Consider the following 230,686-nt stretch of genomic DNA (forward strand, 5'->3'; position numbering starts at 1 on the left):
CGCTCATGGAGCGGGTCGACGTCCGGGACCGTCGCTTCGAACAGCAGGTTCTTCCAGTCGCCCCCGTACGGGAAAAGGCCACTGGTGGTACGGATCCCGAGCCTGTGCGGTACACGGGCGGCAAGGATGTGGCTCTGCGCCTCACCCATCGCGTACATGCTCTCCAGCGTCCGCCAGAGGGTGACGCTCAGGATCGTGCGGTGTCTCCACAGCACGACCGGTGCGGCCCCGACGAACCCCGGGGCGATGCGCCGGACCTCTCTTTTGATACGCGCGTGGAGGAACAGCACGACAGCCATGTTCAGCGCCGTGCGGCATTCGAACCGCGTGAGGGCGACATGTCCCCGGGGGTCTCGCGCCTTGGTGTACGGGTTCATCGCCAGGCCGTCCAGACGGTGTAGGCACCCAGCAGCACGAGGCCGAGACCGGCCGCGCGTCGCATCCACGGGAACCAGGGCTGTACCCGGTCCCCGAAGCGGGTGATCGGGAGGAGGTACCAGGTGACGCTGCGCACCGTCACGGTCGCCACCGCCACCAGGGCCATGCCGACCAGCAACAGGGACGCGGACGCGGGGTGCAACAGCAGGGCCGCTGTGAGCACACCCCAGGTCAGAGAGGTGGATTTCTGCGTGGTGAACAGCAGCGCCAGATCGAAGCCCCAGGCCAGACCGAGCATGCCGGGCGGCATGGTCCGTATGTGCTCCTGCGGCACCTGACGCCAGATGTGCGGCGTACGGTTCGCCAGGTCGGCGACACCGAACACCACGAGGGCGACCCCGGTCAGGGATTCGCGCCAGGACGCACCGAGAATCAGGGCGATGCCCTCCCCCAGTACGTACACGGCCAGCGACATCAGTCCGGCGGCTGCCACCTCTCCGGCCAGCAGGCCCACGAGGAACCGCGTACCACGAGGTCTGCTGCGCTTCAGCATCGGGCCGGCGACCCCGGCCATCGACTGGCCTCAAGGGCTGAAGACTTGCAGGACCGCCGCGATGCCGGCGATCACGAGCCACGTCACCATCTGATGTCGACTCCTTGAATCCGGGCCGGGGACGTGGCCGTCCCTCAGGCCGCCTCGGTCAGTTGTACTGGCACTCGAAGGACGACTTGGCGTTGCCCGCCGTCTCACAGCAGCTGCAGTGCAGGGACGCGCTCATCGCACAGCCCCACAGGTAGGACATGTGTGCACGGCAGTACGTCATGGTGGTGTAGCCCGCACTTCCGGGCTTGTTGGCGAGGTTGCAGCAGTTGTCGCTGTCGGCCGCGGCGGGCGCGGCGGCGGCGAAGACACCGGCGGCGGCCACCAGTCCGCTGGCTCCGATGCCTCCGAGCACCTTCCGGCGGCCGAGACGGACCTGGGGTCCGTCGGAGTCCTTCTTGGCGAGAAGCGGGAAGCGCATGGTTGTACTCCTTCTTCTTCGGTTCGCGTGCGCACGGGTCCGTGACGGATGTCGCGGACCACGGAGGGGGCGCCGTCGCGGGTCACACGATGGCGGGGGAGTCCTTGGCAAGGCCGACCTCGCGGAGCAGGTCCGCGACGGAGGTGAAGAGGTAGCCCTGACTCAGGACGCTGTCGTCGAAGACGAGCGCGGTGGGGCTCTGGGAGACGGAGAAGCTGCCGGCGACCCAGGCGCCGCGTTCGTCCACAAGGTACGGAAGGTCCGCGAGACCGTGCCGCTGCACGAAGTCATCGCCGTCGGCCTTCTCCGCGCAGGAGATCACGATGCCGACGGGACCGCTGACACCGCTCAGCCCCCGCTCGCTCAGCTGGGCCGCGACCTTGGCGCAGCTCGCGCAGACGGTGCTGAGGACCAGCAGCACGCCGCGGGAGCCGTCCCCCAGCGCCGCGAAGGGCTGCGGCCATTCCTCGACCACCGCGCCGAGCCGGTACTCCTCCAGCGGCGAGACCGTGGAAGAGGAGTCGGGTCCGGCGGCCGTGCGGGAGGCGAGTTCGCCCATCATCGCGAACAGGACGACGACGGCCGCCGTCAGGAGGAGCAGTGCGCATGCCAGAACGATCGTCATCAGGCCGATCCCCATCGACGTAGGAAGTTGTGGTACGCCGTCAGGGCGGCGTCGCGGTGCGTGACCAGGAGCCAGCCGCTGGAGACGGCGGACGTGAGCACAGCTGTCTCCGCGGCTGTACCGGTACCGCCCGTGGCGACCCCTGACAGGCCCGCGACCGCCACGGCGACGAAGCCCAGGCCGCTCACGATGTTGGTCATGCCGAGCGGTTTGCTGTCCGCGATGCCGAAGCAGCCGCACGGGCGGTCGCTGCCACGCAGCCTTCCCGCCGTGCCCATGACAACGAAGAGCGCACCGAGCACGCCGGTGATCGCGTGAGCGACGGTGCGGGTGGCGGGGGTGACCAGCAGAGCGACCGTAACCACTTCGAGGAGCGCGAAGAGCTGAATGATGCCCCGGGCAGGGCGCAGGCGCCCACCCAGGAGCTCGTGCACCGCGGAGGCGGCCACCTCCGGACCGACAGCCTTGGCTGCGGCGGACCGCAGGAAGACGGCCGCCACCCCTGAATTGACCAGGAGCAGGCCCCAGTAGGAAGTCGACAAAAGAAGCCCCCATTCCTGCCCCCGGAACCCGAACTGCACGGGATGTGGGGAAAGCGATTACCGCACCGACGAGCATGATCTGTACAACGTTTACCGCGCATCATCTTGCCCCGGGGTACCTGTACCGTCAAGCGTTATCAACTACCCCACGGAACACGACAGTTGCAAGATCTCGCGGACCTCGAAACGGAAGGGGAATTACCGATTCCATTGCGCGGTCCGCGCACATTCCGCAGCAGTCTCGAAACGCGCCCCACCAGGACCGATGCCCAGGTCATCGGCGCATGGAGTCGCACAGAAATCCATGAGCCACACGGACCGAAAAGGAAGAACATGCCGGCGAAACGGAAAGCCGCTGACGATACGGACGAAGCCCCTCGGCCGGCTCCGCCCGACCACTTGCCGGTTCGGCCCGTCTACCTGGATCACCAGGCGACGACCCCAGTGGACCCCCGCGTGGTCGAGGCGATGCTGCCCTATCTCCTCACCGAGTTCGGCAATCCCTCCAGCTCCCATGCCTATGGACGGGCGGCGGCCGAGGCGGTGGCCGGGGCGCGGGCACAGGTCGCGGCCCTGATCGGGGCCACGCCCGAGGAGATCGTGTTCACCTCGTCCGGCACCGAGAGCAACCACCTGGCCCTGGTCGGCACCGCGCTCGGGCGCCGTGCGGCCGACGGCGGCGATCACATCGTCACGTCGGTCCTCGACCACCCCGCCACCCTGGAGGCCTGCGCGCGGCTCGAACGGGACGGCTTCCGCGTCACCCGGGTCCCGGTCGGCCCGGACGGACGGGTGGACCCGCAGGAGGTGGCGCGCGCGGCGGGGCCCGGCACGACCCTGGTGTCGGTCATGCACGCGAACAACGAGATCGGTACCGTGCAGCCGCTGGCGGGCATCGCGCGGGCACTGGAGGGCCGCGGCATCTCTCTGCACACCGACGCGGCGCAGAGCCTGGCCACGGTCGTCACCGATGTGACGGAGCTCGGAGTGGATCTGCTGAGCGTCGTGGGACACAAGATGTACGCGCCGAAGGGGGTAGGCGCGCTCTATGTGCGGGCGGGAACCCCCAGGCCTGTCCCCCTGCTCTCGGGGGGCGGCCAGGAACACGGGCTGCGCGCCGGAACCGAGAACGTCGCCGGCGTCGTCGCCCTGGGTGCCGCCGCGGAGCTGGCACGGAAGGAGCGGGAGAGCGACGCCGCCCGGATCAGGGGCTTGAGCGATCTGCTGCTCTCCCTCCTGACCGAAGCGCTCCCCGGCCTGCGCCTGAACGGATCGCGGGAGCACCGCCTCGCCGGGAACCTGAGTCTCACCCTGCCGGCCACCGATGCCGCCACGCTCGCGGCCGCGGTCCCCGAGGTGGCGTTCTCGGCGGGGGCGGCCTGCCACACCGACGCGGATCTGCCCTCCCCCGTTCTCACCGCGATCGGGCTGTCAGCCGCGCAGGCCGCCCGCACGGTGAGGCTGGGCCTGGGCAGGTACACCGGTGAGAACGACGTGCGGAAGGCCGCCCAGGCCCTGGTACGGGGCGCGCAAGCCGTCTGATCGCATCGGGCGTCACGCAGCCGTGCCCGGCATCCGTGACGGATGCCGGGCACGGCTGCGCTCAGATGCGGTCAGGCACGACCCGCGGTCTTCTGCGTCCTGCGGGTGACGGAGTCGATGACGACCGTGGCGAGAAGCACACCACCGGTGATCATGTACTGGACGGGCGTCTTGATGCCCTCCAGCGACAGGCCGTACTGGATCGAGACGATCACCATCACGCCGAGCAGGGCGTTCCACGTGCGGCCCCGGCCTCCGAAGAGGCTCGTACCACCGATGACGGCGGCCGCGATCACGTTCATCAGGAGGTCGCCGGTGCCGGAGCCCTGGTTGACGGCCGCGATCTTGGATGCCCAGAACAGGCCTCCGATCGCCGCGAAGGTGCCGGCGATCGCGAAGACCGAGACACGGATCGCCGTGACGTTGATACCGGCGCGGCGGGACGCCTCGACGCTGCCGCCGAGCGCGAAGATCTTCCGCCCGTAGGAGGTGCGGCGCAGGAGGAAGTCCGTACCGACGAGCACGACCAGGAACAGGACCAGGGCCAGCGGGAGACCGCGGTACTGGTTGAACATGTAGGCCGCGGCGAAGCCGAAGACCGCGAGCACGGCGGTGCGCACCACGATGTCGGTGAGCGGGCGGGACGGGACGCCCGCGGCCTCACGGCGGCGGCTGTCGAGGAACGCCGAGAGGAAGAAGGCGATCACCGCGACAGCTGCCAGCCCGTAGGCGGCGGCCACGTCCGTGAAGTAGTACGTGGTCAGCTTGCCGACCACGCCGTCGCTGTCCAGGTTGATCGTGCCGGTGTCACCGAGGAGCTGGAGCATGAGCCCCAGCCAGAACAGCAGACCCGCGAGGGTGACGGCGAAGGCGGGAGCACCGATCCGGGCGAAGAAGAAGCCGTGGACCGCGCCTATGACCGCGCCGCTCACGACCGCGACGACGACGGCCAGCCACTCGTTCATGCCATGGGTCACGCTGAGCACGGCCACGACCGCGCCGGAGACACCGGAGACGGAACCGACCGACAGGTCGATCTCGCCGAGCAGCAGCACGAAGATGATGCCGACGGCCATCATGCCCGTGGCCACCATCGTCACGGCGATGTCGCTGATGTTCTTCGCGGAGAGGAACTCGGAGTTCAGGCTCTGGAAGACCACGCAGATGATGACCAGGCCGATGATCACCGGGATCGAGCCGAGGTCACCACCGCGCATCTTGCGCTTGAACTCGGTCAGGTATCCGCCGAAGCCCTGCTCGCGCACGAGCAGCCGGGGGTCGACGGCGGTGTCCGCGCCCTTGGCGGCCTCGGGGTTGATCACAGCCGTGGACGTCTTGTCGGTTGTCACTTCTCGACCTCCGCGTTACGAGCCGCACGACGGGTCACGGCGTTCTCCGTGGCGCCCGTGATGGCGGAGATGATCTCTTCCTGCGAGGTGGTCTTCACGTCGAAGACCCCGTTGTTCCGGCCCAGCCGGAGCACCGCGACCTTGTCGGCGACGGCCTTCACATCGGCCATGTTGTGGCTGATGAGGATGACCGCGTGACCGCGCTCGCGCAGCCGCTCGACGAGGTCGAGGACCTGCGCGGTCTGCTCGACGCCGAGGGCCGCGGTGGGCTCGTCGAGGATGACGAGCTTGGGCTCACCGAGCATGGAGCGGGCGATGGCGACGGTCTGGCGCTGTCCGCCGGAGAGCGAGGCGATCGGGATGCGGACGCTGGGGATGCGGATCGACAGCGTGGACAGGAGCTCGCGGGAGCGGCGCTCCATCTCGACCTCGTCGAGGATGCCGAACCTGCGGATCTCCCGGCCGAGGTAGAGGTTGCCGACGACGTCGATGTTGTCGCAGAGCGCGAGGTCCTGGTAGACGGTCGCGATGCCCAGGCTCTGGGCGTCGTTCGGCTTGTTGATCTGGACCGGCCGGCCGTCCCACTCGATGACTCCGTCATCGATGGGGTGCACGCCTGCGATCGTCTTGACCAGCGTTGATTTACCGGCGCCGTTGTCGCCCACCAGGGCGACCACTTCACCGGCGTGGACCTCAAGCTCTACATCGGTGAGCGCCTGGACGGCACCGAATCGCTTGGAGACCCCTCGCAACGCCAACACGGGCGTAGCGGACACGTGAACCATCTCCTTCGCCGCCTGACCCGGCGGGGATACCGCGCCTGGGGGGAGGCGCGGTGGTCGAGCAGAAGAGTAAGAAACTACGGAAGCGTTCCGTCCGGCACCCCGCCCGGTAGCGGGACAGTTGGTGGGCGGGGTGCCGGACAGGCTTCGGGCCCGCGCGTACCGGCCCGAGCCGGTCGCGCGGAAGTGGTATTAGTTCTTCAGACCGATCGAGTCGCAGGCGGCCTTGTACTTGGCCGTGCAGATCTCGTCGACCGTCCAGATGCCGTCCTTGAGGATGGTGTCCTGGATGTTGTCCTTGGTCAGCGAGATGACCGGAACGATGACCGTGGGAATGCCCTTCGTGCCGGAGTTGTCGATCTTGGACGTGGCGATCGTGCCGAGGTCCTCGCCCTTGGCGAGGGCCACGGCCATCTCCGCGGCGACGGAGTCCTCCTGCGGGTAGGACTTGTAGACGCTCATGAACTGCTCACCACTGACGATGTGCTGCACGCCGGCGAGTTCGGCGTCCTGGCCGGTGATGGGCGGGAGCTTGGAGACACCGGCGGACTTGAGCGCCTGGATGATGCCGCCCGCAAGACCGTCGTTGGCGGAGTAGACGCCGTCGATCTTGTCCTTGCCGAGCGCCGTGATCGCGCCCTCCATGTTGGAGTTGGCGTTCTCGGCCTTCCACTCCTTGGTGTCGTACTCCTTGCCGTACGTCACCTTGCCGTCGAGCACCGACTTGGCGCCCTTCTTGAACTGGGCGGCGTTGGGGTCGGTGATCGCGCCGTGCATCATCACGACGGTGGGCTTGGTCTTGCCCTCCAGCGCCCCCAGCAGGGCCTTGCCCTGCGCGCGGCCGACCTCTTCGTTGTCGAACGAGGTGTAGGCATCCACCGGGCCCTCGGCGAGGCGGTCGAAGGCGACGACGGGGATGCCCGCGTCCTTGGCCTTCTTGACGCTGTTCTGGATGCCCTTGGCGTCGACGGCACCGATGATGAGCGCGTCGACCTTGTTCGTGATCATGGTGTCGACCTGCTGCGCCTGCAGCGTGGCGTCCTGGCGGGCGTTGGAGTAGACGACCTCCGCCTTGCCACCGGTGAGCTCGCTGACCTTCTTCTCGATGATCGGCTTGTCGAACTTCTCGTAACGGGCCGTGGCGTTCTCGGGAAGGAGCAGACCGATCTTGAGATCGTCGCCCTTCTTCGCGGAATCCGAGCTGGTCTTGTCGCCGGACTCCTTGGCGCTCCCGCAAGCGGCGAGAGAGACGGCCATGGTGGTGGCGGCAACGGCAACGGCGGCACGACGCATACGCGTGTTCATTTCGAACCTCCCTGACGAGGCCGCGACGTTGCGGCCGAGGTGGCTGGAAGTCAACTCGGCCGCGACGTCAGCGTCAAGGAGTAAATACTTAACGAGATGACAACGGTGCCATTCGTTATCTAAGTGAAGACAGGAGTCGCCGCAGGGAGGGTGCTCTCCAAAAGGGTTGAATCCCCCATCTCGCTGAGCACGAGGGCCAGTGCGCCCAGCACCTCGGCCCGCCCGCCGAGCGCCCCGGGGAGCACGGAGAGCTGCCGCGCGGCACTGGGAATGGCATAGCGCGAGACCGAGTCGCGGATGGGTCCCAGCACCAACTCCCCCGCCTCCGCGAGGGATCCGCCGAGCACGACGCGGCTCGGGTTGAGCAGGTTGCACAGGTTGGCCACGCCACTGCCGATGTGCCGGCCGACGTCCCCGATGACCCTGCGGCAGCCCGGATCACCCTCACGGGCCAGCTGGACCATCCGCTCCATGGTGAGATCCGCCCCGTGGCTGGGCTTCAGCAGGGGCAGGACGTACCGGGCGGCGGTGAAGGTCTCCAGGCAGCCTCGGTTGCCGCAGCGGCAGACAGGGCCCGATTCGTCGAGGGTGATGTGGCCGATCTCGCCGGCCGTGCCCCCGGGGCCCCGGTAGATGTGCCCGTCGATCACCAGGCCCGCGCCGACACCGCTGGCCACCTTGATGTACGCCAGGTCCTTGACGCCCCTGCCGCCGCCCCAGACGAGCTCGCCCAGCGCCCCCAGATTGGCGTCGTTGTCCACGTACACCGGTACGCCGAGGCGCCCGGCCAGCTCCTGGCTGGGGTTGATGCCCGTCCAGCCCGGCAGGATCGAGGTGGAGCCCAGGGTCCCGGACTCGACGTCGATGGGGCCCGGCACGCCGAGGCCCACGCCGATCACCTTGCCGGGGCTGATCCCGGTGGTCTCGATCAGCCGGTTGACCAGCTGTTCCGCCCGGCCGAAGCCCTGCGCCGACGAGGCGTCCACGTCGAGCGGCTCGGACTCCTCCGCCAGCACCTGGTGGGCCAGGTTGCCGATGGCCACCCGCAGGTGCGTATGACCGAAGTCCACCCCTATGACGATGCCGGCGTCCCCGCTCAGGGAGACGCTCCTGGCGCGGCGGCCGCCCGCCGAGGTGGGGGTCACCTCGACCGTGCCGCCGTCCTTGAGTTCACGCACGATGTTGGAGACGGTGGCTGCGGAGAGGCCGGTGCTCCTGGCGATCTCGGCCTGGGTCAGGGACCCCGCCATCCGTACGGCACGTACGACCCGCTCAAGGTTGGCCCGATGCAGAGATGTCTGCGACCCCGGAGTCTCCATCGACTCACTCACTCCTGCCGTTTTCTCTAACATGTGAACCCTAAGCTGAGCGTTTTGGGGTGCCCCCCGTCAAGACCTTGAGCAGTCGGAGCCTCCGATGAGCATCGGGCCTCCACATTCCGACAGGGACAAAAGGCTCAGAAAGGGCATGAAGCCACCCTCCGGCCGGTGACCGGAGGGTGGCTTCGTGCCCGCGGGGCCTGTTCGGTTCTGGTGACTGTTGTTGCCCGGGTGGCGCGTGCCGACAAGAGCTGACGTCGGCGGCCGGTGGCGGAAAGAGAGGGCGCCCGGGCCCCACCCCTACTTGAGCGCCCCCGCCGTGAGTCCCGCGACGACCTGGCGCTGGAAGACGACGTAGGCGGCGAGGACCGGCAGCATCGCCATGACCAGACCGGCGAAGAGACCCGACCAGTCCCCCTTGTACCCCTGACTGGTGGCCAGTTCGACCAGGCCCTGGGAGAGCACCTTGCCGTCCGGGTCCGTGTTCAGCACCGTCGGCAGCATGTACTGGTTCCACTGCCCGAGGAAGTTGAAGATCCCCACGCTGATCAGACCGGGCTTCGCCATCGGCAGCATCACCTGGAAGAACGTCCGGGTGTGCGAGGCCCCGTCGAGCATCGCCGCCTCCGCGATGGAGGTCGGCAGGGTCCGGAAGAACGAGGTGAGGAAGAAGACGGTGAAGGGCAGCGAGTAGGCGATGTAGACCAGGATCAGCCCGTGCACCGAGTTCAGCAGGCCCATGTTGTTCATGACGAAGAACAGCGGGACCAGCGCCAGGATGATCGGGAAGCTCATCCCGCCGATGAAGAGGAAGTAGATGAAGCGGTTCCCCGGGAAGTCGAACCGCGCCAGCACGTACGCCGCCATCGAGCCCAGCAGCAGCGTGCCGATGAGTGAACCGCCCACCACCAGGATGGTGTTGAGGAAGTAGTCGCTCATGTGCGCCTGGTTCCAGGCCCGCGACCAGTTCTCGAAGTGCAGCTTGTCCGGCAGCGCCCAGGGCGTCGACAGGATGGAGTCGTCGGTCTTGAACGACGCCATCACCGCCCAGAGCAGCGGCATCACGACGAGCACCGCCCAGATGATCAGCACACCGTGCGAGAAGACGTTGAGGACCTTGCCCTCGCTGCTCTTGGCCTGCTCCACGGCCGGGGCGTCCGTCTTCGTCACCGGCGAGCGCGGCGCCGGGACGGCGGGAGGAGTCTCAGTGACCTTCATGTGTGCTCACCTCGTGCAACTGTCGGGCCGGCCCCCGGGACCGAACTGTTCTGCGCGCCGCCGGGCGTCCGGTCGCCGTGCCCCGTAACGAATGGCATCAGAACTCCAGCCGCTCACGACGGCCCAGTCGCATCACGATGCCCGCGAAGAGCATGGTGACGATGAGCAGCCCGACACCGATCGTGGTGGCGTAGCCGGCCTGGGCGTCCCGGAAGGCCGTCTGGTAGACGTACAGCGGCAGGACGGTCGTGGAGTAGTCGGGGCCGCCCGGGCCCACCGTCATGACCTGTACGGCGGTGAAGGCCTCCACCCCGAGCGCCAGGATGCCCATGTAGACCCAGCCGGACTGCACGGTGTCCCAGAGCAGCGGCAGCGTGATCTTGAAGAACGTCGTGATGCGGCTGGCGCCGTCGAGCAGCGCGGCCTCGTAGAAGTCCTTCGGGATGGACGCCATTCCGGCGGAGAAGAGGACGACGAAGAATCCGACCGTCGACCAGATCAGGACGACCATGACGCAGTACAGCGCCAGATCGGGATCGCCGAGCCAGTCCGGCTGAAGGCTCTTGAGCCCGACGGCCTTGAGTGTCGCGTTCAGCATTCCGGAGGTCGGGTTGAACGCGAACTGGAACAGCAGGGCCACGATCACGATGGACAGGACCTGCGGGAAGAAATAGGCGATTTTGTAGAACGAGGAGCCACGCACCCCGGCGACCGCGGCGTTCTTTCGCCGACGGCCGCCGACATTGAGCATGAAGGCGAAGAAGAGCGCGAGGCCCAGCGTCACCAGCGGCAGCAGCAGCGCCAGCAGCACACTGTGCTGCAGTGACTTCCAGAAGATGTTGTCGTCGAGCATCCGACTGTAATTGTCGAAGCCGACCATCTTGAAGTCCGAGCTCAGTCCGGTCCAGTCCGTGAACGAGTAGTAGATGGACTGGGCGAAGGGCCAGATGACGAAGATGGCGTACAACGCCAGTGGGGCTACCAGGAACCCCACGATGAACCGGTACTTGCCGTGCTGCATCGTTTACCGACCCCGATTTCCGAGCGGGTGCCGCCGCTGGTGACGGTTGCTCACTGGTGCTTGTAGTGCTTGATGGACTGGTCCTTGGCCGCCGCGTCCGCGAAGGCCTGGATCTTCTTGATGGTCTCCGCCGGGGTCGCGCGGCCGGCCATCATCTCGCCGATTCCGGCGATGCCGATCTGCTCCTTCTGCAGCTTCACATACCAGTCCTGCATACGCGGGTTCACGACGTTGTCGCCGGCCTTCGCCAGCACGTCCACGCCGGACTGGAGCGCGGTGGAGAGCGTCAGACCGTCGGTGCCGCCGTTGAAGGCGCTGAGGGACTTGACCGACTTGGTGAAGTTCTTGGAGGACTCCTCGCTGAGCATGATGCGCAGCTGCTCCATGCCGCCCTCGGTGTTCTTCGCCTTCGCCGGGACGATGAAGGGCTCACCGCCGGAGGCCCAGATGGTGCCGAAGGGCATCTTGTCGGAGGAGTCCAGGCTGGACGGCGCCCCGACCATCATCTTGAAGTCCTCGGGCGTGGTGGGCGCGGCCTCGTTCTCCACCCACGAGCCGTTCGGGATGAAGAGCGCCTTGCCCTTGGTCCACTCGGTCTGCGACTGGATGTGGGTGAGACCGGGCGTGCCCTTGAGGATGTAGCCCTTCTGGAAGAGCTCGTAGTACGCCTCGAAGGCGGCCTTGACGGCCGGGTCCTTCCAGGCGTTGGGCTCCAGGTTGTCGATCTTGTCGAGGACCTCGCGGCCGCCGATCTTGCCGATGAAGGGGTAGAGCGAGAACGGCAGGTAGTACGGGTACTTGCCCGGGTACGTCCAGCCGGCGATGCCCTTCTTCTTCGCCTTGGCGCAGAGCGCGAGCATGTCGTCCCAGTTCTCCGGGTACGTCGCGTCGAGCTTCTCCAGGTTGGTCTGCGAGTACCAGACGCCGTAGACCGTGTACGCGTAGTACATGATCCAGACCGGGTCGCCGTCGAACTGGCCCATCTCCAGGACACCGGGGCGCAGCGTGTCGCGGACCTTCTTCGACGGGTCGTCGTACGACGGGGCGTCCATCAGCGGCGTCAGGTCGGCGAGCTGCTTCTTGCCGACCAGGACACCCATGTCCATCTGCTCGGCACCCGAGTTGTCGATCAGGTCCGGCGGGGTGCCGCCGTTGAAGCGCGGCTGGAGGATCGACTGGATCTTCTCGGTCGCGGAGTGCTTGACCTTGGGTGCCTTGGGAAAGGCCTCGTTGTACTTCTTCTCGGCGTCGATGGCGTACTGCTCGCCGAAGCCACCGTTGAAGATGACGACCTCGAGGGCGGCGGTCTCGTTGACACCGAGCGGGTTCTTCGCGCTCTTGGTGCCCTTCTCGGCCTTCTCGTCGCTTCCGCCGTCGCTGCTCGCGCAGGCGGACAGGAAGCTCATCGTCGGAACAGCGATCAGGCCGAGTGCGGCAGAACGCTTGATCACATCGCGACGGCCAAGGCCCTCATTCGTGCGGCCGGAGGTGGATCCCATGCTCAAGTCCTCGCCTTCTCCAGGACTCAGGCGGTGTACCGGTCACCCGTCGTGAATTCGCCTCAGGCGAAGGGTCCCGCCACCGCGGTCAGTTGCGCTTGGGTCGTGCAGATTGCCGGATTTCCAGATGCAGTGGGGGAGTTTCGGGCGAACGCGCGGCAGACCGCTCTCGCGCCCACAGCTGTTCACCCTCCCCCGTGCCCGCGCGCCGTTGTGAAGCGGCTGTGCAGACGCCGACAGGTATAGTCCACTTGCCGCCAACTGAGCAAGATCGAATGCATGGTTGAGCGGCAGTCTTTCCCGAGTTGAGACCTCACGGACACCTCGGCACCGCGCGCCTTCGCGCGAGAAGGCCGTTTCCCGCAATACGGTCGAATCAACGGCGTCCACCGCATGCAACACCCTTGACACATCCAGCCACTTGGCTCCCTACTGGAACCCGCATCCCGCAATGACAACGTTGTCCAGAGCTCGCCCCCGGGAGGAACGGCTCCGTATGCAGCCCCTACGTGGTCCTCAGCACGGCTCGCGTCACAGACACAGCCACTCCGCCGCGGTCCTCGCGGCCTCTCTCGTCCTGGCCCTGGCGGCCCCCACCGCGGCCCTCGCCCAGCCGTCCGGCGCCACCAAGAAGCCCTCCGGCGGCACGTCGTTCAGCTCCTCCTTCGAGGCGGACGAAAAGCAGCCGGACTGGCGTAATACCGTCGAAGAAGACGTCGACGGGAAGAAGAGGGCATCGGGTGTGGACGGCGGATTCTCCGCCGGAATTCCGGGCAATGTCACCGACCAGGTCACGGATCTGCGCGCCAGCGACGAGAATGCCGCCGGTGGTGAGGTCAAGGAGAACCTCGTCGATGTCGAGCCCGGCACCAAGTGGCTGGCCTTCAAGCCCACGGGCTGGGTCGAGTTCGACCTCGCCGAGCCCACCAAGGTCGTCACCTACGCCCTCACCTCGGCCAACGACCACGACGAGCGGGACCCCAAGGACTGGACCCTGAAGGGCTCCACCGACGGCAAGACGTGGACGGATCTGGACACCCGCACCGGCCAGACGTTCTCGAAGCGCCTCCAGACCACGTCGTACGACTTCACGACGGACACCGCCTACCAGCACTTCCGGCTGGAGATCACGAAGAACAACGGCGCCTCCGACGCGCTCCAGCTCGCGGACGTCCAGTTCTCGAACGGGGACACCTCCACCCCCGCTCCCGACGACATGCGCACCCAGGCGGACCGGGGCCCCTCGGGCTCCCCCACGGCCAAGCAGGGCGCCGGCTTCACGGGGAAGAAGGCGTTGCGCTACGCGGGTACGCACAAGCCGGACGGCCGCGCGTACTCGTACAACAAGGTCTTCGACGTCAACACGGCGGTCACCAAGGACACCCAGCTGTCCTACCTGGTGTACCCGCAGATGGGCGAGACGGACCTCAGCTACCCCGCGACGCACGTGGCGGTGGACCTGGCCTTCACCGACGGCACCTACCTGAGCGAGCTGAAGGCCACCGACAGCCACGGCGGGCTGCTCACCCCGCAGGGCCAGGCCGACGCCAAGCGACTCTACGTGAACCAGTGGAACAAGGTCGCCTCGCGGATCGGCACGGTCGCGGCGGGCAAGACCGTCGACCGGATCCTGGTGGCGTACGACTCCCCCAAGGGCCCGTCGAAGTTCCAGGGCTGGATCGACGACGTCACGATCGCCCCGAAGGCGCCGGAGAAGCGCAAGGCGCACCTCTCGGACTACGCGTCGACCGTCCGGGGCACCAACTCCAGCGGTGGCTTCTCGCGCGGCAACAACTTCCCCGCGACCGCGGTCCCGCATGGCTTCAACTTCTGGACGCCGGTCACCAACGCCGGTTCCACCAGCTGGATATACGACTACGCGCGGGGCAACAACGAGGACAACCTGCCCACGCTCCAGGCCTTCGGCGCCAGCCATGAGCCGAGCCCGTGGATGGGTGACCGCCAGACCTTCCAGATGATGCCGTCGGCGGCCTCCGGCACCCCGGACGCCTCCCGCACGGCCCGCGCGCTGCCGTTCCGCCACGAGAACGAGACGGCGACCCCGCACTACTACGGGGTGACGTTCGAGAACGGCCTCAAGGCCGAGATGACGCCCACCGACCACGCGGCCCGGATGCGGTTCACCTACCCCGGTGACGACGCGAGCCTCGTCTTCGACAACGTCTCCAACGACGGCGGCCTCACCCTCGACCCGAAGACCGGTTCCTTCACCGGCTACTCCGACGTGAAGAGCGGCGGCTCCACCGGGGCCACCCGCCTCTTCGTATACGGGTCCTTCGACGCGCCGGTCACCGACAGCGGCAAGCTGAAGGGCGGCGGCGGTGACGACGTCACCGGATTCTTCCGCTTCGACGCGGGCAAGGACCGCACGGTCAACCTGCGCCTGGCCACCTCGCTGATCAGCGTCGACCAGGCGAAGAAGAACCTCGCCATGGAGCTGCCGGCGAAGACCTCCTTCGACAAGGTGCGCAAGAACGCGCAGAAGGCCTGGGACAAGATCCTCGGCAAGGTCGAGGTGGAGGGTGCGAACGCCGACCAGCTGACCACGCTCTACTCCAGCCTGTACCGGCTCTACCTCTACCCGAACTCGGGCTTCGAGCAGGTCGACGGGAAGAGCACCTACGCGAGCCCGTTCTCGGAGCCGACCGGCACGAACACCCCGACCCGGACGGGCGCGAAGATCGTCAAGGGCGAGGTGTACGTCAACAACGGCTTCTGGGACACCTACCGGACGACCTGGCCCGCGTACTCCTTCCTCACCCCGAAGCAGGCCGGGAAGATGGTCGACGGCTTCGTCCAGCAGTACAAGGACGGCGGCTGGGTCTCCCGCTGGTCCTCGCCGGGCTACTCCGACCTGATGACCGGGACCAGCTCCGACGTGGCCTTCGCCGACGCGTACGTCAAGGGCGTCGACTTCGACGCCGAGGCGGCGTACGACGCGGCGGTCAAGAACGCCACGGTCACCCCGCCGTCCTCGGGTGTCGGCCGCAAGGGCATGGACACCTCGGTGTTCACCGGTTACGCGAACACCGACACCCACGAGGGGCTGTCCTGGTCGCTGGAGGGCTACCTCAACGACTACGGCATCGCGCAGATGGGCCAGGCCCTCTACAAGAAGACGAAGAAGCAGCGCTACAAGGAGGAGTCCGCGTACTTCCTCAACCGTGCGCAGAACTACGTCAAGCTCTTCGACGACAAGGCCGGCTTCTTCCAGGGCAAGAAGGCGAACGGCGACTGGCGGCTCCCCTCCGACGAGTACGACCCCCGCGTCTGGGGCTACGACTACACGGAGACCAACGGCTGGGGCTACGCCTTCACGGCCCCGCAGGACAGCCGCGGCCTGGCCAACCTCTACGGCGGGCGTGACGGTCTGGCGAAGAAGCTGGACACGTACTTCTCGACGCCGGAGACGGCCGGACCGGAGTTCGTCGGCTCGTACGGCGGCGTGATCCACGAGATGACCGAGGCGCGCGACGTGCGGATGGGCCAGTACGGCCACAGCAACCAGGTCGCGCACCACGCCACGTACATGTACGACGCGGCCTCGCAGCCCTGGAAGACGCAGGAGAAGGTCCGCGAGGTCCTCGGCCGGCTGTACACGGGCAGCGAAATCGGCCAGGGGTACCACGGTGACGAGGACAACGGCGAGCAGTCGGCCTGGTTCCTCTTCTCCTCGCTGGGCTTCTACCCGCTGGTCATGGGCAGCGGTGAGTACGCGATCGGCTCGCCGCTCTTCACGAAGACGACGGTGCACCTGGAGAACGGGCGCGACCTCGTCGTCAAGGCTCCGAAGAACAGCTCCACGAACATCTACGTCCAGGGCCTGAAGGTCAACGGCAAGAAGTGGACGTCCACGTCGCTGCCGCACGACCTGCTCGCCAAGGGCGGGGTGCTGGAGTTCGACATGGGCGCCAAGCCCTCGGCGTGGGGCACGGGCAAGGACGCGGCCCCGGTCTCCATCACCCAGGACGACAAGGTGCCCGCCCCGAAGGGCGACGTGCTCAAGGGCGACGGCGCGCTGTACGACAACACCTCCGCCACCTCGGCCACGGTCGCGTCGGTGGAGCTGCCGGCGGCCGCGGGCACCAAGGCGGTCCAGTACACGCTGACCTCGGCCACGGCGGCGAAGGCCCCGACGGGCTGGGTGCTCCAGGGATCGGCCGACGGTACGTCCTGGAAGGACATCGACAAGAGGTCCGGCCAGACCTTCGCCTGGGACAAGCAGACGCGGGTGTTCTCGGTGCAGGCTCCGAAGGCGTACGCGAAGTACCGGCTGGTGAGCACGGCGGCGGCGACGCTGGCGGAGATCGAGCTGATCTCCTGACCGTCTGAACGGAGTTACGGCCCGGGGGCCGGTCACCCGCACGTGCGGGTGACCGGCCCCCGGTGGCATAGTGCTCCGCATGCCCCCACGCATACGCCTCACCGGACGCGCGGCGGTCCTCGCGGCGGGCCTGCTCACCGCCCTCGCGGCGGCTCTCCCACCGGCCACCGCCTCCGAGAAGGTCGCGCTGAGCCTGGAGGACGTCCCGCGCACGGTGGTGGCGTACAACGCGGACGAGGGGGCCGAGGCCAGGAACGGGGACTTCCAGGTGCCCGTCGCCGTCGTCCCCGGCAACAAGGAACCGGCCCGCAACATCAAGGTCGTGGTGGACGCGTCGGGCCTCAAGGACATCGCCCGCGTGACCGAGGGCGGTTACGGGAACTGCACCGGCAGCGGCTGGGTGTACACCTGCGAGTACGGCACCCTGCGCAACGACGGCGAGAGCAACGCCCCCTTCGACATCGTCGGCCTGGACGGTGTGGAGCCGGGCGACAGCGGCACGGTCACCTACACGGCGAGCGCGGACAACGCGGCGCCCGTCACCGGAACCACCCGCATGGTCGTCGGCGGGCCCACTCTGGGCGCGCCCGACGAGGAGACGAAGGTCGACGGCGTCGAGCCGGGACAACCCACCGCCGTGACCCCGGAGTTCGCCAACCACACCCGGTTCCCGGCGGACCGGGGCGTCGCGCTGCACATCAGCGCGAGCGGCGGCCTCACCCTGAAGGCCCGCCACAGCAACTGCGTGTACGCGGGCGCCTCGCCCACATCGGCCTGGTGCGAGTTCCCCGCCGGAGCGGCGCCGGGCACCGCCCACCGCACGAGTGCGCCGCTCATGTACGTCGCCGGGGCCGGTGAGCTCGACGGCACGCTGTCCTACGACTGGTCGGCCTCCCCGGAGAAGCACGCCGACCACACGGTCCGGGGTACGGGCGCACCGATCACCCTGGTCCCCACGGCCGACGGCACGTTCGGGAGCGCCGACGGCACCGTCCGGGTGGAGACCACGGTCCAGGCCGACTACCGGCCGGTCACCGGTACGGTCCGGGGGCGCGTCGGCGACACGGTGGAGGTCCGCCTCGGTGTGCGGGCCCTGGGGCCGGGCAAGCAGCGGGGCAACGAGGTGAGAGGCCGCTTCGAGGTGGTCCCGCCGGAGGGCACGACGGTCACCTCCGTTCCGTACGCCTTCGAGGAGACGGACCGGGACTGGGGCTGCGAGCGGCCCGAGGAGCCCGGTGGCCCGTTCGTCTGCGACCTGGAGGACGAGGCGTTCATGTGGGCGGGGGACGACGACGGGACGACGACCATCGCGTTCCACGTCCGCATCGACCGGCAGGTCCCGGGCGCGCGGGGCACCATCCGCGCGTACGCGCCCTTCGACCGCACCCCCGGAAACGACACCGCCGCGATCCCGCTCGACGCCTCGCCCGCCCCCGCCTACCGGGCCGCGCTCCGGCCCGTGGTCTGGGTCCCGGTCGCCGTGGCGGCGGTCGCTGCCGTGGGCCTGACAGTCGTCCGCCGGCGCCGTCGGCAACGCGCGGGCTGATCCGGCCTCAGATTTCCTGGGCGGTCGGGCTGCTTCGACCTGGGGATTCGCTGCCTGCTATCGGCTAGTCAGGGTATATTTGCGCGTTTTTACGGTGTCCCGACCCGCTCTTTTGAAGATCCATGTCATCTCTTAGGCGATCAGGTGATCAGTACGACAATCATCTCGGCTTGAAGGAGCCCAGCATGCGCTTTTCCGCTTCCGCCCGCTCCCGCAGCGTCCGCACGGGCACCAGGGTGGCCGCCGCAGTGGCCGTCGCCGGCGTCGCCCTGGCCGGAGCCCCGGCCGCCTACGCACTGCCCGGGGACAGCGGCGACATCGACATCAGCTCGGTCGGCTGGCACTCGCGCGGTGACCGCGACGGCGTCGAGGTCTGCAAGTTCGTGCTCAAGGCGAGCAACTTCGAGTCCTTCCCGTCCGTCCCCTGGACGATCACCGAGCAGCCTCCGACCGTCCCCCCGGGCGACACGCTGCTGGGCACCCTCCCCCTCGTGAACGGCCAGGCCCGCAGCCAGCAGTACCTGCTCCCCGAGGGCACGTACCAGCTGGTGTGGACCGTCCCGGCGGGCCCGAAGCAGAAGAGCTTCGAGGTCGACTGCTCCCCGCAGCGCGGCCAGGGCGGCAGCCGTGGTGACAACGAGAGCTCCTCCTCGGGCACCGAGAAGAGCTCCGAGAAGGGCTCCGAGAAGACCTGGGAGAAGCCGTCCGGCGCGGTGCCGGCGGGTGGCGGCGGCGTCCCGGACATGGAGAGCGTCAGCTCCGAGAGCGACTCGAACATCGGGACCTCGGCCGCGCTCGTCGCCGGTGCCGCCGGTGTCGCAGGGCTGATCATGGTCCGTCGATCCGCACGGCGCCGTGCCCGCAACGAGGCCTGACACGCGCGGCCGACGGCGACGACGGGGCCCGAGCCGCGCATGCCGGCTCACGATCACCCTGTGCGTGACCTTCTCGCTGGTGACCGGCGTCGTGTGGGCGAGTTCCGACTCGCCCGAGGACGCCTCGTCGGTCACCGCCGCCCGCGGCAGCGATGCCGCGGGCGGCGGGGCGCCGCCCTTCCGACGGGCGCCGCACACACCGCAGAAGACGGTGCCCGCCTCGCACGCCCCGCTGGTGCACTCCCGGCCGGTGAAGGTCTCCATCCCGGCGATCTTCATCGAGGCCCCGGTCACCGGCCTCGCCCTCGACAAGAAGGGCCGGCTCGGCGCCCCACCGCTGAGCAAGCCCAAGCTGGTGGGGTGGTACGGGAAGGGCCCCTCCCCCGGCGAGGCGGGAACCTCGCTGCTCGTCGGCCACCGGGACACCGCGACGGGACCGGCGATCTTCCTCAACCTGAACGCCCTGCGCAAGGGGGACACGGTGAAGGTCGCCCGCGCGGACAGACGGACCGCGGTCTTCACGGTCGACGAGGTGAAGACCTACACGAAGGACAAGTTCCCCGACGACAAGGTGTACGGGCCCACCGGCCGACCGGAGCTCAGGCTCCTGACCTGCGGCGGGCGCTTCGACAAGAAGAGCGGCTACTCGGCGAACGTCGTCGTCTTCGCGCACCTCACGTCACTGAAGAAGAAGGCGGCCTGACGATCTGACACCGGGCACGCCACACGGAACCGGCCGGTACCTCGGGGGCGAGGTACCGGCCGTCCGCGTGCCTGGCACGGCTGCGCGGACCCGTCCGGGTGACATCGGCGCAATCGCCGTCCACGGGGGTGGGGTGGCCGCTAGTTTCCGGCACATGCCGCTGCCGAAGGATCTGGACCCCTACGCCAACCCCCGTGCCTTCTACGGCGCGGAGCTGCGCCGGCTGCGGGAGGCGGCGGGTCTGTCGCAGAACGAGCTGGGTGAGCGGGCGTTCTGCTCGGGCACGTACATCGGGCTCTTCGAGGCGGCCGAGCGGCGGCCCCAGGTGGATCTGTCCCGGCGGTTCGACGAACTGCTGCGCAGCGGAGAACACTTGCAGCGGCTAAGCCTGCTCGCCCGGCAGTCGAAGGTCGCGGAGTACTTCGCGGACGCCGTGGAACTGGAGACCCGGGCGACAAGCATCTGTGAGTACGCACCGATGCTCGTGCCCGGCGTCCTTCAGACACGTGAGTACGCGAGGGCCGTGACCCGGGCAAGCCAGCGTCTCGCGTCCGAGGAGACGGTGGAAGGCCAGGTCGCCGCGCGCATGGAGCGGGCAGAGATCCTGCTGCGCGACGCGCCCCCGACATTCTGGGCGATCTTGCACGAGGCCGCCCTCCGTGTGCCCGTCGGCAGCTCCGACATCATGTCCGCTCAGCTCACGCGCCTGGTCGAGGCGGCCCGGAACCACCCTCATGTGATCATCCAGGTCCTGCCGTTCGCTGCCGGGATGCACCCGTTCATGAACACGATGGTCTCGCTCATGTCGTTCGCCGACGCTCCGCCTGCCGTGTACACCGAAGGCGCGTACTCCGGGCAACTCACGGAGGCGCCCGGGCTAGTAGCCGATGTTCAGGGCGCATACGATTTGGCGCGGGCCATGGCCCTGTCACCGGAGGCCTCGCAGGCCATGCTCGTATCGGCAGCGAAGGAGCACGCAACTCATGGGAACCGCCCCTGATCCCCGTACGACGGTCTGGCGCAAGTCCAGCTACAGCAACGGGGAGGGCGGAAGTTGCGTCGAGATCGCCGACGGCTTCCCCGGCCTCGTCCCCGTCCGCGACAGCAAGGTTCCCGACGGTCCCGCGCTCGCCTTCACCGCCGCGCGCTGGTCGCAGTTCGTCGGTGCCCTCAGGAGCGGCTCCCTCTGAGCGTCACTCCTGACTCGGCGGCCGCCGGTGGATGTGCACGGTCACCTGGATGCCGCCCGCGACGGCGCCGCCCGCGACGGCGCCGCCCGCGACTCCGGCGGCCACGGCCACCTCGGCGTGGCCGGTGAGCGCCAGGACGACCGTGGCGATGACCGAGCACAGAGCGGTGACGGCCGCGAGCCATCCAGGGGTTTGCGCGTCGGGTCCGGATGCCGCCGGTGGACGGGTGCCGGTGGTCATGAGGTCCTCCGGCCCAGTCGCGCGTGAACGGCCTGTTCCAGCGTGAGGCCGTCCGAGTCCTCGGCCGGTTCGAGGAATCCGTGGATGACCGCGAGGGCGACCGTGCCCATCAGGGAGCGCTCCTTCTCCTGGTCGACGACCCCCGCGTGCGGGTCGCCGATGGAGCGCAGGATCACGCCGTCCGTCGCGGCGGACAGGGCGTTCGCGAGGTCGTCCAGGCCGAGCCCCGCCCGCAGCCGCAGGCCCCGGGCCTGGAGGACCTCGGCGTACACCTGTTTCCAGGAGGAGAGGTAGCCCCGGTATGTCTCGGTGATCACTCGCTGGACCCTGTCGTCGCCGTCGGCGAGCACCATCAGGGCGAGGCTGAGCCGCACGGACGGCATGCGGACGCTCTCCGCCGTGTGCAGATAGGCCGTCTCATGGACCGCCCGTACGAAGTCCTCGCCCACCACGAGCCTCTTCGTGGTGACCGCCCGCTGCTCCAGGTATCCGGGGTGGTAATTCGTCGGCCACATCGCGAAGTTGATCAGGTCGGCGATGAAGTCCGACTGTGCTCGCCACGTGGTGCGTAACCTCGGCACCCCGCCCCGGCAGGGGAACGGGGGCGGGTTCTCGGCGACCGCCGCGGCGACCGCCCGCTGGGACAGGAACCCCAGCAGGGGGCGTTCGAGGGAGCGCCTGTTCCCGGTGGCGCAGGCGCTCCGTGCCGCGTCGGGCCCCAGGTTCAGCTCGATCAGCCGCATGCCCGCGGCGAGATAGCCGGCGGTGCTCAGGCTGTTCGCGAGCTTCTTCCGGCCGGTGGCCGTGATCCGGCTGAGGTGCCGCAGGACATGGGAGAGGTCCTGGTCGTAGGGGTGGGGCAGATGGCTCTTGTGCGCGAGGTGCGGCTCGTTGGAGGTGTCCACCACTCGATGCTGGAGTGACGGCCCGGTCCGGCGCCAGGTGCGCACCTGCGCGAAGTTCCACAACTCCTTCCGGGTGGACTCCTGCTCGAACCTGATGCGCGCGTTTGCCGTGCCGAGGCCCTGCGTTGCGCATGGGTGACGGCCTACGTACTCTCTGTCCCGATCACCATCGGTCGTCAAGTGATTTGCGCAATGGGGGCGTTGGGAGTGACGGACGGAGCGGACCGGGTTGTCGGCGGGCGGTACCGGCTCGTCGCGCACCTGGGTGAAGGCGGGTTCGGCCGGGTGTGGAAGGCGCACGACGAGGCACTCGGCGTCCATGTCGCGGTCAAGGAAGTGCGACTGCCGCAGCAGGCCGGCTCGGAGGAGGAGCGGCAGGGCCGTGTGGTCCGCGCGGCTCGGGAGGCCCGTAACGCGGCCCGTCTGCGCGATCATCCGCATATCGTCGCGGTCCATGACGTGGTGGTCGAGGACGGCACACCCTGGATCGTGATGCGCCTGGTCGAGGGACGTTCCCTGGAGGAGCGCCTGCGCGCGGACGGGGCGCTGCCCGCCCCGCTCGTGACCGAGACCGCCACGGCCCTGCTCAAAGCGCTCAAGGCGGCTCAGGCCGCCGGCATCGTGCACCGTGACCTCAAACCGGCCAACGTGATGCTCACCGACGACGGCCAGGTGCTCCTCACCGACTTCGGTATCGCGGTCCACGAGACCGATACCCGTCTCACCGCCACCGGGGGCGTCATCGGCTCCGCCGAGTACATGGCCCCCGAGCGCCTCAACGGCAGTCAGGACCAGGCGGTCGGCGATCTGTTCTCGTTGGGGGTCACCCTGTACGAGGCGGTCGAGGGCATCTCCCCCTTCCGCCGCGACACCCCCACCGCGACCATGGCCGCCGTCGCCCTGCACGACCCTCCGCCGATGCGGCGCGCCGACCCCGTACTGGCTGCCGTGATCACGGCCCTGCTGACCAAGGATCCCGAAGGCCGCCCCGGCGTCGACGGCACCCTGTCCATGCTGCGCGCGGCGGCGGCCGCTGCCGCCCCGGACGCGAACACGGTGTCGGCACCCACGGTGCCCACGGCCGTCGCCCCCGCCCCGGGCCCCGTGCGACCGTCCGGGCCTCCGGCCCTCCTCGCCGAGGAGCGTCGGCGCATCCGTGAACATGAGCGTCCGGCGGACAGGTACCGCGTCGCCGTCCACTGGTTCCTCGCACTGTTCGCCCTGGTCGCCGCGGCCACCGCCATCACGATGGCCGTCGCCTCGGACGACCTGTACGGGGAGTACGACTCGTCGTACGAAGGGTTTCCGGATGTGGAGGATCCCGAACTCGCCGAGTACCAGGAGATCTTCGTCTGGCTGTTCGCCGCCCAGGTGCTCTTCGGTGCGGGGCTGGTGACGTCCTGGGTGCTCTGGTTCGCCCGGGTGCGCGCCTTCGCCGACCGGTTCGCCCCGGGGCGCCTGCGTCACCGCCCGCGGACCGCGATCACCGGCTGGTTCATCCCCGTCGGCAACCTCTTCCTGCCCAAGCAGATCGCCGACGACGTCTGGCATGCCTCCAGCCCGTCCGGCAGCGACAGCACCCCGGCCCCGGGCCGTCTGCTGCACACCTGGTGGGTGGCCTGGCTGGTCGTCCTGCTGACCTGGCCCGCCGTCTGGACGCCTTGCTGGCTGCTGATCGGCAGCTCGACCGAGCACCGTACGTACGAGGAGAGCGAAGGCACGCTCACGTACGTGTCGGAGTCGGTCCACGACTTCGGCCCGCTCTACTGGACCGCTTTCGCCGGCCATGCGCTGGCCCTGCCCGCCGCCGTCATCGCCTTCCTCCTCGTCCGCCGCCTGACGGCGATGCAGGCGGCCAGACTGCACGGCTGAGCACCTGGACCACGGACCGGGGGCTCAGCACCCGCGCGACTTCTCCCGCTCCTGCTCAGTCGATGGCGTTGAACAGCCTCTCCGGCAGCGCCATGTTCAGTGCCGTCACCACCGGCTTGCCGTGTTCCGTGCCGAGGCGTGAGACCGCGCCCGTGGAGAGCTGGAAGAGTTCCCCGCTCGCGGGTGTCAGCCGCAGGTAGCGGGCGGTGAGCACGCGCAGGAAGTGCGAGTGGGCGACCAGTGCGATGTCCGCCTCGCCCAGGCGGGACGCCGCCGCGCGGACCTCCGCCAGGATGCGGTCCGCGCGGTCGCCGACCTCCTGCGGGGTCTCCCCCGGGTGCTCCTCGGGGCCGGGGGCGACGCCGTCGGTCCAGAGGTTCCAGTCGGGGCGGGTGCGGCGGATCTCGACCGTGGTGATGCCCTCGTACGCCCCGTAGTCCCACTCCCGCAGATCCGGCGTCTCGCGCGGGGCGGTCAGACCCGCGAGTTCGGCGGTGCGACGGGCGCGCAGATAGGGGCTGACCAGGGTGAGCCCGATCTCGCGTTCGGCGAGGAGCGGGACGAGGGCGCGGGCCTGGCGCTCCCCGAGCTCCGTCAGGGGCAGGTCGGTCCAGCTGGTGTGCTGCCCGGACCGTGACCACTCGGTCTCGCCGTGCCGGATCAGGATCAACTCGCCCATGGATGCTTCCGCTCTCTGTGCCGTACTCGTGCGTATGTACTGCTCGTGCCAACCTGCGGGCCCACGATCGCATTCCTCGGGGCGCGACGTGGGGCGGCTCGCCCCGGCGGAGTGACCGGGGGCATGGCGGCCCGCGACGGCGGGCGGCGAGTATGGGCCCATGCGCATCCCCGAAACCGCCCGCCCCGGCCCCACGCTGGCGCAGCTCCTCGCGCTGATCGCCCCCGGGACGCTCGACATCGTGGTGGCGCCGTGCGGCACCGGGGTGCAGGTGTCCGACGTGGTGCTGCACGATCCGGGTGAGGAGGGGGACGACGAGCTGGGGGCGGCGACCGGGCTGGTCCTGCTCGCGGTCGGCGTCGACGTCGCCTCGCCCGACGCGGTCGACGTGCTGCGTGGCGCGGAGCGCGCGGGGGCGGCGGCCGTGGTGATGCGGCGTGGCGCCCGGGGGCCGCGTACGGCGCTGCTGGAGGCGGCGGAGCGGGGGCGTACGGCCCTGCTGACCCGGCGGCCCGGGGTGGGCTGGACCGAGGTGCTCGGCCGCTTGCGGACGGCGCTGGTGCACAGCGTCCCGGACCGGGCCACGGGTCCGGCCGGGGTGGGCGGGCTGCGGCTGGGCGATCTGCCGGGTCTGGCCAACACCGTGGCGGACCTGGTCGGCGGCGCGATCACGATCGAGGACCCGCAGTCGCGGGTGCTGGCGTACTCGCGCATGGACCATGAGCCCGATCCGATGCGCAGGCTCACGATCCTCGGCCAGGAGGTGCCCCGCTGGCGGGTCGTCGAACTGCGGGAGAGCGGCTTCTTCCAGGCCCTGTGGAACACCGACGACGTGGTGCGGCTCCCCGCCGACGGGCGGTACGCCGAGCGGCTCGCGGTCGCGGTGCGGCACGGATCCGAGGTGCTCGGCTCGATCTGGGCGGGCGCCGACGGGCAGCCGCTGGCGGAGGACGCGGTGGCGGCGCTCGCGACGGCGGGCCGTGCCGCGGTCCCCCATCTGTCGCACCACCGGACGTGGGGCCGGGCCGCCGCCTGGGCGCGCGAGGGCGCGGTCCACGCACTCCTGACGGGCAGTACGCAGGCGGCGCACGACGTCGGGATCACGCGGGACGGGCCGCACGCCGTGCTGGTGGCGGAGGCGTACGACGGCCGGGAGGACGCTCCGGGGGACGCGGGTCAACGGGTGCTCGACGTACTCGCGTTGCAGGCCGCCGCCTACCGTCCGGGGTGTGTGACCGCGCGTTCGGGGCGTCGGCTGTACGCCGTGGTGCCGGCCCTGGGCGGTGAGACGGACCCCGCGCGCACACTGCTGGCCGCGGTCCGCTCGGCGCCGGGAAGCGTGGTCCTCGCCGGCGCCGGGCCGGTGGTGGCGGGCCTGGCGGAGCTGCCCGCCTCCCGCGACGCCGCCGAGCTGGTGGTGCGCGTACTGAGGGAGCGGGCCGCGCGCTCGCCGGCCGGGGCCGGGTCGGCGGTGGCGTCGTACGAGGAGGTGGCGGCCGAGGCGGCGGTGCTGCGCCTGCTCGACCGGGTGGAACCGCTGTGGGGGTCGGTGCCGGGCCCGGTGCACGCGATGGTGGAGCACGACCGGGCCCACGGTTCGCGGTACGGCGATTCGGTGGCCGCGCACCTGGACGCCTTCGGTGACACGGCCGCTGCCGCGCGACGCCTCGATGTGCACCCCAACACGCTGCGGTACCGGCTGCGCCGGGCACGGGAGCTGTTCGGCGTGGACCTGGCCGACCCCGCCGTGCGGCTCCTGGCGGACGTCGGACTGCGCCTGGGCCGGCGTACCGGGTGAGGTGACCGTGGTCCTCATGATCGTTCTGTTGTCGTGTGGCACAGAGCAACAGGTCAGGTCTGGTGCCGGCTGACGAAGACGGGCCGGGCCTCCCGCACCGAAGCTGGTCACCACGCCGCGACCGGACGGGCGCGGCGCACGAGCGACCTACGGAAGAGTGTGTTCTCAGATGACATCCGGTTCGGCCCTTCAGCGCGAGCGCGCCCGCGAGGCGGCGCTCGCCCGTGCCGTCGAGGAGGGCCTGCTCGGCCCCGGTTCGCCCCTGGTCGGCCTGCTCGACGTCGACGGGGTGCTGGCGTCGGTGGCCGCCCTGCACGAGGCGTTCGACGGACCGGCCACCGTCCACCACACGTTCGCGGCCAAGGCGTGCGGGCTGGTGCCGGTCCTGCGGCTGCTCGGCGAGGCCGGGATGGGCTGCGAGGTGGCCTCGCCCGGTGAGCTGGAGCAGGCGCTGGCGGCCGGCTTCAGCCCCGACCGGCTGGTCTTCGACAGCCCCGCGAAGACGGTCGAGGAGCTGGAGTTCGCGCTGGAGCACGGCATCGCGATCAACCTGGACAACTTCCAGGAGCTGGAGCGCGTCGACCGCCTGCTGGCCGGCCGCGAGCCCGCCGGCCCCGTCGGGCTGCGGGTGAACCCCCAGGTCGGCGCCGGTGCCATCGGGGCGATGAGCACGGCGACCGCCACGTCCAAGTTCGGTGTCGCCCTGCGCGATCCGGGGGCGGTGGACGCGGTGATCGACGCCTTCACCCGGCGCCCCTGGCTCAACCGGCTGCACGCGCATGTCGGCTCGCAGGGCTGCCCCCTCCCGCTCATCGCCCAGGGGGTCGGTGTCGCGTACGAGCTCGCGGAGCGGATCAACGGCCTGCTGGGCCACGCCCGGATCACCGGCCTGGACATCGGCGGCGGCCTTCCCGTCAACTTCGACGGCGAGGACGACCGCCCCACCTACGCCGACTACGTGGCCGAGCTCCGCGCAGCCGCCCCGGGCCTCTTCGACGGCCGCTACGCCCTCGTCACCGAGTTCGGCCGCTCGCTGCTGGCGAAGAGCGGAACCATCGGCTCGGTCGTCGAGTACACCAAGTCGGCCGGCGGCCGGCGGATCGCTGTCACCCACGCCGGGGCTCAGGTGGCCACCCGCACGGTGTTCATGCCGGACGCCTGGCCCCTGCGCGTCGGCGTGTTCGACGCCTCGGGCCGCCCCAAGGAGGGGCCGCTCCAGGTCGTGGACATCGCGGGGCCGTGCTGCTTCGCCGGTGACCTGACCGCGACGGCACGCGAACTCCCGGCCGTCGATCCCGGGGACGTGGTGGCGCTGTACGACACCGGGGCGTACTACTTCTCCTCCCACTTCTCCTACAACTCGCTGCCCAGGCCCGCCGTGTACGGATACCGCACGGACGCGACCGGTCAGATCCGCCTCGCCGTGATCCGCGAGGCCCAGACCGTGCCCGAGGTCGTCGAGGAGAGCGGCCTCGCGCACGCGGACGCCCTGGTGGCGCTGTGCGCGGACGGTACGGGGCGAGGAACAAGGATGGAGAAGGCAAGGTGACGCGCGTCCTCATATCCGCCGGCACGGAGGGGCGCCGAGGGCGGCTTCCACGCTCTCGCCGCAGAGGCGGGCGTGCCGGTCGTCCTCGTCACCGGTGACGACGTGACCTCCTCGACGGCGCGCCCGCGCCCGCCCCGGGGGTCTTCCCGTGCCGTTGTACGCCGTTGCCCATGACTGGAGCTGCCATGACGTCCCCCGTACCGCACAAAGAACCCCAACCCCGGAAAGAACCCCAGCAGGAAGAACCGCAACGGCGGAGTGAACCGCAGAGCCCTCAGCCGGAGCTCAGCCGGTCCCTGCGTAACCGCCACATGTCGATGATCGCGATCGGCGGCGCGATCGGTGCCGGGCTGTTCGTCGGCAGCGGATCCGTGATCAGGACGGCGGGCCCCGCCGCGATCGTCTCCTACTGCCTGGCCGGCGCGCTCGTCCTCTGCACCATGCGGATGCTCGGCGAGATGGTGGTGGCGAAGCCGTCCTCGGGCTCCTTCGCCGACTACGCGCGCACCGCCATCGGCCCGTGGGCGGGCTTCACCATCGGATGGCTGTACTGGTACTACTACGTCATCATCGTGGCCGTGGAGGCCGTCGCGGGTGCGGCGATCCTGCACGCGTGGATCGGGCTGCCGCTCTGGGTGCTGGCCATGGGCCTGATGGTCGTGATGACCGCGACCAACCTGCTCTCCGTGAAGTCGTTCGGCGAGTTCGAGTTCTGGTTCTCGTCCGTCAAGGTCGCCGCGATCGTGGCGTTCCTCATCGTCGGCGGTCTGTACGTCTTCGGCGGCTGGCCCGGATCGTCCTTCGACTTCTCCAACCTGACCGCGCACGGCGGCTTCGCGCCGAACGGGTTCACCGCGATCTTCTCCGCGATCGTCGTGGTCATCTTCGCCTTCGGCGGGGCCGAGATCGTCACCATCGCCGCCGCCGAGAGCAAGGAGCCCGAGCGCTCGGTGGCGCGTGCCACCACAGGGATCATCTGGCGGATCATCCTCTTCTACGTCGGCTCCATCGTCCTGGTGGTCACCATCGTGCCGTGGGACAACGCCAAGGTCCTGGCCAGCCCGTACGTCGCGGCCTGGAACATCATCGGACTGCCCGGCGCGGGTGTCGTGATGGACGTCGTGATCCTCACCGCCGTGCTGAGCGTGCTCAACTCCTCGGTCTACGTCTCCTCGCGGATGCTGCGGGCGCTCGCCACCCACGGCGACGCCCCCACCTGGCTCGTGGCGACGAACAGGCGCCGGGTCCCCGCCCGCGCGATCCTGGCCGGGACCGTGGTCGGCTGGATCTCGGTGCTGCTGGCCTACCTGTCCCCGGACACCGTCTTCACGTACCTGGTGAACTCCTCGGGTGCCGTCGCCATCTTCATGTACCTCATGATCGGCGTGTCCCAGCTGCGTATGCGGCGCCGCCTGGAGCGTGAGGCGCCCGAGCGGCTGACCCTGCGCATGTGGCTCTTCCCGTACCTCACCTGGGTGGTCATGGCCGGCTTCGCCGCGGTGCTGGTGGCCATGGCCGTCATCGCCGACCAGCGCACCCAGCTGCTGACCAGCGTGGGCAGTCTGGCCGTCGTCCTCGTCGCGTACGTGGTGCGCAGGGCGCGCGGCGGCGGGCCGGCCGGCTCCGGGAACGCTCCGGAGCGGCCCGCCGCACCCACCCGCTGACACCACGGAACACCGGACCGCCCGCCCCCTGCTTCCGGGGACGGGCGGTCCGGCGTTCGTCCGGCTCGGCGGGTGTCAGGCCTGCTCGCCCACCACCGTGACCGTGTACGGCCGGTCCGTGTCCGTCGTGACGCGGACCTCGCCGCCCTCGCGGACCACCTCGTAGGTCGCCGCCACCGCGCCCGTGCGGTCGGGGACGGTCACCGTGCGGGTGAAGTCGCCCGTACCGGCGGGGGCGTACACGCGGAGCTCCAGGTCGTCGAGCCACTCGCCGTCCGGGCGGGAGTCGTCCGCGCCGAGCGCCAGGACCGCGCCCTGGCGGACCAGCAGGGGCAGGCTGTCGAAGCCGTGGGTCTCGCGGCGCCACGCGGGGCCGGTGACCGTGCCACCGGTCAGCAGATGGGTCCAGGTGCCCTCGGGCACGTAGTACTCGACCTCGCCGTCCTCGGTGAAAACGGGCGCGACCAGGACATCCGGGCCCAGCAGGTACTCGCGGTCCGCCGTACGGGCCGTCGGGTCGTCCGGGAACTCCAGCAGCAGGGGGCGCATCGTCGGGACGCCCGTGCGGTGGGCCTCGACGGCCACGCCGTACAGGTACGGCATGAGGCGGTGCTTGAGGCGCGTGAACTGCCGGGCCACGTCCACCGCTTCGTCGCCGAACTCCCACGGCACGCGGTACGACGACGAGCCGTGCAGCCTGCTGTGCGAGGAGAGCAGGCCGAAGGCGAGCCAGCGCTTGAAGACCGCCGGGTCGGGCGTGCCCTCGAAGCCGCCGATGTCATGGCTCCAGAAGCCGAAGCCGGACAGCGACAGGGAGAGGCCGCCGCGCAGGGACTCCGCCATGGCCTCGAAGGAGGACCAGCAGTCGCCGCCCCAGTGCACCGGGTACTGCTGACCGCCGGCGGCGGCCGAGCGGGCGAAGAGCACGGCCTCGCCCTGGCCGCGCTCCTTCTCCAGGAGCTCGAAGACCGCCTTGTTGTAGAGGTGCGTGTAGTAGTTGTGCATCCGCTCCTGGTCGGAGCCGTCGTGCCAGACGACGTCCGTCGGGATGCGCTCGCCGAAGTCCGTCTTGAAGCCGTCGACGCCCTGGTCGAGGAGGCCCTTGAGCTTGCCCTGGAACCAGGCGGTGGCCGCCGGGTTCGTGAAGTCGACCAGCGCCATGCCGGCCTGCCACTTGTCCCACTGCCAGATGTCGCCGTCCGGGGTGAGGACGAAGTAGCCCTCGCGCGCCCCTTCTTCGTACAGGGCGCTCTTCTGCCCGATGTACGGGTTGATCCAGACGCAGATCTTCAGGCCCTTGTCCTTGAGCCGGGCGATCATGCCCTCCGGGTCGGGGAAGACGGCCGGGTCCCACTCGAAGTCGCACCACTGGTACTCGCGCATCCAGAAGCAGTCGAAGTGGAAGACGCTCAGCGGGATCCCGCGCTCGGCCATGCCGTCGACGAAGGAGGTGACGGTGGCCTCGTCGTACGACGTGGTGAAGGAGGTGGTCAGCCAGAGGCCGAACGACCACGCGGGAGGCAGGGCGGGCAGGCCGGTGAGGGCCGCGTAGCGGGACAGGACGTCCTTGGGGGTGGGGCCCGCGATGACGAAGTACTCCAGCGTCTGGTCCTCGACGCTGAACTGCACCTGGCCCACGGCTTCGGAGCCGACCTCGAAGGAGACCTTCCCGGGGTGGTTGACGAAGACGCCGTAGCCGCGCGAGGAGAGGTAGAACGGGATGTTCTTGTAGGCCTGTTCACTGCTGGTGCCGCCGTCGGCCTGCCACATGTCGACGCTCTGGCCGTTCTTCACGTACGGCGTGAAGCGCTCGCCGAGGCCGTGGACGGTCTCGCCCACGCCCAGGGCGAGCTGGGCGAACATGTGGTGGCTGCCGTCGTCGACGGTGGCGAACGCACTGCCCTTGCGGCCCGCGGAGGTCAGGACCCGGCCGTCCCCGTCCAGGAATTCCAGGCCGAAGGCGCCCTCGGTGGGCAGCCGCAGGGTGAGCGGGCCGCTGGTCAGCTCCGCGGTCGCGTCCTGGGTGCGGGTGGTGGCGGCGGACCGGCGTGCGGCGCCCGGCAGTTCGAAGTCGGGGCCCTTGCGGCGCTTGCCGGCGTGATGGGTGAGACGCACCGCGATGACGCCTTCGGCCGGGGCGTGGGCCTCGACGGTGATCAGCGGGGCGTTCAGCGTGTCGCCACGGCGCTCGACGCGCTTGACGGCGGCGTAGGCGGCGAGACGGTCGTCGTCGAGGCGGACATCGCGGACTTCCGTGGCGTACGAGGCGTGCACACCGCTGCGCATCTGCCAGAAGCCGTCGGTGAACTTCATGGGGGTCCGTTCCTGTGGGTTCCTGATTTTGATCGTACACAAAACAAATGTTTTTCGAAGCGCTTCGACGACGGCGCGGAGGACCCCGGAACCCGGCCCGCCAGGGCCCTTCCCGGCCTGGCGGGGAGCGCTGTGATGCCCCTGTGTGACATGGATGTCACGGGGACGGTCTAGAAACGAACGCCGGGATGCCGTATTAGTACTGCCAGCCAACAAATCAGTCGGGCGGCAGTGCGGCCACCCCGACCATGTCGACAAGAGGCAGCCCCATGTCGAACCGCTTCACCTCCACCTCCGCGGACAGGTGGCGTGATGTTCGGCCTCGGCGTCCGCCGACACCGCCCCAGGCCGCCCCGCCCCCACCCCGCCGTGACTCCGCCGGATCCGCGCGGGGGCTTGACGAACATCCCGTGGGAGCGTTCCCATGGGCCCGGCCACCCTCTCACCGCAAGGGCACCACCGTGACAGAACCTTCCCCGGACGGGCGGACCGGACGCCGCAGCCGTCGCACCAGGCGGATCGTCGTCCCTCTCACCGTCGTCTCCGCGATCGTCGCCGGCACCGTTCTGTCGGGGTGCGGCCAGCAGCGGGACGAGAACGTCTACACCGTCATGAACTCCTCGACGGACGAGTCGTACCACCGCTGGGACGGTGACACCCTCAAGCGCTGCAGCAAGCAGCTCGGCGTCACCATCGAGCAGCAGAGCGTGCCGGCCGCGCAGCTGATGACGAAGGCGCTGCGCATGGCCTCGTCGAAGTCGCTGCCGGACGTCCTCCAGCTGGACGCCTCCGAGATGCCGACCTTCGCCGAGGCCGGCGGGCTGATCCCGCTGGAGCACCTCGGGCTGACCACGACGGACATCCCCGAGGGGATCGTCGACTTCGGCTCGTTCGACGGGACGTACTACGGGGCCGCGCGCACGGTGAACACCCTGGCGCTGTTCTACAACAAGGACACCCTCGACAAGGCCGGCCTGGAGGTGCCCACCACCTGGGCCGAGATGCGGTCGACGGCGAAGAAGCTGACCCAGGGCAAGCGGTACGGCCTGGCGCTGAGCGCCGGCGGCGCGGAGGACGGCGTCTTCCAGTTCACCCCGTTCATGTGGTCCAACGGCGGCGACGAGACGAAGCTCGACACCCCCGAGGTCGCCGGGGCCCTGGACTACTGGAAGGCGCTCCTGAAGGACGGTTCGCTCTCCAAGTCCACCGTCAACTGGACCCAGGCCGACGTCAACGACCAGTTCATGGCCGGCAACGCGGCCATGATGATCAACGGCCCGTGGCAGGTCGAGACCCTGAACTCCAAGAAGGGCCTCGACTGGGGCATCGCCGAGATCCCGGTCCCGGAGGCGGGCGACGACTCGGTCGGTCCGCTGGGCGGCGGTGTGCTGACCGTGCCCAACACCGGTGACACCGAGCGCGAGAAGATGTCCGCCAGGATCATCGGCTGCATGTCGGGTGAGCAGGAGGAGATCTCCTACGCCATCAACAGCTGGATGGTCCCGGCCAACACCAGGGCGGCCGACACCTGGCGGAAGAAGACCCCCGAGCTGGCGGCGCTGGCCGACCAGGTCGCCACGGCCCGTTCCCGTACGGCGAAGGTCGGCGCGCGGTGGTCGTCCGTGTCGCTGGCTCTGCAGAGCGCCTTCCAGTCCGCGCTCACCGGCGAGTCCAGCGAGGCCGCTCTGAAGCGTGCCCAGCAGCAGGTCACGAGCGGGAACTGAGGTAAGAACCATGTCATCCACCACAGCCTCGGCCGCCGCACCGCCGGCCGGCACGACCGCGTCCGCGGCCGGTGCGGCCCGCAAGCCGGGGAACCCGCGAAGCGCCGGGCGGCGGAAGTCGCTGGCCCAGTGGGGGTTCATCGCCCCCGCCGTGATCTTCATGGCGCTCTTCTTCGGTTATCCGCTCGTCCGCAACATCGTGATGAGCTTCCAGGACTACTCGCCGTCCACGTTCTTCACCGGTGAGGCGCCGTTCAACGGCTTCGACAACTGGAACAACGTCTTCAGCGACGGGCTGTTCGGCAAGGCCCTCTGGCAGACGATCCTGTTCACCGTCGGCTCGCTCGTCGGCCAGTTCTGCATCGGCCTGGCCCTCGCGGTCTTCTTCACCCGCCGCTTCCCGCTGAACGGCATCCTGCGCTCGCTGATCCTGCTGCCGTGGCTGGTCCCGATGGTGGTCTCCGGCATCGTCTGGCGGCGCGTCTTCGACCAGGACACCGGAGTCCTCAACTCCTTCCTGGGCACCGTCGGTCTCCCCGGTGACACGCCGTGGCTGACGAGCACGAGCATGGCGCTGGTCTCGGTGATCCTGGTGAACATCTGGATCGGCATCCCGTTCAACATGGTGATCCTCTACGGCGGCCTCCAGGAGGTCCCCAAGGAGCTGAGCGAGGCCGCCGCGCTCGACGGCGCGTCCGCCTGGCGTACGTTCCGCTCGGTCACCCTGCCCATGCTCAAGCCCGTCATCACCGTGGTGCTGGTGCTCGGCTTCATGTCGACGGTCAAGATCCTCGACCTGGTCCTGGCCCTCACCGACGGCGGGCCCGCCGATTCCACGCAGACGCTCGGCACGCTCACCTACCAGAACTCCTTCGTCCAGATGGACTTCGGGGCCGGTGCCGTGGTCGGCAACATCCTGATCCTGATCTCCGCCGTCTTCGCGGTGTTCTACCTGCGGGTCAACCGCAACGAGGGGAAGTGACCGGCATGGCGACCACCACCCAGATCCCCGCCGCCCCGGCTCCCGCCGCCCACCGGCCCAAGCGCCGCTGGGGTGCGACCGTCTTCGGCGTCGTCGTCCTCGCGGTCATGCTGTTCCCGCTGTACTGGATGGTCAACACCGCCCTCCAGCCGGACGCGAGCCTGGTCGACGTGGGCCCGGTGCCGACGGGCATCGACTTCTCCGGCTTCACCTCGGCCATCACCGACCAGGGCACCAACCTGCTGACCTCGCTGGCGGTGGCGCTCGGCGCCGTCGCCATCTGCCTGGCGATCTCCGCGCCGGCGGCGTACGGCCTGGCCCAGTTCAACCTGCGCGGCGGCAGGACGATCGTCTTCGGCACGCTCATCACCCAGATGGTGCCGGGCATCGTCATCGCGAACGCCCTGTACAGCGCGTACGTGGACCTCGGGCTGGTCAACTCCTACTTCGGCCTGATGCTGGCGGACGCCTCGCTGGGCATCCCCTTCGCGATCGTGCTGATGCGCTCGTTCATGGTGTCGATCCCGCGCGAGGTCATCGAGGCCGCCGAGGTCGACGGCGCGGGCCGCGTCCGTACGTTCGTCCAGGTCGTCCTCCCGATGAGCCGCAACTCGCTGATCACCGCCGGGCTGTTCTCGTTCCTGTACGCGTGGAGCGACTTCATGTTCGCGCTCACGCTGAACACCACGGACGACGTCAAGCCGATCACCCTGGGGATCTACCAGTACATCGGCGCGCACGTCGGTGACTGGGGCTCGGTCATGGCCGCGTCCGTGCTCTCCGCCGTGCCCGCCGCGGTCCTCCTCGTCCTGTCCCAGAAGTACATCGCCGCCGGGATCACCGGCGGCTCGGTCAAGTAAGGGTTTCCATGAGTGACTTCCCGGTCTTCCCGCCCGGATTCGTCTTCGGCGCGGCCACGGCCTCGTACCAGATCGAGGGCGCCGCGGAGGAAGACGGCCGCGGCCCGTCCATCTGGGACACCTACAGCCACACGCCCGGCCGGACGGACGGCGGTGACACCGGTGACGTCGCCTGCGACCACTACCACCGCTACCCGGAGGACGTGGCACTCCTGCGCGACCTGGGCGTGGAGTCGTACCGCTTCTCGATCGCCTGGCCCCGGATCCAGCCGACGGGCAGCGGGGCGGTGAACCCGAAGGGGCTGGACTTCTACTCCCGCCTCGTCGACTCGCTCCTGGAGGCGGGCATCGAGCCGGCCGCCACCCTCTACCACTGGGACCTGCCGCAGGCCCTGGAGGACAAGGGCGGCTGGCGCGTACGGGAGACGGCGGAGCGCTTCGGCGAGTACACGGCGATCGTCGCCGAGCACCTCGGCGACCGCGTGCCGCGCTGGATCACCCTCAACGAGCCCTGGTGCAGCGCGTTCCTCGGCTACTCGGTGGGCCGGCACGCGCCGGGTGCTCAGGAGGGCCGCGGCGCGCTGGTCGCCGCCCACCACCTGCTCGTCGGCCACGGCCACGCGATGAGCGCGCTGCGCGCGGCGGGCGTCCGCGAGGCGGGCATCACGCTCAACCTGGACCGCAACGTCCCGGCCACCGAGTCGGACGCCGACCTCGCCGCGGTCGTCCGGGCGGACACCCAGCACAACCTGGTGTGGACCGAGCCGCTCCTCGCGGGCCGTTACCCGGCCACCGAGGAGGAGACCTGGGGCGAGCTGATCACCGGCCAGGACTTCCGGCGGGACGGCGACCTGGAGCTGATCTCCCAGCCGATGGACTTCCTGGGCATCAACTACTACCGGCCGATCGTCGTCGCGGCCGCCCCGCACCGCGAGGCGGACCCGGCGCTGCGCGTCGCGACCGACAACCGGTACGCGGAGGGCAGCTACCCGGACGTCCGCACGACGGCGATGGGCTGGCCCGTCGTCCCGGAGTCCTTCACGGACCTGCTGACGGCGCTCGGGCAGACGTACGGCGACGCCCTGCCGCCCGTGCACATCACGGAGAACGGCTCGGCGGAGTTCGACAGCGTCGAGGCGGACGGCTCCGTCCGCGACGCGGACCGCGTGGAGTACCTGCGCACGCATCTGACGGCGCTGCGGACGGCCATGGACGCCGGTGTCGACGTACGCGGGTACTACGTCTGGTCACTGCTGGACAACTTCGAGTGGGCGCTGGGCTACGCGAAGCGGTTCGGGATCATCCGGGTCGACTACGACACCCTGGAGCGCACCCCGAAGGACAGCTACCGCTGGTATCAGCAGCTGATCGCGGCGCACAGGGCCTGATCGCGGGGAGGGCGCGTGAGGGCCCGGGCGGCCGGACAGCCGCCCGGGCCCTCACGCGTCACCGGTGGCGGCCGGGCCGTGTCGGAGCGAATCCCGGCGCGACCGGTTTCCGTCCGGCCGGGGCGGTTACCCGGACTTGCATGGCACGAACACCGGAACCTCAGGCGCACCCCGTCCACGGCGGCCGTGACGACCGCGACGGAGACCTCGCGGACGACGCCGCCCGGACGTCGGACCACGTCGGTCCGGACCCGGAGGTGGAGCGCGACGCACCCGACGGTCCGGCCGCCATGCCCAGGAGGTCGTGGTGGGCGGTACTCAAGCGGACGGTCCGTGAGTTCACCGAGGACGAGCTCGCCGACCGGGCCGCCGCCCTCACCTACTACAGCGTCCTCTCGCTCTTCCCGGCCCTGCTCGTCCTGGTGTCCCTGCTCGGCATCGCGGGCGAGTCCGCCACCCAGCAGGTGATGGACAACCTCCAGAAGCTCGCCCCGGGGCCGGTCCGGGACATCCTCTCCGGAGCCGTGGAGCAGCTGCGGGGCAACGGCGGCACGGGTTCGCTGATGGCCGTGGTCGGTCTGCTGCTGGCGGTGTGGTCGGCCTCCGGCTACATCGCGGCGTTCATCCGCTCCTCCAACGTCGTCTACGACATGCCCGAGGGCCGGCCGGCGTGGAAGGTGCTGCCCCTGCGGCTGGCGCTGACCGTGACCCTGATGGTGCTGGCGGCGGTCAGCGCCCTGATCGTGGTGTTCACCGGTCCCCTCGCCCAGCGGGCCGGTTCCGCCCTGGGGGTCGGCGGCCCCGCCATGACGGCCTGGTCGATCGCGAAGTGGCCGGTCCTGGTCCTGCTCGTCATCGTCATGATCGCGCTCCTGTACTGGGCGGCGCCCAACGCCCGGGGACGCGGCTTCAAGTGGGTGACCCCCGGCAGCTTCCTCGCCCTGCTGCTCTGGATGGTCGCCTCGGCCGGCTTCGCGCTGTACGTGGCGTACTTCTCCTCGTACAACAAGACGTACGGCGCTCTCGCGGGCGTGATCATCTTCCTGGTGTGGCTCTGGCTCACCAATCTGGCGATCCTGCTCGGCCTCGAATTCGACGCGGAGATGGCACGGCAGCGGGCCATCGACGGCGGCCATCCCGCGGCCGAGGAGCCGTACGTGGAACCGCGCGACACCGCCACGTGGACCGAGGAGGACCGCCGCCAGCTGGGCTGAACCGGCTGCCCCGCACCGGCGTACGCCCTCACCGCAGGGCGTACGCCGCCGGGTTCTCCAGCACCTCGTGCACCACCCGGGCCGCCGCGCCCCGCGCCGCGTCGCCGGAGACGGAGGAGGCCCGCAGCCGGCTGCCGTTCTCGTGCCAGCGGCCTGACACCACGCGCGCGCCGAGCTGGGCGTCCGCGGACTCCTCCAGCCAGGGCATCAGGCTCCGGTAGATCCCGCCGAGGACGACGGCCTCGGGGTCGAAGAGGTTCACCGCGCCGGCCAGCACCACGCCCAGCCTGTCCCCCGCCTCGCGCAGCGCCGTGAGGGCCTTCCTCCGGCCGGCCGCCGCGCGCTGTTCCAGCTCCACGATCCCCCGTACGCCGGAGTCGGGGTCCGTCCCGGCCGCGCGCAGCAGGGCCGCCCGGCCGGCGTACTGCTCCAGGCAGCCGTGCGCGCCGCACCGGCAGAGGGGGCCCTCCGGGTCGACGACGACATGGCCGATCTCGCCGGCGAACCCGTGGGCGCCGCGGAGCAACTCGCCGTTCACCACGAGCGCGCCGCCGACGCCGATCTCACCGGTGAGATAGAGGAAGGTGCGTACGCCGCCGAGTCCGCCGAACCACAGCTCGGCGAGGGCGGCCAGGTTGGCCTCGTTGTCGGAGCCGACGGCGAGGGCCCGTCCGGCCGGGCGCAGTGTGCTGAGCGCCTGCCCGAAGATGCCCTCGGCGGCGACCCTGCTCCAGCCGAGGTTGGGGGCCTGCCGGACGACTCCGCCGGAGACGAGGCCGGGCAGCGCCAGCTCGACGCCGACGACGCGCAGCTCCTGCTCCCGTGTCGAGGCGATGACGCGGTCGGTGAGGCGGGCGGCGTGGGCCAGGACCTCGGCGGGCGGGACGCCCCGGTGGTCGGTGTGCTCGGTGACGCGGACGCGGTCGGTGCCGGTGAGGTCGACGGCGCACACGGAGACGTAATCGATGTTGATCTCCACGCCGAGCCCCGCCGGACCGGTCCTGGAGAGCTTCAGCACGGTGCCGGGGCGCCCGGCCGATCCGCTGGAGGTCTTGCCGGACTCGCTGAGGCAGCCCAGCGCGAGCAGCTCCTCGACGAGCGAGGAGACGGCGGCCCTGGTGAGCCCCACGAGACTCGCCACCCGCGCCCGGGTGACCTCCCCCTCCGCGCGGACGGTCCGCAGGACCAGGCTGAGGTTGTGACGGCGCACGGACTCGTGTCCGGCCTTGGCCGCCGGCGAGGTGAGGGTGTTCTTCATCAGACCTTCGAGCCTAACGGGCGAAGGGCCGCACCCAGGGGGTGCGGCCCTTCGCTCACTTCGCGGTGCCCCTACTTGCGGATGAGGCTGCGGAGCACGTACTGCAGGATGCCGCCGTTGCGGTAGTAGTCCGCCTCGCCGGGGGTGTCGATGCGGACGACGCCGTCGAACTCCACACCGGTGTCGGTGGTGACCTTGACGGTGCGCGGCGTGGTGCCGTTGTTCAGCTCGGTCACGCCGGCGAAGGAGAAGGTCTCCTCACCGGTCAGGCCGAGGGACTCGGCGGTGTGGCCCTCGGGGAACTGGAGCGGGAGGACGCCCATGCCGATGAGGTTCGAGCGGTGGATGCGCTCGTAGGACTCGGCGATGACGGCCTTGACGCCCAGGAGCGCGGTGCCCTTGGCCGCCCAGTCACGGGACGAGCCGGAGCCGTACTCCTTGCCCGCCAGGATGACGAGCGGGGTGCCGGCGGCCTGGTAGTTCTGCGAGGCGTCGTAGATGAACGACACCGGGCCGTCCTGCTGGGTGAAGTCGCGGGTGTAGCCGCCCTCGGTGCCCGGCGCGATCTGGTTGCGCAGGCGGATGTTGGCGAACGTGCCGCGGATCATGACCTCGTGGTTGCCACGGCGCGAGCCGTAGGAGTTGAAGTCACGGCGCTCGATGCCGTGCTCCGTGAGGTACTTGCCGGCCGGGGTGTCGGCCTTGATCGCACCGGCCGGGGAGATGTGGTCGGTGGTGACCGAGTCGCCCAGCTTGGCGAGGACACGGGCGCCGGTGATGTCCTCGACCGGGGACGTCTCCATGGTCATGCCCTCGAAGTACGGGGGCTTGCGCACGTAGGTGGACTCGGAGTCCCACTCGAAGGTGTTGCCGGTCGGGATCGGCAGCGCCTGCCACTGGGCGTCGCCCGCGAAGACGTCCTGGTAGGACTTGTTGAACATGTCCTCGCCGATGGCGTTCGCCACGACGTCGTTGACCTCGGCCTCGGTCGGCCAGATGTCCTCGAGGTGGACGGGCTTGCCGTCCTGGTCGACGCCGAGGGCGTCCTTGGTGATGTCGACCTTCATCGAGCCTGCGATGGCGTACGCGACGACCAGCGGCGGGGACGCCAGGTAGTTCATCTTGACGTCGGGGTTGATCCGGCCCTCGAAGTTGCGGTTGCCGGAGAGCACCGAGGTGACGGCCAGGTCGTGGTCGTTGACGGCCTTGGAGACCTCGTCCGGCAGCGGGCCGGAGTTGCCGATGCAGGTGGTGCAGCCGTAGCCGACGAGGTTGAAGCCGACCTTGTCGAGGTACGGGGTCAGGCCCGCCTTGTCGAAGTAGTCGGTGACGACCTTGGAACCCGGGGCGAGGGTGGTCTTGACCCACGGCTTGCGGGTCAGGCCCTTCTCGACGGCCTTCTTCGCCACGAGCGCCGCGGCGACCATGACGTACGGGTTCGAGGTGTTGGTGCAGGAGGTGATCGCGGCGACGGTGACGGCGCCGTGGTCCAGCTCGTACGTCGTGCCGTCGGGGGCGGTCACGGTGACCGGGTTCGTCGGGACGCCGTTGGAGGAGGCCGGGGCGTCGGAGGCCGGGAAGGACTCCTTGCCCGCCTCCTCGTCGTCCGCGACGTAGTTGCGGACGTCCTGGGCGAACTGCGCCTTGGCGTTGGCGAGGACGATGCGGTCCTGCGGGCGCTTCGGGCCGGCGATGGAGGGGACGACCGTGGAGAGGTCGAGCTCCAGCTTCTCGGAGAAGTCCGGCTCGGCGGCCGGGTCGAGCCAGAGGCCCTGCTCCTTGGCGTACGCCTCGACGAGCGCGACCTGCTGGGCGTCACGGCCGGTGAGACGGAGGTACTTCAGCGTCTCGTCGTCGATCGGGAAGATCGCGGCGGTGGAGCCGAACTCCGGCGACATGTTGCCGATGGTGGCGCGGTTGGCGAGGGAGGTGGCGGCGACGCCCTCACCGTAGAACTCGACGAACTTGCCGACGACGCCGTGCTTGCGGAGCATCTCGGTGATGGTCAGCACGAGGTCGGTGGCGGTGGTGCCGGCCGGGAGCTCGCCGGTCAGCTTGAAGCCGACGACGCGCGGGATGAGCATGGAGACCGGCTGGCCGAGCATCGCGGCCTCGGCCTCGATGCCGCCGACGCCCCAGCCCAGCACGCCGAGGCCGTTGACCATGGTGGTGTGCGAGTCGGTGCCGACGAGGGTGTCGGGGTACGCCTGGCCGTTGCGGACCATGACCGTGCGGGCCAGGTGCTCGATGTTGACCTGGTGGACGATGCCGGTGCCCGGGGGGACGACCTTGAACTCGTCGAAGGCGGTCTGGCCCCAGCGCAGGAACTGGTAGCGCTCCTTGTTGCGGCCGTACTCCAGCTCGACGTTCTGCGAGAACGCGTCGTTGGTGCCGAACTTGTCGGCGATGACGGAGTGGTCGATGACCAGCTCGGCCGGGGCCAGCGGGTTGATCTTCGCCGGGTCGCCGCCGAGCTCCTTGACGGCCTCACGCATGGTGGCGAGGTCCACGACACACGGGACGCCCGTGAAGTCCTGCATGATCACGCGAGCCGGCGTGAACTGGATCTCCTGGCTGGGCTGGGCCTGGGAGTCCCATCCGCCCAGCGCCCGGATGTGGTCGGCGGTGATGTTCGCGCCGTCCTCGGTGCGGAGCAGGTTCTCCAGCAGCACCTTCAGGCTGTAAGGGAGGCGCGCGGAGCCCTCGACCTTGTCCAGCCTGAAGATCTCGTACGACTCGTCGCCCACCTGCAGCGTGCTGCGGGCGTCGAAGCTGTTCGCCGACACGACAGTCTCCTTCTTCAATGTGCGCGTTCAACCGCGCCGCGCCTCATGTGCGGCCGGCGCCGCCTGCGGCCCCCACCATCCGCTAAGGTAAGGATTAGTTAGGTAACCCTTACCGAGCGGCGGCTGCGGTGCGCCTCGGCAGATATCTCGATGTCGAGATAACTCTAGTACATCGCCGCCGCGCGGTCATGCCCGGGCGCCCGTGTCCCGCGCCGCTCCGCGATGACGCGCGCGGCGGGACCGGTACATTTCGATGCCGACCCACCACCCGCCCGGGAAGGCGCCGTGCACTTCACCACCACTTCCGAGGCCGTACGGGCCTGGGTCCACGGCTGGGCCCTCTCACGGGGAGCGGCCGGACCGGACCCCTTCCCCTGGGGCTTCACCGTGACCGCGGGCCCTCCCCGGCACGCGACGAGCCACGTCCTGACCACCGCCGACGCGGCGACCGTACGGGAGGTCACCTCGGGCACGGTCAGGCCCGGCGTCCGGCTGAAGGCCTTCGTACGGGCGGAGGCGCTCGGGCCGTGGATCGCACCCGGCTGGTCCCTCACCGAACCGGGCCATCTGATGTCGGCCGCGCTGCGCCCCGCCCGGGCCCCGGCCCTCCTCCCCGACGGCTACCGGCTCCGCACCTGGACCCTCGACGGCGTGACCCACGCCCGGGTGCACGCCGCCGACGGCACACAGGCCGCACGGGGTCAGGCGGCCGTCACCGGCGGCACCGCCGTCATCGACAAGGTCGAGACCCAGCCCGCCCACCGGCGTCGCGGCCTCGGCCGCCTGATCATGCGCACGCTCACGACCGCGGCCGCCGAACAGGGCGCGGCGGTCGGGCTGCTGGCCTCGTCGCCGGAGGGGCGAGCCCTGTACGAGAGCCCGGGATGGTCCGTATCGGCGCCGCTGGCCAACGCCCTGCGGGGGCCGGACCCGGAACAGCGCTGACGCCCAGGATCCACAGGTCCGCGTGCATGACCCGGCGGCTACGGGATAGGCGTACTCATGACAGAGGAGGCACAGATGCCGCTCACCTTCCGTAAGAGCTTCCAGATCCTCCCGGGCGTCCGGCTGAACATCAACCGCCGCTCCTGGTCCGTCACCTCCGGCGGACGGCACGGGCCGAGGCGCACCACGAGCAGCACGGGCCGGCGCACCACGTCGATGGACCTGCCGGGCCCCTTCGGCTGGCGCAGGACCACCAAGCGCAGCCGTCGCGGCTGACTCACCCGTTCGGCCGAGTTCCGCACGCCGGACCGCCGGGCCCGACCGACCCTTCAAACAGGCGGCTGCCCGCGGTCCGGCACCCGACCGTCACCCGAACCCCACACCCCCGGCACGATCGTCATCTCATATCTGAGATAGCGTGCAGACATGGAAGACGACTACCTCGCCCGTATCGGCAAGCTCATCCGTGACGCCCGTCAGCATCGTGGCTGGACACAGAGTCAGCTCGCCGAGGCGCTGGCCACGAGCCAGAGCGCCGTCAACCGCATCGAACGTGGCAATCAGAACATCAGCCTTGAGATGATCGCCCGCATCGGCGAGGCGCTCGACAGCGAGATCGTGTCGCTCGGCTACGCCGGACCGATGCATCTGCGTGTGGTCGGCGGCCGCCGACTCTCGGGCTCCATCGACGTGAAGACGAGCAAGAACGCCTGCGTCGCGCTGCTCTGCGGATCGCTGCTCAACAAGGGCCGCACGGTGCTCCGCCGGGTGGCCCGCATCGAGGAGGTCTTCCGGCTGCTGGAGGTCCTCAACTCCATCGGCGTGCGCACCCGCTGGATCAACGACGGCGTCGACCTGGAGATCCTGCCGCCCGAGCGGCTGGAGCTGGAGGCCATCGACGCGGACGCCGCGCGCCGGACCCGCTCCATCATCATGTTCCTCGGCCCGCTGCTGCACCGGGAGGACCGCTTCACCCTGCCGTACGCCGGCGGCTGCGACCTCGGTACGCGCACGATCGAGCCGCACATGATCGCGCTGCGCCGCTTCGGCCTGGAGATCGCCGCGACCGACGGGCTGTACCACGCACAGGTCGACCACGAGGTCCGGCCGGACCGCCCGATCGTGCTGACCGAGCGCGGCGACACGGTGACCGAGAACGCGCTGCTGGCCGCCGCCCGGCACGACGGCACGACGGTCATCCGTAACGCCTCCTCCAACTACATGGTCCAGGACCTGTGCTTCTTCCTGGAGGCGCTCGGCGTACGGGTCGACGGGGTCGGGACGACCACGCTCACCGTGCACGGCGTGCCGGCGATCGACGTGGACGTCGACTACTCCCCCTCCGAGGACCCGGTCGAGGCGATGAGCCTGCTGGCCGCCGCCGTGGTCACGGAGTCCGAGCTGACGATCCGCCGGGTCCCGATCGAGTTCCTGGAGATCGAGCTCGCGGTCCTGGAGGAGATGGGCGTCGACTGCGACCGCACGGCGGAGTACGCGGCCGACAACGGCCGCACCCGGCTGGTGGACCTGACGGTCCGGCCCTCCAAGCTGGAGGCGCCCATCGACAAGATCCACCCGATGCCCTTCCCCGGGCTGAACATCGACAACGTGCCGTTCTTCGCGGCGATCGCGGCCTCCGCACACGGCCAGACCCTGATCCACGACTGGGTCTACGACAACCGCGCGATCTACCTCACCGACCTCAACCGCCTCGGCGGCAGGCTCCAGCTCCTGGACCCGCACCGCGTCCTGGTCGAGGGCCCCACCCGCTGGCGCGCCGCCGAGATGATGTGCCCGCCGGCGCTGCGCCCGGCGGTGGTGGTGCTGCTCGCGATGATGGCGGCCGAGGGAACGTCCGTGCTGCGCAACGTCTATGTCATCAACCGGGGTTACGAGGAGCTGGCGGAGCGGCTCAACTCGGTGGGGGCGCAGATCGAGATCTTCCGGGACATCTGAGCGGGCGTGGTGTCGTGCCCCTTGGAGGCGAGGGGCACGACGCGTCGACACGGCGGCGCACCGTGCGTGCGGTTCAGCCTCCCGACGCGAGGAAGAGCTGGTAACCGGTGAGCCAAGGTCCGCCGCAGGGCGGCGCGGAATGTGGCCAGGTCGGCGGCGCTCGCACGGTGGTCGCGTACACGGTGGCGGGGCGGCCGGTCCCGCTCACGAGGTCAGCGCGCCCAGGTCGCAACCTCCGCAGTCACCATGGCCAGGTGGTGGGACGTCGCCCATGCCCGCCATTGCGTCCCGCCGCCTGCTTTGAGCCGCTGCCGGTGGGCGCATTCATGCAGCCGGGCGTCTCCCCAGGAGGTTCGCGGGCCCGTGGACGGCCAGTGGGGCGATGAGACGAGGTCGTGGCTCAGGGTGAAGAAGTCGTCGTTCCCCGGGCGCTCGCGTGGATAGACGAAGACCTGCCAGGCGTCCGGTGTCGTGTAGCGCATGTTCGGGTCCGGTGTCCCGCGACTCCGGACCGGCATACGTGGATGCGTGACGCCGAAATCTCCGAAGTCCGGCGGCCGGCCGTGCCACTGCTGGTCAACCCGTTTCCAGAGCTCCAGATCCCGCCTGGCCACAGACGTCGCCCGGCCGCGCGGGAAGCCGGTCAGGTTGACGGGGAAGGCGCCGGCAGCCACGCACTCGTGGCGCCATCGCCACTGTGTCAGGGTATCCAGGAGCTTCATGACGCCCTCTGCCAAGCCACTCATCGCGGCCCCCGGATGAACGGGCCCTGCGTCGAGGAGGAGGTCAACCTCTTCAGGGCCGAGATGGAGCATGCGGAGCGTCGCCCGGATCTGCTCCTCGCTCGGCGCAGCTTCACCTGGCCCTGCGGCCACACGCAGGCAAGCACCCCGCTGGTGAGACCTACAGGCCTCCGCAGCCTCGTGCAGAACCTCGCCTGTGTCACTGGTGCGGACCACCGGACGCATCTCGACGGCTCTCAGCCCCAGCGATTCGCTGAGCCGTGCGATGGGCCCGCCCCTGGCTCCTTCGAGAACCCGGGTCGCGGGTAGGGCGCCGCAGTCGACGGTCAACACGACACCGGGTGGGAACGCGTCCATCGCGCGGTCGCTGAATGTCTCAAGCTGATTCCTGACCAGTTCGGGGTCAGGTACGAGTTCAAGGACCGGTCGCATCCGGGAGCGGACCTCCGGTGTTGCGTGCTCCAGTGCCTGGAACTCGCCTGCCTTGGCCTTGAGTATCGGGACGTAAGCCACCGGCCACCCCCTAGTGCCCGCGTACACCCAGCCAACTGACCTGCCTGATCCCTCTCCGACAGGGTGGCCGGACGTCCCCGACACGGATAGAGCGCCGATCGAGCCAACAGTCCGGAATCCGGCATCGGCCGCACATCGGTGTGGCCACACGGGCATCGGGACGAGGAACCGCCGCCCCCTCCTTAACCAGCGTTTCTCCTGGCCAGGTCGGGGCGGCGGCCTGCTGCCGGTCCCGTCACTCCGCGACCGAGTACGAGTGCGCCCCCGTCCCCGCCAGTGCCCCGCCGTCCACGATCAGGTATTCGTCGCGGATCGGCTCGCCCGTGAGCCAGCACTCCAGGATCTCGCGGGTGCCCGCCGCGTAGCGGGCCTGGGCGGAGAGCGAGGAGCCGGAGATGTGCGGGGTCATTCCGTGGTGGGGCATGGTCCGCCAGGGATGGTCGGGCGGGGCCGGCTGCGGGTACCAGACGTCGCCGCCGTAGCCCGCCAGCCGGCCGCTGCGCAGCGCCCGGTCGACGGCGTCCCGGTCGGCGATCTTCGCCCGGGCGGTGTTGATGAGGTACGCGCCGCGCTTCATCCGGCCCAGCAGTTCGTCGCCGAACAGCCCCTCGGTCTCGGGGTGCAGCGGCGCGTTGATCGTGACGACGTCGCAGTGCGGCACCATGTCGGCGGCCGTCGGGTGGAAGGTCAGGCCCAGTTCGCGCTCGACGCTCTCGGGGAGGCGATGACGGTCGGTGTAGTGCAGCTCGACGTCGAAGGGGGCCAGGCGCCGCAGGACCGCGAGGCCGATCCGTCCGGCGGCCACCGTTCCGACGTGCATGCCCTCCAGGTCGTACGAACGGGCCACGCAGTCGGCGATGTTCCAGCCGCCGTCGAGCACCACCTGGTGGGAGGGCAGGTAGTTGCGGACCAGCGACAGGGTCGTCATCACCACGTGTTCGGCGACGCTGATGCTGTTGCTGTACGTCACCTCCGCGACCGTCACCCCATGAGCCACGGCGGCGTCGAGGTCGACATGGTCGGAACCGATGCCGGCCGTGACCGCCAGCTTGAGGTTCGGCGCGGCTGCGATGCGTTCCGCGGTCAGGTACGCGGGCCAGAAGGGCTGTGAGATCACGACGTCCGCGTCGGCCAGTTCGCGGTCGAAGACCGAGTTCTCGCCGTCCTTGTCGGAGGTGACGACGAGGGTGTGGCCGGCCTTCTCCAGGAAGGCCCGCAGGCCGAGTTCGCCGGTGACGCTGCCGAGGAGGTGGCCCGGCGCGAAGTCGACGGCGGACGGGGTCGGGGCGGTCTGGCCGCCCGGGTAGTGGTCGATCACGGGGACGTCGTCCCGGGCGTACGCGGCCGGGTATCCGTCGGTGGGGTCGTCGTACAGGACGCAGAGAACCTTGCTCATGTCGCGGCTCCTCAGCTCCGAGGTCCGGGAGGCTGCTCAACTCCCGTGCGGGAAGGCACATATGACGATCCGGCGTCCCAGGGCCCCGGTCAAAGCGAACTTCGCTATGCCCGTATAGCCGTCGGCTATCAGTGGTCGTCACCGTCCAGGTACGTCCTCAGCAACGCGTCCAGCGCCTCGCGTACACCGGCTTCCCTGGCCACCGCCAGCAGCGCCCCGGCCAGAACCGACGGCGGTTCACCGGGACCGGTGACCAGCCCCACCCTCGGCCCGTGCGCCGGGCCCTCCAGCGGCACGACCCGCATCCCGTCCGGGACGCCGAACATGTGCAGCCACGCGTGCGAGATCACGCTGGACCAGCGGCCGCCCGGGAGGTGCGCGTACAGCCCGGCGACGGTGTCCGACTCGATCGCGGGGTGGGCCGTGGCGCCGTCGGCGGCGAAGCACTCGTCGATGATGCGGCGGTTGCGCATACGGGGGTTGAGCAGGCACAGCGGGAGAGCGGCCGCCTGGGACCAGCGTGCCGTCGGGGCGTTCCCGAGCGAGCCGTCGACCGGGGTGAGCAGCACGTACCGCTCCTCGTACAGGGGCAGTCGGCGCAGGGAGTCGTCCTCCAGGTAGGTCATCGCCGCGTCCAGTTCGAACTCGGCCAGTCCGTGCGTGATGTCGGCGGAGGACAGGGACTCGATGCTCACCCGGGCGCTCGGGTGGCGTTCGCAGAAGGGGCCGGTGAGCAGGGAGGCGACGGGTAGCGCGGTGGGGACGACGCCGAGGCGCAGGGTGCCCGTGAGGCCGTCGCGCAGGGCGGAGAGCTCCTGGCGCAGGGCGTCCCGCTCGGCGAGGATGCGGTGGGCCCAGGCCAGGACCACCTCACCCTCCGGGGTCAGCCCTTCGTACCGTCTCCCCCGCCGCACGATCGGTACGTTCAGCTCGTGTTCGAGGCGTCGGATCGCGGCGGACAGCGAGGGCTGGGAGACGTAACAGGCGGCCGCCGCGCGGACGAAGTGACGCTCGCGGGCGAGGGCGACCAGGTATTCGAGTTGGCGCAGTTGCATGCGTGACCTCCCAGGGCTCCGGTGGGCCGGCGTCCATCATGGGCCGCCACCCGTCGGGCTCGCGGTCAGCCGGCATGCACCACGGACGGCCCCGGGCCGGGGGCGGTCATGGGCGCGGTCCCGTGGCACAACAGGGCGGCCCACAGGTCGAGGCGGTCGGCGAGGCGGGACAGGTCGCGGCCGGTGAAGTGTTCGGTGCGCCGGATGCGGTAGTGGACGGTGTTCACGTGCAGATGCAGTGCCTCGGCGGTACGGGCCCATGAGCCGTCGCAGGCGAGGAAGGTCCGCAGCGTGTGCAGCAGCGGGGCCGCGCCCGCGTTGCGGGTGTCGAGGAGGGGACCGAGGACGGTCCGGCTGTACACGGAGCGCACCTCGGCGGGTATGCCGGTCAGCAGCCTTTCGAGGCTGGTGAGCGTGGCGGCGTCGGCCAGCGAGGAGACGTCGGGCGCTGTGCTGCGGGCCGAGGCCAGGGCGTAGCGGGCCTCGGCCAGCGCTCCGGCCAGGCCCTGCGGACCGGCGGCCGGCGCCCCGGTGCCTCCGTGCAGCGGGACCGACGGCTCGCACGCGGCGACCAGGGGCCATGCCTCGCCCAGGCCGGGGGCGGTGCCGGGCACGATCGCGAACGCGGTGCCGTCGGGGAGGCGTCCCACGGCCGTGGGCTCCGCCGCCGCCACGTGGGCCACGGCCTCCGCCAGCGCGCCTCCCGCCAGACCCTCGCCCCGGACGCCCGTGTCGGCGGCGATCACGCGGTACCGGTCCTCGGCGGCCGGCAGTCCGCAGTTCCGCAGCGCGGCCTCCACGGCGGAGCCCCGCACACCGTTCCCGGCGAGCAGCGCGCCCAGTTCGTCCGCCGCCGTGTGGGCGACGGCCCGGCGCCGGACCTGCCTCTCCTGGCAGCGGCTCAGGACCGCCGCCACTTCGTGGAGCACGCGGGGCGGCGCGGCGCTGGGGTCCGGCAGGTGCAGATACCAGCGTTCGTACGGGGTGGGCGCGGCGTCCGCGTCGACCGGGACCGTCGCGCCGGTGCCGCTCGCCAGGAGGGCGGCGGCTACGGCGGCGGGCAGTGCGGGTGCGCCGGGTGTCCCCGCGACGGTGCGGCCGGTGGCGCTGAGTACGTGGGCGACGACTGTCCGGCCGAGATGGCCGAACGCCGCCGTGACGACCTCTTCGGGGCCGGCGCCCTGGGCGGCGAGACGGCTCAGCTGGGTGCGGACGTTCTCGGGCAACGCGTGCAGGCGGCCCAGTTCGCCCCACTGCTGGAGGTAGATCTTGTCGGTGACGGCCCGGAACATGACGTGGGCCGGAACGGCTGCCAGCGGAAGGCGGTGCCGTGCGCATGCTTCGACCAGGTCGTCGGGGACCGAGCCGTGTGTCTCCTCCCCCGCGAGCAGGACGGCGGCGTCCGCGCTGCGCAGACCGGCGACGAATCGTTCCGCCCTGCCCTGGTGATCACCGTCCGGCGTCCACCACACCAGCCCGCTGAGGACGGCCTCCCCGGGACGCACGAACCGGGCGGGCTCCCCCAGGTCGGTGACGGTCACCCCGCTGATCTCCCGCTCCATCAGCGTGTCCTCGGCCCACAGGAGGCGCAGGCCGAGGGTCTCGTCCCTCAGCAGATGTTCGACGTGCATGTGCTCCGGCTCCTCGGACAGCTCCGGATCCGGCCCGCCGGCTCGGAAACGGGGTATTGCATCAGCTAGGTGACTTCGCGTTCTAGCATGGTAAGTGCCAGATGAAAGGAGGGATACACCTCTTGGTTGATCCTCCATGGTTCCCTCGCGAAAAGTCGGTGTTTCCGTGTGGTGAACCAGTCGTCCCGGCCCCGCCGGCTTGCTTCACTGACAGCCATGGACCTGAACACGGTGGTGGAGGTACGGGATGCCCGCGACGCCGCGCCCTGGGGGCCGGGTGACGCCTGGCTCGGTGGCGGCACGTATCTCTTCTCCGAGCCGCAACCGCACCTGCGGCGCCTGGTGGACCTGAGCCGGACCGGCTGGACGCCGGCCGGACTCCACCCGGACGGCTCGCTGGAGATCGCCGCCACCTGCACCATCGCCCAGCTGTCGCGGTTCGCGAAGGGGCTCGGCGCCCGAGCGGCACCGCTCTTCGAACAGTGCTGCCGGGCCTTCCTGGCCTCGTTCAAGATCTGGAACATGGCCACGGTGGGCGGGAACCTCTGCAACGCCCTCCCCGCCGGGCCGATGATCTCCCTCACGGCCGCACTCGACGGACGGTGCCTGCTGCTGGCCCAGGACGGCGCACGGCGCGAGGTGCGGGTCGCGGACTTCGTCACGGGTGCCGGCCGCAAGGACCTCGCCGAGGGTGAGCTGCTGCGCTCGGTCACCCTTCCGGCGCGGGCTCTCGCGTGCCGTACGGCGTTCCGGCAGGCCTCGCTGTACGGGCTCGGCCGGTCCGGGGCGCTGGTCATCGGCGCCCTGGACCCGCTGGACGGTTCGCTGGCCGTCACCGTCACCGCCGCGACGGCGCGACCGGTGCGGCTGTGGTTCCCGTTGCCGCCGGGCGCGGAGGAGTTGCGTACGGCGATCGGCTCGGCCGTCGCCGACGACGCGTGGTACGACGACATCCACGGCCTGCCCGAGTGGCGGCGGCACATGGCGTTCCGGTTCGCGGAGGAGATCAGGCGGGAACTCGGAGGGGCGGCGCGATGAGGGTCGACGTGAACGGCAGGCGGTTCGAGGACGAGCCGAGGCCGGGGCAGTGCCTGCGCACCTATCTGCGCGAGCGGGGCTGGTTCGGGGTGAAGAAGGGCTGCGACGCGGGCGACTGCGGCGCCTGCACGGTCCATGTGGACGGCGAGCCGGTGCACAGCTGCCTGTACCCCGCCTTCCGCGCCGACGGCCGTGCCGTCACCACGGTGGAGGGCCTGGCCTCACCCGAGGGCGAACTCCACCCCGTACAGCGGAAGTTCCTGGACGCCCAGGGCTTCCAGTGCGGCTTCTGCACGGCCGGGTTCCTGATGACGACGGCCGCACTCGACGAGGACCAGCTCGCGGACCTCCCCCGTTCGTTCAAGGGCAGTCTGTGCCGCTGCACCGGGTACCGGGCCATCGAGGACGCCGTACGCGGGGTGTGTCACGCCGAGGAGCCCCGCGCCGGCGAGTCGGTGGGCCGCAGTCTGCCCGCTCCGGCGGGTCCGCAGGTCGTCACCGGCACCGCCCGCTACACCTTCGACATCGACGTACCGGGGCTGCTCCACATGAAGCTGCTGCGCTCCCCGCACGCCCACGCGCGGATCGTCGCGATCGACACCTCCGCCGCCCTGCGGGTGCCCGGCGTCCACGCCGTGTTCACCCATCACGACGCCCCGGAACGGCACTTCTCCACCGCGCGCCACGAACATCCGGAGGAGGACCCGGACGACACCCGCGTCCTGGACGACACGGTCCGCCACGTCGGTCAGCGCGTCGCGGCCGTGGTCGCGGACAGCGAGGCAGCCGCCGAGGAGGGGTGCAGGCGGGTGGAGGTGACGTACGAAGTGCTGCCGGCCGTCCTCGACCCGGAGGAGGCGATGCGGCCCGGCGCCCCGGTGGTCCATGACAAGGACGCCGCGACGGCCCGTATCGCGCGCCCCGGGGACAACGTGGTCGGCGAGGTCCACGGGGAGATCGGTGACGTCGAGGCGGGCTTCGCCGAGGCGGACGCCGTGTACGAGGAGACCTTCCGCACCCAGCGCGTGCAGCACGCCAGCCTGGAGACCCACGGGGCCGTCGCCTGGATCGACGAGGACGGCCGCCTCACCGTGCGCACCAGCTCCCAGACTCCGTTCCTGACCCGCCGGGCGCTGTGCGCGCTCCATGACCTGCCGCTGGACAAGGTCCGTGTGGTGGCCGGCCGGGTCGGCGGGGGCTTCGGCGGCAAGCAGGAGATGCTCGTCGAGGACATCGTCGCCCTGGCGGTGCTGAGGCTGCGGCGCCCCGTGAAGCTGGAGTACACGCGGGCCGAGCAGTTCTTCGGGGCCACCACCCGTCACCCCTTCACGATCGACGTGAAGCTGGGGGCCCGCAGGGACGGGACGCTCACCGCGCTCCGCCTGCGGGTGGTGGCGAACACGGGCGCGTACGGCAACCACGGCCCGGCCGTGATGTTCCACAGCGTCGGCGAGTCGACGGCCGTCTACCGCGCCCCGCACAAGAAGGTCGACGCCTACTCCGTCTACACCCACACCGTCCCGGCCGGCGCGTTCCGTGGTTACGGGCTCGGCCAGGTGATGTTCGCCGTGGAGTCGGCGCTGGACGAACTCGCGCGGATGCTCGGTCTGGACCCGTTGGAGTTCAAGGCGAGAAACATCATCGGGCCGGGCGAGGCCATGGTCACCCCGGGCGGCCACGAGGAGGACCTGCACATCGCCAGCTACGGCCTCGACCAGTGCCTGGGGATCGTGCGTCAGGCCCGGGAACGAACGGACGCCGACCGGCCCGCCCCGGACGGATGGCTGGTGGGTGAGGGCGCCGCGCTGGCGATGATCGCCACCGGTCCGCCCGGCGGCCACATCGCCGACGCACGGGCCACACTCCTGCCCGACGGCACGTTCGACCTCGCCGTGGGCACCGCGGAATTCGGCAACGGCACCACCACCGTGCACCGCCAGATCGCGGCGGGCGAGCTCGCCACCACCGTCGGCCGCATCACCGTCCGCCAGTCCGACACCGATGTCGTCAAGCACGACACCGGCGCCTTCGCCTCCACGGGTGTGGTGGTCGCGGGAAAGGCCACCCTGCGCGCTTCCCGCGCCCTCGCCGACCTGCTCCTCGATTTCGCCGCCGCCCACCTGCGGGCTCCGCGCGCCGACTGCCGGCTCTCGGAGGAAGCCGTGCTCCACCCCGGCGGCCGCCTCCCCCTCAAGGAGCTGCACGCGGCGGCCGAGGCCGTCGGGGTCTCCTGCGCGGCCGACGGGCACTTCGGCGGCACGCCCCGCTCGGTCGCCTTCAACGCACAGTGGTTCCGGATCGCCGTCGACCCCGGCACCGGAGAGATCCGCATCCTGCGCAGCGTCCACGCGGCCGACGCGGGGAAGGTCATGAATCCGATGCAGTGCCGGGGCCAGGTCGAGGGCGGCGTCGCCCAGGCGCTCGGGGCCACGCTCTTCGAGAACGTCCGCATCGACGAGCACGGCGCCGTGGAGACGGCCGCGTTCCGTCGCTACCGGCTCCCCCAGTACGCCGATGTCCCGCGCACCGAGGTGCACTTCATGGAGACGGCCGACGCCATCGGGCCCCTGGGCGCCAAGTCGATGAGCGAGAGCCCCTTCAACCCGGTCGCCCCCGCCTTCGCCAACGCCCTGCGGGACGCGACGGGCGTCCGCTTCACCGAACTGCCGCTGACCCGGGACCGGGTGTGGCTCGGACTGCGGGACCGGAGCGGGAGGAACGACTCCTAGGGAGGCCGGGAGTCGCACACCCGGGCAGGCCCGCCCCGCCTACCGGTGCGCCCGAGCCCAGCGCCGCTCCGACGGCGTGAGGCCCTCGTGGGGCAGGTGCCGGACGCCCGGAGTCAGTGCCACGAGGAGTACCCGCCGTCCACGTGTACGGCGTTGATGCCGCTGATGTGCCGTGCGCCGCAGCGGTCCTGCGGGAGGACCAGCTGCGGGCCGACCCGGTCGAGCGAGGTGTCGTCGATCGTCACCGCGAGCAGCACCTGGGCGCGCCCGAAGTCGGGATCGATCTCGGCCCACGACAGCAGCGCGTGGTGGCCGTCCGCGCCGGACACCGCGATCAGGAAGCGCAGGCGGTCCTTGCGCCGGGCCGGGGCGAACCGGGGCCCGGCGCCCGTCAGCACGTCGTGCAGGAGCGGTCCGGTGAAACGGTGGTGCTGTATGCCGCTGGTGGCGCACTCGAAGCTGACGTCGGCCGCGTGCTGCGGCCAGGCGAGCAGGTCGGGCACGGTCAGCCGGACCGGGCGCTCCAAGTCACCGGCCAGGACGACATCCGCGTGGGGGCCGGCGGACGAACAGGCAGCTGTGAAGGGCTGGCTCACGGGCTACCACCTCCTCAGTGACCGTACCCGAACCCCCCTCCCGTACAAACGCACATGCGACCCGACATGAGGGAATTCCCGCATCATGCGAAGCGACCGAAGGGGTCACCCTCGCATCTGCGGCTGCTGCCGGGCCGGGGGCGCGGGCGCGCCGAGGCCCGGCCCCGGCTCCTACGGCGTGTAGAGAGCCTCGCTCCCGTACAACTCCCGGGTGAACGCGGAGACATCGGCGCTGCGGTCGGCCCCGTCGAGGTTGTACGTCAGATAGACGCCGTACCCCTCGTCGACGGTGCGGCGGGCGAAACCGGCGGCCGTGCTCTGCGAGGTCCGGCCGATCTCGACGGCCGCCGGTGACAGCTTGGACTTGGGCAGCGCGATGCCGGGGACCTGCCAGGTGCCGTAGTACGGGTTCCAGGCGTAGTCGAACGCGGACGAGACGTCCACGCCGCCGTAGGAGAGCCGGGACGCGGCCGGGCCGATGTTGTAGAGGCTGATGATCTTGTCCGGCATGTTCGCGCGCAGCGCGGTCACCAGGTGCACGAACGAGCTGTCGTTGGGCTGGCCCGTGCCGTTGTTGCCGTACTCGGCGTACTCGTCGTCGAAGTCGATGCCGTCGAGCCCGTACGTCGCCACCGTGTCCGACAGCTGTGTCGCGAACGCCGAAGCAGCCTGCTGGGAAGGGAAGTTGGCGAAGCCCGCGCCCTGGTGGTTGCCGAGCACCGAGAGGACGACCTTGATGCCCTTCTGCTGCAACGGCCGTATCTCCGTGGCCGCGTTGTCGAGGACGCGCCGCACGTTGTCGTTGAAGGAGAGGTACGCCGCCTTCGTGCCCGTGTCGTAGTTGATGTTCGCCGCGAAGATCACGGCGACGTCGAAGGCGTTGCCGCCGTCGGCGAGGGTGTACTTGCCGACGTTGAGCATGCTGTGGTTGTTCACCTCGACGTACGCCACCGAGGTCGGCCCCTGTTTCGCGGGAGCGGGGGCCGCTGCCGCATCGGCCGAGGCGGTCGTGGCGGTCGTGCCGAAGGCGAGCGCCGCGACGGCCGAGAGCGCGAGCGCGGCCGTCCGTACTCTGCGCCGTACCGGAGTGAACATCGTTGATCGGTCTCCCCTCGCATGGGTCGGCGCCCGACCTGTTCGAGAACGCCGAGTCAGCCTTGCGAGCCTTCCGCACCCGCGAGCGAACCCGGGATCCTTGCCCGAACTCTCACGACTTCCCCGCAAGTTCCCCGCCCGGCCCCGGCCGCGCCACCGGAGGCCTCATCTGTCGACCATGACCGGGTTGGACCGTTCCTCGCCACTTTGAGTCCACAGAACTTTTGACCATGTACCTGTCCGTAACTACGTCCTACCGCATAGGATCATGCCGCGTCACAGGGTCCACTTGTCCCCCACCCGCCCCGTCTGTCCCATCCACAGTGGTGCAGAGGCTGTGGCGACGCTGCCCCCACCCCCACGACCCGTTAACAGGTATCTGCGTGTTACCGATATTCAGCACCGGCTCCTCCGACCACGGAGCCGCGCAGTGAAAATCAACCGACGTCTCGTCCTCCTCGTCACCGCGCCTCTCACGGTGGCCGTCACCTTCGCGATCCTGGCGCTCGCCCCCGCGACCAACCAGGCGCTCCAGGCCGCCAGGCTGACCGCGATGGTCGAAGCGGCGGGCAGCGCGGGCGAGTTGACCCACCAGCTGCAACGTGAGCGAGCGGCGGCCACCGCCTTCGTCTCCCGGCAGACCGACGCGGACACCTTCCGCTCGCGTTCCGACGCGACCGACCGCAGCATCGCGGACTTCCGCGAACGGGTCGGGCACCTCTCCGAGGTGCCCGGCACCGCGCGGAGCGCTCTGGAGCGCATCCAGCGCTTCATCGACGAGATGCCCGCGCTGCGCGCGCAGGTACGGTCGGGGAGCAGCACCATCTCCGCGCTCGCCTTCGGCTACCGGATCGTGATCGCCGACCTCAACGGCTACCGCGACGGCATCGCGCAGGCGGACGGTGTCGACGCCGACATCGCCGACCGGATCCGCGCCGCCGCCGCCCTGTCGGAGGCGTCCGAGCACACCGCGCAGCAGCAGGTCACGGTGATGAGGGCGCAGGCCGCCGGCGGCTTCACGACCGCCTCGCAGCGGACCTTCGACGCCGCCCGGCTGGGCTACACCGAGTCGATCGGCGTCATGTTCGACCTGGGCCCCGGCGAATGGCGGACCTGGCTGGAGCGCACCCTCTCCGGGGCCAAGTCGCTGGAGGCCAGGAAGCTCGAGGACGAGATCGGCCGTACGGGCGCGGGCAAGGACCTCGCCGTGACCCCGGAGCAATGGCAGACCGCCTCCGACAACCGTCAGGCGCTGCTGCGTTCGGTGGGTGAGCGTGTCGACGCGGCCGTCCTGGCCATGGTCTCCGACGCGCGCACCACGCTCATGTGGACGGCGGGGGCCGAGGTCGCCCTGGTGGTGCTGACCCTGGTCGGCGCCGTCGTCGTGGCGATCCGCCTGGGGCGCGTCATGATCCGGCGGCTGCGCGATCTGCGCAACGCCGCGCACACCGTCGCCCACACGGGTCTGCCCGCCGTGATGAGCGAGCTGTCCCGGCCCGGCGCGCTGCGCGGTGCGACACCCGAGCAGGTGGCCCTGCGGACCGGGGACCCGGTCGGGACGACGGGCCAGGACGAGATCGGCGAGGTCGGTGAGGCGTTCAACGCCGTCCACCACGAAGCGGTCCGGCTCGCCGCCCAACAGGCGTACGCCCATGAGCAGTTCGCCGAGACCTTGGTCGGTGTCGCGCGCAGGGGCGCCCGGTTGACCGCGGTCATGGTCTCCGAGCTGGACGCCGTGCAGCGCGACGAGGCCGACCCGGCGCGGATGAAGACCCTGTTCGCCCTGGACCACCTCGCCGTCCGTATGGAGCGCAACACCAACAACCTGCTGGTGCTGGGCGGTTACGGGAACGCCCGGGTGCGCTCGGCCGATGTCGCCTGCTCCACCGTCATCGTGGCGGCGGCCCAGCAGATCGAGCGCTTCGACCGTGTGTCGCTCGGCGTCGTGGAGTCCGGGATCGGCATCACCGCCCGCGCGGTGCACGACGTGGCGCACATCCTGGCGGAGCTCCTCGACAACGCGACCAGGTACTCGCCGCCCGACAAGCAGGTCGGGGTCGCGGTGTGGCGGCTGTGGGACCGGGCCGTCGTGCAGATCGTCGACGAGGGCGTGGGCATCCCCGCGGAGCGCCGCGCCGTCCACAACGCCGCACTGCTCGAACCGCAGACCGGCATCGGCGACGTACGGTCCATGGGCCTGCACGTGGTGGCACGGCTCGCCGCGCGCCATGGCATCGTTGTCGAGCTCCGCGACTCGTCCGGCCCGGGCACCATCGCCGAGGTCACGCTGCCGGCGAAGGTACTGGCCCTGGCTCCGCGGGAGGACACACCGGAGCCGCAGGACGCACCCGGCGAGGACCACGAGGGCGCTGCCCGCTACGAGGTGCCCGGCCCGGTCGCACGGCCGGGCCGGCCCGTCCGGCGGCTGCCGTCCGAGGCGGGCGGGCGACCCGGCCGCGCCGTCGCCGCGACGGCCGGCACCCGGGCCGGCGACTACCGGCCCGGCCGGCCGGACGCGCCCGTGGGCGCGGACCGGAGCGGCGCGGACCGGAGCGAAGGAGGCACGGCGTCCGGAGAGCACGGGTCCGGTGCCGACACGCGTGGACCGGAGCACGGCTCCACCCCCGCGCCGCATCCCGTGCACGACGAGCCGGCTTCGCGTATCGCCGGGGTCAGCTCCGCCGGGCTGCCGCTGCGCCAGCGCGGCACACCCCAGCAGTGGCCCACGGCGGGCCGAAGGGACGGCGGAGAACGGCGCCCCGGCACCACCGCGCCGCGGCCTTCGCCACGCCGCCGGGACTCCCGGCAGGTCTCCGACGTCCTGGCCGCCTACGCCCAGGGGATCAACAGGAGCACGAACCACCGTGGCCGCTCCACCACAGACGACGACACCGAACGGACCAAGAAATGACCTCTCCCACCGACCTGAGCTGGATCCTGAGCGACTTCGCCGGACGCGTCCCGGAAGTCACCCAGGCGATAGCCGTGTCCGTGGACGGACTCGCGCTGGCCTACACCGGTGTGGAGCGTGACGACGCCGAGCGGCTGGCCGCCATCGCCTCCGGCGTCGTCAATCTGCTCTCCGCCGCCGCCCAGTTGACGAACACCGACCCCGTCGAGCACAGCCTCACCGCGATGGAGGGCGGCTACATGTTCTCGATGGCCGTCTCCAGCGGCGCCTCGCTCCTGGTGACGACCACCAGGGACGCGGACATCGGCGAGGTCAGCTACATGATGTCCGAGCTGATCAACCAGGTCGGTGACGCACTGTCCCCCCAGGTCCGCGAGGCCGGCCTGCACTCCGCCTGACCGGGGGGCCGGCCCCGTGACGGCCGTGCCCCACGCCGGTCGCACGGCCGGCACCCGGTCGGCCCGACCCTCTCCGCCCCTGTCCCGACACTCCCGATGAGAGCCCTCATGTTCCTCGACACACCCCGCCCCCGCCGCCGGTTCCGCCCGGTCGGTGCCGCCGCCCTCGCCCTCGGTCTGGCCGCCGTCACCGGATGCAGCAGCGACAGCGGCGCCGGCGACGACACCGTGAAGATCGGCCTGGTCGCCTCCCTCTCGGGCACCTACGAGCCGGTCGGCACCGAACTGCGCGCCGGCTTCGAGCTGTACCTGGCCACCCATGGCGACAAGCTCGGCGGACGCAAGGCCGAACTGGTCGTCGCGGACGAGGGCGACGGTCCGCCGACGGCCCTGCCCGCGGCCACCAAGCTGGTCAAGAAGGACAAGGTCGACGTGCTGACGGGCCTCGTCAGCGGCGGCTCGGTGAACGCGGTGCTCCCGCTGGTGGAGCAGGCCAAGATCCCCTTCCTGGGGTCGAACGCCCGGCCGCCGGTGAAGGACATCGAGTACGTGTGGACGACGAGCTTCCTGTCCGACGAACCGGGCAAGGCCATCGCCCCGTACGTCAAGGAGAAGGTGGACGGCCCGGTCTACGCGATCGGCCCCGACTACCAGGGCGGTTACGACGAACTGCGCGGCTTCACCGAGGAGTTCAAGCGGGTCAAGGGCAAGCTGGCCAACCCCGGCGGCAAGACGACCTGGACGCCGTTCCCGAAGACCACCAACTTCATGCCGTACTTCGCGGAGATCGCCAAGACGGACGCCAAGGCGGTGTACTGCTTCTACGCCGGCAAGGCCGCGATCGACTTCGCCAAGCAGTACGCCCAGTCCGACATCGCTGACTTGCCGCTGTACACGGCGTTCGTCACCGAGGGCAGCGTGCTCCAGGCGCAGGGCGACGCGGCGAAGGGCATCTACTCGGTCCTGAACTACGCGGCCGACCTCGACAACGAGGCCAATCGCACGTTCGCCGCCGACTGGACCGCCGAGCACGACACGCAGCCCACCACCTACGCGATGGCGTCGTACGACGCGGCCGCCGTGCTGGACAAGGCCATCGCCGACGCGGCGAAGAAGGGCGACGTGACCCCGCAGACCATCAACAAGGCCATCGAGGGGCTGGGGCAGATCGACAGCCCGCGCGGCGCCTGGGAGTTCAGCGACAAGGCGCACGCGCCGGTGCAGACCTGGTACCTGCGCCAGGTGCGGCCGGACGGGGCCCAGCTGGCCAACGTCATGGTCCAGGACCTGGCGACGCTCGGCAGCTGACATGGATCTCCTCGACGCCCACCTCGTACCGGCGGTGGACGGGGTGGCCTTCGGGCTGCTGCTGTTCGTGGTCGCCGCCGGTCTGAGCCTCGCCTTCGGCACCGCGGGCGTACTGAACCTGTCGCACGGCACGCTGTACGCGATCGGCGCCTACACGGGAGCCGCGCTGAGCGACGGGACCTGGGGCGGCCTCGCCCTCGGTCTGGCCGCGGGCACCGCCGCCGCGTGCCTCGCGGGGGCGGGACTGTCCGCGGCGACGGCCCCCCTCGCACGGCGCGGGCATCTCGCCCAGGCCCTGCTGACCTTCGGGCTCGCCCTGGTCGGCGGCGATCTGCTCATCCAGTTCTTCGGTGCGGACGAGCTTCCCGTACGCGTCCCGGAGGCGCTGGACTCCTCGGTGACGCTGCTGGGCCACCGGTATCCCGCGTACCGGCTGTGCTTCATCGTGATGGCCGTGCTGCTCGCCGCGTTCGGCACCTGGGTGCTGACCCGCACCCGCATGGGCGCGGCGGTACGGGCCGCCGCCGACGATCCGCAGATGCTCGCGACCACCGGCCACAGCCCCCGGGCCGTGCACACCGGTGTGCTCGCGGCGGCGGGCGCGCTGGCCGGGGCGGCGGGGGTGCTGGGGGCGCCGATCATCGGGCCGGGACCCGGCACGTCCGAGAACGTGCTGATGCTCTCCCTCGTCGTGGTCGTCCTGGGCGGGCTGCGCTCGCTGTGGGCGACTCTCGCGGCGGCGGTCGCCGTGGGCGAGGTGCAGACGCTGGGCGTCTCGGTGGTGCCGGACCTGGCGCCGTATCTGCTCTTCGCCGCGATGGCGGCGGTGCTGGTGCTGCGCTCCCGTTTCGCGGAACCCGCTGCGGCGCACGGCCCGGAGGGCCCGTCCCCCGACCCGGTGACCCGTCTGCGACGCCAGCTCACGGCACGGCTGCGCCGGAGGCGGGGCGCGGCGGTGGCTCCCACTCTCCCGTTCACGCTTCCGCGTCCTCGCGGAGCCGCCGGGCGGGCCGGCCCCCTGCTCGTGCTGCTCGCGGTGCTGGCCGCGCTGCCGTGGGTGCTCGACGCGTACACGCTCTCGCTGGCCGGTTCCGCCCTGGCACTGGGGCTGCTCGCCGTCAGCGTCACCGTCCTCACCGGCTACGCGGGCCTGCCGACCCTGGGGCAGACCGCGCCGTTCGCGGTCGGCGCGTACGCCACGGCGAACCTCGCGGAGGCCGGGTGGACCATGGGCCCGGTCCAGATCGTCCTCTCGGCACTGGCGGCCGCGCTCTTCTCCGCCCTCACCGGCCCGGCCGTGATCCGGGCCCGGGGCACCACCGTCCTGATGATCACGCTCGCCGTCGGGGAACTGACCGGCGCCGTCGTCAACCGGCTGAAGTCCGTCACCGGAGGCGCCGACGGTCTGGTGGGCTTCCCCGCCACGCGGGCGCTGTGGGGCGGTGAGGGGATGTTCGAGGAGAGCGAGCTCTACACCTACGCGCTCGTCGTCGCCGTCATCGCCGTCGCCGTCACCCTGCTCGTGCTGCGCTCACCGGCGGGCAAGCTGCTGACGGGCACCCGGGGGGCCGAGGCGCGGATGCGCGCGTCCGGACACCCGGTGGGGCGCTACCTGCTGGTGGCGCACATCTGCGCCGGTGCGCTGGCGGGCGTCGGCGGTTCGCTGATGGTCACCGTCCAGCAGTACCTCTCCCCCGCCGACGTCGGCTTCGAGATCGCCGCGTTCGCACTGCTGGCGGCCGTCATCGGCGGTACGACGTCCGTCATCGGCGCCCTGATGGGCGCGGGGCTCATCGTCGTCACCCGGGACTGGGTCGCCGGATCGTGGCCCGGCCACGGGCCGCTGCTGCTCGGGGTGCTGTTCGTGGCCGCCGTGTACCTGCTGCCCCGGGGCCTGGCCGGTCTGCGGGGCGGCTCCGGCCGGAGCGGGCCCGATCCCGGCCGGCCCCGGTCCGGCGAACCGTATCCGTCCACGCCCGACCCGACCCCCGCCGGGAAGGTTTCCCCTTGACGCCCCCACGAACTCCCGCACCGACTCCCGCACCGAACGCCCCCTCGGCGCCCCCTCTGCTTGACCTCACCCACCTCACCCGCCGGTACGGCAGCCTCACCGCCGTCGACGACGTCGGCCTGCGGCTCACGGCGGGCGCCCGGCACGCCGTCATCGGCCCGAACGGGGCCGGCAAGACCACCCTGCTCAACCTCATCGCGGGCACCGACCGGCCCGACCACGGGACGATCGCACTGGACGGCGAGGACATCACCCGTACGGCCACGGCCAGGCGCAGCCGGCTCGGGATCGCCCGGAGCTTCCAACAGCCCTCGGTGATCTCCGAGTTGTCGGTCCTGGACAACGTCGTGCTGGCCGGGTGGCCGCATCACCCCGAGCGACGTGGCGCCTGGCGCAGACCGTCCCGCCACCGGCTGCACGCCGAGTCCGCACGCGGCCACCTGGAGACGGTCGGCCTCGCCGGCCTGGCCCACCGGCCGGCCTCCACGCTCTCCCACGGGCAGCGCCGGATGCTCGACCTCGCCGCCGCGCTGGCGGGGAACCCGCGCCTGCTGCTCCTGGACGAGCCGGCGGCCGGCCTGACCGACGGCGACATCGGGCGGCTGCTGGGCATTCTCGGCGGCCTGCCGGACAGCGTCGCGATCATCCTGGTCGAGCACCATGTCGAGGTGGTCGCCGAACTCGCCACGGATGTGACCGTGCTGGCGGCCGGGCGGGTGCTCGTCACCGCTCCGACGCGGGAGGCTCTCGCCCACCCCGACGTCCGGGACGCGTACCACGACCCGGGCTCGACGACTCCGGGCGCCGCCTCGGAGCGATCCACCACCGAAGCGTCCGAAGCCTCCGAAGCGAGAGGATGACCGGCCCCCGATGCTCGAACTCACCGGCCTGACCGCGGGCTACGACGGCGGTACCGCGCTCCACCCCCTCGACCTGTCGGTGCCCGCCGGCACGGTCCACGCCGTCGTCGGCCACAACGGCGCGGGCAAGACCACCCTCGTCCACACCGTCGCCGGGCTGATGCGCCCGAGCGCCGGCACCGTACGCCTCGACGGCCGGGATGTGACGGGCCTGCCCGCGCACCGCACGGCCCGCGCCGGGATCGGCCTCGTGCCGCAGGGCCGCCGGGTCTTCGCCGGGCTCACCGTCGCCGAACACCTGCGGCTGTCCTACCGTCCGCCGCGGCGCGGTGACGCCGCGCGCCCCAGTGTGTGGACCCCCGCGCGGGTCCTGGAGCTGCTGCCCCGGCTGGGCGAGCGCCGCGACAACCGCGGTACGGACCTGTCCGGCGGCGAACAGCAGATGCTGGCCCTGGCGCGCGCGCTGCTCGGCTCACCGCGTGTCCTGCTGCTCGACGAGCCGTCCGAGGGTCTCGCACCCGTACTCGTCCGGCAGGTCCACGAGTTGGTGACGACACTGGCGGACGAGGGCATCGCCGTACTCCTGGTCTCCCCCAGCCCTGCCCGGGCCGTCGAGTGCGCCCGCACGCTGACGGTGCTGACCTCGGGGCGGATGACGCTCCGCATCCCCGGCGAGGAGGCCCGCGCCGACGCCTCCGCCCTGCACGCCGCCCTGGAGCTGACACCGGGCGCGGCCTGAGGCGGGGCGGGACGGCGGCGGGGCGGCGAGTGGGGACAGCGGCGGGACGGCGGACCGCCGGAGAGTTGGGCCGGCGGCGGGGCGGAACCGGTCACCGGCCCGCCCCGGCCGCCGCGCGTCTAGCCGGCCTTGATGCTGTGGCCGCCGAAGCCGCTGCGCTTGTCGGAGCCGCTGTTCTGGTCCTGCCACCACGCGTCGAACTCCGGCCGGCCCATGGCCGACCAGTCGGGTGTGTTCTCGACCTGGGCGCTGCCCATCCTGCGGGCGAGGGCGACCATGGCCGCTCCGACGGGACCCCGGCCCGCGTCGTAGGTCTCCAGGACCTCCTTCCAGCTGTCCCCGGCCCGCCACGCGGCCTCCAGGGCGTTGGCGTCCTGGAGCGCCTTCACGCTGCCGCCGCCGATGTGCGGCCGGGCGACGCTCGCCGCGTCGCCGACGAGTGCCATGCGGCCCGAGGTGTAGTGCGGCACCTCCAGGTCGTAGATCGGCTGGATGAAGGTGGTCTCGGCGGGGGTGCGGAGCACCCTGGCCGCCCAGTACGGCGGGAAGTTGTCGGCGACCAGGGCGCGCAGGTACGCCGTGAGCTCGGAGTTGAGCCGGCCCGGCGGCAGCGAGGTGGGGCGCGTCAGGTCGGGGTGCAGGCCGTCGGCCTGCGGGGGCGCGGTGTAGAGGACCCAGTTGAGCAGCTCCCCGCCGACGCCGTCCGGGATCCGGTAGAGCATGCAGTGACCGCCGGGGAAGACGATGTTGTGCGCGTCGTGCCCGTCGGAGGGGAGGCCCGCCACGTCCGACGACGTGCCGCGCCATCCGACGTAACCGGCGTACGTCGCGTCGGTGCCCGGGAACATGGCCTCGCGGACGACGGAGCGGTATCCGTCCGCCCCGATCACCACGTCGAAGTGCTCCTGGTATCCGTCCGCGAGCCGCAGCGTCACCCCGTCGTCGTCCGGCTCCACGGCGGTGACCACGGCGCCCGACCGGTAGGTGACCTCCTGGGGCACCCTGCGGCGCAGCTCGCTCCAGAGGGAGCCCCAGCTGTACGCGCGGAAGGGGAAGGGCTGCTCGCCGACGGCCCGGCCGTGGTCGGCCTCGCCGTCACGCACGCTCCACACCCGCCGGGTCAGCGGCGCCCACGGCATCTCGGGGGCGACGTAACCGGCGTCCCGCAGTTCGTCGTAGCGGTCGCTGTGCAGGGCGATGCCCACCCCCCTGTCGCGGAGCCGGGCATCGGCGCGCTCGAAGACCGTGATCCTCTCGGCTCCGCCCCGCGACGCGGCCAGCGCTGCGGCACACCCCGCTATGCTGCCGCCGACCACGGCGATGCTGCCTCCACGCATGACTGGCACTCCACTCACTCGGTGTTACGGTCGCGTTCCGGGTGCCGCGCCCCGTCCGGGTACCGGTCCCCCCGGCGGCCCCGCCCCGGCGTAACTCACCTGTGCGTGGCCGTCGTTGACCCGTCCGGTGCGGTCAGGACCCGCACCGGATCCTACCGAGGAGCGTCAGGCCGGCGAGCGGCGCGCGTACCGCGGCGGCTCAGGCGCTGGCGCCCGTCGGCGCGTCACAGCATGATGAGCAGCCGCGTGTTCGCCTTGAGCTTCCTGTTCACCGAACGGCTCTGCACGTACACCTCCAGCTTCGGGTTGTTGCCGGCCTTCACCGAGACGGTCCCGTGGATGCCGGTGCCGAACAGGAGATTGCGCGCCGCGTCGCCCGTGTAGGCGCGGTCGGTGTCCTTCTCGACCACGATGACGTCCTTGTCGGGCTGGACCTGCACCCGGGTGCCCAGCTGGTAGTAGCACGCGCCGCGCTGGTACGTCACACCCGGATGCGAGTCGACGAAGGCGCGGATCTCGGTCTCCTTGTCGACCTTCAGGAGCCGGTACCTGTCGGCCGCCACCGGTTCGAGATTCGCCCGCACATCGTCGACCGATATGTCCTGGCCGACGGCGAAGAGGTTCTTCGTGCCGCGCACGCCCTGCTCGCGCCCCCGCAGGAAGCTGGTGGCGGCGGCGCGCACCGTACCGATCGCGTCCTCGACGCCCTTCTGGGAGTCCGCGTCCCAGATGGCGATGTTTCCCGCGGGGAAGCCGTAGTTCTGAGCGGTGCGCTTCGCCAGGGAGTTGGGGACGAGGATGGCGGACGTCCAGTGGCCCGGCAGCGCGCCCATCTTCGCCGCGATCCTGTCGAGCCAGGGCCGGAGGATGGTCATGTCGCCGTCGTGCCGCCGGTCGCCGCCGGAGGCGTTCTCCTCGCCGTCCGTCACCACGATCTGGAGGAAGCTGTGCTCCCCGTACTCCTCCCAGATGTGGCCCAGGTCGTCCAGGGACTTGAGCGAGGCCTCGATGAGGGCGGTGGCGCCGTTGTTGACCTTGTACAGGCCCCGCATGGACGGCAGGTGCTTCACGTCCATGTCCCAGACCAGGTTCTCCACCCTGTGGTCGAAGGAGTAGAGGCTGATCCGGGTCTCATGGCCGAGGAGGTCCGACTCGGCCTTGAGACCGGCCACGAACTCGTCGACGACACGGATCAGTTGGCCCTGGTGCTGGTACATGGAACCCGAACAGTCCACGACCAGCGCGACGTGGTTCACCTTGTGCTGGATCTTGTGTGCGGACATGGCTGTGCTCCTTCGCCGAGGCTCCCCGAGTGATGACTTCACCCTAGGAGGGGGCACTGACAACGGATCCTGACGACGGATCACCCCCGCTCTCCCCGCTCCGACGGAGCGGCTCTCCCCGCTCCGTCGGAGCACTCGCCCGCCTGTCGTCAGACGCCCGCCAGCAGCGCCTCCAGGGCCGTCGCCGTCTCCGGGTGGCGGCCGGCGAGCGCCGCCCCCGAGGGGGCCGGGGTCTCCGTCTCCCAGGTGCCCTCGCAGCCCAGCAGCTCCGCCAGGCTGTCGCAGGTGTCCGGGTGCGCGGCCAGCAGCACGGCGCGGCCCGCCGCGCTGCCGCCGGTCACCGCCGGGACGGCCGGCGTCTCCGGTGCGATCCGCCACGGCGGGGTCCAGGAGTCCAGTGCCGGGAGCCGGCCGGGGAAGACGCGTCCGGCCTCGCGGATCAGCAGCGGTGCCAGGTCGGCCCCCTCGGCGCGCAGGGTGGTGATCAGCGTCGGCAGCCAGGGCAGCAGCACCGGGTCCGGCAGCCGTGCGAAGGCGTTCGAGACCGCTTCCACGACGAAGTCGGCCAGCTGGGGCACCGGCTCCAGGGCGTGCAGGAATCCGCTGAGGTAGCGCGGATAGGCCTGCACCACCAGGGGGTTGTCCAGCAGCGCGTCGCAGCGCTCCCTCAGCTCCGCGCGCGAGAGCTGTCCGAGGTGCACCTGGGCCGCCCACAGCAGGGCCACCCGTGCGGGCTCCTGCGGGTGCGACTGCGCGAAGGCCAGGTCCAGCTGGGTCCGGTCGCACCCGAGCGACAGGGCCAGGCTCTCCATGCTGAAGAGGAATCCCAGCATGGCGGCGACCTGGCGGACGGTCGCGTCCTCGTCGGTGAACGCCGTCGGCAGGAGCGTGCAGTAGTGCGCGTACCCCGTCCTGGCGAAGGACTCGATCCAGGACGGCAGCTCCGGCAGGCTGATCCGGTAGTGGGCCAGGAGGCGGCGCACCCGGCGCAGGACCTCCGGCGCCCCGTCGACGCTGCGCTCGGTGGCGAGCACCTCCAGGGCGCGGGTGCCCAGCTCGTCGGCGAGCCGGCCGCCGCGCAGATGCAGTACGGCGTCCTCGACGGCCGCGAGGACCTGAGCCGTGGTGGCGTTCGGGGCGTACGCGGCGCGGCGCAGACGCTGTTCCAGGACCTGTTCGATGCTGACGCCCTCGTAACCGAGCTCGATGAGCGCCCGCTGATGGGTGCCGAGCGCCAGGTCCCAGGACTCCTGGACCGACTGCTTGCCGAGCTCCCGCTCACCCATGATCGGCCGTGCCGCACCAGGGGGCAGGAGGTGGCGCAGCATCCACAGCACGTCGGAGCACCGGCGCAGCTCGGGCCGGGAGTTCATGTCCAGCAGGGCCCGCCGCACACCGCGCTGCTGCAGCTTGAGGTCGAGCGGGGCGAGCCGGTCGTGCACGTCCCGGGCCAGGGGCGGGAGCGCGTCGTAGCCGACCTGGCCGATCCGGTCGCCGCCCATCAGGATCTCCACGAGGCGGCGCACGTCGCGCCTGCCCGGCACGGTGTCCTTCTCGATGCAGGTGACCGCCGCGTCCTGGAAGTCGTACGGGGTGGGCCTGGCCCGGTCGCGCATGCCGGCCAGCAGGATCGACGTCTCGAACACGGCGATGGCGTCGGCGGTGGAGGCCAGGTAGCCGTTGCGCCGGGCGGAGCGCACGATCTCCACCGACCAGCCGAGGAGTTCGGCCTCGTCGAGCCGGTCGAGGGCGGGTGGGCTCTGCAGGAAGCCGGAGAGCTTGTCGGAGGGGGCTTCCGGCGTCACGGGGGCGGCCGGGACGACCGTCTTCCGTGATTCGGCGGCCTTCCCGGCGCCTGACGGGCCCGCGAGCCGGTACGGCTTCACCCGGGTGCGCTTGAGGTTCTTCGCCCACTGGGTGGCGGCGATCGACACGGACCCGGCGGCGAGGCCGAACTGCGCCTCTGTCGCCGCGTGGCTGGACGGGATCAGCCCGTGCTGCCAGGTGCTCTCGCTCGGAGGGGTGATCTCGAAGGTGTCGCTGCCGTGGACACCGAACTCCTCGACCCGGCTGGAGGCGTGGAACGCGCCGCAGACGTAGAGGCAGTCCTCGGGGTCGGTGCCGGTCGCGGCGAGGTGCTCGCGCATCCGCGTCCACATGTACCGCTCACGGTCCTCGTCCACCCTGAGCCGGCCGGGGTCCCCGGGGGCCAGACGGCGGAAGAGGCTGCCGATCAGGAGCATCACCTGGCGGTAGGTGTCGTGGTCGCTGTCGCCGAGCGGCAGCTCGACGTACTGGTGCCACCACTCCGACCAGTGCCGCACCCGGCCGTGGCGCAGGAGGTGTTCCTCCAGTTCGGCGAAGCGGGGGCGCAGGTCGCCGATCTCCACGCCGACGGCGTCGCCGTGCAGCGCCGCCTCCTCCTCGGCGGGCGGTGCGTCGGGGTCCGTGGGCTCCGGCGCGCCGGCCTGCCACTGGAACACGTGGTCCGAGGAGCGGTCGACGAGGACCAGCTCGACGTCCGGGGTGTCCAGTGCGTAGGCGATGGCCTGGTACTCGGCCGAGGCCTCGGTGATCGGGGCGACGACCGACAGCGGCGCCCACTCCGCCGGGAAGCCCTTGACCTCGCTCGCGAACGCCTGGACGGCCACCGGGAGCCGGCAGTTGCGCAGCTCCGTCAGCAGCGGGGCCATGTCCTCGCACAGCTCCAGGTACACCACCTTCGGCTGCTTCTCCCGCAGCCGCCGTGCCATCGCGACCGCCGAGGCGGGCGAGTGGTGGCAGACGGGGAAGATCTCCAGTGGCTCGCGGACGGCGCGGTCGACGTCGTCGACGATGCCCAGGAGGATGCCCTGGAGCGCGTCGGGTCCGTCGGCGAACTCCGCCGCCGCGTCCTGGAGCTGTCCGCGCAGCGCGTCGAAGGGCGGCCCCTCGGTGAGGGCGCTCATGACAGGGTGGCGATCGCGTCGCGGCCGCCCTCCAGGAACTCCGGCCAGGAGCCCCCTTCCTCCTTGCTGCGCGGCTCGACGACGCCGTGCAGGTACTTGTTGAGGATGGCGAGGTCCTCGGGTTCGCGCCTCGCCAGCGATCCGACGAGCGAGGAGGCGAGGGTACGGGCGGTCAGCGCGCGTTCGCCGAAGAAGTTGCTGTGGAGGATGGCGTCCTCCAGTACGCCGATCTGTTCGGCGCTCGACAGGGCGGACTCCAGCTTCTCGTCGTCGCTGCCGGCCGCGGCGGCCGAGGCGCGCAGGTCGGCGAAGCTCTGCAGCAGCACGTCGAGCAGGGTCGGCGGGACGTCCAGCTCGATCCGGTGGCGGCGCAGCAGTTCCTCGGTGCGGAAGCGGACGATCTGGGCCTCGCTCTTCTTGTTCGTCACCACCGGGATGCGGACGAAGTTGAAGCGGCGCTTCAGAGCGGAGGACAGGTCGTTGACGCCGCGGTCGCGGCTGTTGGCCGTGGCGATGACGGAGAAGCCCGGCTTGGCGAAGACGATGTTGTCGCTGTCCATCTCCGGGACCGAGATGTACTTCTCCGACAGGATCGAGATCAGCGCGTCCTGGACGTCGCTGGTGGAGCGGGTGAGCTCCTCGAAGCGGCCGATCGCTCCCGTCTCCATCGCGGTCATGATCGGTGAGGGGATCATCGACTCCCGTGACTGGCCCTTGGAGATCACCATGGACACGTTCCAGGAGTACTTGATGTGGTCCTCGGTGGTGCCGGCCGTGCCCTGCACCACGAGGGTGGAGTTACGGGAGATGGCGGCGGACAGCAGCTCGGCCAGCCAGCTCTTGCCCGTGCCCGGGTCGCCGATGAGCAGCAGGCCCCGGTCGGAGGCCAGGGTGACGATGGAGCGCTCGACGAAGCTCCGGTCGCCGTACCACTTCTGGGAGATCTCCCGGTCGAGGCCGTCGGCGCGCTCGGACCCCAGGATGAAGAGGCGGACCATCTTGGGCGACAGCCGCCAGGAGAACGGCTTGGGGCCGTCGTCGACCGACTCCAGCCAGTCCAGTTCCTCGGCGTACTTGATCTCGGCGGGGGCGCGCAACAGGTCGGACATGTGTATGCCTTTCTCGGAATGTCTGGTTCAACTGCACCGGGCCGAGGAGCCTCAGGTCAGGAAGGTCTTGAGCTCGTGGACGAGCTTGCGTATGTGGCCGGAGAGGACCGGTGTCCCCTGGTCCTTGAACCGCTCGCGGAACCACGGGTTGACGCTGGCGCGGCCGGAGCTGGTCACGGAGCCGACCGGTATGAACTTGGCTCCGGAGCGGTGGATGGCGGCCATGCTCTCGAAGAGCGGCTCGGACTGCCATTCGTAGAAGTCCGAGATCCACACCACGACGGTGTTGCGGGGCTCGGCGATCTTCGGCTGGGCCAGTGCCATGGCGACCGTGCCGTCGGTGCCGCCGCCGAGGTTGGTGCGCAGCAGGGTCTCGAACGGGTCGTGCACCCACGGGGTGAGGTCGAGCGCCTGGGTGTCGTACGCGATGAGGTGGACGTCCACCTTGGGCAGTCCCGCGAAGATCGAGGCCAGGATGGTGCAGTTGACCATGGAGTCCACCATCGACCCCGACTGGTCGACGACCACGATCAGCCGCTGAGGTGTGGTCCTGCGCGCGGTGTGGCGGTAGAAGAGGCGGTCGACGTAGAGCCGTTCCTCCTCGGGGCTCCAGTTGGTGAGGTTCTTCCAGATCGTGCGGTCCAGGTCCAGGTTGCGGAAGACCCGCTTGGGCGGCACCGAACGGTCCAGGGCGCCGACGGTCGACTTCTCGACCTGTGTACGCAGGACCTCCGCGACCTCGTCGACGAAGCGGCGGATCAGCGCCTTGGCGTTGGCGAGCGCCACACCGGAGAGGTTGTCCTTGTCGCGCAGCAGCTGCTCGATCAGGGACATGCTGGGTGTCAGCTGCCCGGCGAGCCGGGGGTCGGCGAGCACCTCACGCAGCCGCATGCGCTTGACGAGCCCGGCCTCGATGGAGCCGAGCTCCGGGCCGATCTCGGGGATGAGCCGGCTGAGGTCGGGGGTCCTGCCTCCGCCGCCCGTGCCGGTCGGGGCGGCCGTCATCCCTCCCTGGCGTCCGCCGCGGAGCTCGCCCGGCCGGCAGCCGAGGGCGCGCTCCAGCCAGCCGGCGTCGGACTGCCAGCGGGACAACTGGTCGGCGGTGACGGTGCCGGGCGGGTCGTGGAAGACGTTCAGCAGGACCTTCGACACGAGCGCGGCGCGCCGCACCTCGGCGGCACGGTCCCGGGGGTCGCCGTCCTCGACCTCCTCCTCCGCCTCCCCTTCCTCCTCCGGCACCATCAGGCCGTCGAACTCGGCCGCCAGCTCGGGATGGCGCTGCACCACGGAGTCGACGGACGCCTGGGGGTCCAGCAGCTTGGCCGGCAGGCCGATGTCCTCGACCACGGCGAGGCTCGCGGACTCCAGGGATGCCTGCTCCTCGTGGTCGAAGAGCCGGGCGAGGAGGCGCCAGTACATGACCTGGCGGCGGTTGTCGTGCGAGACGGGTCCGGTCGCGCCGGGACTCTGCTGTCCGGTCATTTCCGCAGCAGCCTTCCCGCGCGTTCGTTCAGCACCTTCGCGGCGTCGGTGGCCGCCTTCTCGGCCCTGGCCCCGGCCTTGTCGGCCGTTCCCCCGGCCCAGGCGCTGGCATGCACCGGGGTCACCTTCTTCCGCACCGTCGTCTCGACGGCGAGCGGCTGCACACCGAACGCGCCGGCGTCCCAGCGGATCAGCGCGATGCACGCACCGGACCTGGCGACGGCTTCGGGGGTGAGCGGCCCCGCGACGGGGATCCGGTCGGTGTCCACGGCCAGTTCGGTCCCGGCGACCGTGAAGGTCAGCCGTCCCTCGTCGTCCGTCCTGGCGGTGTAGCCCTCCAGGAAGACGGGGACGGCGATGCGCGCGGGGTGCCGGTCCAGGGGCGCGGTCACCGGGGCGGTCGCGGTGGGCAGGGCCACGCGGGCGGTGGCGAACGCCTCGGCGGGCTCCCCCGGGCGGGCGTGCTCGTCGCTCCAGAGGAGGTCGCCCTCGGCGGTGACCGGCATTCCGGTGAGGTCCATCGAGCGGCCCTCTCCGGCGGCCGCGAGGAGTGACATGTGCGGGCGCAGCAGCTGCCAGATCCCGGCCCCGACGACGGTGTCGGGCTTCGGCACCGACACCGCCGCGCGCACCAGGCGGGGCGCGGATCCGTCGGCGGGTTCGAGGACGGCGTGCACCTGTGCCTGGGCGGCGGTCGCGTGCTCCGTCACGTCGATGCCGAGGGGCAGCAGCCGTCCGTCGACGGTCCCGGCCACGGGCGTGACGGCGGCTCCCGGCACCGTCAGCAGCATCCCGCGCGACCACAGGTCGGCCCATCGGCGTACCGGGAAGCGCTCCGCCGACGCGCCGGGGCAGGACGCGGCGAGTTCGGCGGCGAAACCGTCGAGGAGTGCCGCCAGACGGCGGTGGGACGGGTCGGGGAGCATCGCGGACACGACCTCGGCCGCCCCGGACACCACCTCGTGGTCGAGGCCCTGCCATCCGCAGCGCGCCAGGTCCGAGAGCCAGGCGCGGGCGGCCGTGAGCAGATTGGCGGCCTGCGGCCGTCCGGCGGCGTCCGGTGCGGTGTCCGCGCCGCGCGTACGGCCGGCCGCCTCCTCGACGCGGGCCAGCAGTGCGTCGTGGACGGAGCCGAGCAGCGCGGTCCGGGCGGCGGCCAGGGCCACGAAGTGGTCCTCGTCCGCCGCTCCGGCGGCCGCCTTCGCCGCCGCCTCGGCGACCCTGGCGGCCAGGGGTGTCCCCGCCACGGCGTCGGCGAGCCGCGTGGGGCCCGCGGCACCGTCGGCCTGGGGGCGGAGCAGCCCGGCGACGAGCGTCCGGTCGAAGGCGTCGACGGCCTCCAGCGCATCGTCCAGTCCGTCGACGGGTTCGGTGAGCGGTCCGGTGTGCATCAGGCCACCGCCCGGGTCGGCGGGAAGAACTGCATCTCGGGCAACGGCGCCGTGACCGGCGGGTGTTCGAGGTAGGCCAGGTGGCGCAGGAAGCGGCTGAAGACGGAGGCGGCGGCCTTGGTCACGTCCGCCGGGGGCCGGGTGCTCCGCATGGCGGAGGCCAGCACGGCACCGTCCACCTCACCCTCCGGGACCTCGGCCCTCAGGTACCGGACGACGCGCTCGGCTCCGTACTGGAGGACCGCCTCGTTGATCAGGGCGCCGATGTGGTTGCAGAACGATCCGCGCGCACCGCCGCAGGGCCGGTTGTTGTTGGTGCTGCACGCGAAGGCGTAGGTGCCCGTGGCGACGGACGAGACGTAGACCCGCCCGATGTCGGAGCCGCTGGATACCACACCTTGCAGGCGCCCGTCGGCCAGCTCGACGAACGGAACCTTGGCGAGCTTGCGCGGCCTCGCGGGTGGTATCACCCGGGCCTTGCTCGACCTCTCCCAATCGGACAACGCGCCATCTCCCATGCACAGCTGAGGGGGTGTTCCCGCCGGATCGACGGAACACGGACGAACCTACTGGCGTGCACTGACAACGCGGCCCGGGGAGGCCGTGGAAGGTGTGGAGGCGCAGCCGTTCAGACGGCGCGGTGGTGGTTCTCCAGGTCCAGGAGCCGCCTCTTGCGGTCGAGGCCGCCCGAGTAGCCGGTGAGGGCGCCGCTCGCGCCGATCACCCGGTGACAGGGGCGTACGACCAGCAGCGGGTTGGCGCCGATCGCGGTGCCGACGGAGCGCACCGCCGCGCGCGAGGCGCCGATCCGCGCGGCGATCTCGCCGTAGCTGAGCGTGGTGCCGTACGGGATGTCCTCCAGGGCCTTCCAGACGCGGCGCTGGAAGTCGGTGCCGCGGCCGGCGGTGTACTCGATGCCGAAGCGGGTCCGGCTGCCCTCGAAGTACGCGCGGAGCTCGTCCGCGATCACGGTGAAGGCCTCCGGGCTCTCCGTCCAGCCGTCCTGGACCGTGGCGCCGCCCTTCTGGCCCGGCACGGAGAGCGAGGCGAGGGCGGTGCCGCCCGGTGCGGTGGCCGATTCCTCGCCCACCAGGAGCAGTTCGCCGAGCGGGCTGTCGATCGTGGTGTGGAGCGTCATGGTCGTGGTCCTTCCGGGTGGTGCGTCGTGTACGTCGGGCGTGCGGGATGCGGGGCGATACGGCTGGCGGGATTCGGACGTCACGCCGCCACCGGACGCGGCCGGCCGGCGGTGGCGTTCCAGAGGTGGTGCAGGGCGTACGTACGCCAGGGGCGCCAGTCCTCGGCGTCCACCGCGTCGGCACCGGTGTGCCGCAGGCCCGCCCGGAGAGCCGCGTCGCCGGTCAGCAGGACGTCGGGGTCGCCGAGCGCCCGCATGCGGATGTAGCCGGCCGTCCAGGGGCCGACGCCCCGCAGCGCCAGGAGCTCCTTCTCGGCCCGGTCGCGGTCGGCGCCCGGGTCGAGCGCGATCCGCCCGTCGGCCAGCGCGGCGGCGACGGCACGCAGGGTGGCGCGCCGGGAGGCCGGCGCCCCGAGCTCCTCCAGGCCGGCTTCGGCCAGCTCCCCGGGATCGGGGAACGTACGGGTCAGGGCGCCGCTGGGCACCTGGAGGGGCGCGCCGTAGGCCGCCACCAGCGCGCTGCCGAGCCGGCGTCCCGCGGCCACGGAGACCTGCTGGCCGAGGACGGCCCGGACGGCGAGTTCATGGACGTCGGCGGCTCCGGGGGCCCGCAGTCCGGGCGTACGGGCGACGAGCGGGGCCAGCGCGGGATCCGCGCCGAGGCGTTCGGCGACGGCGTGGGGGTCGGCGTCCAGGTCGAAGAGGCGGCGCATCCGCTGGGTCGCGGTCGTCAGATCGCGCAGGTCCCCCAGGTGCAGCCGGCACTCCAGCCAGCCCTCGCCGGTCCACTCGTGGACCTCGGCGATGCCGGTGCCGTGCGGCAGGCGCAGGGTGCGCCGGTAGGTGCGGTCGCCCCGCGCGCCGGCCATCTCCTCGATGCCGGTGAGGGCGCGGGCCGCGAGGTGGTCGAAGATCTCGGCCGCCGCGTACGGCCCCCGGTGGGCGAGCCGCAGCGGCACTCCCCCGGCCCCGTCGGCGGCGCCGACGGAACCGTAGCGCGAGGAGCGGCCGGGCCGGGCGGCGCGGAGCTCGCCCGGGGTGAGCGCGTAGATCTCCCGCACGGTGTCGTTGAACTGCCGCACGCTGGCGAAACCCGCCGCGAAGGCCACGTCGGCGGCCTGCAGGGTGGTGGTCTGGAGCAGGACGCGCGCGGTGTGCGCCCGCTGGGCGCGGGCCAGCGCGATGGGTCCCGCGCCGACCTCGGCGTTCAGCTGGCGCTGCACCTGGCGGGCGCTGTAGCCCAGGCGTGCGGCCAGCCCGGCCACGCCCTCGCGGTCGACGACCCCGTCGCCGATCAGCCGCATCGCGCGGCCCACCAGATCGGCGCGGGCGTTCCAGTCCGCCGAGCCGGGCACCGCGTCCGGGCGGCAGCGCCGGCAGGCGCGGAATCCGCCGCTCTGGGCGGCGGCCGCCGTCGGGAAGAAGGTCACGTTCCGGCGGTTGGGGGTGGTGGCCGGACAGCTCGGGCGGCAGTAGATCCCCGTCGTGGACACGGCGAAGAAGAACTCGCCGTCGAACCGGGCGTCGCGGCTCGTCACCGCCTCGTACCTGCTGTCGTCGCTGGTCATGGTTCAAGGATGCGTCATCCACGCGCCGGGAGCTGGCGGGAATCGGACACCACGCTCCCTGTACACCCCGCTCCCCAGAACTGGTTCCAGTCTTTCATTGGAATCATTCCAGAAAAGTGGTTGACTGCGTACGTGATCGAAACCGAGGCCAGGACGCTCCTGCGGGGAGCGTCGTTGCGGGTGACCCGTCCCAGGGTCGCCGTGCTCTCGGCGGTCCACGAGGCCCCGCACTCCGATGTCAGTACCCTCCTCACCCTGGTACGTACACGCATCGGCGCGGTCTCGACCCAAGCCGTCTACGACGTACTCAGGACGCTCGTCGACGCCGGACTGGCGCGGCGGATCGACCTGCCGAACTCTCCGGCGCGGTACGAGGGACAGTCCCGGGACGGCCATCAGCACGTCGTGTGCCGCTCGTGCGGCACGATCGCCGATGTCGATGCCCCCCAGGGCTCTCCGCGTCCAGGGACGCCCCAGGACCACGGGTTCGCCATCGACCACGTGGAGGTCACGTACTGGGGCCTGTGCCCCGGTTGCCGGACCGCGCGTGGCCGACAGGATCCGGAGTCGGTGCATTGAAGTCTTCACACGGAGGAGCAGGACAATTTCTGACAACACGAAGCCGCTGACGACTGCCGCCGGCGCACCGGTCGCGAACAACGAGAACGCCGTCACCGCCGGTCCGCGCGGGCCGATGCTGCTCCAGGACGTCTGGTTCCTGGAGAAACTCGCCCACTTCAGCCGCGAGGTCATCCCGGAGCGTCGTATGCACGCCAAGGGATCCGGCGCCTTCGGCACCTTCAAGGTGACGCAGGACATCACCCGTTACTCCCGTGCCGCCCTCTTCTCCGAGGTCGGCAAGGAGACGGAGGTCTTCGCCCGGTTCTCGACCGTCGCCGGCGAGCGCGGCGCGGCGGACGCCGAGCGCGACATCCGCGGTTTCGCCCTCCGCTTCTACACGGAGGAGGGCAACTGGGACGTCGTCGGCAACAACACGCCGGTCTTCTTCCACCGCGACCCCCACCACTTCCCCGACCTGAACCGCGCCGTGAAGCGCGACCCGCGCACCAACCTGCGGTCGGCGGAGAACAACTGGGACTTCTGGACCAACCTCCCCGAGGCCCTGCACCAGATCACCATCGTGATGTCGGACCGCGGCATCCCCGACGGCTACCGTCACATGCACGGCTTCGGATCCCACACGTACTCGTTCATCAACGAGAGCAACGAGCGCTTCTGGGTGAAGTTCCACTTCCGCACGCAGCAGGGCATCAAGAACCTGACCGACGAGGAGGCCGCCGCGATCGTCGCCGACGACCGCGAGTCCTCGCAGGCGGACCTGTTCGACGCCATCGAGCGCGGCGACCACCCGAAGTGGACCTTCTACATCCAGGTCATGCCGGAGGCGGACGCCGCGACGTACCGCTACCACCCGTTCGACCTCACCAAGGTCTGGTCCAAGAAGGACTACCCGCTCATCGAGGTCGGCGAGTTCGAGCTCAACCGCAACCCGGAGAACTACTTCGCCGACGTGGAGCAGGCCGCCTTCACCCCGGCCAACCTCGTGCCCGGCGTGGGCGCCTCGCCCGACCGCATGCTGCAGGGCCGGCTGTTCTCGTACGGTGACGCGGCCCGCTACCGCGTCGGGGTCAACCACCACCAGATCCCGGTGAACCAGCCCCGCGGCGCGAAGAACGTCAACACCTACCACCGCGACGGCCAGCTGCGCGTGGACGGCAACCAGGGCGCCGTCCCCGGTTACACCCCGAACAGCTACGGCCGCTGGGCGGAGCAGCCGCAGTTCGCCGAGCCGGGTCTGGCGCTCGACGGCGCCGCGGCCGACCGGTTCGACTACCGCGAGGACGACGACAACTACTTCGAGCAGCCGGGGAACCTGTTCCGCGGGATGACGCCGGAGGAGCAGGACGCCCTCTTCGGCAACACCGCGCGGGCCATCGACGGTGCCTCCCAGGCCACCGTCGAGCGCCACATCAACCACTGCACGCAGGCCGACCCGGCCTACGGCGAGGGTGTGCGCAAGGCCATCGAGGCCCTGAAGGCCTCCAAGCAGGCCTGAACCACCGGCAGTACGTGAGGGCCCGGGGCGGCGGTTCGCCGCCCCGGGCCCTCACGCGTGCGGTGGCGGCTACTTCAGCAGCGCCGTCCGCCCGAACATCTCCGCCGTGGCCCGCGCGCTCGGGGTCCCCGCGTCCAGGTCGGCGCCCGCCTCGACCAGCGCCGCGACGATCGCGTCCTCACCCTTGAACAGGGCGCCCGCCACCGGTGACTGGTCCCTGGCGTTACGCAGGTCGACGTCGGCGCCGCGCCCGACGAGCGCCCGGACCGTCCCGGTGTGCCCGTGGTACGCGGCGAGCATGAGAGGGGTGTTGCCCTCGGGGTCCTGGACGTCGACGGGCAGCCCGTGGTCGAAGAACTCCAGGAGCTCCGGCGTACGCCCCTGCCTGGCCAGGTCCGTCACGATCGCGACGAGCTGACGGGTCTGTTCCTCGGAAAGCGGTTCCATACCTCCACTCTAGGTGTGCGCCCCTCCAACCCTCCGGAGAGGGCGAGACTGATCACATCGTCCGCTGTGTCTGAACTTCACGGGAACTCCAGCGAAATGGCACGTGTGTGGATATCGTGCACCGAGCGAGGGCGCATCCGTCTGTCCATGGGATCGGCGGATGCGCCCCGTTTGTGGGGATGCAACTGTGGCTGGGGGGTTCATGGGGCATGTCGAAATACCTGAATCGGATATATCCGGGCCTGTCGGGCTCGCGGGAGCACCACGACCGCGTACCGCCGCTTCCCGGAACCGCACGGTGGCTCCGGAGAGAGTGTGGAGCACCCCGACGACCGTTGAGCGCGATCACGCGGAGAGACCACGGGCGAAGAAGCCGTCCGGTCCGCGTGTGCCCTTCCTCGTCCTGACCGATCTGCTGGGCCTGGGAGTTCCCGCCTGGCTCGTGCTGCGGGCCGGCGACCAGCCGGGGCCCCTGGCCGCCGCGACGTCGGCCGCGCTCGTCTGGACCGGGGTGCGCGCGGCGCGCGGCCGGTACGAGCGGCGGCTGCCGGGAGAGGTGTCCGGGGCGGCCCGCGCCTCCTCGGGCGACTGGCTGGTCCTCGTCGGGTTACTGGCGGTGCTGCTGGCCGTGACGGGCGGTGGCCTCGACCCGGCGACCGCTGTCGCGGCACTGGTGCCCGGACTGGCCGTGGCCGTGCTCGCCGGGGCCACGGGGTTACGCAAGACCGCGGGGCGAGGGGGGGCGCGCCGGGTCCTGGTGGTCGGCGAGGCGGCGGGACTGGACCGGGCGGTGGGCCTGCTCGGCTCCCGGGAGGACCACCCGTACACCGCGGTGGCCGTGATTCCGGTGGGTCCGGCGGCGCCGGACTGCGGGACACCCGTGACGGGGCGGCTGGCGCCCCGGCCGGCCGACGACGACGTGTCCACGGTGCTGGGCGGCGCCTTCGCCCACGACGCGGATCTGGTGCTCGTCGCGCCCGGTCCCCAGCTCGACGACGACCGGCTGCGCCGGCTGGCGTGGGGCCTGCACGACGGCGGTCTCGCCCTCTGCGTGCTCTCGGACCTGTCGGGGATCGCAGCGGCGCGGGTGCGGCCCGCCTCCGCCGCCGGACTGACCCTGCTGCATGTCGCACCTCCGCTGCGGGGCGGCCCGCAGGCCGTGCTCAAGACCGTCGTGGACCGGGCCGGCGCCGCGCTCGGGCTGCTGGTGCTCGCACCCCTCCTCTTCGCGGTGGCGCTGGCCGTGCGGCTCTCGTCGCCGGGGCCGGTCTTCCACCGCCAGACCCGCCACGGCCGGCACAACAGGCCGTTCACCATGTGGAAGTTCCGCACGATGGTGGCGGACGCGGAGTCCCGCAGGGAGCAGCTCTCGGTGGCGAACGAGAGTGACGGCCCGATGTTCAAGATGCGCCGCGACCCCCGGGTGACGCGCATCGGCCACGCCCTGCGCCGTACGTCCGTGGACGAGCTGCCTCAGCTCCTCAACGTGCTGCGGGGTGACATGTCCCTGGTCGGCCCCCGTCCGCCGCTGCCGGAGGAGGTGTCGCGCTACGACGAACGGGAGCTGCGGCGGCTCGCGGTGCGGCCGGGCCTGACGGGTCTGTGGCAGGTCAGCGGGCGGTCGGACCTCTCCTGGCAGGAGACGGTCTCGTTGGACCTCTGGTACGTCGACAACTGGTCGGTGGCCACGGACATGGGGCTCCTGGCGCGCACGGTGCGCGCCGTCACCGACGGCCGCGGGGCGTACTGAGACGTGGTGGGGGGACACGAGGAGACCGGCGTGCACGGGTCGGACGCGGGCCGCGGCCGTCCGGCCGGAGCGTCAGCCCCGGGGGGCGTTCCGGCCGAGCCACCAGGCGTAGGTGCGGGCGATGCCGTCCCGCAGCGGGATCTGCGGTTCGAAGCCGAGGGAGGAGAGCCGGGACACGTCGAGGAGCTTGCGCGGGGTGCCGTCGGGCTTCGAGGTGTCCCAGACGATGGCGCCCTGGTACTCCGTCACATCCCGTACGGTTTCGGCGAGTTCGCGGATGGTGAGGTCCTCGCCGCAGCCGACGTTGACCGGTTCGGCGCCGTCGTACACCTCCAGCAGCCGTACGCAGGCGGCGGCGAGGTCGTCGACGTGGAGGAACTCACGGCGGGGGCTGCCGGATCCCCACAGGGTGACCTCGTCCGCGCCGTCCCGCTTCGCCTCGTGGAAGCGGCGGATCAGGGCGGGCAGGACGTGGGAGGTCTCCAGGTCGAAGTTGTCCCCGGGGCCGTAGAGATTGGTGGGCATGGCGCTGATGTACGAGGCGCCGTACTGCCGGCGGTACGACTGGACCTGCACGATCCCGGCGATCTTGGCCAGCGCATAGGCCTCGTTGGTCGGCTCCAGGGGGCCCGTGAGGAGCGCGTCCTCGGGGATCGGCTGAGGGGCGTGCTTGGGGTAGATGCACGACGAGCCGAGGAAGAGCAGCCGCTCGACCCCGGCGGCGTGCGCGCCCGCGATCACGGCGAGCTGGATCCGGAGGTTGTCCTCCAGGAACTGCACCGGACGCGTGCTGTTGGCCATGATCCCGCCCACCTTGGCGGCGGCCAGCACCACGGCGTCCGGGCGGGTCTCACGCAGGAACGCCTCGGTCGGCGCGGCCTCGCGCAGGTCGAGCTCGTCCCGGCCTCGGGTGATCACGTCGTGGCCGTCGGCGGTGAGGCGACGCACCAGGGCCGAACCCACGAGGCCGCGGTGGCCCGCGACGAATATGCGGGCGCCGGGGCGCAGCAGGGGACGGGCGGATTCCCGGGACGGTCCGGAGAGGTCAGTCGTCATGGCCCGGATTCTGCCAGCAGCCCGGCACCCGGGTGACTCTTTGCCGCATTCCGCTCAGATACAGATATTTCGGTGAACCGAACCGCCCGAAGGGCGGCCACAGAAGGGGGGAGTCATGGCAAGAACCGCACTCATCACCGGCGTGACCGGACAGGACGGTTCGTACCTGGCGGAGCTGCTGCTCGAGAAGGGGTACACGGTCCACGGCCTGATACGCCGCTCGTCGAGCTTCAACACGGAGCGGATCGACCACATCTATCAGGGGCCCGAGGAAGCGAATCGTTCCTTCGTCCTCCATCACGCCGACCTCTCCGACGGGGTCGCGCTGGTGAACCTGCTGCGGGACGTCCAGCCCGACGAGGTCTACAACCTCGGCGCGCAGTCCCACGTCCGGGTCTCCTTCGACGCGCCGCTGTACACCGGGGACGTCACGGGGCTCGGTACGGTCCGGCTGCTGGAGGCGATCCGGGCCAGCCGCATCGAGACCCGGGTCTACCAGGCGTCCTCCTCGGAGATGTTCGGCGCGAGCCCGCCCCCGCAGAACGAGGCGACGCCGTTCCACCCGCGCAGCCCGTACAGCGTGGCCAAGGTGTACTCGTACTGGGCGACGGTCAACTACCGCGAGGCGTACGGGATGTTCGCCACCAACGGCATCCTGTTCAACCACGAGTCCCCGCGTCGGGGCGAGACCTTCGTGACCCGGAAGATCACCCGCGGGGTGGCCAGGATCAAGGCGGGTCTGCAGGACCGGCTGCATCTGGGCAACCTCGACGCCGTACGCGACTGGGGGTACGCCCCCGAGTACGTCGAGGCGATGTGGCGGATGCTCCAGTGCGACACCCCCGACGACTACGTGGTGGCCACCGGTGAGGGGGTCAGCGTCCGGCAGTTCCTGGAGTACGCCTTCGAGCACGCGGGCCTCGACTGGGCCGAGCATGTGCGCTACGACCCGAAGTACGAGCGTCCCAGCGAGGTCGACGCGCTGATCGGGGACGCGTCCAAGGCGGAGGAACTCCTCGGCTGGAAGCCTGAGGTGAAGTCGCGCGAGCTGGCCCGGATCATGGTCGACGCCGACATCCGGCTGCTGAGCGACCAGCTCACGGGGTCGGCGGTCCGGGTGGACCGGTGAACAGGCCCGGACGTACCCGGGCCGGCGTCCCGCGCTCCACCCTGCCGCCGGCTCCGGCGGGCCAGGTGCCCAAGGGCGCGCGGCGCGCCCTCCGTACCACCCACGACACCCGGCCGGCGCTCTCCGAGCCCGTGCCGGGGACCATCACCGGCGCGCTCTCCCGCTCCACCGGCCACCCGGTGGAGCGGGACGCGTCCGCACAGGACGGCGCCCCGGGCTCCGTCACCTCACTCGCCCCGGCCGGCAGCGGGACGGTCAGTCCCCGCATCCGGTCGGGCGAGGCAACCGCGGCCCACCGGCCGCAGCTCGTCCTCACCTTCGGAGTTGAATGATGAACGCAAGCTCGGGGCGGAGAACCGGGGGAAGCGGCCGTGTGCGGGCCGCCTCCGCCGCGCTCTGCCTGTTCGCCGGAGCCCTGACCGCGACAGCGGCCGGCGCCTCCCCCGCGGCGTCGCTGACACCGCCGGTCTCGCTCACCGCGGACGATCTCACCACCTGGCAGACCAACGGCATCGTCTGGTCGATGGCCGCGACGGACGGCGTCGTCTACGCGGGCGGCACGTTCTCCACCGTCCGGCCGCCGGGTGCGGCGGCCGGCACCTCGGAGGAACCCGCCGTCAACTTCGCGGCGTTCGACGCGGCGACGGGTGCGCCCACCGGGTGCAGCCTGTCGTTCACCCTGTCCTCGGGGACCGCCACCGTACGGGCGCTCGCCCTCTCGCCGGACGGCGGGACCCTGTACGCGGGCGGGCAGTTCGGCGCGGTCAACGGGGTGGGCGTCAGCAACATCGTGGCGATCGACACCGCGACCTGCACGCCCCGCCAGAACTTCAAGATCTCGGTATCGGCGACCGTACGGGCCCTCGACGTCACCGCGGACACCGTCTATCTGGCCGGTGACTTCAACAATGTGGGCGGGCAGACGAGGAACAAGTTCGCCGCCGTCACCACGGGCGCGGCGCTGCTCCCGTGGACGGCCAACGCCGACGAGGTGGCGCGGGCCGTGCAGGTGACCCCGGACGGGCAGCACGTGGCGCTCGGCGGTGACTTCTTCACCGTGAACGGCACCTCCTCGCACGCCCTGGCCGTGGTCGACGCCACGACCGGAGCGCTCACCAAGAGCTATCCGGGCTTCATCCCCAACACCTCGACGGTCCAGGACCTCACGACGGACGCGACCGGGCTGTACACCGCCAACGAGGGCACCGGCGGCGGGGTGTTCGACGGCAGGATCGCCATCGACCTCGACGACTACCAGCAGCGCTGGCGTGACACCTGCCTGGGCGCGACGCAGGCCGTCCTGGTCCACTCGGGTGTGCTGTACAGCGGGAGCCACGCCCATGACTGCGCCAGCATGAACGAGTTCCCCGATCAGCCGCGCAAGCATCTGCTGGCCCAGTCCGTCGACGACCCGACGCTCCTGCCCTGGTTCCCGGACACCAACGACGGCATCGGCGAGCCGGTCGGGCCCCGGGTGATGGCGCAGACCGACAAGGGCGGCCACCACTACCTCTGGGTCGGCGGGGAGTTCACCACCGTCAACGGCGCCGGCCAGCAGGGGCTGACCCGCTTCGCCGACGGGCCGGACACCGGGGCGCCCTGGGTGCCCAACGTCAGTCTCTCCACGGTCACGCCGGGGCGGATCGACGTCCAGTGGCAGACCAGCTTCGACACCGACGACGGGGAGCTGACGTACCGGATCTACAAGGACGGCGCGAGCACACCCGTGCACACCGTCACGGGCTACTCGCTCTTCTGGGACCGCCCGCAGCTGAAGTGGACGGACACCGATGTGGCGGTGGGCGAGACCCACTCGTACCGCATCACGGCGAGCGACGGCACCAACACCAGTGCCAAGTCCCCCGCCCAGTCGGCGACCGTCACGGCCTCCGCCCAGCCCTATCCGGCCCGGGTGCTGTCCGACGGCGCCTCGCTGTACTGGCGCTACGACGAGGGCACCTCGACCTTCGCCGCCGACACCACGGGCGGCCTGAACAACGGCTTCCTGCGCAACGCCCCCGCCTACCGGCAGACCCCGGCGGCGATCGCGGGCAGCTCGACCGCGATCGGCTTCGACGGCGCCGCCGAGTACGCGTACAGCAACAAGCGGCACGCCCAGCCCACCCGCTTCTCCGTGGAGACCTGGATCAAGACCACCACGGCCAGGGGCGGCAAGATCATCGGGTTCGGCAATCTGACCATGCAGAACAGCACCCGCTACGACAAGCAGGTCTACATGGCCAACAACGGGCGGCTGGTCTTCGGGGTCTACAGCGGCGGCTACCGCACGGTCACCACGACCGGGGCCTTCAACGACGGCAACTGGCACCATGTCGTCGCCACCCAGGGCACCGGTGGCATGGCGCTGTACGTCGACGGGCAGCTGCGGGCCTCCAACTTCCTCTACACCGGCAACGAGAACTACCCGGGGTACTGGCGGGTCGGCGGCGACAACCTGGCCAACTGGCCGAACCGTCCGACCAGCAACTTCTTCGCCGGCCAGATCGACGAGACCGCCGTCTACCCGACCGCGCTGAGCGCTTCCCAGGTCAGCGCGCACTACGCACTGAGGAACGCTCAATGAGACACCCGTTCCTGGCCGGTGCCGCCGTCGCCCTGGCGACGGCGGTGCTGGCCGCCTGCGGCTCGTCCGGCGGGTCCGGCGGGTCCGGTGACGGGGGCACCGCCGCCGCGGCCGGCCGTACGCCGTCCGTCGCGGCGGCGGTCTCCCCCACGCCGTCAGGGAGCCCGACGACGCCTCCGGGACCACGCGGGACCGGCAGTACGCCGAAGGCGCCCGCCGGGGAACTCGCCCCGGTCACGGGCACGTTCACGGAGAAGCAGAAGGAGTACCTGACCGACCGTGTGCCGAAGGGGATGGACCCGGCCGCGGTGCTCCAGACGGGCCAGGAGACCTGCGACCGGCTCCGCTATCTCGTCAAGGCCGACCGGGACATCGCCGTCGCCGCCATCGTCTCCGGCGAGGTCACCGGCGCGGAGCCGGCCGTGACCCACCTCTGCCCCCAGCACCAGGACCTCGTCGACGAGGCCGCCCTCGGGTACGCCGACGGCACCCACACCGGCAAGCTGCTCAGGGCGGGACGCTACCGCGCGCCCTCCCCCACCGACGCCTGCAGCTGGCAGCTGACCGGTGCGGGGGGCAAGGAGCTGGCGTCGGGCTCGTCCGGCACCGTCACCGTCACCAGGGCCGCCCGCACCTTCACCTCCACAGGCTGCTACGCCTGGCTGCCGCAAGGAGACAACGGATGAGCAAGCTGCCCATCGCCGTCGCGATCCCCACGAAGAACGAGGGGCTGAACATCGCCGAGGCCGTGAAGTCGGTCCTGGGCCACTTCGAGGCGGTCGTCGTGGTGGACTCCCACAGCACCGACGACACGGCGAAGATCGCCGAGGAGTGCGGCGCCGAAGTGGTCACGTACACCTGGGACGGCGGGCACCCGCGCAAGAAGCAGTGGTGCCTGGAGAACGTCCGGACGGATCTGGACTGGATCCTGCTGCTCGACGGTGACGAGCGGCTGAGCCCCGGCCTGCTGGCGGAGCTCCGGAGGATCTTCGCCGACCGGGAGAGCCCGAAGCCGGCGGCGTACGACATCCCGCTGGGCTACTGGTTCTCCGGGAAGCGGCTGCGGCACGGCTACACGATCCGCAAGCGGTCCCTGACCGACCGGACCAGGTGCTACTACCCGGAGGTCGGTGACCTCGCGGCGCCCGGGATCGGGGAGGTCGAGGGGCACTACCAGCCGGTCGCGACGACGGCCGAGGCGCTGAGCAACCCCATCGAGCACCAGGACCTGGATCCCGTCACCGCCTGGTTCGAGCGGCACAACCGCTACTCGGACTGGGAGGCGTGGCTGGAGCACCACCCCGACGTCAAGGAGCAGGTGCGGAAGGTGAAGTCCCGTCAGGGGCAGCTCTTCCACAAGGCGCCGTTCAAACCGCTGGTGTCCTTCGCCTACATGTACGTCTACCGGCGGGGCTTCCTCGACGGACGCGCCGGCCTGGACTTCGCGCTGGCGATGAGCTTCTACCGCTGGCAGATCGCGCTGAAGTCCCGTGAGGGGAAGACGGGTTGAGGTAGTCCGGCTCACGCCCTCCGGCGGACCACGTCCTCGTAGGTCTTCCGGAGGGTCCGGGTCACGGCCTCGATGGTGAAGTGCTCGTTGACGAGGTTCCACGCGGCTTTGCCCGCACGGTCGTTGGCCTCGGGCTCCAGCAGTTCCAGGACCGCTCCGGCGACCTTGCGGGCGTTCTCCGCGTCCTCACCGACGCGGCTGTCGATGACCCGGCCCGCCCCTGCCCCGGCCACGTCGGGGCCGAGTCCGCAGGTCCGGGTGATGACGGCGGGCGTGCCGACGGACATGGCCTCCAGGACCGAGACGCCGAGGGGCTCCTCGATGGACGGCAGGACGTACACATCGGCCTGCCGGCCTGCGGCGAGCACCTCCTCGTGGCCGAGGGGGCCCACATGGTCCAGCGAGTCCATGACGCCGAGCCTGCGGGCGAGCGCCAGCGTGCCGGGCAGGGCGCCGGTGTCCGGTCCCGCGAGGACGAACCGGGCGTCGGGGTGGCGGGCCAGGACGGCCGGCATCGCCGCGACGAAGTCCTCGGGCCGCTTGCGCTCCTGGACGCGGGCGAGGAAGAGCACGGTCGGCGGGCGGTTCCCGTCACGGGCGGGCTTGCGCTCCTGCGGGTGTACGCCGTTGACGAGCCTGACGGTGTTGGTGAGGGCGACCGGCGCGGCGACCGCGTTCACGTCGAGGCGCTCGGCCTCGGTGAGGTGGAGCACGGCGTCGGCGCGGCGCAGCACCGTGCGGACGCCCAGCAGATCGGTGAGCTGGGCGACGCGTTTCTCGGTCGGGTCGACCATGCCGTGGGTCTGGACGACGAGGGGGGTGCGGGTGGCCAGCGCGAGGAGCGCGGCGGGCAGGGTCACGAGGTCGCGCATCAGGTGGACGTGGACGAGGTCGGCGCCGCGCATCATGCGGCGCGCGGCGCGCAGCAGGGCGCCGGAGGTGATGCCGCTGACCTCGAACACCGGGAGCAGGTGGCGGGCCTGGAAGAGGTGGACGGGCACCCCTTCGACCGTGTCCGGCAGGGCACCCCCGAAGCCGTCGCCGAGTGCCATGATGCGGGCGTCGTCGCCGCCGGCGCGCTGCGCTTTGGACAGGTTGAGCGCGACCCGGGTCGGACCGCCGAACGCGTGGTCCGGAGTGTGCAGCGTGACGATGTGCAGGATCTTCACCAGGGTTCCCCTCAACCTCGGCCGACTGTTCACAGACTAGTCATCACCTCACCCCAAGTGGGCCTGTTCGTTAAGGTGTTCGTGGGCCAGGGGGGCTCTCGGGGCCGGCGATCGGGGGGTCGATGACGTCCGTGCACGAGTCGGTGGGGGCCGTCGCCGCCCCGGGGGGTGCCCCGCGTCCGCAGGACGAGCCGCCGGCCAGGCCGTTGACGTGGGCGATGCTCTCGCGGGCGCTGTCCGTGCCGCTCATCCTGGGCCTGGTCGTCTTCCTCCCCGCGGTGATCGCCGCCCAGCCCGGTTCCGGGGTCAGGGACACCGCCTACTGGCTTCAGCTCGTCCTGACGTGCTACTCCGGGGCCCGGCTCGCCACGATGATCCTGTCCACGCGACGACGGCTGCTCCAGGGCGTCTTCTGGATGTTCGTGTACATCGCCATGGGGGTCGCGCCGTTCGCGCAGGTGGTGATCGGGCAGACCCCGACCCCGATGGTGGGGCCGCGCGCGGACCTGGTGACGGCGATCGCGATGATCCTGGTGGGGTGTGCGGCCTTCGACCTGGGGGCACTGCTGGCCTCGCGCCGTCCGCTGCGGCGGCGCGCGCCTTCCCGTACGGCGGGAGGGCCGGCCGTGGCCCATCCGGTCAGGCTGCGGCTGCTGGTGGTGTTCGCGCTGCTGGCGAGCGGCTACTACGTACTGAAGCTCGGCGGGCCCGCGGTGTTCTTCTCCAGCCGTCAGGAGATCAGTGACACGGTGGCGCAGAGCGGGGTGGCGTCGGCGGAGTCGAACGTCGGCTCCGCGTTCCTGAAGGGCTTCGGGACCGTCCCCGCGCTGCTGGCGCTCCTCTTCTTCACCCGGCGTCTGGTGACCTCGCGGCGGGCGCGGCGCTCGCCGTCGACGGTGCTGGTGTGGGTGGCGCTGGCGGCCGTCAACCTGGTCGTGAACAACCCGGTTTCCAACGCCCGTTACTGGTTCCTGACGGTGCTGGTGTCGCTGCTGTTCACCGCGTTCCCGAGCAGCGCGGCGATGTACCGCTCGGTGCTGGCCATGGGCGTGGTGGGCGCCCTGGTGCTGTTCCCGTACGCGGACCGCTTCCGTTACGACGACGAGGGGTACCGGCCCGTGCAGTCGGCCTCCGTCTTCGAGCCGTTGGCCACCAAGGACTACGACCAGACGGTGATGTTCGCCAACACCATCTCCTGGGTGGACACCCGGGGCCACACGTACGGCCGCCAACTCGCGGGCTCCGCGCTCTTCTTCGTCCCCAGGGCGGTGTGGAGCGGGAAGCCGGAGGACACGGGGGTCCGCGTCGGCGAGTGGATGGGGATGAACATGACCAACCTGTCGGCTCCGCTGTGGACCGAGTTCTGGGTCGACTTCGGCGCGTCCGGCATGATCGGCGGCCTGGCCCTGATCGGCTACGCGGCGGCCCGTACCGACCGCCGGTATGCGCTGGCCGTCACCCGGGCGGGCCCCGGTCCTGGCAGCGTCCTGGCGATCGCGGCACCCCTGATCGCCGGGTACACCTTCATCCTGCTGCGCGGTCCGCTGCTCCAGGCCGCGGGGAAGCTGGCGATCGGCGCCCTGTGTCTGGTGCTGATCACGACGTTCAGGGAGCGGCGGGCAGCGCGTCGGCGCTGAGGGCGTCCGCCGTGCTCCGGCGGCGCAGCCGGGCGACCCGGGTCCAGGTGGCGGCGGCCTTGCAGAGCGATCCGAGAGCGAGCCCCCAGGCGGCCCCGGGGACGCCGCCGATGGCATAGCCCCCGGCCATCAGGGCCACGGCGGTGAGCGAGAAGACGACCTGGATGCTGAGGGTCGTACGCGGGTCGAGCATGCGCAGGGCGAGCAGTCCGCAGGTGCCGACGGCCATCGCCGCGTACTGGCTGCCGGTCGCCGGGAGCAGGGCGGCGGCCGTCGGCCAGGTGTCGCCGAGGAGCTGGCGGCCCGCGCGTTCGGGCAGCAGGGCCAGGGCGCCGGCCCAGAGGGCGGCGGTGGCGGCGAGGACGGCGGCGAGTCCCGCGGTGGCCCGCACACGGCGCCGCTCCTCGTCGATCCGGCCGAGCAGCGGCGGGCCGAAGGAGGTGGCGGAGGTGAAGAGCACGTTCAGCGGGCCGAACAGGGTGGTCGCGCCGCGCAGGGCGCCGACCAGGAGCGGGTTGCCGACGGCGCCGAGGCCGAGGACGGAGAGCTGGCTGGTCGCGTTGCCGACGCCGAACTCGACGGTGAAGCGCTGTCCGAGGTGGCCGCGCCGCAGCATCGGGCGCAGCAGCAGCGGGGCCCCGGCGGTCGCGCGGTGCAGCAGTACGGCGGACAGCAGGAGGGCCGGCAGGGCGGACAGCCCCCAGACCGCGATCAGCCGCGCCGGTGCGGCCCCGTACTCCTGGGCGGCCAGGGCGCCGAGCACGCAGCCCAGCCGCACCAGGTCGGAGGTCAGGGCGAGTTGGGGCCGCTGGAGCGTGGAGAAGGCGTAACGCAGGGTGTCCTGTCCCAGCACCACCGGCAGGACCAGGCCGAGGGCCAGCAGGGCGCGGGCGGTGTCCCCGGGGACGAACAGGCAGACGGCGGCCGTCAGGGCGCCGAGGACGGTCGAGGCCCCGAGGGTGAACACGACGGCCGAGCGGCAGGCACCCCGGGTGTCCGCACCGCCGCCGCGCCGCAGGACCAGCGGCTGCCCCGTGTAGGCGCCGGAGACGCCCAGCAGCACCGTGAAGACGAGGTAGACCGCGGAGAAGCGGGCGAAGTCCCCCACGGTGGAGAGCCGGGCGGCGGCCACCAGCACCAGGATGTTGGTGAGCGCCGCCACGCCCTGGTCCGCGACCGAGCAGAGGATCGCGGTGCGGGCTCTCACCGGCGCGCCCCCGGGAGCGTGAAGGAGCGCAGTCCCATGGTCTCGTCGGGGCTTCCGGTGATCTCCGGCGCGTCGGCGGCGGCGGCCGGTCCGCCCGGGCCGCCGGTGCGGCGCCGGGAGGACTTGTGCCGGCGGTCCGCGCGGCGCAGCCTGCCCCGGCCGGTGTGGAGCAGCGCGCCGAGCACCGAGCCGCCGGAGGCGCCGATGATCTCGCGGATGCGTTCGAGGTCGCTGCGGTGCACCTCGCGGGGGTCGCAGACGACCATGACGCCCTCGACGCGGTCGACGAGGGCGACCGCGTCGGCGTACGACAGCACCGGCGGGGCGAGGACGATGACGACGGCGCCGGGGCGGTCGGCCTCGGCGACGATCCGGCCGACGGACGCGGAGGTCAGGGCGCGGGGCACGTTGTCCGCGGTGACCCCGGCCACCAGGGCGAAGGCCCCCGAGCCGGGCACGTCCACGTTGGAGCGGCCGCCGGCGGGCCAGCCCCGGTCGCCGTCGTCGGCCGCCCAGCGCGGCGGCCGGACCTCGTGGGCGGCCGGTCCCAGGTCATGGGCGAGGGAGGGGGTGCGCAGATCGGCCTCGACGAGCAGGACGTCACGGCCCATCTCGGCGAAGGCCGCGGCCAGGTTGACGGCCGCGGCCTTCGCGGCCGTGTCGTCGCCGCGCGGGGCGGTGACGAGGAGCCGGCGTCGCTCCGCGAACGACGGGTCGTAGGCGAGCCGGAAGGCGACCGCGCGGTACTCCTCGGCGAGCCGTGAACCGCTGCGCCCGATCGCGAGCAGCGTGCCCGCCGCCGCGCGTTCCCTGGGCAGCGTGCCGAGCAGCGGGGCCCCGAGCGAGCGGACCAGCTCACGGGGGGAGCGTACGGCGGGGTCGAAGACGAGGCGGACCCAGGACAGCAGGAGTCCGAGGGCGAGGCCGACGACACCGCCGAGCCCGAGGAGCAGCGGCAGTCCGGCGCCGGCGGGCTCGGTGGGGGCGACGGGCTTCTTGTTGAGGTAGCCGGGGGTGGTGTCGAGCGCCTTGAGCTCGGAGATCTTCCGGCTCAGCTCGGAGATGGAGACGATGATGTTGGCGCGGGCGCTGCTGACGTCGTCCGCGGCGTCGACCCCGGTCCGCTCCTCCAGCAGGTCGCGCTTCTCCTCCAGCGGTGTGAGCTGGGCGCGGTAGCCGTCGGCCATGTTCTCGATGCTTTCCTCGGTACGCGCCTTGCGGTGCGCGAGGTAGGCGTTGGCCAGGGCTTCGGCGCGGGAGCGGGCCTGCTCGGGGGTGGCCCCGGTGTAGGAGAAGCGGAGGGTGAGGGTGTTGGGCGGGTTGGTGACCTGGAGCCCGGCCAGCAGCTTCCGGGCGGTGACGTCGTCGCCCTTCTTGAGCAGGGTCCCGGCGGCCAGGTCGCCCACGGTGTCGCTGACGGCGGTCTGCCGTTCGGAGCCGATGTTGATGCCCTTGTCGGCGGAGGCCCCGGTGGCGAAGGGGTCGGCGGTCGCGGAGCGCACCTGCACCTCACCGGCGGCCGTGTAGGTGTCGTCACCGCTCAGGGCGAGGAACCCACCGCCGATGAGGCCCACGAGGACGCCTCCGGCCAGCAGGGCGCGGTAGCGCAGGAGCTGGCGGAACTGGTCCCGGAGCAGAGCCGGTTCGTCCTGGTCGTCCACGGGACGGATCTGATGCGTCATCGGCGTGCTCCCCCTTCGGTGTCCCCGGCCGGCCCGGAGCCGGACTGCCCGGAGCCGGCCCGACCTGACCTGGCCGGCCCGGACCCGGCCCGTCCTGCCCCGGTCCCGGTACCGGCGTCCGCGAGTGCCTCGGTGAGCAGGGCGTCGAAGCGGGCGAGCCCCGCCTCCCTGCTCAGGTGCTCCGCGACGTACCGCGGGCCGTGCGCTCCCAGCGCGTCCGCCGCCACCGGATCGGCGGCGAGCCGGCGTACGGCGGTGAGGAGCGCGGCCGGGTTTTCGGGCGCCACGAGGACACCCGCGCCCGAACGCCGCACCTCGTCGGCCGTACCGCCCCGGTCGGCCACGGAGGCGACGACGGGGCGTCCGGAGACGAAGTACGAGGTGAGCTTGGACGGCACGCTCATGTCCAGCACGGAGGCCCGCTGGGTCACCGCGAGGACGTCGGCGGCGGCGAGCACATCGGTGAAGTCGTCCGCGCCCGCCGGCGGGAGGAAGTCGAGGTTGGGCAGGCCCGCGGCCCGCTCGCGCAGTCCGTCGCGCTGGTTCCCGTCGCCCATCAGGACGACCCGGATGTCCGGGGCCAGCCGTGCCAGGCCGACCAGGACGTCGAGCCCCTGCTTGAGGCCCATGTTCCCCGAGTGCAGCAGTACCGGCGTGTCCTCGGCCCATCCCAGGCGGGCCCGGGTGGCGGCCCGGTCCGCCGAAGGGCTGCGTACATGCGTCCAGTTGGGGACGATCCTGATCCGGCCGGGGTCCACCCCGAGGGCGGTGACGCCCTCCACGAAGCTCTCGTGGATGACCCCGACGAGGGCCGCGCCGCGCAGGGCGTGGCGCTCGGCCTTCGCGGCGGCCTCCGCCGCCCTGCCTCCCCCTCGGATGCCGCTCTGCGCGGCGGCCGCGCCCATCAGGTCCTGGACGACGGGTATGTGGGGCACACCCTGGCGGCGCGCCAGCCGGGCGGCGAGGACGCCGCCCGCGAGGCTCGGCATCTGGGAGACCACCGCGTCGAAGCGTCCGGGCGGCGGCGCGAGCATCCCGTGGAGCAGCACGGACGCCTCGAACACACCGCGTCTCAGGGCGGTCTGACGGGTCGGTACATAGTGACGGCGGCGGTGGACCCGCACCCCCTCGCGGCTCTCCTCCCTCCGCCAGGCACCCCGGTAGCGCTCGTCCACGCGCCAGGCGGGGTAGTGCGGCATGCCGGCCAGCACCTCGGTCCTGGCCCCGGACGCCGCCCAGTGCTCGGCGAGCTGTGTGGCGTACGGGCCGATGCCCGTCAGCTCGGGGGCGTAGTTGGTGGAGACCACGAGAAGTCTGCGGTTTTCGAACGGCCTCAGATGCTCAGCAGCGGACAACGGATGATCGCCTTCCCCCCGGAACAGCCCTTCCTCCGAGCTTATCCGTTCACGGGATGCACAAGTGTTCTTCACAGTAAGGTCGTTGAACCAGTTCCGCCGTGGGGGGAGAGAACGGATGGTGCAGCACAGAGTCGGTTACGCGCCGGGGGTGTACGACCTGTTCCACGTCGGCCACCTCAACATCCTGCGGCACGCCCGCAGCCAGTGCGACTACCTGGTGGCCGGGGTCGTCTCCGACGAGATGGCGGCGCTGGCCAAGGGCCACGCCCCGGTGATCCCGCTGCCCGAGCGGCTGGAGATCGTCCGCAGCGTGCGCTACGTGGACGCGGCGTTCGTGGAGACCGTTCCGGACAAGGTCGAGACCTGGCAGCAGGTCCGCTTCGACGTCATCTTCAAGGGCGACGACTGGCGCGGCACGGAGAAGGGCGAACGCCTGGAGCGCGACTTCGCCGAGGTCGGGGTGGAGGTCGTCTACTTCCCGTACACGGTGCACACGTCCAGCACCCAGCTGCGCCGGGCACTGGACGTGCTCGTCAGCCGGCCCGGAGCGCTTTCAGCTCCCTGAACCACTTGGCCAGGAACGCCACGAGGAACAGCGCGTGCACGGCCGCCAGGACGGCGTACCCGGCCCGGAAGGCGCCGGGTGCGCCGAGCAGCAGGAAGACCAGGCAGAAGACCCCGTAGTCCGCGGGCAGCAGCGCCACGGCCCGGATCCGGGACACCGGGGCACCGGCGGGCACGGGTTCCGGCGCGGCGCGGACCGCGGCCTTGCCGAGCTGTTCCCGCAGCAGTCCCGCGCAGAAGGTGAGCACGGCGACGAAGAGGAACCCGAGCGGCAGCAGCAGCCAGCCCTCACCGGGCAGGGCGCCGAACCGGTGGAACGCGATCAGCACGGCGCTGTGGACGAGGATCATCTTCGCGCAGTCCACGACATGGTCGAGCCACTCGCCGTCCGGTCCGCCCCGCCCCGTCAGACGCGCGAGCTGCCCGTCGGCCGAGTCGAAGGCGAAGCCGACGAGCAGACCCGCCCAGACGGCGGCGCCGAGCCACCAGGACGGTTCCACGAGCGCCACGGCCGCGATCGCCGTGAAGGTGAACGCGGCGCTGACCAGGGTGACCTGATTGGGCGTCAGCCCCGCTCGGAACGCACCGGCGGCGAGCAGCCGTCCGGCCGGGCGGTTCACGTACCGCGAGTAGAGCGAGACACCCTTGGACGACTTCTGTGCGCCGCGCAGTTCGCGCAGCACCGTACCCGTGCTTCCCATACGCCCCCCAGCGCCCGGTGATTGCCGCCGCATCATCGCAGAAAACATGTGCGAGGCGTGGGGATACCGGGAGGCCGGAGGTCTACCCCTGGTCGCGCTCGGGCCCCGTGCCGGGTTCCGGTTCGGTGCCGGGCGCGGTCTCCGGCTCCGGCTCGGTGAGCTGCGCGTCCAGGTCGTCGAACAGCAGCTCTCCGCGCTCGATCTGCCCCGTCCGGTACGCCGACCGCGCCACCAGATGGGAGGCCACGGGGCCCGTCATCAGCTGGAAGAAGCCGATGAGGGCCAGCGTCGCCAGGTCCATCCCGCTGTGCAGCCGCAGCCCGACCCCGGCGAGCACGAGCAGCAGGCCGAGGGTCTGCGGCTTGGTCGCCGCGTGGCTGCGGGAGAGGACGTCGGGCAGCTTGAGCATGCCGACGACCCCGAGGAGCGAGATCGCCGCGCCGAGGAACACGAGCACCGCCCCGGCCGTGTCCGCGACCTGGGACCAGACGTTCACCGCTGTCCCTCCTTCCCGCCGGCCCTGCGGCGTGACAACGGTTTGTCGCGTACGGCGATGAAGCGGGCGATGCCCACCGAGCCGGTGAAGCCGAGGAACGCCAGCACCAGCATGATCGGGAAGTAGAACGAGTCGCGGGCGAACGCGGACTTGGCGCCCAGGCCGGCGATGACGACCGCCGCGAAGACGTCGAGGGAGATGGCCCGGTCCAGCATGGAGGGCCCCCGGCTGATCCGGAACAGCAGCAGCGCGCCCGCCACGACGACGAACACGACGGCGCAGGTCATCAGCACCCGGTCGACGGTCTCGGGGCCGCTCATGAGGTCTCCTCCCCGGTGCCGGACCCGGGCCCGCCGTCGGACCCGTCGTCGGATCCGGCGAGGGGTGGCGGGGGCTCGGACACCCGGTCGATCTCGTCGGAGGTGCCGAAGGCCCGGACCGTCAGCTCCTCCAGCTTCCAGACGGAGCGCCGGGCCGCCTCCAGCTCGGCCGGGTCGTCCGCGTCGAGCACGTGCAGGAAGAGGGTGGCCGTGGCCCTGCGCACCTCGACGACGGAGCCGCCCGGCGTGTTCGACACGGAGACGGCGGTCGCGGCGAGCATCAGGTCGCTGCGGCACCGCAGCGGTACGCCGATGACGGCGGGCCGGTGCGGGTGTCCGGCGAAGATCTGCCGGGTGACCTTCACCCCCGAGGTGTACATGTCGTAGAGCAGATAGGCGGCGAGCCGGATGATGCCCCAGGGGTGCAGCCGGAGCCCCAGGTCGACCTGCGGCAGCGGGAACGCCAGACAGACGGCCACCGCGACGACCGCGCCGGTGACGACGTTGGCCCAGGTCAGGGTGGACCACAGCAGGACCCAGATCAGGGTGAGCCAGGCGATCAGCGGGAGGTCGAGCACCCGGCGCCGGCGGCCGGCGAACTCGATGCTGAACGGGGGCAGATCGGGGTTGTGGTACGACAGGGTGATCAGGCGTCTCACCGGCCGAGCACCTCCTCCACATAGGGACGGCGCGCGATGAGTTCGGCCGCCGAACGGTCGGTGAAGGCCGCCAGCGGCCCGGCCAGGACGGTGAAGGCGAGGCCGAGCAGGACGGCCCCGGCGGTGGCCGCCGTCATGGCCGCGGGCGGGCGGACCGTGGTGGTGACGGCCCGCCCCTGGAGGGTGGCGGCCAGGCCGCCGCCCGCCGGTACGGGGCCCACCCCCTCGTCGCCGGTGCCGGGGATGCGGTCCGGTCCGGTGTCGGGGTCCTCGTCGTCGCTGTCGTCGGCGGCCTCCAGGACGGTGCCGTAGGCGGCCTGGCCCGGCGGCTCGATGCGCCAGAAGGCCAGATTCCAGATCTTGGCCATCACGTACAGGGTGAGCAGGCTCGTCACGGTGGCGCCCGCGACGAGGATCCAGGCCCAGACGCTGCCGTCCGACACCCCGGCCCGCATCAGTCCGAGCTTCCCGATGAATCCGGAGAACGGCGGGATCCCGGCGAAGTTCATCGCCGGGACGAAGAAGAGGACCGCGAGGAGCGGAGCCGACCGGGCCAGTCCGCCGAGGCGGGTGAGTTCGTTGGTACCGCCCCGGCGTTCGATGAGTCCCGCCACGAGGAAGAGGGACGTCTGGACGGTGATGTGGTGGGCGACGTAGAAGATCGCGCCGCCGTACGCCTCCCGGGTGGCGAGGCCGATCCCGAAGACCATGTAACCGATGTGGCTGATCAGGGTGAAGGAGAACAGCCGCTTCAGGTCGGTCTGGGCGACCGCCCCGAGGATGCCCACGATCATCGAGGCCAGGGCGAGGGCCATGAGGAGGTCGCCGAGCCGGTTGCCGGGGAAGAGCAGGGTCTCGGTCCGCAGCATGCAGTAGATGCCGACCTTCGTCAGCAGGCCGGCGAAGACGGCGGTGACGGGCGCGGGCGCGGTCGGATAGGAGTCGGGCAGCCAGGCGGCGAGGGGGAAGACGGCGGCCTTGATGGCGAAGACCGTGAGCAGCATGGCCTGGACGAGGGTCTGTACGCCCAGGGGCAGTTCGGGCAGCCGGACGGCGAGCTGGGCCAGGTTGGCGGTGCCGGTGGCGGCGTACGTCATGGCGATGGCCGTGAGGAACAGCATCGAGGAGAACAGCGAAATGATCACGTAGGTGGAACCGGCCCGGATCCGGGGGCCGGTGCCGCCGAGCGTGAGCAGGACGAAGCTGGCGACCAGCATGATCTCGAAGCCGACGTAGAGGTTGACGAGGTCGCCCGCGATGAACGTGAGGGAGACCCCGGCGACCAGGATGAGGTAGGCGGGGTGGAAGACGGCGACGGGCGTCTCCTTGTCCCGGTCCGCCATGCCCTGGCCGAGCGAGTAGACCAGGACGGCGAGGGTGACCGCCGAGGAGACGGTCAGCATCAGCCCGGCCAGCCGGTCGGCGACCAGGGTGATGCCGAGCGGCGGGGCGAAGTCGCCGAGGTGGACGGAGAGGGGGCCCTGGCGGTCTGCGGCGACCATCAGCACCACCGAGAGCCCGAGGACGGCGGTGAGGACGGCGACGCTGATGAAGCGCTGGAAGCGCGCGAGCCTGGTGCCGAAGGCGAGGCTCACGCCGGTGGCGCAGAGGGGCAGCAGGACCGGCAGCGGGACGAGTGCGTTCATCCGGTGGCTCCTCGGTCGTCGTCCTTGTCGTTCACGTAGTCCTCCGGGTCGGCTCCCAGCACGTCGTTCCACAGGTCTCCGCCGGCGTCCCGGCCACGTGCCTGAAGGGCGCGGTCGGCGCGGAGCCGGGCCCGCAGCCGGCGGTGTTCCTGGCGGTACCGGGCGCGTTCCTCCCGTGTGGGTCTGGGCCCCGACCGGTACTCCTCCCGGAGCTCGGCCCGCTCCCCCAGTACCTCGGCGCGCAGGAAGATGCGCCGGTCCTCCAGGTCGTCGTGGACCTCGTCCGTGCCGGTCAGCTGGTAGCTGCGGTAGGCCATGGCGAGGAGGAAGGCCGTGGTCGCGAGGGTGATGACGATGGCGGTGAGGGCGATGGCCTGGGGCAGCGGGTCGGTGATGCGGCGCAGCGGCACCCCGTAGAGCAGGGGCGCGGCGCCCGCCGCGCCGGTCGAGGAGAGGACCAGCAGGTTGATGCCGTTGCTCGCGATCACCGCGCCGAGCAGGATGCGGGTGAGGGGCCGGGTGAGCATGAGGATGCCGCCGACCGCGCAGAGGACGACCGCTGTGGCGAGGAGCGAGGCGCTCATGATCATTGCTGGGGTTCCCCCTTCCCGGTGTCCGCGGCGGGGGTGAGTGCGCCCGCCGCCCGTTCGATCTGCCGGTCGACCTTGGCGCCCAGCGCCCGCACGATGTCCAGGACCACGCCGAGGACCAGCAGGTAGACACCGAAGTCGAAGAGGACCGAGGTGCTCAGGTGGTAGTCGCCGAACACGGGCAGGTGCCCGTGGTAGGTCCAGGCGTGCAGCACGGTTCCCTCGGCGAGGCCGCCCAGGGCGACGGCGGTGGACACGAACAGCCCGAGTCCGGTGAAGAGTCCGGGTTGCAGCGGCGCGGCCTCCGCGAGTTCGAATCTGCCGCCCGCCAGATAGCGGGTGATGAGTCCGAGCCCCGCGACGAGCCCGGCGACGAAGCCGCCGCCGGGCATGTTCTCCGCGCAGAACAGCAGGTACAGGGAGAGCACCAGGATGGGGTGGAAGAGCAGCCGGGCCACCACCTCGAAGACGATGGAGCGGTGCTCGGGCGCGAGGGTGGAGCCGGCCGCCAGCCAGCTGCGTTCGGGCGCGGTGTCGTCGCCCTGCGGCAGGCCGGTGAGCCGCCGTCCGGAGAGCGCCCACGCGGTCTCCCCCTGGAGTTCCTCCCTGCTCATGGTCGTCTCGCCGCGGCGGTGCAGATAGATGAGGCTGGTCACGCCGATCGCCGCCGCCGCGAGGACGGCGGACTCCCCCATCGTGTCCCAGGCCCGCAGGTCGACCAGGATGGTGGCGACCACGTCCTTGAGTCCGTGGTGCTCGACCTCCTCGACCATCGCCGCGCCCGCGGGCTCGGCGACCCGTGCGGCGCCCGCCACCCAGACGGCCGTGCCGACGGTCGCCGCCGCGCCCAGGGCCACCGGGATCCGCAGCGCCCGCCGCCAGGTGCCGATCGACTCCTCGAAGCGCACCGGCAGCCGGCGCAGGACCAGGACGAACACGATCATCGACACGGTCTCGACGCAGAACTGGGTGAGCGCCAGGTCGGGGGCGCCCTGGACCACGAAGAGCAGCGCAGCGCCGTAGCCGGTCAGCCCGGCCAGGACGACGGCCTTCATACGGCGGCTGACGGTCAGGCAGGAGAGGGCGGCCGCGCAGGTCAGTACGGCCACCGCGCCCTGGAGCGGGGCGTCCCACACCCGGGGGGCGACCGCGCCCTCCCAGGGCCGGTCCGTGACCAGGACCGCGAGCTGGCCGGAGAGCATCACCATCAGGGTGATCGCCAGGTAGCCGGAGAGGGAGCCGCGCTGGACGAAGCCGGTGACCTGGAGGGCGATCCGTTCCAGGCCGAGCAGGATGTGGCCGAAGACGCTGTCGGCGGTCGGCCAGGCGACGCGCCGGGAGATCCGGGTGACCGTCGTACGCCCGGCGAAGAGCACGGCGCCGCCGGCCCAGGTGACGGCGGACAGCAGCAGGGCCGTCCCGAAGCCGTGCCAGAGCGCGAGGTGGTACGGGTGCTCGGGGGCGGGGAAGACGTCGGCGTACGCGGCGAACAGCCGGTCCGTCCATCCGACGCCGGGGCCGAGCACCAGCCCGGCGACGGCGAGGACGGCGGGCGGGGCGAGCAGGGCGGCGCCGACGTGGTGGGCGGGGGTGTCGGCGACACCGGGCTTACGGGCGAAGGCCCCCCAGACGAAACGCAGGGTGTACGCGACGGTCAGCACCGAGCCGGCGACGGCCACGGCCAGCAGCCAGCGGTCGAGCGCGTCCCCGTGCTGCAAGGCGTCGAAGGCGGCTTCCTTGGCGGCGAATCCGAGGAGGGGCGGCAGGGCGGCCATGGAGGCGGCGGCGAGCACCGCGACCCCGCAGACGTACGGCGTGGTGCGGGCGAGGCCGGAGAGCTTGCGCAGGTCACGGGTGCCGGTGGCATGGTCCACGATGCCGATGACGAGGAACAGCGCCGCCTTGAACAGGGCGTGACCCAGGATCAGCGCGGCCGCGGCGAGTGCGGCGTTCCGGTTACCCGCGCCGGCGAGCACGACGAGGAAGCCGAGCTGGCTGACGGTCCCGTAGGCGAGGACGAGCTTCAGGTCGTGCAGGCGCAGGGCGCGCCAGCCGCCCAGGAGCATCGTCGCTCCCCCGAGCACCAGGACGAGGGGCCGCCAGACGGGGACGTCGGCGAAGGCGGGGGCGAGCCGGGCCACCAGATAGACACCGGCCTTGACCATGGCCGCGGCGTGCAGGTACGCGCTGACGGGGGTGGGCGCGGCCATCGCGTTCGGCAGCCAGAGGCTGAACGGCCAGATCGCCGACTTGGACAGGGCCCCGCACAGCACGAGGACGATGGCCACGGACACGGCGAGGGTCGCCTCGGGCGGGTCGGCGACGATCTCGGAGATCCGGTAGGTGCCCGCCGCCTCGCCGAGGATCAGGAAGCCGACCAGCATGGCCAGGCCGCCCAGCGTGGTGACCGTCAGGGCCTGGAGGGCGGAGCGGCGGTTCTTCTTGCGTTCGCTGGTGTGGCCGATCAGCAGGTACGAGAAGACGGTGGTCAGTTCCCAGAAGACGTACAGGGTGATGAGGTCGTCCGCGAGGACGAGGCCGAGCATCGCGCCGGCGAAGGCCAGCAGGTTCCCGGCGAAGGGCGCCAGTTGGGGGGAGCGGTCGGTGAAGTAGGACGCGCAGTAGAGCAGGACGAGCGTGCCCACCCCGGCCGCGAGCAGCACCATCAGCTCGGCGAGCGCGTCCAGGCGCAGGGCGACCGACACGTCGTACGTGCCGATCCACTCCCACGACCAGGTGACCGCCCGGCCCGCTTCGGTGCCGCCCCATTCGGTGGCCGCCCACACCGTGGTGGCGGCGGGGGGCAGCGCGAGCACGACGAAGGCGTACCTGCCGAGCCGTCGCACGAGCGGCGGCGAGCACGCCGCCAGTGCGAAGTGGCAGAGGATGAGTGCGATCACGACGGGTGGTCCGGAACAAAGGGCACCGAATACAGATATATCCCTCGGCCCGGTTCACCCGTCCGGCGCGCCGCGCGGCGACCTGCCCGCTGCTTACGGTCGGCGTCGGTGGTGGCCGGTCCTCGTCCCGCTGTGCTCACAGGACGGCGTCTGCCCTGTTCGCCCACCCTCACACGGCATGACGTGGGCTTCTTCCGCCCCGCCGGGCTCGGATCGCGTGGCCGGCCGGAGCACCCGGTCGGCGTCCAGGGGCAGATGCAGCGGCGCGTCGGGGACTTCGTCGGGCATCCCGTGGACACGGCCGGCGACGCGGAGGTGGCCGGGCGGCCCGTCACCCGCCGTGAGGCCGTCGCCGTCGGGTGATCGGTGCACGGTGTGCGGAGAGGGTCCACCGGTCATGGCCCTCGCCTCCCTGGGTCCGCCGGACGTGTACGCCCCACCTTCAGCCTCGCCCCGGAGCGCACGGGCCGCTACCCGGGTACGACAGGCTTCCCCGACACTTCGGCGGAGCGACACGCGCCTCACGTGCGCACGCCGTATTGCTCATGTGAGGCCACTTCTTCTTCTCTTCTGCGCTGTGGCTAATATCCATGTGCCCGAATTCCCCGCGTAGTTGACCAGTCACCGGCCGGCACCACCGCCCTGCTCCGACTGCCTTCCCTCCTTTCCCGCCTGGAGAGACCCGATATGACAACACCCCTGCGTGTGCTGATCCATGGCGGCGGCATAGGCGGGCTCACCCTCGCCGTGGCGCTCGCCCGGAGCGGTCACACCGCCGAGGTCGTCGAACTCCGTGACGAGCTGGACGCCCTCGGCGTCGGCATCATCCAGCCGTCGAACGCCCTGCACGTCATGCGTGAGATCGGCGTCCTGGACGCGTGTCTGGCGGCCGGCTTCGAGTGGGAGGTGCTGACCATCCGCGACCCGGCCGGCACCACGCTCGCCAGGATCCCGCAGCCCCGCATGGACGGCGTCCCCGCCAGCAGCGGCATCCCGCGCCCCGCCCTGGCGAAGGTGCTGGGCGACGCCACGGCCGCGGCCGGCGTCCCGATCCGCTTCGGTACGACGATCAGCGAACTGAGCGACGACGGTGCCGGTGTCGAGGTGACCCTGTCCGACGGCTCCTCGGCCCGCTGGGACCTCGTCGTCGGCTTCGACGGCATCGGCTCCCCGCTGCGCACCCGGCTGTACGGCGACCGCTTCACCCCCGAGTACACCGGCTTCGCCAACTGGCGCGTCACCGTGCCCCGTCTGCCCGAGGTCCAGGGCGTCGTGGTGAGCGCGGGCCGTACGTCGACGAAGGCGCTGCTCACCCCGATCACGGACGAGCTGATGTACCTGGCCGCCGTGACCGCCGAGGAGCCGGACTTCCGCCCGGACCCCGCACGGGCGCACGAGCAGCTCGTGGAGCGTCTCGCCTCGTTCGGCGGGCCCGTCGCCGAGGCGCTGACCACGGTCGGCACGGCGGAGGGCGTCGTCTACTCGCGCATCTCGCAGGTCACGGTGGACGCCCCCTGGCACGCCGGCCGGGTCGTCCTCGCCGGTGACGCCGCGCACGCGAGCACCCCGAACCTCGCGCAGGGCGCGGCGATGGCGGTCGAGGACGCGCTGGTGCTGGCCCGTTCCCTGGACGCGGAGGACGACGTCGCGGCGGCGCTCGCCGCGTGGGAGGACCGGCGCCGCCCCCGGGCGATGTTCGTGCAGAACCTCTCGCGCGCGCTCCTCAAGGAGGAGACGGGCGGCGCGACGACGCCCGAGGAGGACGAGCTCCTGAAGGTCGGGATGCCGGGCGCCGCCCATGTGCTGGTCAAGCCGTACTGACCGGCGCCCGCCCGGCGTCGCGGGGGCGGTGCGGCGTGCCGCACCGCCCCCGGCGCTTCCTCAGTCCAGCACCGCGATGCCGTCGATCTCGACCATGGCCTGCTCGTCCCAGAGCCTGGCCGCCCCGATGACGGCCATCGCCGGATACTCACGCCCCGCCAGCCGCCGCCAGATCCGGCCCAGTTCGGGTGCGTGGGCGCGGTAGTCGGCCACATCGGTGGCGTACACGGTGACCCTGGCGAGGGCGGACGGCGCGCCGCCGGCCGCGCGCAGGGCTGTGAGCAGATTGCCCAGGGCCGTCTCGAACTGCTCCGGCAGGGTGGCCCCGACGACCTTGCCGTCGCCGTCCAGCGCCGTCTGCCCGGCGAGGAAGACCAGCCGGCCGCCGGTGGCGGTGACGGCGTGCGAGAAGCCGGTGGGCGGGGCGAGTTCGGCGGGGTTGATCCGGGTGATCGGATTCATGCGGGCGTCTCCTGGGTGGCGTACAGCTGCTTGGCGATGATGGTGCGCTGTACCTCGGTGGCGCCCTCGTAGATCCGGGGCGCGCGGACCTCCCGGTAGAGGTGTTCGAGCAGATGGCCCCGGCGCAGGGCGCGGGCGCCGTGCAGTTGGACGGCCGCGTCGACGACGTACTGCGCGGTCTCGGTGGCGTACAGCTTGGCCATGGCGGCGCGGCGGGCCACGCCCGGCTCTCCCGCGTCGTGGGCGGCGGCTGCCGCGTAGACCAGGAGGCGGGCGGCCTCGGTGCGGGTGGCCATCTCCGCGACCTGGTGCGAGACCGCCTGCAGATCCTTGAGCGGGGCACCGAAGGCGGTGCGGTCCGCCGTGTGCTCCAGGGTGGCGTCGAGCGCGGCGCGCGCCATGCCCACGGCGAACGCGCCGACGCTGGGCCGGAAGAGGTTGAGGGTGTCCATGGCGACCCGGAAGCCCCGGCCCGGCTCCCCCAGCACGTCGTCGGCCGTCACCGGTACGCCGTCGAAGTCCAGCGCCCCGATGGGGTGCGGGGAGAGCATCTCCAGCGGCGTCCCGGTGAGGCCGGGGCGGTCGGCCGGGACGAGGAACGCGGTGACGCCCCGGGCCCCGGCGCCCTCGCCCGTCCGGGCGAAGACGGTGTAGAAGTCGGCCTCGGGGGCATTGGAGATCCAGCACTTCTCGCCGGTGAGCCGCCAGCCGTCGCCGTCGGGGACGGGCCGTGCGGCGAGGGCGAGCGCCGCCGCGTCGGATCCGGCGCCCGGCTCGCTGAGCGCGAAGGCGGCGACCGCGCGGCCCGCGCGCACCTCGGGGAGCCACCGTGCGCGCTGGGCCTCGCTGCCCGCCAGACGGACCGGGCCGGATCCGAGGCCCTGGAGGGCGAGCGCGGTCTCCGCCTCGGTGCAGCCGCGCGCCAGCGACTCGCGCATCAGGCAGAGGTCGAGCGCGCCCGAGCCGAGGAGCCGGTCCAGCAGCCCCAGCCCGCCGAGGGCGGCGACGAGCGGGCGGTTGACGTGGCCGGGTTCGCCCTTCTCCGCGAGGGGGCGCAGCTCGTCGCGGGCGAGGGTGTACAGCTCGTCGCACCAGGCGGTTCGACCGGGATCGAGGGAGAATGCCGTCATACCGGCGCCTCTCTTGTCACGACTTATCGCGGACCGTTGACTACCGTCACTCAAACGATACGCTCCAAGGGCGACCAGGGTCTCTCGTTCGGATCAGACTGGATCAGGGAGCGATGCTTCATGAAGCCGTCAGGTACCGCGAGCGCGCACACCGACACCTTCGCGCGCGACCACCTCCCACCCGCCGAGGACTGGCCGGAACTGGTCTTCGACCTTCCCGAACTGGCCTACCCGGACCGGCTGAACTGCGGGTACGAGCTGCTCGACCGCACCGCCGCCCGCTTCGGCCCCGGCCGCCCCGCCTTCCGGACCGCCGACGGCGGCGTCTGGAGCTACGGGGAGCTGCGGGACCGGGTGGACCGGATCGCCCAGGTGCTGACACACGATCTGGGTGTCGTTCCCGGCAACCGGGTGCTGCTGCGCGGGCCCACCACGCCCTGGCTCGCGGCCTGCTGGCTCGCCGTGATGAAGGCCGGTGCGGTCGCGGTGACGGTGCTGGCGCAGCAGCGGGCGTCGGAGCTCGCCACCATCTGCTCCCTCGCCCGCGTCGGCCATGCCCTCTGCGACGTCAGGTCCGTCGACGACCTGGCCGCGGCGCAGGTGCCCGGGCTGCGCGTCACGACGTACGGGGGTGACGCGCCGGACGACCTGACGGCGCTCGTGGCGGGCCGGCCGGGGCCCTGCCGGGTGGTGGACACCGCCGCCGACGACATCGCGCTCATCGCCTTCACCTCGGGCACCACCGGGCGCCCCAAGGGCTGTATGCACACCCACCGCGACGTGCTGGCCGTCGCCGACACGTTCGCCCGCCATGTCCTGCGGCCCGGCCCGGACGACGTGTTCACCGGCAGCCCGCCGCTCGGCTTCACCTTCGGGCTGGGCGGGCTGGTCGTCTTCCCGCTGCGGGCCGGTGCCTCGGCCCTGCTGCTCGAACAGGCGGGCCCCAAGCAGCTGCTGCCCGCGCTGGCCGCGCACCGGGTCTCCGTGCTGTTCACCGCGCCGACCGCGTACCGCGTGATGCTCGACGCGCTCGACGGCCATGACCTGTCCGCGCTGCGCCGCTGTGTCTCGGCCGGGGAGAACCTTCCCGCCGCGACCTGGCGGGCCTGGTACGAGCGGACGGGGCTGCGCATCATCAACGGCATCGGGGCGACCGAGCTGCTGCACATCTTCATCTCCGCCGCCGACGGGGCGATCCGCCCCGGCACCACCGGCGTTCCCGTGCCCGGCTGGCAGGCCCGCGTGGTGAACGAGGACGGCGAGGAGCTGCCCGACGGGGAGCCCGGCCTGCTGGCCGTGCGCGGTCCGGTCGGCTGCCGGTATCTCGCCGACGAGCGCCAGCGGGTGTACGTACGGCACGGCTGGAACATCACCGGCGACACCTATGTCCGTGAGCCCGACGGCTACTTCCGCTATGTGGCCCGCGCCGACGACATGATCATCTCGGCCGGGTACAACATCGCCGGCCCCGAGGTCGAGGAGGCGCTCCTGCGCCACCCCGACGTCGCCGAGGCCGCGGTGGTGGGCCGGGCGGACGAGCTGCGCGGCCGGATCGTGGTCGCGTACGTCGTCCCGCGCGAGGGCGTGGTGCTGTCGGACGACACCCTGCGGGCGCACATGAAGGCCGAGCTGGCACCGCACAAGTGCCCGCGCGCCTTCGTGTTCCTGCCCGAACTCCCCAGGACCGCCACGGGAAAGCTCCAGCGCTTCCTGCTGCGGGACACCGCCCCTCTAGAGTGATCGGGTGGCCGAGCACACCCCCCGTTCCCTGATCGTCAGCCTCTACGGCGCGTACGGCCGTCGCCCTGGCAACGCGCCGCTGGCCGTGTCCGAGCTGATCCGGCTCCTGCACGCGGTCGGGGTCGACGCCCCGTCGGTGCGCTCGTCCGTCTCCCGCCTCAAGCGGCGCGGGCTGCTCACCCCGGCCCGTACGGCGGACGGGGCGGCCGGATACGCCCTGTCGGAGGACGCCCGCCAGCTGCTGGACGACGGCGACCGGCGGATCTACCGGGGCCCGGCGGCGCCGCCCGGGGACGGCTGGGTGCTCGCCGTCTTCTCCGTACCGGAGGCGGAACGCAACAAACGCCACCTGCTGCGCTCCCGCCTGGGCCGGCTCGGCTTCGGCACGGCGGCGCCCGGGGTCTGGATCGCGCCCGCCGGGCTGTACGAGGAGACGCGGCACACGCTGGAGCGCCTCGGACTCGCCCCGTACGTCGACCTGTTCCGCGGGGAGCACCTCGGCTTCGCCGCGACGGCGGAGGCCGTGGCGCGCTGGTGGGACCTGGACGCGATCGCCGGGCTCCACCGGGAGTTCCTGGAACAGCAGGAGCCGGTGCTGCGGTCCTGGGAGGCACGGGCCGGCGAGGACGCACCCGATCCGGAGGAGGCCTACCGGGACTACCTCCGCGCGCTGGACTCCTGGCGGCAGCTCCCGTACGCCGATCCCGGACTGCCCGGGGAACTGCTGCCGAAGGAGTGGCCGGGCGGCCGCTCGGCGGAGGTGTTCGGGCTGCTCCACGGCCGGCTGCGGGACGCGGGCGCCCGGTTCGTGCGCGACGGCTCCTGATCCTCCCGCCCGTAATTCGGGTGCCCCCGGGCCGGGTGACCCGACAGGATGAGGCATGACCTGGACCTTCACGGACGACGTCGGCCGCTTCCTGGACGCGGCCGGGGCGTCCCTGGCCGCCCGGCCCGCGGAGAACACCCTGCTGCTGACGGTCACCGCCACCCTGCGGGAGAGCGGTCCGCGCGCCTACGGCACGGAGCCGCCGGTGCTGGGCTGGTGGCGCGGGGCGGACGGCGAGGTGGCCGGGGCTCTGGTGCGGACACCGCCGTTCGTGCCGGTCCTGGGCACGGTGCCTCCGGAGGCGCTCGGACCGCTGGCGGACGCGCTGGCACTGCCCGGTGTCAACGCGGACCGCGCCACCGCCCGGGCGTTGGCCGCCCGTTGGCCACGTCACCGGGTCGACGAGGAGCACCGGCTGTACCGGCTGGGCACGTTGGTGCCGCCCTCCCCCGCGCCCGCGGGCGCGCCCCGGACCGCGACCGCCGCCGACCGGGCGCTGCTCGTCGGGTGGATCAGGGCGTTCGGCGAGCAGACGGGACAGCCCGGCGACCGGGCGGAACGGATCGTGGACGAGCGCACCACCCACGGCGGGCTGACGCTCTGGGAGGTGGACGGGGTGCCGGTGTCGTCGGCGGGCGTCTCGCGCCGGATCGCCGGGACGGTCCGGGTGACGAACGTCTACACGCCGCCGGAGCACCGGGGCCGTGGTTACGCGGCGGCGGTGACGGCTCAGGTCAGCCGGGTGGCGCGGGAGGAGGGCGCCCGGGAGGTGCTGCTCTTCGCGGACCTCGCGAACCCGACGAGCAACGGCGTGTACCGGCGCATCGGTTACGAGGCCGTCTCCGACCGGCTGCTGATCACCGCGGAGCCGGAATGACGGCGGGGCCCGGGGCCGCCCGGGAGGCACCGGACGGGCAGGTGTGGCTGGTCGCCGCGAACGTCGTGCGGTGGCGGCGCTACGGCGAGGGCGGGCAGGAGCTGCGGCCCGGGACCAAGTCCTACCGGGGAGGCTCCAAGGTGTACGTCGTCGGGACCCACCCCGGGACGGGCCATGAGCAGCTGACCACGATCGGGCGCGGGCGGCACACCGGGACGTACCTCACGATCGACATGTCGACCCGTAATCTGCACACCTTCCGGGCGGTGCCGGTCCACAGCCCGGCCGTGCTGCGGCTGTGCGAGGAGGCGGGTGCGGGCGGCCGCTGGACGGACCGTCGGGACGCCGAGGAGGCCGCGGTCCTGCTCGGCCGGCTGTCCTTCGAGTACCGCACCACCCACTGGGCCCTGCCGCATCCGATCCCCTGCCGCTGCCACGAGTGCCTGACGGCCGGGGCCTGACCGCCGCTCAGCCGGAGCGACGGCCGGCCGGCGGCCCGCCGAGCGTGAGTCGCGGCCTGGGGCCGTCGGTGCGCCCGGCCGGCGGGGTGCGGCTGCCCGCGCGGTACGGGAGCGGCCAGGAGACGCCCGGCCCCGTGTAGCCCTGCTCGGCCGCCGCGTGCAGGGTCCAGTGCGGGTCGTACAGATGGGGGCGGGCCAGGGCGCAGAGGTCGGCCCGCCCTGCCAGCAGCAGCGAGTTGACGTCGTCCCAGGAGGAGATGGCGCCCACCGCGATGACGGGCACGTCCAGGGCGTTGCGGATCCGGTCGGCGTACGGGGTCTGGTAGGAGCGGCCGTACTCGGGGCGTTCCTCCGGGACGACCTGGCCGGTGGAGACGTCAATGGCGTCCGCGCCGTGGGCGGCGAAGGCGCGGGCCGTCGCCACGGCGTCCGCGTCGCTCGTGCCGCCCGGGACCCAGTCCGTGGCGGAGATCCGGACGGACATGGGACGGTCCCCGGGCCATACGGCGCGGACCGCGTCGAAGACCTCCAGGGGGAAGCGGAGCCGGTTCTCCAGGGAGCCGCCGTACGCGTCGGTGCGCTGGTTGGTGAGCGGGGAGAGGAAGCCGGAGAGCAGATAGCCGTGGGCGCAGTGCAGTTCGAGGAGGTCGAACCCGCAGCGGGCGGCCCGCCGGGCGGCCTCGGTGAACCGGTCACGGACGGCGTCCATCCCGGCGCGGTCCAGCTCCCTCGGGATCTGGCTGACGCCCTGCGCGTAAGGGAGGGGTGAGGCGGCGCTGACCGGCCAGTTGCCCTCCTCCAGCGGCTGGTCGATACCCTCCCACATCAGCCGGGTCGAGCCCTTGCGGCCGGAGTGGCCCAGCTGGACGCCGATGGCGGTGCCGGGGGCGGAGTCGTGCACGAAGCGCGTGATCCTGGTCCACGCCTCGGCCTGTTCATCGGTCCAGAGGCCGGCGCAGCCGGGTGTGATGCGGCCCTCGGGGCTCACGCAGACCATCTCGGTCATGACGAGACCGGCACCACCGAGCGCGCGGGCGCCGAGGTGGACGAGGTGGAAGTCCCCGGGCAGCCCGTCGGCCGCGGAGTACATGTCCATGGGCGAGACGACGACACGGTTACGGAGTTCGAGGCCGCGCAGCCGCAGCGGGGTGAACATCGGCGGGGTGCCCGGCGGGCAGCCGAACTCCTCCTCGACGGCCTGTGTGAAGCGGGGGTCGCGCAGCCGCAGGTTGTCGTGGGTGACGCGGCGGCTGCGGGTCAGGAGGTTGAAGGCGAACCGCAGGGGCGGCTGGTCCACGTACTGCGGGAGTTCCTCGAACCAGCGCAGGCTGGCCGCGGCGGCGCGCTGGGTGGACAGCACGACGGGCCGGCGCTCGGCCTCGTACGCGGCGAGGGCGGTGGGCAGGTCGGGCTGCTCCTCGACGCAGGCGGCCAGCGCGAGGGCGTCCTCGACGGCGAGCTTGGTGCCGGAGCCGATGGAGAAGTGGGCGGTGTGGGCGGCGTCGCCGATGAGGACCGTGTTGCCGTGCGACCAGTGCGCGTTGGTGACGGTGGCGAAGGTGAGCCAGGACGACTTGTTGGAGCGCAGCGGGCGGCCGCCGAGGGCCTCGGCGAAGACCTTGGCGCAGAGTTCGGCCGACCGGGCGGTGTCGCAGGTGTCGAGCCCGGCGGCGCGCCAGACCTCCTCGCGCATCTCGACGATGACGGTGGAGGCCCCGGCGTCGTCCGGCGGCCCGGGGCGCACCGGGCGGGAGAAGGGGTAGGCGTGCAGCTGCATCACGCCGTACTCGGTCTCGGCGATCTCGAAGCGGAAGGCGTCGAACGCGAAGTCGGCGGCGAGCCAGATGTAGCGGTTGCGGTGGTGGGTGACGGTGGGGCGGAAGTGGCGGGCATGGGCCTCGCGGGTGGCGCTGTGCACCCCGTCGGCGGCGATGACCAGGTCATGGTGGGCGGCGAGCTCGGCGGCGGGCGGCGCCTCGGTCCGGAAGCGGAGCCGTACGCCGAGGGAGGCGCAGCGCTCGTGCAGGATCCGCAGCAGCGTACGGCGCTCCAGCGCGGCGAAGCCGTGCCCGTCGGAGGTCCGGGTGTCGCCCCGGTGGACGACGTCGACGGTGTCCCAGCGGACGAACGCGTCGCTGAGCGCCCGGTACACGACGGGGTCGGCGTGCTCGATGCCGCCGAGGGTCTCGTCGGAGAGGACCACCCCGAAGCCGAAGGTGTCGTCGGGGGCGTTGCGCTCCCATACGGTGATCTCGCGGCCGGGGTCCAGCCGCTTCAGGAGGGCGGCGGCGTAGAGCCCGCCGGGTCCGCCGCCGATGACCGCGACGCGTCCCGTGCCGGAGGAGGGCATCGCGTCACCTGCCCCGCCACTTGGGCGGCCGCTTCTCGGTGAAGGCGGCGTGGAACTCGGCGTAGTCCTCGCCGTTCATCAGGAGGGCCTGGGTGGCGGCGTCCATCTCCACCGAGGCGGCGAGCGGCATGTCGAGCTCGGCGGTGAGCAGCGCCTTCGTCTGGGCGAGGGCGAGGGCGGGACCGTCGGCGAGTCTTCTGGCCAGGGCGGCGGCGCGGGTGTCGGCCTCCCCTTCTCCGGTCAGCTCGCTGATCAGCCCGATGCGCTCGGCCTCGGGGGCGCGGACGGGTTCGCCGAGCATGAGGATCCGGGTGGCGTGGCCGAGGCCGACGACCCGGGGCAGGAGGTAGGCGGCCCCCATGTCGCCGCCGGACAGGCCGACGGCGGTGAAGAGGAACGCGAAGCGCGCGGACGGGGCGGCGACGCGGAAGTCGGCGGCCAGGGCGAGGACCGCTCCGGCTCCGGCGGCCACTCCGTGGACGGCGGCGATGACGGGGAAGGGGCATTCGCGGAGGGCCCGGACGACCTGTCCAGTCATCCGGTTGAAGTCCAGGAGCTGCGCGGTGTCCATGGCGAGCGTGGCACCGATGATCTCGTCGACGTCCCCGCCCGAGCAGAAGCCGCGTCCCTCGCCGGCGAGCACGAGGGCCCGCACGGAGCGTTCCCTGGAGAGCTCGGCGAGCAGGTCGCGCAGGTCGGCGTAGGCGCCGAAGGTGAGTGCGTTGAGCTTCTCGGGGCGGGCGAGCGTCACGGTCGCCACACCGTCGTCCGTCGTCAGGCGCAGATGCTTCCAGCGCTCCGTGCGCGGGGCGGAGCCGGTGAACGGGCTCATGGAAGGGTCCCCTCCAGCCGTCGGGCCGATGCTGATGCGCTTCGAAGTTATCACTCATCCGTGACTTCCGTCACGGGTGCGCGATAGTGCGCCGGCTGTGGCGAAGGTCCCCTTTGCGCCGGTCGACCGCCTCTATGTCTGCGGCGTCGCGCTTCGTATGGTTGAACGCAGGAAGTCCTGGTACAGACCCGAACGGAAACTCCCGACTTGCCGCCCGACGTCCCCGCGCCGCCCCCACCGCCCTCGTGGCGCATCGCCCTGCCGCACTCCACGGCCGCCGTGCCGATCGCCCGCGCCCTCATCCGTACGGCGCTGGCGGACCTCGACGCTCCCGCGGACAGCGACACCGCCGAGCTGCTGACCGCCGAGCTGGTCGCCAACGCCGTGGAGCACACCGACGGCTCGGGGCCCATCGAGCTGGTGGTCGAGCTCCTGGCGTCGGCCTGCCAGGTGGAGGTCCACGACCACGACCCGGGGCCGCCGGGGAACCTGTCCCGTCTGCTGCCCGGCAGCGCGCCCGACCCGTGGCAGGAGCACGGCCGGGGGCTGCTGCTGATCCGCGCGCTCAGTTCCGCCTGCGGTCACCGCCCCACCGAGCACGGCAAGGCGGTCTGGTTCACCCTTCCGCGGAGCCCGCTGCCGCCCGGTCCCGGGGCTCCTCGGGGCTGACGAGCCGGGAGCGGCTGCGGCCGTATCCGGCGTACACGAGGGCGCCCACCGCGAGGAAGACCACGAACTGCACCCAGGTCGTCCAGCCGGTCCCGTACATCAGGTACAGGCAGAAGCCGACGCCCAGGAGCGGGCTGACGGGGTGGAGCGGCACCCGGAAGGAGCGCTTCAGCCCGGGGTGGCGTCGGCGCAGCGCGATGACGGCGATGTTGACGACCGCCATGGTGGCCAGCGTGCCGATGGTCGTCAGGTTCACGACGACGTCGAGGGACGAGAAGGCGGCGGGGACGGCGAAGACGACGGCCACGATCCAGGTGTTGGCGACCGGCGTGTGCGTCTTCGGCGACACCCGCTCGAAGACCCGGGGGATCAGCCCGTCGCGGGACATCGACATCAGGATCCGGGTCTGGCCGTACATCACCGCGAGGACGACGGACGCGATGGCGACGACCGCGCCGAAGGCGATGATCCCGCCGCCGACGCTCGACCCGGTGACCTGGTCGACGACCAGCGAGAGCGCGGCCGGCTTGTCACCCACGGCGTCCGCGCCCAGTGCGCCGATGGCCCCGAGGGCGACCGCGCAGTAGAGCAGCGTGACCAGGCCGATGCAGATCATGATGGCGATCGGGATGTTCCGGCGGGGGTTCTTGACCTCTTCGCCCGCGGTGGTGATGGCGTCGAAGCCGATGTACGAGAAGAACGCCACGGACGCGCCGGCGGTGATCCCGGCCATGCCGTGGGAGGCGAACGGCGAGAGGTGCCCGTCCTCGAACGCGGTGAAGGCGATGGCGCAGAACGCGACGAGGATGCCGATCTTCAGTACCGCCATCGCCGCGGTGGCGCGCGCGCTCTCCCTGATGCCGCGCACCAGCAGGGTGGCCGCCATCATGACCACGACGACCGCCGGCAGGTTCACCACGCCGCCGTCGCCGGGGCCGGAGGAGAGCGCGTCGGGGAGGTTCCAGCCGATGAGGCTGTCCAGCAGCTCGTTGACGTACTGGCTCCATCCGACCGCCACGGCGGAGACCGAGACGCCGTACTCCAGCAGCAGGCACCAGCCGACGAGGAAGGCGACCCGCTCCCCCAGCGTGGCGTACGCGAAGGAGTAGGAGCTGCCGGAGACCGGGATGGCGCCGCCGAGCTCGGCGAAGGAGAAGGCGGTGAAGATGCAGGTGACGGCGGCGAGGAGGAACGAGATCACCACGGCGGGGCCCGCCTCGGCGACGCTGTCGGACAGTCCGACGAAGATCCCGGTGCCGACGATCGCCCCGACACCGAAGCAGACGAGCTGGAACAGCCCCATCGTGCGGCGCAGGCCGTGCCCTTCCAGGTCGGCTCCGGACTCGGCGAGCAGCAGCTCGGGGCTCTTGACGCGCGCCCCGGTCCTGTGTGAAGGAACGGGCGGGGTGGGGGAAGCGGGACTCATGGGGGGACGGGTCTCTTCTCTGGTGGTGCCGGGGACGGAGCCGTGGGGGGCTCGCACCTGGCCGTGTGCTCCGGGCGGGACGCTCGCGAAGGCCTCGTGACCCGGGCCGGGCACAGGAAAGGGGTTCGGGCGTGCGAGCCCGAACCCCACCAAGTGGCACCATCGTAGCCACTTGCACGCATGTTCACCCAATCGGGTGCATGTTCATGCGGACTGCGGACCGCCTGCCAGCGTCGCGACGAGCACCGCCTTGATCGTGTGCATCCGGTTCTCGGCCTCGTCGAAGACGACCGAGTGCGCGGACTCGAAGACCTCGTCGGTGACCTCCAGCTCGGTCAGGCCGTGCCGCTCGTTCACCTCCCTGGCCACCTTCGTACCGAGGTCGTGGTAGGCGGGGAGACAGTGCATGAACTTCACGTCGTCGTTGCCCGTGGCGCGCAGGACGTCCATGGTCACGGAGTACGGCGCGAGGGCGGCGATCCGCTCGTCCCAGACCTCCTTGGGCTCACCCATGGAGACCCAGACGTCGGTGACGACGAAGTCGGCGCCGCGGACGCCCTCGGTGACGTCCTCGGTGAGGGTGATGCGGGCGCCGCTGGACTCCGCGAGCGCGTGGGCCCGGTCCACGACCTCCTGGACCGGCCAGTAGGCGGCGGGCGCGACGATCCGGACGTCCATGCCGAGCAGGGCCCCGGTGATCAGGTAGGAGTTGCCCATGTTGAAGCGGGCGTCGCCCAGGTAGGCGAAGGCGATCTCCTCCAGGGGCTTCGCACTGTGCTCGGTCATCGTGAGGACGTCGGCGAGCATCTGCGTGGGGTGCCAGTCGTCGGTGAGCCCGTTGAAGACGGGCACCCCGCCATAGGCCGCCAGCTCCTCGACGGCCTCCTGGCTGTCGCCCCGGTACTCGATGCCGTCGAACATCCGGCCGAGCACCCGGGCGGTGTCCTTGACCGACTCCTTGTGACCCATCTGGGAGCCGGACGGGTCGAGGTACGTCGTGGACGCCCCCTGGTCCGCGGCGGCCACCTCGAAGGCGCAGCGGGTGCGCGTCGAGGTCTTCTCGAAGATCAGCGCGATGTTCCTGCCGCACAGGCGCCGCACCTCGGCGCCCGCCTTCTTGGCGGCCTTGAGCTCGGCGGACAGGGCGATCAGGCCGCGGAACTCCTCGGCCGTGAAGTCCAGCTCCTTGAGGAAATGGCGGCCTGTGAGGTCTATGGCCATGGTGACTGCTCCTGGGTCGGGCTGAGGGCGTACGGACGCTTATCCTGGAAGTCTATACGAGAGGCCGTATTGCTATACAGGAGTCGCCGGGTCCCGCCTCACACGGGGTCGCGCACCACCGGGCAGCTCATGCAGCGGGGTCCTCCCCGGCCCCGGCCCAGCTCGCTGCCCCGGATCTCGATGACCTCGATGCCCTCCTTGCGCAGATACGTGTTGGTGGTGGCGTTGCGCTCGTACGCGACGACGACCCCGGGTTCCACGGCCAGCACGTTGCAGCCGTCGTCCCACTGCTCCCGCTCGGCGGCGTGCACGTCCTGGGTGGCGGTGAGCACCCGGATCGTGTCGAGGCCGAGCGCGGCGGCGATGGCCCGGTGCATGTGCTCGGGCGGATGGTCGGTGACCTTCAGCTCACGCGGGCCGAGGCCGGGCTCGATCGTGTAGGAGCGCAGCATGCCGAGGCCGGCGTACTTGGTGAACGTGTCGCCGTCGACCATCGTCATCACCGTGTCCAGGTGCATGAACGCGCGGCGCTTGGGCATGTCCAGCGCCACGATCGTCCGGGCCGACCCGGCGTCGAAGAGCCCTCTGGCCAGCATCTCCACGGCCTGGGGGGTGGTGCGTTCACTCATCCCGATCAGGACGGCGCCCTCGCCGATGACGAGGACGTCCCCGCCCTCGATGGTCGACGGATAGTCGTCCTGGCCCTCCGACCAGTGGTGGAAGACGCCCGCCTCGGGCCCGGTGAAGAGGGGGTGGTGCCGGTAGATCGCCTCGAAGTGCACGGTCTCGCGCTGTCTGGCCGGCCAGCGCATGGCGTTGATGGAGACACCGTCGTAGATCCAGGCGGAGGTGTCGCGGGTGAAGATGTGGTTGGGCAGCGGGCTGAGCAGGAAGTCGTCCAGATCCATGACGTGGAAGCGGACGGACGTCGGCTCGTTGTGCCGTTCCAGGAACTCCCGCTTCGTCATCCCGCCGACCAGGGCCTCGGCCAGCTCGGCGGACGGCAGCTCCTCGAAGGCCGCGCGCAGGTGCTCGGTGGCGAGCGGGCCGTACTCCTTCTCGGCGAAGACCCGGTCGAGGACGAGCCGCCTCGCCACCGGGATGTCGAGGGACTCCTGCAGCAGCTCACCGAAGAAGTGCACCTCCACCCCCCGGTCGCGCAGCACGTCGGCGAAGCCGTCGTGCTCCTCCCTGGCGCGGCGCACCCACAGCACGTCGTCGAAGAGCAGCGCGTCCTTGTTGCTGGGGGTGAGACGCTTCAGCTCCAGATCGGGGCGGTGCAGGATGACGCGGCGCAGCCGCCCGGCCTCGGAATCGACATGGAATCCCATGCCCTCATCCTCACCGCGCGGGGCGCCGTTCACCCTGCGAACCGCCACCCGATTCCGGTCGGACCGGCCCGGGGCCCCGGCAGCCGGCCGGCGTCCTACAGCCGCGGGTCGACGGGCTCCGACTCCAGGGCCAGCACCGCGAAGACGGCCTCGTGGATCCGCCAGAGCGGCTCCCCCTCGGCCAGCCGGTCGAGCGCCTCCAGACCGAGGGCGTACTCCCGCAGGGCCAGCGACCTCTTGTGGCCGAGGAAGCGGGAGCGCAGCCGCTCCAGATTCTCCGGCCGCGTGTACTCGGGGCCGTAGATGATCCGCAGGTACTCCCGGCCGCGCACCTTGATGCCCGGCTGGACGAGCCTGTCCTTGGCGTCCCGGACGAGGGCGCCGAGCGGCTTGACGACCATGCCCTCGCCGCCGCGGCCGGTCATCTCCAGCCACCAGTCGATGCCGGAGCGCACGGATGCCTCGTCACCCGTGTCGACGACGAGGCGCCGGGTGACCTGGAGCAGACCGGTCGGGTCGTGCTCGACGAGCCGGTCCAGCCACGCCAGCTGCTCGTCGTGCGGCACGGCGGCGAGCGAGCGGCCCTGCACCGCGAGGATCTGGAACGGCGCGAGCCGGACCCCGTCGAGCCCTTCGGTGCTCCAGCAGTAGCGGCGGTAGGCCTCTGTGAAGGCGGCGGCGTCGGCCGCCCGCTCCCGCTGGCGGCGGGCCAGGCCGTCGACGTCGACACCACGGGCTGCCGCCGCGGCCAGGGCCTCGCCGGCCACCGGCAGGGCGGCGCCCGCGGCCGCGCCCACCGCGGCGTACTGCGAGCGGAGCAGCCCCGCCGCCTTGAGGGACCAGGGCATCAGCTCGGCGTCGAGCACCACCCAGTCGGTGTTCCACTCCTCCCAGAGACCGGCGGCGGTGACGGCGGTGCGGAGCCGTCCGAGGACGACCTCGGTGAGTGCCGTGTCGTCCAGGAACGGGCGGCCGGTGCGGGTGTACAGGGCGCCGGTGGGGCCTCCTCCACCGCCGGGGGCGTCCGAGGTGTCGCCCGTGCCGAAGCGCTCGCGGGCGGTCTCGGCGTCGCGGCAGACCAGCGCCACGGCGCGCGAGCCCATGTGCTTCTCCTCGCACACGACCTTGGTGACGCCGTCCGCGCGGTACTGCGCGAACGCCTCGGCCGGGTGCTCCAGGAAGCCCTCCTCGTGGGAGGTCGCGGTCGGGGCCATGGTCGGCGGGAGGTAGGTCAGCAGCCTGGGGTCGACGGCGAAGCGGCTCATGACCTCGAGCGCCGCCGCCGCGTTCTCCTCGCGGACCGCGACCCGGCCCATGTGGCGGGTCTCCACGACGCGCCGGCCCTGCACGTCGGCCAGGTCGAGCGGCCGGCCCTCCCTGCCTCCGGGGGCCTCGGTCGTCAGCGGCTTCACCGGCTCGTACCAGACACGCTCGGCCGGTACGTCGACGATCTCCCGCTCCGGCCAGCGCAGGGCGGTCATCCTGCCGCCGAACACCGCCCCGGTGTCCAGGCAGAGGGTGTTGTTCACCCAGGACGCGGTGGGCACCGGGGTGTGGCCGTAGACCACGGCGGCGCTGCCCCGGTAGTCCTCGGCCCACGGGTAGCGCACGGGCAGACCGAACTCGTCGGTCTCGCCTGTCGTCTCCCCGTACAGCGCGTGCGAACGGACCCGTCCCGACGTGCGCCCGTGGTACTTCTCGGGCAGCCCGGCGTGGCAGACGACCAGCTTGCCGCCGTCCAGGACGTAGTGGCTGACCAGCCCGTCGATGAACCGCGCGACCTGCTCGCGGAACTCCGGGTGCTCCGCGTCCTCCCGCTCCAGCTGCTCGACGGTCTCGGCCAGCCCGTGGCTGTGCTGGACCTTGCGCCCCTTGAGGTAACGGCCGAGCTTGTTCTCGTGGTTGCCCGGCACGCACAGCGCGTCGCCCGACGCCACCATGGACATGACGCGGCGCAGCACGCCCGGGCTGTCGGGGCCCCGGTCGACGAGGTCGCCCACGAAGACGGCGGTGCGCCCCTCGGGGTGCGTGCCGTCCTTGTACCCCAGCTTGCCGAGCAGGGTGTCCAGCTCGGAGCTGCAACCGTGGATGTCGCCGATGATGTCGAAGGGGCCGGTGAGGTGCCTGAGGTCGTTGTAACGGCGCTCCAGGACGACCTCGGCGGTGTCGGCCTCCTCCTCGGTGTGCAGGATGTGCACCTTGCGGAAGCCCTCGCGCTCCAGGCCGCGCAGCGAGCGGCGCAGCTCCCGGCGGTGGCGCTGCACGACGTGCCGGGGCATGCCGGCACGGTCGGGTCGCTGGGCGTTGCGGGCCTGGCAGACCTCCTCGGGCAGGTCGAGCACGATGGCGATGGGCAGCACGTCGTGCTGCCGGGCCAGCTGGACGAGCTGCTTGCGGCTCTCCGGCTGCACGTTGGTCGCGTCGACGACGGTGAGCCGGCCCGCGGCGAGGCGCTTGCCCGCGATGTAGTGCAGGACGTCGAAGGCGTCGCGGCTGGCGCTCTGGTCGTTCTCGTCGTCGGCGACGAGGCCCCGGCAGAAGTCCGAGGAGACGATCTCGGTCGGCTTGAAGTGCTTACGGGCGAAGGTGGACTTGCCCGAACCGGTGGCGCCGACGAGGACGACGAGGGACAGGTCGGTCACCGGCAGCGTGCGAGAGGTACGGGTCATGCGGCCTTCGCCTCCTTCGTCGTCTCCTGGGCCGTGGTCATCGTGAACACGGCCATCTGCGTGGGAGGCCCCACCTCGGGGTCCTCCGGGCCCACGGGCACGAACTCCACCGTGTAGCCGTGGCGTCCGGCCACCTGTCCCGCCCAGTCCCGGAACTCCTCCCTGGTCCACTCGAAGCGGTGGTCGCCGTGGCGCACGTGTCCGGCGGGAAGCGTCTCCCAGCGGACGTTGTACTCGACGTTGGGCGTCGTCACCAGCACGGTCCGCGGCCGTGCCGAGCCGAACACCGCGTACTCCAGGGCGGGGAGCCTCGGCAGGTCGAGGTGCTCGACGACCTCGCTAAGCACGGCGGCGTCGTACCCCTTGAGCTGCTTGTCGGTGTAGGTGAGGGCGCCCTGGCGCAGGGTGACCCGCCCGGCCTGCCGCTCGCCCATCCGGTCCAGCTTCAGCCGGCGCGCGGCGACGGTCAGGGCGCGCATCGACACGTCGACCCCGACGATCTCCGTGAAGCGCACGTCCTTGAGCAGCGCCTGCACCAACTGGCCCTGGCCGCAGCCCAGGTCGAGCACCCGGGCGGCCCCGGCGGCGTGCAGCGCCTCCAGGATCGCCTCGCGGCGCCGCTCGGCGAGCGGCACCGGCTTCTCCTCCGTGTCGGTGGTCTCGTCGACCGCGTTGTCGACGCTCTCCACCTCCAGGTCGTCCGACTCCGCAAGCCGCACCAGCTCCAGGCGCTCCATGGCCTGCCGGGTGAGCCCCCAGCGCCGGGAGAGGTAGCGGCTGGTGATCAGCTTCTGCTCGGGGTGGCCGGCGAGCCACCCCTCCCCGGCCCGGAGCAGCTTGTCCACCTCGTCGGGGGCGACCCAGTAGTGCTTGGCGTCGTCGAGCACCGGGAGCAGCACGTACAGCTGGCGCAGCGCGTCGGCGAGCCGCAACTCCCCCTCCAGCACCAGCCGTACGTAGCGCGAGTCGCCCCACTCCGGGAACTGCTCGTCCAGCGGTACGGCCACGGCGTCCACCTGTGTCCAGCCGAGCGGCGCGAACAGCTTGTGCACCAGCTCGGCGCCCCCGCGTGCGGGGAGCGCGGGCACCTCGATCCGCAACGGCAGTGGTTCCGCGGCCCGTTCGGGCATCGCCCGGCACACGCCGTTCAACGCGGACTTGAACACCGTCGTCATCGCGACCGAGAGCAGCGACGACGCCGCGTACGGCCGGTCGTTGACGTACTGCGCGAGTGCCGCGTCGGGTGCTCCGCCCCGCCCCTTGCCCTTGCCGCGCCGCACCAGCGCCACCGGATCCACCTCGAGCAGCAGGGCGGCCGTACAGCGCTCGACGGACGCCTCGGGGTAGAAGACCTGCGCGGTCCCGTGCGAGGTGGAGAACGTCTGCGCCTTGTCGGGATGCTTGTGCAGCAGATAACCGAGATCGGTGGCGGGACGCTCAGGGGTGCCGGTCGTACTGATAGTCAGGAACACGTGTCCGAGTATGGTCCGGCGACCTGTCTCCCACCAGGCAATTTCACACCTCCGACGACGCCAGTAGGTCCGCCAGCGCCGCGATGTCGGACGGCCCGACGCGGCAGCACCCGCCGACCAGCCGCGCGCCCGCGCGCTGCCAGTCCCGGACCCTGCCCGGTTCGAACGTGCCCCTCCCGGTCCAGCCCCGGCCGCCGGCGTCCCACTCCTCCCCGCTGTTCGGATAGACGACCACCGGCTTGCCGGTGGCGGCCGCCCTCTCCACCGCACGGCCGGCGTCGGCGGGATCGCAGCAGTTGACCCCGACGGCCACCACCTGGTCCACGCCGGAGACCAGCGCGAACGCCTCCTCCAGCGGCTGCCCGGCCCTGGTCCGGTCCCCCGCCACGCTGTACGAGAGCCAGACCGGCACCCCGAGCCCCTCGACCGCCCGCAGCAGGGCCTCGGCCTCGTCGACGTCGGGCACCGTCTCCAGGGCCAGCACATCGGGGCCCGCGCCGGCCAGCGCCTCCGCCCGGGGCCGGTGGAAGCGCTCCAGCTCCCGGACGGTGAGCCCGTAACGGCCGCGGTACTCGCTGCCGTCCGCGAGCATCGCCCCGTACGGCCCGACGGAGGCGGCGACCCAGAGCTCCCGCCCCGTCACCGCACCCGCCCGGCGCGCCGACTCCACACTGGCGGCCATCAGCTGCGCCGCCCCGGTCCGCCCGATCCCACGCCGCGCGAACCCTTCGAACGTCGCCTGATAGCTGGCGGTGATGAGCACCTGCGCACCGGCCCGGGCGTAGGCCGCGTGGGCGGCCTCGATCTGCTGCGGCGCGTCGCTCAGCAGCCGCGCCGACCACAGCGCGTCGGAGAGATCGCAGCCCTGCGCCTCCAACTGGTTGGAGAGGCCGCCGTCCAGCAGCACCGTCCCCTCGGCGAGCGCGTCGCCGAGCGTGCGGCGGGGTGTGGTGTCCGGTGTCCGGACGGAGTGCACGACTGCTCCTCACTGTCGGCCGGTTCCTGTCGGTCCCGGATCCTGTCGGCCGGATCCTCTCGGTCCGGTTCCTGTCGGTCCGGCGGCGGTGCGGGTCCCGTCCCCGGCGGGCCGGGACCCTCCCGTCAGCCGCCGGCTCTCAGCCCAGCTGCGACTGGACCTGCGACGAGATCAGCTCCAGGTGGTCCAGGTCGTGCAGATCCAGAACCTGGAGGTAGATCCGCGAGGAGCCGATGGCGGCGTACCGGCCGATCTTCTCGACCACCTCGTCGGGCGAGCCCGCCAGCCCGTTCGCCTTGAGCTCCTCGACATCCCTTCCGATGACCGCCGCGCGCCGGGCCACCTCCGCGTCGTCCTTCCCGACGCAGACCACCAGGGCGTTGGAGTACACCAGGTCGTCGGGGGCCCGCCCCGCCGCCACGGCCGCCTCCCTGACCCGGCCGAACTGCTTCTCGGTGTCCTCCATGGACGCGAAGGGGATGTTGAACTCGTCCGCGTACCGCGCGGCCAGTCGCGGTGTACGGACCGCGCCGTGGCCGCCGACCAGGACCGGCACCTTCGCCTGGGCGGGCTTCGGGAGCGCCGGGGAGTCGGTGAGCTGGTAGTACGTGCCGTCGTAGCTGAACGTCTTGCCGGTCTCGGTCTCCCACAGGCCGGTGATGATCGCCAGCTGCTCCTCCAGCCGGCCGAACTTCTCCTTGGGGAACGGGATTCCGTACGCCTTGTGCTCCTCCTCGAACCAGCCGGCGCCCAGGCCCAGTTCGACCCGGCCCCCGGACATCTGGTCGACCTGGGCGACCTGAATGGCCAGCACGCCGGGAAGGCGGAAGGTGCCCGCGGTCATCAGGGTGCCGAGGCGGATCCGCTTGGTCTCGCGGGCCAGTCCGGCCAGGGTGATCCAGGCGTCGGTCGGGCCGGGCAGACCGTCCCCTGAGCCCATGCGCAGATAGTGGTCCGACCGGTAGAAGGCGTCGAAGCCGAGGTCCTCGGTCGCCTTGGCGACGGTGAGCAGGGTGTCGTAGCTCGCCCCTTGCTGGGGCTCGGTGAAGATTCGAAGATCCATGCCTCCATCCTGCACCTTCGAAACGGCTGCGCCCCCTCACTTCCGCCTTCCCCCGTGCCGAACGCCCCGGGCATCGCAGGAAGCGCGCTCCCCGGCGTCCCGGCTCACTGCTGGCCGGCGACGAAGCCGGCCGGCCCGTGGACCACCCCGAAAGGTCCGTCACGCTCCCGGGCCGGCTCCGGCGCGTGCTCCTGCTCGGCGAGCCGCCTCAGCATGCCGTGGACCCGGTCCACCGACTCGTCGACGGCGTCTATCGCCTCGATGCACTGCCAGTAGAGCCCCTCCTCCTCCGTGCCGCAGGCCACCCCCACCAGCGCGATGCCCGCTTCGCCGAGGAGCAGCGCGAGGGCGGCCAGCGCCCTCGGCACATGGTCCACCTCGGAGAGCTGCGACGCCCGCACCGCTCCCGCCGGGACCAACGGATGGTCGAGCACCGCGCTGCCCAGGGCGCAGGTCTCGCTGAGCCCGCGCGCCTCCGTGCGTAACTCCGCGGGCCCGGACCTCGCCAGCTGTCCGCCGACCGCCCGGGCGAGGGCCTGCGCCTGCCATGCCTCCGCCATGACCGCCGGCACCCCCCGGCTTCCCGCCAGAGCGCTCCGGCCCGCCGCGATCAATCGCTCCGCCTCCATGCCACTCCCCCGTCGCCGAGACCGTCCGAGACCACCCGTACAGAAGAACCCGCTCACCTCTTCATTACCCACAGTGAGGGTCATGGCACACGAAAGCCAGAGGAAATCGGAAATCTGTGGACAGGAAGTCGATTGTGGATAAGTCGATCACTCCGAAGAGTGACGCTCGGTCACCTCCGCGCCACCCGGCACCGGAAAGCGGGCCTCGTTACGGTCGATCTTGGCGGCCAGGGCCGCCAGGGCGTCGATGCCCAGCACCTCGCAGAACTGCAGCAGATAGGCCAGGACATCGGCGACCTCGTCCCGCACACGGAACGCCGTACCGGGGTCCTCCATCACCTGCGCCGCCTGCTCGGGCGTCAGCCACTGGAAGATCTCCAGGAGTTCGGAGGCCTCCACGCTCAGCGCGGCGCTGAGGTTCTTGGGGGTGTGGTACGGCCCCCAGGCCCGGGACGCCGCGAAGTCGGCCAGTCGCCGCTGCAGTTGTGCTACATCCAGTTCCGTCACCGCCCCAGGTCTACCACGGTCGTCCCGGCCGTCTCCCGGGCCGCTGCCGCGGCCGTCTCACCGACCGTCCCGAGCAGGCGCATGTGCCCGTCCGCGCAGATCGACGCGGCCAGGGCCAGCAGTTCCGCGGTCTGCCGCGCGTCCAGGCACCGGTCCAAGCCGTCGGCCAGCACGGTGAGGGCCTGCATCGCCGACGGCACCTCCGCCGCCGGGTCCACCGCCAGGACGTGGGTGCCCGTCAGCAGCACGAGCGCGAAGGCGAGGTAACGCAGTTCACCGTCGCCGAGGCGGTCGAGCGGGGTGCTGCGCCCCGGCCCCCGCACGGCCAGGGCCCGCACGGTCCCGTCCTCCCGCCGCGCGGCGGTCAGCCCCGTCACCCGGCCCGCGCAGCCGGCGTCCGCACACGCGACCAGCCGGGCGTGCCGCTGCGCGCACTGGCCCTGGGTGCGGTGCAGTACGTCGGCGAGGTTGTCGCAGCAGGAGGTCAGCCGCCCCTCCCCGGCCGGCACCGGCGCCCGCATCAGCCGGGGCAGGGGATCGCAGACGAAGGCCGAGCGCAGGGCCACCACCACCTGTTCCGCGGCGGCCAGCACCCTCAGCTGCCCGTCCGTCGTCCCCGCGACCCGCAGCGGGAGCAGCGCCGTGCCGAGCCGGTCGTCCGGGAAGGGGGCGCGGGTCACGGGGACCGTCCCCGCCGTGTACCAGGCCGCCTGGACGAAGGAGCGCCCCGGGTCCCGCAGCGCCGTGCTCAGCAGGACCTCCCCGCCGTCCGTCAGCCGCTCGCCGACGACGCGGAGCGTGGGCTCGGCCTGCACGGCGAGGTCCAGCCTCACCGGGCCGGCCGGCCCCTCCACCGTGCAGCCGAGTCTGAAGCCGCGCCTCCCCTGCCCGTCGGCGCCGACCGCTTCGGGCACCCAGGCCGCCGGGTCGGGGAAGACGTCCTCCAGCGGGTCCCCGGCGGCCAGCCGGGCGAGTGCCTCGTAACCGCGTAAGGCAGTCGACTTCCCGCTGCCGCTGTCCCCGGCGAGCAGGGTGAACGGCCCGAGCGGGATGACGGTGCGGCGGTGCGAGGCGAAGGCGTCGAGCCGGAGTTCGCTGACGAAAGGGCGGGCGGGACGGGCGGGACGGCCTGCGCCGGACGGCGCGGAGGCCGTCGTCCCCGTGGAGATCACAGTCATGAGCGGACCGTACGCACGCCCGTGAGCGGCGAACCGTTCCGCCCGCACCACCTTCCTACGATTGAGGTACGCCCGCCGCGGTGACCCCCTCGACCTCCATGCCGACCGGAGCGAGCAGGAAGACGTTGCGGTCCACCCGGTGCATGCCGCTGCCGAGCCCGAACACCACACCGCTGCTGAAGTCCAGGATGCGCTTGGCCACGTCGTTCTCGGCGCCGGTCAGGTCCAGCAGGACCGGGATCTGGGCCACCAGGTACTCCGCCACCTCGCGCGCGTCCGCGAACACCTGGACCCGGAGGACGACCAGACGCCGCTGCTCGGCCGACTCCTGCTGGTCCGGGACCGTCCGGTGGTCGACCCGGGAGGGCCATTCGTTACGGCCCCTCAGGGGTACGACCTGGGCGAGCCCTTCCCACTGTTCGTCGGTGGCGTCGTACCTGTCGTACCTGTCGTACCTGCTCACAGAACCACCCCGTCCGTATGCCGGTTGGCTGTGCGCCGGCTGCGCTCGCTGTTCATCGGGCAATTCTCTCGTCCCTCACCCGTTCGGCGTACCACCGACACGGTCGGGAAGAGGATCGGCGGAGTCCGGGGCGCCCGCACCGCCGGATTCGGGGAGCGTGTCGAGCGGGGTGAAACGGACCGGGAGGTGGGCCGGGGCACGGTGGAAGGGGCCCGGCCGCCAGACGAGCGCGCCGGGGTCGACGGCCAGTTCCAGGTCGCAGAGCTGGCTGGTGAGCTGTTCGATCGCGGTCATCGCCATGAGCAGGGCGGGCTGTTTGGCGGGGCAGCGGTGCGGCCCCGCCGACCAGGCCAGGTGGGCACCGTCGCCGGAGCGCCCGGCGGGGTCCGAACCGGTGGGCGGAGACTGGGTGTTGGCGGCGGCGAAGGAGACCAGCACCAACTGCCCGGCGCGCAGCGGCACCCCGTGGAACTCGGTGTCGTGGCGCGGGAAGTGCGCGCCCATGTTGGCGAGCGGCGGATCGCGCCAGAGCACGTCGTCGACCGCCTCGCGCGCGGTCATCGCCCCGCCGTGCAGGGAGCCGCCGTACCCGGTGTCGCTGAGCATCCGCAGCAGCGCGTTGCCGATCAGATTGGTCGTGGGTTCGTGGCCCGAACTCATGATGAGCGTGATCTGCCGCACGGCCTCGTCGTCGTCGAGACCGGCCGGGTGCTCCAGCAGGTACGTGGTGAGATCGCGTCCCGGGCGGCGCCGGCGTGCGGCGACGAGAGCGGTGACGACCCCGACGAGATCGTCGTACGCCGCCGTCGCCCCCTCGGCGGAGTCCATCATTCCGGCGGTGCCGCGGAGCACCCGCTCGGTGTCCCGGGGGTCCACGCCGAAGGAGGCGGTGAAGACGTGCAGGGGGAGCCTGCGGGCGTACTGGGCGATGAGGTCACCGGTGCCGGTGGCCGAGAACGCGGCGATGAGCCGCTGCGCGACCTTGGCGACCTCCGCGCGCAGCAGGTGGGGTTCGATCAGGGCGAGGGTGTCGTTGATGGCCCCGCGGTAGCGGGCGTGCACGGCTCCGTCGCTGAAGAGCGCGGTGGGGCGGTGGCCGAGCACGGGCAGGACCGGCGAGTCGGCCGGTACGCCCGCCTGCCAGGCACGCGGGTCCTTGGTGAAGGTCTCGGTGTCCCGCAGCAGGTCGACGGCCGCGTGGTAGTCGGTGACCAGCAGCGCGTCGACGTCGGGCGCGATGCGCACCCTGGCCAGCGGCCCCTGGTCGCGCAGCCTGCGGTAGTGGCCGTGCGGGTCGGCGGCGAAGCCCGCCCCGTACAGCGCCAGGGGTTCGAGGAGCGAGGGCCCGAGGCCGGGTGAAGTGCCGGTCGCTGGAGGGGTCATGAGGATTCCTGGGGCGCGGGCAGGCAGGTCAGGGCGTGCTCGGCGAGGGCGATCAGGGCGTCGATGCTGCCCCGGCGCTCGCGGGCGTCGCACTGCACCAGCGGGGTGCGGGGGTCGAGGTCGAGGTGTTTGCGCAGGACCTCGTCCGCGTGGGCCGGGGCGTCGGGGAAGCGGTTCACGGCGACGGCGTACGGGAGCCCCTGTTCCTCCACCATGTCCATGACGGCGAAGGAGTCCTCCAGCCGGCGGGTGTCGACCATGACGAGGGCGCCGAGCGCACCGCGTGCGATGTCCTCCCACAGGGGGAAGAAGCGCTCCTGGCCCGGGGTGCCGAACATGTAGAGCACCAGGTCGTCCTGGACCGTGAGCCGGCCGAAGTCGACGGCGACCGTGGTCGTGGTCTTCTCCGGAAGCCCGGCGGTGTCGTCGAGTCCCGTGCTGGACTGCGTCATCGCCTCTTCCGTGTGCAGGGTCGGGATCTCCGACAGCGTACGGATCAGGGTCGTCTTGCCCACGCCGAAGGGACCCGTGACGACGAGCTTCATCAGGGTCTCGGCGGCGCTCGGCAAGTAGCCGATGCCGCCCCGGTCAGTGGAGGGAACGGAGTCCAACGAGCAGCCTCTCGACGAGCGACCGGTCGATCTCACCGGCGCTGGGGATCGGTGGTCGAGCGTGCAGATGTCCCGCGGCCACGAGGTCCGTGGCCAGGAAGACCGTGGCGCTGACCGGCAGTTCCAGATGGGCGGCGCACTCGACGACGGTGAGCGCTCCCGGTTCCAGGAGCTCGCACAGCCTGCGCTGCTCCGAACCGGTCTCCGGCGGCAGGGCCGAGTCCGTACGGAGGAGCACGGCGAGCCGGTCGAGCGCGGGACCGGTGGGTGCGGAGCGGCCACCGGTGACCAGATAGGCGGGAATCAGGCGGCGGCCCGGGCCGGGGGTCATGGCCGGGTGGCAGTGTCCGGTTGGCGGGTGGGGGCGTGCATGGCCCTGGTCAGCGCGGTGACCTGCACCTGCATCTGGTACGCGATGTTCCCCAGATGGGCGTCGGGGGCCGCGAACAGGGCCAGAGTGGTGTTCCTCCCGGCCGGTACGACGACGGCGAAGCCCAGGTCGGACTCCACGACCGTCTGGGCCAGGCGCGGCGACTCCGCCTCGGTGAACGCGGTGGTGAAGGCGCGGGCGGCGGCGTGCAGGGTGGCCGTCATCGCGGCGACGCGCTCGGCGGACGCACGGTCCAGGCCGGGCGAGGCGCCCTCGACGAGACCGTCGCCGGTGGCGACCACGGCGTGCTGGACGCCGGGGAGCTCCAGCAGGGGGGTCAGCACCCAGGCGAGATCACCGGCGGTGGGGGTGGTGCTCACGTCTCGTCGTCTCCTTGGTCGTCCGATGGGGATGCCGGGGGTGCCGGCGGCGGGGTCGCGGGTGCCTTGCGGCCGCTGAGGGTGCCCTGCTGGAGCGCGGCCCAGGCGGCTCCGGCCCGCTCCGGGGTGCGGAGTTCGGGCTCCTCGGCCGGCTGCCGGTGGTCGGCCGGCGCCTCCGGGGAGGCCGCGCGGCGGGACCGGCGCCGCCGGGTGGGCAGCCCGGCCGGCCGTTCCGCGCTGCCGGACGCCTCGGTGCGCGCGGCGGGTGCGGGGGCCTCCGCGGGCGTGGGGGCGACGGCCTCCGGCTCGGGTGCGGCGGCCTCCGCGGGCGTGGGGGCGACGGTCACCGGCTCGGGTGCGGCGGCCTCCGCGGCGGTCCCGGGGTCCGTGTCGGACGGCTCGCCGGGCGTCGCCCGTACCGGCTTCGGCGCGAGCACCGACAGGGTGCGGTCGTCGTCCATCACGGTCAGCAGATGAGCCGGGATGCGCAGCATCGCGCGCATCCCCCCGTACGGCGAGGACTCCAGGTGGCAGCTGAAGCCGTACCGCGCGATGAGCCGTCCGACCACGGCGAAGCCGATCTGCGGCGGGTCGCCCAGCTCGGTCAGCAGCACCTCGGAAGGGCCCGCCAGAAGCGCGCGGGCCCGTGCCAGCGCGTCGTCGTCCATACCGATCCCGGCGTCGTCGACGAGGATCAGGGCGCCGCGCCCGGCGGTCTGCTGGACCGTCACCGGCACCTCGGTGTCCGGGTGCGAGTACGCCGTCGCGTTGGCCAGCAGCTCGGCGAGCGCGATCGCGAGAGGTTCGGCGGCGCGGGCGACCAGCGCGAGCCGCTCCTGGCGCAGATGGTTGGCGACCTTGATCCGCTCGTAGCCGGGGACGCGGGACTGGGCGCCGAGCACGACCTCGACGAGCGAGGAGTTCTGCCGGGCGAGGCCGGGCCAGGCGTCGCAGAGCACGGCCGTGGCCTGGGTGCGGCGGAGGGCCAGTTCGTTGCGGAAGTCGAGCTGCAGGATCCGGGGGTCGTCGTACTCGTGCTGGAGTTCGTGCAGCAGGTGCTGGGACTGGTTGAGCAGCGACTGGATCTTGGCGGAGGTACCGCGCATGGCCGACCGGGCCGCCGCGTCGACGCGCCCGCGCTCCTCCAGGACCGCCGTGCGCGCGGCCTGGACGGCCTCGGTCAGCAGCCGTGCGGCGTCGCCCTCGATGCCGGAGGCCTCCCGGAGCCCGGGGACGGGGGCGGACCGGTGGGAGAGGGCGGTGGCCGCGGCGGGTATCCGCTTGCGGGCCAGCTGGCGGATCTCCTCCGTGAGGGCGAGGGTGCGGGCCTCGGCCGCCTTGGCCTGACGCTCGGTCAGCTCGACGCGGGCGGAGGCGCCGTAGGCTTCGCGGCGGGCCTGGTACATGCGCGTGGCCGACCATATCGCCACGGCCACGGCGATCAGTGCCACGATCCATGCGACCACGGCGTCACCGCGTCCCTGGGGTCGGGGACGGCCTGCGGCCCGCGCGGCACCGGCCGGGCGTCACGCGGCGCCTCCGCTCTCGGTCTCGTGGGCGACGGCGGCCACGTCCGCCATCACCTCGAGGACGCCGGGCATTCCGGAGCCGTCCAGGTGGCGGTACTCGCTCCCGATGGTCACCACGAGCCGCTCGGGCAGGCCGAGATCCGGGTAGCGGCGCTCCGCGATCACCCTGCGGGCCGCCTCGACCGCGGGCACTCCCGCCGCGTGGAGGGCATGCGCGCGTTCACGTACGTACGCGAGGTAGGCCATGTGCTCCCGCACCCCGGCGGGGTCGAGCACCGGGCCGTGGCCCGGGACGATCACCTCGGCGCCGGTGGCCAGGACGCGTTCGCAGGCGTCGATGACGTTGCTCAGGGGCCCGGCCCAGTGCACCGGGTGGTCGCCGGGCTGCTGCGGGGTGGAGGAGAAGATGACGTCCCCGCTGAACACCGTGCGCTGCGCGGGCAGATGGACGATGAGGTCGCCCCCCGTGTGCGCGGGCGGCAGGGAGGACACCTGGACGGCGTACTCCCCCAGGGTCAGTTCGAGCTCTCCGGTGAAGTACGTCGTGGGGCGCACCGTTTCGGTGTCCGACCAGTCGAAGACCCCGAAGTGACGGCCGAGGTACGCGCCGAGAGGAGTGGAGGGATCACTTCCGGCCACCAGAGCCTGCTGCTGCTGCGGGGTGGGGTCGTAGTGGATGTGCTCCCGGGCCTCGCGGGTCGCGATGATCTCCGCGTCGGGCAGCACCCCGGCGCCCCAGAAGTGGTCCCCGTTGGCGTGGGTGACGATCACACGGTCGATGCCGGCCCCGTCGGGCAGCCGCTTCTGGCTCTCCACCAGGAACTGCCCGGCGAGGATCGTGTCGTACGGCGTGTCGATCCACAGCGCGCCGCGCGGCGACACGAGAAGGCCGCAGTTGGCCAGGCCCCAGCCGCGCTTCGGCGGCAGCCAGGCGTACAGCCCCCTGCCGAGGTCCACAATGTCCCCACCCGTGATCGACATGGGCTGATTATGCCGACCACGCTCCGGCCGTGCGTTCGAACTCGGCCAATATGTGGCCCTGGTGACCTGAAATCACCCCTTGCCCGGGCCGCCCGTCGTCGCCCGGTGACCGTCCGGGGTCGCCACGGGGCGGGCCGATGGGGGATTTTCCGCCTGATGTACGGGATATCGGTTACCGAGTCCGCACCGCGCGACGGATACCCACACAGGTGCGACGGAACCGGATCGAGTCGACTACCCACCGAGCATGGCCGAAAACCGATGCCTCGTGAATGACGGGCGCGTAAACACTTTGCTTGTTCTTGCTCGATTGACCCGGCTAACATGCAGAATCGAGCAAGCGGGCGTCGGTTTCATCCTCCACGCCCCACCGGACGCGAACAGCAGCGGAAGCGGAGTGCGGACATGTCGCATGTCGAGACCGAGACAGCCGGCCAGCCCGAGTGCTGGCGCCGTGCCGCCGAGGTGGCCCTCGACCGGAGCGCGGCCCTGCCCGCCGCGGGCGAGCGCGTCGCCGTCGTCGGCTGCGGCACGTCGTACTACATGGCGCAGGCGTACGCCTCGCTCCGCGAGGACTCGGGCCAGGGCGAGTCGGACGCGTACGCCGCCTCGGAGTTCCCCTTCGGGCGTACGTACGACCGGGTCGTCGCGCTGACCCGGTCGGGCACGACGACGGAGGTGCTCGGCCTGCTGTCCCGGCTGCGGGGCACCACCCGGACCACCGCCGTGACCGCCGACCCGGCGACCCCGGTGATGACGGCGGCCGACGACGTGGTCGTCCTGGACTTCGCCGACGAACGGTCCGTGGTCCAGACGAGGTTCGCGACCACCGCCCTGACCCTGTTCCGCGCCCATCTCGGGCTGCACACCGAGGACGTCGTACGGGACGCGGAGACCGCCCTCGCGGAACCCCTGCCCGAAGGGCTCCTGGACAGCACCCAGTTCAGCTTCCTGGGGCGCGGCTGGACGGTCGGGCTCGCCAACGAGGCGGCGCTGAAGATGAAGGAGGCGTCCCTGTCCTGGACCGAGTCGTATCCGGCGATGGAGTACCGGCACGGCCCCATCAGCATCGCCACGGCCGGGACGGCGACCTGGATGTTCGGCGCCGCTCCGGACGGGTTGCGGGAGCAGGTGCTGGCGACCGGGGCGCGCTGGGTGGAGAGCGGACTGGACCCGCTGGCCGATCTGGTGCGGGTCCAGCGGCTGGCGATCGCCCGCGCGGCGGCCCGGGGCCTGGACCCCGACCAGCCGCGCCATCTGACGCGGTCGGTCGTGCTCGGCACGGCGGCCGGCGCCTGAGCCGTCGCGGCATGCCGCGCACCGGGCCGGCGGGCGGCCCGGTGCGCGGAGGCGACCGGAGGGGTCAGGCCTCTTCGAAGTAGGCGTCCAGCGCCTCGTCGAGTTCCGCCGTCCATGTCTTGAGGTCGCCGCGGGCACCGGCCTCGACCTCGGCGTTGAACCACCGGCGGCTCGACAGGTGGACGGTCACGGTGAACCGGCGGCCGAAGCGGCCCGTCCTGACCTCGACCGCGCCGATCTCGGACCAGTCGAACTCCGCCTCCTGGTCGTCGAGCCGGAAGCGGACCCCCTCGGCGTCCACCCGGATGGACCCGCGCCGGTCACTGACCTCGAAGACGGGGCCGTCCTCGTCGCGGGCGCCCTCACGGGCGGCTTCGGGGGCCGCGCCGTCAGCCGGCGCCTCGTCGGCCGTGGCCGCGTCGTCGATCGCGGCCGCCGCCGAGCCGTCCACGTGCTCCTCGGCCGCCTCCGGGGCGAGCGCGCCCTCGGCGTCGGCCTCCGGTACCGCGTCGGCCGGCTCGGGCTTCCGGGGCGCCTCCTCCGCTTCCGCCTCCGTCCGCGCGGGGGCAGGGGCCGTCAGGCCGGGGATGTACGCCGGGTCGGTCCCCGCGGCGAACTCTGGCTTGGTGTTCGAATCTATGCGCTGCTCCACGGCGGGCAGTATGGACGACGAACCTGTACGAGACCAGTCAACCGGGTTCCGCCCGGCCTGTCGGCGGCCGGGACGGCGCGGTCACGGCACACGCGACGCCGTACAAACGGACGACGGGTGGTACGGGTTCCGCCGAACCCGTACCACCCGTCACTTCTGTCCCTCTGTCACACGCCGTGCGTCAGGGGTTCCGCCTCGCCGAGGCTCAGTAGGCCCCGAAGACGTTGTCGATGGAGCCGTACTTGTCCGCGGCGTAGTTGCACGCGGCCGTGATGTTGGCGACCGGGTCGTAGCTGTCCATCGACGTACCGGGCACGTGGTAGGCCTGGAAGGTCGGGTCGATGACCTGCAGCAGGCCCTTGGACGGGACGCCGTTGATCGCGTTGATGTCCCAGTTGTTGATGGCCTGGGGGTCACCCGCGGACTCGCGGATGATGTTGCGGTGGATGCCCTCGTAGGTGCCGGGGATGCCGTGCTCGGCCATGACGGCGAGCGACTCCTTGATCCAGCCGTCGAGGTCGTTCGTGTACGAGACCGGCTCGGCGGCAGGAGCGGTCTCGGCGGCGGGCGCGCCCTCCGCGGCGGCGGAGGTGCTCGTGCGCTCCGAACGGTCGGCGCGGTCGGCGCTCTGCTCGGCACGGTCGGAGGCCTTGGACTCGGCCTTGTCCGCGGACTTGTTCCCGGCCTTGCCACCGAGGGTCAGCTCGAGACCGGGGTGAATCAGGTCCGGGTTTCCGCCGACGGCCTTCTCGTTGGCCTCGTACAGGGCCTTCCAGCCACCGTTCACGGAATGCTCCCGAGCGATCTTCGCAAGGGTGTCACCCACGACCACGGAATACGAGGCGGGCTTGGACTTCTGCGCGGCAATTCCCTTGCCGGTCGCGGCAGTCGAGGTGGCGGCCTTTTCGACGGCGGCCGGCTGGGCCGGGGCGGCGAAGGCGCCGGTAGCGCCGATCACGGGGAGGGCCAGGGCGGCTCCACCCGTGGTCACGGCGATGATGCCGCGAGTCAGCGAACTGGTCCTGAAACGACGGTGCTTACCATTTTCGGGCATGCTGAATTCCTCTCCGTCGCCTGCGAAGTGAGCTGTCGGGTTCGGGCTGGAGATGCCCGGCCGCATGGGAATGCGACTTCACCCCGAGCCGCTCCGGAAACCGGATCGGCGCTTACTTGGGTCCCCCGCTCCTGCCGTACGAGAAGTGATCGGTCGGGTAACCGGACGGCGGCAGGATTCGGCGTTCCGCCCGGAGTGATGGTGACCGTAGGCGAGAAATAGGGAAAGGAACAAGCCTGGTTCGTTGATCACAATTCATTCGCAAGATCAATTCTTGTGAATTCATGTAATCCACCCCACATCGCGTCCGTCACTTCTCTTGGCACAGAAGGGAACCGACTGCCGCACCCCTGCGTCGGGGGCGCATAAGGTGACGCTGGTCACGGCGCCCGATTCGGGCGTTTTGCGCCCGAGCGAAGGCCCCAGGTCACACGAAATGGCCTTTTATGGATTACGGGATCAATTTCAAGAAACCGACTCAAACCGGGCATACGACTCACAAAAGGCGCTGGCGGGCATACCTGGAGCGTCCATGTGGAACCGATCCGGCTATGACTGAAAGCCCTCACGCCTCGGCCCCCCGGATCACCGTCCTGCCCGTCCAGCCCGGGGATCCGCCCTTCCGCGTCGTGGAGATCGACGGAGAGGTGATCGGAGGCGCGACCGACATGACGGACGTCCTGATCGCCGCCTCCGCGGCCGGAATCCAGGTCCATGACCTCGACGACCCGGCGGTCGTCCGCTGGGTGGGCGGGGGCAAGCTGACGTGGAAGCCGCGCTGAGCGGGCTCCGACGGCGGGCCACACACTGACGGCCTCCGCGCCCGGCCGCATGCACTCGGAGGATTCCCGCTCCGCCGACGGGCTCGCATATGCAAGGAGTTATACGAACTAAGCTTGCATATGCGAGAAGATCTCTTACCATGTCACGCATGCAGACCTACACCATCGGGCAGGCCGCGCGCCTCCTCGGCGTCAGCCCGGACACCGCACGACGCTGGGCGGACGCCGGCCGGGTGGCGACCCATCGCGACGAGGGCGGGCGCCGTCTCATCGACGGCCGTGATCTGGCGGCGTTCTCGATCGAGGTCGGCCAGAGCGGCGGCGGCGACGAGGAGGCCTCCTACACCTCGGCGCGCAACGCCTTCCCGGGCATCGTCACGGCCGTGAAGCTCGGCGACGTGGCCGCCCAGGTCGAGATCCAGGCCGGTCCGCACCGCCTCGTCTCGCTGCTGACCAGGGAAGCCGTGGAGGAGCTGGGGCTGGAGGTCGGCATCGAGGCGACGGCCCGCGTGAAGTCGACCAGCGTGCACATCGACCGCGCCTGAGTCGGGAGAGCCGCCGCCGCGGCTTTCGTACGGGCCACCGGGGAGCGGCGTGAACGGCTGCGCCCCCGTACCGGGCCCGTCAGTCCATCAGGCCGGCGGCGAGCGTCGCCCCCAGCTCCCAGCACGCCTCGGTGTCGGCCTTGCCCGGCTCACCGGTGACGGTCACGGCGTCGGCCGCACGGCGCCATCCGAGGCCCGTCGTGATCGCCTCGATGCCGCGTACGGCGCCGGTGACGTCGTTGCCGCCGTGCACGTAGTAGCCGAAGGGCCGGCCCTTCGTCGCGTCCAGGCACGGGTAGTAGACCTGGTCGAAGAAGTGTTTCAGGGCGCCGGACATGTACCCGAGGTTCGCCGGGGTGCCGAGCAGGAAGCCGTCGGCCGCCAGCACGTCGGACGCCGTGGCGGCGAGGGCCGCCCGCCGCACGACCCGTACGCCCTCGATGTCCTCCGTCGTCGCGCCGGACAGCACCGCTTCGAACAGTGCCTGGCAGTTGGGCGACGGGGTGTGATGCACGATCAGCAGAGTGGCCACGCCACCGAACCTACCCGTTGGCCGGGTCCCCCGCGCTGCTGGGGGACGCGGGCCCGTGGGCATGGGAGGAGGCGCGGGCGCCGTCCCGGTCGGCGGCGCGGAAGCCGCGCAGACGGAGGCTGTTGCCCACGACGAAGACCGACGAGAAGGCCATGGCCGCGCCCGCGATCATGGGGTTGAGCAGACCTGCCGCCGCGAGCGGGAGGGCGGCCACGTTGTAGGCGAAGGCCCAGAAGAGGTTCGAGCGGATCGTGCCCAGCGTGCGGCGGGAGAGCCGGATCGCGTCGGCGGCCACCCTCAGGTCCCCCCGTACGAGCGTCAGGTCGCCGGCCTCGATGGCGGCGTCCGTGCCCGTCCCCATGGACAGGCCCAGGTCGGCCTGGGCGAGCGCCGCGGCGTCGTTGACCCCGTCGCCGACCACGGCGACGGTGCGCCCCTCCGCCTGGAGCTTCCTGACGACCTCGGCCTTGTCCTGCGGCATGACCTCGGCGATGACCTGGTCGATGCCGACCTCGGCCGCGACGGACTCGGCGACCGCCTTGTTGTCGCCGGTCAGCAGGACGGGCGTCAGCCCGAGGGCGCGCAGCCGCCGGACGGCCTCGGCGCTGGTGTCCTTGACCGCGTCGGCGACCTCCAGGACCGCGCGCGCCTCGCCGTCCCAGGCGACCGCGATCACGGTGCGCCCGTTCTCCTCGGCCAGGTCCTTCGCCTTCCTCAGCTCGTCGGGGAGCCCGATGGCCCACTCGGCCAGCAGCTTCTCGCGGCCGACGAGCACCGCGTGGCCCTCGACGACGCCCTGGACACCGAGCCCGGGGGCGTTGGCGAAGTCCTCGGGCGTGGGCAGCGCGCCCACCTTGGCTGCGGCCCCCTCGGCGACGGCCCGGGCGATCGGGTGTTCGGAGGAGTGCTCCAACGCTCCGGCCAGGCGCAGCACTTCGGCCTCGTCCGTGGTCCCGGAGGCGTGGACCTTCAGCAGGGTCATCCGGCCCGTGGTGACGGTGCCCGTCTTGTCGAGGAGGATCGTGTCGGCCCTGCGGGTGTTCTCCAGGACCTCAGGTCCCTTGATCAGGATGCCGAGCTGGGCGCCGCGTCCGGTGCCGACCAGCAGGGCGGTGGGCGTGGCCAGCCCCAGGGCGCAGGGGCAGGCGATGATCAGTACGGCGACGGCGGCGGTGAAGGCCGCGGTGAGTCCGGCACCGGAGCCGAGCCAGAAGCCGAGGGTGGCGAGCGCCAGCCCGATGACGACCGGCACGAACACCGCGGAGATCCTGTCGGCCAGGCGCTGGGCGGCGGCCTTGCCGCTCTGGGCCTCTTCCACCAGCCTGGCCATCCGGGCCAGCTGGGTGTCGGCGCCGACCCTGGTGGCCTCGACGACCAGGCGGCCGCCGGCGTTGAGGGTCGCCCCGGTGACGGGGTCACCCACGGAGACCTCGACGGGCACCGACTCGCCGGTGAGCATCGACACGTCGACGGCGGAGGAGCCCTCGGACACGGTGCCGTCCGTGGCGATCTTCTCGCCGGGACGGACCAGGAAGCGGTCCCCGACCCGGAGGGCGGACGTGGGCAGGGTGACCTCACGGCCCTCGCGCACCACGGTGACCTCCTTGGCCCCCAGCTCCATCAGCGCCTTGAGGGCCGCGCCCGCCTTGCGCTTGGAGCGGGCCTCGAAGTACCGGCCGGCCAGGATGAAGGCCGTGACCCCGGCGGCGGCCTCCAGATAGATGTTCCCCGCCCCGTCACCCCGGCTGATGGTGAATTCGAAGGGGTGCGTCATGCCCGGCATTCCGGCCGTCCCGAAGAACAGCGCCCACAGTGACCACAGGAACGCGGCCGACGTGCCGACCGAGATCAGGGTGTCCATGGTGGCCGCGCCGTGCCTGGCGTTGGTCCAGGCGGCGCGGTGGAACGGCCAGGCGGCGTACGTGACGACCGGGGCGGCCAGGGTGAGGGAGAGCCACTGCCAGTACTCGAACTGGAGGGCCGGGATCATCGCCATCGCGATGACCGGCGCGGCGAGCAGGACCGCGGTGACGAGGCGCTGGCGCAGGGAGCGCAGTTCGCCGTCGGCGCGCGCGTCCTCGCCCCCGGCCGCGGCGGGTGCCCCGGTTTCCCCGGGGTCGGGGCGGGGCGGGGCCGGCGGCCGGGCGGTGTAGCCGGTCGCCTCGACCGTGGCGATCAGATCGTCGACCGAGACGTCCGCGGCGAACGCGACCCTCGCCTTCTCCGTGGCGTAGTTGACGGTGGCCTCGACCCCCTCCATGCGGTTGAGCTTCTTCTCGATCCGCGCCGCGCACGAAGCGCAGGTCATGCCGCCGATGGCGAGCTCGACCCGGGCGGCGCCGGGGGTGGTTGGAGTCATTGCCTGCTCCTCGTCCGAACGGGACCCAGTATACCCCTCACGGGTATCCATCTCTTGATCCAGGTATACCCCCCACCCGTATACATTTCAAGTCCCGTCAGCATCTCTTGCGTATACCCCCTTAGGGTATACGTTGGAGGTGTCGGACCGTCGCCGGCCTCCGCTCAGGAAGCAACAGGAGCAGTCATGAACCCCGCCGTGAAGATCACCGCGTTCACCGCCGCACTCGCGGCGTCCTTCGGCGCCGCCTACGGCGTCGGAGCCGCCGTGGGCCCCGGAACAGGCACCGCCGAGCGCCCCGAGCACACGGAGAGCGCCGCCCCGCACACCGAGGACGGCGGCACCGGCTCCCCGGTCGGCGGCCTCCAGATCTCCGAGGGCGGCTACACCCTCGATCTGATGACCCCGCGCGTGGAGGCGGGCCGGCGGAGCGAGCTGCGCTTCGCCGTCCTCGACCGGGCGGGCCGGCCGGTCACCGACTTCCAGCGCGAGCACGACAAGGAGCTGCATCTGATCGTCGCCTCACGCGATCTGGCCACCTACCGCCATCTGCACCCCACCCGGGCGGCGGACGGCACGTGGAGCACCCCCGTCGCGCTGCCGGAGGCGGGCGACCACCGGGTCTTCGCCGACTTCACGCCCGCCGGCAGGAACGCGCCGGACCTGACCCTGGGCGCCGATCTGGCCGTCTCGGGGCCGTACAAGCCGGCGGAGCTGCCGAAGCCCGCCCGGACGGCCGGGACCGACGGGTACACGGTGTCCTTGAACGGCACGCTGCGGCCCGGGGTCCCGGAGCGCCTCACGTTCACCGTGCGGAAGGACGGCCGCCCCGTCACCGATCTCCAGCCCTATCTGGGGGCGTACGGACATCTCGTCGCCCTGCGCGCCGGCGACCTCGGCTATCTGCATGTGCACCCCGACGGGGCGCCCGGCGACGGCTCCACGGAGCCGGGCCCGAAGGTGTCGTTCACCGCGACGGCGGCCGGCTCCGCCTCGTACCGGCTGTTCCTGGACTTCAAGCACGACGGCGTCGTCCGCACGGTGGCCTTCACCGTCCCGTCCGGAACGACGGCGGACGCGCCGACGACCCCGCCGGACGGGCACCGGGAGAGCGCCCCTGGCGGTCACGAGGACGGGGGCCATGGGCACTGACGGGTCCCGGCGGCCGGCCGCTACAGCGAGGTGAGCCGGCTGAGCGTCTCTTCCAGCTCCTGACGGAGCGTGCGGGCCGCCGCGTCGGCGTCTCCCCGCGCGACCGCTTCCACCAGGGACGCGTGCTCCTCGTCGCCGTGGTTCGGGTCCCCGGAGCGCAGGTCGAGCAGTTCGAGCATGTCGATCAGCCCCTTGCGCAGCGTGGGGACGAACTCGGTGAACAGGGCCGAGAGCACGGGGTTGTGTGCCGCCGCGACCACCGCGGTGTGCAGGGCGATGTCCGCGTCGACGAACGTGGCGTCGTCCGCGTCCGCGGCGGCGCGGCGTCCGGCCAGGGTGGCGGTGAGGGCCGCGAGGTCCTCGTCGGTGCGGCGGCGCGCGGCCAGCCGCGCGGCCTCGACCTCGACGCTGATGCGGACCTCGTAGACGTCGGTGACGGCCGCGCGGCGCAGGCGTGTCGCCCAGTCCTCCTCGGGCTCGGCCGCGATGACGAAGACACCGGATCCCTGCCGCGCGCGCACCAGCCCCGCCCCGGCGAGCGCGCGCAGCGCCTCGCGGACCGTGGAGCGCCCGACGCCGAGGGACGCGGCCAGCGTCGTCTCGCCGGGCAGCTTCGTCCCCACCGGCCAGGATCCTCCGGTGATCTGCTCGCGCAGATGCTCCGCGGCCTGCTCGACCAGGGGCGATGGTCTCAGGGGTCCCAGCGGCATACGAGTCACTTCCCGAGTCGCTTCCTTCACACCTCAGGTTGTCTGAGGAGTTGGTTCGGGGCTACTGTACCCGGCATGCCGCTGAACGAGCTCCTTCTTCTCGTACGCCGCTGCGGGGCCTGACACACGACTGACCGGCCCCCCGCAGCGGGTGTCGGGCTGTGCCGGTCACTCCACGGCCGAAGAAAGCGGTTCTCCGCATGACCTCCTCCCTCGTCCCGCCGGCTCCCCCCGGGGCCACGGCGTTCCCCACTCTGCGTACTCCGTCCGGTGATCTCCCTGCGGGCGTCCCGGCCTGGAACCCCCAGCGTCCGAGCTCGATGCCGCACCACCGCTACCGCCCCGCCCACGACCGGGTGGCGCTGCCCCTGGTGGACCGCACCTGGCCCGGCCGCCGGGTGGAGCGGGCCCCGCTGTGGGTCCCGGTCGACCTGCGGGACGGCAACCAGGCCCTGGCCGAGCCCATGGACACCGAGCGCAAGCGCCGCTTCTTCGATCTGCTGGTCGCCATGGGCTTCAAGGAGATCGAGGTCGGCTACCCCTCCGCCAGCCGGACCGACTTCGACTTCGTACGCCACCTCGCGGAGAGCGGCGCGGTCCCCGACGACGTGACCGTCTCCGTCTTCACCCCGGCCCGCACGGACCTGATCGACCGGACCGTCGAGTCCGTGAAGGGACTCCCCCGCACGCTGATCCACCTCTACACCGCCACCGCGCCCGTGTGGCGGGACGTCGTCCTGGGCCGCTCCCGCGCCGAGGTCCGGGCGCTGATCAGGGAGGCCGCGACGCATCTGATGCGGCGTGCCGGGGAACGACCGGGCGCGGACATCCGGTTCGAGTTCTCCCCCGAGGTCTTCAACCTCACCGAGCCGGACTTCGTCCTGGAGATCTGCGACGGGCTCACCGAGCTGTGGGAGGCGAGCCCCGAGCGGCCGGTGATCCATAATCTGCCCGCCACGGTGGAGATCGCGACGCCCGACGTGTACGCCGATCAGATCGAGTACATGCACCGCCATCTGGCGCGCCGCGATTCCGTGATCCTCTCCGTGCACCCGCACAACGACCGGGGCACGGGCGTCGCCTGCGCCGAACTCGCCGTACTGGCGGGCGCCCAGCGGGTGGAGGGCTGCCTGTTCGGCAACGGCGAGCGCACGGGCAACGTCGACCTGGTGACGCTGGCCCTCAACCTGTACGCGCAGGGCGTCGACCCGATGATCGACTTCTCGGACATCGACGCCGTCCGCGAGGTGGTGGAGCACTGCAACCGGCTGCCGGTCCACCCCCGGCACCCCTACGCCGGCGAGCTCGTGCACACGGCGTTCTCCGGCACCCACCAGGACGCCATCGCCAAGGGCATGGCCCTGCACACCGCGCGGGCCGCCGAGTCCGGGGTGAGTCCGCGCGAGGCCCCCTGGGAGGTTCCGTACCTGCCCGTCGACCCGGGCGACATCGGCCGTACGTACGAGGAGGTCATCCGCATCAACTCCCAGTCGGGGAAGGGGGGAATCGCCCACCTGCTCCGCACCCACCACGGGCTGGACCTGCCGCCGGCGATGCGCCCGGACTTCTCGCGTGCGGTGCAGCACGTCACGGACGGCACCGGACGCGAGCTCTCGCACAAGGAGCTGTGGGAGCTCTTCCGCACCACCTACCTCACCCCCGCCCACGACGGCACCCTCACCCTGGAGTCCTGGTCGGCCTCGGAAACCGGGCCGGGTGAGCACGAGTTCACCTGTGAGCTGCGCACCGGCGGGCAGGTCCGCTCCTGCCGGGGCACCGGGAACGGCCCGCTGTCCGCCCTGACGGACGCCCTGCGTGCGGCCGGGATCCAGGTCGACGTCCTGGCCTTCACCGAGCATTCCACCGCCACCGGGCCGGGCGGTCCCGCCGTCGCGTACGCCGAGTGCCGCGTGGACGGGGTCACCCGCTGGGGCGCCGGCTGGGACACCTCGGTCCTGACCGCGTCCGTCCAGGCGGTCATGGCCGCCGTCAACCGCACTGGAGCACAGACCCGATGACCGTCACACCCCCCGTCCTCCGCGTCCACGACGTGGACCTCGTGCGCGACGGGAACCACATCCTGAGCGAGGTCTCGCTGACCGTGCGGGCCGGTGAACACTGGGCCCTGCTCGGCGCCAACGGTGCCGGCAAGAGCACACTGCTCGGCCTCCTCGGAGCACTCACGCACCCCACCCGGGGCACGGTCGAGGTCCTGGGGCACGAGCTGGGCCGGGTCGACCTGCGCCAACTGCGTACGTACGTCGGCCATGTCGACCCGCGCCACGCACTGCGCTCACCGCTGAAGGTCAGGGACGTCGTCCTGACGGGCCTGACCAACAGCATCGAGCCCCTGCCGCGCTGGAGGCCGACGCCCGGGCAACTGGAGCTGGCCGACGAGCTCACCGCCCTGCTCGGCCTCGCGGGACGGCGCGAGGCGCGGTGGCCGACCCTGTCTCAGGGCGAGCGCGGACGCGCCCTGATCGCCCGGGCGCTGATGCCCCGGCCCCGGCTGCTGCTCCTGGACGAACCGGCGACGGGCCTGGACGTCGCGGGCCGTGAGCAGTTGATCGAACGGCTCGACACCCTTCAGCAGAGCTCACTGGAGCTCGCGTCGGTGCTGGTCACGCACCATCTGGAGGAGCTGCCTCCGGGCACGACCCATGTGATGCTGCTGCGCGACGGGCGGTGCATGGCGTCGGGACCCGCCGACGAGGTGCTGACCAGCGATCAGGTCAGCAAGTGCTTCGACCACCCGGTCCGCCTCAGCCGCTTCGAGGGCCGGTGGAGCGTACGGACCAGCCGCCGGCCCCGGTGACCGGGGAGCGTTCGGCCCCGGACCGCTCGGCCGGCGGAACCGGGGTCAGCCCGTCCGGACGGCGGTCCGGGCGGGCTGACCCGCGCCTCCCTGCCCCGGCACCCGGAACGACGCCGCCGCGTGCCTGGCGAAGCGCCGGATGCCCGGCGTCGCCCGCTCCTTCGGCCAGACGAGCCGCAGGGGCACCGCCGGCCCGTCGTCCAGGCGGAGGCTGACGGTCCCCTCGGGCGGGCGGCCGCCGTCGGGCAGCTGGGCGGCGAGGGCGACCGCCTGCCCGAGCCGGACGACCGCCAGCATCTGCAGGCCGTCGCTGACCTGGGGGCCCGGCGTCCCCGGCAGTCCGTCCGGCCAGAGGCCGGGATCGTCGAGCTGGGCTCCCGGGCCCACCCAGCCGAGCAGCGGTTCACCGGCGAGGTCGGCGACCCTCAGGGTCTCCCGGCCGGCCAGCCGGTGCCCGTCGCTCATCAGGACGCTGATGTTCTCGCGGCGCAGCACCACGCCGTTCAGTCCGCGCTCACGCACCGGCCCGCGCCAGAGGGCGATGTCGGCCTGGCCCGAGCGCAGCCGGCCGAGCTGGTCGTCGATCGTGCCGACGGCCATCCGGGCCGGATGCTGCGGGCGTGCCTCGTTGTACGACCGGATCATCCGGTCCAGCAGCGCGGCGTCGCACCCGGGTCCGGTCACCGTCACCGAGGCGTGCTGCTCGGCGGCCCGGCGCACCCGCGACGTCACGTTCCCCGCCTGGGCCAGCAGCGACCGGCCCTCCTCCAGCATCGCGTGACCCGCGGCGGTCAGCGTGACGCCCTTCGGGGTGCGCAGCAGCAGCGTGGCGCCCAGGGTTCTCTCCAGGGCCAGGACCGCCCGGGAGAGCGCGGGCTGCGTCATCGCCAGCCGTTGCGCGGCGCGGGTGAAGTTGCCCTCCTCCGCCACGGCGATGAAGTAGTGGACCTGCCGGATCTCCACATCACCCATGCGGACATCCTCCCACCTGAGGGCATGCCGGTGGGGCATCGGGCCATGCCGGACGGGAACTTCCATGATCGACCCGCGCGCTGTCTGCTGGGTCCACGGACGGAGGGCGACCGCCCACGGACGAGGCACCGACATGGGAGTACGTGATGACCGAGCAGGCCCCGAGGGCAGTGGTGACGGCCGGCACCGGCGGCATAGGTCTGGAGACGGCGCTCGGCCTGGCGCGCCGGGGATGGGACGTCACGCTCGTCGCACGCGACGCGGCGCGGGGAGAGGCGGCGGTGGCCCGTGTCGACGAGGCCGCCGGGCGCCCCGCGGGCCGTTTCGTCCGCACGGACCTGTCGTCCCTGGCCGCGACCAGGCGGCTGGGGGAACGGCTCGCGGCCGAAGGCGCGCTGAACCTGCTGGTGAACAACGTGGGCGGCATGTGGACCGAGCGGTGGGAGAGCCCGGAGGGCATCGAGGCGAGCATCGCCCTCAACCACCTGTCCCCGTACGTCCTCACCGAGACGCTGATCGACGCACTCGCCGCGGCGGCCCCGAGCCGCGTCGTGAACGTCACGTCGTCCGCCATCACGGCCGCCCAGGCGGTGTTCGAGGACGCCGAACCGCCGGGCCCCCACTACGGCCTGGCCACCACGGGACGGGCCAAGCTGGCCCATCTCGCCCACTCGACGGAGCTCGCCGGACGTCTCGCTCCCCGGGGTGTCTCGGTGATCGCCGCCGACCCGGGGGCCGCCGCGACGGGCAACGCGGCGCTCATGACCATCGACATCCTGCCGCCGGCCATGCGGCCCTACTGGGAGCAGATCCAGAAGGGTGTCTCGGCGCCCGTCACCGCCGCCGCGACGGGCCCCCTGGCCGCCGCTCTCGACCCCGCGCTGGAAGGGCGCACCGGTCTGGTGGTGGGGCCCGACGGGTCCGTGGACGACACGCTCCTGGCGTTCGTCACACCTGAGGTCACCGAGGCCGTGCGCCGGTGGACCGCGGACCTCCTGGCGACGGCGGCGCGGGCGTCCTGACGGCCGCCCGTCGGCCCGGCCCGGGGACTACCGCACCAGGCAGGGCCGCTTGGCGTCGAACGTCCAGCCGGGCACCAGGTACTGCATCGCCGCGGCGTCGTCCCGCGCGCCCAGCGCCTTTTCGAGGTACAGCTCGTGGGCCGCGAGGAGGCGGTCCATGTCGAGCTCGACGCCCAGGCCGGGGGCGTCGGGCACGGCGATCTCACCGCCCTGGATGCGTGGCGGTTCGGCGGTGAGACGCTCCAGGCCCTCCTGCCAGATCCAGTGCGTGTCCAGGGCGTTGTACTCGCCCGGGGCGGCGGCACCGCAGTGCGTGATCATGGCCAGTGAGATGTCGAAGTGGTTGTTGGAGTGGCATCCCCAGGTCAGGCCCATCGCGTTGCAGAGCTGCGCCACGCGCACGGATCCCTGCATGGTCCAGAAGTGCGGGTCGGCCAGCGGGATGGACACCGACTGGAGGGCCAGGGCGTGGGTCAGCTGGCGCCAGTCGGTGGCGATCATGTTGGTCGCGGTCGGCAGGCCGGTGGCGCGGCGGAACTCGGCGAGGATCTCTCGTCCCGAGTAGCCGTCCTCCGCCCCGCAGGGGTCCTCGGCGTACGCGAGTGTGTCCACCAGCGGGGAGCACAGCTCGACCGCCTCGCGCAGGGACCAGGCGCCGTTCGGGTCCAGGGTGATCCGCGCCTCGGGGAAGCGGGCCTTGAGGGCGCGGACGGCCCGGACCTCGTCCGCGCCGGCGAGGACCCCGCCCTTGAGCTTGAAGTCCCGGAAGCCGTACAGCTCGTGGGCCGCCTCGGCCTGGCGGACGATCGCCTCGGGGGTGAGTGCCTCCTCGTGGCGGACGCGGTACCACTCGACGTCGGCGGCGGGTTCGCGGACGTAGTCCAGATCGGTGCGGTCGGGGTCGCCGACGTGGAAGAGATAGCCCAGCACCCGTACGGAGTCCCGCTGTTGCCCGTCGCCGAGCAGCGCCGCAACGGGTACGCCGAGGTGCCGGCCCAGGAGGTCGAGCAGCGCCGACTCGACGGCGGTGACGGCGTGCACGGTGGTCCGCAGGTCGAAGGTCTGGGCGCCGCGCCCGCCCGTGTCCCGGCCCGCGAACCGGCTCCCGATCTCGCGCAGGACCCGCTTGTGGTCGCCCAGCTTCGCGCCGACGACGAGCGGCGCGGCGTCACGCAGGGTCCGGGTGATCTTCTCGCCCCCGGGCACCTCCCCCAGTCCCGTACGGCCTTCGGAGTCCGTGAGGACCACGATGTTGCGGGTGAAGAACGGGCCGTGGGCGCCGGAGAGGTTCAGCTCCATGCAGTCGCGTCCCGCGACCGGATAGACGGCGAAGTGGGTGATGGTCGGCTGATTCATGCGGGTCGGTGTCCTTGGGTGCGGGAGGGGCGCCGGGCGGGGAGAGGTGCGGAGGCCGGGGACGCCGAGGTCCGTCGCGCGGGACCACCCACAGCCCTCATCTCCGTATGCAGATGACATACATGTATGAGAACCGAGATTAGGCGCGTGAACACGGCCGGTCAATGGCCGTGCCACGCACGAGGCCTCCTGCCTCCGGCGCCCCGCCCGGCGCCGGTCCCACTCGTTCAGGCCGTCACCGGGGCACGTCGAGCGCGTCCAGGAGGCGGTCCACGTCGTCGTCGTTCGTGTAGGGCGCGAGACCGACGCGTACGCCGCCCTCCTCGCCCAGCCCCAGCCGACGGGACGCCTCCCACGCGTAGAAGGACCCGGCCGGCGCGTCGACGCCGCGCTCGGCCAGCTGCCGGGAGACGTCCCCCGGGGTCCTGCCGGCCACGGTGAACAGGGTGGTCGGGGTGCGCCGACGAGCCCGGGAGTACACCGTGACGCCGCCCAGCGCGGCGAGGCCGTCCTCGATGCGTCCGCGCAGCCGGTCCTCGTGCGCGGTGAGCGCGGTGAACGCCCGGACCAGCCGTTCCCGCCGGCTGCCCGGGCCGGGCACGAGACCGGCGAGGAAGTCCACCGCCGCCGTCGCGCCCGCCAGGAGTTCATAGGGAAGCGTGCCCAGCTCGAAGCGCTCGGGCACGGCGTCTCTGGAGGGCAGCAGCTTGTCCGGCCGCAGGCTGTGGAGCAGTTCGCGCCGCCCGGTCAGCACACCGAGGTGCGGTCCGAGGAATTTGTACGGCGAGCAGACCAGGGTGTCCGCTCCGAGTGCGGCCAGGTCGACGGTGGCGTGCGAGGCGTGGTGCACGGCGTCGACGTGGAGCAGCGCGCCCGCGCGGTGCGCCAGCTCGGCGAGGGCGGGGACGTCGGGGCGGGTGCCGATGAGGTTGGAGGCGGCGGTGACGGCGACGAGCCGGGTGCGGCCGGACAGCACGGCCTGGAGGTGCCCCGGCTCGAACTCTCCCGTCCCCGGGTCGAAGTCGGCCCACCGGACCGTCGCGCCCACCGCTTCGGCGGCCTGCACCCATGGCCGTATGTTCGAGTCGTGGTCCAGCCGCGAGACCACCACTTCGTCCCCTGGACCCCAGTCCTTGGCGAGGGTGCGCGCCAGGTCGTAGACGAGCTGGGTGGCGCTGCGGCCGAAGACCACCGCGCCGGGCTCCGAGCCGAGGAGGTCGGCCAGAGCCTGCCGGGCGCCGGCCACGAGGGCCTCGGCGTTGCGCGCGCCCTCGGTGAGCACGCCGCGGTTGGCCAGCGGACGGGTGAGGGACTCGGTGATCGCGTCGATCACCTGCTGGGGCGTCTGGGTGCCGCCGGGGGCGTCGAAGCGGGCGGTCCCCGCCTTCAGGGCGGGGAAACAGGCACGGATCGCCTGGACGTCGAGGGTGTCGCCGGTGCGGGCGCTGTCGCTGCTCAAGAGGCGCTCCAGAGGGAGGAGGAACGGGCGGCCGGGCACCGGGCCGGCTCGTCATGTCCCCGAACCGGCCGGGCCGGTCCGCCGATTCCACCACAGGGCCGGTACGCGGTCATCGGCCCCCGGCGCGCCGGGGCGCGCGTGCGGACGGGGGCCGTCGCGTCCGACGGCCCCCGTCCCGTACAACTGGAGCGGCGGGTCACGGCCCCGGACGACGGCGCGCCCGGGACCGCCCCGCTATCCGGCGTACGTCTCGAACTCGGCCACCTTCGGTGCCCCCGTGGAGCCGGTGATCTCGAAGGTGATCTTCTTCAGCGAGGTCGCGGGCACCGCGATGACGCCCGCCCCGCTGCCGGAGGTCAGCACGGCGCCGGTGTCACCGTTGAGGACCCTCCAGGTCTTGATGGCGCCGGTGGAGCCCGATGCCTCACGGATGTTGATCCTGGAGACCGACGTGGCGCTCCCCCACTTGACCGAGACGGAACCGGTGGAGCCGGACGGTGACCAGTAGGTGTTCAGGTCACCGTCGCGCACGTTGCCGTAGCTGGTTCCGGAGGCCTTGCTGGAACCGTCGGCACCGGCGGCCAGGCTGAGGTTGGTCCCGCTGGGCTGGGTGGGGTCGGGCGTGGGGTCCGTCGGGTCCGGGGTCGGCTCCGTCGGGTCCGGCGTCTGCGGCGAGCAGTTGCCGTCCGACACCTTCAGGCCCTTGTTGGCACCGGCCGTCGCCGTCACGATCCCCGGCACGCAGCTCGCGGCGTCGAGGCTGTACGCGTACGGGATGCTGACCGTGGTGTTGGACTTCGGGTCGGGACCGGCGGGGTTGTTCTCGCTGCCGGGGGCGGACCAGGTCACGTTGTCGAAGGTGTTGCCGCTGACCTGCCAGTATCCGGCCGCGTCGGTGTAGAACGTGCCGAGGACGTCCTTGGAGTCCTTGAAGTAGTTGTTGTCCACCTTGGCACGCGCGCCCGCCCGGGAGTTGATGCCGGACTCGTTGAGCTTCACGTAGTAGTTGTTGTAGATGTGCGCGATGCCGCCGCGCAGCAGGGGCACGCGCGAGTCGATGTTCTCGTACAGGTTGTGGTGGTACGTGATGTAGCCGTTGGAGAGCTCGGTCTCGCTGGACCCGACCAGCCCGCCGCGGCCCGAGTTGCGCAGGGTGCTGTAGGACAGCGTGACGTACTGGGTGTTGGCCTTCATGTCGAAGAGGCCGTCGAACCCCTCCGACTCACCGCCCGAGGCCTCGAGGGTGGTGTGGTCGACCCAGACGTTGCGGACGTCGCTCTCCATGCCGATGGCGTCCCCGCCGTTGGAGGTGGGAGAGCCGGACTTCTTGACGTTCTTGACGGTCACGTTCTGGATGATGATGTTGCTGGACTGGCGGATGTGGATGCCCAGCTGGTCGAAGACGGCTCCGCTGCCGACGCCGACGATCGTGACGTTGCTGATCTGCTTGAGCTCGATCACACCGGCGGCGGTGTTGCAGCTGTCGCCGGACACCTTGGTGGTGTTGCCGTGGTTGATCGTGCCCTCGACCTCGATGGTGATCGGGGTGCTGCTGCTGGCCCGGTTGCACAGAGCCGTGTGGATCGCCGTACCCGTGGTGGCCCGCACCGTCGTCCCGCCGGCACCGCCGGTGGTCCCGCCGTTCTGGGTCGCGTACCCGGTGGCACTCCCGGTCACCGCCGCCGACGCCGCCTCGGGCATCGACAGCACCACGCCGGTCGCGGCCGCCACGGCCAGCGTGGCCAGAGCGGCGTTGAGTCGCAGCGCGACTGGTCGTCTCATCTTGGTGTCCCCATTCGTCTTCACGTGCTGGGTGTCGCCGCGGTCGCAACGGCGGACCGGCGGAGCTGCCGTCGACGGGCGGCTCGCGTCGGCTGTGACGCGTGTGCTTCTCAGGGAAGCCCTGGACCCGGCCGGTGGCGGCTCGTGCGCGTCCGTCACGACGGCCGTCGCGACGGACGCTTCCACCGGACAGGAGCCAGGAGGGGAAAGCGCTTTCTGTCCGCGACAATAGAGCGCCCGGAGCCGAACTGACAAGGTTCATGACAGGTGCGGATTTCCGGCTCGGCCGGTCGCGCACGACGGTCGAGCGGATGAGCAACGCCCTTGCGGGACAGTGGACTTCGGGCTTTCTCCCGGCAGACGGGACTGCGCGACAGCCCTCAGTAGGAGACGTCGAAGTAGTCGACGTCCGTGAGCGCGACTTCGAGGTCCTGGGCCCTGCGCCCGCCGTCCTTGAAGTAGATCTCCTGGAGCCCCTCGGCGACGATGTCACGCAGTCGCCCGTCGTCGGCCCCCTCCTGCTGGGCGTCGAACAGACGGCGGGCGTACGCGGGGGGCAGGTGCACGGTCAGCCGGCGCATCCGCCCGTCGTCGGTCGTGCCGACGGGCGCGGTGTAGCCGAACCGGGCCCGCGTCTCCACGGTGATGCCGGTCGCGGCGGCGGCCTGCTGCCGGCGGCGCCGGCGGACCCTCGGCTGCCACCGGGAACGTACCGCCGCGTCGATCCGGTCGGCGACGGCCCTGGGGGGGTGCTTGCGCTCACCCTTGATGTAGCGCTCCACCGAGCGCTGGCTGACCCCGATCTCCCGGGCGACGGCCTTGGTCGTCCTGAGCTGCTTCATCAGGAAGTTGATGCGCGCCTTGAGGCTCCTGGGCGGCTCCCGGGTGAACGCCTCCTGGCCCGCGCGGTCCAGGGCGTCGTCGACGATCCCCACAGAATCACTCTCCCTCGTCCAACGGCGTGCGGTCGGAGCCGGGGTGGACGGCGCGGTCGGACTACGGCCGCCGCAACCCTAGCAAGGCCCGCACCCGCCGTCGGGCGTCCGGGAGGAGCGCCCCGCGGTGTTCACGCGTCGAGGCCTCCGCGCCTGACCAGCTGGCTCGCGATGACATTGCGCTGGATCTCGTTGGTGCCCTCCCCGACGATCATCAGCGGGGCGTCACGGAAGTAGCGCTCCACGTCGAACTCGGTCGAGTAGCCGTATCCGCCGTGGATGCGTACGGCGTTGAGGGCGATCTGCATGGCCGTCTCGGAGGCGAACAGCTTCGCCATGCCCGCCTCCATGTCCACCCGCCGCCCGGCGTCCGCCTCGCGCGCCGCGTACAGGGTGAGCTGGCGGGCGGCGGTGAGCGAGGTCGCCATGTCGGCGAGGTGGTTGCCGATGGACTGGTGCTTCCAGATCGGCTGCCCGAAGGACTCGCGCTCCTGGGCGTAGGCGAGGGAGTCCTCCAGTGCGGCCCGGCCGACGCCGAGGGCGCGGGCGGCGACCTGGAGACGGCCGGTCTCCAGGCCCTTCATCATCTGGCCGAACCCGTCGCCCTCGGCCCCGCCGAGCACCGCGTCGGCCGGCGCCCTAAAGCCCTCGAAGGAGAGTTCGCAGCTCTCCACGCCCTTGTAGCCCAGCTTGGGCAGATCGCGGGAGACGGTCAGTCCGGGGCCGTGTTCGACGAGGAGGATGGAGATCCCCTTGTGCGCCGGGGACGCCTGCGGGTCGGTCTTGCACAGCAGGGCGATCAGCTGCGAGCGCCGCGAGTTGGTGATCCAGGTCTTCGCGCCGTCGATCACGTACCCCTCGCCGTCCTTACGGGCGACGGTGCGCATGGCCTGGAGGTCGGAGCCGCCGCCCGGCTCGGTGAGGGCCATGGTGGCCCTCACCTCGCCGGTGGCCATCCTCGGCAGGTACCGCCGCTTCTGCTCCTCGGTGCCGAAGCGGAGCAGGAGCTTGGCGACCACGGTGTGTCCGCCCATGGCGCCGGCGAGGCTCATCCAGCCGCGCGCCAGCTCCTCGGTGATCAGGACGTAGCAGGGGGTCGACACCGGCGTGCCGCCGTACTCCTCCGGGACGGCGAGGCCGAAGATGCCGAGCTCCTTCATCTGCTCGATCAGCGCCTCGGGATAGGTGTCGGTGTGGTCGAGTTCCCGCGCGACGGGCCTGATGTCCTTGTCGACGAAGTCGCGCACCGTGCGGACGACGAACTGCTCGTCCTCGGAGAGGATGTCGAGGGTGCTCATGTGGGGCGGCCTCCTTGCCGCGGGTCCTGCTCGTGTGCCGGGTGGTCAGACGGCGCCGTGGGCGCGCAGGGCTTCGATCCGGTCGGGTGTGTGTCCCAGCTCGGCCAGGATCCGTTCGGTGTGTTCGCCCACGGCGGGGACCGGGCCCATGCGCGGGGCGGTGCCGGCCAGGTCGACGGGCGGCAGCAGGGCCGTCATCGTCGCTCCACCGGGTACGGGCACCTCGCGCCAGCGGTCGCGGCCCGCCAGCACGGGGTGTTCCAGGAACTGCTTGACGTCGTTGACGGGGGCGTTGGCGATGCCGGTCGTGTCCAGCAGCCGCATCACCTCGCCGCTGTCCGAGGAGGCGATCCTCCCGGCCAGCAGCGCGTCGACCTCCGCACGGTGGCGCACCCGGGCTGATCCGGTGGCGTAGCGCGGGTCGGTGGCGAGGCCCGGGTCGCCGAGGAACTCCTCGCAGAGGGCGGCCCATTCGCGTTCGTTCTGCACGGAGAGCAGGACGTCCTTGCCGTCGGCCGCCGTGTAGGTGCCGTACGGGGCGATGGTGGCGTGCCGGGTGCCGACGCGCGGCGGCTGCACCCCGCTGTACGCCGTGTAGTACGCGGGCTGGCTCATCCACTCGGCCAGCGCCTCGAAGAGCGAGACCTCCACGGCCCGTACGGAACCACGCGTCGCCCGGGTGAACAGCGCGGTGAGGATGCCGCTGTAGGCGTACATGCCCGCGGCGATGTCGGCGACCGACACCCCGACCCGGGCGGCCTCCTCGGCGCTGCCGGTCAGGGAGACCAGGCCGGTCTGGCACTGCACCAGCAGGTCGTACGCCTTGCGGTCCGCCCAGGGCCCGCTCGATCCGTAGCCGGTGACGGAACACGGGATCAGCGACGGGAACCGCTGCGCCAGGTCGTCGGCGGCCAGGCCCATGCGGGCGGCGGCGCCGGGGGCCAGGTTCTGCACGAACACGTCGGCCCGTGCCAGGAGTTCCTCCAGGACCGCCCGGCCGTCCTCCGACTTCAGGTCCAGGGTCAGCGATTCCTTGGAGCGGTTCAGCCACACGAAGTAGCTGGACTGGCCGTGCACCGTGGTGTCGTACGCCCGGGCGAAGTCCCCGTCACCCGGGCGCTCCACCTTGATCACCCGTGCTCCGAGGTCGGCGAGCTGGCGGGTGGCGAAGGGGGCCGCGACGGCCTGCTCGATGCTCACGACCGTGATGCCGGAGAGCGGCAGGTCATCGGCGGGCGCTGCGTTCTCTGGCATGCGTTGTCCTCCGGAGGTGTCGGTTGCCCGAGCGGGAGTACCATCATGTGCACTCATGTGAAGCCAAGGGAAATAACAATCCGTGATGCTGCCATGCGGGCCGCGGATGCCGGAAGAGGGACGCACCATGGACGTCAAGCAGCTCAAGGCACTCATCACGGTCGCCGAGGTGGGCAGCGTGACGCGCGCCGCCGAGCTGCTCCACCTGGTGCAGCCCGCCGTCACCCGGCAGATCCGCACCCTGGAGGAGGAGCTCGGCGTCGCCCTCTTCCGGCGTACGCGCCAGGGCATGCGGCCCACCGAGGCGGGCGAGATCATGATCGACCGGGCGCGCCGGGCCCTGAGCGAACTGGAGCGGGCGCGCGCCGAGGTTCAGCCCAGCCCGGGCGAGGTGACGGGCATCGTCACGGTCGGGCTGCTGGAGAGCACGAGCGATCTGCTGGCCGAGCCGCTGGTGTCGGCTGTCGGCGCGGCCCATCCGGGGGTGGAGCTGCGGCTGATGACGGGGTACTCCGGCCATCTCCAGCGGTGGCTCGACGACGGCGACCTGGATCTCACCCTGCTGTACAACCTGGACAGTTCCCCCTCCCTGAACGCCCGCCCCCTGGTGCGGGAGCGTCTGTGGGCGGTGGCCCCCGCGGCGGCCGGGCTGCGGGCCGACCGCCCGGCCGCCTTCACCGACGTGGCGGCGCACCCCCTGGTGATGCCTGCCGCGGGTCATGCCCTGCGCACCCTGATCGACGCGGCGGCGGCCCGGGCCGGGAGCCCGATGGACATCGCCGTACAGACCAACGCGATGCGCGTGCAGAAGCAGTTGGTGCTGGCGGGGCACGGCTGGACCGTCCTGCCCGGCGTCGGCATCGCCGAGGACGTCGCGGAGGGCACGCTGAGCGCGGCGCCGCTGTGCGAACCCGAGGTGTGGCGGTCGATCGTGCTCGGGACCCCTCGGTACCGGCGGGTCCCGCCCGCCGTCGAGGTGGTCGCCCGGGAGCTGGTCCACCGGGTGGAGTCGGCCGTGGCGCAGGGGCGGTGGCCCTCGGCGCAGCTGCACACGTCCGGGGACCGGGCCGGGGGCGACTCAGGGGACCGGTCCGAGGGCCGGGCCGGGGACGGGGCCGGGGAGCGGGGCACCGGCGTCTGACGGCCGCGCTCCCCGGAGTGCGCCGGGGTGCCGGGCCGCCGCCATGCGGCCGAGTCATGCGGGCATCACGGATTTCTATTGTCCTTCCGGCTCGATCAGCGCTCATGATGTGGGGCACGTGAGCCGCCGAGCACCTGGAGTCGCCGCGCCGAAGGGCCGCCCGAGCCGCCGCGTCTTCCGGGCGACGAGAGCAACGGAGCTTCCCATGCCGCAGAGCCGCACCCCCGCAGCACCCACCGCACCCGACCGCTCCCGCGTCACCGCGAACGTCGTACGCGGCTGCCTGGGCAACCTGGTCGAGTGGTACGACTGGTTCGCCTACGCCACGTTCAGCATCTACTTCGCGTCGGTGTTCTTCCCCGAGGGCGACCGGACGGCCCAGCTGCTCTCCACAGCGGTCGTCTTCGCCGTCGGTTTCTTCATGCGCCCTCTCGGCGGCTGGCTGCTCGGCGCGTACGCGGACCGGTTCGGCCGGCGCCGCGCGCTGACCCTGTCGGTCACCCTGATGAGTGCCGGTTCCCTGACCATCGCGTTCGCCCCCGGCCACGACGTCATCGGCCTCTGGGCGCCCGCCCTGCTGGTCCTGGCCCGACTGGCCCAGGGCCTGTCCGTGGGCGGGGAGTTCGGGTCGAGCGCCTCCTACCTCTCCGAGGTCGCCCCGGCGGGACGGCGCGGCTTCTGGTCCAGCTTCCAGTACGTCTCGATCGTGATGGGCCAGCTCGCCGCGCTGCTCGTGGCGATCGTCCTGCAGAACCTGCTCACCGAGGAGCAGCTGCACGGCTGGGGATGGCGCGTCCCCTTCGTGATCGGCGCCGCGGCCGGTCTGGTCGTGATGTACCTGCGCCGCAGCATGGAGGAGTCCGAGCACTTCGAGAAGGAGCGGCAGCGCACCGCGGGGCACCGGACGGGCGCCGGGGCCTCCGAACGCAAGGGCCTCGTCGCGCTGTTCGCCGAGTACCCGCGCCAGCTCCTCGCGGTCTTCGGCCTCGCCATCGGGGGCACCGTCGCCTTCTACACGTATACCACGTACCTCCAGAAGTACCTGGTGAACACCGCCGGCATCGCCAAGCCCACGGTCACCCTGATCGGCTTCGCCGCGCTGTTCGTCTACATGCTGATGCAGCCCGCCGTCGGCGCCCTGTCCGACCGCATCGGCCGCCGCCCGGTCATGTTCGCGTTCTCCGGCGGCTGCATGCTGCTGACCGTGCCCCTCATGACGCTCCTCGGCCGCACCAGCAGCCCCTGGATCGCCTTCCTCCTCATGACCGTGGCCCTGACCTTCGTCACCGGCTACTCCGCGCTGGCCGCGATCATCAAGGCCGAGATGTTCCCCACCAAGGTCCGTGCGCTCGGGGTGGGCCTGCCGCACGCCCTGGTCACCGCCACCTTCGGCGGGCTGACCGAGCCCATCGCGCTCGCCCTGAAGGACGGTGGCCGCGAGACGCTCTTCTTCTGGTACGTCACCGGATGCGTCGGCCTCACGTTCCTGGCCACCCTGCTCGTACGGGAACCGTCCCGCTCCTCCCCTCTCGACGAGGCGCCGGAGGCGGCAGCCACCGTCCCGCAGCCGTCGAGTGCCGCCCCGCTCGCCTGAGACACGAGGTCCGATCGCCATGCAGCCCGCACCCCTCAGCTCCTACGTGGAGACCTGGCACCCCGAGCCCGTCACCGCCCACGACCCGATGGACCCGGGCCCGACCGCCGCCGTGTCCGCCCTCCTCGACCTGCCCGGGCCCGCCGCGGGCGCGGGTGACCCGCTGCCGCCGCTGTGGCAGTGGTTCCACTTCCTGCACTGGCCCGCCCAGCACGAGCTCGGACCCGACGGCCATCTGCGCGACGCGCGCTTCCTGCCGCCCCTCCCCGACCGGCAGCGCATGTTCGCCGGCGGACGCAGCCGGATCGTCCACCCCCTGCGCCTGGGTGAACCGGCCGAACGCGTCAGCAGCCTGGGCGCGGTGACGCCGAAGAACGGCCGCAGCGGGGAGCTGCTCTTCGTGACCGAGCGTCAGGAGTTCCGCCAGGCGGGCCGCACCTGTCTCGTGGAGGAACAGGACATCGTCTACCGGTCCGGGCGCAGCGGTGGCGGACGGCATCCGGACACCGTGGACGACCGCGCGGTCCCGGCCGCCGAGGAGCCCTGGCGGCTCCGCGCCCAGCCGGACCCGACGCTGCTGTTCCGGCTGAGCGCGCTCACGGCCAACGCCCACCGCATCCACTACGACGCCCCGTACTGCCGTGACACGGAGGGCTATCCGGGTCTCGTCGTCCACGGTCCGCTGCTCGCCCTCCTCATGCTGGAGGTGGTCCGGCGCGAGGCCCCCGACCGCACGGTGAGCGCACTCTCCTTCCGGCTGCGGCGCCCGGCGTTCGCGGGAGAGCACCTGCTCGCCGAGGGCGGCCCCTCGGACACCGGCGCGCTGCTGCGCACCGCCACCCACCGCGACACCCGTCACGCCACCGCCGAGGTGACCTTCGCATGAGCACGCCCGCCGTGATCGCGGCCGCCCACACCCTGCTCTTCGTACCGGGCGACCGCCCCGACCGCTTCGACAAGGCCGCGGGCTCCGGTGCCGACCTCGTCGTCGTCGACCTGGAGGACGCGGTCGCCGCCGGGCACAAGGACCGGGCCCGCCGGGCCGCCGCGGAGTGGCCCGGGCTCGGCCACCGTTGCGTCGTACGCGTCAACGCGCCCGGCACACCGTGGTTCGAGGCCGACCTGCGCATGGCGGCCGGACTCGGCTGCCCGGTGATGGTGCCGAAGGCCGAGGACCCGGCGGTCCTCGCCGGGATCGCCGCCCGCTGTACGCCGATCCCCCTCGTCGAGACGGCGCTCGGCGCCGAGCGGGCGTACGAGGTCTGCTCCGTGCCGGGCGTCGTGCGCGCCGCGTTCGGCAATGTGGATCTCGCGGCGCAGCTCGGTGTCGCACCCGAGGACACCCTCGCCCTGGCATACGCCCGTTCCCGCCTCGTCCTGGCGTCGGCGGCCGCGGGCATCGGCCCGCCGGTGGACGGCGTCACCACCGCGGTCCGGGACACCGGGGCACTGGCCGCGGACACGGCGCACGCCCGCCGGCTCGGCTTCTCGGGCAAGCTCTGCGTCCACCCCGCGCAGATCGCTCCGGTCGCCGCGGGCTTCGCGCCGACGGAGAGCGAACTGCGCTGGGCTCGGGCGGTTCTGGGTGCCGGTGAAGCGGTCGCGACCGTCGACGGGCACATGGTCGACAAGCCGGTCCTGGACCGCGCCAGGGGAATCCTGGCGCGGTCGCCGGAGGGAGCACGACCGCACGACGATTGACATGTGCAGGACCATTCACGATGCTGGGGGAGCGCTCTTTTCATCGATGTACAAGCTGGTTCCCGTCCCGTCGGTGTACGACGCCGGTCCGTCGACCGGCACGTCGGAGGGACGGCCGCCTTGCCCCTCCCCCGGTGCCGCTCCGGCGCCGGGCCCGACCCGTGGAGCGGGATGATGACGTTCTCTCGTCGCTTTGCCGGTGCCGCCGCCTTCGCTCTCTCCATGGTGCTCGCCGCCGTGATGTCCCTCTCCTCCGCCGAGCCCGCGCAGGCGGAGCAGACCGGTCTCCGCGCCGCCGATCCCAGCGTGCTGCGCGTCGGGAGCACGTACGTCTCGGTGGAGTCGACCGGGGGCGGGATCGCCGTACGGCAGGCTTCGTCGACGGCGGCCCTGGCCTCGGCGTCCGCGCGTCAGGTCTGGTCGGACACCGGCGGCCTCGGCGAGGTCTGGGCCCCGGAGATCGTGCGGGACGGCGGCCGGTACTACATCTACTTCTCGGCGGGGCGGGGCGCGGCCCACCGGATGTACGTCATCGACTCCGCCGCGCCCGACAGCGGGTACTCCGCCGGGACGAAGCTCGCGCTGGCCGACGACAAGTGGGCCATCGACGGCACGCTGTTCACGTTCGGCGGGCAGCGCTGGTTCGTCTGGTCCGGCTGGGAGGGCGACAGCAACGTCGAGCAGAACCTCTACATCACCCGGATGAGCAGCCCGACCACCCCCGCCGGCGCCCGGTACGTCATCTCGCAGCCACGGGAGAGCTGGGAGCGGGTGGTCGGCAACCCGTTCATCAACGAGGCCCCGGAGGCGATCAAGGACCCGAACGGCCAGCTGCACATCACCTACTCCGCCAACGGCAGCTGGAGCGACCGGTACTGCCTGGCCGACCTGCGGCTCAGGGCCGGCGGCGACCCCACGTACGTATGGGACTGGTACAAGTCGAACGGCTGCCTCTTCGGCTCCGACCGCGCGACGATGATGGCCGGCTGGGACCCGACCCTGTACGTCGACGGGCCCGGCCACCACACGTTCGTCCTCCTCGACGGCGACATCGCGACGAGCCCGCCGGCCGGTCCGCGGTTCCCCCTGATGTTCCACGCGGTCGCGAAGGGGACGCCGTACTCGTGGGAGAACCGGCACTGGTACACGGGGACGTTCAGCTGGTGGGGCGACATCACCTACAGCCGTGCGAACGTCCCGGGCGACCCCACCAGCACCGGCTGGAGCCTCAAGTTCTTCGAGTGACCGCCGGCGCGGGGGTGCGCGGGCGGGTGCGTCGCGGTGCCGTACGGAAAAGGCTTGGCACCGTACGCGCGTCGGGGCTACGCTCCCGCCGATGACTACTCGATGTGTTCGCAGATTGGGGGTCCCGTCCGCGCAAGGTGAGTGCTGATGCTCACCACGACCGCGTTCGAGGATTCCCGCCTCGCCCTCTGGCTGCACGTGCGCGAGATCGCCGTGCCGCCCCTCATGATCGAGTCCGCGACGGCCCGGCGCACCGCAGGCGACTGGGCGGGGGCGTGCGCCGCCGCCGGATTCGACACCGATCTGGATCTCCGTACCGCCGCCCGTGTCCACGGCCGCGAACTGGCCTCCCGCGTCCGGGCGGACCTGCGCCGGCTCGCACCGGATCTGCTGCGGTGGCACATGCCCAGGACGGCACCGGACGGCTTCCTCCGCCCCGGTACGTCCGTCACGCTCGCCCGGTACGACGAGCCCGGACGTTCACGCCCGGTGCACCTCGTCGCGCGCACCGCTCCGGCGTGGGCAGACGGGGGACAGCGGATCAGCCTCGCCCTGTGGGACGGCTCCGAGTCCGCCGGGCCGGACGGATACCGGGCACCTGACCGGCGTTTCCGTCTGGATCTGCACCGCCATCTCTGGGACGCGAGCCGCAGCGGTGAACTGCGGTGGCGTTCCGGCGCCGAGCGGGCGGCCGGCGGGCCCGCGCCCGGGTGGGCCGCGTGTCTGCCGGACGCGGGGCGGTTCGCGCTCGGCCGGTGGGCGGCCGAGACCGCGCTGCTGCTGGCAGCGGAGGGGCCGGCCGCGGGAAACCGTGCCGTGGTGCGCCTCGGCGCCCGGCGGCGTCTCCTCCTGGACGTGCGCGCCCCCGCGGCCTCCGGCGCGGGCCTCCCGCCCGAGGTGCTGTCCGCGGAGGTCGCACGGGCGGGTGCCTGCGCGGGACTTCCGGTGCTGCCCGACGCCGCCGCGCGGGTCCTGCCCGACCTGGAACTGCTGCGCGGCGGGTGGATCACGCCCGGCCGGCTGCATCCGCTGGTCGCGGCGGCTCTGACACCGGGGGCGCCACGGCGTTCGGACCCGGACACCGGCACCGGTGCTCGCTCGAACACCGGCGTGGACGGCCCCGAGGTGCCGCGTGTCGTGGACTGCCGGGGCGCCCGGCACCGGATCGGCCTGGTAGACGGGGAGTTGGTCCCGCTGGACCACCCTCCCGCCGAGATCCGGCGGGAGGAACTGCTCGCCGCGCTCACCGGAACGCCCCTCCCCTGCCTCCGGATCATCGACGCGGCGCACCGCCGGCCGGACTGGCTGACCGAGGTCCGTGACCGGCTGGCGCACGGGGACGCGGCTGGTGCGCTGGCCCGGGTCGAGAGCGTGCTCGGTGCCGACGCCCGGCTCCGGGAGGGCGAGCTGCGGGACGTGCTCCTCGACGCCGCCCGACGGCGGGTCAGGCACGGCCTGTTCAGGGCGGGTCTGGCCCTGCCCGCCCCTGGCCGGGAGCCGCCCGTACGGACACCGTCCCGGCCCACGACCCACCGCTCCCGGCCCCGGTCGGCGGCCTTCCGCTGACCTCCGGCGGCGGATCCGCAGGACCCGTCCGCCCGTCCGCCCGGTCCGCGCCCTGGCGCGCCCGCACCGCCCGACCGGCCGACTTCGGCGGACTTCGGCCGCTTTCGACGAGTGCTTTCGTCGAGCCGGTTCCGTCGAGCGGTTTCGACAACTCCCTTCGACCTCACAGGTGATGCCTCATGACCACGTACGCCTCGCTCGCCACCTCTCCTGCGGCCTCCCCCGCGCCTTCCGCCGCCGCGCCTTCCGCCGCCGCTTCCCGGCTCGACGTGTCCGCCGCACTGCTCGGTCTGCTGCGGGACACGACCACCGCACCTCGCCCCGACCCGCAGCTGGAGGCGCTGACCCTGGCCGTGGCGGCCGATCTGCCGGTCCTGCTGTGGGGTGAGCCGGGCATCGGCAAGACGGCCGCGCTCACCCAGCTCGCCACCACGCTGGACCTGCCGCTGACGACGGTGATCGCCAGCGTGCACGAGCCGTCGGACTTCTCCGGCCTGCCCGTCATCGGGGACGACCCGGCGGAGAACGGCGTCCCGATGGCACCGCCGGACTGGGCGGTACAGCTGGTGCGTGCGGGCCGTGGGCTGCTGTTCCTCGACGAACTCTCCACCGCACCGCCGGCCGTGCAGGCGGCGCTGCTGCGCCTGGTGCTGGAGCGCCGGGTCGGCGCCCTGCGCCTGCCGCCGGGTGTGCGGATCGTGGCCGCCGCCAACCCCCGTTCGTCCGCCGCCGACGGCTGGGAGCTGAGCCCGCCGCTGGCCAACCGTTTCGTCCATCTGCACTGGGTCCACGACGCCGATGTCGTGGTGCGCGGCCTCGGAGGTGTCTGGCCGAGGGCCGACCTGCCGGTGCTGGACGGCGACCGGCTGCCCGAAGCCGTGGCGTTCGCCCGCCGCGCGGTGTGCGGGCTGCTGGGCGCCCGGCCCGCCCTGGTGCACCGGCTGCCGTCGAGCGAGGCCGGGCGCGGCGGGGCGTGGCCGTCCCCGCGCAGCTGGGACATGGCACTGTGCCTGACCGCCTTCGCGACCGCCGCCGGCGCCTCGCGCGACGTCCTGTCCCTGCTGGTCAGAGGGACGGTGGGGGACGGCCCCGGGCTGGAGTTCCTGGCCTACCTCGACCGGATGGACCTGCCCGACCCGGAGGATCTGCTGGCCGACCCCGGGAGCGCGGAACTGCCGGAGCGCGGCGATCTGCGCCAGGCGGCACTGGACGGGGTGGTGGCCGCCGTCCGCTCGCGCCCGGAGCGAGGCCGGTGGGAGGCCGCCTGGGCTCTGCTGGCGAGGGCGGCGGAGACCGGGCCCCCGGATCTGCTGGTGGTACCGGCGACGACGCTGGCCACGCTGCGCCGCGACGACTGGGAGGTGCCGGCGTCGATCGAGGGGCTCGCCGGAGCGGTGTCCGTAGCGCGGCGGGCCGGCCTGGCGGAGGTGCGCTCGCTCGGCGTGACGGGGGCGGGCCGATGAAGGCGCCCGTCCCCGGCCGGCCGCCGTACCCCCGTGTCGTCCGGGCCGCGCGCCGCACGCGTCCCTCGCAGGACACTCCCGGACGCGCCCTGGACACCGGGAAGCTCTTCGCGGCCCGGCTCCAGGCGGCGCGCGTACGCCCGTACCTGGCGACGGCGCTGTTCGCGCTGCATCCCGTGGAATCCCGTACCGTGCCGACGATGGCCGTCGATCCGTACTGGCGGTGCTACGTCTCCCCCGCCTTCGTGGACCGCACGCCCGTGGAGGAGCTGGCCGGGGTCTGGGTGCACGAGGTGTCGCACCTGCTGCGCGACCACCACGGGCGCAGTGACCGCTACGCCCACCGGCACGGGCTGACCGGGCCCGCGGAGCGGCTGCGGATGAACATCGCGGCCGACTGCGAGATCAACGACGACATCTTCGGCGAGGGCCTGGCGGCGCCCGAGGGAGCCGTCCGCCCGGGGCCCCTGGGGTTGGAGGACGGCGAGCTGATGGAGGACTACCTCCGGCAGTTCCGCCTCGGGCCGCACACCGCGCATCTGGCGTGGCTGGAGTGCGGCAGCGGTGCGGACGGGCGGCGGCGTCCGTGGGACCTGGGCCCGGACGGGGCGCACGGGCTCAGCACGCAGGAGCGGGACGCGGTCCGCTTCCGCGTGGCGCGGGGCATCGCGGGCCGCCCGGGGAACGCGCCCGCCGGGTGGCGGCGGTGGGCGGAGGAGGCGTTCCACCCGCCACAGCCCTGGCGGGAGTTGCTCGGGGCGGCGGTGAGGGCGGCGGCGTCAGCGCCGGGCACCGGCGAGGACTACGTGTACGGCAGGCCGGCGCGCCGTTCGGCGGCGGTCCCCGGCGCCGTGCTGCCGAGCCTGCGGCGCAGGCCGACGCGGGTGGTCGTGGTGATCGACACCTCGGGTTCGGTCAGCGACGCCGAACTGGGCAGCGCCCTGCTGGAGGTGGCGGCGATCTCCCGGGCGGTCGGTGGCCGCCGCGACCTCGTCGGCGTACTGCCGTGCGACGCGGCGGCCGGCCGGGTCCGGCCCCTGTGCGGCGGCACGGAGGGCGTCGAGCTGCTGGGCGGCGGCGGGACGGATCTGCGTACGGGCTTCTCCCGCGCCCTGGAGTCCCGGCCCCGCCCGGACGTCGTGGTGATGCTGACGGACGGCCAGACCCCGTGGCCGTCCCGACGCCCGCCGTGCCGGACGGTGGTGGGCCTGTTCGGCCGCCACCACCGGCGTCCGTCCTACGACGAGTCCGATCCCGAGTACCTGCCCGACGGGCCGCCCGCGTGGGCGCGAGTGGTGACCATCGGCGGCTAGCGGGGGCGGGCACCCAGCGGCAGGGGCCCGGCGGGAGGGCGCCTCAGAAGCCGAGGTCGCTGAGGCCGGGGTGGTCGTCGGGACGGCGGCCCAGCGGCCAGAAGTACGCGCGCTCGGACTCGGCGATCGGGAGGGTGTTGATGGAGGCGTGGCGCGTGTGCATCAGACCGTGACGGTCGAACTCCCAGTTCTCGTTGCCGTAGGAGCGGTACCAGTTCCCCGCGTCGTCGTGGTGCTCGTAGGCGAAGCGGACGGCGATGCGGGCCCCGTCGTGGGCCCACAGCTCCTTGATCAGCCGGTAGTCGAGCTCGGTGTTCCACTTGCGGGTCAGCAACGCGACGATCTCGTCCCGGCCCGTGGCGAACTCGGACCGGTTGCGCCAGCGGGAGTCCTCCGTGTAGGCGAGTGACACGCGCTGCGGGTCCCGCGTGTTCCAGGCGTCCTCGGCCGCCCGGACCTTCGCGAGGGCGGTCTCCCGGGTGAACGGCGGCACCGGCGGGCGGGTCGTGTCGGCCATGTCTCCTCGGCTCCTTCGAACTCCGGTCCCACCGCGGTCGGGTGAGCCCTGGGAACATACGTGAGAACAACCGTCGGCTCGATCAGACCGACGGCGTACGGAAATAGTGTCCCTCCTCGAGATCGTCGAGCAGCCCCGGCTGTGCCGGCCGCCACCCCGTCAGCTCACGGGTCGCCGCGCTGGAGGCCGGCTGATCCGCGGAGAGCACCATGGTCAGCCACCCGAAGTGCCCTGCGGCCTCCTCCGGCGGGACCGAGACCACCGGCACGTCCAGATGGCGGCCGATGACCTCGGCGATGTCACGCAGGGCCACACCCTCGTCGGCGACGGCGTGCAGGGTCGACCCCGCCGGGGCGTCCTCCAGCGCGACGCGGAACATGCGCGCGGAGTCCAGGCGGTGGACGGCGGGCCAGCGGTTGCCGCCGTCGCCGTAGTGGCCCGCCACGCCCTTGTCACGGGCGGTCCGGACCAGGGCCGCGATGAAGCCCTCGTCACCCTCCCCGTGGTTGGTGCGGGGCAGGCGCACGACGGACGAGCGGACGCCTCGGGAGGCGAGCGCGAGCGTCCATTCGGCGGTGGCCATCCGGGTCGCCGGACCGGCGAGCGACGGGTCGCCTGCCGCACCGGGGGCGATCTCGTGCCCGTCGAGCTCGGTGGCCACCCGCCCGGGTTCGGCGGGGGTGCCCGAGGTGAGGACGAACGGCTTGTCCGTGCCGGCGAGCGCCTCGCCCATCGCCTCGACGGCGCGACGGTCCGCGTCGGCGGCAGCCTTGAAATCTCCTTGTTCGAAGGCGAGTTCGTGGTCGAACGCGAGATGGATCACGCCGTCCGCCGATGCGGACGCGTCGCGCAGGACGTCGAGGTCGTCGAGGCTGCCACGGACCACCGTGACCCCGGCCTCGGTCAGGGCGTCGGCGGAGGCGTCCGAACGGGCGAGCCCGACGACCTGGTGCCCCGCTCCGATGAGGTCGGGGACGACGGCGGAGCCGATCCAGCCGGACGCGCCGGTGACGAAAACACGCATGGGAAAGGACCTCCTTGTGCCGCTGGGCGGCACGGGTACATCAATGTCAGTTACTGACATCAGCATAGCAGGCGATGACAGCGCCTGCCATCAGGCGCGGCGGAGCGGAGGGAGGCAGGCCGGACCGGATGGCGAGGGAGAGCAGGTTGCGGGGGGCGGCGACGCGGGCTCCTCGCACGGCCTCAGGAAAGAGAACGTCCCCGTTCCCGAGAGGCGGTCGAGTGCGCCTCGGGAACGGGGACGTCGGTCCGCCGGAGCGGATCCTCAGACGATCCAGCGGTCGCCGTAACCGCACATGGCGATTTCGAGCCGGGCGTCGTTGCCCGCGGCCGCGCCGCCGGTCGGACGCAGGCACAGGTCGTTGCTCACGGCGTTACGGATCCAGTTGGTCCCGTCCCCGCGGGGGTCGAGCCACCAGAGCTGGTTGTCCCCGGCCGCGTTGCAGTGGAACTCGCCTACCTTCGTACCCTTCGCCTTCGCCGTGTAGTAGGGCAGGTCCAGGCAGAACCCGTCCTTGCTGTTGCGGATCAGGAAGAGGGGGGCGTTCTGCGGCCCGCCGTCCTTGTCCACGATGTCCAGGTTCCACAGCTGGTTGTCGGCAGTCGTGCTGTTGCACGGGTACTGGTTGACGGCCGCGTTGATCTTGCCCTTGCCGAAGCCCCCGATGTCCACGCACTGGCCGGTCGCCGCGTTCTTGAGCACGGTGTTCTGCACGCCGGACCGTCCGTTGGCCCACTGACGGAGCTTCTCGGCCGCGGTCAGTTCCTTGACCGCGGCCTTCTTCTCGACCTTGGGCTTCTTCTCGGACGCGCTCGGCGACGGGGCGGTGGTCTGCTTCTGGACCACCGGCGCGGGCGGCGGCTCCTCCTTCTTGCTCGGTGTGGTGGAGGGAACCGGTGACGCGCTGGTGTAGGTGTCCGGAACGGCGGAGCGCTCGGTGTCCAGGACCGTACCGGCCGCGTTCTCCGTCCGGGGTTGTTCCGGCTTGCGGTCGTCCTGTCCCGCCAGGAGGAACGGGACCGCGATCAGTACCGCGCCGACGATCGCCGCCGCGGCCAGCATCGGCTTCTTGGGGCGACTGCCGGGCGGTTCGTCGCCCGCGTGCGAACCGCTCGCGCCGGCGCCGCCGCTGCCGGCCGCTGCCGCCGCCATGGCGGCGTCCGGGGGCGTACCCGTGGTGCTGACGGGCGCCGCGGACGAGGGGGGCTCGGCGCCCGCCGCCTCGGAGGACGCCGCGGATGCGGAATCCGCCGAAGCGGCGGCGGAGTTGAGCGTGGGCGCATCCGGCTCGGACGTGCCCTCGGCCGACGGAGCCGGGGCGCCGATGCCCCTCACCCTGCCGGTGGCCTCACCGGCGTTCGTACGCTCCGCGGTCTTCTTACGGGCGTCCGTGTTCTCCGGGGCGGTGGTTTCCGGGGCCGCGTTCTCCGGTCCCTTCTCCGGCTGCTCGCTCTCCGGGCTCGACTCGGGGGCAGTCGAGTCCGGGACGGCCGCGGCCGGTGACGCGTTCGGGCGGCCACGCTGGGCGCCGCCCGGTGCGAGGGCGCCACCGGGGTCACCGGCGGCTCCTCGCATCGTCACCGCCCGGCGGACCGACACGGGTGAACTCCCGGATGTCCCGGAGTCGCCCGCGCCGGCGGATGCGCCCGGACTCGGTGGTATGCGATGGGAAGGATCATGCTCACGTGCCATGCAATTTCCTTACTCATATCTGGGTTCGGTGTCGCGTCACGGCCCGGCACCCACGGCACCCACGCAGCGCTCCGGCCAGTGGCCGGTGCCCGCAGGTGTCGTCGGGCGCCCGCGCACGACATCGTCCAACCGGGCGAGTACGGCTCGATCCATGTCCGGATCGGGCTTGGTCGCCGTGGCAGGACCGGTCAGTTCACGCAAATAGATCTGTACGGCCGGGCCGTCGCGACGGACGTCCAGCACGCGGAAGAGGGTCCCCGGAGCGAAAACCACCTCGTCGGGCCCACGACCGTGGTCGGACAACTGCCGTACGCGACGGCCCGCCACCGACCAGATGACGTAGCTCCCGCCCGGCATCGTCGCCGTCCGGGCGGGATCGAGCGGTGTGGTGCTGAGCAGGGCCGCATCGCGCAGCAGTGTGCCGGGGCGGGGGAGAGCCGGGGCGCCGGGGCCCTCGGTGGTGGGATCACTGCCCGTGCCGCGCACCACCGCGCCCCGGTAGGACGGCAGCCGGTTCAGCGCCGAGGCCACGCAGGCGCCGTACGGCAGCATGTCGGGCTCGTAGTCGCGCAGGGCCCGGGTCACGGCGCCATGGCTCAACGGGCCCTCGGCAGTGTGCAGATACATCCGCAGCGCGATCAGATCGGCGCGGGCCGCCTCCTGCTCCTTGCCGCGCAGGGCGGGCATCCGGGCGAGGGAGCGGGCGACGGCCGCACCGTGCCTGTCCCACATGCCGTCCGCGAGCGCGCGGAAGGCGGTCCGCTCCACTTCGCTGCTGCGGTGGCCGGGGTCCAACGGGACGGGCGGCAGCGGAGCTTGGGGCACGTCGGCGGCATCGCCTCCGTCGGCGGCCAAGCGCGGAGCTGCCTCACGGGTGTCAGGGGTATCCGGGGTGTCAGGGGTATCCGGGGTATCCGGGGTGTCGGGCGTCGCGGTGGTCTGCGGCGCGTCCGGAGCCGTCGAGGCACCGGGACTCCCCGCCGCCCCGCTCGCTCCGTCGTCGGCCGTCCCCGTACGGTCCGGCTCCGCCGGTGCGTCCGGCACGTCGGGCATCACGTCTCGTGAGGCCATGGCCCCCGGTGACGTGGGGGGTGTGGCGGGCGCGGGGTCCGCGGGCGCGCCGGACGCCACGCGCATCGGCTTCGGCGGGGCCACGATGTCGGGCTCCGGCGGGGCCACGACGTCGGGTTCCGGCGAGGCCACGATGTCGGGCTCGCGCGGTGACAGGGCGTCAGGCTCCGGCGGGAACACGACGTCAGGCTCGCGCGGTGACACGGCGTCAGGCTCCGGCGGGGACACGACGTCGGGGCTCTCGGGTGCCTCGGTCTCGCCCGGGCGGGGGGCGCCCTCGGGCCCGGCGGCCGGGCCTCGCGTGGCGGACGGTCCTGAGCCGTCCGCCGAATCAGGGCACTCCTCGGCCTCGGGACCGTCGGCCTGGTCGGAACGGTCGCCGCTCGCGGAATCATCGGTACGCGCGAGGTCGTCGGCTCGTTCCGAACCACCGGTCCCCGCCGGGACGTTGTCCGTTCCGGCGCCCTCGGCCGTTCCCATGCCCTCGGCCGGGTCCCCGCCGTCGGGCCGTACGGACGACCCCTCCGCCACCTCGGGACCACCGGCCTCCTCGGGACCGCCAGCCGCGTCGGGACCACCGACCGCGTCGGGACCACCGGCCTCCTCGGGAGCATCGGCACGCGCGAGATCAGCCGCACGCCCTGGCACCGCAGCGGGCGCCCCGGACACGCCGGACACGCCGGACGTCCGAGGCCCGTCGGGCTCTTCGGCCGCGCCCGAGCCGGGGGTCAGTCCGGGCTCCCCGGCGCGTGCCCGGGCCCTCACGTCCGCTGCGGTCTCCAGGCCCATGGCTTCCCGCAGCTGCCGAGCGCGCTCGGCCCGTGCACCGGCTTCCGCCGGCCAGCCGAGGCCGTATCCGGGTCCGGCGGTCCGGTCCGGCTGCGCCGGCTGGGACGGCCGCGGCAGCCGCTGAGGCAGGCTCGGCCGCCCCGACTGCGCGGACTGCCCCGACTGCGCGGACTGTCCCTGCTGTTCCGGTCGTGACGGCCCCGGCTGCGCGGGTCGGCCCGGCAGCCTCGGTTGCTCGGACTGCGTCCGTGGTCCCGGCACCGACTCCGGCCGCCCCGTGGCGGCGGCACCGGTCGGGCCGGTACCCGCCGAAGCGGCGGACAGGGGCGGGACCGAGGCCGCCGTCCGGGCGGGCGGACCCGGGGGCCGGGCCTGGGCCCGCGCCGGGGCCTGCGCCGTCGGCCTGGCACGGGCCGGAGCCGGTGCGGGGGCGGCGTAGCGGAGGGTGCGCAGGCCGTGCTGGGCCGCCAGTCGTCGCAGACCGTGGCCGCCGTCGTGGGACACGCCGTGCACATGGAGCGTCGCGCGCTCGCGCAGGGCCGGTGTGAGGGCTCCCAGCAGGCTCGACAGGGCCGGCAGCAGCGACGCGTCCATGAGCTCGCCCGGCATGCCCAGCTCGATCACGGGGCCCCTGGCGTCCACCTGACGTGCCGTGGACGACAGCTGGGGGCCGCCGCGCGGCCCGACCCAGAGGCCCGCCCTGGTCACCGTGACCTGCCAGCGGTCCGTCAGCCCGATCACGCCCTCCTCCGGGCGCGTGGGACCCGCCAGCGGGGGTGTCCAGCGCAGCAGTTGGGGCGGCCGGGCGTGGCCCTCCTCGTCCGGCGGCCGGCATACGACGGCGTCCACGAACGGCAGCCACTTCGGCGTTCCGTCCGGCGCGGCCAGGACCGACCGTACGGAGTACGACCCCAGCGGACCGGCCGCCGCCACGAGCGGCAGCCCGGTCATCACCTCGACGTCGGTGTCCAGCCGGTCGCACACCGCCTGCGCCAGCCGCAGCACGTCATACCCGCCGCCGGGCGCGAGCCGCACGCCGGACCTGACCTCCTCCGGCAGGGCCGTCAGCACCTCGGCGACTTCATCGGCCGAGACGTCCTCGCCGTAGTGCACACCGACCACGACGGCCGGGCGCCGGGGGTCGACCGGCACGGCGTGGTAGAGGTCGCCGGGCTGGGTCGCGGTGGCCCCGGCGGGGCGTACCAGCAGCCCGGCCGGGATCTGCTCCACCACGCTCCCGCCGGACGTGTCCGACGGGACGTGGCGCAGCGCGGGCTGCCAGGACGGCTCCGGACTGCGCGGGCCCAGCGGTTCGGGGTCCTCGCCGGGGGCGAACCGCCACCAGCCGCCGGCCGGCGGTTTCCCGCCGGCGGAGGGGGCGGGAGGGACGAAGAGCGAGCCGCCGGGTACGACGAGGGGCGCCCCGTCCGGGGCCTTGACCTCGACCCCCCAGGCGTCGGCGATCCGGCGCGCGGTGGCGGGCCGTTCCTTGATGTCCTGCCCGGCACCGGGCATGACCAGCCGTACGGTGTCGGCGCCCGACTCGCTGAGCGAGTCCAGCAGTTCGCTCAGCCTCGGCCAGAAGGCGGGGGTCTCCATCCCGTCGGAGCCCGCGATGACGGTCACGGTGCCGTCGTCCGTGCGCATGCCCCGGGCCAGGTCGGCGACGTCGGCGGGGGTGAGCGCGTTGTCCGAGGGAGTCCGGAGCAGCAGCAGGCCGTCGTGGTCCTCGACCAGGAGCCCTTCCGCCGCTGTTTCGTCCGGCCGGTCGTCGGCGGGCCGGACGGCGGCAGGCCTGCGCCCGGCCTGGGCCGAGGACCGGTCGGCGCGGCGCCGTGCGAAGGGGCCACTCCAGCGTGTCACTGCCGGGGCCCCTTGTCGGCCGGGGTCTCCGTCGCCGACGGGACGGACCTGTCGTCGTACTCACTCACCGGCGGGCACTCCAGAAGCCGAAGACACGGTCCATCCTTTCGAACTCACCCTGCTCAGTTAACAGTCCAATGGTTCGGACCACTGAGTCGGGGTCCCTTCCATGAGGTGCCGGGGGTGGAACGTAACGGCGTGTGACATGACGGGCCGTGGTCCGGCCCGAGGGCCACGGGAGACACCGTTACTACGTTGTAGACGCTGTGCGCCGCTCCCCCGTTCCCTCTCGCGGCCGGCAAACGGAATCTTCGGTCGCGCGAGATCGGCACCCACCACGGATCGGGAGGCCGCCCTGGACGACGGCCCGAGAATACCGTTCAAGCGTCAACCGTACACATTCGTCTTCCAATTCGGCGGCCCGCGCGGACCCGTCGCCCGGTGCGGGCCGCCCGCGGATCAGCTCTCCTCCGCCGCCCCGCGCCCCTCCCGGCCCCCGGTGGCCTCCGGGCCGGTACCGGAATCCTCCACCGCCCCCTCGGAACCGGGCAGTTGCCCGGCGGTCATGGAGTCGGGCCGACCGTCGTCCGGTCCGGTCGCCCAGAAGTCCGCGCCGCCCTCGGGGACGCCGCCCGCCGGTGCGGGGTCGGACGGCCAGGCGTCGGAGTCCTCCAGCGCCTCGTACCTCTCCAGTTCGGCCTTGCCCGCCCGCAGCGCGTCCGCCGTGACGAGTTGGCCCACCGGGGCGGAGGAGCTGAGGAAGAGCACCTCCTTCCCTTCCGGCAGCCGGTCCAGGAGATCGGGTACGAACATCACCTCGTGCGGGGGCAGTTTGTCCTGCTCCAGTTCCGGTGAGGTCGAGAAGACGGGTACGGCCTTCGTCCCGTCCTCCGCGTCGGTCACCGCCAGGCCGCCCTCGCCGTCGACGCACACGGCCACCTCGGCGTCGGCGAGCATCAGGGCGAACAGGTCCTGCGAGGCGTATCCGGTGGCGACGAGTTGCACGGCGGCGTCCACGGGGCCGACCGGCGGCGCCCAGCCGTGCGCGTCGGGTGAGGGGCGGTACTCGGCGTTCGCCTCCCACTCGACGATCTCCCCGTGCTCGTCGCTGCGCCAGCGGCCGAGGCTCGCCCAGGAGGGCGGGGGCTCGCCCTCGTCACCGCTCCAGTGCCGGTCGATCACGGACAGCCAGTGGTCGGGCGCCACCTTGGCGGCCTTGACGTAGTCCTCGGGCGGCTCCCGGAAGCCGGGCCGGCCCTTCAGTACGGCGGACGGGCCGCCCTGTGCGACGGAAGGGGCCGGCGCCCCGCCTGCCGGCCCGGCCTCGGCGGTGGTCTCGGGCTCGTGGTCCGGAGTACCGGAAGGGCTCGTCATGGGGGGCAACTCCATCGGTGTGCGCTGTCGGATCGGTGGGGTGGGGGGGTGCGGTGCGGCCGGGATCAGTCGCCGGGGCCCGGGGCCGCGGCCGCCTCCGGGCCGGTCCGGGCGCCGGCGGGCGTCGCGGTGACCGGACGCGTCGGCACGTCCGCGCCACCGGCCGCCGGCGCCTCTCCGGCCACCTCCTCGTCCCCCGCCTCCGCCGCGCTTCGGGCCGCCTCCTCGACCGCCTCGCGCAGGGCGTCGGTCTCCACGGCCATGCCGACCGGTCCGGAGGGGTTGAGATAGAGCACATGGCCCTCCGGTATACGGTCCACCACCTCGTGCACCGGCGCCAGTTCGTAGCCGAAGCGCCCGGCCGCGTGCAGGTACGTGGGCGAGGTGAAGACGGGCACCACCGCCGCCCCGTCGGGCGAGGTGGCCGACAGCGGGCCGCCACCGGGGGCGAGCAGGACGGCGACCTCCGCCACGGCCAGGGTCCGGGAGACCGCTTCACCCGGGCCGTAACCCGTGGCGGCGAGCTGGACCGCCTCGTCCACCGGGTCGGTCGGAGCGGGCCAGCCGAGCGCCTGGGGCGAGGGGCGGTACTCCTCGTTGGGGCTCCACTCCTCGATCTCGCCGTCCTGACCGGACCGCCACCGGCCCACCACCGCCCAGTCGGGCGGCTCGCCCTCCCCCGGCCACGCGGGGTCGACCATGCCCAGCCAGTGGTCGGGGGCGAGCCGGGCGGCTTCCGCGATCTCCTCGGGGACCGGTGGCGCGGTGTCGTCGGCGGCCCCGGCCCCGGCGGTGTTGTCGTTCATGAGCTCCTCGCTGGGGTGTTATGCACGGTAGTCGTTCAGTATGAAGCGGAGTGCGTCGGCCAGGGAGCCGGCCGGGGTCAGGTTCCGGGCCCGGAACCACGCGTCGACCAGGCGCTCCAGACGATCAGCGGTCAGAACACCGCCGTCGGAGCCGGGAAGGGCGTCGGGGGCCTGCGGGCCCAGTGCCGCCAGGACGTCCAGGGCGTCGTCCAGGACGTCCCGGTGCTCCGCCGACCAGTCGGCCACCGCCGGATCGGCCGGGTCGGCCGGACCGGTCGGCCCCTCACCGGCGGGCAGACCGGCCGCGTCCAGCACGTGCTCGTCGGGGAACCTGCCGTCGACGGCCACGTGTTGCCGGAGCTCCGCCTCGGTCAAGGGGGCGAGACGGTGGTAACGGCCCCAGTTGTCCACGTAGTCGAGGTCGGCCGGCTCCGGCGTGCCGTCCCGCCTCAGGCGGTCGAGGACCAGTTGGCCGCCCCGCATGATCTCGTCCAGGGTGTGGTGCCCCGCCTGCAGCATCTCGGCCATCAGCGCGATCCGCACCAGGCCGAGGTCGACGTCCAGGCCCCACTCCTCACGCATCTTCACCGCCTGCGCCATCAGACGGTGGGCCGATCCGGAGGTGCCGGCCCGGACCAGGGCGCCCTTCGTCTCCGCCTCGGACTGCGGAAGGCTGCTCATGGCGATGTCGTAGCGGTGCATCCCCGGGACCCACGGGATGCGGTCGTCCGGCATCAGGGCCCGCTCGGCCTCGCTCAGCGGGGGCGACAGATCCTCGGGGCGCAGCGGTGTACGGAGCGCCTCTTCGGCCCGGGCCGTCAGCGCCTGCTCCTCGGGCGTCCTGTCCGGCCGTCCGCTCAGCTCCTGGTAGGCCGTCATCGTCTGCGACGGCGGCCGGGAGGACCGGTACTCCGCGGTGATCACGTCGGGGTTCGGCTCGGGGCTGCCGAGCAGGTCGGAGATCAGTCCCCCGTTCCCGTCGGCCGACTGGGCGCCGATCCACAGCATGCCCATGCGTTCGCGCAGGTTGCCCGACTCCGCCACGGCCCGGAGCCGGTCCCGGCCGGTGCCCACCGCGCCGTCGAGGGCGGGGTCGTCCGAGCCGAGTTCCGCCCAGCGGCCCGCCGCCACGGCCCGGTTCCAGAGCTCCGCCGTCATCACGCCGAGCTGGGCGTTCGCCGCTTCGTGGCCACCGAGATACCGGCCCAGCCGCTCCTCGAAGCGTGCCGCCTCCGCCGTGTAGCGGATGCGGGCCCGGATCCACTCCGGGGCCTGCCGGGCCGCCGCCGGGCGCAGCACGGACACCGGGGCCGAGGACAAGGCGTCCACCACCCGGTCGAGCCGTGCCGCGCTCTCGGCGGTGGTGTCGCCCGGCCCGTCGGGGAGTCCGGCGAGGTGGCGGTCCCCGTCGTGGACCAGCAGGGCGGGCGGCGCGTCACCGGTGCGCTCCCCGTGGAACGTCGGCTCGCCGTCCGGCCCCGCCACGGCCACGCTCACCCCGAGCCCGCGGACCACCGCCGCCACGAGCGGTCCCATGGGCACGGCCGTGCCTTCGGTCCCGTAGGAGACGTCCGTCATCAGCACCCGCAGACGCTGTGCGGGGCTCAGCGGGATCCGCGAGGCCGGGAGCTTGTCGCCGAGGAGCATGCCCTCCGTGCGCCGGGAGATGTCGAGGGTCACCCCGATCCGGTCCAGGAGGCTCAGCGGGAGGTTCTGGTCACCGTCGAGTTGCGGCACATCCGTCCCGGCCACGTCGTCGTCGGTGAGGCGGCCGTCCAGCCAGGTGCGGAAGTCGTCGGCCGTCTCGATGCCCGCCTCACCGAGCGCGTCGGCCGCCACGTGCCGGAGGGCGAACAGCAGGGTGGCGACGGTCCGGTCGCCCTCTCCGGGCGACTCGTGGAGGGCGAAGACGGTGCCGTCGAGTTCGGCGGCGTACGGGCCGGTGCGCCGGTAGCCGTCAGAGGGTGCGGGGGCGTCGGCCTCAGCCGTGGTGACCTCCGCGGGGGCGTCGGCCTCAGCCGTGGTGACCTCCGCGGGGGCGTCGGCCTCCGCGACGGCGGCCTCGTCGTCGGTGAGTTCCACGATCCGCGGCGACGTCCCGTCCTCGGCGTTGTGATAGGCCGGGTGCGGGTAGGCGGGCGCCTCCAGGAACTCGTAGTCGGCGAAGTCCAGCCCCGTTTCGGGCTCCGTCACGATGTCGCGGCCGACGATGCTCACCGCCATGCCCGGCGGGTAGAGCACCTCCTCCTCGCCGACCCATGCCGAGAACGGCGCGACGGGGCGGGCGGTGGAGTTCGCCACGTACCCCCGCATCGCGTGCCGGTCCTGGGCGCCGTCCATCTCCCTGAGGTCGCCCCGTGTGTACTTCTCCGCCGTCTCCCGGCTCTCGGTGGTGCTGCGGAACCGCGGCATGTACAGCGTGGTCGCGGTGACGAGCGGACCGTCCTGAGGGGCCGCGTTCAGGTGCCCCGGGAGCCAGCCGCCCCAGTACACCGGCCCGTTGACCGGCGGCAGGATCTCCAGTGCCTCGACCGCCATGTCGACGTGCATGGCCAGGTCGTCGTACAGCTTGTCGGCGATCCGGTCCACCCGGCTGCGGATGTCCTGGACGTCCGGCCCGGTCTCCTCAGGACCCAGGTCCTGCAGATCGGCGGTCGCGTCGCTCAGCTCCTCGTTGTCCGTCAGCAGTTCCGGCAGGCCCTGGCCGCTGTTCACGGCGTCCGTCTGCGCGTACTGCCACACCTTCCGCCTGATCATCCAGCGGCCGACGGCCTCGCCGAAGCGGCCCGCGGTGACGTAGGTCTTGAAGAGCTCGTGGTCCTGACTGGTGTAGAGGAACAGCGCGGTCAGGTGGCCGGGGGCCAGGGCGCGCAGGGACGCCCGGCCCCGCTCCCCGAACCGCTCCAGCCACTGCGCGGCCACCTCGGAGCGTCGCACCAGTTCCTCCGCGACGGGCGCACCGGTCAGCGCCGCGCCCAGCGCCTGGGCGATGTCCCCCGGTACGGCGACGTCGTACCGGGAGAGGAAGCGCGTCCTGCTGTCGTAGACGTGGTGGTGCGGCAGCGCCGGGCCGGCACCGAAAGCACTCCCCGCCAACTGGTGCAGCCGGGCCCCGTCGCGGGCGAGCGCGACGCGTTCCGCCTCGGTGCCCACGCCTGCCATGTGGGAGGCGCGCAGCACCTCGTGCAGGGACTGGGTGTCGGTCAGGATCGACCAGGCCAGCAGCGCCTTGCGGAAGGCCATCAGCTCGGGCCCGCTCGCCCCGATCGCCCGGTAGGCCTGCAGCAGCCACAGAGCAGGTCCGACGACCCCGCCGACGTAGCGGAATCCGCGCGGGTCGTGCGCGGTCCGGTACGCCCCCTGCCGGTGGCCCTGCGGCCGGGGTGCCCACGGTGAGCGGAGCCAGCCGGGCACGGTGTGCTGCAGGGTGACCTGCCCGGCGTCGCCGTACGCCGCGCGGCCGAACGCCTGGATCAGGTGGGGTACGGACGGCCCGGCCGCCAGGAATCGGCGCACCGCGTCCGGCTCCCCGAGCCACTGCCGCGCCTCCGGCCCCTGGAAGAAGGCACCGTCCGCGGCGGGCGCGCCGTGCCGCTGCGCGAGGACGTGGTGGAGCCGGGTGAGGGCGCGCACGGCACCCTGGACGGCCTCGGGGTCGGCGGCCAGCTTCTGCGCCAGGCCCAGCTCGAAGCGGTAGCTGAAGTTCCGCCACTCGCGGTCCCGGTAGAGCCCGGCGAATCGCACGCTCTCGGGTGATCCGGCGACACGCCACCCGGGCACGGACCAGGGCGCGCCCGGCTCCCCGGTGGGGTTCGAGGGCAGCGGGAGGCCGAGGTCCGGGCCGGTCCGGGAGCGCGGGGTGACGCGCAGCATGGTCGTGGGGCTGCCGTCGGCGGCCTCCAGGAGGTGGATGTCCGCCGTCGGCCGCCCGTCCTCGTCCCGGCCGGGGGTGATCGCGGTGCGGCCGGTGTTGAGGTACACGTCCAGGCCGGTGAGGTCGGCGATCCCCTCGGCCCGTCGGACGGCGCGCCGCAGGCTGTCGGCCCCCGGTGCGGTGCCGGTGGGCACGCCGGTGCCGGTGGCGATGTCGCACGAGAGGACCGTGATGGTGGTGAAGCCCGCCGCGGCCAGGTCCTGGCCGAGCAGGCGCCCCACCATCGCGCCGTCCGCACCGACGGGCATGTCGTTCCCACCGGCGACGGCATAGCCGTCCGCCCCTCCGTGGGACGTCCAGAAGAACGTGCCGGACCCCGCCGTGGCGGGCAGGGGACGCCGCCGGGCCACGCGTTCCCGGGCCGGGCCGCGACTCCACTCGGTGTAGTGGGTGGCCTCGGGCAGGCGACCGTAGAACGGCTCGCGCAGCGCCCAGTCGCGCCGGGTGAAGGATGCCTTGCCGACCGTCCTGCCGTTCTCGCGGATCTCCTGGACGACGATCCCTTCCGGGGCCGGCGCGGTCTCGTGGCCCGCCCACGGGGCGTTCCAGTAGTCATGCCGCGGATAGGCGCCGGTCAGCCCGCCGAGGACGGCGTCGTCACCGAGGTCGGAGCGGGCGTCGCCGTCGGAGTACTCGGCGGCGTCGGAGTCGGACGCGTCGGAGTCGGCGGGACCGAGGTCGAAGAGGTCGTCCGCCGACTCCTCGAACGCGGCCGGGGCGTACGGAAGCGGGTCGGTCTGCGTCGTCCCGGCGAGGCCGTCGGGCAGCGCGGTCGTCTCCTCGGCCAGCTCGTGCAGCATCGGAGGCCGCCTGTGGGTCTCGACGAGCCGTCGGCCGACGACCTCGAACCTCATGCCCGGCGGGTACAGCGCCTCCCCTTCCGAGAGGTGCTTGAGGAAGGGCGTGCCGTCGCGTGCCGTCGAGTTCCTGACCTCGACCAGCTTGCGGTGCGAACCGGCGGGGACCGCCTTGTCGCCCAGGGCGAATTCGGTCGCCTCCTCGACCTTCAGCGAGGTGCTGCGGAAGAACGCCACGTCGATGGTCCCGGCACCGTACATGGGGCCGTCCACGGCGGGCCGGTCGATGGGGCCGGGCGCTCCCCGCTCGCCCCACCAGGCGGTCCGCCCGACGGACGGCAGGATCTCCAGCGCCTCGACGGCCATGTCGATGTGCAGCTTCAGCTCGCCGTGGAGCCGGTCGGCCATCATGTCCGCGCGGCGCCTCAGCCGGGCCAGCTCCCGGCTCGGCGTGTCCAGGTCGGGCAGGTCGGACAGGTCCTCGTACACGTCGGCGAAGTCGGGTTGGCCGACCAGGGTGAGCGGCGGCATGTCCAGCTCCTCCTCGCGCGCCGACTCCAGGAGGTAGCGCCAGGTGTGGAAGCGCACCAGGTGACGGCTGAGGCCCTGGCCGAGCCGCTCGCCGTTGAGCACGGCCTTCATCAACCGGTAGTCGTACGAGCTGTAGAGGTACAGGGCGGTGATGTGGGCCGGGGTGAGCCGGCTGAGCGCCTCGACGCCCCGGTCGCCGTACCGCTCCAGCCAGTCGGCCATGACCTGGAGCCTGCGGGACGGCCGGGGCGGCAGTGCGCCGCCGAGCGCCGCTCCGGCCATCGTGACGAGGGCGTCCGGTACGTCCATCGTCCCGGTGAGCTCGAACGGGAAGGTCATGCGCTCCTGGTAGAAGGCCTGGTGCGGCGGGGTCAGGGCGGCGGGTGCGCCGCCGTCGTCGTCGAGCGGAAGCAGACCGCTCTCCGTGAACCGGCGCACCGTCCAGGTGTGCAGCGCGGCACCGTCACGGGTGGCGGCGGCCCGCTCGTCCTCGGCGCCCATGCCGATCAGGTGGGAGGCGCGCAGCACCTCGTGCAGCGACTGGAGGTCGTACGGGATCGTCCAGGCGACCACGGCGGCACGGAATTGTGGCAGCAGGGTCGCCGGCAGGTCGAGCGCGGCGAACATCCGCAGCAGGCGCAGCGCGGGGCCGCGCTCACCGCCCACCCGGCGGAAGCCCCGGCTGTCGTGCACGGCGCGGTAGGAGCTGTCCGCCGCGAACCGCGAACCGCCCTCGGCGAGGGCCTCCTCGACCGGGCGGGGCAGCCCCGGGCCGGCGTACGCGGCGTGCACGAGGGCCCGCATCAGCCCGTCCAGCGCTTCCGGTCCGGGCGGCTCGTCGAGCAGCCGTTCCAGCTCGGCGACCGGGTCCTCGGGCACCGCGTCCCGGGGGAAGAACGCACGCCCCGCCCGCTCGTCGCCGTAGCGCTCGGCAAACTGCTCGTAGACCCCGCGCACCGCCAGCCCCGCCGACTCGGCGAGTTCGGGGACATCGCTCAGCACCTCGGCGAGGGAGTCCTCCCAGTCGACGCTTGCCTGCCGCCATGCCCGCTCCCGGTAGAAGCCCGTGAAGCGCGGTGTGTCCGGGGCACCGGCCGGCCGCCAGGACGACACCGCCCAGGTCGCCGGCCCGGCCGCGTCGGCGGCCTCGTTCCGTTCCGGGGTGGCGTCCGGCGTACCGCCCGTGACGTTGAACCGGCCGGGGGCCGGATAGTCGAACGCGGTACGCCTGCCGGCCGGCGCGGCCGGGGCGGGTACGCGGGGGCCGGTCCAGCCGTCCGGATACTCCGTCACCCATCCCGTGGGCTGTCCGTCGGCGTCCTCCAGCAGGTGCGGCAGCCCGTCGGACACCGCCGCGCGCGCCACCGGCAGATGCGTGGGCAGCCGCGACCCGTTCGCGATCCGCCTGGCCCGTGCCCGGGCCTCGGCCTCGCTGCGCGGCACGTCGCCGGGCCCGCACGCGAGCACCGTCACGCTGCGGAAGCCACGCTCCGAGGCCGATCGCAGGAGCCGCCCGGCGTACGAGCCGTCGTCCCGCCGCACGGTCCCGTCCTCGGTGACCAGCGCGAGGCCCTGGGCGCCGCCGTGCGACGCGAAGAAGAACGTGCCGTCGGCCGTGCCACCGCCCGGCAGCGTCTGATGGGTGGCCACCGGCCGGCCCTCGCCGTCGCGCTCCCACGACACGAAGCCGTTCGCACGGTCCAGCCGGCCGTACTCCTCCTGCCGCTCCGCCCAGTCGGCGTCGTCGAACGACGCCACCCCGATCAGCCGGCCGTCCTGCCCGTGGACGGGGCGCAGCACCGGCGCGGGCCGTGGTCCGCCCTCGGTGGCGGGGGCGGACGGAGCGATGCCGAACAGTTCGTCCAGGAAGCCGGGTTCCGTGGTGCCCGGTACGTCCTGACGTGGTGTCATCTCGTTGACCCCGACGGACTCGTAGGGCTCCGTCCGCGCGTCGCCCGGGACGATCGTCCGGGTGGAGACGTCGAAGGAGGCGCCCGGCGGGTACAGGGCCTCCGTCTCCAGCGGCCGGACCGCGAACGGGTTGACCTCCCGTGCCGTCGAGCGCGCCACGTGCACCAGCCCGCGATGCGCGTCGCCGGGAATGCCCTTGCTCCGGTGCATGAAGCCCAGCGCTTCCCCCTTCACCAGCGCCGTGCTGCGGAAGAACGGCACCGTGATCCTGTCCCTGCCGTACACCGGGCCGTCCGACGGGGGATCGCCCAGCGCGCCGGGCATCCCGCGGTCGCCCCACCAGACGTCGGCGTTCAGCGGGGGCAGGATCTCCAGCGCCTCGATCGTCATGTCGACGTGCAGCGACAGCTCGTCGTACACCGCGTCCGCCATCGCGTCGAGGCGGCGCCTGAGGCGGGCCACCTCGGGGGTCGCCTCCTGGAGGTCGTCCACGTCCCACATCGCGTCGAAGAGGGCGGCGAAGCCCTCCTGCTTGCGGAGCGTCGCCGGAAGGAGGTCGGCGGCGCCGACCTCGGCCATCCGCCGGGTCATCGTCCAGGCGTTGAGGCGCACCAGGCGGCGTCCCATGCCCGTGCCGAAACGCTCACCGTTGAGGAACGCCTTCATCAGCCGGTAGTCGGCACCGCTGTAGAGGTGTACGGCCGTCAGATGGGCCGGGTCCAGCCGTTCCAGGGCCTTTCTGCCCACGTCGCCGTAGCGGTTCAGCCAGGCGTGGAGGGCGCGGCTGCGGTCGGTGTCGGACGGCAGGGTTCCGGCGAGTGCGGCGTCGACCATCCGCACGAGGCCACCGGGGAGGTCCAGCTTGCTGCCCGTGATGTCCCGGGCGAACGTCATCCGGGCGGCGTACCGCGCGCGGTGCGGCGGGACGAACCGCGGGTCGGGGCCGTCCTGGCCGGTGCGGTGGGTCCCGGACGCCGTGACCGAGTCCGCCACCCAGGTGTGGAGTCCGGCACCGTCGCGCAGGGCGAGCTCGCGCTCCTCGGCGGTACCCAGGCCGATCCGGTGGGAGGCGCGCAGGATCTCGTGGAGCGACTGGAGGTCGGCCGGGACCGCCCAGGCGACGAGCGCGTCGCGCAGCGCGAGCAGCCGGTCGGGCGCCGCGCCGAGCGCGGCGTAGGCGCGCAGCAGCCGGAGCGCGGGGCCGTGCTCACCGCCCACCCGGCGCATTCCCCGGCTGTCGTACACCTCGCGGTAGGCGCTGCCCGGCGCGTACCGCGCGCGGTTCCCGGCCGGGCGGGACAGTGCCTCGGCGATCTCGCGCGGCAGTCCGGCGCTCGCGTACGACGCGTACACGAGCGCGGTCATCAGCGCGTCGAGGGCGAGCGGCCCCGGGGGCAGCGTGAGCAGCCGTTCCAGCGCCGCGGCCGGGTCTCCGGGGGCCGCGTCGGGGGCGAAGAAGGCGCGCCGGGCCGCGTCCTCGCCGTGGCGCGCGGCGAGTTCGCCGTACGTACGGGCGACCGCGTCGCGTGCGGCCTCTATGGGCCCGGCGGCCTCGCCCAGGTGCTCCGCGTACGCGAGCTCCAGGGCCGTGCCGTGGCGCCGCCACGCGCGGTCCCGGTACATGCCCGCGAACCGCACGGCGCCGGGCGATCCGGCGGGGCGCCAGGACGACACCGCCCAGCCCGGACCGGCCTCGGGGGCGTCCGGTGTGTCGGCGGTGCCCGCCTCCGGGGTGTCCTCCTGGCCGGCCGGGGTCACGGGGGTGGCGTTGATCCGGGCGGTGGACGGATAGGCGATGCCGGAACGCCCGCCGGGCTCGTCGGTGCCGGGGCCCGCGAAGTGGAACGTCCCGACGCCGGAGTCGTGCCGGGCCGAGGGCTCCGGCCAGAGGGGGGCCGCCCCGTCCGAGGTCCCGGGGCCGGTGAGCAGGGCCGTGGTGACACCGCCCGAGGACGAGGTCTGGACCGGCCGGGCCTTCCAGACGGTCTTGCGCCACTGCCCCAGCTTCTTCTCGCGGAGGGCGGTGATGCGCAGCGGGTCGAACGGGTCGTCCTCGAGGACGTCGAGCGGTCCCGAGTAACCGAAGGCGTTCCGGCCGGTGCGGTCGGAGAACGCCTGCGTCCGCTTCGGTCCCCCGGCGGTGAAGCCGGACATCGGGAAGACGACGGGGACGTCGACGCCCGCCTCGGTCACCAGCGGGGCCAGGTCCAGGAGTGCCCAGAGCTCCTCGTCGGAGACGGGCATCGGAGGGTGCCCGGGAAGGTGGACGACGATGCCGCCGTCGTCCTGGCGGATGCCGGTCCAGATCACCAGGGACGCCCCGGACGGCTCCTTGGACCTCCAGTCCGCCGGGTGGGGGATGTCGAGGATGTCGCCGCCGCTCTTCAGACGGGCGTACCAGCGGCCGGCGTCCACGCCGTTCGGGGCCGGGCGTCCGCTCCAGTTGTAGCCGGTCGGCTCCGTGCCGTCGGTGAGGATCTGCTTGAAGGCGCCCAGCTCCCGGAGGTGGTGGGCGGCCAGCAGATGCGGGTCGGAGATGTCCACGCCGCCCGCGTGGGCCCGGGTGGCCAGGAGCGTCAGCTCCATGACCGCGTCATCGCTCCAGGCGTCCGTGGGCGCCAGGTGGAGGACACCGCGGCCCAGGCTCTCCTGCTCCGCCGGGTTGTCCATCCGGAACAGGATCCGGTCGGTCGCGGCCACCATCGCCCAGAAGACCCGTGCGGTGTCCTTCGGACGCACCGTCACGGAACCGGGCAGTCCCAGCGCGTCCCGGACGAGACCCGGTCCCTCGCTGCCCGAGAGCTCGTCGACGGTGTACGTCAGCGCGGTGTCCGGGAGCATCTCGCCGAGCGTGGCGTCCGGCCGCAGGGCCACCTGGTCCCGGGCCGCCTCCAGGACGCGCAGGTAGGCCGCCCGGTCCGGGGTGTCCCCGCCGATCCGCCAGGCGAGGAAGGTCCACAGGTCCATCCGGAACGGCGTGAGCAGCCGCATGCCGGGGTCGTTGGCGCGCAGGGTCTCCAGTGCGGCGGCGCCCCTCAGCGCCCGCTCGTACCGGCCCCCCGGCACACCGCTGTCGTCCTCGACGCCGTGGCCGAACACCAGGCGCAGCGCACGGACCAGCCGCAGGGTGGCCGCGCGGGTCTCCGGCGGCACGGCGCCGGCATCGCGGTGCAGGCCCGCGGTCCGCGCCAGCTGGTCCAGGTCGCCTTCCAACGGCTCCGGCCGGACGCGCTCCGTACGCCCGATCACACCGCCGGGGGTGTCCTCCACCACGCGGGAGTCATCGTCCAACGCCCTGACCAGGGACGAAGCCTCGACCTCCCGCCGGCTGACATTGGCGGTGTGCTGGGCGAGAGACACCTCCTCCAGGGGGTCCTCCACGCGAGGTACCGGGCGGCCCTCCTCCTGACGGTTGCGGTGGTCGCCCGCCGAGCCGGCGTAGCAGACCTCCAGCCCCATCCGGTGGCCGGCGGGCAGCTCGCCGACCTCGCGCAGTCCGCCGATGTACCGCCCGCCGTCGGCGGCGTCCAGCAGCATGGTCCGGCCGTCGCGCAGGACGACCGCCAGCGCGCCCGGGATCCCGTGGCCGTAGTACGTGTAGACCGCGCGGTCCGGGGTGAACGGCTCGGTGGCGACCTGCTTGTCGCCTTCGCCGGTGGCGACGTAGTGCAGCAGTTGCCGCTTGTCGAAGAAGGCCCGCAGCAGCCCCTCCCGCCTTGCCATGTCGTCGTTCATCGACATGCGGCCGAACCGCTCGCGGCGGTCGAAGACCAGGGGGCGGGTGGCCACGTCGCTGTCGCGGAACGTCGTGCCGTCGACCGACGTCCACGCGCGGTCCTCGTACGCCGCCGGCACCGCTGGCGGGTCGAAGGGCACCCAGTCGCCGTGCCAGTCCGCGGTGTTCAGGACCGTCATAGTCGGCACATGGGCGTTCAGGGCGGGGTCGTGCCGCAGACGCCCGTCACCGCTGGGCGCCCACACCCGCCGGCCCAGCCGGACGGCGACCGCGCGCATCAGCTCCAGGTACTGCGAGCCCGCGTACGGGATCGCCAGTACCACCGGTACGTGGGGCGGGAGTTTCGCCAGTTCCGGATCGTTCGCCAGCTTCTCGGCGAACGCCTCGGGGCTCAGTTGCCGTGCGTCCAGGGACCGGTCCCCGACCAGGTACGCTTCGCCGCCCCACGGCGCGGGCCGGTCAGGACCCGGTGCCTCCGGGCTGCCCTGACCGCCCGTCACCTCGCGCACCCGGTCGATCCGTACCCGGTCGATCCACGCCCCCGCCAGGTCGCGTCCGCGCACCGCGCCGGAGCCGTCCCGCAGCACGGTGCCCGGGTCCTGGAACGGGTCCGGCGCCTGCCCGGCCGGGGACGCCGGACCGAAGAGGTCCAGCTGGTCCTGGGCGGTGGTGGGCCCGGTGGTGGGCTGCTGCCGGGTGGTGGCGGTCCAGTGGCCCGGGGCCCCGGTGTCCGGGTCCGGCAGGACGACGACGTCGAGCGGGGCGGCGGGGCCGCCGGCGATGAGCGCCATCGGTGCGCTGTGGCCGTAGGCGGGGCGCCCGGTCAGCTGCGAGAACCGCTGCACCAGCCGCGGGCTCAGCGCCCCCGGCCCGGTGGTCAGGAACAGCACCGGAATGCCGAGCGGGACCGTACGGAGCGCCGGGGCCATGCCCAGCAGGGCCAGGAACTCCCTCTCGGGTACGCGGACGGGGGCGCGGCCCGGCAGATGGAGGACGGGTGTGCCGGTCCCGTCGGCCTCGACCAGGTTCAGGACGGGCATGGGCTTGCCCGGGCCGGTCCATTCCGGTGTGAGCGGGTGCGTGGTCATCCCGTCGGGCCCGTACGTCGCCCGGCGCACGATGCTCCAGTCGACCCCGGCGGGTGCGGGGGTGCCGGACCAGTTGACGCCCTGGACGTTGGGCCCCTGCTTCAGCAGGGAAGCCGGGCCGAAGGCACCGCTCTCCGCCAGGTGGTACGCGGCGAGCAGGTCGTGGTCCAGGACGTCCATGCCCTCCGCGATCGCCTTGGCCGACAGCTCCCACACGGCTTCCTGATGCGGCCGGCCCCAGGCCGTGGAGCTGTCGAGGTGCAGGACCTTGCGGCCCATGGCCTCCCGGTCCGCGGGTGGCATCGGGCGGAACATCTGGGCGGCCCGGGCCGCGGCCCACAGGGTGGACGCCACGTGCCGAGGGGTGAGCGCCGCCGACGCCGGCAGCGACTGCACCTGGCGGATCACCCGCTCGCCCGCGTCCGTCAGCTGTTTCACGGTGATCTGGAGCGCGGGCGACGGCACCGCGTCCGTGAGCCGGGCGGTGGGATCGGCCGCGATCCGCCGCGCGGCGTGGTCGAGCAGGGCGAGATACCCGGCCGGGTCCGGGGCACGGCCGGTGTGCTCCTGGACGAAGAAGTCGAGGAAGTCCTTGCGGAACGGGGTGAACTGGCTGATCAGGGGGTCGTTGGCGCGCAGGCGCTCCAGCGCGCCGACCGCCTTGAGCGCCTGCTCGTAGCGACCGCCGGGTATGCCTCGGTGGTCCTCGATCTCGTTGCCGAACATCATCCGCAGCGCACGCACCAGCCGCAGTGTCGTCGCCCGCGTCCTCGGCGGCACCGCGCCCGGGGTGCGGTGCAGTCCCGCCTCCCGCGCCAGCTGGTCCAGTTCGTGGTCCAGCGGCTCGGGCCGGCGCAGGACCCGGCGACCGCGCTCACCGTCGGCCGCGCTCATGGTGGAACGCCGGGTGCCGTCCAGGCCGGTCTGCCGGGTGGACCCGTCCGTCTCCCGACGGCTCAGGTTGGCGACGTACTGGTCGAGGGAGACGTCGCCCAGCGGGTCGTCGATGTGCGGGGCCGGAGCGTACGACGGCTGCGGGCGCGTGGGGTCGCCGTCCGACGCGCTCCAGCAGACCTCCAGGTGGATCCGGTGCCCCTGCGGCAGCTCCCGCACCTCACGCAGCCCCGCGATGTACGCGGCCGCGTCCCGCTTGCCCAGCCACACCGTCCGGCCGTCACGGAGGGGAAGCTGCATCCGGCCGGGTTCGCCGTGGCCGGCGTAGACGTACACCGCCGAGTCCATGGAGACCGGCTCGGTGGCCGCCGGCTGGGCCTGGGTACCGGCGGGCGTCCAGTGCACGAGCCGCCGAATCTTGCGGAGGGTCCGGAAGTCCCGCTCGCGGCGCCGCAGCCCGTCCTGCCGGTGGACGGCCAGCCGGCCGAACCGCTCGTGGTTCTCGTCGGCCAGCGGGCGCGTGACCACGTCGCTGTCGTGGAACGCCGTCCCGTCCAGCGCCGTCCACGCACGGTCCGCGTAGGGTCCGGTCGCGGCCGACGGGGCGACGGCCACCCACTCCCCGACCGGAGCCTGGGGGCCCGGGTCCGTCATCGCCAGGACGTGCGCGTCCCCGGTGCCGTCGGGAACGGGGCGTCCCATCCCGCTCGGCCCCCACACGGTGCGACCCAGCCGGTCGGCCACCGCCCGCAGCGTCTCCTGGTACCGGTCCCCCGCGAACGGGACGGCCAGGACGACGGGAACGTCCTCCGGCAGCTTGGCGAGTTCCGGGTCGGCGGCCAGCGCGTCCGCGACGCCCTCGCCGTCCAGCACGCGGCCGTCCGGCAGCCGCACCCGCCCGTCCTCACCGTCGGCCGCCACCACGTACGCCGACTCGGGCCACGGAGCGGGTCCGCTCGAAACCAGCTCGGGCGCCGCACCCGGGCGGGTCTCGACGACCCGCAGCGTCCCCGGCAGGACCCGGCTCATCGGCCCGGCCGTCCAGTTGCGGCCCTGCGGACGCCCCGACGGGCCGGTGAGCAGGGACTCCGGCGCCAGCAGCGGGTCGGTCGGGCCGGTGAACGCCCCGGACAGCGCCCGAGGCTCGGCGGGGGTCACCGCGGCGGCGGGCCCGGTGTCCGACGGCCCGAAGAAGGACGCCTCGACCGGCTGTGCCGCCATGCCGCCGACCGCGCCGCCCACGACAGCCCTGTCCCAGGCCCGCACGCTCTGGTGCCGCGGGACGATCGAGAGCCCCGAGAGCTCCAGGTGGACGCCGGTCGAGCCCGCGGCGGAGAGCAGCAGGAACTGCAGGGCCACCGGCAGCGGGGGCTCGGCCTGGCCGCTCGCGGTGAAGTACGAGCTGACGGCGGAGCGGAGGTCGCTCCAGGTGAGCGGCGTCCGGGCGCCGTTGGCCGCACGGGTCCGGTCCAGGGCCCAGAAGCCGCGCAGCAGCGCTTCGAGCGCGTTCGCGTCGTTCTCCAGCGTGGGGCCGTAGGTCAGCCGGACGGCTCGGAACCACCGCCGTACGTCGGGGGACCTGCCGCGGTCACCGGTGATCCGCTCGGCCCACCGGCCCAGTTCGGCGGTCGAGGGCTCCGGGCGGAAGCCCGCCCACCAGTCGCCCTCGGCCAGCTGCCAGTGCGGTCCGGAGGTTCCGTCGGAGGGCGCCAGGAACGCCTCGACGCCGCTGCCGGGGGCCCAGACCCAGCGGTCCAGGCCGTTGGCCAGGATCTGGCCGGCCGGCGGCGTCTCCAGCGGGTCGGCGGGCGGAGGGCCGGCCAGGTCGGCTCCCGTCACCACGACGGGGACCTCCGGTGCCAGTGCGGTCAGGTCTCCGTCGACCGCGAACAGGAAGTCCACGACCCGGTCGTAGCCGACCACCGCCTCGGAGCCGTCGGCCAGCGCGAGGACCGCGCCCGCGGGCCCGCCCCGGAGCCCGACCAGGTACGCGTTGTCGAACGGCAGCGTCTGGTGCGGGCTCTCCAGCGGCGCCGGGCCCGGCCGCAGGAAGGTGAACGTGGACACCTCGGGCAGCAGGCCGTAGGTCTGCCGCAGTCCGTCCTGCCAGTCCTCCAGCGGCCGGGTGGACGTCCCCACCGGTGCGTCGTCCGCGTCGCGGTGCCTGATCACCAGCACCCGGTCCAGGAGGATCCGGGACCCGTCCAGCGCGACCAGCTCCGAGAACCACGGCAGGAACGGCGGGGTCTGCCCGGGGTCGGCCAGGATGCCCAGGGCGGTGCGTGCCGCGTCGAAGATCTCCCGGGCCCTCGTCCGGCCCCCCGGGGGGATGTGGGGCAGCAGCTCGTACGCCTCCACGAGCGCCGCCCGCAGGCCCTGGTGGGCGGGGTGGCCGGCGTGCAGCGGCCTGCCCAGCGCGTATGCGCCCAGTGCGAGCGCGATGTTCCTGCTCTCCCACTCGGTCATCAGCTTCCTGGTGGGGGCGCCGGCCTGCGGGATGCCCGATCGCGCGGCCACCACGAGGAAGCCCGAGACACCCTGCACCACCGGGTTGCCCGTGATCCGCAGGACGGACTCGCGCAGGACGTCCTCGGGCAGCGGGGCCCGGTGCCTCAGCGCGCGCTCGTAGGCGCTGAGGCTGTACCCGGACATCTCCGCGACGGCGCGCCGGACCTCCTCGGGCGTCATGAACTGGCCCGTGTAGCCGAAGTGCCGCAGCTCCGCGAGGACCAGCGGAACGGCCAGCCGGCCGTCGTCGGTGTCCAGGGTCGGGTAGTCGCCGTCGTCCATCCCGACGGCGTAGCGCTGGCTGATGGGGTCGCCCTGGGACGTCCGGCCGGTGAGGACGGCCGTCCAGTGCTCGCGTGGCGTCGGCACGTCCGTGCCGGCGGTGTCGAAGAAACCGGTCTCGGGGGGCAGGTTCGGCGTCAGCCGCTGCCGGTAGAACTCCAGCAGTCTGCCCAGGTGCTGGACGGCGTCCTCGGTGAGCTGGTCGTGGCGCTCGTCGAGGAAGGACCGGGTACGGGGCCGCAGCGCCCGCAGGACACGGTCCAGGGCGTGCCGCGAGGCAGCGGGCAGGAGGTTCTTGATGAGCTCCGGATCGATCCCCGGCGGCCGTGAGTTGTCGAAGACGTTGCCGATCGGCGCGGCCGCGACGTTCTGGAAGCCCAGCCATCCGTAGCCCCAGACCTCGTCGACGTCCGGGACGGCCGCGAGGAACGGGACGATGTGGTTCTCCACCGCGTCCGCGCCGAGGACGTGGTTCGCGAACGTCGTGGTGACCATCTGGCCGAAGCCCCGGGCACCGGCTGTCGCGGTCTCGAACTGTCCGGCGGTCGACCGCTCGAAGGCGATGTCCTGGAGCTCCCGGAGGCCGACGGCGGGGTAGCCGACGGTGAGCTGGCCGTAGGCGGTCCAGTCGAAGCCCTCGGGAGCGGGGTTGACCTTCGTCGCCTGCCCGACCTCGGTGAAGGTCCAGCCGCCGAGCGGCCCCAGCACCTCGGTGAGCGGCACGGCGACCTGCCGCTCGTCCGCGATCCTCCCGGCGGCCCGCGCCCGCTGCAGCTGGGCCATGCCCTCTTCCTGGGTCTGCCTCCGCTCCCCCGGGATCACCGCCATCGGATCGAGGACGAACTCGCCGATGGTGTACTTCCCCCGGACGGGCTGCGGTTCTCCCGGTGCCACCTGCGGCCGGTCGACGTGGAGCAGGCCGTCGGCCGTCATCCAGAAGGCCCGGCCGTCGGTGACGAGCGTGATGCCGGGGCCGTGGGCCAGGACGAGTGTCGTGGTGATGCGGCCCGGCACCGCGATGAAGAGGTCCCGGCGCTCCTCCAGCTCCAGTCCGATGGCGCCGTACGAGGGTTCGACCGCCGCGTCCAGCTCCGCGTGCACCGTGGAGGACGACTGCGAGAACTCCGGCAGCGCGTGCTCCAGGGCCTGCCCGGCGGGGCCGACGACCACGGCACGCGCGTCGGACGCCGCGACGGCCGGCGGGAGCGCCGACACCTGACGGCCCTGACCGGCCGACAGGTCCACCCACAGCACACCGTCACGCCCGCTCACGTGGTACGCCGCCCACGCGTGCCCCGCCAGCGGACCCTGACGGCGCGCCAGGACGAACGCCACCGTGCCGGGCCCCTGGGCCGCGACCGCTCCGGCCACCGACGCCCACGACCGCACCCGGCGCCATCCGGGGCCCATCACCAGGGCCGACTCCGCGGCGTTCCCGAGGGTCACCGCGTCGTCCGCCGTGAGCGCCGGACGCACCCCCCGCCGGAACAGCTCGGCGCGCAGCGCCCCCAGCAGCACGAGGCACCGCTCGACCGTCATGCCGTGCACCGGCTCGCGGCCCGCCACCCGGCGCGCCGTCGCCGTCAGCTCCGCGCGGTCGAGCGGCGGCGGCGCGGTGACGTCCGCCCCGGTCAGGCTGCGCGGCGCCGCGGACGGCTTCGGCGAGGAGAACAGGGCATCGCCGTACGGAGCCGGCGCCAGGACACTGGAGTTGAGTCCCTGGAGCCATGCCTTGCGCCACACGCCCGGCTTCCCGCTCTGCGTCTCCGGCAGGCCGATCAGACGCATCGGGGCGGCCGTGGCGCCCGGTGCCGGGGTGGTCGGTGCGACCGTGAGCGCCCCGCTGTACGCCCAGCCGTTGCGCGCGGTGCGGTTGGAGAACGCCTCCGACAGCGCCATAGGGCGCCCCGTGCCGCTGCCCGCACCGGACAGCACGAACAGCACGGGAACACCGAGCGCCGTCATGCGCAGCACGGGCGCCAGGTCCAGCAGCGCCAGGAGCTCCCTGTCGGCCACCCGGAACGGCGGCGTACCGGGAAGGTGGAGGACCACGAATCCCTCGGCGTCGGTGTCCGTCCACACCACCAGGACGTCCTCGTGCTCCCCCTCCGCCGTCCACGGCGCGCGGAAGTGCTCGAGGGAGCTTCCGTCACCCTCCTTGTCCTGCCTGCCGACGCCCCGGAGGTCGACACCGCCGGGGGCGGGCCTGCCGCTCCAGTTGAAGCCCTGGAACTTCTCGCCGTCCCTGAGGTGGTGGGCCGGTCCGAAAGCTCCCCTGGACGCGAGGTGGAAGGCGGACAGCGTGAAGAAGTCCGCCGGATCGAGACCGGCCGAGATCGCCTGGGCCGTCAGCATCCACAGCTGCTGCTTCCTCGCCGGGGCCCACTGCTCGTCGGGGAACATGTGGAGGACCCTGCGGCCCAGCTTCTCCGTGAACGCGTCGTCCCGGCCGGCCATCTGCTGGGCGGCGCCGGCCATCGCCCAGAAGGCGTGGGTCACGGCGCGCTTCGTCACCGGGACGCTCTCGGGCTGCCTCAGCACGTTCCGCACGACGGCCGCACCGAGCTGGGTCATCTGCCGCATGGCGTGGAGGATCGCCGGGTCCGCGACGGCCTCGCTCAGCGGGGCCGTCGGCTTCTGCGCCACCAGCCGTGCGGCGAGGTCGAGGACCTTGCGGTAGTCGTCGGGGCTCGGCGATCTGCTCCCCAGCCGCTGGGCGATGAAGGTCCACAGCTCCATGCGGAACGGCGTGAACCGGCCCAGCGCCGCGTCGTTGGCGCGCAGGGTCTCCATCGCGCCGATGCCCTTGAGCAGTTGTCCGTGCAGGGGGCCGTCCGTCTCGGCCTCGGGGCCGAACACGATCCGCAGGGCCCGCACCAGCCGGAGGGTGGTCGCGCGCACCTCGGGCGAGGCCTCGCCCTCACCGGTGTGCAGTCCTGCGGCCCGGGCCATCCGGTCCAGCTCGTGCGGCAGGGGCTCGGGAACCACGTCCCTGCGCCGCCCGGCCACCCCGCCGGGGGTGTCGTGCAGGATGTGGGCGTCGGTGTCGAAGCCACTGCTCATCAGCGACCCGTCGGTCACCCGACGGCTCGCGTTCGCCGTGTGCTGGGCGAGGGACACCTCCTCCAGCGGGTCGTGCACCCGGGGCGCCGGGCGGTTGTCCAGCTGCGGCAGCGCCGGGTTCCCCGCGGAGTCGCTCCAGCACACCTCCAGCTTCAGGCGGTGGCCCTCCGGCAGCTCCGCCACCTCGGGGAGCCCGCCGACGTACCGTCCGCCGTCCGCCGCGCCCAGCCACACCGTCCGGCCGTCGCGCAGGGCCAGCAGCAGACCGCCCGGCAGCCCGTGGGCGACGTACACGTACACGGCGGGGTCGGGGGTCCGTGTCTCCTCGCTGATCAGGGCGGTCCTGCTGCCGGACGCCATCAGGTGGACCTGCTTCTTCGCCCGCAGGTACGTCCGCATCAGCCGCTCGCGGTCCCGTACGTCGTCCGCGTGCGACATCCGGCCGAACCGTTCGTTCCGGTCGGAGACCAGGGGCCGGGACGCGACGTCGCTGTCGCGGAACGTCGTGCCGTCCACCGCCGTCCACGTACGGTCCGGGAGCGGTGCGACGGCCTTCGTCGGGTGGAACGGCACCCACGAGCCGAGCGGCTGGTCCGGGCCGCGGTCGATCAGCGCCGGGACGTGCTCGCGCTTCTTGTTGCGCACCAGGCGGGCGTCGCCGCTGGGCGCCCACACCGGCCGCTCCAACAGGTTGGCGACGGCCCGCAGGTACTCCAGATACCGCTCGTTCGCCAGATTCGGCACCACCAGGACGACCGGGACGTCCTTCGGGAGCTTCGCCAGCTCGGGGTCCGCCGCCAGCTCCGCCGCCAGTTTCTCGGCGTCCAGCACCCGCCCGTCGGGGAACCGCACACCGTCCGGGTGGCTCCCGCCCCACACGACGTACGCCGAGTCCCCCCACGGTGCGGCCGCGTCCGCGCCCGGCACCTCCTTCAACGGCTGGCCGGGCTGCTCCTCGAACACCCGCACCCGCCCGATCCGCAGCTGGCGCACCTTCTCGTCCGTCAGGTTGCGGCCGCGCGGCGCGCCCGACGCGTTCGTCATCAGGGTCTGCGGCGACAGCAGGGAGCCCGCCGACGGCTGTGCCCCCTCACCGATGCTCAGCGCCCCGACGTCCGGCAGCGTCGCCGGGGCCGTGTCCTTCGGGCTGAAGACGAACAGGCCGGCCCCGCCGGTGGTCTGCTGCCGGGTGGCGGCGGTCCAGCGGGCCGGGGCCGTGCCCGCCGGGGCCGGCAGAGTGAGGATGCCGAGCGCTGCGGAGGGGTCGGCGGACGGCGCGAGGATCATCGGCGCGCTGTGACCGAAGGCGGGGCGACCGGTGGTCTGGGCGAACCGCTGCACCAGCTCCGGGCTCAGCGCCCCCGAACCGGTGGTCAGGAAGAGCACGGGAGTGTCCAGGGGGGCGGTGCTCAGCTCCGGGTCGAGTCCCAGCAGCGCCAGGAACTCGTTCTCCGGGACGGTGACGGGGGCGCGGCCGGGGACGTGGACGACGATGGTGCCGCCCGGTCCCGCCTCGACCACGCGCAGGGTGGGCATCGGCCTGCCCGGGAGGGTCCAGGCCGGCCGGACCGGGCGCACGGTGGCCCCGCCGGGCCCGGGTACCACCTGGTTCACGGCGCCCCAGTCGATACCGCCGGGTGCGGCGGTGCCGGACCAGTTGACGCCCTGGACGTGGGATCCCTGCCTGAGCCGGGTGTCCGGGCCGAAGGCACCGGTCTCCCGCAGGTGATGGGCGGCCAGCAGGTCGTGGTCGGAGACGTCCACGCCCTGCGCGATCGCCTTCGACATGAGGGCCCACAGGGCCTCGTGGTGCGACCGCTGCCACGCGGTCTCCGTGTCCAGGTGGAGGACCCGGCGGCCCATGGCCTCCCGGTCGGCCCGGGTGGTCACGCTGAAGATCTGGGCGGCGCGGGCCATGGCCCACAGCGTGGACGCGACATGCGTCGGGGTGTACGGCGCCGAGGCTGGCAGCGACTGCACGTGGCGGGTCATCTGCTCACCGGCGGAAGCCAGTTGCCCGAAGGTGACCTGGAGGGCCGGCACCTCCACCACCGAGGTCAGCCGGGCCTCGGGGTCGGCCGCCAGGCGGGCCGCGGCGAAGTCGAACAGGGCGAGGTAGCCGGCCGCGTCCGGGGCGCGGTCGGTGTGTTCCCGGACGTAGAAGTCCAACATGTCCATGCGGAACGGGGTGAACTGGCTGAGCAGCGGATCGTTGGCCCGCATGCGTTCCAGCGCGCCGATGCCCTTGAGCGCCCGCTCGTACCGTCCGCCGGGAGTGCCGCGGTCGTCCTCGATGCCGTCGCCGAAGGCGGTCCGCAGCGCCCGTACCAGCCGCAGTGCCGTCTCCCGCGTCTCCGGCGGCACGTCGCCCGGAACGCGGTGCAGCCCCGCGTCACGCGCCAGCTGGTCCACCTCGTGGTCCAGCGGCTCGGGGTGCCGCACGACCCGGCGGCCCCGCTCGCCGTTCGCCGCGTCCACCGTCGCGCGCCCGGCCTTGTCGAAGCCGGTCATCCGGGTGGCCCCGTCCGTGTCCCGGCGGGTCAGGTTCGCCACGTGCTGGGCGAGCGGAACCTCGCCCAGCGGGTCGTCGACATGGGGCGCCGGAGCGTGCGAGGGCTGTGGCCGCGAGGGGTCGCCGTCCGACGCGCTCCAGCAGACCTCCAGGTGGATCCGGTGGCCGGGGGGCAGCTCCCGCACCTCGCGCAGACCCGCGATGTACGCGGCCGCGTCCTGCTTGCCCAGCCGCACCGTCCGGCCGTCGCGCAGCGGAAGCACCAGCCGTCCGGGGGACCCGTGGCCGGCGTACACGTAGACCGCCGCGTCCATGGAGACCGTTTCCGAGCCGGTCTCCTGGTAGCCCGCGCCGGCGGGCGTCCGGTGCATGAGCCGCCGCATCCGGCGGAAGGCGCGGAAGCCCTCCTCCCGCCTCCGGACCCCGTCGTCCCGCTGTATGGCCAGCCGGCCGTACCGCTCCTGCCTGCCGTCCGCCAACGGCTGTGTGTACACGTCGCTGTCGTGGAACGTGGTCCCGTCCAGCGCCGTCCAGGCACGGTCCGGGTACGGGTCGGTCGTGGCCGAGGGGGATGCCTGCACCCAGGAGCCGATCGGCCCGTCCGGGTCGCTGTCCACCAACGCCAGGACGTGCGCGTTCCCGGTGCCGTCGGGGACCAGTCCGCCGTCGCCGCTGGGGCCCCGCACCGCGCGGCCCAGCCGGTCGGCGACCCGTTGCAGCGTCTCCTGGTACTGCTGTCCCGCGAACGGGACGGCCAGGACGACGGGGACGTCCTTCGGCAGCCCGGCGAGTTCCGGGTCGGCGGCCAGCAGGTCGGCGATGCCCTCGCCGTCCAGGAGCCGGCCGTCCGGCAGCCGTATCCGGCCGTTCTCGCCCGTCGCCGCCACCACGTACGCCCCTGTGGACCACGGGGCGGGAAAGCGCGACACGGTCTTCGGCTCGGCGCCCGGCCGGGTCTCGACGACCCGTACCGACCCCGTCACGACCTGGCTGACCGGCCCGCCGGTCCAGTTACGGCCCTGGGGGCGGCCGGACGGACCCGGGATCAGCGTTTCCGCCGACAGCAGGGGGTCGTTCGGCCCGGTGGGCGTGCCCGGCGCCGCCGGGGGCACGGGGGCGCCCTCCGCGGCGGAGGGCGCGGACGGCAGCGAGGCCGGCGGCGCGGTGGCCCCCGGCGGTGGCGCGAAGAGGGTCATCTCCTCGTCCTGCGCGTTCTCGTCGCCGATCGTGGCCCCGTCCCAGGCCCGCACGCTGTGGTGCTGCGGAGCGATCGAGAACCTGGACAGTTCCAGGTCGACACCGGTCGATCCCGCGGCGGAGAGCAGCAGGAACTGCAGGGCCACCGGCAACGGGGGCTCGGGCTGGCCGTTGGCCGCGAAGTAGGAGCTGACGGCGTGCCGCAGGTCGCTCCAGGCGAGTGAGGCCTGGAAACCCTGGGCGGCGCGGGTCTGTTCCAGCGCCCGGAAGCCCTGGAGGAGCGCCTCGAACGCGGCCGTGTCGTTCTCCAGTGCGGGGCCGTAGACCAGCCGGATCGCCCGCACCCATCGCAGGACGTCCGGAGCCCGCCCCCGGTCGCCGGTGATCTCCTCGGCCCACCGGGCCAGTTCGGGGGTCGAGGGCTCGGGGCGGAACCCGGCCCACCAGTCGCCCTCGGCCAGCTGCCAGCGCGGTCCGGTCGGACCGTCCGCGGGGGCCAGCACGGGTTCGATGCCGCTGCCGGTGGTCCAGACCCAGCGGTCCAGGCCGTTGGCCAGGATCTGGCCGGCCAGCGGCGTCTCCAGCGGGTCGGCGGGCGGAGGGCCGGCCAGGTCGGCTCCCGTGACCACGACGGGGCGTTCGGGGGCCAGCGCGGTCAGGTCCCCGTCGAACGCGAAGAGGAAGTCCACGATCCGCTCGTAGTCGACCATCGCGTCGGTGCCGTCCGACAGCGCCAGCGCGGCGACTCCCGGTCCGCCGCGGAGCCCGACCATGTACGCATCGGCGAACGGCAGCGTTTGGACGGGGCTCTCCAGCGGCACCGGGCCCGGACGCACGAAGCTGTACCCGACCACGTCGGACAGCAGGCCGTACGTCTGGCGGTGGGCGTCCCGCCAGTCCTCGGCCGGGCGGGAGGACGTCCCCAGCGGCTGGTCGTACGCGTCGCGGTGCCTGATCGCCAGCACCCGGTCCAGGAGGATCCGGGAGCCGTCCACCGCGACCAGCTCCGACACCCACACCATGGGCGGCGGCGTCCGCTCGGGGTCGGCCAGGATCTCCAGAGCGCCCCGCGCGGCGTCGACCATCGCCCGGAGCTTCGGCCGGTGCGGCGGGGGGAGCGTGTCGATGGCGTCGGACGCCTCGTCGACGGCCTTGCGCAGCGCCTGGTGCACGGGGTGGTCGACGGGCAGCGGGGTGCCCAGGGCGTACTCGCCCAGCGCACGGGAGATCGTCTGGCTCTCCCCCACCGACACCAGTCGCCGGGAACTGCCGGTCGGCTGCGGCAGACCCGCCATCAGCACCATCTGCACGAAGTGCGCGAGGCCCCGGATCACCTCGTTGTCCAGGATCCGGTTGATGGACTCGGCGAGGACGTCCTCGGGCAGCGGCGCCCGGTGGGTGAGTGCCCGCCGGTAGGCCTCGCGGCTGAGCGCGGACAGCTCGGCCACGGCCCGCCGGATGTCCTCGGGCGTCATCAGCTGCGCACCGTCGTACGCGAAGTGCCGCAGCTCCGTCAGGACCAGCGGGATCTCCAGCCGGCCGTCGTCGGTGTCCAGGGTCGGGAACTGGTCGTCGTCCATGTCGACCATCTGCTTCTGGGTGACGACCTTGCCCCGGGAGGTGCGCCCCGTCAGCACGGAGGTCGTGTGCTCGCGGGCCGACGGCACCTCGCCGATGGTGGCGTCGAAGTAGCCCGGGAAGAACGGCTTGTCCGGGGTGATGGTCCTCCGGTACATCTCCAGCAGCCTGCCGAGCGTGGCGGCGAGGTTGGTGCTGATGTCGTCGTGCTGCTGGTCGAGGAACTTCCGGCTGCGGGGCCGCAGGGCCCGCAGGACGCGGTCCAGCGCGGGGCGCGACGCCACCGCGAGGCCGTTCTTGACCATGAACGCGGTCGGGCCCTGGTTGAGGATGACGCCGGTCGGCCTGGCGACGGTGTGGGCGTAGGCGAACCTCACGTAGCCCCAGATGTCGTCGATGTCCGGGATCGGCGCGAGGAAGGGGACGACCACGTCGGGCACATCGGTCCGGCGGGTGAAGAGGCGGACGAAGTGCGCGGTGGCCTTCATCCCGAATTCCCTGCCCGACGCCTCCACGGCCCCGACGGCGCCCCTCGGCAGCCGGTCCACGGCCCGGTCCTGGAGCACGCTCAGCCCCAGGGCGGGGAATCCCGTGGTGGGCTGCACGTAGGCGAGGTTCGTCCGGACCGGGGTCTGGCCGACCAGGGCCTTGTCGCCCAGCTCGGTGGTCGTCCAGCCGTCCTGGGCGGGGAGCAGGTCGGCGAGGCCGATCTGCGGGGCGCTGCCCGGCTCGTCCCTGCCGTCCAGGGCCCGCTCCACCCGCCCCAGCCGTGCCAGCGCCTCCTCCTGGGACTGCCGCCGCTCCCCGGGGAGCACCGCCATCGGCTCGACGACGATCTCACCGATGAGGTAGCTGGCCTGCTGGGGCTTCGGCTCGCCCGGTGCCAGGTCGGGGTAGGTGAGGTGCAGGCGGCCGTCGGCGGTCCGCATGACGCTGCCGTGGTCCGTGACGATCTTGAAGCCGGGTGCCCTGGCCAGTATCTGCTTGGCCGGGACGTCCCCGATGCCGCTGATCACGAAGACCTGGCGCTTCTCGACCTCCAGGCCGAGTGCCCCGTAACGGCGCCCGGTCGCCGCGTCCACCACGGAGTGCGGGGTGGACGACGACGGTGCGAACTCCGGCAGCGCGCGCTCCACGGCCTGCCCGGCGGGGTCCACGACCACCACCTGCGCCTCGGAGGGCGCGACCGCGGGGGGAAGCGCCGACACCTGTCGGCCGACACCGGCCGACAGGTCCACCCACACCACGCCGTCGGGGCCGCCCAGGTGGTACGCCGCCCAGGCGTGCCCGAGCGCCCCGCCCTGACGCCGCGCCAGGACGAACGCCACCGCACCGGGCCCCTGGAGGGCGACCGCGCCGACGACCGAAAGCCACGACCGCACCCCACGCCACCCGGGGCCCACCACCAGCGACGAGGGCGCCGCCTTCACACCGACCACCGCGTCGTCCACCGTCAGTGCCGGACGCACACCGCGCGGGAACAACTCGCCGCGCAGCGCCCGCAGCAGCACCAGGCACCGCTCGACGGACAGCCCCACCGCCGGTCCCCGTCCCGCCACCCGGCGTGCCATCGCCGTCAACTCCGCACGGCTGTGCGGCCGAAGGGGGCCACGGCTGCCGGACCCGGTGCCCGGGGCCGCGGGAGCCGGCGCGGGGAGGGGCGCGTGGGGCTGCGGCTCGTACGTGTTCCCCGTCCCGTCCCACAGCGCGCGGAAGGCCGCCCAGACGTCGTCCTCCGCCCGGGGGTTGGCGCCGAAGGGGTGGGCGCCCTTCGGGTCGGCGCCGTACAGCTCCCGCAGCAGCGGCAGCAGCTTCGGCTCGTGGAGCCGGACCCACCCCGCCCCGTTGTTGCGGGGCAGGCCGGTGTACGGGTCGGTGCCGGTGTTCGTGCCGAGGTAGGCGTTGGTGAGCTGGGCGAAGAACTCGAACTCGTCACGGGCGGAGTAGTTCCGGTGCGTGCCGGAGGGGTCGTACAGCGGCCCGTCGGGCCAGGCCGCGAGCTCGCCCGCCAGCACCTTGTCGTGGAACGCCTCCGTGACGAGCCGCCGCTGGCCGTCGGTCAGCCCGTGACGGTGGACGGCGTGCGCGAACTCGTGCGTCGCGGCGGAGTAGCCGTCGGCGTACAGCCCGGCGCCCGGCACGCTCGTGGTGCCCCCCAGCAGGTTCTCCTCGCCGACCGCGACCCGTCCGTCGGTCTCGGCACCGCGCATGGTCGCGAAGGGGCGCGCGTCCTGTGCCGACTTGCCCCGCAGGACGCCGAACGCGTCCAGCGAGGTCGTGGCGGCGTCCTTGGGGACGACGGTCATCCGGGCGCCCTCGTTCAGCATCCGCTCCGCCACGGCGGGGGAACGCAGCATCCGTGCCACCTGGGCCCGCGCCTCGATGCCGGCCGAGACGGGCAGGTCCGTACCGGCCGGGACGTCCACCATCAGCAGCGCGGCGGTACGCGCGAACTCGTCGGCGGGCAGGGCCCGGCGCAGCGCCGCCGCCAGCGTCCGGTCGGAGGCCAGGGCCTCGCGGTCCGGTGACGCCAGGTCCAGCAGCCGGGCGGTCCGGTCCTGCTCGGTCATGCCGGGCAGCCGCGTGACCAGCTGAGCCCGCTCGTCCGGCGGCAGCACGGGCCGCGCTGCCGGGGCCGGTACGACGGTGGCGGGGGCCTCGGCCACGGCCGTGTCCTGGTCCTCGGGCGGTGGCGCGGGCAGGGGCTGCCCGCCGAACCGGCCGGAACGCGTCGCACGGGCCGGGGCCGAGGCCATGGAGCTGCGCTGCGACGGCCCCGCACCGATGCTCTCCGCGCGGCGGCCGGTCTCCAGCGCGCGCGTGAGGCCCGGCAGCCCTGCCCACGCCTGGCTGTGGCGGTGCGCCTGCGTGCCCAGTTCGCGCCGGACTTCGCCGAGGTCCCGCCCGATCTCGTCGGCCTGGGCCTGGATCGCGTCGCGGGCCCTGGTCCGGCGCCTCAGGTCGGTGTCCGCCTGCCGCACGGTACGGTCCGCGCGGGCCACGGCCTCCTCGGCCCGCCCGAGGTCTCCGACGAGGGTGGTCTCCCGTGCGCGGGTCCCGTCGAGGCCGGTCCGGAGCCCGTCGGCCGTCTCGCGTGCGGTGTTCGCCGCGTCGAGGTCCAGCTGACGCTGCCGGTGGACGGCCCGGCCCTGCTCCTGGAGGGTGTCGGCGCGTTCCTCGGCCGCGTCCACGGCGTTCTGCCGTTCGGTGGCGGCCGGGTCGGTCTCCGGGGTGGCGGCGACGAGCCGTTCGAGGCGTTCCACCTCGGCCAGCGCCTGCTGCCACCGTGTGTGCAGCTGCCGCTCCTCGGGGGCGGCGGCGTCGTAACGGGCCCGCGCGTCCCGGGCGGTCGCGTCCAGCCGCGCGATCTCCGTCTGCGCCTCGGCGATCCGCCCCCGCACCGCCGTGAGTTCGGCCCGTACGGTCCCCTCGGTGCGCAGGGCGTCCGTGTGGACCCGTTCGGCGTTCCGGTGCGCGGTGGTGGCGGTGTCCACGGCGCGTCCGGCGTCCCCCAGGGCCCGCAGCGCACCGGGCTGCCGCCGTGCCAGCCCTTCCTCCCGGTGACGCGCCGTCGCCTCGGCCCGCACCGCGTCGAAGTAGGTGCCGACGGTGTCGTGGACGCCCTGCCAGGAGTCGCGGGTGGCGTCGGTCGAATCGGCGAGGGAGCCGTCGGCGTCGAACGGCCAGTACCGCAGCCCCTCGTCGGTGCGCACCACCAGTTCGACGGGCTTCCCGGCCAGCGCCGCCGTACGGGAGCCGACCACCAGGGCGCGGGCCAGCCGGGTGCCGTCCGGGTCGGGTCCGAGCGCGAGCCACAGCTCCGCCGACGAGTCCCGCGCGTCGATGCCCTCCGCCAGCACGCTCGGCAGGTCGGTGACCGGGTGCCGCGCCCAGTCCCGCAGATCGTCCGCGTCCTGGTCGGCGAGCATCGCGGGCAGGTCGTAGATCCGGGGACCCGGGCGCGGCGGGGTGACGCCGAAGCCGAGCACGTCGCGTTCCCACAGCCGGATGGTGGAGCTCCCGGTGACGTACCGGACGCCCCTGGTGCCCTCGACCGTGATGACGGTGTCGACCAGCGCCTCGTAGCTGCGTGTGCCGTGCCGGTCCGTGGGCGCGCTGGTCTGGCCGATCCGCAGGCGGGAGAACGAGGTGGCGGACACGTTGCCGCCGGTGGAGGTGGCGTGCGGCTGCTGTGCGGCCAGCGGGAAGGTCAGCCCCAGCAGCTGCGAGTTGCTGCCCGTCAGGCTGTAGGTGCCCTGCTGGTTCAGGACGAAGGAGCTCGCGGCCGAGGAGGCCGTCGCAGAGGTGCGGACCTGTCGGCGCACCCGGTCGACGGCGATGTCGCCCGCCTCCGTGACCGGCCGGGGGCGGTGCAGGGAGATCCGCAGGGACGGTGCCGCGTCGGCCCGCTGGACCGGCCAGCTCCCGGGCATCGTGGTGGTCAGGCCCGCCGCTGTGCCGCTCGGGTCGAGGCTGATCTCGCCGGCCTGGATCATCTCGCCCAGCCGGACGGCCACGGCTTCCGGCGAGGCGTTCGCGGACAGACCCCAGGACGTGGTCATGCGCGGGTCGACCTCGCGGAGCGCCTGCGCGAGCTGCGGGGCCGCGTTGGAGTCGTACACCGGCGTCGTGCCGGTCGGCTCCAGGAGCGCGCCGCCCGGGAAGGGCAGGGTGCCCCGGGCCGCGGCGTCGCGCGGTGACAGCAGCAGCGGGTCGGCCGTGAGCAGCGCGGGGGGCCGCGGCCCCGCGTGCGGCTGCGGCGGGGCGGACTCGGAGCCCACGAACCGCAGTGCCAGCGCGGCCGGTACGGAGATCCGGCTGACCGGCCGGCCCCGCAGCAGACGCCCGATCCAGGTACGCACCTGCTGCGCCGTGTCTCCTTCGAGGCCGGAGAGGTTCAGCAGCCCGTTCTGGAAGATCGCGCCGGGGATGTTGGGCGGCCACTGCCACACCGCCTCGGAACGGACCGAGGCGGTGTAGCGGTAGTCCATGTCGAAGTCGGCGGTGCTTCCCGAACGCGTCCAGAAGCGGTCCTCCGTGGCCACCTCGGACCGTGCCGTACGGGCGCGGGTGCTGGCCAGTGCGACGGAGGGGCCTTCGCGGTCCGTGCGGCCGCCGCTGGTGCGCGGGTAGCGGGAGATGATGTTGGCCGTGCCCTGGCGGGTCGTGGTGACGCCCGTGGACGTCACCCTCCCCTGCGGGATGTGGGTGTCGACCTGCTCCATGGCGGTTCCGGCGTCCGCCGGACGGCCGCGTACGCCGCGCAGGGCGGGCGTCTGCATCATCGGCTCGGCGCTCAGGGTCACCTCGACCAGTCGCGCTCCGCCGTACGCGACGTGGAGGAAGTGGAAGCGCACGTGGCCGCCGGGGCCGCGCCGGGGCAGGGCGCGCAGCGACGCGGGCTCGGTGGTGCGGGTGATCTCGGTCGCCACACCGGAGGCGTACGAGGCGTGTGCGGGCCGGGTGGCGCCCGGGGCCTCGCTCTCCACCAGGGTGGTGAGCTCCTGGCGCATCCGGTCCCGGCGCTCCCTGCGGTTGGTCGTGTCGTCGAGCTGGGTGACCGTCAGGACGCTGGCCTTGCCGAGCTGACGGGTCCGGACGAACCTGCCGGGGAGGGGGACGTCGGGCTGGGGCGGGGTCAGGGCGGGGACCCCCGGCATGCCCTGGAACCACGCGGCCAGGCGGGCCAGGGACTGGGCGGGAGCCAGGTAGGTCACGGCGCGGGGCAGGTCGACGGCGACCGTGACCGGGGCGTAGGCGCCCAGGCCGACGGTGTTCCCGGCCACGTTGCGCACACCCCACTTGACGGTCATCAGCAGGGTCAGGTCGCTGCCGACCCACAGCTTGCCGCCCGAGTGCTCCGTGGCGTGGGTGGCCTTGGTCACGGAGTTGACCGTGCTGATGTCGTCGGTCCGGCGGGACTGGGAGTACCGGCCGCCGGGGTTGGCCTGATGGGTCAGCAGGTCGGGCGGGGTGGGAGCCGCCTGCAATGCCGTGACCTGGAAGTTGCCCTGGTGGGTGACGCCGACGCCGCGCTGCCGGCCCGCGGTGTCGCCCGACAGGACGTCCTGCTCCGAGTAGAGCGACTCGGAACCCAGGTTGCGGGGGTTGGTCAGGTAGCCGGTGACCTCCAGCATCATGACCTGGTCCGCCACCATGCCCGGCAGCGTCAGCCCCTCCACCACGTACGTCCCGCCCAGGATCTGCGCGGCCCGGGAGATGAGCTGGGCGGGGCGGATCGCGTCGTGCCGGGCCTCGGTCGCGAGGGTGCCCTGGTCGTTGAGGGAGGCACCCGCCACGGCGACCGACGTCCACTTGTAGGTCGCCGCCACTCCGTCGGCGGACGTCTTCGCCGCCCAGGTCACCGGTGTCGCGGCCCAGTTGACGGCGGAGCCGACCCGGTTGACCGCCCCGGTCAGGCTTTCGGGCAGCGACTCCTTCACCGCGGATCCGCGCCTGGCGGTCTCCGTGGCCAGCCCGGTCAGCGTCACCGAGGCGCGCCGTACGGCCCGGCCCATCGGTCCCTGCTCCGGGTGGCCCGGGTAGGTCCCCGCGACGATCTGGCCCAGTGCCTCCAGCAGCGCCGCGGTGCCACGGAAGGTGTCCACGAGCGCGCCTTCGGGCAGCCTGGTCAGGCCCGGCAGCGGGTTGCCGTGGGCGTCGACCAGGTTCAGGCGCCGCTGGTCGTCCGTCGGCCCGCCGTCGGTGACGGGTTCCCGGATCACGTGTCCGGGCCGGGGCACGGCGGGGGCGGGGGTCCTGGCCGGCTCGCGCGTGCGGTAGTGCGGCACCAGCAGGGTGACGTCGCCGGGCAGGGTGTGCGGTGTGGCACCCGGGGCCACGAGCGCCGTCCCGTCCGCCGCGCCGTCGCCGTCCGTGGCCGGATCGTCGGCGAAGTGGATGCGCGGGTCGTCTCCGGGGCCCTCGTAGAGGTCCAGGCCGAGCCTGGCGGGCACCTCGAAGAGTTCGCTGCCGTTCTGGGTCGTCATGGTGAACTGGTCGAAGCCGACCGAGTCACCGGTGTTCCCGGCGTCCGTGATCTGCCGGGTGGCCAGGTAGTCCGGACCCATGTTCAGCCCCCACGCGCCGTCCGCGAGAGGGGCGTTGAAGCCGCCGCCGCCACCCGCGGAGCCGCTCAGCGCCGTGCCGTACCGCCGCCCGCCGCCGGCCTCGTACGAGCTGAAGCCGACCTGGAGGATGTCGGGCAGCCGGCGCGTGTGGGTCGAGGGCCGCGCGGTGTCCCGGGCGACGGTGAACCGCAGCTGCACCCGGCGGGTGCCCGAGACGGCGTTCGGCCGGTCGAACCAGACGGGCTCCCCGCCGTCCACACCGTCCGGCGCCGACGCGGCGAGGCCGAACGTCGAACGCATCTGCCGCAGCCGCCGCAGGTTCTCCAGCTGGGCCACGACCAGCGGTTCGTCCAGCCGGAACGGCAGCGAACGGCGCCGGGGGCCCTCGGGCGGCAGGAACCCCTCCTGGCGCAGCCACGCCTCCGCCCTCGTGAACAGCGGGTCCGCTCCGTCGATCTTGAGGGGGGTCTCGGTGTATCCGATGCTGTCCAGATTCTCCAGGTGTTCGGGGAGCTCCCGCACCTCTTCGGGGCCGGGACGGTGCCCCGCCATCGCGGCCCGCCGGGCGATGCGGAGCCTCAGACCGTCGTCCCACGGCCCGAAGGTACTGCTGACCCGGCCGCCGCCGGCCCGGTGCAGCGTCACGGTGTAGGTGACCCGGCCCGAGGTGAGCAGGTGGCTGGTCTTGGTGCGGAGGCCGTACATGAGGGTCGCGCTGTTGACGCTGTTCAGCTGGTCGTTCAACTGCCAGTTGGCGCCGGCCTTGCCCATGAGGTTGCCGCCGAACGACGACGCGGCGTCCGGATGTCCCTCGGCGTGGTCGGTGGTGAACGACGGTCCGCCCGATGCCTCGATCCCCAGGCCGCTGGTCAGCTTCGCCGACCGGTCCACGCTTGAGGTGTGCGAGAACCACGTCTCCAGCGTGGACTTGCCGTCGGCGCTCTTGCGCATCGGCCGTCCCGGTTCGATCACGGCGGTGAGTTCGAGCATGCCGATCGCGTTGCCGTCCTCGTCCAGCAGCGTCGGCGAGAAGACCCCGCCGGAGCGTTGCAGGTGCGGGGTGCCCTGCAGCATCCGCTGGGACAGGAAGTTCTCCAGCGCCGTCTCCGAGTTCTCGTCGAGGCCGCGCAGGGAACCGAAGTTCTGGTCCTGGAGGACCTCGGTCAGCAGCCGGCGCGGTTCGGCGACGCTGTCGCCGCCCCACAGCGGCAGGTCGTCGACGTCTCCGGGCTCGGGCAGGTCCGTGGCGTCGGCGCCGTCGAAGGCGAGGTGCTCGTGGAACCAGATCGTGAGGGTGCCGTGCGACTGCTCGGGCTGCCAGTTGCCGGTCGGGTGCTCGCGGGGGGCGTCCACCTGGACCTGCCACCGTCCGTCGACGTCCATCGGGTGCGCGGGTTCCTCGGCCTGCTGCTTGCTCGTGACCTGGAACGTCTCGCCGACGGTGATGGACTGCGCCAGCTGGTTGTGCGTCGCGGACAGGCTGACGGTGCCGTCCCCCCAGCGGAGCACCCCGGCGGCGTAGTCCGGGAAGATCGCGCTCCAGGGCAGTGAGCCGGTACGCAGGTTCCCCGAGCTCTCCGCGTGCGAGGACGACTGCCCGCCCGCGGCCCGGAGCTCCACCTGTATGTCGGGCAGCGTCGGAGGACGCCCGCCGTCGTTCCGGCCGTACTTCGGGGACTTCCGGGGATCGGCGTAGGCGAGCCGTACGTCCACCGACCGGTCGCGGCCACCGTGCCGGAGGGTGATCCGGTGTCCCTGCCGGCTGCGCAGGTACGGCCGGTTCAGCTCGACCTCCTCCGCGCTCAGCACGTCGCGGAGTCGGGTCCGCAGCTCCTGGCCCTCCGTGCCGGCCGGGTCGACCCCGAGGGCGCGGATGATCTGCCGGTGCAGCCCCTCCAGGACGGGGTCAGGCGTCGGCTCGTGGATGACGAGGCCGATGTGCCCGTCGTGCCGGGCGCCGTGGGAACGCATGTACTCCGACAGCTCGGCGGGCGCGGCCACCTCGGTCGACGGTGCCACCGGCGGCGCGGCGGGGGCGGCGGGCGCGGCGGCGATCACGGACTGCGGCGACAGGCCGCCCACCTGCGCCTGGTAGAGCACGTGCTCCAGCGCGTTCGCGGTCAGCGAGCGGTCCCAGCCGCGCCCCTGCGCGTAGGTGCCGACGATGTGCTCCAGCGACCGCCAGGTCAGCGGCCCGGTGTCCGGGTTGTGCGGGTTGTCGGTCCGCAGCCGTTCCAGCGCGCCGAAGCCGCGGATCAGGTTGTGGAACTCCGCCGTCCGGCCGGGGTTCGTGTCGATGTCCACGCCGTGGGTCTCGCGCAGCGCCCGCACCCACCGCAGCGCCCGGGTCGTCCTGTGCTCCGCGTGCGCGGGCAGGCCTGCCAGGTCGGCGAGGGAGGTGAGGGCGGTGGCGCCGGGCTCCGGGCGGAACTCCCGGTACCGGAAGACGGGCCGGTCCGGGTCGTCGAACTTGATGAGCCGCGGCGGCCAGTTGCCCTCCGCCGCGCTCCACCCCTGGGTCGCCTCCGCGGTGAACACCGTACGGTCGGACATGTTCGCGGCCCACTGGGCCGGGGGCGGGGACTCCAGGCGGTCCTTCCCCGTCCGCACCTGGCCGAGCTCGCACCACAGCGCCCAGACCGGCTTGTCCGGTCGCATCCGCTGCAGGCTCTTGCGCCGGGCGAGGAGCCTGCCGAACTCCTTGTCGCCCAGCATGTGGCCGCGGCCCGTGCTGCGCACCGGGACGGCCTTCATCCCCGTGCGGCCGTGCCCCACGAAGATGTACGAGTCCGCCAGCGGCCTGGGCAGCGGCCGCAGCTCGCTCTCCCGGTCGCTGTCGACGCCGGGCAGCCCCTCGTACAGGTCGGTGTAGTACTGGACCGCGGATATCGGGCGCAGGCCCTGCTCCCGCATCGCCATGTCCTGCGGGTCCAGGAAGGCCCGCCCGGTCAGCTCCTGACCGTCGGCGGTCGTCAGGGCGTACGACTCCAGGTCGTCCTCGGCGACCCGCGTCCCGTCGGCGAGGGTCACGAAGGCACCGGGGTCGTCCGGCACCAGTCCGGGGTCGGCGGGAAGCCAGGTCCCCACCGGCACCCGCCCCGGCTCGGGGTTCTCCAGGGCGGCGTACCGCCAGCTGCTCCCCTGCGCCGCCGGCTGCAACCGGAAGGTGCCGTCGGTGTACCACACCCTCCCGTCGATCCGGTCCGCGAGCCGCCGCGCCGGCGACTCGCCGGCGTTCTCCACCAGCAGCACCACGGGGACACCCGTGGGCCGGCCGGGGTCGTGCGCCACCAGCTCGACGAACTCCTGATCGTCGACCTCCACCGGGGTCCCGCGGCCGTCGTCCACGACGATCCGGCCGGAGGCGGCGCGCTGCGCCACCACCGCGTGGGCACGGTCTCCCCACGGCAGCGGCCCAGGACCGACCACGCCCTGATCGTCCTGGACGCCCGTCCTGTCCAGCAGCAGCCCCAGCCCCTGACGTCCCGTCAGGTTGCGTCCCTGGGCCTGGCCGTCGGGACCGGTCAGGACCGTGGAGGCCGCCAGCGCCCCCGACAGCTCCAGCTGGTAGGCGGCCACGGCCGCCAGGCTCCGGGCGCGGTGACGACGCGCCGCGCTGCCGGCGACCGCCAGGGCCTGGAAGACGAGGTCCGGGGTCACCGGAACCGAGGGGCCCAGATGCAGCACACGCCCGGTGATACCCCACAGGTCGATCGGCCCGGTGCCGAAGCGCCGGTCGCCCGCGCGCGCCGCGTCCAGCACCGCGAGTGAGTTCACCGTCTGCGTGAAGGCGGGATTCGCGGCGGCGTCCGGGCCGAAGACCTGGATGAGGACGGCCGACAGCTCGTTCCACTTCGCCGGCGTCATGGTGCTCGTGCCGGGCGGCGGCGCGGGGGCGTCCGTGCTGCCCTCGGCCGGGAGGACCGTGTCCGCCGGACGGACCCCGGGCGCGGGGGTGGGGGCCGGGGCGTGGGGCTGCGCCACGTGCACGCCCTCCGCCTGGTCCCACAGCGCCCGGAAGCCCTCGTAGATCTCGTTCTGCTGCTGCGTGGCCGCGACCGGGTTGACCGGCAGCCGGTCCGTGTCCGGGGCGTCGCCGTACAGCCGCCGCATCAGCGGGAAGAGCGCCGGGTAGTGCCTGCGGACCCAGTCGGGGCCGCCGTTCTGGCGCCTCAGCCCGGTGTACGCGTCCGTGCCCCGGTTCGCCCGGAAGTAGACGTTGGTGAGCTGGGCGAAGAACTCCAGCTCGTCCCGGCTGGAGTAGTTGGCTCCCGTACGGCGGCCTTCGCCGTCCATGCCGTGCAGCCATCCGTCGGGCCACAGCGCCCCGTACTCGTTCTTCGTCTCCTGGAACACGTCGTGGACGAGCTGCTGCTGCTCCTCGCTCAGCCCGTACTGGTGGATCGTGTGGGCGAACTCGTGCAGGGTCGTGGAGTACCCGTCGGCGTACGAGGGTTCGGCGCCCGGGACGGAGGTGGACTCACCGAGGAGGTTCTCCTCCGTGACCCCCGCCGTACGCCGGCCGACGCCGCGCACCGTGTCCCACGACCGGCCGTCCTGGCTGCTCCGGCCGGCCAGGTCGCGGAACGGGTCCAGGGAGGTCATCGACTCGCTCCGGGGCACCACGATCACGCGCGCGCCGTCCTTGAGCAGCTTCGCCGTGACGTCCGGATCGCGCAGCATGCGCGCGATCTGCCCGCGCACCTCCCGCCGTGCAGACACGGGCTGGTCCACCCCGGGCGGCACCTGCACCATCAGCTGCGCCGCCGTGTGGGCGAAGTCCGGCGCGGACAGGGTGGTCCGCAGCGCGTCGACGAGGTCCGGATCGGAGGCCAGCCGCTCGCGTTCGCCGGGTGACAGCGCGGCCAGCTCCTTCTCACGGCTGTCCTTCGGCAGATCCGCCAGCCGTGCCGCCAGCCCCCGGACCGGGTCCGAGGCCACCGCGTCGGTGGCACGCAACGCGTCGGCGAGCGTGGTGAGTTCGTCGTTCAGCCACCGCACGTCGGCCGGTGCCGCGCCGAGGGACAGCCACGTCTGTTCCATCGCCGAGCGGGCCTCGGGGTTCCGGGCCACCCCGTCCAGCAGTTCGCTGAGCCGGACCGTCAGGCCGGGCGCGGCCCCGGACGCTCGCGCGGCACGGTAGGCGTCACCGCGCAGGGCCTGGGGGGCGGTGGCCGGGAGCGCGTCGTCGGCCGGGGCGTACGTCAGCGCCCACAGCAGGTCGAAGAGGTCCCGGGCGCGCTGCTGCTCGTCGGTGGCCAGGGCCAGCGTGTAGGCGGTGTCGGCCAGAGACTCGGTGACGCCGGGGACCAGGAAGCCGTCGGTCTCGGTGGTGGGGGCGGTGGAGGCGTGCGGGTCGCTGGTGACGACGATCTCCGCGCCGCGCACCACACCGGACAGCGTGCGTCCGTCGGCGCTCACGCGGAGGGCGTGCCGGTGCACACCGGGGAACTGCCGGGCGATGGCCTCGTTGACGGCGTCGGCGTGCCGGGCGACGTCGCCGGGGAGGGTGAACTCCAGGCGGCCGAGGGGGCGCGGGTTGTCGGACAGCACCCTGCCCCGGGCCCCGCCGGCGAGGACGACTCCATGGCCGAGGTCCCGCATGAGCGCGCTGAAACGGCGGCCCACGGCCAGCTTCGCGACGTCGGAGATCGGTGCGACGGGTGTCCCGGGGGTCCCGGCGTCCTGGGCCGCGGGGACATCCGCGTCGCCCTCGACGGCGCCGTCCACCGGCGGGGCGGCGGGCGGCATGGCGTCGGCGGTCCGCACGCCCGTCCCCCGGTCCGTGCGGAGGCCGTCGCCGGGGGGCGGGGTGAGCGTGTCGACGGCCGGCGCCGTGGCCGGGGCGGGTGTGACCGGCGGCGCGTCGGTGTCCGACCGCCCATCGGCCGCACCCGTCACGGACGCGGTGGCCGTGGTCGAGGCGGTCGCGGTGGTCGCGGTCGAGGTGGTCCGGACGGGGGTGGCCGGTGCGATCGGGTCGGTGTCGGAGGGGTCCGTCGGGTCGGTCGTCGGCGTCCGCAGCGCGCGGGCCGGGTCGTCGACACCGCTCGGGGGTCGCGTGCCACGCGCGGTCAGCGGGTGGTCCAGGACGACGGCATGGGTGGCGATGACTCTCTCGACGGTCCCCAGGTAGCTCAGTGGCACGGCGGGTGACGGGTCGGCGGAGCTGCCGGGGCCGGCGGTCGTGCCGTCGCCCGGCCGCACCAGCCGGCGGAACAGCGCGTCGGCGGCCGGGCCCCGGTCCGGTACGCCCGCGTAGTTCAGCAGCATCTGGAGCACCGCGGCGTCGTCCCGCACCTGCCGCGCCGCCGTCACCTCCGGGGCGGCGGCGGGGTCGGCCGTGTGAAGCCGCCAGTTCAGCTGGTCGACGTCGCCCGGCCAGGGCGCCCTGCTCAGTTCGACGGCCTCGGAGTGACCGGGGGCCGGCGTGAGCGTGAGGTCCACATGAAGCTGGTCACCCGATCCCGGCAGCAGCAGACCGTTGTTCAGGCGGGTGTCGAGGAGCGTTTGAATCCGCTTCTCGAACACGGCGAGTTCGCCGGCGGCGAAGCCCTCCCCGGCCCGGACCGGCAGGTGGAGGGAGAGATTGCTGATCCAGCGGCCGTCGTCGGCCTGGATCCGCTGCACCCACGCGCGTACGAGCGACTCGCTGTGGTGCGGGCCGGATTCCGGGGCCGGGACGAGCTGCTCGGTCCGCACCGGCACCGCCGGTGCGTCGTGGCGCCCGGCCCGCCACTGCTCGGGCCGCACCGGGTCGGCGACGGGCACGGCGGGCCCGGACGCCTGCCCGTCGAGCACGTCCGCATCGGTGCCGGTGCCGGTGCCCGTTTCGGTGGAGCCGCCGGTGTGGTCGCCGGTGACGTCGCCGGTCGTCGGGACGTCGCCGCCCACCGTGGCCGGGCCGCCGGCCTGGTCCGCGCGGGACGGCTGCGGGGGCGCGGGCATCGCGTCCAGGTCCGGGGCGTCCGAGGACGTACGCGGACCCGCCGAGGGAACCGGCGGCGCCGGTGCGCCCTCGGGTCCGGCCGGGTCCGTGACGGGCGGCGGGGCGAGCGACGGCTCCGCGTCGTCGGACAGCTCCTCCTGGCCGTCCTGGTCCGTCAGCTGATCCGGCAGGTCGGTCGTGCCGTTCCCGTCGGCCGGGTCGGTCCGGGACGAGGCCGGGGACTGGTTCCCCGTGGAGGACGGGGACTGGTTCCCCGTGGAGGACGTGCCCTGCGACGCACCGGGCGGCGTGCCCTGCGTCCCGGGGGCGGGCGCCGTCGCGTTCGGGCCGGCCGACGTGTTCACGGGGGTCGGCGGAGCGACGGTGCCGGACTCGGCGTCGGGCTCCGGCAGGACGTCGTTCTCCCGCTGGTGTGTGCCGTCCACCGTGCCCTGCTGAACACCCGTGTTCCGGCCGGGCGTTCCGCCTCCGGGCAGGTCCTGGCCGGTGGTGTCGTCGACGTCCCGGGTGCCGTCCTGGCCCGTCCACGCGTCGTCCAGGTCGGTGGCCGTGTCCGGATCGTTCGTACCGGCCGTGGTGCCCGGCCCCGGTGCGGCGGGGGAACCCTTCGGCGTCGTGATCCCTTGCGGGAGGTCACTCGTCGACCCCGGCAGGTCCGAGGAGGCGCCGGGCGTGAGGTCCGGCGTCGTGTCGGGCGTGAGGTCCGGCGACAGCTCGGCGAGGTCCGCGTCGGGTCCGGACGACGGCACCGAGGTGCGCCCCGAGGTACGCCCGGAGGGCAGCGGCGTCGTGTCGGGCTGGGACGAGGACGGGAGCGTGGAGGGCGAGGTGGTGGACCCGGAGACCGGCGACGACGTGGGCGGCGGCAGATACGGCACCTGCGACCCGCTCGTGGCGTCGAAGCCGTTCGTGCCGTTGATGTTGCCCGTGCCGCTGACGCCGCCCGTGCCGTCCGCTGTCCTCGACGAGAGGTCGAACGGCCCGGACAGGGCGTCGGAGCCGCCGGTGGGCAGTGTGTTCAGCGTGGACGGGGACGTGCTCGGCGGCGGGGGCGTGTACAGCGGAGGAGGCTGGACGTCGATACCGCTGCCCGTCCCGTTCGCGAGATCGGTCGAGACGGTGTTCGGGAGCGGGGTCGCGGGCCCGGGAGTGAACGGGTTGCTCTTGACCGTCGACGGGACCTTGGCGTCCGGGCCGCCCGCGGAGCCCACGCCGGACTTCTCGGAGCCCGAGGACCCCCGGTCGCCACTGCCCAGCGGGCTGTCGGGGCCGGGCAGGTCGTTGAGGTCCGTGAACTGGTTGTTGTTGTTGAAGTAGTTGTTGTAGATCGTGAAGGCCCCGGCGCCGATGGCCATCCCCGCACCCACGTCGAACAGGGTGCTGGTGCCGGACCCGACGAAGGTCTCCCACTTGAACTCCCACTTGTCGTAGAAGGCCCCGTTGATGATGACCTCGGCGGTGCTCTCGGCGGCACCCCCGACGACGAAGGTGGTGACGACGGTCGGCGGACCGTTCACCAGCCCCTTGAACAGCAGGCTGTTCGGGTTGATGCGGAACTTGTCGAAGACGTCCCCGAGGACGTCCTTGAAGTAGTTGCTGATCGGCTTCAGGAACTTGTCGAAGATCTCCATGAAGCCGGCGGTGAGCGCGCCGAACGCGGCGGCGACCCCGACGTCCTTCCAGTCGACACCGCCGGGCTTGCGGCCACCGGTGTTCAGACCGATCTGCGCCAGCCGGACCGCCAGGGTCTGGATGGCCTCCTGGATCGCCTCGCCGAGGGTCGGCGCGATGTGCGACATCCGCAGCAGCCGGTCGATGATCATCAGGATCGCCAGCTTGCTCCGGGCCCTCGCCAGGAACATCTGCGACACCGAAGCGCCGCCGGTGAACGCCATCAGCGCCGCCAGCAGCGCCAGTTCGGCGAGCAGCATGATGATCTCGGCGATGATCTCCCACTTGGATCCCTGGATCTTCTGTGAGTAGTCGACCTGGCCGTTGGCGAGTTCGTCGAGTTGGTAGAGCAGTTGCTGGATGGGGTCGGTGCCGCCGGGCATGTCGGTGAGCATCCGTACGCTGTCGATGTACGGCTTGGCCACCTCCGGCGGCAACGCGTCCTCCACCATCTGGATCGTCTCCCGCGACGCTGCGCGGAGGTCGATCAGACCCTTCTGGAGAGCGAGGTAGAGCTGACGACTTTCCCACGCCAGATTCTCCCTGGCCTGCAGGGGCATTTCGCCCAGCAGGATCCAGAGCATCGTCCGGACGTCCGGAGGAAAGTCGATCTCTTCCACTTAGTGCCTGCCGCCCCCGGCGGAGTCCCCGCCCGGCCCGTCGAGGCTCGACATCTGACGCCCGATCTGCTCGTTGGCGTAGGACGACACACCCTCGATGTGCTGCCCGTTGGCCCAGACCGCCTGCCGGAGGTCCGCGAGCGCGGTGCCCACGGTCCTGATCAGCTCCAGGCAGGACTCGTTGGTCGCGTCGTACTTGGGCAGCACCTCAAGGGCGAAGTCGTCGTTGTAACCGGCCCAGCCCCGGTAGTTCTGCATGTCGGCGATGAAGTTGTCGGCGATCTTCTTGGTCCGCTGCGGCAACTCCTCCATCATCTCGCCGCCGCGGCGTATACGGCCGGGATCCGCGATGAATTTGCCCGTGGCCATGCTTACCTCCCTCGTCACCCTCTGTGGAAAGTCAGTCCTCGTGGATCTCGTCGTGCAGGCGGGCCGCGGAGCGCCTCCTCCCGCCGTCCGTGCCGTCGAGCGCCGAGCCGAAGGCCCGGTCCCAGTCGATGTCGACGCCCCGCAGGCCCGTCGGGCCTCCGCTCGTCCGGGTCAGCGGCTCGAAGACGTCCATCACTCTGCGAGCCATCTGCGCGCGGCCCTCCTGCACGGCTTCCAGTACGGAGGCCGCCAGTTGAGGGCCCGTCATGCTCTGGTGCCTGTTGTCCGGGAACTTGAGCGCCGTCAACTCGCCCTGCGGGCCCACGGTGACCTCCACCGCACGGTCCCTCGACCGGATCGTGGCCGAGGCCTGGCTGAGTTCGCTCTCGGCCTGCGCCACCGCCTCCTGCACGGCCGTCAGTTCGGCCATGGCCTGAGACAGCTTCTTCTCCATCGACTCGCTCAACGGTCGCCCTTTCACCTGCTCGTACGGGATTCTGCCGTACACGCGTTCATCATGCGAACTCCCCCTCGATCAGCCGCCGCTCGAGGTGCGTCGGAGGCCGTCACCGTGAGGGTCAGCGTCCGATCACGGCCGGCGCACCGCCCTCGTCCGTGCCCCATACGTCGTCGTCCTCCGGCACCCACGAGTCCCGGGCGCGGTCACCGCTCTGGGTCTGGGTCTGCTGGCCGGGCGCTCCGCCGCCACCGCCCGCCATCGGCGGGAGGAAGGGCGTGCCACCGGTGGTCGGGGCGCCGGTGGCCACACGTACCTCGTCGTCCGCGTAACGGCCGTTCCGGACGGGAGCGCCCGCGCCGGCCCGTGGGCGGCGGTTCGGGACCACCTCGCCGTCGATGACGTTACGGACACGCTCGCCGGAGTCGGACTGGCCGCCCTTGCCGCCGCCCATTCCACCCCCCATACCGCCGCCCATGCCTCCGCCCATACCGCCGCCCATCGGCGTGCCGGTGCCGCTGCCGGTCCCCGTGCCGGTGTCGCCGCTCGTGCCGAGGCCGGCGTCGCCCCCGCTGGTCGGGCCGGGGAACGCCCCGCTGTTCAGGAACGGCCGGTTGTGCGTGGGGGCGCTCGTCCCGCCGGACGCCCCGCTGCCGGCCAGGGGCGATTCGTAGGGCTGGTCGTCGAACAACTCCTCCTCGTAGGACGAGTAGTCGTAGGACGGCGGGGTGTAGTCGAGCGAGCCGTTGTTCAGGTGGCCGGAGCTGAGGGACGGGCCGGCGTCGTCCAGGTAGCCCGAGACGGTGGTGCCGTCCGGACGGGTGACGGTGGTGGTGCCGGTGTCCGGGTTGATCGTCTGGACGGAGCCGTCCGGGAGTTCCGTGACCACGTTGCCGCCGGAGTCCAGGTGCGTGGTGCCGCCGCCGGGGAGGTCCAGCAGATCGCCAGTGTTGAGCGGGCCGGAGAGGGTCGAGCCGTCAGGCCGGGTCACGGTGGAGGAGTGGGTGGCGGGGTCGATCGTGACCGTGGAGCCGTCCGGGAGGTCGGTGATCACCCGGCCGTTGGAGTCGATGCGCGACTCGCCGGCACCGGGGATGTCCAGCGCGCCGTCGTTGACGGGGCCGGAGATGGTGGTGGAGGACAGGTCGGGCAGGTCACCGCCGCCGAAGAGGCTCTCACGGGAGCTGTTGAACTTGGCCTCGGCCTCGGCCTGCTTCTTCTCCTGCTCCTGGCGGACCTCCTCCTGCTTGGCCTCCGCCTCCGCCTGCTTCTGTTCCTGCTCCTGCCGGATCGCGTCCTGCTTGGCTTCCGCCTCGGCCTGCTTCTGTTCCTGCTCCTGCCGGATCGCGTCCTGCTTGGCTTCCGCCTCGGCCTGCTTCTGTTCCTGCTGGGCCTGCTGCTCGGCGGCCTTCTGCTCGGCCTCCTTCTCCTTCGCCTCCTGCTTGGCCTCCTGCTCCGCCTGCTTGGCCTCCGCCTTGGCCTCGGCCTCGGCCTGCTTCTTCTCCTGCTCGGCCTGCTGCTGCTCCTGGCGCTCCTCCTGCTCGGTACGGATGCGGTCCTGCTTGGCCTCCTGCTCGGCGGCCTTCTGCTCGGCCTCCTTCTCCTTGGCCTCCTGTTCCGCCTTGGCCTCGGCCTCCTTGGCCTCCTGCTTCGCCTCCTGCTCGGCCTGCTTCTGCTCAGCCTCCTTCTCCTTGGCCTCCTGCTCGGCCTTGGCCGCCGCCTCCTTGGCCTCCTGCTCCTTCTTCGCCTCCTCCTGCTGGGTCCTGGCCTGGTTCATCTGCATCATCTGCATGTTCTCTGCACGGGACTGGGCCTCAGCCTGCTTGGCCTCCTGGTCCTTGCGGAGCTGTTCCTGCTTGGCCTCCTGCTCGGCCTGTTTGGCCTCCTGCTTGGCCTCCTGCTCGGCCTGCTTCTGCTCGGCCTCCTTCTCCTTGGCCTCCTGTTCCGCCTTTGCCTCGGCCTCCTTGGCCTCCTGCTTCGCCTCCTGCTCGGCCGCCTTCTGCTCGGCCTCCTTCTCCTTCTGTTCCTGCTCGGCCTTGGCCGCCGCCTCCTTGGCCTCCTGCTCCTTCTTCGCCTCCTCGGCCTTGGCCTCCGCCTCGGCCTCCTTGGCCGCCGCCTTCGCCTCGGCCGCCGCCTCCTTCGCCTCCTGCTCCTCCTTGGCCTTCCGCTCCTTCTCCTCCTGCTCCTCCTTGGCCTTCCGCTCCTTCTCCTCCTGTTCCGCCTTGGCCTTCGCCGCCGCTGCCTCCGCCTTGGCAGCCTGGTCCTTCTGCCACTGGATGAACTCTTCCTGCTTCTTGGCAGCGGCAGCCGCAGCCGCTGCGGCCTCCTCCTCCTTCTTCTCCGCCTCCTCCTCGGCGACCTCGGCCTTGTCCTCCTTGTAGTCCGACGCGAGGGTTCCGCTGGTGCCCCGGGACTTCACGGATCCCAGATCGAACGTGCTGTTGCTCCAGCTGTCACGCACCTTCGTCATGGCCGTGATCGCAGCCGCGTCGAGCTGGTCCTCGACGGTCTGCTGCCACATCAGGAGGGCTTTGTTGCCGATCTTCTCCCAGGTGCTGAGCTCCTTGAGCTCGCCGAAGTCCTGGGCGTCGACGCTCAGCCCCGTGTCGCCCTTGCCCGTGATCTTGTCGATGGCGGCCTGGTTGCTGAAGCCGGTCTCCGAGATGTAGTTCGTGGAGGAGCTGTATCCCCCGTTGCCCGTCGGGTAGGTCTCGATCTCGTAGGTGATCTTCGTGATGTTGTGGTCCCACACGTACTCCATCACCGCGGACAGGAGCTTGTGGAGCACGGTCAGCGGATTCCCGTACTCCCACTCCCATTTCGCCCAGGCACTGTGGAGATCCGAGACGGCGGCCCTGAAGTCCTTCTTCGCCTGCCGGATCTCGTTGCCCTGTTTCGAGTAGCCCGTACCCGCGGTCATGTCCTCCGCATAGTCGGTGTACTGCTTGTTGATCTTGTTGACGAGGTCCCAGAAGACACCTGCGGCCTTCCCTCGCCAGGCTTCGTTCTTCTCCGTGCCGACCCTGCTCTGCCACTCCTCCACCAGCTTCTGCTGGCTGATGAAGAACTGGGCCACCCGGTCGAAGGCACCGGCCACCACGTCGAAGTTGCCCAGCGTGACGGAATTGGCATCGTCCACGGGGAGGCCGTTCCAGGTGAAACCGTGGGTGCCCTCCTTCTCGTTGTTGAGCAGCTCCTCCAGGGCCAGTCCGGTGCCGTAGGCGTACCGCGCGGTCGGCGTGGTGTCCCAGGTGGGCTTTCCGTCCATCCCCAGGTGACCGTCGATGCTGCTGGAGAACTTCCCGCCCTCCTGGTACCCCTGGCTCGGCACCCTGCCGTCGCCCTTGCTGCCGAGCAGCGTGATGCGGGCCTTGTACATCGAGACGTCGGAGCCCGCCCCCTCCCCCTTCGAGTGGTAGAAGGGGATGACGAAGTCGGTGTTCGAGATGTCGGAACCGGCGTTCTCGTAGAGCCAGTTCAGGTCTTCCGTGTCGACGTAGTCGACATAGCCCACGTCGGAGATCTCCACCTTCATCAGCGGGATTCCCTCGTTGCCGACAAGCGCGTCGAACAGTTCGCTCCTGTTCGGCGCCTTGTATCCCGTGAAGAAGTTGACGGCCTCGGACCACTTGTCGTTGGAACCGGTGAGGTCGTCGGTGATCTTGCTGGAGTCGAGCGCCATGCCAGGAAGCCTTTTCGGTCAGGGCGGAAGGGGGAGCGGGCGGCAGGGGTACGGTCTACGAAGTCGTGCGGGGACGGGCGGGAGGGCGCAGGCCGGGGCGGGCCGGCTCAGTCCTCTTCATCGTTGTCGTTGTTCGAGCCGCCGCTGCTCTCGGAGAGCACCTCGTCCACGCCTTCGAAGAAGTCGACGAGCTTCTTGCCGTCGATCTTCTCCAGGTTGTCGTCCTGGGTCTTGAACATCTTCTCGATGGTGTCCTCCAGGTTGTCCTCGATCTCCTCGAAGAGTTCGACCTGGAGCTTGAGAATCTCGTCGAGCTGGTCGACCATCCCGTTCAGACTCTTGACCAGATAGCCGCCGTTGGTGCGTCCCTCCGCGTCACCGGCCATCGCCCCGATCGCGAGCGGCACCTTCTGCCCGTCGAGGAAGCCCGGTGCGGTCTTCGCCCCGTCCTCCCCGCCCTGCAGCGTGGGCATCCCGGGCACGAGAATCTTGTCCGGCGAGTCCCCGTTCTCCCTGATCTTCTTGACCGCGGCGAGGAACGGGATGACGTCGTCGTCGAGAAAGCTCTGCAGCCATTCCTTGTTGAGATTGACCGTGGGTGATTCCGCCATGTCCTATCTTCCTGTCTTCTGAGGGACCGCCGGCTGCGGGGGACATGCACACGCGTGCCCGATGCCGACGGTTCACGGGGACGCGGGCGACGACAACGCCGCCCTCACGGCAGCGGGCGGCCGCTCGCGTGACCACACGCGGACGGCCGCCCGAAGAGAACCCAGGGCGTGTCGCCCCGGTCAGCCGCCGATACGCACGCTCTCCCACAGCGAGGTCAGGGACTTCTCGCTGTACTGGTAGCTGTCGGAGACGTCGTTCAGCAGGGCCGAGTTCTCGGCGAGGATGCGCTTCATCTCCTCGACGGCGTGGTTCCAGGACGCCTGCTTCTCGGCGTACACCGCCTTGTCGTCACCTTCCCAGGTCTTCTGGAGCTCCTGGAGCTCCGCCTCCAGGTTGGTGAGGATGCTGTCGATCGACTTGGTCTGCTGGACCATGTCGTCGGCGGCGTTCTGCATGTGGGAGTAGTCGACGTAGATCTGGCCGTCGGTGAAGTCAAGCGGGGGGGTCATGGTCGTCCTCGTCTCGCGGCAGGTACTTCAGGAGGGAAGGGTGTCGTGCCGTACCCGGGCGCCGGTCGGCGCTACCGGGGCGGGTCGGGTCCTCAGCGGCCGGCGGTGGAGCCCGCCAGCGCGTTGAAGATCTCCTCGGAGCGGTTGTACGCCTGCTGGATGGAGTCGTTGGCCGTGGACTGCTGGATGCCCTGCGCGCGCATCGTCTCCTCCAGCGTGGTGATCATGTCGCGGAGGTTGCCGGAGATGATCTCCGCCTGCGCGTCCCATCGGTCGAGCAGCTTCTGGAACGCGCCACCGTCGCTACCGGCGTAGCCGGAGGACAGGTTGTGCTTCATGTTCTCGACGTCCTGACGGCTGGTCTGGACACCGGTGAACGCCATCTCCAGGGCAGTGACACCGTTCTGTGTCGCCGATGCCAGTGACTGCTGTGCGCCTGTACCCGCCATGTTCCTGTGCCTCCTGGAATGTCACGCCGCCGGTCGTGGGACCCGGGCAGCGCGGTACGTGGCCGGACGCGGCCGGAGGACCGGCGTCCGGTTGGTTCGGACTAAGTGAGCCTAAAGAGAAAGGAGTTGACGATTCAATGGCTTGAGTCACCTTCTCGGCTCCGACCGGGTGTTTCAGGCCTTCCGCCGCGGGATCCAGGCCGGATATCTGCCCTTCCCGTCAGCCGGGCCCGTGCACTTCCCGTTCTAGGACGCTTGATCGTCGCGTCCCGTTGCGGTGACACGACCAATTTCCCTCGTGTCACACGATGTTCACCTTCCTTTCCGCCGTGGTGGGTCCTTCCGGCGCGCCGCGCGGCCTGCCCGCCGGCGCACGTCATTTCCGCTCGCAGCGCGGGGTCGTGTTCGCACTCCGGCCCAGGGCCGCGGCCTCCTTCGTCAGGTCCGGCCCCGTCGGAAGCATCGCCAGCAGCGGTGCCGGCAGTCCGCGCGCCTGGCTCTGCGCGTAGCCGAGCGCTCCGAGCGCGTCGGCCGTCCCCACCCGGTACTTCATCCCGGTGTCCGTCACCAGGTAGACGGTGGTGCCGACCTTGCTCCCGCTCGCCCCGAGCGCGCGCACCAGGGACCCGCCGCCCGGCCGTACGGTGATCGTGCCGACCGGCATGCAGGCGGGGGTGAGCCCCTCGGGCGGGGCCTGGGCGACCGGGCCGAGGGCGTCCGTCCCGGTCAGGGCCACGCTGATCCGGGGGCCACGCTCTCCCGGCTCGATCCGTACGCAGACGGTACGGTCCTCGCCCAGGGCCACCGCTTCCGGCGGCGCCGAGGGAAGGTCGGGGTCTTCGGCCGTCTCGCCCGCGCCCGGAGCCAGATGGTTGCTCAGCACGTCCGCGCCCAGGGTGGTCAGCTTCGCCGCGCCGTCCCGGTACACCTTCTCGCGGGTCTCCGGGTCACCGAGCACCAGCGCGGCACCGGTCGCCGTGAGGGGGGCCAGGCCCTCCTTGCGCAGCAGGTAGTAGCGGTCGGCGGAACCGGGCACCGTGACCCGGAAGACTTCGCCGATCCGGGTCTCCCGGCCACCCAGCGACGGGCCGTCCTTGCCCTTCCCCGGCACGTCCGGCGGGCGCAGGTCGGGCCCCGAGGGGAGGGCGTTCAGGAAGGCCGCCGAGACGGGGAGCCTCGGGGTGGAGCCGTAACCGAGGGCCTCGCGGGCGCGGCTGTCCTCGTCGAGCCGGAGCTTGCTGCCCCGCCACACGAGATAGCCGGCCTTGTCCGGGCCCGTCACCAGCATCCCCTGGCCGGTGGGCAGCCCGGCGGCGTCGGCCGGCGCGCCGACGGCCACGACGGTGCCGGTCGAGGCCGTCTCACCTCCCGAGCAGACCTGCCACGGGCCGGTGTTCAGGTCGCCGCTCCCGGGCAGCGCGTCCGGGGCGCCGGTGATGCCGATCGGCGATCCGTGCGGCGTCCCCTTCAGGGAGGCCGAGCCGACCGACACCGCCTTCATGTCGGCGCCCGCGAGCAGCCGCGCCGAGGCGTAGTTGCGCACCGGCCGCAGCCGCCCGTCCAGGTAGAGGTAGCGGGAACCGGTGTCCTTGTTCACGACAAGGGTCCCGGCCGCCCGCCAGGAGTCCTTGGTGCCGGGTTTGAGCAACCCGAGGACGAAGGACCCGGCCGACAGCAGGACGGCGATCACGATGCCGATCACCACGCCCCGGTTGGTCCGGCCCTGGGGGCTCTCCGGGGCGTCCGGATCCGCGCGCAGCATGCCCGAGGTCAGCCGGCCCATGACGAACATGTGGGCGTGTACCTGGTCGCGTTTGGACTGCATGGCAGCGTGTCTCCCTTCCGGTCAGCCGTTGATGGACCGCAGGGTGCCGTACACACCGAGCACCCACAGGGCGAGCGGCAGCACGCTGACCGCCAGGGCCGAGTGCAGCAGTTCCCCCGCGCGGCCCCAGTACGGCACGAGCCGGCGTCCCGGGACGGTCCAGGCGGCGATGGCGAGCGCCGCCGTGGCCGCGAGCAGGCCCGCGGTCGTCACCAGCCGGTAGCCCGGCGAGGCGGCGGGGGCGGCGACCAGCACCAGCAGGAGCAGCCCCGCCACCCCCGGGACCACCAGCGACATGCGCTGCCAGATGTTGCCCAGTCCCCGCGCGTGCAGGATGAGCAGCAGGGACAGCGCCACCGTCATGATGATCTCGGCCAGTTCGCGCTCGCGGGCCAGGGTGACCAGGCATCCGGCGCCGACCACGCCCACCGCCCCGTACAGCGAGGTCATCCAGCCGTCGGCGAGGATGGCGCGGGCCGAGACCACGGACGTGGCGTGGGGCTCGATGCCCTCCTGCAGCTGCTGCGCGTTGGTCGGCAGAGGGGGCATGCGCATGCCGGACATCCGGAACGCCAGCGAGGGCACGAAGGCGCCCAGGACGACGGCCAGGACGGCGAGGATCCCTGCGGCGTGCACGGGTGCCAGGTCCGTCGTGATGAGCAGGACGGCGGCCAGCGCCGCGAACACCGAGACGACGGCGACGCCCAGGAAGAGCGCGGCGAACGCCGCCACGACGGCGAGTGCGAGCACCGCCCCGCCGGCCGCCGCAGCGCCGGCGGCGAGCAGCCGCGCGCCCAGCGTCTCGTACGCGTGCGGTCCGCTGAGCGCGCCGCCCGGCAGCAGCCAGCCGGCCAGCGCCAGGTAGGGCCCCACCATGAAGCCCAGCGCGGCTCCGGCTCCGGCGTCCCCGACCGCCCGGCTCGCCGCGCCCGCGCCCGCGAGCAGGAGCAGGCCGGTCGCGGTGGCGAACACGGCCCGGGACAGCGCGGAGCCGCCGGGCCACGCGAGCACCACCATGCCGCCGATGAGCACCGTGATCGCGATGCCCAGCAGCACCCACCGGCTGACCTTGGGGGTCCAGCCGAAGGGGTGGTCCCGCATCGTGGTGGATATGCCGTCGACCAGGTCGTCGAGGTGCACCTCGGGCAGGGCCTCGGTGCGCGGTCTGAGGTAGAGGGTGTCGCCGTCGCGCAGGCCGTAGGAGTCGAGGGTGCGTTCCTCGTCCAGCGGTTCGCCGCCGAGCCGCTGGAGTACCCAGCCGCCGTGGTCGATTCCGGCTTCCTCGAGGTTGTCGCCGGCGTATCCGAGCACCGCCGGCAGCAGGTCCGCCACGGGGACGTCGGCGGGCACGGCGAGGTCGATGCTCTTGGCTGGGGCTCGCACCGTCAGACGGCACAGCTCGGCCACCTGAGTGTCAGTCATCGGGATGGCTCACGCTTCTCCGGTTACTGCTGAGTACGGTCAGGGGAACGCGATCTGACGCACCGCCGGACATCGCTCTGGGTCGAACGCGTTCCACAACCTCGGGGGACAGGGCCGGTTGTCGGCGGTCGGCGCGATGATCGTAGTATCAGCTGCCTGCTGTGGGCGACCATGGCCCAGGAAGCGGAACGGGACATGAACATCGGCCCAACCGCCCGGTGTGGCGCGCAGGACGCCGCGGCACGGACGGTGACGCGGCATGCGCCGTCACGCACCGATGACCCCGCCGCGTGGCGGACGTACGACCTGGCGATGTAGCAGGATTGTGACAAGGCGGCCGCTCGAAGGACCCGCCCCCGGCCGGGGGTCCGGGCGGGCGGTCGTCGTCGGCCGACGCGCGGCGTAGGGTGCGTGCGACAGCGAGGCCCCGTCCGGTGTTCCGGCACCGTACCGGCGACGACGTCGACGTCGTTCCGCCCGCTCTCCCCCCTTGCCCCGTAAGGAGACGGTTCCTTGAGTGTGGTCCTGTTCCGCCGCCCGGCCCGACGACGGGGTCCGGAGATGCCCGACGGGGAGCTGAATCTCCAGGAACCCCCGATCCTGCCGGAGACGGTGCCCGACACCTCGGCCGTGTGGACCTACCTCCCCATGGCGCTGATGTCCGTCTCCATGATGTTCATGTTCATGCGCCCCGGCATGACCCGGGGCTCCGGCGGCTTCATCTACATCGCACTGGGTCTGATGGTGCTCGGCGCCGCCGCGATGTTCATCGGCCAGTTCATGCGCAAGGCGGCCGAGCGCAAGCAGAAGCTCAAGGGCGAGCGCCGGGACTACCTGCGCTACCTCACCCAGATCCGGCGCAAGGTCCGCGGAGCCGTGGTGGACCAGCAGCTGGCCCTGGCCTGGCGCCACCCCGAACCCGCCGCCCTGTGGTCGATGACGGGCACCACCCGGCTGTGGGAACGGCGCCCGCGCGACGAGGACTTCGGCGAGGTCCGGATGGCCGTCGGCGAGCAGAAACTGAGCCTGAAGCTGCACCCGAGCTCCACCAACCCGGTCGAGGACCTGGAACCGCTGAGCGCGCACGCCCTGCGCAGCTTCATCCGCGCCTACTCGACGGTGCCCGAGCAGCCCATCGCGATCTACCTGCGGGCCTGGGCCCGGGTGCTGTTCCGGGGCGACGAGGAGCGGATACGGTCCGTGACCCGGGCGCTCATAGCCCAGTTGGCCACCTTCCACTCGCCGGACGACGTGTGGATCGCGCTGTGCGTCTCCGACGAGCGGCGGGCGGACTGGGAGTGGACGAAGTGGCTCCCGCACAGCCTCCACCCGCACGACACGGACGGCGCCGGCCCGACCCGGATGACCGTCTCGGCCCTGGGCGAGCTGGAGAACCTGCTCGGCGCCGAGTTCATGGAGCGGCCCCCCTTCGACCCGGACTCCGTACCGGGGCGCGAGGAGCCGTTCACGGTGATCGTGGTGGACGGGGGCACCGTCCCGGCAGGCCACCGCCTGGACGGCGCCGGCTTCCGCAACACGGTCGTACTGGACCTGAGCGGCGCCCTCTCCTGGCGGCCCGGCCGGATCACGCTGCGCTTCGAGGTCGGCGAGGACGACCTCGGGCTGGTGCGCACGGACCGCGAGCGCAAGGAGCAGACCACCCGGCTCGGCCGGCCCGACAGCTTCGGCCCGACGGGCGCCGCGTCGCTCGCGCGCCGGCTCGCCCCGTACCGCATGGGCCTGGGCACGGCCTCCGACTCGGCCGAGCCGCTGTCGGCCAACGTCGAACTGACCACGCTGCTCGGCATTCCCGACCTGCACCGCCACGACCCGGAGACGCTGTGGCGGCAGCACACCGGCCCCACCCGGCTCAAGGTGCCGATCGCGGTCGGCGCGGACGGTGAGCCCGTCGAGCTGGACATCAAGGAGTCCGCCCAGGGCGGCACCGGGCCGCACGGCATGCTGATCGGCGCCACCGGCTCCGGCAAGAGCGAACTGCTGCGCACCCTCGTCCTGTCGCTGGCCCTGACGAACTCCTCCGAGACGCTCAACTTCGTGCTCGTGGACTTCAAGGGCGGCGCCACCTTCCTGGGCCTGGACGAACTCCCGCACACCTCCGCCGTCATCACCAACCTGGCCGGGGAGGCGGCACTCGTCTCCCGGATGCAGGACGCCCTGCACGGTGAGCTGATGCGCCGCCAGGAGCTGCTGCGGTCGGCGGGCAACTACACCTCCGCGCTGGACTACGAGAAGGCCCGCGCCTCGGGCGTGCCGCTGGAGCCGCTGCCCAGCCTGTTCGTCGTCGTCGACGAGTTCAGTGAACTGCTCGCCGCGCACCGCGAGTTCATGGAGCTGTTCGTGATGATCGGCCGCCTCGGCCGGTCACTCGGAGTGCATCTGCTGCTCGCCTCGCAGCGCCTGGACGAGGGCCGGATGCACCAGTTGGAGAGCCATCTGTCCTACCGGATCGGCCTGCGCACGTTCTCCGCGATGGAGAGCCGCGGCGTCCTCGGCGTACCGGACGCCTACCAGCTGCCGTCGGCGCCCGGCAGCGGCTTCCTGAAGTCGGGCGTGGAGGCGCTGACCCGCTTCCGCGCGGCGTACGTCTCGGGCCCGTACCAGCAGCGGCGGGGCAGCGCCAACCAGGCGCGGGTGGCCAGCCAGACCGTCCCGTGGACCAACGGTTACGTGGTGCCGCGCCGGCTTCCGGACGCCCCCGCCCCCGAACCCGCCCCGGAGCAGGAGGAGACCGGCGACACCCTGCTCTCGGTGGCCGTGGAGCGGCTGCTGACCGCCGGGCCGCCGGCCCACCAGGTGTGGCTGCCGCCGCTGGACCTTCCGGCCACCCTCGACCAGGTGCTGCCGCCGCTCACCGAGGACCCCGAGCTCGGTCTGACGACCGTCGGCTCCTCGAACCGGGGGCGGCTCACCATTCCCCTGGGCATCATCGACCGCCCCTTCGACCAGCTCCGCGACCTGCTGTCCGTCGACCTCTCGGGCGCGGGCGGGCACATCGCCATCGCGGGCGGCCCGCAGAGCGGCAAGAGCACGATGGTGCGCACGATCATGGCGGCGCTGGCGCTCACCCACACCCCCCGCGAAATCCAGTTCTACTGCCTGGACTTCGGCGGTGGCACGCTCGCCGGTCTGGCCGGCCTGCCGCACGTCAGCGGGGTCGCGGCGCGTCTGGACACCGAGCGGGTCGGCCGTACGATCTCCGAGGTCACCACGCTGCTGGCGGAGCGGGAGCGGTTCTTCCTGGACAACGGCATCGACTCCATGGCGACCTTCCGGCGCCGCCTGGCCGCCGGGGAGTTCCCCGAGCACCGGCACGGCGACGTGTTCCTGGTCATCGACGGCTGGTCGACGGTGCGCCAGGACTTCGACCGGTACATCCAGACCTTCGGCGCGATCGCCGCCCGCGGTCTCAACTACGGCATCCACCTGATCGTCACCACCGCCCGCTGGGTGGAGCTGACGTCCTCGATCCGGGACCAGGCCGCGACCCATCTGGAGCTGCGGATGGGTGACCCCATGGACTCCGAGATCGACATGCGGCGCGCCGCGACCGTACCGCGGCTGCCGGGCCGCGGCCTGACACGGGACGCCAAGCTGCACTACCTCACCGCGCTGCCGCGGATCGACGGCGTGGAGTCCGCGGACGACCTGTCCGAGGGTGTGGCCGGTCTGGTGGCGGCGGTCCGGGAGAGCTGGCAGGGCCCGCCGGCCCCGCCGGTCCGGATGCTGCCGACCCGGCTCCCGCTGTCCTCGCTGCCGGCTCCGAAGGGCGACTTCAAGATGCCCATCGGTCTGGAGGAGGAGCGCCTCTCCACGGTGTGGCACGACTTCTCCGAGACCCCCCACATGATCGTGGTCGGCGACGCGGAGAGCGGCAAGACCAACATGCTGCGGCTGACGGCCAAGGCCATCATGGACCGGTACACCCCGGCCGAGGCGCGCATCATGGTCGTGGACTACCGCCGCGCGCTGGTGGAGGCGATCCCGGACGAGTACCGCCTCGGCCACGCGGTGTCGATGGACGCCCTGAAGGAGCTGATCGCGGGCGCCGCACGGGCGGTCGCGGCCCGTGTGCCCGGTCCGGAGATCACCCCGGCCCGGATGCGCACGTGCGACTGGTGGGACGGCCCGCGGCTGTTCGTCCTCGTGGACGACTACGACATGCTGGGCACCAGCCCGATGAACGCGCCCTTCGACCCGCTGCTGAACCACCTCGCCCTCGGCTACGAGGTCGGTCTGCACATGGTGGTCTCCCGCTCCGCCGCCGGCGCGGGCCGGGGCCTCGGCGAGCCCATGCTGCGCCGCATGCAGGAGGTCAACACCCCGACGCTGCTGTTGTCGTGCCCGCCTTCGGAGGGCTTCATCCTGGGCAGCATCAAGGGCCGTAACCTGCCGCCGGGCCGGGGCACTCGGGTGACGCGCCGCAAGCAGACCCAGGTGCAGACAGCGGTGCTGGAGGATCTGGAGTCGTGAAACGACGGCCGGGACCGGGCGCCCTGGCGTCCCGGTCCCGGCCGTCGTCCCTGGCCCGTCAGCTGCCCGCCGGGCGCCAGTTCCGTGCCCGGCCGCGCGGGATCACCACCGCGCCCGCCGCCACCAGCAGCACCAGCCCGCCGCCCACGCCCGCGATCACCAGCGCACGCGTGCGCGGCTCGGTCGCGGGCGGGGGCGGGACCACCGCCCGCTCCGGCCGCGGCGCCGCGCCCTTGTCAGCCGTCGCTACGGCCGTCAGCGCGGCGTACGGGTCGAGCCGTGGCGGCACCGCCGGATACGCCGCCTCGGTCAGGCGGCGCGAGACCTCCGCCGCCTTCAGCTCCGGGTAGCGCGCCCGTACCAGCGCCGCCGCCCCCGCGACGTGCGCGGCGGCGAACGAGGCGCCCGAGCCGATGAAGTGGCCCGAGCCCTTCGGGCCGATGCTCACCACCGCGTCGCCGGGAGCGGCCAGGTCCGCCCCGCTCACCAGGGGCGCGTCGGCCGGCCGCGAGCCGTCCGGGCCGTAGTCCGTCACCGCCAGCACGCCCGGGGCCGACGCGGGCCAGTACCAGGGCGCCGGCTCGGTGTTCCTCGGCAGCGCGTCCGGCGCCACCGGGGCCACCACCAGCGCGTCCTTGCCGCTCGCGTAGGCGACCGCGTCCGTCAGCTGCGACTTGCCGCTGTCCAGGGCCACGGCGACGTAGATGACCTGGGCGCCCTCGTCGGCCGCCTGGCGGATCCCCCCGGCGACCTCGCCCGCCGTGGACCCGCCGCGCTCGCCCGTGCCCCGTACGGCCAGGATCCGGGCCTGCGGCGCCAGTCCCGCCGGGCCACCGTCCTCGCCGGGGGCCGCCGCGATCAGGCCGGCCGCGAACGTGCCGTGCCCGACGCAGTCCTCGCCGGCCGCCCCGAGCGCGGTCACCCGCCCCGACAGCGCGGGCGCCCCCTCGGCGACTCCGGTGTCCACGACCGCGACCGTCGTCCCGGCGCCCTGGGAGAGCGGCTTGGCGCGGGACATGCCCAAGGACCCCAGCGTCCAGGGTTCGGCCTTGGCCTTCTCGCTGGAGACCGAGGCGCAGGTGTCGTCCTCCGCCAGGACGGAGCGCACGACCGGCAGCCCCACGGAGTCGGCCGCGGCGGGCACGGCCCCGACGGCGCCCAGCGCGGTCGCGGTGGTCAACAGGGTGGCGGTCACGGCCGGGGCCCGGAGGCGGCGGCGGGGACGAACGCGGGCACGGGACATGGCGCGCATGATAGGCGGCGCGTCCGACCGCGCGGCGAGCGGGCCGTGACCTGCGGGCGACGAGGGGTGCATCACGGGACATACGCCCGGCCTCGCCCCAACTCGTCGGTCCCTCCTGGAACATCGCCGCACCGGTCCCGTAGCCTTCGTCGCGTGCGCACAGCCGTACGTACCCGGACGCGGAACAGTCCCCTGTCGGCCCCCTCGTCGGGAGAGGCACACGGCGGCGGCACCACAAGGAGGAGGATCGAGCGTGTCACGGCAGTTGCTCAGGGTCGGGTCGGGACAACCGGACAGCTTCCGGACGATCAGTGATGCCCTGGACATGGCACGCACGGGTGCGGTGATCCGGGTCCACCCCGGCCGCTACCCGGAGAACCTCACGGTCAGGACCCGGGTCACCATCGTCGCCGACGGGGAGCCGGGCAGCGTCGACATCTGCCCGCGCAGGGGCACCGCCGTCGTTCTCGTCGCCGACGCCGTCATGCTCACCGACCTGACCCTGCGCGGCGGGAGCGAGGACCTGCCGGTCGTCGACGCGCCGCGGGGCCAGGTGGCCATGGACGGCTGTACGGTCATCGGCTCCGGCTGGACGGCCGTCCTGGCCCGCGAGTCGGGCTCGGTGGCCATGCGCGACTGCCGGGTCAGCAACCCGAAGGGCGCCGGTGTCGTGGACTCCGCGCCCACCGGCAGCATCATCGCCGGCTGCCTCATCGAGAACCTGGGCACCTCCGGTGTCGTCATCGGCGCGGAGGCCCGTGCGACCGTACGGGACTGCCGGATCCGCGACGCCCGCGCCAACGGCGTGCTGACCTCCGACGAGGCGCAGGGCCTGGTGGAGGACTGCGACATCTCCGGCACGGACAAGCCGTCCATCGCCCTGGAGGGCCGCAGCGGCACCCGGGTCGTGCGTACCTCGGTGCACGACACCTCCGTCGGCGTCTACATCACCAGTTCCGCCCGCCCGGTCCTGGAACACGTCACCGTCTCCGACACCTCGGGTCCCGGCATCATGCTGGCCGCGAGCGCCGACCCCGAGTTCCTGAACTGCCGCACCTCACGCACCAAGGGCAGTGGCCTGGCCGTCACCGAGCGCTCCCGGGGCACCTTCCAGGACTGCGAGTTCGACACCGCCGCCGCGCCCGCGATCAGGGTGGTCAACTCCAGCGCGCCCTTCCTGACGGGCTGTGCGGTGCGCGACTGCGCGGACGCGAGCGGCGCCGTGCTGCTGGAGGAGGAGTCGTCGGCGGAGTTCGACGACCTGCTGATCACGGACGCGGCCGGCACCGGCATCCGGATACGCACCGGCGCCGACCCGCTGCTGCGCCGCGCGCGGATCACCTCACCGGGCGGCCACGGCGTGGAGGTGGCCGAGGACGGGCGCGGTCGGCTGGAGCACTGCGAGATCGACCGGGCGGGCGGCGCTGCGGTACGGATCGCCTCCGGGGGCAACCCCGACATCCGCGACACGGTCATGCGGGCGGCGACCGACGCCACCGTCTCCGTCGGCGGCGAGGGCCGGGCCACCCTCCGGGACTGCCGCATCGAGTCCGCCACGGCCGGCGGCATCACGGTGGACAACGGCGGCGAACTCTCCGCCCTGCGCGCCCACATCACCGACTGCGGTGCCCACGGCGTCCTCCTCGCGAACGGCGCCCGTGCCACCCTCACCTCCTCCCAGGTCATCGGCAGCGTCGGCGACGGCATCCGGATCGACACCGCCGAGCCCGTCACCGTCACCGGCTGCGCCGTCCGCGACAACCGCGGCGCGGGCCTCAGGCAGACGAGGGTGAACGAGCGGCTCACGGTCGAGAACCTGAACAGTTCCGGCAACGTGGCCCCCGACGCGTGGGGCGACACCCTCCCGCCGGACGTCGCGACCGGCGGGGCCGGTGACTCGGCCAAGGAGCCCGAGGGCCCGCTGGAGGAGCTGGAGTCACTGGTCGGCCTGACCGAGGTCAAGAGCCAGGTCCGGACGCTCGTCAACCTCAACCAGCTCAACCAGCGCCGCGCCCAACTGGGGATGCCCGTCCCCCAGATGAGCCGCCACCTGGTCTTCTCCGGCCCGCCCGGCACCGGCAAGACCACGGTCGCCCGGCTGTACGGCGGCATCCTGGCGGACCTGGGAGTCCTGCGCTCCGGGCACCTGGTGGAGGTCTCCCGCGCCGACCTGGTCGCCCAGGTCATCGGTGGCACGGCCATCAAGACGACCGAGGCGTTCAACGAGGCGCTCGGCGGTGTGCTGTTCATCGACGAGGCGTACACGCTGCTCTCCGACAGCAAGGGCTCCGGTGCCGACTTCGGCCGGGAGGCGGTCGACACCCTGCTGAAGCTGATGGAGGACCACCGCGACGACGTGGCCGTCATCGCCGCCGGCTACACCGGCGAGATGGACACCTTCCTCTCCTCCAACCCGGGCCTGGCCTCCCGTTTCACCCGCACCATCGAGTTCGCCAACTACTCGGTCGACGAGCTGGTGACGATCACCGAGAACATGTGCGCGGGGCACCGCTACGCGCTCGACCCCCGGACCCTGGACACGCTCGCCCTGCACTACGGGCGTATGCCGCGCGACGCCACGTTCGGCAACGGCCGTGCCGCGCGCCGGGTGTTCGAGGAGATGGTGGACCGGCAGGC

The 230,686-nt window shown here is 72.3% G+C and carries 155 protein-coding genes, 1 pseudogene and 1 riboswitch (2 of these 157 cut by a window edge); of the genes and pseudogenes, 61 read left to right on the top strand and 95 right to left on the bottom strand.

The genetic code is table 11. The features are described 5' to 3' along the window. From ACZ607_RS08025 to ACZ607_RS08045, 5 genes are all read right to left on the bottom strand, one after another. On the bottom strand, positions 1–299 hold the 5' portion of the coding sequence (locus ACZ607_RS08025) for a hypothetical protein (protein WP_469732903.1). The gene continues 58 nt to the left of window position 1, outside the view; the window shows 299 of its 357 coding nt (coding positions 1–299); the start codon lies at positions 297–299; the stop codon falls past the left edge of the window. Positions 300–373: 74 nt separating this feature from the next. Continuing rightward, positions 374–952: a hypothetical protein gene (locus ACZ607_RS08030; protein WP_469732905.1), complete on the bottom strand. Its 579-nt coding sequence runs from the start codon at positions 950–952 to the stop codon at positions 374–376. 127 nt (positions 953–1,079) lie between these two features. Then, positions 1,080–1,400, bottom strand: a complete 321-nt coding sequence (locus ACZ607_RS08035) for a hypothetical protein (RefSeq protein WP_469732906.1) — start codon at positions 1,398–1,400, stop codon at positions 1,080–1,082. An 82-nt stretch (positions 1,401–1,482) separates the two neighbouring features. Further along, positions 1,483–2,025 (bottom strand): hypothetical protein, encoded by a 543-nt coding sequence (locus ACZ607_RS08040; protein ID WP_469732908.1) that lies wholly within the window; start codon positions 2,023–2,025, stop codon positions 1,483–1,485. Beyond that, positions 2,025–2,567, bottom strand: a complete 543-nt coding sequence (locus ACZ607_RS08045; protein ID WP_469732910.1) for a MauE/DoxX family redox-associated membrane protein — start codon at positions 2,565–2,567, stop codon at positions 2,025–2,027. Before ACZ607_RS08045 ends, ACZ607_RS08040 begins: the two co-directional genes overlap by 1 nt. Before the next feature lie 333 nt (positions 2,568–2,900). Here ACZ607_RS08045 and ACZ607_RS08050 point away from each other — a divergent pair, with 333 nt between their 5' ends. Continuing rightward, entirely contained in the window at positions 2,901–4,109 is a 1,209-nt protein-coding gene (locus ACZ607_RS08050; protein WP_469732912.1) for a cysteine desulfurase family protein, read from the top strand. Positions 4,110–4,180: 71 nt separating this feature from the next. Here ACZ607_RS08050 and ACZ607_RS08055 read toward each other — a convergent pair whose 3' ends face one another. The 7 genes from ACZ607_RS08055 to ngcE all read right to left on the bottom strand — a co-directional run bounded on the left by ACZ607_RS08055 (position 4,181) and on the right by ngcE (position 12,602). Continuing rightward, on the bottom strand, positions 4,181–5,458 hold the full coding sequence (locus ACZ607_RS08055; protein WP_469732914.1) for a sugar ABC transporter permease: 1,278 nt from the start codon (positions 5,456–5,458) through the stop codon (positions 4,181–4,183). Next, positions 5,455–6,243 (bottom strand): ATP-binding cassette domain-containing protein, encoded by a 789-nt coding sequence (locus tag ACZ607_RS08060; RefSeq protein ID WP_469732916.1) that lies wholly within the window; start codon positions 6,241–6,243, stop codon positions 5,455–5,457. The genes ACZ607_RS08055 and ACZ607_RS08060 overlap by 4 nt, the downstream gene beginning before the upstream one ends. A gap of 189 nt (positions 6,244–6,432) precedes the next feature. Beyond that, entirely contained in the window at positions 6,433–7,545 is a 1,113-nt protein-coding gene (locus tag ACZ607_RS08065) for a sugar ABC transporter substrate-binding protein (RefSeq protein ID WP_469732918.1), read from the bottom strand. A 119-nt stretch (positions 7,546–7,664) separates the two neighbouring features. Further along, positions 7,665–8,864 carry an ROK family transcriptional regulator gene (locus ACZ607_RS08070; protein ID WP_469732920.1) on the bottom strand — a complete coding sequence of 400 codons (1,200 nt, stop codon included), beginning with the start codon at positions 8,862–8,864 and terminating at the stop codon, positions 7,665–7,667. Positions 8,865–9,164: 300 nt separating this feature from the next. Next, a complete protein-coding gene (locus tag ACZ607_RS08075; protein WP_469732922.1) occupies positions 9,165–10,082 on the bottom strand; it encodes a carbohydrate ABC transporter permease in 918 nt (305 codons plus the stop codon). A gap of 97 nt (positions 10,083–10,179) precedes the next feature. After that, positions 10,180–11,103: a carbohydrate ABC transporter permease gene (locus ACZ607_RS08080; RefSeq protein ID WP_469732924.1), complete on the bottom strand. Its 924-nt coding sequence runs from the start codon at positions 11,101–11,103 to the stop codon at positions 10,180–10,182. 50 nt (positions 11,104–11,153) lie between these two features. After that, complete coding sequence (gene ngcE / locus ACZ607_RS08085) at positions 11,154–12,602, bottom strand: N-acetylglucosamine/diacetylchitobiose ABC transporter substrate-binding protein (protein WP_469732926.1); 1,449 nt, start codon at positions 12,600–12,602, stop codon at positions 11,154–11,156. A 496-nt stretch (positions 12,603–13,098) separates the two neighbouring features. Here ngcE and ACZ607_RS08090 point away from each other — a divergent pair, with 496 nt between their 5' ends. The 6 genes from ACZ607_RS08090 to ACZ607_RS08115 all read left to right on the top strand — a co-directional run bounded on the left by ACZ607_RS08090 (position 13,099) and on the right by ACZ607_RS08115 (position 21,261). Next, positions 13,099–16,947: a GH92 family glycosyl hydrolase gene (locus ACZ607_RS08090; RefSeq protein WP_469732928.1), complete on the top strand. Its 3,849-nt coding sequence runs from the start codon at positions 13,099–13,101 to the stop codon at positions 16,945–16,947. Between the two features lie 79 nt (positions 16,948–17,026). Continuing rightward, entirely contained in the window at positions 17,027–18,493 is a 1,467-nt protein-coding gene (locus ACZ607_RS08095) for a hypothetical protein (protein ID WP_469732930.1), read from the top strand. A gap of 185 nt (positions 18,494–18,678) precedes the next feature. After that, positions 18,679–19,368, top strand: coding sequence for a hypothetical protein (locus ACZ607_RS08100; protein WP_469732932.1), 690 nt, complete (start codon positions 18,679–18,681; stop codon positions 19,366–19,368). Positions 19,369–19,420: 52 nt separating this feature from the next. Then, entirely contained in the window at positions 19,421–20,071 is a 651-nt protein-coding gene (locus tag ACZ607_RS08105; protein ID WP_469733427.1) for a class F sortase, read from the top strand. 154 nt (positions 20,072–20,225) lie between these two features. Continuing rightward, positions 20,226–21,071 (top strand): helix-turn-helix domain-containing protein, encoded by an 846-nt coding sequence (locus ACZ607_RS08110; protein ID WP_469732934.1) that lies wholly within the window; start codon positions 20,226–20,228, stop codon positions 21,069–21,071. Beyond that, positions 21,055–21,261: a DUF397 domain-containing protein gene (locus ACZ607_RS08115; RefSeq protein ID WP_469732936.1), complete on the top strand. Its 207-nt coding sequence runs from the start codon at positions 21,055–21,057 to the stop codon at positions 21,259–21,261. The genes ACZ607_RS08110 and ACZ607_RS08115 overlap by 17 nt, the downstream gene beginning before the upstream one ends. A 3-nt stretch (positions 21,262–21,264) precedes the next feature. Here the strand turns inward: ACZ607_RS08115 and ACZ607_RS08120 are convergent, their stop codons facing one another. Then, positions 21,265–21,501, bottom strand: coding sequence for a hypothetical protein (locus tag ACZ607_RS08120; RefSeq protein ID WP_469732938.1), 237 nt, complete (start codon positions 21,499–21,501; stop codon positions 21,265–21,267). Next, positions 21,498–22,406, bottom strand: a complete 909-nt coding sequence (locus ACZ607_RS08125; RefSeq protein ID WP_469732940.1) for a hypothetical protein — start codon at positions 22,404–22,406, stop codon at positions 21,498–21,500. Before ACZ607_RS08125 ends, ACZ607_RS08120 begins: the two co-directional genes overlap by 4 nt. 207 nt (positions 22,407–22,613) lie before the next feature. Between ACZ607_RS08125 and ACZ607_RS08130 the strand changes: the two genes are divergently transcribed. Beyond that, positions 22,614–24,278, top strand: a complete 1,665-nt coding sequence (locus tag ACZ607_RS08130) for a protein kinase domain-containing protein (protein ID WP_469732942.1) — start codon at positions 22,614–22,616, stop codon at positions 24,276–24,278. Positions 24,279–24,333: 55 nt separating this feature from the next. Here the strand turns inward: ACZ607_RS08130 and ACZ607_RS08135 are convergent, their stop codons facing one another. Then, the gene (locus ACZ607_RS08135; RefSeq protein WP_469732945.1) at positions 24,334–24,957 is read right to left on the bottom strand and encodes a histidine phosphatase family protein; all 624 of its coding nucleotides are present in this window, start codon (positions 24,955–24,957) and stop codon (positions 24,334–24,336) included. Positions 24,958–25,117: 160 nt separating this feature from the next. On the opposite strand from ACZ607_RS08135, the gene ACZ607_RS08140 reads away from it, so the two are divergent. The 3 genes from ACZ607_RS08140 (at position 25,118) to ACZ607_RS08150 (ending at position 29,968) form a co-directional block, all read left to right on the top strand. After that, positions 25,118–26,755: a PucR family transcriptional regulator gene (locus tag ACZ607_RS08140; RefSeq protein ID WP_469732947.1), complete on the top strand. Its 1,638-nt coding sequence runs from the start codon at positions 25,118–25,120 to the stop codon at positions 26,753–26,755. Between the two features lie 169 nt (positions 26,756–26,924). After that, a complete protein-coding gene (locus ACZ607_RS08145; protein WP_469732950.1) occupies positions 26,925–28,304 on the top strand; it encodes a diaminopimelate decarboxylase in 1,380 nt (459 codons plus the stop codon). A gap of 311 nt (positions 28,305–28,615) precedes the next feature. Next, entirely contained in the window at positions 28,616–29,968 is a 1,353-nt protein-coding gene (locus ACZ607_RS08150; protein WP_469732952.1) for an amino acid permease, read from the top strand. 75 nt (positions 29,969–30,043) lie between these two features. On the opposite strand, the gene yicI is transcribed toward ACZ607_RS08150, so the two are convergent. Then, a complete protein-coding gene (gene yicI, locus ACZ607_RS08155; RefSeq protein WP_469732954.1) occupies positions 30,044–32,281 on the bottom strand; it encodes an alpha-xylosidase in 2,238 nt (745 codons plus the stop codon). Between the two features lie 461 nt (positions 32,282–32,742). On the opposite strand from yicI, the gene ACZ607_RS08160 reads away from it, so the two are divergent. The 5 genes from ACZ607_RS08160 (at position 32,743) to ACZ607_RS08180 (ending at position 38,449) form a co-directional block, all read left to right on the top strand. Next, positions 32,743–34,005 carry an ABC transporter substrate-binding protein gene (locus tag ACZ607_RS08160; RefSeq protein WP_469732956.1) on the top strand — a complete coding sequence of 421 codons (1,263 nt, stop codon included), beginning with the start codon at positions 32,743–32,745 and terminating at the stop codon, positions 34,003–34,005. A 10-nt stretch (positions 34,006–34,015) separates the two neighbouring features. After that, complete coding sequence (locus ACZ607_RS08165; RefSeq protein WP_469732958.1) at positions 34,016–34,987, top strand: carbohydrate ABC transporter permease; 972 nt, start codon at positions 34,016–34,018, stop codon at positions 34,985–34,987. A gap of 5 nt (positions 34,988–34,992) precedes the next feature. After that, a complete protein-coding gene (locus ACZ607_RS08170) occupies positions 34,993–35,847 on the top strand; it encodes a carbohydrate ABC transporter permease (protein ID WP_469732959.1) in 855 nt (284 codons plus the stop codon). Positions 35,848–35,855: 8 nt separating this feature from the next. Next, positions 35,856–37,235, top strand: a complete 1,380-nt coding sequence (locus ACZ607_RS08175; RefSeq protein ID WP_469732961.1) for a GH1 family beta-glucosidase — start codon at positions 35,856–35,858, stop codon at positions 37,233–37,235. Between the two features lie 140 nt (positions 37,236–37,375). Next, positions 37,376–38,449, top strand: coding sequence for a YihY/virulence factor BrkB family protein (locus tag ACZ607_RS08180; protein ID WP_469732963.1), 1,074 nt, complete (start codon positions 37,376–37,378; stop codon positions 38,447–38,449). Positions 38,450–38,477: 28 nt separating this feature from the next. Here the strand turns inward: ACZ607_RS08180 and ACZ607_RS08185 are convergent, their stop codons facing one another. Beyond that, the gene (locus ACZ607_RS08185; RefSeq protein ID WP_469732965.1) at positions 38,478–39,707 is read right to left on the bottom strand and encodes an ROK family protein; all 1,230 of its coding nucleotides are present in this window, start codon (positions 39,705–39,707) and stop codon (positions 38,478–38,480) included. 71 nt (positions 39,708–39,778) lie between these two features. After that, positions 39,779–42,493 carry an aconitate hydratase AcnA gene (acnA, locus tag ACZ607_RS08190; RefSeq protein ID WP_469732967.1) on the bottom strand — a complete coding sequence of 905 codons (2,715 nt, stop codon included), beginning with the start codon at positions 42,491–42,493 and terminating at the stop codon, positions 39,779–39,781. A 285-nt stretch (positions 42,494–42,778) separates the two neighbouring features. On the opposite strand from acnA, the gene ACZ607_RS08195 reads away from it, so the two are divergent. The 3 genes from ACZ607_RS08195 to ACZ607_RS08205 all read left to right on the top strand — a co-directional run bounded on the left by ACZ607_RS08195 (position 42,779) and on the right by ACZ607_RS08205 (position 45,394). Further along, on the top strand, positions 42,779–43,438 hold the full coding sequence (locus ACZ607_RS08195) for a GNAT family N-acetyltransferase (RefSeq protein WP_469732969.1): 660 nt from the start codon (positions 42,779–42,781) through the stop codon (positions 43,436–43,438). Between the two features lie 75 nt (positions 43,439–43,513). Next, positions 43,514–43,714: a DUF4236 domain-containing protein gene (locus ACZ607_RS08200; protein ID WP_099176721.1), complete on the top strand. Its 201-nt coding sequence runs from the start codon at positions 43,514–43,516 to the stop codon at positions 43,712–43,714. A 150-nt stretch (positions 43,715–43,864) separates the two neighbouring features. Beyond that, positions 43,865–45,394, top strand: a complete 1,530-nt coding sequence (locus tag ACZ607_RS08205) for a helix-turn-helix domain-containing protein (protein ID WP_469732971.1) — start codon at positions 43,865–43,867, stop codon at positions 45,392–45,394. A 212-nt stretch (positions 45,395–45,606) separates the two neighbouring features. Here the strand turns inward: ACZ607_RS08205 and ACZ607_RS08210 are convergent, their stop codons facing one another. The 4 genes from ACZ607_RS08210 to ACZ607_RS08225 all read right to left on the bottom strand — a co-directional run bounded on the left by ACZ607_RS08210 (position 45,607) and on the right by ACZ607_RS08225 (position 50,732). Continuing rightward, positions 45,607–46,650, bottom strand: coding sequence for a beta family protein (locus ACZ607_RS08210; protein ID WP_469732973.1), 1,044 nt, complete (start codon positions 46,648–46,650; stop codon positions 45,607–45,609). A 235-nt stretch (positions 46,651–46,885) separates the two neighbouring features. Beyond that, positions 46,886–48,046, bottom strand: a complete 1,161-nt coding sequence (locus ACZ607_RS08215; protein WP_469732975.1) for an NAD-dependent formate dehydrogenase — start codon at positions 48,044–48,046, stop codon at positions 46,886–46,888. 128 nt (positions 48,047–48,174) lie between these two features. Further along, positions 48,175–49,101, bottom strand: a complete 927-nt coding sequence (locus ACZ607_RS08220; RefSeq protein ID WP_469732977.1) for a LysR family transcriptional regulator — start codon at positions 49,099–49,101, stop codon at positions 48,175–48,177. A 65-nt stretch (positions 49,102–49,166) separates the two neighbouring features. Then, the gene (locus ACZ607_RS08225; RefSeq protein WP_469732979.1) at positions 49,167–50,732 is read right to left on the bottom strand and encodes a PucR family transcriptional regulator; all 1,566 of its coding nucleotides are present in this window, start codon (positions 50,730–50,732) and stop codon (positions 49,167–49,169) included. 216 nt (positions 50,733–50,948) lie between these two features. On the opposite strand from ACZ607_RS08225, the gene ACZ607_RS08230 reads away from it, so the two are divergent. Beyond that, positions 50,949–51,770: an FAD binding domain-containing protein gene (locus ACZ607_RS08230; RefSeq protein WP_469732981.1), complete on the top strand. Its 822-nt coding sequence runs from the start codon at positions 50,949–50,951 to the stop codon at positions 51,768–51,770. Then, positions 51,767–54,499 carry a molybdopterin-dependent oxidoreductase gene (locus ACZ607_RS08235; RefSeq protein WP_469732983.1) on the top strand — a complete coding sequence of 911 codons (2,733 nt, stop codon included), beginning with the start codon at positions 51,767–51,769 and terminating at the stop codon, positions 54,497–54,499. Before ACZ607_RS08230 ends, ACZ607_RS08235 begins: the two co-directional genes overlap by 4 nt. Positions 54,500–54,612: 113 nt before the next feature. On the opposite strand, the gene ACZ607_RS08240 is transcribed toward ACZ607_RS08235, so the two are convergent. Together ACZ607_RS08240 and ACZ607_RS08245 are read right to left on the bottom strand one after the other, a co-directional pair. Continuing rightward, a complete protein-coding gene (locus ACZ607_RS08240; RefSeq protein WP_469732984.1) occupies positions 54,613–55,095 on the bottom strand; it encodes a molybdopterin-dependent oxidoreductase in 483 nt (160 codons plus the stop codon). 171 nt (positions 55,096–55,266) lie between these two features. Then, the gene (locus tag ACZ607_RS08245; protein ID WP_469732985.1) at positions 55,267–56,190 is read right to left on the bottom strand and encodes an endo-beta-N-acetylglucosaminidase H; all 924 of its coding nucleotides are present in this window, start codon (positions 56,188–56,190) and stop codon (positions 55,267–55,269) included. A 430-nt stretch (positions 56,191–56,620) separates the two neighbouring features. Here ACZ607_RS08245 and ACZ607_RS08250 point away from each other — a divergent pair, with 430 nt between their 5' ends. The 6 genes from ACZ607_RS08250 (at position 56,621) to ACZ607_RS08275 (ending at position 64,417) form a co-directional block, all read left to right on the top strand. Next, complete coding sequence (locus ACZ607_RS08250) at positions 56,621–59,101, top strand: sensor histidine kinase (protein ID WP_469732987.1); 2,481 nt, start codon at positions 56,621–56,623, stop codon at positions 59,099–59,101. Beyond that, on the top strand, positions 59,098–59,499 hold the full coding sequence (locus ACZ607_RS08255; protein ID WP_469732989.1) for a roadblock/LC7 domain-containing protein: 402 nt from the start codon (positions 59,098–59,100) through the stop codon (positions 59,497–59,499). The genes ACZ607_RS08250 and ACZ607_RS08255 overlap by 4 nt, the downstream gene beginning before the upstream one ends. 108 nt (positions 59,500–59,607) lie before the next feature. Next, entirely contained in the window at positions 59,608–60,807 is a 1,200-nt protein-coding gene (locus ACZ607_RS08260; protein ID WP_469732991.1) for an ABC transporter substrate-binding protein, read from the top strand. 1 nt (position 60,808) lies between these two features. Beyond that, positions 60,809–62,818: a branched-chain amino acid ABC transporter permease gene (locus tag ACZ607_RS08265; protein WP_469732993.1), complete on the top strand. Its 2,010-nt coding sequence runs from the start codon at positions 60,809–60,811 to the stop codon at positions 62,816–62,818. Next, positions 62,815–63,678: an ABC transporter ATP-binding protein gene (locus tag ACZ607_RS08270; RefSeq protein WP_469732995.1), complete on the top strand. Its 864-nt coding sequence runs from the start codon at positions 62,815–62,817 to the stop codon at positions 63,676–63,678. Before ACZ607_RS08265 ends, ACZ607_RS08270 begins: the two co-directional genes overlap by 4 nt. A gap of 10 nt (positions 63,679–63,688) precedes the next feature. Next, complete coding sequence (locus ACZ607_RS08275; RefSeq protein WP_469732997.1) at positions 63,689–64,417, top strand: ABC transporter ATP-binding protein; 729 nt, start codon at positions 63,689–63,691, stop codon at positions 64,415–64,417. 119 nt (positions 64,418–64,536) lie between these two features. Here ACZ607_RS08275 and ACZ607_RS08280 read toward each other — a convergent pair whose 3' ends face one another. The 9 genes from ACZ607_RS08280 to ACZ607_RS08320 all read right to left on the bottom strand — a co-directional run bounded on the left by ACZ607_RS08280 (position 64,537) and on the right by ACZ607_RS08320 (position 76,673). Further along, positions 64,537–65,754 (bottom strand): FAD-dependent monooxygenase, encoded by a 1,218-nt coding sequence (locus tag ACZ607_RS08280; RefSeq protein ID WP_469732999.1) that lies wholly within the window; start codon positions 65,752–65,754, stop codon positions 64,537–64,539. 224 nt (positions 65,755–65,978) lie between these two features. Then, positions 65,979–67,037 (bottom strand): vWA domain-containing protein, encoded by a 1,059-nt coding sequence (locus ACZ607_RS08285; RefSeq protein ID WP_469733001.1) that lies wholly within the window; start codon positions 67,035–67,037, stop codon positions 65,979–65,981. Between the two features lie 149 nt (positions 67,038–67,186). After that, the gene (locus ACZ607_RS08290) at positions 67,187–69,985 is read right to left on the bottom strand and encodes a DUF5682 family protein (RefSeq protein ID WP_469733003.1); all 2,799 of its coding nucleotides are present in this window, start codon (positions 69,983–69,985) and stop codon (positions 67,187–67,189) included. Further along, positions 69,982–71,094, bottom strand: a complete 1,113-nt coding sequence (locus ACZ607_RS08295) for an ATP-binding protein (protein ID WP_469733005.1) — start codon at positions 71,092–71,094, stop codon at positions 69,982–69,984. Before ACZ607_RS08295 ends, ACZ607_RS08290 begins: the two co-directional genes overlap by 4 nt. A gap of 51 nt (positions 71,095–71,145) precedes the next feature. Then, positions 71,146–72,576 (bottom strand): vWA domain-containing protein, encoded by a 1,431-nt coding sequence (locus tag ACZ607_RS08300; RefSeq protein WP_469733007.1) that lies wholly within the window; start codon positions 72,574–72,576, stop codon positions 71,146–71,148. Then, the gene (locus ACZ607_RS08305; RefSeq protein ID WP_469733009.1) at positions 72,573–73,967 is read right to left on the bottom strand and encodes a hypothetical protein; all 1,395 of its coding nucleotides are present in this window, start codon (positions 73,965–73,967) and stop codon (positions 72,573–72,575) included. The genes ACZ607_RS08300 and ACZ607_RS08305 overlap by 4 nt, the downstream gene beginning before the upstream one ends. After that, positions 73,967–74,485 (bottom strand): hypothetical protein, encoded by a 519-nt coding sequence (locus ACZ607_RS08310; protein WP_469733011.1) that lies wholly within the window; start codon positions 74,483–74,485, stop codon positions 73,967–73,969. Before ACZ607_RS08310 ends, ACZ607_RS08305 begins: the two co-directional genes overlap by 1 nt. A 110-nt stretch (positions 74,486–74,595) precedes the next feature. After that, entirely contained in the window at positions 74,596–75,105 is a 510-nt protein-coding gene (locus tag ACZ607_RS08315) for a methylated-DNA--[protein]-cysteine S-methyltransferase (protein WP_469733013.1), read from the bottom strand. An 80-nt stretch (positions 75,106–75,185) separates the two neighbouring features. Further along, positions 75,186–76,673: an AlkA N-terminal domain-containing protein gene (locus ACZ607_RS08320; RefSeq protein ID WP_469733014.1), complete on the bottom strand. Its 1,488-nt coding sequence runs from the start codon at positions 76,671–76,673 to the stop codon at positions 75,186–75,188. Between the two features lie 132 nt (positions 76,674–76,805). Here ACZ607_RS08320 and ACZ607_RS08325 point away from each other — a divergent pair, with 132 nt between their 5' ends. Together ACZ607_RS08325 and ACZ607_RS08330 are read left to right on the top strand one after the other, a co-directional pair. After that, positions 76,806–77,252: a Fur family transcriptional regulator gene (locus tag ACZ607_RS08325; RefSeq protein ID WP_469733016.1), complete on the top strand. Its 447-nt coding sequence runs from the start codon at positions 76,806–76,808 to the stop codon at positions 77,250–77,252. 25 nt (positions 77,253–77,277) lie between these two features. Then, complete coding sequence (locus tag ACZ607_RS08330) at positions 77,278–78,750, top strand: catalase (protein ID WP_469733429.1); 1,473 nt, start codon at positions 77,278–77,280, stop codon at positions 78,748–78,750. Between the two features lie 69 nt (positions 78,751–78,819). Here the strand turns inward: ACZ607_RS08330 and ACZ607_RS08335 are convergent, their stop codons facing one another. Then, positions 78,820–79,197: an ankyrin repeat domain-containing protein gene (locus ACZ607_RS08335; RefSeq protein WP_469733017.1), complete on the bottom strand. Its 378-nt coding sequence runs from the start codon at positions 79,195–79,197 to the stop codon at positions 78,820–78,822. Positions 79,198–79,399: 202 nt separating this feature from the next. Between ACZ607_RS08335 and ACZ607_RS08340 the strand changes: the two genes are divergently transcribed. Then, complete coding sequence (locus ACZ607_RS08340; RefSeq protein ID WP_469733019.1) at positions 79,400–80,947, top strand: sugar transferase; 1,548 nt, start codon at positions 79,400–79,402, stop codon at positions 80,945–80,947. A gap of 72 nt (positions 80,948–81,019) precedes the next feature. Here the strand turns inward: ACZ607_RS08340 and ACZ607_RS08345 are convergent, their stop codons facing one another. Then, positions 81,020–82,003 carry a GDP-L-fucose synthase family protein gene (locus ACZ607_RS08345; protein WP_469733021.1) on the bottom strand — a complete coding sequence of 328 codons (984 nt, stop codon included), beginning with the start codon at positions 82,001–82,003 and terminating at the stop codon, positions 81,020–81,022. A gap of 115 nt (positions 82,004–82,118) precedes the next feature. Here ACZ607_RS08345 and gmd point away from each other — a divergent pair, with 115 nt between their 5' ends. The 5 genes from gmd to ACZ607_RS08370 are packed head-to-tail and all read left to right on the top strand — an operon-like array spanning position 82,119 to position 87,226. Further along, positions 82,119–83,132: a GDP-mannose 4,6-dehydratase gene (gene gmd, locus ACZ607_RS08350; protein ID WP_469733023.1), complete on the top strand. Its 1,014-nt coding sequence runs from the start codon at positions 82,119–82,121 to the stop codon at positions 83,130–83,132. Continuing rightward, a complete protein-coding gene (locus ACZ607_RS08355) occupies positions 83,129–83,464 on the top strand; it encodes a hypothetical protein (protein WP_469733025.1) in 336 nt (111 codons plus the stop codon). Before gmd ends, ACZ607_RS08355 begins: the two co-directional genes overlap by 4 nt. Next, positions 83,461–85,716, top strand: coding sequence for a LamG-like jellyroll fold domain-containing protein (locus ACZ607_RS08360; RefSeq protein ID WP_469733027.1), 2,256 nt, complete (start codon positions 83,461–83,463; stop codon positions 85,714–85,716). Before ACZ607_RS08355 ends, ACZ607_RS08360 begins: the two co-directional genes overlap by 4 nt. Then, positions 85,713–86,402, top strand: coding sequence for a hypothetical protein (locus tag ACZ607_RS08365; protein ID WP_469733029.1), 690 nt, complete (start codon positions 85,713–85,715; stop codon positions 86,400–86,402). The genes ACZ607_RS08360 and ACZ607_RS08365 overlap by 4 nt, the downstream gene beginning before the upstream one ends. Continuing rightward, complete coding sequence (locus tag ACZ607_RS08370) at positions 86,399–87,226, top strand: glycosyltransferase family 2 protein (RefSeq protein WP_469733031.1); 828 nt, start codon at positions 86,399–86,401, stop codon at positions 87,224–87,226. The genes ACZ607_RS08365 and ACZ607_RS08370 overlap by 4 nt, the downstream gene beginning before the upstream one ends. A gap of 11 nt (positions 87,227–87,237) precedes the next feature. Here the strand turns inward: ACZ607_RS08370 and ACZ607_RS08375 are convergent, their stop codons facing one another. Then, a complete protein-coding gene (locus ACZ607_RS08375) occupies positions 87,238–88,395 on the bottom strand; it encodes a glycosyltransferase (RefSeq protein WP_469733033.1) in 1,158 nt (385 codons plus the stop codon). A gap of 122 nt (positions 88,396–88,517) precedes the next feature. On the opposite strand from ACZ607_RS08375, the gene ACZ607_RS08380 reads away from it, so the two are divergent. Continuing rightward, positions 88,518–90,032, top strand: coding sequence for a hypothetical protein (locus ACZ607_RS08380; protein WP_469733035.1), 1,515 nt, complete (start codon positions 88,518–88,520; stop codon positions 90,030–90,032). On the opposite strand, the gene ACZ607_RS08385 is transcribed toward ACZ607_RS08380, so the two are convergent. The 3 genes from ACZ607_RS08385 to ACZ607_RS08395 are packed head-to-tail and all read right to left on the bottom strand — an operon-like array spanning position 90,001 to position 94,228. After that, on the bottom strand, positions 90,001–91,239 hold the full coding sequence (locus ACZ607_RS08385) for an MATE family efflux transporter (RefSeq protein WP_469733037.1): 1,239 nt from the start codon (positions 91,237–91,239) through the stop codon (positions 90,001–90,003). The two genes, ACZ607_RS08380 and ACZ607_RS08385, sit on opposite strands and share 32 nt — an antisense overlap. Then, complete coding sequence (locus tag ACZ607_RS08390; protein ID WP_469733039.1) at positions 91,236–92,921, bottom strand: P-loop NTPase family protein; 1,686 nt, start codon at positions 92,919–92,921, stop codon at positions 91,236–91,238. Before ACZ607_RS08390 ends, ACZ607_RS08385 begins: the two co-directional genes overlap by 4 nt. After that, positions 92,918–94,228 carry a glycosyltransferase gene (locus tag ACZ607_RS08395; RefSeq protein WP_469733431.1) on the bottom strand — a complete coding sequence of 437 codons (1,311 nt, stop codon included), beginning with the start codon at positions 94,226–94,228 and terminating at the stop codon, positions 92,918–92,920. Before ACZ607_RS08395 ends, ACZ607_RS08390 begins: the two co-directional genes overlap by 4 nt. A gap of 166 nt (positions 94,229–94,394) precedes the next feature. Here ACZ607_RS08395 and ACZ607_RS08400 point away from each other — a divergent pair, with 166 nt between their 5' ends. Further along, positions 94,395–94,844, top strand: coding sequence for an FAD synthase family protein (locus ACZ607_RS08400; RefSeq protein WP_469733041.1), 450 nt, complete (start codon positions 94,395–94,397; stop codon positions 94,842–94,844). Here the strand turns inward: ACZ607_RS08400 and ACZ607_RS08405 are convergent. From ACZ607_RS08405 to ACZ607_RS08435, 7 genes are all read right to left on the bottom strand, one after another. Further along, on the bottom strand, positions 94,813–95,544 hold the full coding sequence (locus ACZ607_RS08405; protein WP_469733043.1) for a CDP-alcohol phosphatidyltransferase family protein: 732 nt from the start codon (positions 95,542–95,544) through the stop codon (positions 94,813–94,815). The genes ACZ607_RS08400 and ACZ607_RS08405 overlap by 32 nt on opposite strands. An 82-nt stretch (positions 95,545–95,626) precedes the next feature. Beyond that, positions 95,627–96,040 carry a monovalent cation/H(+) antiporter subunit G gene (mnhG, locus tag ACZ607_RS08410; RefSeq protein WP_469733045.1) on the bottom strand — a complete coding sequence of 138 codons (414 nt, stop codon included), beginning with the start codon at positions 96,038–96,040 and terminating at the stop codon, positions 95,627–95,629. Further along, positions 96,037–96,360, bottom strand: coding sequence for an MrpF/PhaF family protein (locus ACZ607_RS08415; RefSeq protein ID WP_469733047.1), 324 nt, complete (start codon positions 96,358–96,360; stop codon positions 96,037–96,039). The genes mnhG and ACZ607_RS08415 overlap by 4 nt, the downstream gene beginning before the upstream one ends. Further along, on the bottom strand, positions 96,357–97,019 hold the full coding sequence (locus tag ACZ607_RS08420; protein WP_469733049.1) for a Na+/H+ antiporter subunit E: 663 nt from the start codon (positions 97,017–97,019) through the stop codon (positions 96,357–96,359). Before ACZ607_RS08420 ends, ACZ607_RS08415 begins: the two co-directional genes overlap by 4 nt. Continuing rightward, complete coding sequence (locus tag ACZ607_RS08425; RefSeq protein WP_469733051.1) at positions 97,016–98,665, bottom strand: Na+/H+ antiporter subunit D; 1,650 nt, start codon at positions 98,663–98,665, stop codon at positions 97,016–97,018. The genes ACZ607_RS08420 and ACZ607_RS08425 overlap by 4 nt, the downstream gene beginning before the upstream one ends. Then, a complete protein-coding gene (locus ACZ607_RS08430; RefSeq protein WP_469733053.1) occupies positions 98,662–99,255 on the bottom strand; it encodes a Na(+)/H(+) antiporter subunit C in 594 nt (197 codons plus the stop codon). The genes ACZ607_RS08425 and ACZ607_RS08430 overlap by 4 nt, the downstream gene beginning before the upstream one ends. Beyond that, a complete protein-coding gene (locus tag ACZ607_RS08435; RefSeq protein ID WP_469733054.1) occupies positions 99,252–102,155 on the bottom strand; it encodes a Na+/H+ antiporter subunit A in 2,904 nt (967 codons plus the stop codon). Before ACZ607_RS08435 ends, ACZ607_RS08430 begins: the two co-directional genes overlap by 4 nt. A 183-nt stretch (positions 102,156–102,338) precedes the next feature. On the opposite strand from ACZ607_RS08435, the gene ACZ607_RS08440 reads away from it, so the two are divergent. Both ACZ607_RS08440 and ACZ607_RS08445 read left to right on the top strand, forming a co-directional pair. Continuing rightward, complete coding sequence (locus ACZ607_RS08440; RefSeq protein WP_469733056.1) at positions 102,339–102,518, top strand: hypothetical protein; 180 nt, start codon at positions 102,339–102,341, stop codon at positions 102,516–102,518. A 324-nt stretch (positions 102,519–102,842) separates the two neighbouring features. Then, entirely contained in the window at positions 102,843–103,976 is a 1,134-nt protein-coding gene (locus ACZ607_RS08445) for an FAD-dependent monooxygenase (RefSeq protein ID WP_469733058.1), read from the top strand. A 60-nt stretch (positions 103,977–104,036) separates the two neighbouring features. Here the strand turns inward: ACZ607_RS08445 and ACZ607_RS08450 are convergent, their stop codons facing one another. Together ACZ607_RS08450 and ACZ607_RS08455 are read right to left on the bottom strand one after the other, a co-directional pair. Then, positions 104,037–104,438: a RidA family protein gene (locus tag ACZ607_RS08450; protein ID WP_403997820.1), complete on the bottom strand. Its 402-nt coding sequence runs from the start codon at positions 104,436–104,438 to the stop codon at positions 104,037–104,039. After that, the gene (locus tag ACZ607_RS08455) at positions 104,435–105,568 is read right to left on the bottom strand and encodes an acyl-CoA dehydrogenase family protein (RefSeq protein ID WP_469733059.1); all 1,134 of its coding nucleotides are present in this window, start codon (positions 105,566–105,568) and stop codon (positions 104,435–104,437) included. The genes ACZ607_RS08450 and ACZ607_RS08455 overlap by 4 nt, the downstream gene beginning before the upstream one ends. Before the next feature lie 120 nt (positions 105,569–105,688). On the opposite strand from ACZ607_RS08455, the gene ACZ607_RS08460 reads away from it, so the two are divergent. Genes ACZ607_RS08460 through ACZ607_RS08475 form a run of 4 tightly spaced genes read left to right on the top strand, consistent with a single transcriptional unit; the run spans position 105,689 to position 109,472 of the window. Beyond that, complete coding sequence (locus tag ACZ607_RS08460; RefSeq protein ID WP_469733061.1) at positions 105,689–107,308, top strand: AMP-binding protein; 1,620 nt, start codon at positions 105,689–105,691, stop codon at positions 107,306–107,308. 4 nt (positions 107,309–107,312) lie between these two features. Next, positions 107,313–108,134: a PaaX family transcriptional regulator gene (locus ACZ607_RS08465; RefSeq protein WP_469733063.1), complete on the top strand. Its 822-nt coding sequence runs from the start codon at positions 107,313–107,315 to the stop codon at positions 108,132–108,134. Between the two features lie 55 nt (positions 108,135–108,189). After that, a complete protein-coding gene (locus ACZ607_RS08470) occupies positions 108,190–109,011 on the top strand; it encodes a GNAT family N-acetyltransferase (RefSeq protein WP_469733065.1) in 822 nt (273 codons plus the stop codon). Continuing rightward, positions 109,008–109,472 (top strand): hypothetical protein, encoded by a 465-nt coding sequence (locus tag ACZ607_RS08475; RefSeq protein ID WP_469733067.1) that lies wholly within the window; start codon positions 109,008–109,010, stop codon positions 109,470–109,472. The genes ACZ607_RS08470 and ACZ607_RS08475 overlap by 4 nt, the downstream gene beginning before the upstream one ends. A gap of 7 nt (positions 109,473–109,479) precedes the next feature. Here ACZ607_RS08475 and ACZ607_RS08480 read toward each other — a convergent pair whose 3' ends face one another. Next, the gene (locus ACZ607_RS08480) at positions 109,480–111,822 is read right to left on the bottom strand and encodes a bifunctional salicylyl-CoA 5-hydroxylase/oxidoreductase (RefSeq protein WP_469733068.1); all 2,343 of its coding nucleotides are present in this window, start codon (positions 111,820–111,822) and stop codon (positions 109,480–109,482) included. Positions 111,823–111,826: 4 nt separating this feature from the next. Beyond that, positions 111,827–112,654 (bottom strand): enoyl-CoA hydratase family protein, encoded by an 828-nt coding sequence (locus tag ACZ607_RS08485; RefSeq protein WP_469733070.1) that lies wholly within the window; start codon positions 112,652–112,654, stop codon positions 111,827–111,829. A 207-nt stretch (positions 112,655–112,861) separates the two neighbouring features. Here ACZ607_RS08485 and ACZ607_RS08490 point away from each other — a divergent pair, with 207 nt between their 5' ends. Then, the gene (locus ACZ607_RS08490) at positions 112,862–113,323 is read left to right on the top strand and encodes an ATP-binding protein (RefSeq protein WP_469733072.1); all 462 of its coding nucleotides are present in this window, start codon (positions 112,862–112,864) and stop codon (positions 113,321–113,323) included. On the opposite strand, the gene ACZ607_RS08495 is transcribed toward ACZ607_RS08490, so the two are convergent. From ACZ607_RS08495 to ACZ607_RS08575, 17 genes are all read right to left on the bottom strand, one after another. Continuing rightward, on the bottom strand, positions 113,271–114,749 hold the full coding sequence (locus tag ACZ607_RS08495; protein WP_469733074.1) for an amino acid permease: 1,479 nt from the start codon (positions 114,747–114,749) through the stop codon (positions 113,271–113,273). The genes ACZ607_RS08490 and ACZ607_RS08495 overlap by 53 nt on opposite strands. A gap of 204 nt (positions 114,750–114,953) precedes the next feature. After that, positions 114,954–115,970 carry an ornithine carbamoyltransferase gene (argF, locus tag ACZ607_RS08500; protein WP_469733075.1) on the bottom strand — a complete coding sequence of 339 codons (1,017 nt, stop codon included), beginning with the start codon at positions 115,968–115,970 and terminating at the stop codon, positions 114,954–114,956. A gap of 98 nt (positions 115,971–116,068) precedes the next feature. Beyond that, positions 116,069–117,301 carry an arginine deiminase gene (locus tag ACZ607_RS08505; protein WP_469733076.1) on the bottom strand — a complete coding sequence of 411 codons (1,233 nt, stop codon included), beginning with the start codon at positions 117,299–117,301 and terminating at the stop codon, positions 116,069–116,071. Positions 117,302–117,396: 95 nt separating this feature from the next. Continuing rightward, a complete protein-coding gene (locus tag ACZ607_RS08510) occupies positions 117,397–119,970 on the bottom strand; it encodes a polynucleotide kinase-phosphatase (RefSeq protein ID WP_469733078.1) in 2,574 nt (857 codons plus the stop codon). After that, positions 119,967–121,442 carry a 3' terminal RNA ribose 2'-O-methyltransferase Hen1 gene (locus ACZ607_RS08515; RefSeq protein WP_469733080.1) on the bottom strand — a complete coding sequence of 492 codons (1,476 nt, stop codon included), beginning with the start codon at positions 121,440–121,442 and terminating at the stop codon, positions 119,967–119,969. The genes ACZ607_RS08510 and ACZ607_RS08515 overlap by 4 nt, the downstream gene beginning before the upstream one ends. A 43-nt stretch (positions 121,443–121,485) precedes the next feature. Next, the gene (gene mmuM / locus ACZ607_RS08520; protein ID WP_469733082.1) at positions 121,486–122,418 is read right to left on the bottom strand and encodes a homocysteine S-methyltransferase; all 933 of its coding nucleotides are present in this window, start codon (positions 122,416–122,418) and stop codon (positions 121,486–121,488) included. 139 nt (positions 122,419–122,557) lie between these two features. Continuing rightward, positions 122,558–123,481, bottom strand: coding sequence for an LLM class F420-dependent oxidoreductase (locus ACZ607_RS08525; protein WP_469733086.1), 924 nt, complete (start codon positions 123,479–123,481; stop codon positions 122,558–122,560). Between the two features lie 104 nt (positions 123,482–123,585). Then, entirely contained in the window at positions 123,586–124,110 is a 525-nt protein-coding gene (locus tag ACZ607_RS08530; protein ID WP_469733087.1) for a DUF6099 family protein, read from the bottom strand. A 147-nt stretch (positions 124,111–124,257) separates the two neighbouring features. After that, positions 124,258–124,617 carry a nucleotide pyrophosphohydrolase gene (locus ACZ607_RS08535; protein ID WP_469733089.1) on the bottom strand — a complete coding sequence of 120 codons (360 nt, stop codon included), beginning with the start codon at positions 124,615–124,617 and terminating at the stop codon, positions 124,258–124,260. Continuing rightward, positions 124,614–125,843, bottom strand: coding sequence for an AAA family ATPase (locus ACZ607_RS08540; RefSeq protein WP_469733433.1), 1,230 nt, complete (start codon positions 125,841–125,843; stop codon positions 124,614–124,616). The genes ACZ607_RS08535 and ACZ607_RS08540 overlap by 4 nt, the downstream gene beginning before the upstream one ends. A 7-nt stretch (positions 125,844–125,850) precedes the next feature. Next, on the bottom strand, positions 125,851–126,258 hold the full coding sequence (locus ACZ607_RS08545; protein ID WP_031098144.1) for a cell division protein SepF: 408 nt from the start codon (positions 126,256–126,258) through the stop codon (positions 125,851–125,853). Between the two features lie 75 nt (positions 126,259–126,333). Further along, a complete protein-coding gene (locus ACZ607_RS08550) occupies positions 126,334–127,641 on the bottom strand; it encodes a cytochrome P450 family protein (RefSeq protein WP_469733091.1) in 1,308 nt (435 codons plus the stop codon). Further along, complete coding sequence (locus tag ACZ607_RS08555; protein ID WP_469733093.1) at positions 127,638–128,252, bottom strand: GTP-binding protein; 615 nt, start codon at positions 128,250–128,252, stop codon at positions 127,638–127,640. Before ACZ607_RS08555 ends, ACZ607_RS08550 begins: the two co-directional genes overlap by 4 nt. Continuing rightward, on the bottom strand, positions 128,230–128,583 hold the full coding sequence (locus ACZ607_RS08560) for a DUF742 domain-containing protein (protein ID WP_469733094.1): 354 nt from the start codon (positions 128,581–128,583) through the stop codon (positions 128,230–128,232). The genes ACZ607_RS08555 and ACZ607_RS08560 overlap by 23 nt, the downstream gene beginning before the upstream one ends. Further along, positions 128,580–129,002: a roadblock/LC7 domain-containing protein gene (locus ACZ607_RS08565; protein WP_099176618.1), complete on the bottom strand. Its 423-nt coding sequence runs from the start codon at positions 129,000–129,002 to the stop codon at positions 128,580–128,582. Before ACZ607_RS08565 ends, ACZ607_RS08560 begins: the two co-directional genes overlap by 4 nt. Further along, positions 128,999–130,468 (bottom strand): ATP-binding protein, encoded by a 1,470-nt coding sequence (locus tag ACZ607_RS08570; protein WP_469733096.1) that lies wholly within the window; start codon positions 130,466–130,468, stop codon positions 128,999–129,001. Before ACZ607_RS08570 ends, ACZ607_RS08565 begins: the two co-directional genes overlap by 4 nt. Positions 130,469–130,528: 60 nt before the next feature. Continuing rightward, on the bottom strand, positions 130,529–131,512 hold the full coding sequence (locus ACZ607_RS08575) for an MBL fold metallo-hydrolase (RefSeq protein WP_469733098.1): 984 nt from the start codon (positions 131,510–131,512) through the stop codon (positions 130,529–130,531). A gap of 405 nt (positions 131,513–131,917) precedes the next feature. Here ACZ607_RS08575 and ACZ607_RS08580 point away from each other — a divergent pair, with 405 nt between their 5' ends. Continuing rightward, positions 131,918–132,811: an SIS domain-containing protein gene (locus ACZ607_RS08580; RefSeq protein ID WP_469733100.1), complete on the top strand. Its 894-nt coding sequence runs from the start codon at positions 131,918–131,920 to the stop codon at positions 132,809–132,811. A gap of 64 nt (positions 132,812–132,875) precedes the next feature. On the opposite strand, the gene ACZ607_RS08585 is transcribed toward ACZ607_RS08580, so the two are convergent. Continuing rightward, positions 132,876–133,463, bottom strand: a complete 588-nt coding sequence (locus ACZ607_RS08585) for a hypothetical protein (protein ID WP_469733102.1) — start codon at positions 133,461–133,463, stop codon at positions 132,876–132,878. Between the two features lie 205 nt (positions 133,464–133,668). After that, positions 133,669–134,517, bottom strand: coding sequence for a transglycosylase SLT domain-containing protein (locus ACZ607_RS08590; RefSeq protein WP_469733104.1), 849 nt, complete (start codon positions 134,515–134,517; stop codon positions 133,669–133,671). A gap of 2 nt (positions 134,518–134,519) precedes the next feature. Further along, a riboswitch (cyclic di-AMP (ydaO/yuaA leader) is annotated at positions 134,520–134,679 on the bottom strand. Positions 134,680–135,068: 389 nt separating this feature from the next. Between ACZ607_RS08590 and ACZ607_RS08595 the strand changes: the two genes are divergently transcribed. Together ACZ607_RS08595 and ACZ607_RS08600 are read left to right on the top strand one after the other, a co-directional pair. Next, positions 135,069–135,299 carry a hypothetical protein gene (locus ACZ607_RS08595; protein ID WP_469733106.1) on the top strand — a complete coding sequence of 77 codons (231 nt, stop codon included), beginning with the start codon at positions 135,069–135,071 and terminating at the stop codon, positions 135,297–135,299. A 149-nt stretch (positions 135,300–135,448) separates the two neighbouring features. Beyond that, complete coding sequence (locus tag ACZ607_RS08600) at positions 135,449–135,844, top strand: TOBE domain-containing protein (protein WP_469733107.1); 396 nt, start codon at positions 135,449–135,451, stop codon at positions 135,842–135,844. 79 nt (positions 135,845–135,923) lie between these two features. On the opposite strand, the gene ACZ607_RS08605 is transcribed toward ACZ607_RS08600, so the two are convergent. Together ACZ607_RS08605 and ACZ607_RS08610 are read right to left on the bottom strand one after the other, a co-directional pair. After that, positions 135,924–136,376: a flavodoxin family protein gene (locus ACZ607_RS08605; RefSeq protein ID WP_469733109.1), complete on the bottom strand. Its 453-nt coding sequence runs from the start codon at positions 136,374–136,376 to the stop codon at positions 135,924–135,926. A gap of 88 nt (positions 136,377–136,464) precedes the next feature. After that, positions 136,465–138,735: pseudogene (locus tag ACZ607_RS08610) on the bottom strand (heavy metal translocating P-type ATPase); the annotation flags it as partial. A gap of 186 nt (positions 138,736–138,921) precedes the next feature. On the opposite strand from ACZ607_RS08610, the gene ACZ607_RS08615 reads away from it, so the two are divergent. Continuing rightward, positions 138,922–139,887, top strand: coding sequence for a hypothetical protein (locus tag ACZ607_RS08615; RefSeq protein WP_469733111.1), 966 nt, complete (start codon positions 138,922–138,924; stop codon positions 139,885–139,887). A 20-nt stretch (positions 139,888–139,907) separates the two neighbouring features. Here the strand turns inward: ACZ607_RS08615 and ACZ607_RS08620 are convergent, their stop codons facing one another. Next, positions 139,908–140,597: a FadR/GntR family transcriptional regulator gene (locus ACZ607_RS08620; RefSeq protein ID WP_469733113.1), complete on the bottom strand. Its 690-nt coding sequence runs from the start codon at positions 140,595–140,597 to the stop codon at positions 139,908–139,910. 200 nt (positions 140,598–140,797) lie between these two features. On the opposite strand from ACZ607_RS08620, the gene leuA reads away from it, so the two are divergent. Together leuA and ACZ607_RS08630 are read left to right on the top strand one after the other, a co-directional pair. Continuing rightward, positions 140,798–142,615 carry a 2-isopropylmalate synthase gene (gene leuA / locus ACZ607_RS08625; protein ID WP_469733115.1) on the top strand — a complete coding sequence of 606 codons (1,818 nt, stop codon included), beginning with the start codon at positions 140,798–140,800 and terminating at the stop codon, positions 142,613–142,615. Beyond that, positions 142,612–143,412: an ABC transporter ATP-binding protein gene (locus ACZ607_RS08630; protein WP_469733117.1), complete on the top strand. Its 801-nt coding sequence runs from the start codon at positions 142,612–142,614 to the stop codon at positions 143,410–143,412. Before leuA ends, ACZ607_RS08630 begins: the two co-directional genes overlap by 4 nt. Positions 143,413–143,457: 45 nt before the next feature. Here ACZ607_RS08630 and ACZ607_RS08635 read toward each other — a convergent pair whose 3' ends face one another. After that, entirely contained in the window at positions 143,458–144,384 is a 927-nt protein-coding gene (locus tag ACZ607_RS08635; RefSeq protein WP_469733119.1) for a LysR family transcriptional regulator, read from the bottom strand. Positions 144,385–144,530: 146 nt separating this feature from the next. Between ACZ607_RS08635 and ACZ607_RS08640 the strand changes: the two genes are divergently transcribed. Then, positions 144,531–145,406 (top strand): SDR family NAD(P)-dependent oxidoreductase, encoded by an 876-nt coding sequence (locus tag ACZ607_RS08640; RefSeq protein WP_469733121.1) that lies wholly within the window; start codon positions 144,531–144,533, stop codon positions 145,404–145,406. 27 nt (positions 145,407–145,433) lie between these two features. Here the strand turns inward: ACZ607_RS08640 and ACZ607_RS08645 are convergent, their stop codons facing one another. The 6 genes from ACZ607_RS08645 to ACZ607_RS08670 all read right to left on the bottom strand — a co-directional run bounded on the left by ACZ607_RS08645 (position 145,434) and on the right by ACZ607_RS08670 (position 153,490). Then, complete coding sequence (locus tag ACZ607_RS08645; RefSeq protein WP_469733123.1) at positions 145,434–146,762, bottom strand: enolase C-terminal domain-like protein; 1,329 nt, start codon at positions 146,760–146,762, stop codon at positions 145,434–145,436. Between the two features lie 235 nt (positions 146,763–146,997). Then, positions 146,998–148,221, bottom strand: a complete 1,224-nt coding sequence (locus ACZ607_RS08650) for a cysteine desulfurase-like protein (protein ID WP_469733125.1) — start codon at positions 148,219–148,221, stop codon at positions 146,998–147,000. A gap of 234 nt (positions 148,222–148,455) precedes the next feature. Further along, positions 148,456–150,003: a pectate lyase family protein gene (locus ACZ607_RS08655; protein ID WP_469733126.1), complete on the bottom strand. Its 1,548-nt coding sequence runs from the start codon at positions 150,001–150,003 to the stop codon at positions 148,456–148,458. Positions 150,004–150,383: 380 nt separating this feature from the next. Then, entirely contained in the window at positions 150,384–150,938 is a 555-nt protein-coding gene (tpg, locus tag ACZ607_RS08660; protein WP_469733127.1) for a telomere-protecting terminal protein Tpg, read from the bottom strand. 131 nt (positions 150,939–151,069) lie between these two features. Then, positions 151,070–152,236 carry an acyl-CoA dehydrogenase family protein gene (locus ACZ607_RS08665; RefSeq protein ID WP_469733128.1) on the bottom strand — a complete coding sequence of 389 codons (1,167 nt, stop codon included), beginning with the start codon at positions 152,234–152,236 and terminating at the stop codon, positions 151,070–151,072. Positions 152,237–152,281: 45 nt separating this feature from the next. Further along, positions 152,282–153,490: a CaiB/BaiF CoA transferase family protein gene (locus ACZ607_RS08670; protein WP_469733130.1), complete on the bottom strand. Its 1,209-nt coding sequence runs from the start codon at positions 153,488–153,490 to the stop codon at positions 152,282–152,284. A gap of 127 nt (positions 153,491–153,617) precedes the next feature. Between ACZ607_RS08670 and ACZ607_RS08675 the strand changes: the two genes are divergently transcribed. The 8 genes from ACZ607_RS08675 to ACZ607_RS08710 all read left to right on the top strand — a co-directional run bounded on the left by ACZ607_RS08675 (position 153,618) and on the right by ACZ607_RS08710 (position 163,513). Continuing rightward, on the top strand, positions 153,618–154,631 hold the full coding sequence (locus ACZ607_RS08675) for a LysR family transcriptional regulator (protein ID WP_469733132.1): 1,014 nt from the start codon (positions 153,618–153,620) through the stop codon (positions 154,629–154,631). Between the two features lie 205 nt (positions 154,632–154,836). Beyond that, positions 154,837–156,225 carry an MFS transporter gene (locus ACZ607_RS08680; protein ID WP_469733134.1) on the top strand — a complete coding sequence of 463 codons (1,389 nt, stop codon included), beginning with the start codon at positions 154,837–154,839 and terminating at the stop codon, positions 156,223–156,225. A 19-nt stretch (positions 156,226–156,244) separates the two neighbouring features. Then, the gene (locus ACZ607_RS08685; protein WP_469733135.1) at positions 156,245–157,111 is read left to right on the top strand and encodes an HTD2 family dehydratase; all 867 of its coding nucleotides are present in this window, start codon (positions 156,245–156,247) and stop codon (positions 157,109–157,111) included. Then, positions 157,108–157,926 (top strand): HpcH/HpaI aldolase/citrate lyase family protein, encoded by an 819-nt coding sequence (locus ACZ607_RS08690; protein WP_469733137.1) that lies wholly within the window; start codon positions 157,108–157,110, stop codon positions 157,924–157,926. Before ACZ607_RS08685 ends, ACZ607_RS08690 begins: the two co-directional genes overlap by 4 nt. A 174-nt stretch (positions 157,927–158,100) precedes the next feature. After that, positions 158,101–159,171: a glycoside hydrolase family 43 protein gene (locus ACZ607_RS08695; RefSeq protein ID WP_469733139.1), complete on the top strand. Its 1,071-nt coding sequence runs from the start codon at positions 158,101–158,103 to the stop codon at positions 159,169–159,171. Positions 159,172–159,318: 147 nt separating this feature from the next. Further along, positions 159,319–160,737 (top strand): hypothetical protein, encoded by a 1,419-nt coding sequence (locus ACZ607_RS08700; RefSeq protein ID WP_469733141.1) that lies wholly within the window; start codon positions 159,319–159,321, stop codon positions 160,735–160,737. A 179-nt stretch (positions 160,738–160,916) separates the two neighbouring features. Further along, complete coding sequence (locus tag ACZ607_RS08705) at positions 160,917–162,200, top strand: AAA family ATPase (RefSeq protein WP_469733143.1); 1,284 nt, start codon at positions 160,917–160,919, stop codon at positions 162,198–162,200. Continuing rightward, complete coding sequence (locus tag ACZ607_RS08710; protein ID WP_469733145.1) at positions 162,197–163,513, top strand: vWA domain-containing protein; 1,317 nt, start codon at positions 162,197–162,199, stop codon at positions 163,511–163,513. Before ACZ607_RS08705 ends, ACZ607_RS08710 begins: the two co-directional genes overlap by 4 nt. 43 nt (positions 163,514–163,556) lie before the next feature. Here the strand turns inward: ACZ607_RS08710 and ACZ607_RS08715 are convergent, their stop codons facing one another. From ACZ607_RS08715 to eccD, 15 genes are all read right to left on the bottom strand, one after another. Next, on the bottom strand, positions 163,557–164,030 hold the full coding sequence (locus ACZ607_RS08715; RefSeq protein WP_469733147.1) for a nuclear transport factor 2 family protein: 474 nt from the start codon (positions 164,028–164,030) through the stop codon (positions 163,557–163,559). An 82-nt stretch (positions 164,031–164,112) separates the two neighbouring features. After that, positions 164,113–165,054 (bottom strand): SDR family oxidoreductase, encoded by a 942-nt coding sequence (locus ACZ607_RS08720; protein ID WP_469733149.1) that lies wholly within the window; start codon positions 165,052–165,054, stop codon positions 164,113–164,115. Between the two features lie 264 nt (positions 165,055–165,318). After that, positions 165,319–166,653, bottom strand: coding sequence for an RICIN domain-containing protein (locus ACZ607_RS08725; RefSeq protein ID WP_469733151.1), 1,335 nt, complete (start codon positions 166,651–166,653; stop codon positions 165,319–165,321). Between the two features lie 129 nt (positions 166,654–166,782). Beyond that, positions 166,783–170,469, bottom strand: a complete 3,687-nt coding sequence (locus tag ACZ607_RS08730; RefSeq protein WP_469733153.1) for a hypothetical protein — start codon at positions 170,467–170,469, stop codon at positions 166,783–166,785. A gap of 459 nt (positions 170,470–170,928) precedes the next feature. Next, positions 170,929–171,843, bottom strand: coding sequence for a type VII secretion system-associated protein (locus ACZ607_RS08735; RefSeq protein WP_469733155.1), 915 nt, complete (start codon positions 171,841–171,843; stop codon positions 170,929–170,931). Positions 171,844–171,908: 65 nt separating this feature from the next. Next, entirely contained in the window at positions 171,909–172,649 is a 741-nt protein-coding gene (locus ACZ607_RS08740; protein ID WP_469733157.1) for a type VII secretion system-associated protein, read from the bottom strand. Positions 172,650–172,667: 18 nt separating this feature from the next. Continuing rightward, positions 172,668–212,990: a lonely Cys domain-containing protein gene (locus ACZ607_RS08745; RefSeq protein WP_469733158.1), complete on the bottom strand. Its 40,323-nt coding sequence runs from the start codon at positions 212,988–212,990 to the stop codon at positions 172,668–172,670. Next, a complete protein-coding gene (locus ACZ607_RS08750) occupies positions 212,991–213,359 on the bottom strand; it encodes a hypothetical protein (protein ID WP_469733160.1) in 369 nt (122 codons plus the stop codon). A gap of 31 nt (positions 213,360–213,390) precedes the next feature. Further along, entirely contained in the window at positions 213,391–213,813 is a 423-nt protein-coding gene (locus tag ACZ607_RS08755; RefSeq protein ID WP_469733435.1) for a YbaB/EbfC family nucleoid-associated protein, read from the bottom strand. A 124-nt stretch (positions 213,814–213,937) separates the two neighbouring features. Beyond that, positions 213,938–217,498 carry an AAWKG family protein gene (locus ACZ607_RS08760; protein ID WP_469733162.1) on the bottom strand — a complete coding sequence of 1,187 codons (3,561 nt, stop codon included), beginning with the start codon at positions 217,496–217,498 and terminating at the stop codon, positions 213,938–213,940. Positions 217,499–217,605: 107 nt separating this feature from the next. Further along, the gene (locus ACZ607_RS08765; RefSeq protein ID WP_469733163.1) at positions 217,606–218,109 is read right to left on the bottom strand and encodes a type VII secretion system-associated protein; all 504 of its coding nucleotides are present in this window, start codon (positions 218,107–218,109) and stop codon (positions 217,606–217,608) included. Positions 218,110–218,289: 180 nt separating this feature from the next. Further along, a complete protein-coding gene (locus ACZ607_RS08770) occupies positions 218,290–218,619 on the bottom strand; it encodes a WXG100 family type VII secretion target (RefSeq protein WP_382983743.1) in 330 nt (109 codons plus the stop codon). 92 nt (positions 218,620–218,711) lie between these two features. After that, positions 218,712–219,068 (bottom strand): hypothetical protein, encoded by a 357-nt coding sequence (locus ACZ607_RS08775; protein WP_124275177.1) that lies wholly within the window; start codon positions 219,066–219,068, stop codon positions 218,712–218,714. A 376-nt stretch (positions 219,069–219,444) separates the two neighbouring features. After that, positions 219,445–220,893: a type VII secretion protein EccB gene (eccB, locus tag ACZ607_RS08780; protein ID WP_469733166.1), complete on the bottom strand. Its 1,449-nt coding sequence runs from the start codon at positions 220,891–220,893 to the stop codon at positions 219,445–219,447. Between the two features lie 21 nt (positions 220,894–220,914). Continuing rightward, positions 220,915–222,315, bottom strand: coding sequence for a type VII secretion integral membrane protein EccD (eccD, locus tag ACZ607_RS08785; RefSeq protein WP_469733168.1), 1,401 nt, complete (start codon positions 222,313–222,315; stop codon positions 220,915–220,917). A 519-nt stretch (positions 222,316–222,834) separates the two neighbouring features. Here eccD and eccCa point away from each other — a divergent pair. Then, positions 222,835–226,806 (top strand): type VII secretion protein EccCa, encoded by a 3,972-nt coding sequence (eccCa, locus tag ACZ607_RS08790; protein WP_469733437.1) that lies wholly within the window; start codon positions 222,835–222,837, stop codon positions 226,804–226,806. A 58-nt stretch (positions 226,807–226,864) separates the two neighbouring features. On the opposite strand, the gene ACZ607_RS08795 is transcribed toward eccCa, so the two are convergent. Next, entirely contained in the window at positions 226,865–228,058 is a 1,194-nt protein-coding gene (locus ACZ607_RS08795) for a S8 family serine peptidase (protein WP_469733170.1), read from the bottom strand. Positions 228,059–228,302: 244 nt separating this feature from the next. Between ACZ607_RS08795 and ACZ607_RS08800 the strand changes: the two genes are divergently transcribed. Next, positions 228,303–230,686, top strand: the 5' portion of a protein-coding gene (locus tag ACZ607_RS08800; RefSeq protein WP_469733172.1) for a right-handed parallel beta-helix repeat-containing protein. The gene runs 922 nt beyond the window's last position; 2,384 of the gene's 3,306 nt are visible here — the first part of the coding sequence; its start codon is at positions 228,303–228,305; its stop codon lies beyond the right edge, outside the window.

The sequence above is a fragment of the Streptomyces sp. NPDC104381 genome (genome assembly GCF_055583745.1).

Coding starts and splice junctions, on each gene's coding strand:
- ACZ607_RS08100 (WP_469732932.1), top strand. CDS start 18,679: ATGCGCTTTTCCGCTTCCGCCCGCTCCCGCAGCGTCCGCACGGGCACC.
- ACZ607_RS08080 (WP_469732924.1), bottom strand. CDS start 11,103: ATGCAGCACGGCAAGTACCGGTTCATCGTGGGGTTCCTGGTAGCCCCA.
- ACZ607_RS08645 (WP_469733123.1), bottom strand. CDS start 146,762: ATGAATCAGCCGACCATCACCCACTTCGCCGTCTATCCGGTCGCGGGA.
- ACZ607_RS08760 (WP_469733162.1), bottom strand. CDS start 217,498: ATGGCGCTCGACTCCAGCAAGATCACCGACGACCTCACCGGTTCCAAC.
- ACZ607_RS08340 (WP_469733019.1), top strand. CDS start 79,400: ATGGGGCATGTCGAAATACCTGAATCGGATATATCCGGGCCTGTCGGG.
- ACZ607_RS08690 (WP_469733137.1), top strand. CDS start 157,108: ATGAGCACGCCCGCCGTGATCGCGGCCGCCCACACCCTGCTCTTCGTA.
- ACZ607_RS08765 (WP_469733163.1), bottom strand. CDS start 218,109: ATGGCGGAATCACCCACGGTCAATCTCAACAAGGAATGGCTGCAGAGC.
- ACZ607_RS08030 (WP_469732905.1), bottom strand. CDS start 952: ATGGCCGGGGTCGCCGGCCCGATGCTGAAGCGCAGCAGACCTCGTGGT.
- ACZ607_RS08485 (WP_469733070.1), bottom strand. CDS start 112,654: ATGAGCCCGTTCACCGGCTCCGCCCCGCGCACGGAGCGCTGGAAGCAT.
- ACZ607_RS08295 (WP_469733005.1), bottom strand. CDS start 71,094: ATGTCCGACCTGTTGCGCGCCCCCGCCGAGATCAAGTACGCCGAGGAA.
- ACZ607_RS08275 (WP_469732997.1), top strand. CDS start 63,689: ATGCTCGAACTCACCGGCCTGACCGCGGGCTACGACGGCGGTACCGCG.
- ACZ607_RS08735 (WP_469733155.1), bottom strand. CDS start 171,843: ATGACGAGCCCTTCCGGTACTCCGGACCACGAGCCCGAGACCACCGCC.
- ACZ607_RS08065 (WP_469732918.1), bottom strand. CDS start 7,545: ATGAACACGCGTATGCGTCGTGCCGCCGTTGCCGTTGCCGCCACCACC.
- ACZ607_RS08280 (WP_469732999.1), bottom strand. CDS start 65,754: ATGCGTGGAGGCAGCATCGCCGTGGTCGGCGGCAGCATAGCGGGGTGT.
- ACZ607_RS08430 (WP_469733053.1), bottom strand. CDS start 99,255: ATGATCATGAGCGCCTCGCTCCTCGCCACAGCGGTCGTCCTCTGCGCG.
- ACZ607_RS08185 (WP_469732965.1), bottom strand. CDS start 39,707: ATGAAGAACACCCTCACCTCGCCGGCGGCCAAGGCCGGACACGAGTCC.
- ACZ607_RS08640 (WP_469733121.1), top strand. CDS start 144,531: ATGACCGAGCAGGCCCCGAGGGCAGTGGTGACGGCCGGCACCGGCGGC.
- ACZ607_RS08595 (WP_469733106.1), top strand. CDS start 135,069: ATGACTGAAAGCCCTCACGCCTCGGCCCCCCGGATCACCGTCCTGCCC.
- ACZ607_RS08205 (WP_469732971.1), top strand. CDS start 43,865: ATGGAAGACGACTACCTCGCCCGTATCGGCAAGCTCATCCGTGACGCC.
- ACZ607_RS08750 (WP_469733160.1), bottom strand. CDS start 213,359: ATGGCCACGGGCAAATTCATCGCGGATCCCGGCCGTATACGCCGCGGC.
- ACZ607_RS08380 (WP_469733035.1), top strand. CDS start 88,518: ATGACGTCCGTGCACGAGTCGGTGGGGGCCGTCGCCGCCCCGGGGGGT.
- ACZ607_RS08480 (WP_469733068.1), bottom strand. CDS start 111,822: ATGCCCTCCTCCGGCACGGGACGCGTCGCGGTCATCGGCGGCGGACCC.
- ACZ607_RS08505 (WP_469733076.1), bottom strand. CDS start 117,301: ATGGGATTCCATGTCGATTCCGAGGCCGGGCGGCTGCGCCGCGTCATC.
- ACZ607_RS08495 (WP_469733074.1), bottom strand. CDS start 114,749: ATGAGTCCCGCTTCCCCCACCCCGCCCGTTCCTTCACACAGGACCGGG.
- ACZ607_RS08140 (WP_469732947.1), top strand. CDS start 25,118: ATGCGCATCCCCGAAACCGCCCGCCCCGGCCCCACGCTGGCGCAGCTC.
- ACZ607_RS08200 (WP_099176721.1), top strand. CDS start 43,514: ATGCCGCTCACCTTCCGTAAGAGCTTCCAGATCCTCCCGGGCGTCCGG.
- ACZ607_RS08455 (WP_469733059.1), bottom strand. CDS start 105,568: ATGACGGCATTCTCCCTCGATCCCGGTCGAACCGCCTGGTGCGACGAG.
- ACZ607_RS08470 (WP_469733065.1), top strand. CDS start 108,190: ATGACCTGGACCTTCACGGACGACGTCGGCCGCTTCCTGGACGCGGCC.
- ACZ607_RS08525 (WP_469733086.1), bottom strand. CDS start 123,481: ATGGATCTTCGAATCTTCACCGAGCCCCAGCAAGGGGCGAGCTACGAC.
- ACZ607_RS08145 (WP_469732950.1), top strand. CDS start 26,925: ATGACATCCGGTTCGGCCCTTCAGCGCGAGCGCGCCCGCGAGGCGGCG.
- ACZ607_RS08095 (WP_469732930.1), top strand. CDS start 17,027: ATGCCCCCACGCATACGCCTCACCGGACGCGCGGCGGTCCTCGCGGCG.
- ACZ607_RS08425 (WP_469733051.1), bottom strand. CDS start 98,665: ATGAACGCACTCGTCCCGCTGCCGGTCCTGCTGCCCCTCTGCGCCACC.
- ACZ607_RS08795 (WP_469733170.1), bottom strand. CDS start 228,058: ATGCGCGCCATGTCCCGTGCCCGCGTTCGTCCCCGCCGCCGCCTCCGG.
- ACZ607_RS08635 (WP_469733119.1), bottom strand. CDS start 144,384: ATGGGTGATGTGGAGATCCGGCAGGTCCACTACTTCATCGCCGTGGCG.
- ACZ607_RS08175 (WP_469732961.1), top strand. CDS start 35,856: ATGAGTGACTTCCCGGTCTTCCCGCCCGGATTCGTCTTCGGCGCGGCC.
- ACZ607_RS08235 (WP_469732983.1), top strand. CDS start 51,767: ATGAGGGTCGACGTGAACGGCAGGCGGTTCGAGGACGAGCCGAGGCCG.
- ACZ607_RS08320 (WP_469733014.1), bottom strand. CDS start 76,673: ATGACCAGCGACGACAGCAGGTACGAGGCGGTGACGAGCCGCGACGCC.
- ACZ607_RS08300 (WP_469733007.1), bottom strand. CDS start 72,576: ATGACCGGACAGCAGAGTCCCGGCGCGACCGGACCCGTCTCGCACGAC.
- ACZ607_RS08445 (WP_469733058.1), top strand. CDS start 102,843: ATGACAACACCCCTGCGTGTGCTGATCCATGGCGGCGGCATAGGCGGG.
- ACZ607_RS08115 (WP_469732936.1), top strand. CDS start 21,055: ATGGGAACCGCCCCTGATCCCCGTACGACGGTCTGGCGCAAGTCCAGC.
- ACZ607_RS08035 (WP_469732906.1), bottom strand. CDS start 1,400: ATGCGCTTCCCGCTTCTCGCCAAGAAGGACTCCGACGGACCCCAGGTC.
- ACZ607_RS08695 (WP_469733139.1), top strand. CDS start 158,101: ATGACGTTCTCTCGTCGCTTTGCCGGTGCCGCCGCCTTCGCTCTCTCC.
- ACZ607_RS08075 (WP_469732922.1), bottom strand. CDS start 10,082: ATGAAGGTCACTGAGACTCCTCCCGCCGTCCCGGCGCCGCGCTCGCCG.
- ACZ607_RS08360 (WP_469733027.1), top strand. CDS start 83,461: ATGATGAACGCAAGCTCGGGGCGGAGAACCGGGGGAAGCGGCCGTGTG.
- yicI (WP_469732954.1), bottom strand. CDS start 32,281: ATGAAGTTCACCGACGGCTTCTGGCAGATGCGCAGCGGTGTGCACGCC.
- ACZ607_RS08415 (WP_469733047.1), bottom strand. CDS start 96,360: ATGAGCGGCCCCGAGACCGTCGACCGGGTGCTGATGACCTGCGCCGTC.
- ACZ607_RS08390 (WP_469733039.1), bottom strand. CDS start 92,921: ATGACGCATCAGATCCGTCCCGTGGACGACCAGGACGAACCGGCTCTG.
- ACZ607_RS08215 (WP_469732975.1), bottom strand. CDS start 48,046: ATGAGCAAGGTTCTCTGCGTCCTGTACGACGACCCCACCGACGGATAC.
- ACZ607_RS08070 (WP_469732920.1), bottom strand. CDS start 8,864: ATGGAGACTCCGGGGTCGCAGACATCTCTGCATCGGGCCAACCTTGAG.
- ACZ607_RS08405 (WP_469733043.1), bottom strand. CDS start 95,544: ATGGGAAGCACGGGTACGGTGCTGCGCGAACTGCGCGGCGCACAGAAG.
- ACZ607_RS08255 (WP_469732989.1), top strand. CDS start 59,098: ATGACCTCTCCCACCGACCTGAGCTGGATCCTGAGCGACTTCGCCGGA.
- ACZ607_RS08600 (WP_469733107.1), top strand. CDS start 135,449: ATGCAGACCTACACCATCGGGCAGGCCGCGCGCCTCCTCGGCGTCAGC.
- ACZ607_RS08305 (WP_469733009.1), bottom strand. CDS start 73,967: ATGCACACCGGACCGCTCACCGAACCCGTCGACGGACTGGACGATGCG.
- ACZ607_RS08040 (WP_469732908.1), bottom strand. CDS start 2,025: ATGACGATCGTTCTGGCATGCGCACTGCTCCTCCTGACGGCGGCCGTC.
- ACZ607_RS08575 (WP_469733098.1), bottom strand. CDS start 131,512: ATGTCGATCACGGGTGGGGACATTGTGGACCTCGGCAGGGGGCTGTAC.
- ACZ607_RS08740 (WP_469733157.1), bottom strand. CDS start 172,649: ATGAACGACAACACCGCCGGGGCCGGGGCCGCCGACGACACCGCGCCA.
- ACZ607_RS08060 (WP_469732916.1), bottom strand. CDS start 6,243: ATGGTTCACGTGTCCGCTACGCCCGTGTTGGCGTTGCGAGGGGTCTCC.
- ACZ607_RS08615 (WP_469733111.1), top strand. CDS start 138,922: ATGAACCCCGCCGTGAAGATCACCGCGTTCACCGCCGCACTCGCGGCG.
- ACZ607_RS08290 (WP_469733003.1), bottom strand. CDS start 69,985: ATGAGCGCCCTCACCGAGGGGCCGCCCTTCGACGCGCTGCGCGGACAG.
- ACZ607_RS08700 (WP_469733141.1), top strand. CDS start 159,319: ATGCTCACCACGACCGCGTTCGAGGATTCCCGCCTCGCCCTCTGGCTG.
- eccD (WP_469733168.1), bottom strand. CDS start 222,315: ATGACTGACACTCAGGTGGCCGAGCTGTGCCGTCTGACGGTGCGAGCC.
- ACZ607_RS08680 (WP_469733134.1), top strand. CDS start 154,837: ATGCCGCAGAGCCGCACCCCCGCAGCACCCACCGCACCCGACCGCTCC.
- ACZ607_RS08135 (WP_469732945.1), bottom strand. CDS start 24,957: ATGGGCGAGTTGATCCTGATCCGGCACGGCGAGACCGAGTGGTCACGG.
- ACZ607_RS08120 (WP_469732938.1), bottom strand. CDS start 21,501: ATGACCACCGGCACCCGTCCACCGGCGGCATCCGGACCCGACGCGCAA.
- ACZ607_RS08580 (WP_469733100.1), top strand. CDS start 131,918: ATGTCGCATGTCGAGACCGAGACAGCCGGCCAGCCCGAGTGCTGGCGC.
- ACZ607_RS08715 (WP_469733147.1), bottom strand. CDS start 164,030: ATGGCCGACACGACCCGCCCGCCGGTGCCGCCGTTCACCCGGGAGACC.
- ACZ607_RS08245 (WP_469732985.1), bottom strand. CDS start 56,190: ATGTTCACTCCGGTACGGCGCAGAGTACGGACGGCCGCGCTCGCGCTC.
- gmd (WP_469733023.1), top strand. CDS start 82,119: ATGGCAAGAACCGCACTCATCACCGGCGTGACCGGACAGGACGGTTCG.
- ACZ607_RS08755 (WP_469733435.1), bottom strand. CDS start 213,813: ATGGAGAAGAAGCTGTCTCAGGCCATGGCCGAACTGACGGCCGTGCAG.
- ACZ607_RS08560 (WP_469733094.1), bottom strand. CDS start 128,583: ATGACCCCCGGCCCGGGCCGCCGCCTGATTCCCGCCTATCTGGTCACC.
- ACZ607_RS08150 (WP_469732952.1), top strand. CDS start 28,616: ATGTCGATGATCGCGATCGGCGGCGCGATCGGTGCCGGGCTGTTCGTC.
- ACZ607_RS08655 (WP_469733126.1), bottom strand. CDS start 150,003: ATGAGACGACCAGTCGCGCTGCGACTCAACGCCGCTCTGGCCACGCTG.
- ACZ607_RS08710 (WP_469733145.1), top strand. CDS start 162,197: ATGAAGGCGCCCGTCCCCGGCCGGCCGCCGTACCCCCGTGTCGTCCGG.
- ACZ607_RS08530 (WP_469733087.1), bottom strand. CDS start 124,110: ATGGAGGCGGAGCGATTGATCGCGGCGGGCCGGAGCGCTCTGGCGGGA.
- ngcE (WP_469732926.1), bottom strand. CDS start 12,602: ATGGGATCCACCTCCGGCCGCACGAATGAGGGCCTTGGCCGTCGCGAT.
- ACZ607_RS08110 (WP_469732934.1), top strand. CDS start 20,226: ATGCCGCTGCCGAAGGATCTGGACCCCTACGCCAACCCCCGTGCCTTC.
- ACZ607_RS08510 (WP_469733078.1), bottom strand. CDS start 119,970: ATGACCCGTACCTCTCGCACGCTGCCGGTGACCGACCTGTCCCTCGTC.
- leuA (WP_469733115.1), top strand. CDS start 140,798: ATGACCTCCTCCCTCGTCCCGCCGGCTCCCCCCGGGGCCACGGCGTTC.
- ACZ607_RS08720 (WP_469733149.1), bottom strand. CDS start 165,054: ATGCGTGTTTTCGTCACCGGCGCGTCCGGCTGGATCGGCTCCGCCGTC.
- ACZ607_RS08225 (WP_469732979.1), bottom strand. CDS start 50,732: ATGCACGTCGAACATCTGCTGAGGGACGAGACCCTCGGCCTGCGCCTC.
- ACZ607_RS08165 (WP_469732958.1), top strand. CDS start 34,016: ATGTCATCCACCACAGCCTCGGCCGCCGCACCGCCGGCCGGCACGACC.
- ACZ607_RS08260 (WP_469732991.1), top strand. CDS start 59,608: ATGTTCCTCGACACACCCCGCCCCCGCCGCCGGTTCCGCCCGGTCGGT.
- ACZ607_RS08370 (WP_469733031.1), top strand. CDS start 86,399: ATGAGCAAGCTGCCCATCGCCGTCGCGATCCCCACGAAGAACGAGGGG.
- ACZ607_RS08335 (WP_469733017.1), bottom strand. CDS start 79,197: ATGGAACCGCTTTCCGAGGAACAGACCCGTCAGCTCGTCGCGATCGTG.
- ACZ607_RS08400 (WP_469733041.1), top strand. CDS start 94,395: ATGGTGCAGCACAGAGTCGGTTACGCGCCGGGGGTGTACGACCTGTTC.
- ACZ607_RS08180 (WP_469732963.1), top strand. CDS start 37,376: ATGGCACGAACACCGGAACCTCAGGCGCACCCCGTCCACGGCGGCCGT.
- ACZ607_RS08685 (WP_469733135.1), top strand. CDS start 156,245: ATGCAGCCCGCACCCCTCAGCTCCTACGTGGAGACCTGGCACCCCGAG.
- ACZ607_RS08705 (WP_469733143.1), top strand. CDS start 160,917: ATGACCACGTACGCCTCGCTCGCCACCTCTCCTGCGGCCTCCCCCGCG.
- ACZ607_RS08345 (WP_469733021.1), bottom strand. CDS start 82,003: ATGACGACTGACCTCTCCGGACCGTCCCGGGAATCCGCCCGTCCCCTG.
- ACZ607_RS08665 (WP_469733128.1), bottom strand. CDS start 152,236: ATGAGCACCCTCGACATCCTCTCCGAGGACGAGCAGTTCGTCGTCCGC.
- ACZ607_RS08675 (WP_469733132.1), top strand. CDS start 153,618: ATGGACGTCAAGCAGCTCAAGGCACTCATCACGGTCGCCGAGGTGGGC.
- ACZ607_RS08630 (WP_469733117.1), top strand. CDS start 142,612: ATGACCGTCACACCCCCCGTCCTCCGCGTCCACGACGTGGACCTCGTG.
- ACZ607_RS08590 (WP_469733104.1), bottom strand. CDS start 134,517: ATGCCCGAAAATGGTAAGCACCGTCGTTTCAGGACCAGTTCGCTGACT.
- ACZ607_RS08620 (WP_469733113.1), bottom strand. CDS start 140,597: ATGCCGCTGGGACCCCTGAGACCATCGCCCCTGGTCGAGCAGGCCGCG.
- ACZ607_RS08090 (WP_469732928.1), top strand. CDS start 13,099: ATGCAGCCCCTACGTGGTCCTCAGCACGGCTCGCGTCACAGACACAGC.
- ACZ607_RS08265 (WP_469732993.1), top strand. CDS start 60,809: ATGGATCTCCTCGACGCCCACCTCGTACCGGCGGTGGACGGGGTGGCC.
- ACZ607_RS08310 (WP_469733011.1), bottom strand. CDS start 74,485: ATGGGAGATGGCGCGTTGTCCGATTGGGAGAGGTCGAGCAAGGCCCGG.
- ACZ607_RS08550 (WP_469733091.1), bottom strand. CDS start 127,641: ATGACCCCTCCAGCGACCGGCACTTCACCCGGCCTCGGGCCCTCGCTC.
- ACZ607_RS08460 (WP_469733061.1), top strand. CDS start 105,689: ATGAAGCCGTCAGGTACCGCGAGCGCGCACACCGACACCTTCGCGCGC.
- argF (WP_469733075.1), bottom strand. CDS start 115,970: ATGGCCATAGACCTCACAGGCCGCCATTTCCTCAAGGAGCTGGACTTC.
- ACZ607_RS08220 (WP_469732977.1), bottom strand. CDS start 49,101: ATGCAACTGCGCCAACTCGAATACCTGGTCGCCCTCGCCCGCGAGCGT.
- ACZ607_RS08285 (WP_469733001.1), bottom strand. CDS start 67,037: ATGTCCGCACACAAGATCCAGCACAAGGTGAACCACGTCGCGCTGGTC.
- ACZ607_RS08670 (WP_469733130.1), bottom strand. CDS start 153,490: ATGCCAGAGAACGCAGCGCCCGCCGATGACCTGCCGCTCTCCGGCATC.
- ACZ607_RS08770 (WP_382983743.1), bottom strand. CDS start 218,619: ATGACCCCCCCGCTTGACTTCACCGACGGCCAGATCTACGTCGACTAC.
- ACZ607_RS08315 (WP_469733013.1), bottom strand. CDS start 75,105: ATGACGCTCCACACCACGATCGACAGCCCGCTCGGCGAACTGCTCCTG.
- ACZ607_RS08170 (WP_469732959.1), top strand. CDS start 34,993: ATGGCGACCACCACCCAGATCCCCGCCGCCCCGGCTCCCGCCGCCCAC.
- ACZ607_RS08230 (WP_469732981.1), top strand. CDS start 50,949: ATGGACCTGAACACGGTGGTGGAGGTACGGGATGCCCGCGACGCCGCG.
- ACZ607_RS08450 (WP_403997820.1), bottom strand. CDS start 104,438: ATGAATCCGATCACCCGGATCAACCCCGCCGAACTCGCCCCGCCCACC.
- ACZ607_RS08050 (WP_469732912.1), top strand. CDS start 2,901: ATGCCGGCGAAACGGAAAGCCGCTGACGATACGGACGAAGCCCCTCGG.
- ACZ607_RS08365 (WP_469733029.1), top strand. CDS start 85,713: ATGAGACACCCGTTCCTGGCCGGTGCCGCCGTCGCCCTGGCGACGGCG.
- ACZ607_RS08775 (WP_124275177.1), bottom strand. CDS start 219,068: ATGGCGGGTACAGGCGCACAGCAGTCACTGGCATCGGCGACACAGAAC.
- eccB (WP_469733166.1), bottom strand. CDS start 220,893: ATGCAGTCCAAACGCGACCAGGTACACGCCCACATGTTCGTCATGGGC.
- ACZ607_RS08475 (WP_469733067.1), top strand. CDS start 109,008: ATGACGGCGGGGCCCGGGGCCGCCCGGGAGGCACCGGACGGGCAGGTG.